The 167901-nt window shown below is 58.0% G+C and carries 176 protein-coding genes, 4 tRNA genes and 1 riboswitch (1 of these 181 only partly in view); of the genes, 96 read left to right on the top strand and 84 right to left on the bottom strand.

Going from position 1 to position 167901, the window contains the following annotated elements; all coding sequences use genetic code 11:
• The 4 genes from AEAC466_RS32160 to AEAC466_RS32145 form a co-directional block, all read right to left on the bottom strand.
• A partial coding sequence (locus AEAC466_RS32160; RefSeq protein ID WP_023457929.1) for a hypothetical protein occupies positions 1 to 617 on the bottom strand: 617 nt, incomplete at its 3' end.
• 85 nt (positions 618 to 702) lie between these two features.
• The gene (locus tag AEAC466_RS32155) at positions 703 to 1395 is read right to left on the bottom strand and encodes a hypothetical protein (RefSeq protein ID WP_023457928.1); all 693 of its coding nucleotides are present in this window, start codon (positions 1393 to 1395) and stop codon (positions 703 to 705) included.
• Between the two features lie 52 nt (positions 1396 to 1447).
• Positions 1448 to 2242: an exodeoxyribonuclease III gene (xth, locus tag AEAC466_RS32150; protein WP_023457927.1), complete on the bottom strand. Its 795-nt coding sequence runs from the start codon at positions 2240 to 2242 to the stop codon at positions 1448 to 1450.
• Positions 2243 to 2299: 57 nt separating this feature from the next.
• A complete protein-coding gene (locus AEAC466_RS32145) occupies positions 2300 to 2629 on the bottom strand; it encodes a HesB/IscA family protein (protein ID WP_023457926.1) in 330 nt (109 codons plus the stop codon).
• A 119-nt stretch (positions 2630 to 2748) separates the two neighbouring features.
• Between AEAC466_RS32145 and AEAC466_RS32140 the strand changes: the two genes are divergently transcribed.
• A complete protein-coding gene (locus AEAC466_RS32140) occupies positions 2749 to 3915 on the top strand; it encodes a deoxyguanosinetriphosphate triphosphohydrolase (protein WP_369794502.1) in 1167 nt (388 codons plus the stop codon).
• A gap of 27 nt (positions 3916 to 3942) precedes the next feature.
• Here the strand turns inward: AEAC466_RS32140 and AEAC466_RS32135 are convergent, their stop codons facing one another.
• Both AEAC466_RS32135 and AEAC466_RS45165 read right to left on the bottom strand, forming a co-directional pair.
• On the bottom strand, positions 3943 to 4338 hold the full coding sequence (locus tag AEAC466_RS32135; protein WP_023457924.1) for a VOC family protein: 396 nt from the start codon (positions 4336 to 4338) through the stop codon (positions 3943 to 3945).
• 15 nt (positions 4339 to 4353) lie between these two features.
• Positions 4354 to 5286, bottom strand: coding sequence for a GGDEF domain-containing protein (locus AEAC466_RS45165; RefSeq protein ID WP_023457923.1), 933 nt, complete (start codon positions 5284 to 5286; stop codon positions 4354 to 4356).
• A 265-nt stretch (positions 5287 to 5551) separates the two neighbouring features.
• On the opposite strand from AEAC466_RS45165, the gene purE reads away from it, so the two are divergent.
• From purE to AEAC466_RS32115, 3 genes are all read left to right on the top strand, one after another.
• Positions 5552 to 6043 carry a 5-(carboxyamino)imidazole ribonucleotide mutase gene (purE, locus tag AEAC466_RS32125; protein ID WP_023457922.1) on the top strand — a complete coding sequence of 164 codons (492 nt, stop codon included), beginning with the start codon at positions 5552 to 5554 and terminating at the stop codon, positions 6041 to 6043.
• Positions 6043 to 7122: a 5-(carboxyamino)imidazole ribonucleotide synthase gene (locus tag AEAC466_RS32120; protein WP_023457921.1), complete on the top strand. Its 1080-nt coding sequence runs from the start codon at positions 6043 to 6045 to the stop codon at positions 7120 to 7122. The genes purE and AEAC466_RS32120 overlap by 1 nt, the downstream gene beginning before the upstream one ends.
• An 83-nt stretch (positions 7123 to 7205) precedes the next feature.
• Positions 7206 to 7508, top strand: a complete 303-nt coding sequence (locus AEAC466_RS32115) for a YciI family protein (protein WP_023457920.1) — start codon at positions 7206 to 7208, stop codon at positions 7506 to 7508.
• A 61-nt stretch (positions 7509 to 7569) separates the two neighbouring features.
• Here the strand turns inward: AEAC466_RS32115 and AEAC466_RS32110 are convergent, their stop codons facing one another.
• The 3 genes from AEAC466_RS32110 to AEAC466_RS32100 are packed head-to-tail and all read right to left on the bottom strand — an operon-like array spanning position 7570 to position 9852.
• On the bottom strand, positions 7570 to 8817 hold the full coding sequence (locus AEAC466_RS32110; protein ID WP_023457919.1) for a hypothetical protein: 1248 nt from the start codon (positions 8815 to 8817) through the stop codon (positions 7570 to 7572).
• A 43-nt stretch (positions 8818 to 8860) separates the two neighbouring features.
• Positions 8861 to 9193: a hypothetical protein gene (locus tag AEAC466_RS32105; RefSeq protein WP_023457918.1), complete on the bottom strand. Its 333-nt coding sequence runs from the start codon at positions 9191 to 9193 to the stop codon at positions 8861 to 8863.
• Positions 9190 to 9852, bottom strand: a complete 663-nt coding sequence (locus tag AEAC466_RS32100; protein WP_023457917.1) for a COQ9 family protein — start codon at positions 9850 to 9852, stop codon at positions 9190 to 9192. The genes AEAC466_RS32105 and AEAC466_RS32100 overlap by 4 nt, the downstream gene beginning before the upstream one ends.
• 293 nt (positions 9853 to 10145) lie before the next feature.
• Between AEAC466_RS32100 and rpsU the strand changes: the two genes are divergently transcribed.
• From rpsU to AEAC466_RS32085, 3 genes are all read left to right on the top strand, one after another.
• Positions 10146 to 10382, top strand: a complete 237-nt coding sequence (rpsU, locus tag AEAC466_RS32095; RefSeq protein WP_023457915.1) for a 30S ribosomal protein S21 — start codon at positions 10146 to 10148, stop codon at positions 10380 to 10382.
• A 100-nt stretch (positions 10383 to 10482) separates the two neighbouring features.
• Positions 10483 to 10884: an acyl-CoA thioesterase gene (locus tag AEAC466_RS32090; protein ID WP_023457914.1), complete on the top strand. Its 402-nt coding sequence runs from the start codon at positions 10483 to 10485 to the stop codon at positions 10882 to 10884.
• Between the two features lie 87 nt (positions 10885 to 10971).
• Positions 10972 to 11484: a hypothetical protein gene (locus AEAC466_RS32085; RefSeq protein ID WP_023457913.1), complete on the top strand. Its 513-nt coding sequence runs from the start codon at positions 10972 to 10974 to the stop codon at positions 11482 to 11484.
• Between the two features lie 9 nt (positions 11485 to 11493).
• Here AEAC466_RS32085 and AEAC466_RS32080 read toward each other — a convergent pair whose 3' ends face one another.
• The 7 genes from AEAC466_RS32080 to AEAC466_RS32050 all read right to left on the bottom strand — a co-directional run bounded on the left by AEAC466_RS32080 (position 11494) and on the right by AEAC466_RS32050 (position 18557).
• Positions 11494 to 12228 (bottom strand): hypothetical protein, encoded by a 735-nt coding sequence (locus AEAC466_RS32080; protein WP_235074239.1) that lies wholly within the window; start codon positions 12226 to 12228, stop codon positions 11494 to 11496.
• A gap of 55 nt (positions 12229 to 12283) precedes the next feature.
• Positions 12284 to 12994 carry a hypothetical protein gene (locus AEAC466_RS32075; RefSeq protein WP_155913567.1) on the bottom strand — a complete coding sequence of 237 codons (711 nt, stop codon included), beginning with the start codon at positions 12992 to 12994 and terminating at the stop codon, positions 12284 to 12286.
• 109 nt (positions 12995 to 13103) lie between these two features.
• On the bottom strand, positions 13104 to 14522 hold the full coding sequence (locus tag AEAC466_RS32070) for an NAD(P)(+) transhydrogenase (Re/Si-specific) subunit beta (RefSeq protein ID WP_023457910.1): 1419 nt from the start codon (positions 14520 to 14522) through the stop codon (positions 13104 to 13106).
• A complete protein-coding gene (locus tag AEAC466_RS32065; protein WP_023457909.1) occupies positions 14523 to 14915 on the bottom strand; it encodes an NAD(P) transhydrogenase subunit alpha in 393 nt (130 codons plus the stop codon).
• Between the two features lie 3 nt (positions 14916 to 14918).
• On the bottom strand, positions 14919 to 16064 hold the full coding sequence (locus AEAC466_RS32060; RefSeq protein ID WP_023457908.1) for a Re/Si-specific NAD(P)(+) transhydrogenase subunit alpha: 1146 nt from the start codon (positions 16062 to 16064) through the stop codon (positions 14919 to 14921).
• A gap of 323 nt (positions 16065 to 16387) precedes the next feature.
• On the bottom strand, positions 16388 to 16630 hold the full coding sequence (locus AEAC466_RS32055; protein WP_023457907.1) for an aa3-type cytochrome c oxidase subunit IV: 243 nt from the start codon (positions 16628 to 16630) through the stop codon (positions 16388 to 16390).
• A gap of 109 nt (positions 16631 to 16739) precedes the next feature.
• The gene (locus tag AEAC466_RS32050) at positions 16740 to 18557 is read right to left on the bottom strand and encodes a M3 family oligoendopeptidase (RefSeq protein ID WP_023457906.1); all 1818 of its coding nucleotides are present in this window, start codon (positions 18555 to 18557) and stop codon (positions 16740 to 16742) included.
• Between the two features lie 234 nt (positions 18558 to 18791).
• Here AEAC466_RS32050 and AEAC466_RS32045 point away from each other — a divergent pair, with 234 nt between their 5' ends.
• Positions 18792 to 20255 (top strand): sigma-54-dependent transcriptional regulator, encoded by a 1464-nt coding sequence (locus AEAC466_RS32045; RefSeq protein WP_023457905.1) that lies wholly within the window; start codon positions 18792 to 18794, stop codon positions 20253 to 20255.
• Here AEAC466_RS32045 and AEAC466_RS32040 read toward each other — a convergent pair.
• Entirely contained in the window at positions 20239 to 21630 is a 1392-nt protein-coding gene (locus AEAC466_RS32040; protein WP_031238585.1) for an MFS transporter, read from the bottom strand. The two genes, AEAC466_RS32045 and AEAC466_RS32040, sit on opposite strands and share 17 nt — an antisense overlap.
• 265 nt (positions 21631 to 21895) lie before the next feature.
• Here AEAC466_RS32040 and AEAC466_RS32035 point away from each other — a divergent pair, with 265 nt between their 5' ends.
• On the top strand, positions 21896 to 23038 hold the full coding sequence (locus tag AEAC466_RS32035) for a lactonase family protein (protein WP_023457903.1): 1143 nt from the start codon (positions 21896 to 21898) through the stop codon (positions 23036 to 23038).
• Here the strand turns inward: AEAC466_RS32035 and AEAC466_RS32030 are convergent.
• The 5 genes from AEAC466_RS32030 to ykgO form a co-directional block, all read right to left on the bottom strand.
• Positions 23035 to 24051 (bottom strand): hypothetical protein, encoded by a 1017-nt coding sequence (locus AEAC466_RS32030; protein ID WP_023457902.1) that lies wholly within the window; start codon positions 24049 to 24051, stop codon positions 23035 to 23037. The genes AEAC466_RS32035 and AEAC466_RS32030 overlap by 4 nt on opposite strands.
• A 26-nt stretch (positions 24052 to 24077) precedes the next feature.
• Positions 24078 to 24503 carry a hypothetical protein gene (locus AEAC466_RS32025; protein WP_023457901.1) on the bottom strand — a complete coding sequence of 142 codons (426 nt, stop codon included), beginning with the start codon at positions 24501 to 24503 and terminating at the stop codon, positions 24078 to 24080.
• Positions 24504 to 24588: 85 nt separating this feature from the next.
• Positions 24589 to 24864, bottom strand: coding sequence for a DUF2312 domain-containing protein (locus AEAC466_RS32020; RefSeq protein WP_023457900.1), 276 nt, complete (start codon positions 24862 to 24864; stop codon positions 24589 to 24591).
• Positions 24865 to 24962: 98 nt separating this feature from the next.
• Positions 24963 to 25565 (bottom strand): HAD family hydrolase, encoded by a 603-nt coding sequence (locus tag AEAC466_RS32015; RefSeq protein WP_023457899.1) that lies wholly within the window; start codon positions 25563 to 25565, stop codon positions 24963 to 24965.
• 96 nt (positions 25566 to 25661) lie between these two features.
• Positions 25662 to 25787: a type B 50S ribosomal protein L36 gene (gene ykgO, locus AEAC466_RS32010; protein WP_006274063.1), complete on the bottom strand. Its 126-nt coding sequence runs from the start codon at positions 25785 to 25787 to the stop codon at positions 25662 to 25664.
• A 258-nt stretch (positions 25788 to 26045) separates the two neighbouring features.
• Here ykgO and AEAC466_RS32005 point away from each other — a divergent pair, with 258 nt between their 5' ends.
• The 8 genes from AEAC466_RS32005 to AEAC466_RS31965 all read left to right on the top strand — a co-directional run bounded on the left by AEAC466_RS32005 (position 26046) and on the right by AEAC466_RS31965 (position 32395).
• Positions 26046 to 27368: a lytic murein transglycosylase gene (locus tag AEAC466_RS32005; protein ID WP_031238580.1), complete on the top strand. Its 1323-nt coding sequence runs from the start codon at positions 26046 to 26048 to the stop codon at positions 27366 to 27368.
• A gap of 114 nt (positions 27369 to 27482) precedes the next feature.
• Entirely contained in the window at positions 27483 to 28355 is an 873-nt protein-coding gene (gene motA, locus AEAC466_RS32000; protein ID WP_023457897.1) for a flagellar motor stator protein MotA, read from the top strand.
• 306 nt (positions 28356 to 28661) lie between these two features.
• On the top strand, positions 28662 to 28895 hold the full coding sequence (locus AEAC466_RS31990) for a hypothetical protein (protein WP_023457895.1): 234 nt from the start codon (positions 28662 to 28664) through the stop codon (positions 28893 to 28895).
• Between the two features lie 93 nt (positions 28896 to 28988).
• Positions 28989 to 29171: a hypothetical protein gene (locus AEAC466_RS31985; protein ID WP_023457894.1), complete on the top strand. Its 183-nt coding sequence runs from the start codon at positions 28989 to 28991 to the stop codon at positions 29169 to 29171.
• Positions 29172 to 29249: 78 nt separating this feature from the next.
• Complete coding sequence (mnmD, locus tag AEAC466_RS31980; protein ID WP_023457893.1) at positions 29250 to 31007, top strand: tRNA (5-methylaminomethyl-2-thiouridine)(34)-methyltransferase MnmD; 1758 nt, start codon at positions 29250 to 29252, stop codon at positions 31005 to 31007.
• A 57-nt stretch (positions 31008 to 31064) separates the two neighbouring features.
• The gene (locus AEAC466_RS31975; protein ID WP_023457892.1) at positions 31065 to 31523 is read left to right on the top strand and encodes a DUF6491 family protein; all 459 of its coding nucleotides are present in this window, start codon (positions 31065 to 31067) and stop codon (positions 31521 to 31523) included.
• Between the two features lie 24 nt (positions 31524 to 31547).
• Positions 31548 to 31982 carry a DUF6491 family protein gene (locus AEAC466_RS31970; RefSeq protein ID WP_023457891.1) on the top strand — a complete coding sequence of 145 codons (435 nt, stop codon included), beginning with the start codon at positions 31548 to 31550 and terminating at the stop codon, positions 31980 to 31982.
• Complete coding sequence (locus tag AEAC466_RS31965; protein ID WP_023457890.1) at positions 31982 to 32395, top strand: DUF6491 family protein; 414 nt, start codon at positions 31982 to 31984, stop codon at positions 32393 to 32395. Before AEAC466_RS31970 ends, AEAC466_RS31965 begins: the two co-directional genes overlap by 1 nt.
• Positions 32396 to 32460: 65 nt before the next feature.
• Here the strand turns inward: AEAC466_RS31965 and lepA are convergent, their stop codons facing one another.
• A complete protein-coding gene (lepA, locus tag AEAC466_RS31960) occupies positions 32461 to 34266 on the bottom strand; it encodes a translation elongation factor 4 (RefSeq protein ID WP_023457889.1) in 1806 nt (601 codons plus the stop codon).
• A 167-nt stretch (positions 34267 to 34433) separates the two neighbouring features.
• Between lepA and AEAC466_RS31955 the strand changes: the two genes are divergently transcribed.
• Positions 34434 to 34877, top strand: coding sequence for a TonB family protein (locus AEAC466_RS31955; protein ID WP_023457888.1), 444 nt, complete (start codon positions 34434 to 34436; stop codon positions 34875 to 34877).
• 18 nt (positions 34878 to 34895) lie between these two features.
• On the opposite strand, the gene AEAC466_RS31950 is transcribed toward AEAC466_RS31955, so the two are convergent.
• Complete coding sequence (locus tag AEAC466_RS31950) at positions 34896 to 36125, bottom strand: SGNH/GDSL hydrolase family protein (RefSeq protein WP_023457887.1); 1230 nt, start codon at positions 36123 to 36125, stop codon at positions 34896 to 34898.
• Positions 36126 to 36301: 176 nt separating this feature from the next.
• Entirely contained in the window at positions 36302 to 36937 is a 636-nt protein-coding gene (locus tag AEAC466_RS31945) for a fasciclin domain-containing protein (protein WP_031238575.1), read from the bottom strand.
• A 202-nt stretch (positions 36938 to 37139) separates the two neighbouring features.
• On the opposite strand from AEAC466_RS31945, the gene AEAC466_RS31940 reads away from it, so the two are divergent.
• Positions 37140 to 38804, top strand: coding sequence for a M28 family metallopeptidase (locus AEAC466_RS31940; RefSeq protein WP_023457885.1), 1665 nt, complete (start codon positions 37140 to 37142; stop codon positions 38802 to 38804).
• Positions 38801 to 39154, top strand: coding sequence for an MmcQ/YjbR family DNA-binding protein (locus AEAC466_RS31935; RefSeq protein ID WP_023457884.1), 354 nt, complete (start codon positions 38801 to 38803; stop codon positions 39152 to 39154). The genes AEAC466_RS31940 and AEAC466_RS31935 overlap by 4 nt, the downstream gene beginning before the upstream one ends.
• Here the strand turns inward: AEAC466_RS31935 and AEAC466_RS31930 are convergent.
• Positions 39141 to 39440 carry a hypothetical protein gene (locus AEAC466_RS31930; protein ID WP_023457883.1) on the bottom strand — a complete coding sequence of 100 codons (300 nt, stop codon included), beginning with the start codon at positions 39438 to 39440 and terminating at the stop codon, positions 39141 to 39143. The two genes, AEAC466_RS31935 and AEAC466_RS31930, sit on opposite strands and share 14 nt — an antisense overlap.
• A 194-nt stretch (positions 39441 to 39634) precedes the next feature.
• On the opposite strand from AEAC466_RS31930, the gene AEAC466_RS31925 reads away from it, so the two are divergent.
• Complete coding sequence (locus AEAC466_RS31925; RefSeq protein WP_023457882.1) at positions 39635 to 40258, top strand: DUF1134 domain-containing protein; 624 nt, start codon at positions 39635 to 39637, stop codon at positions 40256 to 40258.
• Here the strand turns inward: AEAC466_RS31925 and AEAC466_RS31920 are convergent.
• From AEAC466_RS31920 to AEAC466_RS31910, 4 genes are all read right to left on the bottom strand, one after another.
• Entirely contained in the window at positions 40255 to 41286 is a 1032-nt protein-coding gene (locus tag AEAC466_RS31920; protein ID WP_023457881.1) for an oxidoreductase, read from the bottom strand. The genes AEAC466_RS31925 and AEAC466_RS31920 overlap by 4 nt on opposite strands.
• Positions 41279 to 41905 (bottom strand): TIGR02466 family protein, encoded by a 627-nt coding sequence (locus AEAC466_RS31915; RefSeq protein WP_023457880.1) that lies wholly within the window; start codon positions 41903 to 41905, stop codon positions 41279 to 41281. Before AEAC466_RS31915 ends, AEAC466_RS31920 begins: the two co-directional genes overlap by 8 nt.
• A 41-nt stretch (positions 41906 to 41946) precedes the next feature.
• Positions 41947 to 42084, bottom strand: coding sequence for a hypothetical protein (locus tag AEAC466_RS44430; protein WP_023457879.1), 138 nt, complete (start codon positions 42082 to 42084; stop codon positions 41947 to 41949).
• Between the two features lie 121 nt (positions 42085 to 42205).
• Positions 42206 to 42952 carry an SIMPL domain-containing protein gene (locus tag AEAC466_RS31910; protein ID WP_023457878.1) on the bottom strand — a complete coding sequence of 249 codons (747 nt, stop codon included), beginning with the start codon at positions 42950 to 42952 and terminating at the stop codon, positions 42206 to 42208.
• A gap of 188 nt (positions 42953 to 43140) precedes the next feature.
• On the opposite strand from AEAC466_RS31910, the gene AEAC466_RS31905 reads away from it, so the two are divergent.
• A tRNA-Ile gene (locus AEAC466_RS31905) sits at positions 43141 to 43216 on the top strand.
• Positions 43217 to 43270: 54 nt separating this feature from the next.
• Here the strand turns inward: AEAC466_RS31905 and AEAC466_RS31900 are convergent.
• Positions 43271 to 43534, bottom strand: coding sequence for a hypothetical protein (locus AEAC466_RS31900; RefSeq protein ID WP_023457877.1), 264 nt, complete (start codon positions 43532 to 43534; stop codon positions 43271 to 43273).
• 327 nt (positions 43535 to 43861) lie between these two features.
• Here AEAC466_RS31900 and AEAC466_RS31895 point away from each other — a divergent pair, with 327 nt between their 5' ends.
• Positions 43862 to 45061, top strand: a complete 1200-nt coding sequence (locus tag AEAC466_RS31895) for a GAF domain-containing sensor histidine kinase (RefSeq protein WP_031238571.1) — start codon at positions 43862 to 43864, stop codon at positions 45059 to 45061.
• Positions 45062 to 45459: 398 nt separating this feature from the next.
• On the top strand, positions 45460 to 48429 hold the full coding sequence (locus AEAC466_RS31890) for a hypothetical protein (protein WP_023457874.1): 2970 nt from the start codon (positions 45460 to 45462) through the stop codon (positions 48427 to 48429).
• Between the two features lie 18 nt (positions 48430 to 48447).
• Here the strand turns inward: AEAC466_RS31890 and AEAC466_RS31885 are convergent, their stop codons facing one another.
• The gene (locus AEAC466_RS31885; RefSeq protein WP_023457873.1) at positions 48448 to 48705 is read right to left on the bottom strand and encodes a GNAT family N-acetyltransferase; all 258 of its coding nucleotides are present in this window, start codon (positions 48703 to 48705) and stop codon (positions 48448 to 48450) included.
• A gap of 246 nt (positions 48706 to 48951) precedes the next feature.
• Here AEAC466_RS31885 and AEAC466_RS31880 point away from each other — a divergent pair, with 246 nt between their 5' ends.
• The 10 genes from AEAC466_RS31880 (at position 48952) to AEAC466_RS31835 (ending at position 57311) form a co-directional block, all read left to right on the top strand.
• Positions 48952 to 49725, top strand: a complete 774-nt coding sequence (locus AEAC466_RS31880; protein WP_023457872.1) for an SPOR domain-containing protein — start codon at positions 48952 to 48954, stop codon at positions 49723 to 49725.
• On the top strand, positions 49725 to 50828 hold the full coding sequence (nagZ, locus tag AEAC466_RS31875) for a beta-N-acetylhexosaminidase (RefSeq protein WP_023457871.1): 1104 nt from the start codon (positions 49725 to 49727) through the stop codon (positions 50826 to 50828). The genes AEAC466_RS31880 and nagZ overlap by 1 nt, the downstream gene beginning before the upstream one ends.
• Entirely contained in the window at positions 50825 to 51706 is an 882-nt protein-coding gene (locus tag AEAC466_RS31870) for a segregation and condensation protein A (RefSeq protein WP_023457870.1), read from the top strand. The genes nagZ and AEAC466_RS31870 overlap by 4 nt, the downstream gene beginning before the upstream one ends.
• Positions 51696 to 52337: an SMC-Scp complex subunit ScpB gene (gene scpB, locus AEAC466_RS31865; protein WP_023457869.1), complete on the top strand. Its 642-nt coding sequence runs from the start codon at positions 51696 to 51698 to the stop codon at positions 52335 to 52337. Before AEAC466_RS31870 ends, scpB begins: the two co-directional genes overlap by 11 nt.
• Positions 52338 to 52488: 151 nt before the next feature.
• Entirely contained in the window at positions 52489 to 52674 is a 186-nt protein-coding gene (locus AEAC466_RS31860; protein WP_023457868.1) for a twin-arginine translocase TatA/TatE family subunit, read from the top strand.
• A 66-nt stretch (positions 52675 to 52740) separates the two neighbouring features.
• Positions 52741 to 53412 carry a Sec-independent protein translocase protein TatB gene (tatB, locus tag AEAC466_RS44110; protein WP_023457867.1) on the top strand — a complete coding sequence of 224 codons (672 nt, stop codon included), beginning with the start codon at positions 52741 to 52743 and terminating at the stop codon, positions 53410 to 53412.
• A complete protein-coding gene (tatC, locus tag AEAC466_RS31850; RefSeq protein WP_023457866.1) occupies positions 53409 to 54350 on the top strand; it encodes a twin-arginine translocase subunit TatC in 942 nt (313 codons plus the stop codon). The genes tatB and tatC overlap by 4 nt, the downstream gene beginning before the upstream one ends.
• A 160-nt stretch (positions 54351 to 54510) precedes the next feature.
• On the top strand, positions 54511 to 55794 hold the full coding sequence (gene serS, locus AEAC466_RS31845) for a serine--tRNA ligase (RefSeq protein ID WP_023457865.1): 1284 nt from the start codon (positions 54511 to 54513) through the stop codon (positions 55792 to 55794).
• 64 nt (positions 55795 to 55858) lie between these two features.
• Positions 55859 to 56656 (top strand): 5'/3'-nucleotidase SurE, encoded by a 798-nt coding sequence (gene surE, locus AEAC466_RS31840; RefSeq protein WP_031238564.1) that lies wholly within the window; start codon positions 55859 to 55861, stop codon positions 56654 to 56656.
• Positions 56649 to 57311, top strand: coding sequence for a protein-L-isoaspartate(D-aspartate) O-methyltransferase (locus AEAC466_RS31835; RefSeq protein ID WP_023457863.1), 663 nt, complete (start codon positions 56649 to 56651; stop codon positions 57309 to 57311). The genes surE and AEAC466_RS31835 overlap by 8 nt, the downstream gene beginning before the upstream one ends.
• Here AEAC466_RS31835 and AEAC466_RS31830 read toward each other — a convergent pair.
• The 4 genes from AEAC466_RS31830 to AEAC466_RS31815 are packed head-to-tail and all read right to left on the bottom strand — an operon-like array spanning position 57308 to position 58803.
• On the bottom strand, positions 57308 to 57625 hold the full coding sequence (locus tag AEAC466_RS31830) for a hypothetical protein (RefSeq protein ID WP_023457862.1): 318 nt from the start codon (positions 57623 to 57625) through the stop codon (positions 57308 to 57310). The genes AEAC466_RS31835 and AEAC466_RS31830 overlap by 4 nt on opposite strands.
• Positions 57622 to 58155 (bottom strand): RNA polymerase sigma factor, encoded by a 534-nt coding sequence (locus AEAC466_RS31825; RefSeq protein WP_023457861.1) that lies wholly within the window; start codon positions 58153 to 58155, stop codon positions 57622 to 57624. Before AEAC466_RS31825 ends, AEAC466_RS31830 begins: the two co-directional genes overlap by 4 nt.
• Before the next feature lie 8 nt (positions 58156 to 58163).
• Positions 58164 to 58610 (bottom strand): hypothetical protein, encoded by a 447-nt coding sequence (locus AEAC466_RS31820; protein ID WP_023457860.1) that lies wholly within the window; start codon positions 58608 to 58610, stop codon positions 58164 to 58166.
• Between the two features lie 10 nt (positions 58611 to 58620).
• On the bottom strand, positions 58621 to 58803 hold the full coding sequence (locus AEAC466_RS31815) for a hypothetical protein (RefSeq protein WP_023457859.1): 183 nt from the start codon (positions 58801 to 58803) through the stop codon (positions 58621 to 58623).
• A 239-nt stretch (positions 58804 to 59042) separates the two neighbouring features.
• Between AEAC466_RS31815 and AEAC466_RS0122325 the strand changes: the two genes are divergently transcribed.
• The 7 genes from AEAC466_RS0122325 (at position 59043) to AEAC466_RS43715 (ending at position 65437) form a co-directional block, all read left to right on the top strand.
• Complete coding sequence (locus AEAC466_RS0122325) at positions 59043 to 60293, top strand: M23 family metallopeptidase (RefSeq protein WP_023457858.1); 1251 nt, start codon at positions 59043 to 59045, stop codon at positions 60291 to 60293.
• Between the two features lie 153 nt (positions 60294 to 60446).
• Complete coding sequence (gene yajC, locus AEAC466_RS31810) at positions 60447 to 60794, top strand: preprotein translocase subunit YajC (RefSeq protein WP_023457857.1); 348 nt, start codon at positions 60447 to 60449, stop codon at positions 60792 to 60794.
• A 42-nt stretch (positions 60795 to 60836) separates the two neighbouring features.
• Positions 60837 to 62429, top strand: a complete 1593-nt coding sequence (gene secD, locus AEAC466_RS44755; RefSeq protein ID WP_023457856.1) for a protein translocase subunit SecD — start codon at positions 60837 to 60839, stop codon at positions 62427 to 62429.
• An 11-nt stretch (positions 62430 to 62440) separates the two neighbouring features.
• The gene (gene secF / locus AEAC466_RS44750) at positions 62441 to 63415 is read left to right on the top strand and encodes a protein translocase subunit SecF (RefSeq protein WP_023457855.1); all 975 of its coding nucleotides are present in this window, start codon (positions 62441 to 62443) and stop codon (positions 63413 to 63415) included.
• A gap of 51 nt (positions 63416 to 63466) precedes the next feature.
• The gene (locus tag AEAC466_RS43720; RefSeq protein ID WP_023457854.1) at positions 63467 to 64093 is read left to right on the top strand and encodes a DUF998 domain-containing protein; all 627 of its coding nucleotides are present in this window, start codon (positions 63467 to 63469) and stop codon (positions 64091 to 64093) included.
• A 33-nt stretch (positions 64094 to 64126) separates the two neighbouring features.
• Positions 64127 to 64768, top strand: coding sequence for a hypothetical protein (locus tag AEAC466_RS31795; protein ID WP_023457853.1), 642 nt, complete (start codon positions 64127 to 64129; stop codon positions 64766 to 64768).
• Between the two features lie 3 nt (positions 64769 to 64771).
• A complete protein-coding gene (locus AEAC466_RS43715) occupies positions 64772 to 65437 on the top strand; it encodes a squalene/phytoene synthase family protein (RefSeq protein WP_023457852.1) in 666 nt (221 codons plus the stop codon).
• A gap of 23 nt (positions 65438 to 65460) precedes the next feature.
• On the opposite strand, the gene AEAC466_RS31790 is transcribed toward AEAC466_RS43715, so the two are convergent.
• Positions 65461 to 66180 carry a DUF1353 domain-containing protein gene (locus AEAC466_RS31790; RefSeq protein WP_235074247.1) on the bottom strand — a complete coding sequence of 240 codons (720 nt, stop codon included), beginning with the start codon at positions 66178 to 66180 and terminating at the stop codon, positions 65461 to 65463.
• Between the two features lie 47 nt (positions 66181 to 66227).
• Positions 66228 to 67649: a methylenetetrahydrofolate--tRNA-(uracil(54)-C(5))-methyltransferase (FADH(2)-oxidizing) TrmFO gene (trmFO, locus tag AEAC466_RS31785; protein ID WP_023457850.1), complete on the bottom strand. Its 1422-nt coding sequence runs from the start codon at positions 67647 to 67649 to the stop codon at positions 66228 to 66230.
• A gap of 198 nt (positions 67650 to 67847) precedes the next feature.
• On the opposite strand from trmFO, the gene AEAC466_RS31780 reads away from it, so the two are divergent.
• Together AEAC466_RS31780 and AEAC466_RS31775 are read left to right on the top strand one after the other, a co-directional pair.
• A complete protein-coding gene (locus AEAC466_RS31780; RefSeq protein ID WP_023457849.1) occupies positions 67848 to 68651 on the top strand; it encodes a hypothetical protein in 804 nt (267 codons plus the stop codon).
• Between the two features lie 36 nt (positions 68652 to 68687).
• Positions 68688 to 69605 (top strand): hypothetical protein, encoded by a 918-nt coding sequence (locus AEAC466_RS31775; RefSeq protein WP_023457848.1) that lies wholly within the window; start codon positions 68688 to 68690, stop codon positions 69603 to 69605.
• Between the two features lie 90 nt (positions 69606 to 69695).
• Here the strand turns inward: AEAC466_RS31775 and AEAC466_RS31770 are convergent, their stop codons facing one another.
• Both AEAC466_RS31770 and uvrA read right to left on the bottom strand, forming a co-directional pair.
• Complete coding sequence (locus AEAC466_RS31770; RefSeq protein ID WP_235074236.1) at positions 69696 to 70532, bottom strand: carbonic anhydrase; 837 nt, start codon at positions 70530 to 70532, stop codon at positions 69696 to 69698.
• A 61-nt stretch (positions 70533 to 70593) separates the two neighbouring features.
• The gene (gene uvrA, locus AEAC466_RS31765; protein WP_023457845.1) at positions 70594 to 73506 is read right to left on the bottom strand and encodes an excinuclease ABC subunit UvrA; all 2913 of its coding nucleotides are present in this window, start codon (positions 73504 to 73506) and stop codon (positions 70594 to 70596) included.
• 265 nt (positions 73507 to 73771) lie between these two features.
• On the opposite strand from uvrA, the gene AEAC466_RS31760 reads away from it, so the two are divergent.
• A complete protein-coding gene (locus AEAC466_RS31760; protein ID WP_023457843.1) occupies positions 73772 to 74875 on the top strand; it encodes a hypothetical protein in 1104 nt (367 codons plus the stop codon).
• Positions 74876 to 74977: 102 nt separating this feature from the next.
• Here the strand turns inward: AEAC466_RS31760 and AEAC466_RS31755 are convergent, their stop codons facing one another.
• From AEAC466_RS31755 to AEAC466_RS31745, 3 genes are read right to left on the bottom strand one after another with little or no spacing between them, the layout of a single operon-like run.
• Positions 74978 to 75418, bottom strand: coding sequence for a hypothetical protein (locus AEAC466_RS31755; RefSeq protein WP_023457842.1), 441 nt, complete (start codon positions 75416 to 75418; stop codon positions 74978 to 74980).
• Between the two features lies 1 nt (position 75419).
• Complete coding sequence (locus AEAC466_RS31750) at positions 75420 to 75740, bottom strand: rod-binding protein (protein ID WP_023457841.1); 321 nt, start codon at positions 75738 to 75740, stop codon at positions 75420 to 75422.
• Between the two features lie 14 nt (positions 75741 to 75754).
• The gene (locus AEAC466_RS31745) at positions 75755 to 76867 is read right to left on the bottom strand and encodes a flagellar basal body P-ring protein FlgI (protein WP_155913581.1); all 1113 of its coding nucleotides are present in this window, start codon (positions 76865 to 76867) and stop codon (positions 75755 to 75757) included.
• Between the two features lie 303 nt (positions 76868 to 77170).
• Between AEAC466_RS31745 and AEAC466_RS31740 the strand changes: the two genes are divergently transcribed.
• Complete coding sequence (locus tag AEAC466_RS31740) at positions 77171 to 77596, top strand: flagellar assembly protein FliX (RefSeq protein WP_023457839.1); 426 nt, start codon at positions 77171 to 77173, stop codon at positions 77594 to 77596.
• Positions 77597 to 77811: 215 nt separating this feature from the next.
• A complete protein-coding gene (gene dksA, locus AEAC466_RS31735) occupies positions 77812 to 78231 on the top strand; it encodes an RNA polymerase-binding protein DksA (RefSeq protein ID WP_023457838.1) in 420 nt (139 codons plus the stop codon).
• Positions 78232 to 78276: 45 nt separating this feature from the next.
• On the opposite strand, the gene AEAC466_RS31730 is transcribed toward dksA, so the two are convergent.
• Positions 78277 to 80418, bottom strand: a complete 2142-nt coding sequence (locus tag AEAC466_RS31730; RefSeq protein WP_023457837.1) for a putative bifunctional diguanylate cyclase/phosphodiesterase — start codon at positions 80416 to 80418, stop codon at positions 78277 to 78279.
• A gap of 211 nt (positions 80419 to 80629) precedes the next feature.
• On the opposite strand from AEAC466_RS31730, the gene gltX reads away from it, so the two are divergent.
• Positions 80630 to 81967, top strand: coding sequence for a glutamate--tRNA ligase (gene gltX, locus AEAC466_RS31725; protein ID WP_023457836.1), 1338 nt, complete (start codon positions 80630 to 80632; stop codon positions 81965 to 81967).
• A gap of 55 nt (positions 81968 to 82022) precedes the next feature.
• Here gltX and AEAC466_RS31720 read toward each other — a convergent pair whose 3' ends face one another.
• Positions 82023 to 82619, bottom strand: a complete 597-nt coding sequence (locus tag AEAC466_RS31720) for an LOG family protein (protein ID WP_023457835.1) — start codon at positions 82617 to 82619, stop codon at positions 82023 to 82025.
• A gap of 121 nt (positions 82620 to 82740) precedes the next feature.
• Between AEAC466_RS31720 and AEAC466_RS31715 the strand changes: the two genes are divergently transcribed.
• A complete protein-coding gene (locus tag AEAC466_RS31715; protein ID WP_023457834.1) occupies positions 82741 to 83523 on the top strand; it encodes a hypothetical protein in 783 nt (260 codons plus the stop codon).
• Between the two features lie 12 nt (positions 83524 to 83535).
• Here AEAC466_RS31715 and AEAC466_RS31710 read toward each other — a convergent pair whose 3' ends face one another.
• Together AEAC466_RS31710 and AEAC466_RS31705 are read right to left on the bottom strand one after the other, a co-directional pair.
• The gene (locus AEAC466_RS31710; RefSeq protein ID WP_023457833.1) at positions 83536 to 84168 is read right to left on the bottom strand and encodes a 2OG-Fe(II) oxygenase; all 633 of its coding nucleotides are present in this window, start codon (positions 84166 to 84168) and stop codon (positions 83536 to 83538) included.
• Positions 84169 to 84213: 45 nt separating this feature from the next.
• Complete coding sequence (locus AEAC466_RS31705) at positions 84214 to 84954, bottom strand: aspartate/glutamate racemase family protein (RefSeq protein ID WP_023457832.1); 741 nt, start codon at positions 84952 to 84954, stop codon at positions 84214 to 84216.
• 127 nt (positions 84955 to 85081) lie between these two features.
• Between AEAC466_RS31705 and AEAC466_RS31700 the strand changes: the two genes are divergently transcribed.
• The gene (locus AEAC466_RS31700; RefSeq protein ID WP_023457831.1) at positions 85082 to 85546 is read left to right on the top strand and encodes an Lrp/AsnC family transcriptional regulator; all 465 of its coding nucleotides are present in this window, start codon (positions 85082 to 85084) and stop codon (positions 85544 to 85546) included.
• Here AEAC466_RS31700 and AEAC466_RS31695 read toward each other — a convergent pair.
• From AEAC466_RS31695 to AEAC466_RS31685, 3 genes are all read right to left on the bottom strand, one after another.
• A complete protein-coding gene (locus AEAC466_RS31695) occupies positions 85543 to 85749 on the bottom strand; it encodes a hypothetical protein (RefSeq protein ID WP_031238552.1) in 207 nt (68 codons plus the stop codon). The genes AEAC466_RS31700 and AEAC466_RS31695 overlap by 4 nt on opposite strands.
• 2 nt (positions 85750 to 85751) lie before the next feature.
• On the bottom strand, positions 85752 to 85976 hold the full coding sequence (locus AEAC466_RS31690) for a hypothetical protein (RefSeq protein WP_023457829.1): 225 nt from the start codon (positions 85974 to 85976) through the stop codon (positions 85752 to 85754).
• Between the two features lie 157 nt (positions 85977 to 86133).
• Positions 86134 to 87321, bottom strand: a complete 1188-nt coding sequence (locus AEAC466_RS31685) for a DUF5009 domain-containing protein (protein ID WP_031238550.1) — start codon at positions 87319 to 87321, stop codon at positions 86134 to 86136.
• A 401-nt stretch (positions 87322 to 87722) separates the two neighbouring features.
• On the opposite strand from AEAC466_RS31685, the gene AEAC466_RS31680 reads away from it, so the two are divergent.
• On the top strand, positions 87723 to 87992 hold the full coding sequence (locus tag AEAC466_RS31680) for a hypothetical protein (protein ID WP_023457827.1): 270 nt from the start codon (positions 87723 to 87725) through the stop codon (positions 87990 to 87992).
• A gap of 320 nt (positions 87993 to 88312) precedes the next feature.
• Here AEAC466_RS31680 and AEAC466_RS0122310 read toward each other — a convergent pair whose 3' ends face one another.
• The 3 genes from AEAC466_RS0122310 to AEAC466_RS31670 form a co-directional block, all read right to left on the bottom strand.
• Positions 88313 to 89431, bottom strand: coding sequence for a hypothetical protein (locus AEAC466_RS0122310; protein WP_023457826.1), 1119 nt, complete (start codon positions 89429 to 89431; stop codon positions 88313 to 88315).
• A 41-nt stretch (positions 89432 to 89472) separates the two neighbouring features.
• Positions 89473 to 89784 (bottom strand): PadR family transcriptional regulator, encoded by a 312-nt coding sequence (locus tag AEAC466_RS31675; protein ID WP_031238547.1) that lies wholly within the window; start codon positions 89782 to 89784, stop codon positions 89473 to 89475.
• A gap of 87 nt (positions 89785 to 89871) precedes the next feature.
• Complete coding sequence (locus AEAC466_RS31670) at positions 89872 to 90636, bottom strand: DeoR/GlpR family DNA-binding transcription regulator (protein ID WP_023457824.1); 765 nt, start codon at positions 90634 to 90636, stop codon at positions 89872 to 89874.
• Between the two features lie 69 nt (positions 90637 to 90705).
• Between AEAC466_RS31670 and AEAC466_RS31665 the strand changes: the two genes are divergently transcribed.
• The gene (locus tag AEAC466_RS31665) at positions 90706 to 91290 is read left to right on the top strand and encodes an NUDIX domain-containing protein (protein WP_023457823.1); all 585 of its coding nucleotides are present in this window, start codon (positions 90706 to 90708) and stop codon (positions 91288 to 91290) included.
• 212 nt (positions 91291 to 91502) lie between these two features.
• On the opposite strand, the gene AEAC466_RS31660 is transcribed toward AEAC466_RS31665, so the two are convergent.
• A tRNA-Asn gene (locus tag AEAC466_RS31660) sits at positions 91503 to 91578 on the bottom strand.
• 326 nt (positions 91579 to 91904) lie between these two features.
• Here AEAC466_RS31660 and AEAC466_RS31655 point away from each other — a divergent pair.
• The gene (locus AEAC466_RS31655; protein WP_023457822.1) at positions 91905 to 93212 is read left to right on the top strand and encodes a methyl-accepting chemotaxis protein; all 1308 of its coding nucleotides are present in this window, start codon (positions 91905 to 91907) and stop codon (positions 93210 to 93212) included.
• A 137-nt stretch (positions 93213 to 93349) separates the two neighbouring features.
• Here AEAC466_RS31655 and AEAC466_RS31650 read toward each other — a convergent pair.
• Positions 93350 to 93423 (bottom strand) — tRNA-Cys (locus AEAC466_RS31650).
• Between the two features lie 196 nt (positions 93424 to 93619).
• On the opposite strand from AEAC466_RS31650, the gene AEAC466_RS31645 reads away from it, so the two are divergent.
• The 4 genes from AEAC466_RS31645 to AEAC466_RS31630 all read left to right on the top strand — a co-directional run bounded on the left by AEAC466_RS31645 (position 93620) and on the right by AEAC466_RS31630 (position 99502).
• On the top strand, positions 93620 to 94249 hold the full coding sequence (locus AEAC466_RS31645) for a protein-L-isoaspartate O-methyltransferase family protein (RefSeq protein ID WP_023457821.1): 630 nt from the start codon (positions 93620 to 93622) through the stop codon (positions 94247 to 94249).
• A gap of 243 nt (positions 94250 to 94492) precedes the next feature.
• Complete coding sequence (locus tag AEAC466_RS31640) at positions 94493 to 95914, top strand: TolC family outer membrane protein (protein WP_023457820.1); 1422 nt, start codon at positions 94493 to 94495, stop codon at positions 95912 to 95914.
• 190 nt (positions 95915 to 96104) lie between these two features.
• Positions 96105 to 96668 carry a DUF2497 domain-containing protein gene (locus AEAC466_RS31635; protein ID WP_031238545.1) on the top strand — a complete coding sequence of 188 codons (564 nt, stop codon included), beginning with the start codon at positions 96105 to 96107 and terminating at the stop codon, positions 96666 to 96668.
• Between the two features lie 131 nt (positions 96669 to 96799).
• Positions 96800 to 99502, top strand: a complete 2703-nt coding sequence (locus tag AEAC466_RS31630) for a valine--tRNA ligase (protein ID WP_023457818.1) — start codon at positions 96800 to 96802, stop codon at positions 99500 to 99502.
• Positions 99503 to 99558: 56 nt separating this feature from the next.
• Here the strand turns inward: AEAC466_RS31630 and AEAC466_RS31625 are convergent, their stop codons facing one another.
• Positions 99559 to 100782 carry a hypothetical protein gene (locus AEAC466_RS31625; RefSeq protein WP_023457817.1) on the bottom strand — a complete coding sequence of 408 codons (1224 nt, stop codon included), beginning with the start codon at positions 100780 to 100782 and terminating at the stop codon, positions 99559 to 99561.
• A 1-nt stretch (position 100783) separates the two neighbouring features.
• The gene (locus tag AEAC466_RS31620; protein ID WP_023457816.1) at positions 100784 to 102010 is read right to left on the bottom strand and encodes a hypothetical protein; all 1227 of its coding nucleotides are present in this window, start codon (positions 102008 to 102010) and stop codon (positions 100784 to 100786) included.
• A gap of 215 nt (positions 102011 to 102225) precedes the next feature.
• Here AEAC466_RS31620 and AEAC466_RS31615 point away from each other — a divergent pair, with 215 nt between their 5' ends.
• Entirely contained in the window at positions 102226 to 103404 is a 1179-nt protein-coding gene (locus AEAC466_RS31615; protein WP_023457815.1) for a glycosyltransferase, read from the top strand.
• Between the two features lie 77 nt (positions 103405 to 103481).
• On the opposite strand, the gene AEAC466_RS31610 is transcribed toward AEAC466_RS31615, so the two are convergent.
• The 3 genes from AEAC466_RS31610 to AEAC466_RS31600 form a co-directional block, all read right to left on the bottom strand.
• The gene (locus AEAC466_RS31610; protein ID WP_031238543.1) at positions 103482 to 103949 is read right to left on the bottom strand and encodes a glycine zipper 2TM domain-containing protein; all 468 of its coding nucleotides are present in this window, start codon (positions 103947 to 103949) and stop codon (positions 103482 to 103484) included.
• A gap of 174 nt (positions 103950 to 104123) precedes the next feature.
• Positions 104124 to 104576: a glycine zipper domain-containing protein gene (locus AEAC466_RS31605; protein WP_031238541.1), complete on the bottom strand. Its 453-nt coding sequence runs from the start codon at positions 104574 to 104576 to the stop codon at positions 104124 to 104126.
• 220 nt (positions 104577 to 104796) lie between these two features.
• Positions 104797 to 105354 carry a hypothetical protein gene (locus AEAC466_RS31600; protein WP_023457812.1) on the bottom strand — a complete coding sequence of 186 codons (558 nt, stop codon included), beginning with the start codon at positions 105352 to 105354 and terminating at the stop codon, positions 104797 to 104799.
• Between the two features lie 187 nt (positions 105355 to 105541).
• Here AEAC466_RS31600 and AEAC466_RS31595 point away from each other — a divergent pair, with 187 nt between their 5' ends.
• Together AEAC466_RS31595 and AEAC466_RS31590 are read left to right on the top strand one after the other, a co-directional pair.
• Positions 105542 to 106780, top strand: coding sequence for a class I SAM-dependent RNA methyltransferase (locus tag AEAC466_RS31595; RefSeq protein WP_023457811.1), 1239 nt, complete (start codon positions 105542 to 105544; stop codon positions 106778 to 106780).
• An 11-nt stretch (positions 106781 to 106791) separates the two neighbouring features.
• Positions 106792 to 107451 carry a glycosyltransferase gene (locus AEAC466_RS31590; protein ID WP_035429605.1) on the top strand — a complete coding sequence of 220 codons (660 nt, stop codon included), beginning with the start codon at positions 106792 to 106794 and terminating at the stop codon, positions 107449 to 107451.
• Between the two features lie 8 nt (positions 107452 to 107459).
• On the opposite strand, the gene AEAC466_RS31585 is transcribed toward AEAC466_RS31590, so the two are convergent.
• Positions 107460 to 109115, bottom strand: a complete 1656-nt coding sequence (locus AEAC466_RS31585; protein ID WP_235074235.1) for a lytic transglycosylase domain-containing protein — start codon at positions 109113 to 109115, stop codon at positions 107460 to 107462.
• A gap of 103 nt (positions 109116 to 109218) precedes the next feature.
• On the opposite strand from AEAC466_RS31585, the gene AEAC466_RS45010 reads away from it, so the two are divergent.
• Complete coding sequence (locus AEAC466_RS45010) at positions 109219 to 109944, top strand: hypothetical protein (RefSeq protein WP_235074232.1); 726 nt, start codon at positions 109219 to 109221, stop codon at positions 109942 to 109944.
• A 184-nt stretch (positions 109945 to 110128) separates the two neighbouring features.
• Here the strand turns inward: AEAC466_RS45010 and AEAC466_RS31580 are convergent, their stop codons facing one another.
• Positions 110129 to 110956 (bottom strand): uracil-DNA glycosylase, encoded by an 828-nt coding sequence (locus AEAC466_RS31580; RefSeq protein WP_031238540.1) that lies wholly within the window; start codon positions 110954 to 110956, stop codon positions 110129 to 110131.
• Between the two features lie 100 nt (positions 110957 to 111056).
• On the opposite strand from AEAC466_RS31580, the gene AEAC466_RS31575 reads away from it, so the two are divergent.
• From AEAC466_RS31575 to AEAC466_RS31565, 3 genes are all read left to right on the top strand, one after another.
• The gene (locus AEAC466_RS31575) at positions 111057 to 112739 is read left to right on the top strand and encodes an electron transfer flavoprotein-ubiquinone oxidoreductase (RefSeq protein WP_023457807.1); all 1683 of its coding nucleotides are present in this window, start codon (positions 111057 to 111059) and stop codon (positions 112737 to 112739) included.
• 99 nt (positions 112740 to 112838) lie between these two features.
• Positions 112839 to 114665: a tetratricopeptide repeat protein gene (locus tag AEAC466_RS31570; protein ID WP_235074230.1), complete on the top strand. Its 1827-nt coding sequence runs from the start codon at positions 112839 to 112841 to the stop codon at positions 114663 to 114665.
• Positions 114662 to 115558, top strand: coding sequence for a 4-(cytidine 5'-diphospho)-2-C-methyl-D-erythritol kinase (locus AEAC466_RS31565; protein ID WP_023457805.1), 897 nt, complete (start codon positions 114662 to 114664; stop codon positions 115556 to 115558). The genes AEAC466_RS31570 and AEAC466_RS31565 overlap by 4 nt, the downstream gene beginning before the upstream one ends.
• On the opposite strand, the gene AEAC466_RS31560 is transcribed toward AEAC466_RS31565, so the two are convergent.
• The gene (locus AEAC466_RS31560) at positions 115496 to 115963 is read right to left on the bottom strand and encodes a DUF6157 family protein (RefSeq protein ID WP_023457804.1); all 468 of its coding nucleotides are present in this window, start codon (positions 115961 to 115963) and stop codon (positions 115496 to 115498) included. The genes AEAC466_RS31565 and AEAC466_RS31560 overlap by 63 nt on opposite strands.
• Before the next feature lie 72 nt (positions 115964 to 116035).
• Positions 116036 to 117355 (bottom strand): AmpG family muropeptide MFS transporter, encoded by a 1320-nt coding sequence (locus tag AEAC466_RS31555; protein WP_023457803.1) that lies wholly within the window; start codon positions 117353 to 117355, stop codon positions 116036 to 116038.
• A 127-nt stretch (positions 117356 to 117482) separates the two neighbouring features.
• On the opposite strand from AEAC466_RS31555, the gene AEAC466_RS31550 reads away from it, so the two are divergent.
• The 6 genes from AEAC466_RS31550 (at position 117483) to AEAC466_RS43705 (ending at position 125441) form a co-directional block, all read left to right on the top strand.
• A complete protein-coding gene (locus tag AEAC466_RS31550; protein ID WP_031238537.1) occupies positions 117483 to 118367 on the top strand; it encodes a glycine--tRNA ligase subunit alpha in 885 nt (294 codons plus the stop codon).
• Positions 118367 to 120643, top strand: coding sequence for a glycine--tRNA ligase subunit beta (gene glyS / locus AEAC466_RS31545; protein WP_023457801.1), 2277 nt, complete (start codon positions 118367 to 118369; stop codon positions 120641 to 120643). Before AEAC466_RS31550 ends, glyS begins: the two co-directional genes overlap by 1 nt.
• Positions 120644 to 120738: 95 nt before the next feature.
• A complete protein-coding gene (gene ppdK / locus AEAC466_RS31540) occupies positions 120739 to 123405 on the top strand; it encodes a pyruvate, phosphate dikinase (RefSeq protein ID WP_023457800.1) in 2667 nt (888 codons plus the stop codon).
• 149 nt (positions 123406 to 123554) lie between these two features.
• Complete coding sequence (locus AEAC466_RS43710) at positions 123555 to 124463, top strand: OmpA family protein (RefSeq protein ID WP_023457799.1); 909 nt, start codon at positions 123555 to 123557, stop codon at positions 124461 to 124463.
• A 10-nt stretch (positions 124464 to 124473) separates the two neighbouring features.
• On the top strand, positions 124474 to 124605 hold the full coding sequence (locus AEAC466_RS45110; protein WP_255346293.1) for a hypothetical protein: 132 nt from the start codon (positions 124474 to 124476) through the stop codon (positions 124603 to 124605).
• Positions 124606 to 124715: 110 nt separating this feature from the next.
• Positions 124716 to 125441 (top strand): hypothetical protein, encoded by a 726-nt coding sequence (locus AEAC466_RS43705; RefSeq protein WP_155913565.1) that lies wholly within the window; start codon positions 124716 to 124718, stop codon positions 125439 to 125441.
• A 3-nt stretch (positions 125442 to 125444) separates the two neighbouring features.
• Here the strand turns inward: AEAC466_RS43705 and AEAC466_RS31530 are convergent, their stop codons facing one another.
• Both AEAC466_RS31530 and AEAC466_RS31525 read right to left on the bottom strand, forming a co-directional pair.
• Entirely contained in the window at positions 125445 to 126383 is a 939-nt protein-coding gene (locus AEAC466_RS31530; RefSeq protein ID WP_023457796.1) for an NUDIX hydrolase, read from the bottom strand.
• Positions 126380 to 126943, bottom strand: a complete 564-nt coding sequence (locus AEAC466_RS31525; RefSeq protein WP_031238535.1) for an HD family hydrolase — start codon at positions 126941 to 126943, stop codon at positions 126380 to 126382. The genes AEAC466_RS31530 and AEAC466_RS31525 overlap by 4 nt, the downstream gene beginning before the upstream one ends.
• Before the next feature lie 193 nt (positions 126944 to 127136).
• On the opposite strand from AEAC466_RS31525, the gene AEAC466_RS31520 reads away from it, so the two are divergent.
• A complete protein-coding gene (locus tag AEAC466_RS31520; RefSeq protein WP_023457794.1) occupies positions 127137 to 127952 on the top strand; it encodes a universal stress protein in 816 nt (271 codons plus the stop codon).
• Between the two features lie 13 nt (positions 127953 to 127965).
• On the opposite strand, the gene AEAC466_RS31515 is transcribed toward AEAC466_RS31520, so the two are convergent.
• Positions 127966 to 129513 carry a tetratricopeptide repeat protein gene (locus tag AEAC466_RS31515; RefSeq protein WP_023457793.1) on the bottom strand — a complete coding sequence of 516 codons (1548 nt, stop codon included), beginning with the start codon at positions 129511 to 129513 and terminating at the stop codon, positions 127966 to 127968.
• Positions 129503 to 131368 carry a tetratricopeptide repeat protein gene (locus AEAC466_RS31510; RefSeq protein WP_023457792.1) on the bottom strand — a complete coding sequence of 622 codons (1866 nt, stop codon included), beginning with the start codon at positions 131366 to 131368 and terminating at the stop codon, positions 129503 to 129505. The genes AEAC466_RS31515 and AEAC466_RS31510 overlap by 11 nt, the downstream gene beginning before the upstream one ends.
• A gap of 208 nt (positions 131369 to 131576) precedes the next feature.
• Between AEAC466_RS31510 and flbT the strand changes: the two genes are divergently transcribed.
• From flbT to AEAC466_RS31445, 13 genes are all read left to right on the top strand, one after another.
• The gene (gene flbT / locus AEAC466_RS31505) at positions 131577 to 131972 is read left to right on the top strand and encodes a flagellar biosynthesis repressor FlbT (RefSeq protein ID WP_023457791.1); all 396 of its coding nucleotides are present in this window, start codon (positions 131577 to 131579) and stop codon (positions 131970 to 131972) included.
• Positions 131962 to 132357 carry a flagellar biosynthesis regulator FlaF gene (flaF, locus tag AEAC466_RS31500; protein ID WP_023457790.1) on the top strand — a complete coding sequence of 132 codons (396 nt, stop codon included), beginning with the start codon at positions 131962 to 131964 and terminating at the stop codon, positions 132355 to 132357. Before flbT ends, flaF begins: the two co-directional genes overlap by 11 nt.
• 311 nt (positions 132358 to 132668) lie before the next feature.
• Entirely contained in the window at positions 132669 to 133499 is an 831-nt protein-coding gene (locus tag AEAC466_RS31495; RefSeq protein ID WP_023457789.1) for a flagellin, read from the top strand.
• Between the two features lie 299 nt (positions 133500 to 133798).
• Positions 133799 to 134623, top strand: a complete 825-nt coding sequence (locus AEAC466_RS31490) for a flagellin (protein ID WP_023457788.1) — start codon at positions 133799 to 133801, stop codon at positions 134621 to 134623.
• Between the two features lie 94 nt (positions 134624 to 134717).
• Complete coding sequence (locus AEAC466_RS31485; RefSeq protein ID WP_023457787.1) at positions 134718 to 135065, top strand: flagellar protein FlaG; 348 nt, start codon at positions 134718 to 134720, stop codon at positions 135063 to 135065.
• A 143-nt stretch (positions 135066 to 135208) separates the two neighbouring features.
• Entirely contained in the window at positions 135209 to 136039 is an 831-nt protein-coding gene (locus AEAC466_RS31480; RefSeq protein ID WP_031238532.1) for a flagellin, read from the top strand.
• 156 nt (positions 136040 to 136195) lie between these two features.
• Positions 136196 to 139213 carry a transcriptional regulator gene (locus tag AEAC466_RS31475; protein WP_235074229.1) on the top strand — a complete coding sequence of 1006 codons (3018 nt, stop codon included), beginning with the start codon at positions 136196 to 136198 and terminating at the stop codon, positions 139211 to 139213.
• Positions 139214 to 139346: 133 nt separating this feature from the next.
• Positions 139347 to 140021 (top strand): hypothetical protein, encoded by a 675-nt coding sequence (locus AEAC466_RS31470; RefSeq protein WP_023457784.1) that lies wholly within the window; start codon positions 139347 to 139349, stop codon positions 140019 to 140021.
• A 14-nt stretch (positions 140022 to 140035) separates the two neighbouring features.
• The gene (locus AEAC466_RS31465; RefSeq protein ID WP_023457783.1) at positions 140036 to 140491 is read left to right on the top strand and encodes a hypothetical protein; all 456 of its coding nucleotides are present in this window, start codon (positions 140036 to 140038) and stop codon (positions 140489 to 140491) included.
• 174 nt (positions 140492 to 140665) lie between these two features.
• Positions 140666 to 141163: a single-stranded DNA-binding protein gene (gene ssb / locus AEAC466_RS31460; RefSeq protein ID WP_023457782.1), complete on the top strand. Its 498-nt coding sequence runs from the start codon at positions 140666 to 140668 to the stop codon at positions 141161 to 141163.
• 89 nt (positions 141164 to 141252) lie between these two features.
• Positions 141253 to 144057 carry a DNA gyrase subunit A gene (gyrA, locus tag AEAC466_RS31455; RefSeq protein WP_023457781.1) on the top strand — a complete coding sequence of 935 codons (2805 nt, stop codon included), beginning with the start codon at positions 141253 to 141255 and terminating at the stop codon, positions 144055 to 144057.
• Between the two features lie 95 nt (positions 144058 to 144152).
• Positions 144153 to 144635 carry a pantetheine-phosphate adenylyltransferase gene (gene coaD, locus AEAC466_RS31450; RefSeq protein ID WP_023457780.1) on the top strand — a complete coding sequence of 161 codons (483 nt, stop codon included), beginning with the start codon at positions 144153 to 144155 and terminating at the stop codon, positions 144633 to 144635.
• Positions 144636 to 144687: 52 nt separating this feature from the next.
• Positions 144688 to 145584 (top strand): peptidylprolyl isomerase, encoded by an 897-nt coding sequence (locus AEAC466_RS31445; RefSeq protein WP_023457779.1) that lies wholly within the window; start codon positions 144688 to 144690, stop codon positions 145582 to 145584.
• A gap of 75 nt (positions 145585 to 145659) precedes the next feature.
• On the opposite strand, the gene AEAC466_RS31440 is transcribed toward AEAC466_RS31445, so the two are convergent.
• On the bottom strand, positions 145660 to 146850 hold the full coding sequence (locus AEAC466_RS31440; protein ID WP_235074228.1) for a Ppx/GppA phosphatase family protein: 1191 nt from the start codon (positions 146848 to 146850) through the stop codon (positions 145660 to 145662).
• A gap of 279 nt (positions 146851 to 147129) precedes the next feature.
• Between AEAC466_RS31440 and hspQ the strand changes: the two genes are divergently transcribed.
• Positions 147130 to 147462 (top strand): heat shock protein HspQ, encoded by a 333-nt coding sequence (gene hspQ / locus AEAC466_RS31435; protein ID WP_023457777.1) that lies wholly within the window; start codon positions 147130 to 147132, stop codon positions 147460 to 147462.
• Between the two features lie 145 nt (positions 147463 to 147607).
• Here the strand turns inward: hspQ and AEAC466_RS31430 are convergent.
• Positions 147608 to 147684, bottom strand: a tRNA-Lys gene (locus tag AEAC466_RS31430).
• A 385-nt stretch (positions 147685 to 148069) separates the two neighbouring features.
• On the opposite strand from AEAC466_RS31430, the gene AEAC466_RS31425 reads away from it, so the two are divergent.
• Positions 148070 to 148633 carry a hypothetical protein gene (locus AEAC466_RS31425; protein WP_023457776.1) on the top strand — a complete coding sequence of 188 codons (564 nt, stop codon included), beginning with the start codon at positions 148070 to 148072 and terminating at the stop codon, positions 148631 to 148633.
• A 58-nt stretch (positions 148634 to 148691) separates the two neighbouring features.
• Here the strand turns inward: AEAC466_RS31425 and tgt are convergent, their stop codons facing one another.
• The 6 genes from tgt to AEAC466_RS31395 all read right to left on the bottom strand — a co-directional run bounded on the left by tgt (position 148692) and on the right by AEAC466_RS31395 (position 152898).
• A complete protein-coding gene (gene tgt / locus AEAC466_RS31420) occupies positions 148692 to 149822 on the bottom strand; it encodes a tRNA guanosine(34) transglycosylase Tgt (protein WP_031238528.1) in 1131 nt (376 codons plus the stop codon).
• Positions 149819 to 150877, bottom strand: a complete 1059-nt coding sequence (queA, locus tag AEAC466_RS31415; protein WP_023457774.1) for a tRNA preQ1(34) S-adenosylmethionine ribosyltransferase-isomerase QueA — start codon at positions 150875 to 150877, stop codon at positions 149819 to 149821. Before queA ends, tgt begins: the two co-directional genes overlap by 4 nt.
• A gap of 44 nt (positions 150878 to 150921) precedes the next feature.
• Positions 150922 to 151344 carry a hypothetical protein gene (locus AEAC466_RS31410; protein WP_023457773.1) on the bottom strand — a complete coding sequence of 141 codons (423 nt, stop codon included), beginning with the start codon at positions 151342 to 151344 and terminating at the stop codon, positions 150922 to 150924.
• A gap of 111 nt (positions 151345 to 151455) precedes the next feature.
• Positions 151456 to 151881: a hypothetical protein gene (locus tag AEAC466_RS31405; RefSeq protein WP_023457772.1), complete on the bottom strand. Its 426-nt coding sequence runs from the start codon at positions 151879 to 151881 to the stop codon at positions 151456 to 151458.
• 92 nt (positions 151882 to 151973) lie between these two features.
• Positions 151974 to 152438 (bottom strand): peptidylprolyl isomerase, encoded by a 465-nt coding sequence (locus AEAC466_RS31400; protein ID WP_023457771.1) that lies wholly within the window; start codon positions 152436 to 152438, stop codon positions 151974 to 151976.
• Between the two features lie 85 nt (positions 152439 to 152523).
• On the bottom strand, positions 152524 to 152898 hold the full coding sequence (locus tag AEAC466_RS31395; protein ID WP_023457770.1) for a hypothetical protein: 375 nt from the start codon (positions 152896 to 152898) through the stop codon (positions 152524 to 152526).
• A gap of 94 nt (positions 152899 to 152992) precedes the next feature.
• Here AEAC466_RS31395 and AEAC466_RS31390 point away from each other — a divergent pair, with 94 nt between their 5' ends.
• Positions 152993 to 153712, top strand: a complete 720-nt coding sequence (locus AEAC466_RS31390) for an RlmE family RNA methyltransferase (protein ID WP_023457769.1) — start codon at positions 152993 to 152995, stop codon at positions 153710 to 153712.
• A 70-nt stretch (positions 153713 to 153782) separates the two neighbouring features.
• On the top strand, positions 153783 to 154118 hold the full coding sequence (locus tag AEAC466_RS31385) for a DUF1523 family protein (RefSeq protein WP_023457768.1): 336 nt from the start codon (positions 153783 to 153785) through the stop codon (positions 154116 to 154118).
• A 21-nt stretch (positions 154119 to 154139) separates the two neighbouring features.
• On the opposite strand, the gene AEAC466_RS45200 is transcribed toward AEAC466_RS31385, so the two are convergent.
• From AEAC466_RS45200 to AEAC466_RS31370, 4 genes are all read right to left on the bottom strand, one after another.
• Entirely contained in the window at positions 154140 to 154538 is a 399-nt protein-coding gene (locus AEAC466_RS45200; protein ID WP_369794501.1) for a response regulator, read from the bottom strand.
• A gap of 169 nt (positions 154539 to 154707) precedes the next feature.
• Positions 154708 to 155514: a response regulator gene (locus AEAC466_RS43700; RefSeq protein WP_081714592.1), complete on the bottom strand. Its 807-nt coding sequence runs from the start codon at positions 155512 to 155514 to the stop codon at positions 154708 to 154710.
• Entirely contained in the window at positions 155498 to 155896 is a 399-nt protein-coding gene (locus AEAC466_RS31375; RefSeq protein ID WP_023457765.1) for a response regulator, read from the bottom strand. Before AEAC466_RS31375 ends, AEAC466_RS43700 begins: the two co-directional genes overlap by 17 nt.
• Positions 155893 to 157029: a sensor histidine kinase gene (locus AEAC466_RS31370; RefSeq protein ID WP_023457764.1), complete on the bottom strand. Its 1137-nt coding sequence runs from the start codon at positions 157027 to 157029 to the stop codon at positions 155893 to 155895. The genes AEAC466_RS31375 and AEAC466_RS31370 overlap by 4 nt, the downstream gene beginning before the upstream one ends.
• A gap of 232 nt (positions 157030 to 157261) precedes the next feature.
• Positions 157262 to 157322: riboswitch (guanidine-III (ykkC-III) riboswitch) on the top strand.
• 31 nt (positions 157323 to 157353) lie between these two features.
• Here AEAC466_RS31370 and AEAC466_RS31365 point away from each other — a divergent pair.
• The 6 genes from AEAC466_RS31365 to AEAC466_RS31340 all read left to right on the top strand — a co-directional run bounded on the left by AEAC466_RS31365 (position 157354) and on the right by AEAC466_RS31340 (position 162955).
• Positions 157354 to 157698 (top strand): DMT family transporter, encoded by a 345-nt coding sequence (locus tag AEAC466_RS31365; protein WP_023457763.1) that lies wholly within the window; start codon positions 157354 to 157356, stop codon positions 157696 to 157698.
• A 95-nt stretch (positions 157699 to 157793) separates the two neighbouring features.
• Positions 157794 to 159251 (top strand): IMP dehydrogenase, encoded by a 1458-nt coding sequence (gene guaB, locus AEAC466_RS31360; protein ID WP_023457762.1) that lies wholly within the window; start codon positions 157794 to 157796, stop codon positions 159249 to 159251.
• Positions 159252 to 159287: 36 nt separating this feature from the next.
• Complete coding sequence (locus AEAC466_RS31355; RefSeq protein ID WP_023457761.1) at positions 159288 to 159680, top strand: MAPEG family protein; 393 nt, start codon at positions 159288 to 159290, stop codon at positions 159678 to 159680.
• Between the two features lie 9 nt (positions 159681 to 159689).
• Positions 159690 to 161012 carry an RsmB/NOP family class I SAM-dependent RNA methyltransferase gene (locus AEAC466_RS31350; protein WP_023457760.1) on the top strand — a complete coding sequence of 441 codons (1323 nt, stop codon included), beginning with the start codon at positions 159690 to 159692 and terminating at the stop codon, positions 161010 to 161012.
• A gap of 3 nt (positions 161013 to 161015) precedes the next feature.
• Complete coding sequence (gene guaA, locus AEAC466_RS31345) at positions 161016 to 162563, top strand: glutamine-hydrolyzing GMP synthase (protein WP_023457759.1); 1548 nt, start codon at positions 161016 to 161018, stop codon at positions 162561 to 162563.
• Positions 162564 to 162685: 122 nt separating this feature from the next.
• Positions 162686 to 162955 carry a hypothetical protein gene (locus tag AEAC466_RS31340; RefSeq protein WP_023457758.1) on the top strand — a complete coding sequence of 90 codons (270 nt, stop codon included), beginning with the start codon at positions 162686 to 162688 and terminating at the stop codon, positions 162953 to 162955.
• Positions 162956 to 162971: 16 nt separating this feature from the next.
• On the opposite strand, the gene AEAC466_RS31335 is transcribed toward AEAC466_RS31340, so the two are convergent.
• Positions 162972 to 163322 carry a response regulator gene (locus AEAC466_RS31335; protein ID WP_023457757.1) on the bottom strand — a complete coding sequence of 117 codons (351 nt, stop codon included), beginning with the start codon at positions 163320 to 163322 and terminating at the stop codon, positions 162972 to 162974.
• 294 nt (positions 163323 to 163616) lie between these two features.
• On the opposite strand from AEAC466_RS31335, the gene AEAC466_RS31330 reads away from it, so the two are divergent.
• Positions 163617 to 164546, top strand: a complete 930-nt coding sequence (locus AEAC466_RS31330) for an alpha/beta fold hydrolase (RefSeq protein WP_081714591.1) — start codon at positions 163617 to 163619, stop codon at positions 164544 to 164546.
• A 47-nt stretch (positions 164547 to 164593) separates the two neighbouring features.
• Here the strand turns inward: AEAC466_RS31330 and AEAC466_RS31325 are convergent, their stop codons facing one another.
• The gene (locus tag AEAC466_RS31325; RefSeq protein ID WP_031238524.1) at positions 164594 to 165385 is read right to left on the bottom strand and encodes an IclR family transcriptional regulator; all 792 of its coding nucleotides are present in this window, start codon (positions 165383 to 165385) and stop codon (positions 164594 to 164596) included.
• A gap of 170 nt (positions 165386 to 165555) precedes the next feature.
• On the opposite strand from AEAC466_RS31325, the gene AEAC466_RS31320 reads away from it, so the two are divergent.
• Positions 165556 to 166503 carry an alpha/beta hydrolase family esterase gene (locus tag AEAC466_RS31320; RefSeq protein WP_155913563.1) on the top strand — a complete coding sequence of 316 codons (948 nt, stop codon included), beginning with the start codon at positions 165556 to 165558 and terminating at the stop codon, positions 166501 to 166503.
• 44 nt (positions 166504 to 166547) lie between these two features.
• Here the strand turns inward: AEAC466_RS31320 and AEAC466_RS31315 are convergent, their stop codons facing one another.
• Positions 166548 to 166730: a DUF6496 domain-containing protein gene (locus AEAC466_RS31315; RefSeq protein ID WP_023457753.1), complete on the bottom strand. Its 183-nt coding sequence runs from the start codon at positions 166728 to 166730 to the stop codon at positions 166548 to 166550.
• Positions 166731 to 166815: 85 nt separating this feature from the next.
• Here AEAC466_RS31315 and AEAC466_RS31310 point away from each other — a divergent pair, with 85 nt between their 5' ends.
• Entirely contained in the window at positions 166816 to 167166 is a 351-nt protein-coding gene (locus tag AEAC466_RS31310; RefSeq protein ID WP_023457752.1) for an arsenate reductase, read from the top strand.
• Here the strand turns inward: AEAC466_RS31310 and AEAC466_RS31305 are convergent.
• Positions 167163 to 167901, bottom strand: partial view of a siderophore-interacting protein gene (locus AEAC466_RS31305; RefSeq protein WP_023457751.1) — the 3' portion only. The gene runs 65 nt beyond the window's last position; 739 of the gene's 804 nt are visible here — the last part of the coding sequence; the start codon falls outside the window, past its right edge — the gene reads right to left on this strand; it ends in the stop codon at positions 167163 to 167165. The genes AEAC466_RS31310 and AEAC466_RS31305 overlap by 4 nt on opposite strands.

The following is a 167901-nucleotide window of genomic DNA, read 5'->3' as shown; positions in this document are numbered from 1 at the left end:
ACCTGGGGCAGGGGGGCAGGCGCGGGGGGCGGGCCGCTGACCGGCGCGGGTTTGGGCGCCGGCGATGTCGCCGTGCGACGCAGGACGGCCTCCACGTGATAGAACCATTTGCGCGCGTTGTTCATGGCGGCGCGCGGGCCTTCGGCGCGTGCGGTCAGGTTGTCATGTGGGTCCCACATGACCAGTTCAAAATCCGGATCAGCGGGATCGTCGAAGATCAGCCGCATGGTTACACGATTTACCACGGGCGCGATATCGTCGAGCAACTTCGCCGGTCCGCCGCGCACGACCCGGCCGACGACCCGATCATCGACAAAGACCTCGATGCCCAGCAATTCATGCATGGTGTAGGGCTTGTGCGGCACCTTGCCAAAATTGCGTACGATGATCACCCGATTGCCTTCGTACGAACTGGCCGCCGCCGCCTTTCGCACGGGTTCAAGCGCCATGACATCGGCCTTGTAACGGCGGCCATCGGCGTCGGTCAGGCCTTCGCGCAGTTCGTCTTCAAGCTTCTTGGGCTGTTCGACGCGGGAGTCGTAGAGGCGGTACAGTACGACCAGTATGGCCAGTACGGCGGCTGAAAGAATGACGATTGTCGGCAAATATGTCGGCAAAGGCGGGTATCCAGGCTTGGTGTCGGTATTACAAACAACAAGTTAACCACGGATTCAGCCTGGCGTTAAGATATTAACACGTCACCTAATGCTTTTCGTCATTATACGTGTCGTTTTGGTCATCGTAGCCGTCATCGTCTTCCCACGGTGGGGGAACCGATGCTGGTTTGTGCACCGGTTTGGCGGTGCGCGGCGCGGTTTGGGCCACGGCGACGGGCGCGCTCTCTTCTGTCGGATAGGGAGAAGGCGCGGCCGGCAGGCGTTTGATCACCGCATCTATATGCGACAACCATTTACGCCCCAGCCGGACGGCTTCGGCCGCGGTTTGGGCATGAATGGGATTGTGGCTGACCTGACCGAACAGGTTGACCTCGAACTCCGGCGTTTCGACATCATTGAACATGAGGCGCAAGGTGACGCGTGAGGCCTGGGCGTGGGTTTCATTGAGAACGCGGCGGCTTTCGCCTTTCTGGGCGCGGGCAACGACCCGTTCATCGACAATCAGCTCGGCCCCTTCGATCTCGTCAAAGGCAAAGACCAGCCCTTGTGCGCCGGTTTCCCACATGATCGCGAGGTCGCCGGCGGTGAAATCGAGCCCGGCCGCCTTGTGGCCGTCCAGGTCGTAGATCACGGCGTCGGCGGCCTTGCCCAATGCCGAATTGAGCGCACGTGCCAACCGACGCGACGCTTCGAACCACCACATCAGGCCGGACGCGATCAATGTCAGGCCGATGCCGGCGAACAGGAAATATAAAAGGATACGGGCGGCATGGGCCATCGGATAGCGCCCTGATTTATGACTAATGAAACCTTTAATACACGCGAAGCGGTTAAGATTTTGTAGTCAATTCAATGACGACCGGCACATGGTCGGACGGTTTGGCTTCATCGTGGGTCTGGCCGCGTGTATCTTTGTGGATAACCAGGTCGATGAGGCGGTCGGCAGCCTGAGGAGACAGCAAGTGGTGATCGATGCGAATGCCTTCGTTTTTCTGCCATGCGCCCGCCTGATAGTCCCAGAAGGTATAGCGATTGCCTTCCGGCTGTATGGCTTCGAAGGCGTCCGTAAACCCGAGATTTTTCAGCCCCTGGTAGGCGGCGCGGACGGCCGGTTGATAGAGGGCATCATCAAGCCACGGACCTTCTTTCCAAAGATCAGCTTTCGTCGGGATAATATTGAAATCTCCCGTCAAAACGGTCACTTCCTCAAGCGTCAAAAGGTATTGCGCCCGCGCGCGCAACCGCTCCAGCCAGCGCAGCTTATAGGCATATTTGTCCGTTTGAATGGGATTGCCGTTCGGCAGGTAGATACAGCCGAAGCGGATGGGCTCGGGCGCTTCTATCACCGCCTCGATATAGCGGGAATGATCATCGGCTTCGTCGTCCAGCCCGCGTTGCACATCGCTCATCGGATATTTGGACACGATGGCGACGCCGTTATAGCTCTTCTGGCCGTGGACGGCGCAGTTATAGCCAAGCGATTCAAAGGCTTCGACGGGAAACTTTTCGTCTATGCACTTGATTTCCTGCAGGCCGCACACGTCGGGCTGAGCCTCACGAAACCACTCAAGCAGGAGCGGCAGGCGGGCGTTGACGGAGTTCACATTCCAGGTCGCGAGTTTCATAGCCTGATGTGTAGGCCGCCGACCGGATTCGGGCAAGAGGCTTGCCGGACAGTCGCCTTAAAGCGAGAAGCTGGTGCCGCAGCCGCATGACGCGACGGCCAGCGGATTGAGAATCTTGAACTGCGACCCCACCAGCTCTTCGACATAGTCAATCATGGACCCGGCCATCAACGGCGCCGACACCTCATCGACCAGAGCGGTCGCGCCATCGAAACTGATCCGGCTTTCGTCGGCGTTCGGCGTATCGGTGAGGTCAAGGACATATTGAAAGCCCGAGCAGCCGCCACCTTCGACCATCACCCGCAACATGACGGGGTGCCCCGCGTCGGCACTGAGACGGTTCAGGTGTTTCGCCGCAGAGGCGGTAAGGGTGATGTTATGGCTCATAGTCTCTCTCTTGCCTGCCGAATATGGGCGCATTCGGTTATAAAATCAGCCCCCTGGGCAGAAAAATGGGCGATTTTTTAGGGAAATCAGTTTAGCGACGGGGCCAAGACTGGAGATATATCGTGAAACAACTGGCCTCTTTTGCCTGCGACGTCGAAAAAAGCCTGGGGCGCCTGCATGCGGAGGCGGACAGCGCGACACGCACCGCCTATGCCCGTGACCGTGACCGTATCATCCATTCGACGGCTTTCCGCCGGCTGAAGGGCAAGACGCAAGTCTTCGTCGCCAATGAAGGCGACTATTTCCGCACCCGTCTCACCCATTCTCTCGAAGTGGCGCAAATCGCCCGGTCGCTGGCCCATTCACTGGCGCTCAACGAAGACCTGGCTGAGACCATTGCCTTGTCGCACGATCTGGGCCATCCGCCGTTCGGCCATGCCGGTGAAGATCAGCTTCATGCCTGCATGGCGCCGTGGGGTGGTTTCGACCATAATGTTCAGACCTTCCGCGTCATAACGCGGCTTGAGGTGCGCTATCCCGCGTTCGACGGCTTGAACCTCACCTGGGAAACCCTGGAAGGGATCGTCAAGCACAATGGCCCGGTCAGCCATCGCATGACCGAACCGTCGTGGAAATCCATCGTCGATTTTAACGCGCAGTGGGATTTGCGCCTGGATACTTTTGCCTCTCTGGAGGCGCAGTGCGCGGCCATAGCCGACGATATCGCCTACAACAATCATGATGTCGACGACGGCCTGCGCGCCGAACTGTTTACGATCCAGGACCTGCTGGACGTGCCGCTAATCGGTCCGGCCCTGCACTCGGTGCGCAAGGACTGGCCGCTTATCGATACGCGGATGTGGCGGCTGGAAGGCGTACGCCGCATGATCGGCGTCATGATGACGGATGTCCTCGCGGAAACCGCCCGGCGGTTGGCGGCGGACGGTATTGAAACCGCCGAAGATGTGCGCGTGACGAAGCGGCCGATGGTCTCATTTTCCAAGGGCGTTTATGACGACCTGTCGCGCTTGCGCGGCTTTCTGTTCGACCGCATGTATAAGCATTACAAATTGAACCGCACACGGTCGCACGCCAAGCGGACTTTGCAGGAAATGTTCAGCCTGTTCATGAATGAGCCCGACACACTGCCGACCGACTGGTATCAGCGCGTCTGTTCGAAGGACAGCGAGACGGCGCGTGCGCGCGTCATTTGCGACTATATCGCGGGCATGACCGACGCTTTCGCCATCGATGAACAGCGCCGTCTGTTCAGTTTCGGTAATTAGGCGAAATCAGCTTTTAGGCCCCATTGTTTACGCACTGGGGGCCGGTTGCAACAGGTCCCACAGGTTACCGAACCGGTCGCGGAAGACCGCCACGGTGCCGTATGGCTCATGACGGGGCGCTTCGGTAAAGGTCACGCCGGCCTCTGAAAAGCGCTGATGATCGCGCGCGAAGTCATCGGTATGGAGAATGAGGAAGATCCGTCCGCCTGCCTGGTGACCGATTTGTGCCACCTGTTCCGGCTTGGTGGCGCGCGCCAGCAACAGGCGCGTTTGCCCACCCATCGGCGCCACGAGCACCCAACGCTTCCCGCCGCCCATGTCGGTGTCTTCGATCAGTTCAAAACCCAGTCCGTCAACATAGTGAGCGATCGCTTCGTCGTAATCCGGGACGAGCAGGGAGAGGGCAGCGATATGTTGAGGCATTTTAGGGCGGCTGTTCTAGCGGCTGGCCTTCTTGGCCAGGAACATGGCGGCATCGGCCTCGCTAACCCAGGCTTCGGCCGAGGCTTGAGCTGCGTAGGCGCGCACGCCGAACGATCCGCCGGCCTTCAAATACAGGCCCGCATGTTCGAACGTGCCCATCATCAATTCGGCTTCCAGCTTCATCGCCTTGATGCGCGAGGATTTGAGGTCGGCGTGACGCAGGAGTATGGCGAATTCATCGCCGCCCATGCGCCCGACGCTATCGCCTTCGCGCACGCTGTTGTTCAGTGTTTCCGCGACATAGATGAGTGCTGCATCGCCCGCGGCATGGCCGTAGCTGTCATTAATGCTTTTGAAGCCGTCCATATCGAGGAAGATCAGGCACGCCTCTTCGCCATAACGGCGGCAATCGGCCATACAGCGGTGCACTTCGCGCAAAAAGGCGCGGCGGTTGAGGGTCGGCGTGAGGACGTCGTTGTCCGCCTGGCCCTGGGCGGCCTGAAGTTGTAGGGTGAGTTGTTCCACCTGCGCATTGAGGCGCTCCGTCTCCTTCATCAGCGAATCGATAAGTTCGCGCGCCGACGGTGACCAATCGGCCTGGGCGATAAGCGACGACGGCGAATGGGGGGGGGACTCGCTCTGGGGCTGAGGCTGGGGGGGCTGTGCCACAGGTGTCAGCGGCACGAAGGCCGCTTCCGACACATGCAGGGTCTCGATCAGGTCCTCAGACTTGATGGCGCGCGTTTCACTCTGCGGATCGCTGAGGGCGTGTACGGTGTTGGGCTCAAAGTGCCGATTGTCGAAGGCTTGCGACTCGAAATAATGGGCCAGCAGACTCTGCATCGATGCTGTTGTGGCGCGGGCAGGCTTTCCCGCCGCCTCATCAAAGGCTTGCAGGTCATTTTCCGATCCGGAGTCCAGCTTTTGGAGGTGTGAATCCAGTCCCATTCGGTCCGATAGTCTGATTATCTGTGCGGTCTTCATCTAGCCTCTAATCAAAGCACGGAAGTGTGACGGGTGCAATGCACACGAGGGCACAATCCCATGCCATTTCTGTGGGGCATATATCTTTTATGGTGGGGAAATGTGGCGTTTTTCGGGGGTAGATTGTACGGAAAACAGTTAATGACAAAGGGCGGACTCAAGGCTTGCAGTGCGTTCACTTCCGACTATACTCCGCGCCTTTCCAAAACCGCCCTTTCAGGACGACTGAATGACCGACACGCCCCCCATCGCCATCATCATGGGATCGCGCTCCGACTGGGGGGTGATGAAAGCCGCCGCCGCGGCGCTGGATCAACTGGGCGTCGCCTATACGTCCCGTGTCGTCTCGGCCCACCGCACACCGCAGCGTCTCTATGAGTTCGCGACGGGGGCGAAGGCGGCGGGTTACAAGGTCATCATCGCCGGTGCCGGCGGCGCGGCGCATTTGCCGGGCATGACCGCTTCCATGACCACCCTGCCCGTCCTTGGCGTGCCCGTGCCGGTACGCGACGGGCTGAAGGGGATCGATTCCCTTCTGTCCATCGTCCAGATGCCGGGCGGGGTCCCCGTGGGCACCTTGGCGGTCGGCGAGGCGGGCGCCAAGAATGCCGGTCTGCTGGCGGCGCAGATCCTGGCCCTGGCCGATCCTGCACTGGCCGAGCGCATCGAAGCCCTGCGCCAGGCGCAGACCGATAGTGTTCCCGATACGGTAGAAGATTGATGCTGAAGTCTCCTCTGTCGCTGGGCGCGACGATCGGTATACTTGGCGATGGCCAGCTTGGCCGCATGTTGAGCCAGGCTGCGTCGAGGCTCGGCTTCAAGGTTGTCATTTTCGGACCTGACAAGGAAAGTCCGGCGGCGCAAGTGTCGCTGGCCTCCAAGGTGGCGGCCTATACCGACGAAGCCGTCCTGGCCCGTCTGGCCGAAAGCTGCGACGTCATTACCTTTGAATTTGAGAATGTGCCGGCGTCCAGCCTCGATTACCTGACCGGCAAGGGCGCGATTGTTGCCCCGTCGTCCAAGGCATTGCGCATCACCCAGGACCGTGTGCTGGAAAAAAGCTTTGCGCGGGACCATGGGATCGGCACGGTCGATTTTTATCCGGTGGACAGTCTGGACGACCTTTATGCCGCGCTGCGGCAATCCGGTCTGCCCGCTCTTCTGAAGACTCGCCGCGAAGGCTATGACGGCAAGGGGCAGGTATGGATCCGCAGTCTGGACGAGGCGCCCGCCGCCTATGACAACCTGAACGGACGACCGTCCATCCTGGAAGCGAAGGCCAGTTTCACGCGTGAAATTTCCGTCGTCGCGGCGCGCGGCTGGGACGGACAGGTAAAGACCTTTCCGATCGGTGAAAACCATCATGTCGGCGGCATTTTGTCGACCACCCTGGCGCCCGCCAATGTGTCGCCCGCCGTCAGCGCCAAGGCGCACGATATCGCCAAGACGGTTCTGGAAGGCCTTGATTATGTGGGCGTTCTGGCCGTGGAGCTGTTTGTGCTCGACGGCGATGCATTGCTGCTCAATGAGATCGCGCCCCGGGTCCATAATTCCGGCCATTGGACGCAGGATGGCTGCTGGTGCGATCAGTTCGAACAGCATATTCGCGCGGTCGCCGGCTGGCCGCTGGGGGATACCTCCGCCCGCTGCACCATAGAGATGACCAACCTTCTGGGGGCGGACATTCTGGCCTGGCCCGATTTGTCGGCCGAACCGGCCTCACGCCTTTATGTCTACGGCAAGGACGATCCGCGTCCTGGTCGCAAGATGGGCCATATCAATCGCGTCAAATCTGTCTGAAATCAGGGTTAATCTCGCACTTGCGAATTGATTTTGAGGCAAAATAAGCGCAAAGAACAGTCAAGTTCTTAAGGAAAAGCCACATGTTTATCGTAACCCTGACCTATAAGGTCCCTAACGACGAAGTTGATCGCTACCTCGAAGGCCACATGGCGTGGTTGAAGGACGGCTATGCCAAGGGCTTGTTCCTGGCAGCCGGTCGCCGTGTTCCGCGCACGGGCGGGATGATCTTCGCCGATGGTGACCGCAACGAAGTCGAAACCATGCTGCGTGCGGACCCGTTCCATGTGAATGGCGTGTCGGACTACACCATTTCCGAAGTCAATATCACCTCAACTGCCACTGGCCTCGAAGCCCTTAAGGCAAAGGCTGAAGCCGCGGCTTGAAGTTCTTGATGGATCGATAATATCAGCCCCGCCGAAACTTGGGTTTCGGCGGGGCTTTTGTTTACATCCGCATGCCAGACATGCTGCCTGTGGGATTGATCTTGAGTTGCAGGAAGCCGACCGTGCCATTCGGGTGGTCGCCGTAAATGGGCTTCAACGCCTCAGGCACCGTATTGAACTGGCGCGTTACGCCAAGCCCCAGTGTCACGGCCTTATTAATGCGGAAGGTACGGATGGCGCCGATCTCCGTCTTGGCCACCCAGTAGGCGCCGTCAACGAGTTCGGTGTTGTAGACCCGCTCATACCGTCCAAGCGCCATCCATTTGTCATTGAAGCGATAAGTGTTTTCCACCAGCCAGGCGTCGCTGGGCTTTTCCGAGCCGTCTGTGGCCTCCTTGCGGCCCCAGGCGAGGGTCGAAGCCAGATGCGGGCCGGCATAGGCCAGGCTCAAGGATTGGCGATTGATATCCTCCTGCGGATGCAGTTGTTCCGGACTGACCTGATGGGCCCAGGATGCCTGAGCGGACAGACGGTCGTTTAGCGCCCAGATCAGGCGGACAGCGGTCGAATCGAGACGGGGCCGGTCGAGGTTGAACCGGTACTGATCCGGCTCCCGGCCGGTGAATTGCGATACTTCGACCTGCAATGGCCCCCGGGACATGCCGGCGGTGACGACGCCCATGGTGATGTGGCCGGAATCGAACCAGTGGTGGGTGATCGGCGCCAGCGGGAAGTTTTCACCTGACGGCCGATGCATGAAGGCTTGCGGACCGAAGCCCGCATCGCCGGGCCAGCCCACCAGAACGAAGCCTTTGGCATTGTCCGAAAACCGGCGGGTGACCTTGGCGGTCATAGCCATGAATAGGTCGTGCGGATGCTGGGCATCGACAAGGTGATGTACGCCATCCGCCGTTTCGCCGGTTTGGAGCAGCAACGGATAACCGCCCTTGCCCATGAAGGCGTCGGGTGACAGCATCAGGTCGAGATCAAGGTCGGTGCGGTCATTAAGGGCGCGTGACGCCATGATCATGGTCATGCCGGCGACGAACGACTTTGATCCGCCGCGTGGCCCTTCCTGATTATCAGCGACGAAGTTCAGCACGGTGTGGTGCATGACCGTCCATCCTGATTTCGGCGTCATATTCATTGGCGAATGGTCCATTTGGGACATGTCCATCCCTGACATGTCCATTTCAGACGTATCCGGGGCCTGATTTGCATGTGTGTCATGGTTCTGGGCGAACGCTGGAACGCCGGCCAGGGTGAAAAGCGCCGCGGTCAACGCGGTCGCGGTCTTGGCGTGGGACATTGCTGTCTCCTGAAATTGAGTGATGGGAAAAGGGTTCAGACCATCAAACAAATTTCGGCGGGCGCGGCTCCAGGCGAACGGGCAGGCCAATGAGGGGCGCGGCAATGGCCGGCCTCAGACGCAGCGACAGGAGTGTCCGGCGCAATAGTGGCACGGGCGCAGAGGCTGCAGCCAGAACGGGCTGGCTACAGCATGGCATGGCAATGGGGGTGCCCTTGATCGGTGAGGGGGCGGGCATGTCGCGTCCGGTGTCCGCCATATCGTGGCAAGGCATATCGGCGGCGTTGGCGGTGGCCGCTGCCGCAGACGGCACCGCGGTCGCGGTCAGTGACATCAAAGCCCATGCAAAAACCAGCAGGGCGCGCAGAAACGTCATGCCGCCGCATTCCGAAAGCGCAGCCGGCCGAGCGATTTTGCGACGTTCAGAAGAACCTCTTCAGGTTTTACGGGCAGCTTGGCCTTGAATTTTTCATAGGCCATGACCTGTTCGATATTGCGGTCAACCTGCTCCACCTGCGCGTCGCGGCCGCGTGACAGGCGGCTCATCATCGCTGTCGTCAGGATGCCGGAGACGATCACCCGTTTGGAATAGTGATTTTCGTCGAGCGCCTTGTCGCCAGCCAGCCGCCAGATGGTGTCGGCGGTCTGCCACAGCAGGCGATGATAGAGGGCGGCGTGGACGGGAAGGGCAAAGAAGCCCATCAGGCGTGTGGCCAGTTTTTCGTCAGCCGCGCCCGCATCGAGGCGCAGATTGATCAGGTAGCCAATTTTCTCCCGAACCTTCATACCGGAGAGCCGGTCCGCCGTTTCAGCACTGAGCAGAACCGAATCATGTTCGCGCCACAGAATAGCGGCGATGTCAGCGGCGCCATGCGGCGCGATGAGGTCGCGTTCCCCTTCGCTCAGGCCCAAGGCACGCATACCCGCCTCAAGCGACTGCCGGTTCACGCCCAAGGTCGGAATATAGGCCGAAACCGCCTGTGCCAGGCGGGATTCGGCGGCTTTTAGTCCAGATAGGGGATCAGGATGGCTCATGGCGCTTACAATAGGCGTTTGCGCGGACCGCGCCAAGGGGGCAGCAGGCGATTTGTGGCAGATTTGCCGGCAGCAAAATGTCGCAGACGGCATAAAATATCAGCAAAAATCCCTTTTCAGGCTTGGTTTGTCTGGACATGTCCTAAGACCTCATGTATGGGCATGTCCGATCTTCCCGCAGGCTTTCGTTTGCGGGCACAAGTTTCTTTTTTCCGCAATTGGCTGATGGGAAGGCTGCCGGAGTTTCTGGCGACACCTCTTCGGCCCCTGAACCCTGAATGGAGAGATACCTTTTGGTACAGATTTTCGTCCGTGACAACAATGTTGACCAGGCGCTGAAGGCCCTGAAAAAGAAGATGCAGCGTGAAGGCTCCTTCCGCGAAATGAAGCGTCACGTACATTACGAAAAGCCCTCCGAAAAGCGCGCCCGTCAGCAGGCGGAAGCCGTTCGCCGCGCCCGTAAGCTGGCCCGCAAGCGCATACAGCGCGAGGGCGGCATCGTTGCGCCGACCCGCGCCGCCAAGGCGTAAGCCTCCGCGCCGTCAGGTGCGACAGAGTTCAAGGCGCTGAAGGCAATGGCTTTCAGCGCCTTTTCTTTTACGGGACGAAACGACTACGGGACGATAGGACATGGCCAAAAGCCCTCACGATCATTCAGAACTGCCTGATCCCGCCGATCTGGGGATACTGACCACCGCCATGCCCGCCGACACTAACCCATCAGGCGACATTTTCGGCGGCTGGCTGATGTCGCAGATGGACCTTGCCGCCGGCAATATCGCTGCCCGCGTTTCTAAGGGCCGCGTGGCCACCATTGCCGTGGACGGCATGGTCTTCCTTACGCCGGTCCAGGTTGGCGACGAGGTGACCGTATATGCCAAGCTTGTTTCGGTTGGACGCACATCGATGAAGATGAAGGTCGACGCCTATCGCCGCCCGCGCGAGGGTGAGGAAAAGACGCGCGTAACCGAGGGAATCTTTACCTTTGTGGCGATCGACGACATGGGACGGCCCCGTCCCGTGCAGGGCTAGCCAAGACAAGTTACAATGTGTTAACAATGCGACGTTGACCGGATGCCCCGGACGGGACATCAATGTGTCATAAGCAGGGGTGTTGTCATGGCGAAGTCATCATTTGTCGAACGTTTCCAGGAATGGCTGAGCGAATGGGATGACGCCAAAACGCGTCAGGTGCTCGTCGTCACGCTTGTCGTATTGTCGGGGCTTCTGCTTGGCATGTTGGTCTATACCATTGCCAAATACGTGCTTGACCAGTTGTTTCCCTTCCCGCCAGGCCTGTATATGGTCGAGGCGGCAGAGCGCGCTGAACTGATGAAGACGGTTTCTGGTCAGGTCTTCATCATCATCCCCGTGACCTGGGCCGTGGGCGCCCTGGGTGGGGGCTATTTTGCCACTGTCATGGGCAAGATCGGCCAGTTCCCCGCCTGGATTACCGGCATATTGCTGACCGCCTATTTCTGGATCGACCTGCTTCATCTGCCCAGCACCACGACCTTGTTCTTGGTGTGCCCTTTAATTGTCGGGGTGTGCGCCTTTGCCGGCGGCTGGCTCGGCATGTATGTGACGGCGCAGAAGGCCGTAAAAACCCAACGGGCCCAGATCCAAGGGTGATTTAAATTTCTATTTCGGTGGATTGTCGAACATCACCGCGCGGGGCGCGCTGCTCAACTTAATCTTGACCGCGCCGGCCATTTGCGACGGCACGAAATAGGGGGTTCCGGCAGGGTATTCACCGTTGTTACCGGTCCTGGGCAAAGGCTTATTTTGGCCATTGGCGAATTCCGCCACAGCGTCACCGCCGCCGACAAAATGAACACGGTCGAGCCGGGGCAGGGCAATGGCCATGACGCCGGCAATCTTGGTCATGGCAGCATTGCCTTGTTTGATGCCGGTTGCCAGGCCCACCGCGTCATATTCCGATTTCAGTCCCTGGGTCGAAAAGACCTTCACCTTTGGGCCAACCACACATGTGGATGGGCCCGAAATATTGACCGTACCGCTATTCAGTTGTGCTGCCGTGGGCAGAGGCGTCACCCGGCCATCTCCGGCGATGGTGAGCGGCGTAGTCGTTCCGCCGGAGGTCAGGGTCAAATGAACCTGGGACGTATCGCACTTCTTGATGCGCAGCACGTAATAGACATTGACCTGGCTGCGTTCGCCTGATGGCAGGGACAGAAATTTTTGCAAACCCGGAAAGGCGTCAGAGGCGGCGATCTTTTGGGTCGTCGTCTGGGCCATTGCCGCCTGAGGCAGGGCCGTTGCTGTAAGCAAACCTGCGGCCAGCACGAAGGCTGTGGGTTTCGACAAAATATTCAACAGCTTGGACATCATCATCACCGATCTTGTTATGATCACTTATCATAACTTGCCGCACTATAAAAAGTTAAGCCTGAATGGCGGCTGAACGAGCCTAATCCTTGGAGCCGATCAGCAGCCGCGTCGGCACGCCCTTGAAGGTCAGGGTAACGGCGCCGGGCATATCCGCCGGGACAAAGGTCAGGTGGGCCGGATGTCGGCCGCCCTTTTTGTCCGTCGAGGCGGGGGTAAAAGGCAGGGGGCGGGTCGTGCCGTTGGCCAGTTTCACTTCGCCCGAGGTTACACCCAGAATATCGACCCGATCGAGCGTCGGCATGGCCATGGCCAGCACGCCTGCCAGCTTTTTCGACCCGGCACGCGCCTGGCTTACAGCCAGGGCAAGGGACTTGGCATCCATGCTTTGCGAAGGCGAGGGATTTGGCAGCACCTCCATGGATATACCGCACTTGGCCTCAGCCGGCCGGGTCACGCTCAGTTTCGCTTTTGCTTTTAGCTGCGCGTCAGTCGGTAAGGGCGACAGGTAGCCTTGCGCATCGGCAGCTATACGGCTTCTATTTGCGCCGTCTTGCAGGCTGAGGTCGATCTGATCGGGTCGCGCACCCTGCACCCTGAGCGCATAGCCAAGATGAAACTCAGTACGCTCAGCCGCCGGCAGCGCGTAATAGTTCCGCAGAAACGGGAAGAGGTCTTCAGCTGGAATAGTTTTGGTTTCGACAGGCGCGGCGCTGACGCTGATGGCAGCGCAAAGGGCTATGGCGGCGGCCATTACCCCTGCTTGGGCGGCGGTAAATGTTCGATGGTGCATGAGATGTTCCCCGGAATGATAGCGGGGACTATAGACGACGGATTATGCAAAATTTATGGCGCAACGATAATCCGTTGCGCCATAACCCGTTTTTCAGACCTTTAGGCCCTTAAAGTGCCTTGACGATACCTTCGACCATCTTCTTGGCATCGGCAAATAGCATCATGGTGTTATCGCGGAAGAACAGTTCGTTTTCCACGCCGGCATAGCCCGCAGCCATGCCACGCTTGATAAACAGAACGGTACGCGCCTTTTCAACATCCAAAATCGGCATGCCATATATGGGAGAGGTTGTGTCCGTCTTGGCTGCCGGATTGGTGACATCATTGGCGCCGATGACGAAGGCGACGTCGGCCGTGGCGAATTCCGAATTGATATCTTCCAATTCGAAGACCTCATCATAGGGCACATTGGCTTCGGCAAGCAGGACGTTCATGTGACCAGGCATACGTCCGGCGACCGGATGGATGGCGTACTTTACCTCGACACCTTCCTCCTTCAGCTTGTCGGCCATCTCGCGCAGGGCGTGCTGAGCCTGGGCGACAGCCATGCCGTAGCCCGGAACGATAATGACCTTTGACGCGTTTTTCATAATGAAGGCGGCATCGTCAGCCGACCCTTGCTTGACCGGGCGTGTCTCGACGTGGCCACCGGCGGCAGCGGCTGTTTCCCCGCCGAAGCCGCCCATGATGACGCTGAAGAAGTTCCGATTCATGCCCTTGCACATGATGTAGCTCAGGATAGCGCCCGACGAACCGACCAAGGCGCCGGTGATGATCAGGGCGATGTTTTCCAGCGTGAAGCCCAGCGCCGCAGCGGCCCAACCGGAATAGGAGTTGAGCATGGACACGACAACCGGCATGTCGGCACCCCCGATGGGGACGATGAGGGTCACGCCCAGCACCAGAGCGATGGCGAAAATAGCCCAGAACGCCCAGGTCGCCAGACCGTGCGTGACGATAAGTACGACGATCAGTGCGACCAGCGCCACGCCCAGCGCGATGTTGATCAGGTGTCGGGCGGGCAGGATGATCGGCGCGCCCGACATATTGCCGTTGAGCTTGGCGAAGGCGATGACGGAACCGGTGAAGGTAATGGCACCGATAGCGCAGCCGAGCGACAGTTCGATCAGGCTCTGGGTTTTCAATCCGCCGGCACCGTCATCGATCCCGAACGCCTGAGGGGCATACAGGGCGCCCACGGCGACCATGCAGGCCGCCATGCCGACCAGGGAGTGGAAGGCCGCCACAAGTTGCGGCATGGAGGTCATGGAGACCTTGTTGGCGATCGTCATGCCGGCTATGCCGCCGACGGCTATGCCACAAAGGATGATCACGATGGTGACGGGATCGAGCGTACCCTTGAAGAGCAGGGACAGCAGGGTCACGCCGACGGCAATGGCCATGCCGACCATGCCATAGAGATTACCCTTTCGCGAGGTCTCCGGTGAGGAGAGCCCACGCAGGGCCAGGATGAACAGCACGCCCGAAACCAGATAGGCGAAGGCGGAAATATTGGCGAAATCCATTTACTTGCCCCCGTCTTTAGTTTGCCCTACCGCTGCGCTACTTGAGGGCTGTTTGTTTTGCCCTACCGCATCGCTGCCTGAGGGCTTTTTTTCTTTCTTTTTGTACATGGCCAGCATACGTCGCGTGACCATGAAGCCGCCGAAGATGTTGACGGCGGCCAACGCCGACGCAATCCCGCCGGCGCCTTTCGACACCCACGACAGGCCGCCACCGTTGGCGGTCGCCGCGGCGGCGATCAGGGCACCGACGATGATGACGGAAGAGATGGCGTTGGTGACGGCCATGAGGGGTGTATGCAGGGCAGGCGTCACGCTCCAGACGACGTAGTAGCCGACGAAGATGGCCAGAACGAAGATGGCCAGGCGGAAGAGGGTGGGATCTACGGCTTCCATGACTTAGCCTTTCAGATTGGGATGGACGACGGCGCCGCCAGCAGTAACAAGGGCGGCCTTGAGGATTTCATCCTCAGCGCCGGTTTTTGCATCTGGTATCAGATTGCCATCCTTGTCGATCAGCAGGCCGACAAAGGCTTGCAGGTTCTTGGCATAGAGCGCCGAGGCATCAGCGGCGATGCTGGCGGCGATATTGCTGGGTCCGATGATCTTGACGCCATTGATATCGACGGTCTCGCCGCGGACGCAGCCTTCGACATTGCCGCCTTGCGGAGCGGCCAGGTCGACCAGCACCGAACCGGGCTTCATCGAAGCGACCTGTTCGCGCGTGACCAGGATCGGCGCGGCGCGGCCGGGAATCAGGGCCGTGGTAATGACGATGTCCTGTTTGGCGATGTGGGTTGAGGTGAGGGCGGCCTGTTTCGCCTTGTATTCGGCCGACATTTCCTTGGCATAACCGCCGGCGGTCTGAGCGTTCTTGAATTCATCGTCCTCGACGGCCAGGAATTTCGCCCCTAGTGATTCAACCTGCTCCTTAGTGGCGGGCCGGACGTCTGTGGCGGTGACCACGGCGCCCAGGCGGCGGGCCGTGGCGATGGCCTGAAGTCCCGCGACGCCGACGCCCATGATAAAGGCTTTAGCGGGCGCGACCGTTCCCGCCGCCGTCATCATCATCGGGAAGGCCTTGCCATAGGCGTTGGCAGCTTCGATAACGGCGCGGTAACCGGCCAGGTTGGCCTGGGACGATAGCACGTCCATGACTTGCGCGCGGGTAATGCGCGGCACGAATTCCATGGCATAAGCGGATGCCCCGGCCTTGGCCAGGCTGTTCAAGGCGCCCTTTTCGCGATAGGCATCCAGCATGGCGATGACGATTGCGCCGGATTTTAGCGCTGTGATTTCATCGGCCGCCGGTTGCCGGACTTTCAAGACGATATCGGCGTCGCTCAGGGCCTCCTTGAGGGTTGCGACGATGGTCGCGCCCGCATCGCTAAACGCCATATCCGTAATCGAGGCTCCAAGGCCCGAGCCCGTCTGTATTTTTACGATGTGGCCCGCGCCGGTCCATTTTCTGACGGTGTCAGGTGTGGCGGCGACGCGTGTCTCACCCGCGATCTGTTCTTTGGTAATAGCAAGGGTTAAGCCCACGATTCTTCCCTTTTTAACTGAGGCTTACAAGGATACTCGATACACCCGTAACGACTTTGGCGTCGCTTATAATTATTGTGTCTGTTATGGCTAAATGATCGCCAAGTCAAAGATCGAATGGTCGATATCTGGTCCTTGTAATCATTACTTGGGCTAAACTATGCGTGTTTGCCGACGGCGTAAAGAGGCCGCAACGGATCAACCAGTTCTGCTTTTACCTCGGCAAATACTCAGACCTATGGCGCCATTCGTAAATAAAAACGCCCGTGTGCAGGGCACGCGGGCGTCAATAATCAAGTCGCTTAGGTGGCCTAAGCCCGTTATCAGTGCTGATCCGGCTTCTTCTTCAGCATGAACCAGCCGACCGCTGCGACTACAACCGCCGCGATGAGCGAACCAATAAATCCTGTCTTCGTGCATGTCAGCAGGACCAGGAAGGTGAGGACTACGGCCAGGTGCAGACTGAGCCACTTGGTCAGGCTGGTAAACAGCTCGTATGAATGCTGCTGCTGATGCACGTCCATTTCGCCTGGGACATAGTCGGAGTGGTCGTGATGGTCAGCCATGGCGTTCATCCTGAGAAGGGCGGATTTGACTCCGCGCACGAAGATATTATCAACGCTCTTACAAAAGCTCGCCGCGCAGGTCAATTGTCGTTTTGCCGATTAATCGGCGTCAGACGAGCGCTTCGAACGCCTCTATCAGGCCTTCAAGACGCGCGCAGCCCATCTTCCAGAAGGACTTGTCGCGTGGGTTCATGCCGAACGGCGCCAATGCCTCGACATAGGTTCGCGTACCGCCGCCGGCCAGCAGTTCGCGATAGAGTGGCGTAAAGGCAGCCGGATTTTCGCGGCGCTTTTCCATCAGGGCGGAGACCAGCAAGTCGCCGAAGGCGTAGGCATACACGTAAAACGGCGAATGGACGAAGTGGCTGACATAGGCCCAATAGACCTCGTAGCCGTCATTCAGCTTGATCGCGGGACCAAGGCTTTCGCCCATGACATCGAGCCACATCGCATTGATCTGATCCAGAGCCACCTCACCCTCCAGGCGGGCGGCGTGAAACTTTTCCTCGAAACGATGAAAGGCGATCTGGCGGATGACGCTGTTCAGGCCGTCCTCGATCTTGCCGGCCAACAAGGCTTTCTTTTCCTCAAGGGTGGCCGTGGCAACCAGGTGCTCAAACACAAGGCCTTCGGCGAAGATGGAGGCGGTTTCGGCGAGGGTCAACGGGGTGTCGGCCAATATTGACCCCAGCGGCTGGCACAGGGTCTGGTGCACCGCATGACCCAATTCGTGGGCCAGGGTGAGGACTTCGCGCCGGTCGCCGGAGAAATTCAGCATGACGTAGGGATGGCGGTTGGCTGTAACCGGGTGGGCGTAGGCGCCTGACGATTTACCGGGACGCGGGGCGGCGTCGATCCACGGACGGTCGAAGAACCGTTCGGCGCGATCGGCGAATTCCGGTCCCATCTGGGCGAAGCTGTCGAGGACGATTTTTCGGGCCTCTTCCCAGCTGTAATGCTTCTGGATATCCTGGGTGAGGGGGGCGTTGCGGTCCCAATAGTCCAGTTGCTTTCGGCCCATTACCTTGGCCTTCAGCTTGTAGTAGCGGTGGGAGAGGTTGACGTAAGACTCGCTGACTGCCTCGGCCATGGCGTCGACGGCGTCCTTGTCCACCTCATTGGCGAGATGGCGCGCCGCCGCCGGATCGGCATATTTGCGCCAGCGGTCTTCGACCTGCTTTTCGAAGGCAAGGGTATTGAGAGAAAGGGCGAGCACCGGCGCATTGTCGCGAAGCGCCACGCTCAGGCCCTGGGCGGCGGCCTTACGTATCGGGGCCTGCGGTGCAGACAGACGCGTCAGGGCTTCGTTAAGCGTCAACGATTCCTTACCCACCTTGGCGCGCAGGCGCGTCAGGGTTTCGTCGAACAGCCGGGTCCACTGGCTTACGGCCGGCATCCGTTCCAGCATCAGCCGTTCAAGGTCCGGCGTCAGTTCGTGTGGGCGTGAGGCGCGGATGCGACGCAGCCACGGACGCCAGCGTTGCGCCTTCTCGACGGTTTTGAAGGCATTTTCGATTTCCCAGTCTTCCAACTGGTTGAGTTCCAGCGACAGGAACAGACTGTCGGCGGAGATCATCGCGGCCTGCGTGCCGAGGTCGGACTGCATTTTGGCGATGCGCGCGTTTTCACGGTCAATGGTTGACGCCAAGGTGGCATAGGCCAGTGCGCCGCCCATCTCGTCCATCGCCTTTTCGTATAGCGATGCCGCCTGGTCGATAAGCAGGCCCAAGCGTTCCGCATTGCCGCGCGCCGATACGAACTGCCCCTGAAGTTTGGCCAACTCGTTGATGTGGGCTTCCCCCCGCGCGAAATCCTGCGCGATCTTGGGGTCTTCGGGACCGTCGTAGAGATCGGACAGATCCCAGACGGGCAATTGTGTGGCGGGGTCGACGGGTAGTGTGGCCGAAGCGGCAGTATCTGTTTTCATGTTCCGGACATAGCGACAAACTCTGACAAAATCGAGAGGCTGGGCGGAAAATCTTGTCCCGGTCACTGTGCGCCGCGACCGCAGCGGCTAGGTGTCTCGTTTCAGGGCGTACGAAAACGGCACATTAATCATAGTTCTACACCCGATTTTCACCCCGAAGGACTAGTTGTGTTTCAAAATAAGGCGAATTTCGAATGGGTTCGTCAAATGATTCAGAACGATTGATGGTGTGACATGGCAAAAACGATCCTGATCTGTGACGATGATCCGACGCAGCGCCGGCTGATTCAGGCCGTACTGGAACGCGAGGGCTTTTCCGTCCTGCATGCGGAAAACGGTAACGAGGCCTATGATCGACTGTCGCAGAATTCCGGCATCGATGCCGTCATCCTTGACCTGGTCATGCCCGGGCAGTCGGGCATTGACACGCTTAAGGAAATCCGCGCCGCAGGCATCCGTACGCCGGTCGTGGTGCTGACGGCGTCGGGCGGTATCGATACGGTCGTCAAGGCCATGCAGGCCGGCGCGCAGGACTTCTTTATCAAGCCGGCGTCGCCTGAACGCATACTGGTATCGGTTCGCAATGCGCTCCAGATGGGCGACCTGTCCGCCGAAGTGGCGCGGCTGAAAAAGCACACGGCCAATCGCACGTCGTTCGACGACTTGATCGGCACATCGGCCGCCATGCAGATCGTACGCCGCTTGGGCGAACGCGCCGCAAAGTCGTCGATCCCCGTGCTGATCCTTGGCGAAAGCGGCGTCGGCAAGGAACTGATTGCCCGCGCCATTCAAGGATCGTCGGAACGCGCCGGCAAGGCCTTTGTCGCCGTCAACTGCGGCGCCTTGCCGGAAAATCTCGTCGAATCGATCCTCTTCGGCCACGAAAAGGGATCTTTCACCGGTGCATCCGACAAACATCTGGGCAAGTTCCAGGAAGCCAATGGCGGCACCCTGTTCCTTGACGAGGTCGGCGAGCTTCCGCTCGACATGCAGGTCAAGCTGCTGCGCGCCTTGCAGGAAGGTGAAATCGATCCGGTCGGTTCCAAGCGTCCGGTCAAGGTCGATGTTCGCATCATTTCGGCGACCAATCGCAACCTGGCCGACCAGGTCAAGGCTGGGGCCTTCCGCGAGGACCTGTTCTACCGGCTCAATGTCTTTCCGGTCGAAGCGCCGTCCTTGCGTGAGCGCCGCGAGGACATCCCAGCGCTGATCGATCACTTCATTCGCCGCTTCAATATCGAAGAAGGCAAGCGCGTGACCGGTGTGTCCGGCGATGCTTTGTCAATGTTGACGGCCTATGATTGGCCCGGCAATGTGCGTCAATTGGAAAACACCGTCTATCGTGCCATTGTCCTGAGCGACAGCCCCCATCTTCAGGCCTTCGATTTCCCGGCAATCAGCGGCCAGGTGGCGCCGATCATGACGTCGTCGGACGACGCAGCCCCCAGCGTGGTCCGCGTTCTGGAAGAACATCATGAGGCTTTGAGCGCCTTGCATGACGCGCCGGTACGTATTCTGGATGAGGCCGGGCACCTGCGCAAACTCGAAGACATTGAACGCGACCTGATCGAGCATGCCATCGGCGTCTATGCCGGTCATATGTCGGAAGTCGCGCGTCGTCTGGGTATCGGTCGATCGACCCTCTATCGCAAGGTGCGCGATTGTGGTCTGGAGGGATTGGTCAAGGAGGCGGGTTAGGCGGCTTTCCAAGCACGCCGGACAGCCACTGTGCCTGTAGCTTTACCACATGATCGGGTGTCAAATCGTATAGGGCGATGATCCCGGCTGCGCCAAAGCACAGAGCCGCCGGTGCCAGGCCGATCAGGTCGCGAATGTGATCGAGAATCCGTTGCGTCGCGAGCGAGTTGGCAGCGTACCCCGCCAGCACCGCGCCGATGACCGCAGCCGAAGCCGCAGCACCGACTTTCTTGCCAAACATGATCATGGAATAAGTCATGGCCGTCGCTCGATGGCCGGTCTTCCACGCGTTGTAGTCAGCGGTATCGGCGCACATGACGAAGGCGAGGGTGCTGGCCGTTCCAAAGGCGGCACCGATGACGGCTTCGAGCGCGAACATCAGAACCGTCTGGTTTGGAGGGCAGGCGTAAAGCGCCAGGCTGCTCAAGCCCGCCACCGTCATGGCCAGTGTAATCAATCGTTGACGAGATAGCCATCGGGTCAAGACAGCGGCCGCGGCAGAGCCCGCCGCCAGTCCCAGTGTGAACGTCATGACGAAACCGATGATAAGGTCCGGCTTGCCGATACAGACCTTCATAAAATATGGTGTCATGGCGGTATGCAGCATAAACGCGAACTGCATTACTAGGCCCAGGGCAAATAGAATGGTCCAGGGGCGATTGGTAAACAGGTCGCGTATATCCGTTAGCGGATTGTGGTTCGGCTGGGATGACAGCGCAAGGCGTTCGCGCGTCTGGAGGAACAGATTAACCAGTATCCCCGCAACGATTACGCCGAAAACGGTCATGACGAATTGCCAGCCCAAGGCATCATTGCCGCGGCCAGCGAAAGCCACCAGCTTCGGCGTTGCCCAGGTGATCAAGACCGCGCTGAGGAATGCGCCGCCAAAACGGGCGCTGATAATCAGCCCTCGCTGGTCAGAATCGAGGGTGATAACGCCGGACAGGGCATTATAGGCCGTATTGGCCGCCGTATAGATCAGGTTAAGGAGGATCAGGCTGATATAGGTATTCGCCAGACGCCCCTCCGACGCGACGCTTCCGAGGGAAAAGAAGTGGATTCCGGCGGTTGCCAGCGGCAAGGCCAACCACAGAAACCAAGGACGGTAGTGCCCGTAGCGCGTGTGAGTCCGGTCAGCGATTGCGCCGAAAATCGGATCGGCTACGGCGCTGATAAGCCGCATAGTGACAAGCAGACTGGCAATGCTGGCCAGACTCAAGCCGACCACATCGCTAAGATAGACCATCATGAACGCCGATAGAGGGGCCCAATACAGGTTGAAACCCGCATCCCCCAGGCCATAGCTAACGACTTCGCGGGCGTGAATTGGCTCATACGCCTGCAGGACGGATTGGTCGCTCACTGGCTGAGACATTGGTTAAGGCACCCGTTTCAGGCGTGTTGTGGGGATTTTTCGCTATTCTGGCGATTTTAGGTTAATGAACTCGTAAACCGGTCTGACCGCCTCGGTTGCGACGATGGACGCGTTCCCACCCAAGTAGACCGGAAAATAGTTGCTCATTTTCAGTCACTTATGTGGTTATAACTTATGTTTAACGTCATGAGCAAGAAGCACTGGCGCAGCATACGGATTCGTGGCTAAGGTGCGGAATTGGAAATTGTCTGTCCGGAGTCCTCAGATGCCGTCATATCCGTTTGTCGCTCAGCTCACCCAGGCGGAGCCGAATCGCCGTACCGTCCTGATGGGTATGTCGGCCGCCGTCGGCCTGTTGGGGTATGCTACGGCAGCAAGTGGTTTTTCAGGAGATCAGGTGAAATTTTTCGTCGGCACCTATAGTTCGGATACGGCCCGGGGTATTTATCCGCTGACCTATGCCCGCAGCGCGGATAGCTGGACCCTGGGGGCGCCAATGCCCGCTATCGAAAATGTTTCCTATGGGACATATGACGCCCAAACGAAGCGATACTATTTGCTCAACGAAAAGTCTGATGGCCGTGTCGCCGCCTATGGACGTGACTGGAAAACAACTGGAGAGGTTTCAAGCCACGGTCGTGATCCCTGTTATATTTCCACCGACCCGACTGGCGGCTATGTCGCGGTCGCCAACTACTCGTCGGGCAATATTGCTGTGTACAAGACAGGCACTAAAGGCGAACTGATCGAACCGCCCGTCATCCGGCAAAATGCTGGCAAGGGCCCGAAGGCCGACCGTCAGGAAGGGCCGCACGCCCATTGGGTCCAGTTTCACGGCGACTATATCTACAGCGTCGATCTTGGGACCGACCAGGTGCTGGGATACGGGTTCAATGCGGCGACGGGTGCGGTCGGCGACGCTTTTGTGGCCTATCAGGCGCCGGCTGGAAGCGGCCCACGTCACATGGCCTTTCACAAAGACGGAACGCACGCCTTTATCGCGACCGAATTGTCGAGCCAGGTCATCGCATTGCGCAAGACAACGAATGGATGTTTTGAGGCGATACAGACCCTGTCTGCATTGCCCAGCGGGTTTACCGGAGAGAGCTTCTGCGCCCATATCCTGCTTAACCAAGCTGGCGACCGGCTCTATGTTTCCAACCGAGGCGACAATTCCATCGCGGTGTTTACCGTCGCTGCGGGACACCTGGACCTGTTACAGATCGCACCGACCTTGGGCAACTGGCCGCGTTTTTTCTTGCTGCGCGAAGACCTCAAGCGCGTCGTGGTCGCCCATCAGCGCGGCAACGACCTTGTTGTATTTGAGATCAAGCCGGACGGCACATTGCAACCCAAGAATCAGACCGTCTCCGTATCTCAGCCTGTCTTCATCGCGGCCATGGCTTAAGCGCCCCTGAAAAGCGCACTCATCTCACGGCAGGTGTCGAGTTCGCGCGCGCCAAAGGCGGTGGACGGTTCGATCTGGCTGGCTTCATGCCATTCGTTGAAAGAGACGATGAGTATCCAGTCGGGCCCGGCGCCGATAGCGGCCCTCCACAATTGCCGAAACGGAGTGCCGTCGCGGCGTTTGATGACCGGACGTTTTTTCAGCCGATCGGGCAAGAGGCGATCATCGAAGCCGGGCAGGATGGTCGCGGTTGTCACCCTGGCGCCCGACTGGGCGGCGACCCACGCCTTATAGAATTGCGTGCGCCACAGGGCTGGAAGCCAGCGATGTTCGGCGGCTTCGAACTGCATGGAATAGATGTGCAACGCATCGAATAGAGGCTTGCGCGCCGCGATTTCCTCCACTGTGTTGGCAGTACCGATAAAGCGCAACGCGCCGGGCGCCTGTTTTTCGATCCGGGCCCGGGACTGTTTCCAGCCGTCGGCGCCCAGGGTTTGCATCAGGCGGTCGAAGAAAAAAACGACCGGTTTGCCATCCAGGGGAAGCCATGCGGCATGGCGGCCGTAGCGGCGGTGCAGATACAAAACATCACCGGCGACCTTATCTATGGTTTGGGCCTGCTCGACATAGGGGCATACCTTGAGGCCGTAGTGGGCGGCGGCGTCGAGCAAAAGGGGAAACTGGCGGTCGGTGCGGTCGCCTTGTCCCCACCAGGAAGCGATCAGCCCGGTAATGCCGGCATCCTTCATTTGGCGCATCTGGCGATCGATGACCGCAGGGTCGAGGCTGTCGTAAGGCCCGCCCACCGGATAGTTGGGCGCATCGGCGATTTTCTCGGCTCGGGTGTCGGGATTAAGCCAGTGGCTGTTCTCTGCCGATCGCGCTACCGTGCCATACCAGCCATAGTAAAACACCAGCACCTGGCGATCAGGCCGGGCTTGGGCGAACAGTCGCATCGGCCAGGTGGCTGCGGTCGCCAGGGCGAGAATTAAAGCGCGCCGGTCAAACTGCATAGCCACATCCTGTGTTCAGATCGACGTCAGGTGTCTTGTTCATCTGAGCCTCGGGCATTCCCTTTGGTTTTGACCTTCTTACGGATTTCCTTCAGCTTTTGCCCCTGCCGCATGGAGAGCGTGCCGTTCAAGGCCCCCTTGTCCGGGTCCGCGAAGGCCCGGCCATAGGTTTTCACCCGTTCACCGACATCTTCGATAAAGGCATTTTCCCATTCAGACAGATCGACGCCTTGTTCGGCGGCGTCGCGGCGAGCCTTTTCGAGCAGACGAATCGTCGCCGCCTGAAGCGCCTTCTTCTGGGCTTTCATCTGATCGGCGGGCGACATCGCCTTTGCAGCGAAACCTGATCCTGCCTGCATGGGCTTTTTTGCCGTCAGGGGTTTGTTGGATTGCAGGGGTTTGGAGCGCGTCAGTCCCTTATTTTCGCCCTTTGCGGGTATTTTGAAGGCCATGGCCCTGATCCTAACCCGCCGCACATGAAAAAGCCGTCCTCATACCTATAGCATGGGGACGGCGCATCATGATCGTCAATAGGTTTTAGCGATCGCCGATGGCGGTCAGATAAAGGTCGAGGATCGTTTCTTCTTCCTCACGCTTGAGCTTGTCCTTCTTGCGCAGGGAAACCACCTTACGCAAAATCTTTACGTCAAAGCCTTCGCCCTTGGCTTCGTCATAGACTTCCTTGATGTCGCCCATGATGCCGGCCTTGTCTTCTTCAAGGCGTTCTATGCGCTCGATGATGGTGCGCAGGCGGGTTTGGGCGGCGCCAGAAATAACGTCGTCGGAGGAAAAGGAGGGGGCATCGTCGGCCATGGAACGGGTATCCTGTAAAATGCGATAGCCTTAACCATAGCCGTTGCGAATCGGGACCTCAACGTCTGGATTGCGGATAAGTGATTCGCAGCTGTGGATTAAAGCAGGCCAACGGCCGTCAGGGCAGGCCTCAAGGTGGCGGGCGTGTCGAACAGGTGCGTGACAAACCCCAGTGATGCCGCCACGCGGATGTTTTCGGCATTGTCATCGGTGAAGAAAATGTCCGACGCCGGCAGGCCCAGTCGGCGCAGCGTCAGCTCATAGATGGCCGGATCAGGCTTGATCCGCTTTTCGACGCCGGAGACGATGATGTCCTTGAAGTAACCAAAAACCGGACTTTTGGAAAAAACCATGTCCGCCTTTTCGGTCGGCATATTGGTCAGGGCGTATAGAGGGACACCCTTAGCGTGAAGGTCTTCGATCACGGATATGGTTTCGGGGATTAGCCCGCCCAGCATTTCTTCGAACCGCGTGTCATATGCCACGATTTCCGCCTCATATTCGGGAAAGGCGGCCAGGCGCTCAATCCGGTTTTCCGCAAAGGTGACGCCAGCATCGTGGTGATTGTGCCAGTCCATCGGCACGACGGTGTTCAAGAACCAGGCGCGACGGTCGGCGTCGGCAAAAATCTTGCGATACAGGTTTTCCGGATTCCAGGTAATGATGACATTGCCGACATCAAATAGAACTGCCTTGACCATCTGGTCCTCCGGACACACGAAAAAACGCCTAAAGCCATGGGCTTTAAGCGTTGTTCGCTAACAGGTGTCAAGGCTGCTTTCGCAGCCGCAACAAACTTAGCCCTGCTTCGCCTTGAAGCGGGGATCCGTCTTGTTGATGACGTATACAACGCCCTTGCGGCGCACGATCTTGCAATCGCGATGGCGACCCTTGAGCGACTTGAGCGAGCTACGGACTTTCATTGGTTTTCACCTGATCTTTGGAATGGCGGTTAAAGCCGGAAACAGGGCAAGCAACCGCTCGCACGCAGGCACCAACTTCGATAGAGGGCGGGTATCTATGGGAGGGGCGGGGACTTGTCAATGTCCAATTGGGTCCAATTGGCATATTTGCCTGTTTTTGGCGGCGTCACATCATTCTGACAACAAAGTGAGGTCTTTAAGGACTTGGAAAGGCGAACACAATGAGGTTAGCTGTCCCCCATGATCAAGAGGTCCCTGATGCGGTTGCGTTATGTAAGTCTGTTCGCTGTCCTGACGGCCTGTACGACGGTTGCACCGCAAGGACCGGTTCAAACGCCGCCTAAGCCCACAACGACGACGTCGCCGCCCGCCGCCGAATCATCGTCTTCGCCCACGGCGGTGGATGCGCCTTCGGCTTCCGCGCCCCTGCCTGCCAATGCGACTTTCGATGACTGGAAGCAAAGTTTTATCGCCAAAGCCGCTGCCAAGGGATTTGCACCGGAATTTACCGCTCAGGTCCTGTCTGACGTCAAGCCACAGGCCGCCGTTACCTCGTCCGATTCTCAGCAACCGGAATTCTCCAAGCCCGCCAGTTCCTATATGCGGGCGGCGGTGTCGGCGTCGCGCGCCGCTGCGGCGCGTGCACGTCTGGACGCTAACCCGAATGTCGCCGAAATTGTCGCCAATTCCGGCGTGCCGGCGGAACTTCTGGGCGGCATTTGGACAATGGAGAGCGATCTGGGGCGCGTCCAGGGCAATATAGATGTGGTTTCGGCGCTGGCCACGCTTGCCTATAACGGCCGCCGCCGTGACTGGGCCGAAAGTGAGCTTATCGCCTGCCTCAAGATCCTGCGGGATTCGGGTATAGGCCGCGAGACCCTCAAAGGGTCGTGGGCGGGCGCCATGGGGCAGACCCAGTTCCTGCCTGACAACTATCTGACCCTGGGCGTCGACGGCGACCACGACGGCAAGGTCGATATCTGGAATTCGGATTCCGATGCCCTGGCATCGTCGGCCAATCTGCTGGCCAAGGCGGGCTGGAAGCCGGGCCAGGAGTGGGCGGTTGAGGTGATTCTGCCCGTCGGGTTCGATTATTACCTGGCCGAAACGACCAAGAAGACGCCGGCCGAATGGGCCGAACTGGGCGTCAAACGCGCCGATGGTGGATACTGGAAGCCGGCGGAAACCGGTGAGCAGGCGACGATCCTACTGCCGTCGGGGGCAAAAGGGCCTGCCTTCGTAGCCCTTCCCAACCACTATGTTATCCGCAAATATAACAATTCCACGGCCTACGCCCTGGCTGTGGGCCTGATCGCCGACCTGATTGCGGGCCGTTCGCCGCCGGTAACGCCATGGCCGGTGGAGCCGCCGCTCAGCCTCAATCAGCGGATGAAAACTCAGGAGGCGTTGAAGGCCGCCGGTTTCGATCCGGGAGCGATAGATGGCGTGATCGGGATCGGTACACGTCAGGCCATCCGGGACTGGCAACGGGCCAATCATATGACCGCTGATGGTTATCTCAGTTTTGATCTGGCCAATCAGTTTGTCGTCATGCGTGGCGGCGCGGCCGAGGCACGGTAGGTAAATCCAACCGCAACGGTAAAACGGTTTGGATTCGGTGCAGGTTAAACGCAGGATTAATGATTAACGCCGATAGTGAGCGCTCAAACGTGAGTCGCTGGGTGTTTCTCTAATATGTTTCAGATTATCGGCATTGTCTGTCTGTTCGGCATGGTGTTTGGCAGCTACATTATTTCCGGCGGCAATATGGCGCCGATCCTGGAAGCGCTTCCGCATGAAATGATGGCTATTGGCGGCGCTGCTGTCGGAGCCACGTTGATCTCAAACAGCTTGACGACGCTCAAAGGTATGGGCAGCGGCATGGGAAAGGTGTTCGGCGGCCCGAAATGGAAGGCCAGTGACTATCGCGATCTTTTGTCGCTGCTGTTTCTTCTGACCAAAACCATGAAGTCGAAGGGCGTCATTGCCCTGGAAAGCCATATCGAGAAGCCGCACGAATCGTCTATTTTCAATCGCTTCCCGAAAATCGTGAAGGATCACTTCGCCACCGATTTTATCTGCGACACCCTGCGCATGATGACCATGAACCTCGAAGACCCGCATCAGGTCGAGGACGCCATGGAAAAGCAGCTGGAAAAGCATCACCACGAAGCCATGCATCCGCCGCACGCGATGCAGGCCCTGTCCGACGCCTTGCCGGCCCTGGGTATCGTCGCGGCCGTTCTGGGCGTCGTCAAGACCATGGGCTCCATCACCGAGCCGCCTGAAATCCTCGGGGCCATGATCGGCGGCGCTCTGGTCGGTACGTTCCTGGGCATTCTTCTGTCCTATGGCCTGGTAGGCCCCTTTGCCGCCCGCATGGGGGGCGTGATCGAAGAAGATGCGGCATTTTACAAAATTATTCAGGCTGTTCTGATTGCACACCTGCACGGAAATGCGGCCCAGATTTCGGTGGAAATTGGCCGGGGCAACATCCCGACCACCCTGCAACCCAGCTTCCTCGAAATGGAAGAAGCCCTCAATAACATACCGGCGGAAGCCGCCTGACCTTTTTTGGAACCAGCGATTCGCGCCGCCGATATTGCCATCAGAATGCAATATGTGTTTCCTGGAGGCCGCCCGAAGTGGTGTCCGCGATCACAATTTTCATGGCAATTCGCCGTTAAGGATCGTTAAAATTGCCATTTTTCGCAAAAAATACGCCATTTTCGACGAAATTTACCATTTTGAGGGCAATGACGATCACAGTTTTGTGAAAATAGCCCTTGCGGGACTCGGTCAAAATGAGTATGAAAATATTCGGGCCTAGGTATCAGTTCCTGGCGCTCTCACGTTAGACATAGGATCTGATCTATGACCTCCAAGATCGTACGTACCGCCCTGGTCGCCGCCGCTGCTGTGGCTGCCCTGTCGGTCGCCGCCTGCCAAAAGCCGGCCGCCACTGACGAAGCCGCTGGTGAATCCGCCATGGCCCCGGCTGAAGCAACTGTCGACTCGGCTGCTGCTGGCGATTCTGCCGCCGCGACCGACGCCGCTGTCGCTGCCTCTCCGGCTGCTGCCGAAGCTTCGGTTGCCGCCTCTCACTAATTCATGAAATTTGACGAGGGTGCTTAATCACTCTCGGCAATAGGTTCAGGAGCTGGTCCTGGGCCTCAACACTATCAATAAGGGAATTGATCCATGACCTCCAAGATCGTTCGTATCGCTCTGATCGCTGCCGTTGCCGGCGCCGCCCTGTCGGTTGCTGCTTGCACCCCGAAGCCCGCCACTGAAGAAGCTGCTTCGTCGGAAGCCGCCGTTTCGGAAGCCGTCGTTGAATCGGCTGCTGCTTCGGAAGTTGCTTCGGAAGCCGCTTCTTCCTAATCTCTCGCCCATTGGGCATTGATTTAGAAAGAGGGGTGTCGCAAGACAGCCCTCTTTTTTATTTTGTGTGCCGCTCACGTGATAAACGACGCAAACCCGGAACTTTACTTTGCCGAAGACGGCGCACCGAGATCGGGTCGCTTCGGGGACATCTATTATTCGTTGCAAGATGGCTTGAGCGAAACACGCGCGGTTTTTCTGGCGGGGTGCAACATGCCGGAAATGTGGCGGGGCAGGGGGGGCATCTCGCTCCTGGAATTGGGTTTCGGTACTGGACTGAATATCGCCGCCGTGATGCAACTGTGGGCCCGAACGCGTGAACCGGGCGCGCATCTGCATATATTTTCCATCGAAGGCTTTATTATGAGCGCGCAGGAGGCCGGACAGGCCTTGCGCAATTGGCCGGAACTGGCTGAGATGACGGACGCGCTGCTGGCCCAATGGCCCAAAAGCCGGCGTGGCTTTCACTATATGGATTTCCCGCAGTGGGGCGTGAGCCTGACGCTCGGCCTGATGGATGTCCGTGCGGCGCTCACCGCTTGGCAAGGCATGGCCGATGCCGTTTTTCTGGACGGGTTTTCTCCGGCGCTTAACCCCGATATGTGGGCGGACGATGTTTTCGCTCAAATTGCCGCCAAAACCAGGGCGGGTGCGCCGCTTGCCACCTTCACCGTAGCGGGCTTCGTGCGACGCGGGCTCCAGGCGGCCGGATTTTCGGTCGAAAAGAAGCCGGGGTTCGGACGCAAGCGCGAACGCCTGGAGGCCATACGAACCGGCGAGGTTGCGGTTCGCCCCGCCCGCCCACATAAAATCGCCGTCATCGGCGCGGGCATTTCCGGTTGCGCCCTGGTGTATCAGGCCCGCCTGCTTGGGATTGGTGTTGACCTGTTTGAGGCGGGCAATCCCGGCGCGGGGGCGTCCGGGAATGAGGGCGCCCTGGTTACGCCGCGTCTTGATGCCGGCGCCAATGCGATTTCCGACCTGTATGCCGATGCGTTTGCCTATGCGGGGGCGCTGTATCGGCGCCTGTGCCCGGAGGCGATACTGTCCGAGGGCGCCCATCAGTATGAAGCCACAGATCGTGACGCCTCGCGATTTGCCCGGATCGTTACGCAAACGGGCTTTGCCGATGGAGACCTGCGTCTGTTTTCAGCCGGTGAAGCAATTGACGGGCCGACGTCTAGCGGCATCTATATCGCGACCGCTCTATCGGTGCAGCCTCGCACGGTGCTTGACGCTTTATTGGCCGGCCAGCAACCGGTCCAGGTGCGTGTAACAGGTGTAACCCCATCGACCGTTCAGGGCGAAGATGGAGATTTCACCGGATATGATGCGGTCATCCTGGCGTGCGGCGAGGGGATGCTCGATCTCGCGGGCGAGGGGGTACGACTTCAGCCGGTTCGGGGGCAGGTAGAATGCGTCGCCCTTACGGACGGGCCAGGCGGGGCGATCAGTTGGGGCGGCTATGCTTTGCCGCTTGCGGACGGCGTGTTGTTTGGCGCGACCCATGTTCGCGATGATCGTGGATCAGATATCCGCGCCGAGGATCGTGCCTTGAACATCGCCAATCTCGCCAAAGTCATCCCCGCCGGGGCGGCTATGGCGGAGCACCTGCCGTCACGGTCCCGCGCGTCAGTGCGGGTGACGACACCTGATTATCTGCCCGTGGCCGGACAGGCCGAATCGGGCGTGTGGTTATTGACTGGACTTGGGGCGCGCGGCTTCTGTCTGGCGCCCTTGCTGGCCAAGGCAGTGATGACGCAAATTTTGTGCAAAACCTTTGCCCTGCAACGCCAAACGGAACGTCTAATCGATTGCCGCCGGTCGAGCGTATAAAAGCTGTTCATACGCCGTTCAGGTAGGCTGAGTAGACTCTGTGCCAGAGGTGCCATCATGACAAAATCCACCTACATTCTTCCCCTGGCAGCGCTCGGCTTCGGGGTCATTTTTGTGAGCGGCGTCATGGCTGTTTCGGCCGGAGCCATGTCGGCGGGCAGGCCAAATCCGGAAAGCCGAGTCAATCGCGACCCGCGTGCCTGTTTTGATCCGGCGCATGTCCGAAGCTTCAATACAATCAATGATCATAAAATGATCATCGTTTCGGATTGGAACGAGGCGTACGAGCTGGAACTGGGTGGCGCTTGCATGGGAATAGATACCAGTATGCGCATCGGCATTCGATCCCGTGGCCTCGGCATGGCTGACGTTTGTGGGCCCATGGATGCTGAAATCTTCTATAGCGACTTGTCAGGCAATCGCGTGCAGAGCTGCACGGTGACGAGTGTCCACCACCTGACCGGCGATGAAGCCGCTCCCTATGTAATGAAACGCAAGGCCGATCGCGCCAAGTAGCGCATCGCAGGAAGGAACAGAACTATGGCGAAAAAAATGTATCTGGCCGGCTTTATTGCCGGTGGGCTCATGGCCGGGGCCATAGCGGTGACGGCCTTATCTGGTGCGGTGCCTGTGCTGGCCCAGGATCGGGGCGATGCGCGCGCCTCCGCACCCAGACAACCCCCTAAGTGTCTCGATGGTCAAAATACCGGCCGCTTCCACGTCGTTGATGAGAAAACACTGCTGATCTACGACCGGTCGGGCAATGCGTATAAGGTGGGCGTTGGCGGCCCCTGCCGCAGTATGACCGACTTCGATCAGTTCGGCTTCGAATTCCGTGGCAACACACAAATCTGCCGTGCTTACGACGCCACGCTTCTGCGGTCGCAAAATGGCGAACGTCCGCTTAAGTGCATTATCAACAGCGTACAGCCTATCAGCCGCGAAGAAGCGGAACATCTGGACCCGAGCAACTGATGACCCAAGTCAAACTTTTAACGGCCGGTATTTGCGCCTTGCTCGCCGCAGGTATTGCGCTTGCGGCCGGGCAATCCATGGCCGATGACGACAGAGCCGTTGCGGACGCGCGCTCCACAACAAAGCTGGAAAAATGTGTTTCAACCCCTATCGATCAAACCGTCGTTATTGACCGTAAGACCCTGCTTATGACCGATTATCGCGGCAACTCCGTGGTGTTGACCATGGCCGGGGACTGCATGTCGAAGAACGAGGCGATCGGTATCGAATATTACAGCACTGGACGCGTGTGCCGTCCGGTGGACGTCACAATCACCGGCGACGTCACCTCTGCCATTCCCACGCGCTGTATTATCGCCAAGATCGAGCCGATTTCGCGTGAAGACGCCGAGGCGCTGAAGGGCCGCCGATAGATAGATGATGCTTTCCGGCGCCGATGGCGGGGTCGGAAAGCACGGGCTTCTATCCAGAGCCTATGTCAATCATTGTCCATCTTGAGGGCGGCGATGAAGGCTTCCTGCGGGATTTCGACCTTGCCGAACTGCCGCATCTTTTTCTTGCCTTCCTTTTGCTTTTCCAAAAGCTTCTTTTTCCGGGTCGCGTCGCCGCCGTAGCATTTGGCCGTCACGTCCTTGCGAAGGGCGCGCACGGTTTCGCGAGCGACGATCCGGCCGCCAATGGCCGCCTGAATCGGAATGACAAACAGATGTTGCGGGATCAACTCGCGCATCTTCTCGCACATGCCACGGCCGCGTGTTTCGGCCCGGTCGCGGTGAACCAGCATAGACAACGCGTCCACCGGCTCGGAATTGACCAGGATGGACATCTTTACCAGATCGCCTTCGCGATATTCCTCGATCGTATAGTCGAAGGAGGCGTAGCCCTTGGACACCGATTTCAGGCGGTCGTAGAAGTCGAACACCACTTCGTTGAGCGGCAGGTAGTAAACAACCATCGCGCGGGTGCCGACATAGGACAGATCGGCCTGGCTGCCGCGGCGGTCCTGACAAAGTTTGATAATCGCGCCGAGATAATCGTCAGGACAGAAGATCGTCGCCTTGATCCACGGCTCCTCGATATGGTCGATCTTTACCGGATCGGGCATATCGGCCGGGTTGTGCAGGTCGATGACATCGCCGTTGTTCATGTAGATCTTATAGACAACCGACGGCGCGGTCGCGATCAGATCGAGATTGAACTCCCGCGACAACCGCTCCTGGATAATTTCCAGGTGCAGAAGTCCAAGGAAGCCGCAGCGGAAGCCGAAACCCAGAGCTGCGGACGTTTCCATTTCGAACGAGAAGCTGGCGTCATTGAGCCGCAGACGGCCCATGGCGGCGCGCAAATCTTCGAAATCGGCCGCATCGACCGGGAAGATGCCGCAGAAGACGACCGGCTGCACTTCCTTGAATCCCGTCATGGCGGCGGCGGTAGGCTTGCGCTCGTCTGTGATGGTGTCACCGACGGCGGCATCGGACACTTCCTTGATCTGGGCGGTGAAGAAGCCGATTTCGCCAGGCCCCAGGCTTTCCACGTCGGTCGCCTTGGGCTGGAATACACCAAGCTTGTCGATCTTGTACGTCGCGCCGGCGTTCATCAGCTTGACCTGCTGGCCCGGGCGCATACGGCCATTGAAAATGCGGACCAGAACGACAACGCCGAGATAGGGGTCATACCAGGCATCGACCAGCAAGGCCTTTAGCGGTTCGCTTTCTTCGCCCTTGGGGGCGGGCAAGCGCGTGACGATGGCTTCGAGAACGTCCTCGATGCCCAGGCCGGACTTGGCGGAAGCCAGCACGGCGTCGGAGGCGTCTATGCCGATGACATCCTCGATCTGGGCGCGCACGCGTTCTGGTTCCGCAGCCGGTAGGTCGATCTTATTGAGGACCGGGACGATTTCGTGGTTGTTGTCGATGGCTTGGTAGACGTTGGCCAAGGTCTGGGCTTCGACCCCCTGTGACGCATCGACGACCAGGATAGAGCCTTCACAAGCCGCCAGTGAGCGCGAGACTTCGTAGGCAAAGTCGACGTGACCCGGCGTGTCCATAAGATTGAGTACGTAGGTTTCGCCGTCATGGGCCTTGTAATTCAGGCGGACGGTCTGGGCCTTTATGGTGATGCCGCGTTCGCGCTCGATATCCATATTGTCGAGCACCTGCTCCTTCATCTCGCGCGCGGTCAGGCCGCCGGTATATTGGATGAGGCGGTCGGACAGGGTGGATTTGCCGTGGTCGATGTGGGCGACGATGGAGAAATTGCGGATCTTGGAAAGGTCTGTGCTCATGGGGCTGCGGATAGCATGATGCGCCGCAAGAAGAAAGAGGGCAGGGGATGAGGGAATACCCCGTCGCCATTAACCACATCCCAAAATTAGCGATTGCCAGACTCTCCTTATTGCCCCTTTATAGCCATCAGTAGCTTACTGCATGAAAAGCGTAACAAGGTGGGCTTATGAAATCGGCTGTTCTTTCGATATCTCTTCTGTGCGGGCTGGCAGCAACAGGCGCCGGAGCCCAAGATGCTACGGCCTATGGCGGCGGCGTTAAATGTGCGCCGATCGGTGAGCCGCAAATTGGTGATGCACATGTCTTCACCCGCGACGGCAGTGACCTTAGCGACGCCGGCGAATATCCCCGCCCGGCCAAGATTGCTTCCATTGAAGGCCAGGCGGCGGTCGACTGCCAGATCGGTCAGGACGGCTATCTGACGCGCTGCGTCGTGGCTTCAGAAAGCCAGCAAGGATACGGTCTTGGTCAAGGCCTGGCGGTTACGGTCCTGAAATGGGCCCAGACAGATACCGCGCGTCCGGGCCACCAAGCCGGAAACTGGTTGCGCTTCACGACCAACTGGAAACTCCCGCCCAGCCAGGTTGCCACGGCAGAAAACGCCCGGTAAGGCGCTTTACGCGGTGGCTCACTCCGAGAAAAGCTTCACGTCTACTGCGTCAGCCATCGCCTTGTAGCCGGCTTCTGACGGGTGAATATGGTCGCCGCTGTCATAGACGGGCAGCAAATGTTCCGGGTTGGCGGGATCGCGCATCGCTGCATCGAAATCAATGACCGCATCGAAACGGCCCGACACACGAATCCAGTGATTGATCGCCTGGCGATCGGCTTCGCTGACCGGCTCCGGATGATAGAAGGACATGCCCATATAGGGCATGATGGTGCCGCCATATATTTTGAGACCATGACTATGGGCGCGGTCGATCATCTGAACATAGGCCTGTTTGATTTGCTCTACCATCGCCGCGTGCGCTTCCGGCGTGGCTGGGCTTTCCTTCGTCAGCATGCCCAGGTCATTGACGCCTTCCAGCAAGATGATGTGACGCACGCCGGGTTGGCTCAGCACATCGCGATCAAAACGCGCTAGGGCATTGGCACCGTTGCCGTCCAGCAGCAGGCGATTGCCGCCAATGCCTGCGTTCAGCACCGTAAAGGGTTTATCCTTCAGACGCTGCGCCAGATAGTCTGGGAACCGGCGATTGCTGTTCGGTGTAATACCGTAGCCATCGGTGATCGAATCCCCGAACGTGACAATCCCCTTGGTGGCTGCGGGAGCCATGACCTCAATACCGGCGATGTTGTACCAGTGATTGACCGGCGTCGCATCGGCCAGGCCGGCCTCCGCCCCACGGTCGCCCGCCACGACGTAGGATGTCGCTCGTGATCCCGGATGGCCGGTCTGCGTCATCGGTGCCTGAGACAGGTGGAAGCTTATGGCCAGGTCCGCCTGATCGGAGACACTGAGCGTTATAGGGTCGGATAAGACGTCCGCACCGGCCGGAATGACGATGTCGTTGCGGCCATTGAAGGTGACGGCGCGGTCTGTTGAGGCATCTATGTCAGCGGAGGCGGGCGAGAGCGCGTGGGCGAGGTGGACATTGCCGATCGGAAGCGGATCCGTGCCCATGGCGTTCGACAGCCGCAACCGAAAAAGGCTGCCGCCCTTGGTGATATGGACAATCTGGCGCAGGGTGACATTGCTGGACTGCTCTGGCGGCAATACACTATCCGCGCCGGCTTTCATCTGCGCCGAATACCACGTTCCCACCCAGCCGGACGGCGTTTGTGCCCAAACCGGCGTGGCGCACATGAACACAATGGCGGTCATCACCGCCGCGCGACGTGTGAAAGAAATCATGGTGGCGTCCCTGCATTATTTGTTAGCGCTAACAGCGCCGCCGATTTATGCGCCGGATTCTGCGGGGAGGCAAGATGCGAAAACACCAGGCCGTCTTGGATACGCGGTTTCATCCCGACAAAAAGACCCCGGCGCGGGTGAGAGCGCCGGGGTTAAAGTTGGCCGTAAGACTGAAATTAAGCGGCGGGCAGCAGAACCTTGTCCACAACATGGATGACGCCGTTGGATTGCTGGACATCGGCGATGGTGATTTCCCCCTTGGCGCCGGTTTCGTCGGTCAGCCAGATCGTGCCGGCATCGTCCTTAGTGGCCGTCAGAACGCAGCCGCCAAGGGTCGTGATCTTGTAAGCGCCATTATTTTTGTCGATCCATGTCGATAAGTCGCTGGCTGAGACTTTTCCGGCCACGACATGGCAGGTCAGAATCTTGACCAACTGCGCCTTGTTTTCCGGCTTCAGCAGGGTGTCCAGCGTGCCGGCCGGTAAGGCCGCGTGCGCCTCGTTCGTCGGTGCAAAAACGGTGAAGGGGCCGGGACCTGACAAGGTGTCAACCAGACCGGCGGCCTTGATCGCAGCCACCAGGGTTGTATGGTCCTTGGAGTTCATGGCGTTTTGAACGATATTCCGGTTCGGGTACATTTCCGCGCCACCGACCACTGGATTGCCCGACGCGGCCATGGGCGATTTTTGGGAATAATGCATCTGGTGAGCGGGGTTCTGATCCGCCTGGGGCAGGTTCGGATTTTGTGCGCCAGCCGCACTGGCGGTCAGAGAGGCGGCGGCAATCAGGGCGAGAAGTGAAAAAGAGCGCATGTCGGTTCCTTTGTAAGCCACGCCGTATGCGGTGTGGATATCTGCAAAGAGATACGCCTGCGAAAGCGAACCGGATTTCGCCTTTATGACTTCCTTATTCAATTCCTTGTCGTCGCGTCCGGGTCGCTTACTTTCGCTTACAGCTTGACTCCGGTGGGACGGAAACTAGCATCACCGGCAACGATTTTGTGGAGGCAACCAAATGTTCAAGTCTATTCTTCTCGCCACAGCCGCTTTGGTGATCGCTCTCCCGGCGACGGCTAAGACGCCGGCGGCCAACGCCCCGGTCATAAGCGCGGCCCGGATTTCGCAAGACATTAAGGTGATTTCCGCCGACGATTTCGAAGGGCGAGGAATTACTACGCGGGCCGAACAGAAGACGATCGACTATCTGTCCAAAAGCTTTGCCGCGGCGGGTTTTCAACCCGGCGGCGACAATGGAGGCTGGACGCAGGACGTGCATTTGCGCCAGTTCGTGGTCAGCGACCCCAAGCTGGCCTTCAACCTCGCTGATGGTAAGACCATGGACCTGCACCAGGGCGTTGAAATCACCGTCTCGACGCGCGGTGCGACCAGCGATGTGAGCTTCGATAAGGCACCGCTGGTTTTCGTCGGCTATGGTGTCAGCGCGCCGGAGCGCAACTGGAATGATTTCAAAGGCCCGGATGGCAAAGATATAGATGTTCGCGGCAAGATTTTGGTCGAACTGATCAACGATCCGGACTTCGTCGAACCGCAATTGATGACGTTCAACGGCAAGGCCATGACCTATTACGGCCGTTGGACCTACAAGTACGAAGAGGCGGCTCGTCGCGGTGCGGCCGGGGTGTTGATCATCCATGATGCCGACGCCGCCTCTTATGGCTGGGATACGGTGCGCAATTCCAATATCGGGTCGAAGTTCGATATCGTCCGTCCTGATCCGTCTACGGCCAGCCCGAAGCTGGAATCGTGGATCAGCCATGAAACGGCCGACGCCCTGTTCAAGGCCGCTGGGCAGGACCTGGCGGCATTGCGTGTCAAGGCGCGGTCGCGGGACTTCCGTGCTGTGGACCTGAATGTCACGCTGAGCGGCAGCTACAAGGTCGCCGCCACCGAAATCACGACCCACAATATCATCGCCCGCCTGCCGGGCACCGAGCGACCGGACGAAACCATCCTTTATACGGGGCACTGGGATCATCTGGGCATCTGCGCGCCGGACGCCAAGGACAAGATCTGTAACGGGGCTGTGGACAATGGCACGGGCGTCGCTGCCCTGTTAGAAATTGCCCGCGCCTTCGGAAAAGCGCCGAAACCGAAGCGCAGCATCGTCATGATCGCCTTCACCGCCGAAGAAAGCGGACTGTTGGGATCGGAATATTATGCCAACAACCCGGTCTATCCCTTGGCCAAGACCGTCGCAGGCATCAATATGGACGCCCTGAACGTCAATGGCCGAACAAAGGATATCGTGGTCGAAGGTGTGGGGCAGTCGTCGCTCGACGATTTGGTCAAACTGTACGCGACGGAACAGCACCGCACCATAACGCCGGAACCGCGGCCGGAAGCCGGCGGCTTCTTCCGCTCCGACCACTTCCCGCTGGTCAAGCGCGGCGTGCCCATGCTGGTTGCCGGGTCGGGTGACGACATGGTCAAGGGTGGCGTCAAGGCTGGAGAGGCGTTCAGCAAGGACTACACCGATAACCGATACCATCAGCCGGGCGACGAGTGGTCGGCCAAATGGGATTTGTCGGGACTGGTGGAAGATGCCACCCTCTATTACCGCATCGGGTCGGCCCTGGCCAATTCGACGGTTTGGCCCACATGGCGCGATACTTCTGAATTCAAGGGCGCGCGTGACAAGACGGCGGCTGAGCGCAAATGAGCCTGACGCTCCAACGGCTCTGCGAACTGGCGCTGGAATTGCCCGGCACCGAGGCCGCGGAGTCGTGGGGCGCGCCGAACGTCAAGGTCGGTAAGAAGGCGATGTTTTACTGGAACCCCAAACGGGATGCACCGGTCTTTAAGATGGATTTCGAAACCCGCGACTTTTATCTGGAAGCGGATCCAGAGACCTTTTTTACCACCGACCACCATCGCAACTGGCCGTGCATTCTGGCGCACAAGGACCGAATCGATGAGGAGTGGATACGCGGCAATCTGCGTCAGGTCTGGCTGAAACAGGCGCCTAAGTCGCTTTTAAAGGTGCATGAAGCCGATATCAGATCGCGATAAGACAGATGTCCGTGTTCAGTGGGGCCAATTCCTGGGGCAATGTCAGTAAAAGGCTCGCAAGCACAAAGAGCTGCGGCGCCAGCCAGAACGCCTTTCGCCGCCCAGCCAGGGCGGTATAGACAAACAGTCCCCACAGGGTCGCGATAAGTCCCAAACGGATATAGACCGTAGGCAGGTCTCCGCAGGGCTGGGCTATCGGGGCGAATAAAAGTGCGGCCAGGAGCAGATAGCTGGTGACGATTGCCACGGGCACGAAAGGATTAGGGGGAATGGGGCGAGGCGGCATGGCCGCAGTGTATCTCAGTTTGCATCCGTTCATTAAATAATATGGCGGGCTTACGGCAAGTTGAGCCCTATTGAGGACACATGGCCCTGCCATCGTTTACTTTACTGGGGAATTGCCGCGTAAGAGGATGTTAGTAAATCCTTGATTAACCTTCTTGGCTATAGACCCCAATCGCACATTGAGGAGTGAACGCCATGGAACGTCGTCAGTTTCTTTTGGCCGGAGTGGCCGCCACGGCAACGCCGCTGATCGCCGGTTTGGCGCCGCGTATCGCCGCCGCCCAGGACTATCCGACCGAAAAGGGTCGGCCGGCCCAGAATACCGAATATCGCTACTACACCCGCGAGGAAATTCTGTCGGCCGGGTCCGACTTCCTGGGCGTCACCGTCGAAGCCCTGGGCGGAGCTTTGGAAAAGATTTTCGCCGATTACGGCGACCATCCGACGGCCTATATCGCCGGGACAGAAGTTTCGGGCGCCGTCGGCATGGGACTTCGGTATGGCAAGGGCAACCTGTTCATGAAGGACATCGCGGAGCCGACGCACATGTTCTGGGGAGGGCCGTCGATCGGATTCGACACAGGCGCCAATGCCTCGCGCGTCTTTACGCTGGTCTACAATCTGCGTGAGCCCATCTTCATGTATCGGCGTTTCCCCGGCGTGGAAGGGTCCGCCTATTTCATTGGCGGCCTGGGCATCACCTATCAGCGGGCTGAAGGCATCGTCCTGGCGCCGATTCGCGCGGGTGTCGGTTTCCGCCTGGGTGCCAGTGTGGGCTATATGAGCTTCTCGAAGAAGCGTCGCGTGATCCCGCTTTAAGCGGACACCCGGCGGCCTTGCTGCGCGCTAATAAAGCCGAGCTCAAGCAGTTTCATGACTTTCAACGCGTCCTCTCCGGTCACCGGATTGGGCGCGTTATCTTTTAACGCTGCCGCGATGCCCTCGTAATAGGCGAGATAGTTGCCTGGGCAGGGGATAATCGTCTCAGGCGTGCCGGGCAGCTGATCGATTACCGGCGTGAAAATGCCCATGACAGGGTCGTCACCCCATCCCGTGTCGCCCGGCGTACGTCTCGCCTTAAGCATATCTTCCTGAGCGTCCATGCCGAATTTGACGAAAGCGCCTCCAGAGCCTTGCGCTTCTATAGTCGGTCCGGGGATAGTCGTCATCATCGACGCGTGCAGAATGACGCGTAACGGGCCGTAGCCCAGAATGGCGTGAAAATAGTCGGTTGTGGTCGCGCCCGGCCTTTGGTTCGCCAGGTCGGCGCTGATCCATTCCGGCCAGCCGAACAGGGTCAGCGCTTGATCGAGCAGATGGGAGCCGAGATCGTACCAGATGCCGGAGCCGGGACCTGCGCGTTCCCGCCAACGGTCGCGGACCACTGGGCGCAGCCTGTCGTAACGCAGCACGAATTGGTACAGGTCTCCCAAGCGTGGCCGCAGCGCCTGAAAGGTCAGGTGATTGCTGTCCCAGCGGCGGCAGTGGAAGACGGAGACCGTCCGGCCGACACGCGCGGCGTGGGTCAGGACCGATTCCCCTTCTGCGACGCTGAGCGCGAACGGCTTATCGATGACGACGTGTTTTCCGGCATCCAGGGCTTCGTGGGCCTGGGAGGCGTGAATGTCGTTCGGCGTGGCGATGATCACCAACTCAATCGACGGATCGGCGAGAGCGTTACCCAGGTCCGGCGCCACCGTGACGCCGGGCAAATCCGCGCGTACCTCGTCTGGCCGGGAAGAGACGACGATGGCCAGCTCAAGTCCTTTTGCTGCCCGGATCAGCGGCGCGTGGATGGTCTTGCCGGCGTAGCCGTACCCGACCAGAGCGGTTTTGATATCAGCCATAGTTGAAGCTCACCGAAATCCGCACGTCGTCGCTGAGATTGATCGGGACCTCGTGACGCAGCCAGCTTTCCCACAGCAGAACGGTGCCTGCCATAGGCGTGACATTGACGAAGCTCTGATGCTCCGCCTTGCCTGATGCCTTACGCAAAGGCGCGTGCATCATGAATGCCAGGCGCGGGTCTTCCAGGCGCAGGGCGCTGGCCCCTTCCGGAATGGACACATAGAAGGTGCCCGATATGACGCTGTGCGGATGGATGTGGCTGGAATGGTGCCCCATGGGTTCCAGAATGTTTATCCACATCGAATCGAGTTTCAGCTTCTTGCCGTGCAGGTCGAAATCGAGCGCTTCCGCAAAGGCGGCGACATGGCCATCCAAAACGGCCTTCAACTCGGCGAACACGCTGGCGCGCGCCGGCAGGTCGTTCAGCGAGGCATAGGAGGTGTAGCCGACATAGCCCTTTTGCTGGGACCAGGTTTGGCCGGCTTCGTCTTCGTCGGCAATGGCGCGACAGGTGTCGTCGAGATCTTCGAGCAGGGCATCGACTTTGCCCTGGCCCGCCAGATCGGCGCGATACAGATTGGTGACAAAAAGCGGGGTGACCGAGCCGGGAGTTTTCATGCGCCTGTCCTAATCCCGCGAGACGGGCAGGGCAAGATCAATCAGGCGTTCATGCCGAAAAGCATGGCGGCCAGAAAGATGCCGATGTGAATCGGATGAAAGGCGCCAATATAGACTTGCGTCGGTATGGCGACGGCAAGGGTCCGGGCGGCGGCATGAGAGGGGCGTTTTCCAAACATGCACGAAAGTTAACAAGTCGTTAACGCAGTGTCACGCCTGCATATGCTAATAAGTGTGGAAAAAACGAAAAAGCCCGCCACGGGAGAACCGTGACGGGCGAAAGAGGGGGGAGGACCGTGTTTACTTTTCGAGTTCGAAGGTTGCCGACACGTTGACACTCAATTGCAGTTCACCGGCGGAAACGGGTGTCGAGGCGTCTGCCGCCTTCGCGCGGAACATCATTGGTTGCGGCTGGTTGTAGACAGGGCCGCCTTCCTCGATCGAAATGATGCGCTTGACCTTCATGCCTGTCGCCGTGGCGTAGAGATTGGCGCGCTTAAGCAGGGTGGCAACGGCGCTCTGGCGTGCCTGATCCAGCACGGCGTCGTCATTCTTCAGACCGAAATTGATCGAATCGACTTGGTTGATCCCAGCCTTGATGACGGCATCGATGACGGTCCCTGTTTGGTTCAGGTCGTTGATGCGAACCGTGATCTGGTTCTGCGCCTGATAGCCGGTCAGCTTGGGCGCCTGGCCGTCCGCGTAATTGTATTGCGGGTTGAGATTGAGATTCGACGTCTGGATATCCTTCGACGCGATACCGGCGGCTTTCAGAGCGGCCATGACCTCGTTCATCTTGACGCTGTTTGCTTTCATGGCGCCTGATGCGGTGCCCGATTGCGTCACCACGGCGAAGTGAATGGTGGCCATGTCCGGTGTTGCCGCGACTTCGCCGGCGGCGGACAGGGATAATGTGCTGGGTGCAGGCATCATGAGAACAGGTGTAGACGTCGTCTGGGCGGCGGCCATCATTGGCGCAACAGCCAGGCCAGCGGTGAGAACGCCAAGGGCGAAGGACTTCAGCAGGCGGGAGTTGACGGCGGTCATGGATGGATCTTTCTCTTTTTTAAATGTCATAGGCGCCGTATCTCTACGGTAAGGACATAATTGCAGACGTCGCATGAATGTGGGCTGAACACGGCGGACAGATGAAAAATACCCTTTAAATATGTGAAGCCGCATGGTAGGCACGCCGTCCTCCATAGGTTTCTTCGCATTGCTGAGGAAATGTCCGGGGGCCTGTAGCTCAATGGTTAGAGCCGACCGCTCATAACGGTCTGGTTGGGGGTTCGAGTCCCTCCGGGCCTACCAAAATTTACGGCCGATGCGGTAAGCGCATCGGCCGTATTCATGTCAGAATACGATCTAATTGAGCTTGCGTTCGACCTTTTTGCCAGCTTCGTCGAGATTACGTTCAACGTTCTGGGCGGGTGGTTGGTCGTCCAGCTTATTGGCTGCCTTATCGACACCGTGAGGCAGGGCTTCTATGGCGTCCCCGACGCGCTGACCACCGGTGCGGTGATCCTGCATCAGATAGATAGCCGCGACAGCGACAATGGCAATAACGGCGACGGCCAGTATGACGAGCACGCCGTTATTGCCGGAAGACGATTGGGTAGTGATGGCCATGTCGATTCTCCATTGACGGTGGCGCAAACCTATCCGGAAAGCGTGCAAGGGCGCAGTACACGCCTAAGGCGCTGAATGTAAGCGCAGGATCAAGCGGGGGAGTGGCTGTTTTGGCGTGCGCTAGCCATCGTTACACTGGCAACGCTTGTCTGCGTTATGATCCTTGCCCGGGCGGAGCGGTATCGGACGAGATTATTACGACCATAAGGTCGGCGCTCCAGAGCAAATGTGGGGAATAGCGCAATTAGTTGCGGATTTTGGATAGTCTTCCGCTTTCTGCCGGGTGAAGGGTTTGCCTGTTATCGCCTTATGTGACCAAGTAACCCTATGAACGATGCTTTACTTCAAGAGGATCAAGACCTGTCATCGGATGTTAAAGCCGTTGGTCTGATTGCCGCAGTGCCAAAGATATTAGAGATCGTCTGTCGGACTACGGGGATGGGATTTGCCGCCGTTGCCCGTGTTACCTCCGAGCGCTGGGTTGCGTGCGACGTCCGGGACACTATAGGTTTTGGGCTCAAAGCGGGTGGGGAACTGAAGGTTGAAACCACCATCTGCCACGACATCTGCCGCAACCGTCAGGCGGTAGTGTTCGACGATGCGACCAAGGATCCCGTATATGCCGGTCATCACACGCCTTTGATGTATGGGCTGAAAAGCTACATTTCAGTGCCGATCATACTCGAAGACGGCACGGTCTTTGGCACCTTGTGCGCGATTGACCCAAATCCAGCCCGAATAAACCGGCCGGAAATCATCGGCATGTTTCAGCTTTACGCCGAATTGATTGCCCAGCATCTCGATGGGCAGGAACGTCTGCGTCAGTCCGAGAAGCGGCTATTGGAAGCGCAACGCGTTGCCGAATTGCGTGACCAATTCATCGCCGTATTGGGCCATGACCTGCGTAATCCCTTGGGGGCCATTGCGTCCGGCATTACCTTGCTGGAAAAGACGCCTCTCAACGAGCGCGGGGCAACCCTGGTTGCCATGATGCACAAATCGGCCGGTCGGATGATTGAGCTGATTGAAAATGTCCTGGACTTCGCGCGCGGCCGCCTTGGCGGCGGGGTTGCTCTCGATATTCGTTCCGAGGCCAATCTGGAACAGATTCTGACGCAGGTCATAGGCGAACTGCGTCTGCGGTGGCCGGAGCGGGCCATTTTGGTCGATTATGACCTGGCGGCGCCAGTGGATTGCGACCCTAGCCGGATTGCTCAGTTGTTTTCAAATCTGCTAGGCAATGCCCTGATCTATGGCGCCCCGGATCAACCGGTTCAGGTTGCGGCGCTAAGCAGTGAAAGCCGCTTTGAACTTTCGGTCGCCAATGGCGGCGTCCCGATTCCCGCCGCCGCGATGGCCCGTCTGTTTCAGCCATTCGTGCGCGGCAAAGACTCTTCGGCGCAGCAGGGTTTGGGGCTCGGCCTATATATCGCCTCTGAAATCGCCCGGGCGCATGGCGGCGAGTTAACAGCCCAGTCAGATGCGCGGGAAACCCGGTTTCTTCTGCGTATACTCAAACCCCAGTAAGGCCGCGGAGTAGGGCACGCTTTGGGTTAAAAAAAGACTGCAAAAGTAAGGACATAGAACGCCAAGCTGATGGCGTCAGGTCGGGTACTTCAAGCCGTTTGGCGCGATCGCAGCCAGTGGCAGAAGTGATGTGCTCAGGTCATCCTGACCTTTTCCAGCTTTAACATCTAACTCTCACGAAATACATTGTGTCAATTTTGAAATGCATATGGCAATATTGCAACTATTATGCATGTCTTGAAATAATAATAAATATAATGATCATCGATTTATTTACAATAAATAAGTAATGGCTGCTGTAAATTTGCCTGACCGCATATGGGGTATGGCTCATGAACGCTTTCGATTCATCCTTTATATTGTCTTTGTTTGCTTCAAGCAGCAGCTCGTCAAGCGACATGTCGTCGTTGCTCACCAGTTATTACGATGCCAAGGATGGTATAACGCCCTCGGATGGCACGTCGGCAACCGGCACAGCTAACGCTGGTGTGACGGATACTTCAACCAAGACTACCTCGCCCACCGGCTCTGGCGATGCGCCCGTGGCGCCTTGGTCCGGCGCGAGCACCGCACCGCAGGAAAGTGACCTGGTGAGCGCGGTCATGCAGGGGCAGAACTTTATCAATCCGAACCAGATGACGTCGGACGTAGTTGGATCATCGCCCGACTATACCAAGCTCTTTACGCTCTACCAGGGGCTTAACGCGCTTGAAGGCATAGCCACCGCCGCAGCCTCCAAGACTGTCTCACCCAATCAACTGGCGTTGTATCAGAGCCGTTTCACAGCAGGCATGAGCGAGGTTGAGACCTATCTGTCTGGCACGAAATATGACCACGTCAATCTGACAGAAGGCACGCTTACTCAGGATCTTCAAAATAGCGTTGGCGCAGCTCGCACAAACAGCACCTATGTCGCGCAGAATATCCATCAGGGTTCTACCTCGGACGCGGTCAAGGCTTTCGAAGGCAATGTTCAATTTTCGGTCAGCGTAAAGAGAACCGGCACAGCCACGCCGATAGCCGTCAATTTCGACCTGTCCGAAATGGGCACCCAGACGCGCAGTATGTCGAATGTCACGGCTTATCTGAACGGTAAGTTGAAGGCTGCGGGGCTTGATACGCGTTTTGCCATCCATACGACTCCGGCTGTGCCCGAGACTGAAACCGTCGGCGGCAATACGGTGACGATTTCCCCTGGGCAGCCGTCCTACGGCCTGCAAATAAACGGCGCTTCTTTCGAGACCATGACGTTCAGCGCCCAAGACACCGCCGATTCTGTCTATGTCGCCCAATCGACAGGCGACCCGACCAAGACGCCAACAGCGACCAGCACGAGCGCCACAGCCTCAACCACGTCTTCCGCTACGCCAACCGCGACGACAGACGTTACCTCCCAATTGCTGAAATTCCAGACCGATATTTCCAACACGAGTGGAACTCCGGCAGATCCCGTCTCAAAGATCGGCGACACCTATTATGTCGCAGGCGAGTCGGAGCAGACCAATCTACCGAGCAGCGTTGCCAATGTGACGCTCGGCGATACGAAGTCCACCAATGCCATAACCCAGAACGCCCTGGCGACGGCGGCTGGCCCCGATGGTTCGGTCTACGTGCTCGCTAACGTGGACGCCACCACCTCCGGCCAGACTATCAAGGGGACGCAGGATGTGGCCCTGATGAAGTACGATTCCGCAGGCAAGATAGTCTATACCCGGACACTCGGTGCCTCGGACAGCGCTTCGGGCTATGCCTTGAGTGTCTCAGCCGACGGCAAGGTTGCCGTAGCCGGTTCCGTGACCGGGGCGCTCAACATCAACAATCCGACCACCAAGACCAATGCGATAGGCTTGCCAGTGAGCACGGGCGTCGCAGCCAGCACGTCGGCGCTGAGCGGCCAAAGTCCGACAACGACCGACAGCTTCGTGACGGTGTTCGACGCCAACGGTAACGAGCAGTGGACACAGCGGCGCGGGGCAACGGCGGCGGATCAGGCGACGTCAGTCGCCTTTGGCGCCGACGGCTCGGTCTATGTCGGTGGCAAGACCCAGTCGACCATGCCGGGCGCTTCCGGTTCTGATGGTGGCTGGGATGGTTATGTCATGGGGTTCTCAGCCCAGGGCAAGAGTCTGTTCACTCGACAAACGGGCACACCGCAAACCGATCAGACGGCGCAATTGGCTGTCAATGGGACAACCCTCTATGTCGCTAGTATGCAAAACAATGCTGCGGTGCTGTCGTCCTACGACATCTCGTCCGGCAAAGCCGTGCTGACCGATACGCGCAATCTCGGGGGGATAGGCGGCGGCAATATCAGCGGCATTTCGGTCTACGACGGCAAGGTCTACCTGGGGGGCAGCAGCGGATCGCCCGATCTGCTGAAAACAGGTACGGTTACAAGCACCTATTCCGGCGGCTTCGACGCTTTCGCCCTGTCGGTTGACGCCAATCTCACCAATACAGGTCAGGATAAGGTGGCCTTTTATGGCGGAACCGGGACCGAGAAAAATGCGCAGGTTCAGTTCATGGACGGCAAGGCATGGATTTCCGGCCAGACGAACGGGGCCATCGCCGGCACGACAAAGATCGGCAGCGAAGACGCCTACCTGGCGCGGCTGAACGTCGATACAGGCCAGGTGGAATACCAGACACGCTACAGCGGTGCCGACGGCCAGGTTGCACCCAACGCCATCGCCGTTTCGCAAAATTCGTCCAGCGCGCTCGACAAGCTGGGTTTGCCTCTCGGAACTGTGCAGCAGACTGACTCGAATACTATCGTTTCCAATAGCAGTACCCGGGCTGGGGACATGTTCTATATGGTTGACCCGAACAGCGGGGCCAAAAAGACCATCACGATCAGCGCCGACGATACCATGGCGTCTCTGGCGACCAAGATTGAACGCGCTTCGGGCTATCAGTTGACGGTTACGGTGCAGAAGGTTTTGGGCAAACAGCAGGATCAACTCGACATCAAGCCCGCCGATGGCTCCAGCTCTATGGAGTTCGTCAGTGGCCCGGCCGGGAAGGATGCCCTAAAGGGGCTTGGGCTGCCAGCGGGCCTCGTCAGCAATGCGGCCGGCCAGACGATGGACCCCACGTCGTCTAATTACCTGACGTCGCAAAAGGAAATGGGCTTGAGCTTCGACAGCTCGCTCAATCTTAATTCGACGCAGAATATCGCCAATGCGATAAAGTCGCTTCAGGCGACCATGAGCAATGTGCAAAAGGTCTATTCGTACCTGAAATACGGTGATCCGCAGCCGTCAAAAACCACGACATCGGGTAGCGGCGCCGGCGTTGCGCCGGCGTATTTGACCGCACAGATTGCCAACTATCAGGCTGGTCTGCAACGCCTGCTCGGCGGCGGCTAAGACGCCGATGCGGAGGCGTCAGAGCGTGCGGTGCCGGCGCATCCACGCCGCGGCATAGCCACAGATTGGCACGACGGACAGATGACGCTCTGCCGCCGCCTGCATCACCCCCTCCATAAGGCGTCCGGCGGCGCCCGTACCGCGCAGCGCAGGGGGCGCTTCAACATAGTCGATATACAAAGTGTCGCCGGCTATCCGGTAATCGGCATGGGCGATATGGCCGTCGATATTCAATTCGAACTGGCTTTCGGCAGCATTATCCGTGACACTCGTCATAGCATTTTCTCCTTGTGGGCCGCATTGAGACCGATATCTAGATAAGAAGCCTGGAATAAAGGGGCAATAGCCCAAGGCGACGTCTGATGGTGCAGCACGCCACTTGCGGACATTTTTGGCCACAGGGGTGCCAAAATCGTCCTGTACCCTCTATAGTTCGCGTCCGATTCTGCGGGACACCCGCGCCGGAATCAGAATTATGTTTGTTTTTCCGGTGTGAGGACGCCGGGTTTGGGGAAGTTCACCATGTCAGACTTTGACCGGGAAGATCGCGGCACCTATTCGCCACCGACCGAAGACAATCTGAGTTACGAACCGCGCCGGACGCCGTCTTCGCGCGACCAGGCGCCGGTGACCCTTATCGTGAGCGGTATCTGTCTTGTCGTTCTTCTGCTTGTCGTGGTCATTCTGTATAATTCGGGCCTGAATAAACATGGCAAGATCGCACCGGAAGTCGGTGATTCGATTGGAGATATCAAGGAAGGTCAGGTTCAGGACGCTAAGCCGCTGACCGATCAGGATATGAACGACGCAAGTGTTGCCACCTTTACGCCAGGGTCAGAAGTGCCGGGTCAACGTCCGGCGCCGACTGTTGATGTTGCCCCAGCGCCTGTCGCGCCGATCACCGGACCGCTACCGTCACAGGCGAGCGATAGCGCCCTGACGGCGACCAGCGCGGCCCCGGCACCTTCGTCTACCTCTACGTCGTCCGTTTCTTCGGCCGCGCCCGCCGCTGCCGCTACGTCGTCGTCGACTCCTCCGCTCAAGCTGACCAGCGCGGCCGGCGGTGCGTCGGTGCAGATCGGCGCCTTCACCTCGACCGATATCGCCAACAGCGAATATGCTAAGGTGGCTTCATCCTATGGTCTCTTCGTCGGCGGCGCCGGCAAGAAGATCGAAAAAGTTACAACGCCTAACGGCACCTTTTATCGCACGGCATTCACGGGTCTGACATCTGAAAAGGCCAAGTCCTTCTGTTCGGCGCTCAAGGCAGCCGGGCATGACTGCATCGTAAAATAATGGCCAGGGGAATCGGCGCCTGTATTTTCGGTTTGGGCGGTACGAAGTTGACGGCGGAAGAGGCGCGGTTTTTCGCCGATGCTCAGCCCCTCGGCTTCATACTGTTTCGCCGTAATATCGAGACGCCGGATCAGGTCAAGGCGCTTGTGGCGTCACTGAAAGCCCTGGTGGGGCATGACGCGCTTGTTCTGATCGACCAGGAAGGTGGCCGCGTGCGCCGTTTGCGGCCGCCGCATTGGCCGGACTATCCGCCAGCGTCACGGTTCGGCGAAGTCAGTAACGATTCATTGGAGCAGCGGGAGATAATCCGCCTCGGCGCACGCCTTATGGCGCATGACCTGCGCGCATTGGGGATCAATGTTGACTGCGCGCCCGTACTCGATGTTCCGCAAGCCGGCGCGCACGATGTTGTCGGTGACCGCGCCTACGCGCCCACGGCTCAGGATGTTGCCGTCATGGGCCGGGCCTGCGCCGAAGGTCTGCTGGCGGGCGGGGTTCTGCCGGTCATCAAGCATATTCCTGGGCATGGACGGGCAGGGGCCGATTCGCACAACGACCTGCCGCGTGTCGATAGCTCTCTTGACGATCTTATGGCTGTCGATTTCTACCCGTTCCAGGTCAATGCCGATATGCCGATCGCTATGACTGCCCATGTCCTATACACGGCGATAGACCGGCGTAACCCGGGAACAACGTCACGGAAATGCCTTAAGCTGGTGCGCGACGTCATCGGTTTCGACGGCCTTTTAGTTACCGACGATCTGTCGATGAACGCCCTGTCCGGTGCGTTGAACAAGCGGGCAAAGGCATCCTTGCGGGCGGGTTGTGACGTGCTGCTGCATTGTAACGGCCAAATGGACCAGATGAGGCAGGTCCTGAATGAAACGCCGAAGCTGAAAGGTGAAGCCCTTCGCCGGGCAAAGGCCGCATTGACCCGTATATTGAAGACGCCCGAACCGTTGGATGTCGTCGAGGCACGGGCGCGCTTCGATGGCGTTTTGGCGCGTGGTAACATTGCAGAGTTGCACCGTGATCCCACCGAAGGTCAGGCTATGGAACGTCAGGCGACGGCTGAGCCGGTGACGGCGCAGGGGTCGAGATGAGCACGCGGGACACCGCCCCCAAAGGGTTCGAAAACGATGTGCTGCAAAGGCGTCTCGATTTCGACGGTCCCGGTCCCGAGGTCGCCGAGGAGATTGCCAGCGATGAGGCGCTGATCCTTGATCTTGATGGCTATGAAGGGCCGCTGCATGTGCTTCTGGCCCTGGCGCGCCAGCAAAAAGTTGACCTTCTGAAGATTTCAATTACGCGCCTGGCGGAACAATATCTGACCTTTATACAGGAAGCGCGCCGCCTGCGCTTTGCCCTGGCTGCCGACTATCTGGTGATGGCGTCTTGGCTCGCCTATCTCAAATCGCGCCTGCTGTTACCGAAAACTGAACGCAAGGCGACCAACGAACCGGCGCCGGAAGAGTTGGCCCTGTCTCTGGCCTACCGCCTGAAAAAGCTGGAGGCCATGCGCAAGGCGGTGGAGGCGCTGACGTCGCGCCCGCAACTGCGTCGCGATGTGTTTGCGCGGGGCGACCCGGAAGCCCGCCTGATTATCCCATCTTCGCGCATCGAGGCCAATGTGTTCGACCTGATGAGTGCCTATGTGACGCAGCGTCGCCGCGAACTGGAACGTCATTACGATCCGACGCGCCGGATCGAAGCCTATTCGCTGGAAGACGCGCGCGACAATTTGCGGGCACAGTTGCCGAAGCTCAATAATTGGACGGCTCTGGACGAGGTAGCGCCGCAGCCGCGCAGCGCCGGTGGGCCGCGTCGCGTGTCCTATGTCGCCTCGACCCTTTCGGCTTCGCTAGAATTGGCCAAGGAAGGGCATCTGCAACTTCAACAACTGGCCACGTTCGAAACCCTCTACATGCGCAAACGTCAGGCCCTGATCAACAAGAGCGACGGAGCGTCCAATGACGCCTGAAACCCTGGAACGGGCCATCGAAGCCCTGCTGTTCGCCGCCGACGGTCCGTTGTCGGCGTCGGAAATCGCTTACCGTCTGCCCGAAGGCGCCGAGGTGGGCAAGGCGCTGGCTGCCTTGCGGGCCCGCTATTCCGGGCGAGGCGTGTCGCTGGAGATCATCAATGATCGTTGGCAGTTTCGGACCGCGCCGGACCTGGCCTATCTGATGGTCGAGGAACGTGAGGAGCCGCGCCGGCTGTCCAAGGCCGCGCTGGAGACCCTGGCCATTATCGCCTACCATCAGCCGGTGACGCGCGCGGAAATCGAATCCGTGCGCGGGGTGGGGCTGTCGCGCGGCACGCTTGATGTGTTGCATGAAATGAATCTCATCAAGTTGCGGGGGCGTCGCCGGACACCGGGGCGGCCGGTGACATATGGCACTACGGACTATTTTCTTGAGCAGTTTTCGCTACCCTCCCTGGCCGACCTGCCGGGTGCAGCGGAGATGCGCGCCGCTGGTCTGCTGGATATAAATGTGCCTGCCGATTTCATGGTGCCCGATCCGTCCAATGGGCAGACGACGGAGGACCCGCTGCTACTGGAAGAAATGGAAGAGACCGAGTTCGCGCAGGATTTTTTTGAGAAAGACTGAATGACCAGGATGTGTCGGGATGTCGTGGAAAAAAGACTTTCGCGATGGGACGCTCTGCGACTATAAGGACGTAAATCTGTCCGTATGGACTGACATTTGGGACCTGCGCCACCATCTTTAAGGCGGGGGCAGCAGGTTTAAGGAGATTAAAATGGGTAGCTTAAGTATATGGCACTGGTTGATTGTCGGGGTCTTGGTCCTGGTTTTGTTCGGCGGCGGTAAGCTGTCCGGGCTTATGGGCGACGCGGCCAAAGGCATCAAGGCGTTCAAGAACGGCCTGAAGGACGACGAAGACGAGGTGAAGACCAAAAAGGCCGAAGACGAGCCCAAGGCTTGAGTTTCCTCACGGCTTAGGGCATCACGCGTGATGCAGGCCTCAGAATTCTAAGAGAAAGTCTTTCACATGGTGCCCGGTATCGGGGGCGGTGAGCTCATCCTTATTGCTGTCGTGGCGTTGGTCGTGGTGGGTCCGAAAGACCTGCCCAAGCTTCTGCGCCAGCTTGGCCGGTTTGTCGGCAAGATGCGCCGGATGGCCGACGATTTCCGGACGTCCTTCGACGACATGGCGCGACAGAGCGAACTTGATGACCTGCGCAAGGAAGTCGATGCGCTTAGGTCCGGACGAATATCCGGTCTGGATGATATGACGCATCAAATGAAGGCCATCGAAAGCGATATCAATAACAGCATCAATCCGGGCACCCATTATTACTCTGGCCAGACCGATATTGCTTCGCCCGATGCAGCCGATTTGGGGACGCACGCCGAAGTGTCGGACCCGCAGATGGCGGGGCTTCCGCCGCAAGGTAAGCCGGCCGATGAGGCGACAACGAAGCCGAAGCGCGTTCGTAAGCCCAAGGCGATAGCCGAAGTCGCTGCGGGAGTGCAGACTGCCCCGGAAGCGGCGCCCAAGCCCAAGCCTGCCCGTAAGGCGAAAGCCGCCATCGCTGCCGACTCGACACCGGATACGCCCCAGAGTACGCCCCAGAATACGTCCCTGGAAAAAAAGACCGCATCGCGCAGCGCCGCTAAGGCGGGCGCCAAAGCAAGCGGCAGCAAGAGAAGCGGTACATGACCGACGAAATCAAATTGCCGGTCCCCAAGGCGGCCGAGACCTCCATTATAGAGGACAAGGCGAAGCGCGGCTACGTGACCGCCGATCCGGACGAACTGGATATTGAGGCCTCGCGTGCGCCTTTGATGGACCATTTGATTGAGTTGCGGTCGCGCATCATCATCATGGTTGTGGCGTTTCTCGCCTGTGTTATCGGCTGTTACTGCTTCCACAATCATATTCTGTCCGCTCTGACGCGTCCGCTGGCCGTTGCGTCCTCGCTCTACACAGAACAGCAGGCGCATGGCCACGCGGGCCCGTTCGATTTGATCGGTGTCCTGTTGGGGTTGAAGACGATTGCCAACGTCAAGGATATTCCGCTGATCGCCACGGCGCCGCTTGAGGTGTTCTTTACCAACCTCCGGCTGGCCATGTTCGGCGGTGTGATTGTCAGCTTTCCGGTACTTGCCTTCCAGGTTTATCGGTTTGTGGCGCCAGGCCTGTATAGGCGCGAGCGCATGGCATTCCTGCCGTTTCTTTTGGCCGCGCCGATTCTTTTCCTTCTCGGGATGGCGATGGTCTATTTCCTCATGCTGCCGATGGTGTTGTGGTTCTCGTTGAATCAGCAGGTGGTTGCGTCCGGCGGCGTGGTCGTTCAGTTCATGCCCAAGGTGTCGGAATATCTGGAACTGATTGAAACCCTGATGATCGCCTTCGGTCTGTGTTTTCAGTTGCCGGTCGTCCTGACCCTGCTCGGGTTGACGGGACTTGTGACGTCTAAGATGCTGGGATCGTTCCGTCGTTACGCCATCCTGGCTATTGTCGTGGTCGCCGCGATCGTGACTCCGCCGGACCCGATTTCGCAGTGCATGTTGGCCATCCCCATCGTCCTTCTTTACGAAATTTCGATCCTGTGCGTGAAGGTTATCGAATTCAATCGTAAGGGCAAGGCGGCATAAGGCGTTTGCCATAAGGCAAGGCGAGGGCTTTGACGGTAGTATCTGGACCGTCGCGGTGCCAAGGCCCCTTGACCCTCCCTGCCACAATAGCTTATCCCCATCGGCGATATGTCGCCCGGCAGTGGGCGATGTGAACGGTATATAAATCGAGGCTAAGACCATGCACGATATCAAGGCTCTACGCGAAAACCCTCAGAACTTCGTTCAGGGCTGGTCGCGCCGTGGCCGCGAAACGGCGCAGTCGGACGTCGATGGGCTGCTGGCTTTGGATGCGGACCTGCGTGCCGCGCAGACGGCGTTTCAGGCCGCGCAAAGCCGCCGCAACGAGGTCTCTAAGCAGATCGGTCAGGCTAAGGCCCAGAAGGACGAGGTCAAGGCCCAGGGCCTGATGGCTGAAGTCGAGAGCCTGAAGACCACGATCGAATCTGAGGAAACCAAGCAGCGTGAGTTTGGCGAAGCTTTGAAAAGCAAACTGGCCGAACTGCCCAATGTGCCGCTCGATGAGGTGCCGGACGGCGCTGACGAGGCGGGCAATGTTGAGGTGCGCAAACATGGCGCGCCCAATATCCTCGCCTTTACCGCCAAGGATCACGCTGATCTCGGTGAAGCGCTCGGCCTGATGGATTTTGAAGCCGCCGCCAAGATGTCCGGCGCGCGCTTTGTGGTGCTGAAAGGTCAGTTGGCCCGTCTGGAGCGCGCCATCGGCCAGTTCATGCTGGATATTCAGACGCTTGAGCACGATTACACCGAGGTCAATCCGCCGGTTCTGGTCCGCGCGGAAACCTTGTTTGGGACCGGCCAGTTGCCGAAGTTCGAGGAAGATCTGTTCAAGACGACGGACGACCGTTACCTGATCCCGACCGCCGAAGTGACTCTGACCAATCTGGTTCGTGAGGCGATCACAGCTGAGGAAGAGTTGCCGTTGCGGCTCACCGCCCTGACCAACTGTTTCCGCGCCGAAGCCGGGTCTGCTGGTCGTGACACCAAGGGAATGATCCGCCAACATCAGTTCCAAAAGGTCGAACTCGTTTCGATCACCACACCGGAGCAATCGGGTGAAGAGCACGACCGCATGACGGCGTGCGCTGAGGCTGTCCTGAAAAAGCTCGATCTGTCTTTCCGCACCATGTTGCTGTGTACTGGCGATATGGGCTTCGGGGCGCGCAAGACCTACGATCTCGAAGTGTGGCTGCCGTCGCAGAACACCTATCGCGAAATCTCTTCCTGCTCTAACTGCGGTGACTTCCAGGCGCGCCGCATGGATGCCCGCACGCGCAAGGCCGGCGACAAAGGCACGCGCTTCGTTCATACGCTCAATGGTTCGGGCCTCGCTGTTGGACGGACTCTTGTGGCGATCATGGAAAATTACCAGGATGAGGCCGGTCGCATCGCCATCCCGTCAGCGCTCCAACCCTATATGGGCGGGCTTACCCATATTGGCTAAAGTCGTCTAAAAAGGGGGCTCTGCCCCCTTGCTCACCGGCTTCAAATCGCCGTACAAACGGCGCATGCGTATCCTGCTGACCAACGACGACGGCATCGAGGCCTTTGGCCTGAAGGTGCTTTACGATATCGCCACCGCCCTGAGCGATGATGTCTGGGTGTGTGCGCCTACCTACGAACAGTCGGGCAAGGGCAGGGGCGTCACGCTGCATGATCCGCTGCGCGCCAAACGCTTGGGAGACAAGCGGTTCTGCGTCACCGGCACGCCGACCGACTGCGTGCAGATTGCGGTAAATGACCTGATGGATGCACCGCCAGATCTGGTGCTGTCCGGTGTCAATCGGGGGTTCAACCTGGCGCAGGACGTTACCCTGTCAGGCACGGTGGCGGGCGCCTTGCAAGGTATGTCCCTCGGTATTCCCTCCATTTCCCTTTCGCAATGTCTCGACTTCGATGTCGATATCGAAGCCCAGTGGTCAGCGGCGCAGACATATGGCGCCCCGGTCATCAGCAACCTGATCCAGCAGGGCTGGCCGTCGGATTGCATCATCAATATCAATTTTCCCAATTGCGGCGCTGACGACGTGGCGGGTGTCGAGGTCACAAAACAGGGTATTCGCGATCTGCATGAGATGCACGCCGTCAAGCGTGTCGATCCGCGCGGCCGCGACTACTATTGGATCGATTTTCATAACTACGAACAGAAGCTGGCCGACGGCAGCGATTTGAAGGCTGTTGCCGAAAATCGCATCTCGGTGACGCCGCTGCACCTCGACCTTACGCACTACGAGACCCTGTACCGGCTGAAGAAAACGCTCGGCGGGGTGGCGCCGAAAAAAGTGGAGACCGCCGCCGATGTCTGAGAAAGTCAACGACGGTCCGGAGCGGACCCGGCTGCAACGCCTGCTCGACACGCTGAAGGCACAGGACATTACAGATAAAAAGCTGTTGCACGCGCTGGAATATACGCCGCGTGACCTATTTGTGCCTGAGCTTTTCCTCGACCGGTCCTGGGAAGACTCCGCTATTCCCATCAATTGCGGTCAGACCATTTCCCAACCCTATATCGTCGCCTTGATGACCCAGGCGCTAAAGATAGAAGGGCGGCACCGTGTACTCGAAATCGGAACCGGCAGCGGTTATCAGACCGCGGTCCTGAGCCGGCTGGCGCGCTATGTCTATACCATCGAACGATATCGCTCGTTGATGGTCGAGGCGGAAATCCGCCATAAGCGTCTTATGCTGGAAAACATAATCTACCGGTTCGGCGATGGCTGGGAAGGCTGGCCGGAACAGGCGCCGTTCGACCGTATCCTGGTCACGGCCGCCTTGCCGGAAGTGCCAACCCCTTTGCTGGCACAGCTAAAGCCCAAGGGCATCATGGTTGGCCCCCTGGGGAAAGGCTCGACACAGCGGCTCATGCGCTATGTCAAATTGCAGGGTGATGATTTTCTCAAGGAAGACCTGGGCGAGGTAAGATTCGTACCGCTTATCGCCGGTGTCGCCAGGGAAAACTAGAGCCGGATACCGAATTCCCGTAAAGCCGGGCGTATTTGATACAAGCCAAAAGCCGCCATGGCGAGGCAGGCCAGCATAATGACGGCTGGCGTCGCCGCCTGCCCCAAGGTGATAAGTCCGGGCGTAACGTGAGGCATGACGATGTAGAGCAAGACGGCCAGGGCCGCGCAAGCACCTGTGCACAGAGCGATGTTTTCAATCAGGCGGCGGCGTTCGACCTTCTGCATAACTTCAATGGTAAAGCTCAGGTCGCGCGCCAACGGGGTTGCCGGTTCGTCGGCCATCAACAGGGCTTTCAGGGCGTCTTCACTCATGACGAAACTCCAAGCAGGGCGTTGAGCTTTTCACGCCCCTTCTGAATATGCGATTTAACTGTGCCCAAAGGAAGGCCCAAAATCTCAGCGGCTTCGCTGTGGCTGTAGTCGCCGGCGACGCAAAGTGATACGGCGGCGCGCTGCTCAATCGGCAATTGTGCCAGCGCAGCCTGAACGGTCAGACGTGAATCAACAGTTGATGTATGGCTTTGCGGGGTCAGGCCCTGCCACTCAGTATCGCGCGCGCCGGAACGGTTAAACCGCCTGCGATCATTGAGCGCCTTACGATAGGCGATGCCACAGACAAAGGTGCGAAACGACACGCCGTCAATCAGCTTGTGCAGGTTGGCCCAGGCGGTCACGAAGGCGTCCTGTGCCAGATCATCAGCATCATCCGGCAATGCGCACAGGCGGCGCACGAAGCCGCGCACCGCCTGTTGATGGTCGTTGACCAGTCGCGAAAATGCCTCATCGGAACCCTGGCGCGCGCGCTGGATCAGGTCTGCCTGGGACGGGAGGTAGCTGGGCATTGCCGGCTTTATTTCTTCAGGTCGTCGTCGATACGATCGTCACCGTAGCGTGGCGCGCTCAGGCTGCGGATAACCGCTAGAACGAACATGCAGGCAGCCGCCACGCCAAAACCGGTAGCCAGGGCAATAAAGGTGGGGCCCCCTTCACCATAATGGCCGAAATAGCCGAAACCGGCGGCGAGCGCACCGAACGTCACAACGGCTCCCCAGGGACTGCGGCGGTAGCGACGGCGATACCGATAATGATCGCGGTCAAAGGCCCGATCCTCGTCCGAGCGCAGTACATCGAGCAGGGCAGCGGGCGGCTCCTTACCCTGATCGGCATACATCTTGATCATCCTGAGCGTTTCCGTCCGCGTAAGATGGCGGCTGATCATGGCGAACACCCCCATTAACATGCCGCCGATCGGAAAGATCAGCCACCAGAAGCTATAAAAGAGTTGCGTGGAAGTCATGACCTTATCCTCAACGATTGATTTCGCGGCGCAGGGCATCGGGAATGTCCTTGCCCTGAGCCAGATAGGATTTCATCAGGTCCAACTTGCGCTGGTCATAGAGGCCCCGCAGCACAAGGCGCACAATTCCAAAGACCATCCACATGATCGGGAAGATCAGCCACCAGAAACAGGTAAAAAGCTCGACAGTCATTTTTTGTCTCCAAAGGATTTGGGGGGCGGGAAGGAGAACCGCTTTCCGCTTTCAAACCTTGATGTCCGCCGACGGCGAGATTGGATGTGCAAAACGCAAAAATTTCGATTTTTTTGTACCTGTCCCCGGTTTTGACCGAATTTCGGGCTCTGCTGCGCGTTTCCGTAAACGAATCGTTATCCATAAGTTCGCATAGAGTATGGCTAGCAAAGCCTTAATTCCCTGAGATGGAGCCTATCATGATCCCGCACGACCACTACCCGGATCGCCGCACACGCCGCCCGGCGGTTCAGTTCGCGATGATGGGCCTTGGCGGTGTGATGGTGTTGGCGTTGCAGGCTTGCACCGCGACGCCGATAAAGCCGAAATATCCCATCTATATGCAGGACCGCCCGGCGCCAGTGGCGGCAGTGCCTGTCCAATCGGCACAGAAACCTATAGATGAAGTGCCCACCATGACGACTCCCTCGCCGTCGGGTAGCGTGCAGGTGGCCGATCTGGATCCGCCACCACCACCACCTCCACCAGCGGAAACGGTGTCGCCGCGTCCCGTCGCGTCCAAGCCCACGGCCACGGCACCCGTTCGCGAAACGCGCGTGTCCTATGTTTATGTCATGCAGGCCAAAGACACCCTTTTCGGCGTATCTCGCCGTTTTGGCGTGCCGATAAAGGAGTTGTATACGCTCAATGACCTGACGGCCGACAGCCCGATCCGCATCGGCCAGAAGGTTCTCCTGCCCGCTAAGGCGGCCGACAAAGGCAGCGAAGAGCATGCCAGTGGACCGGCAATGACAAAAGTGATGACTACGGTCGCAGTGGCCCCGACGCATCACGAAGTCGCCTCAAAGCCTTCGACACCAACGCCTGGGGGGACAAAACCCGCAGTCGCTAAGCCTGGCGTCGAGGCGCCAGCAATAGCTTCCCAGGCGCCCACCCATTCCACAAAGCCCTCCGTGCCGCCGCCCGGTTCGGCATCGGCGACCACCCCGCCTATCCGGACGGTTGAGACGCCGGCCTCTGCGCCTGCCGCCAAGCCGGTTGTCACCAAGCCTACGCCGACCAGCGGCTTCCCGGCCAATGCCCAGATCGCCCAGATGGGAAAAGGCAAGTTTGTATGGCCGGTCAGGGGGCGAATTCTCGTACCGTTCGGTCAACTCGCGCCGAACGTCCGTAATGACGGTATCAACATCGCCTCAAGCGCGGGGACAGAGATCAAGGCAGCCTCCGATGGCGTCGTCGTTTACGAAGGTGATCAGGTCAAGGAACTGGGCAACACCATTTATATCAAGCATGAGGATGGTTGGTATACCGGATATTCCCACCTCCAGGGCATGAAGGTTCGAAACAACGAACGCGTGTCGAAAGGGCAGGTGATCGGCACGGTCGGCCAGACAGGCACGATCGACCAGCCGCAGCTGCATTTCGAAATCCGCTACACACCGTCTACCGATATCGCTAAGCCGATCGACCCGACACTTGTCCTGCCTTGATCTATAAAGGGGAGGGCACCGAAGGCGGCTCAAAAAGGGCGTGGCAAATATGTCATTGACCTTTTTTTTGTTCCGCCTATGTATGGCGAACTCATTTTTACCCGCCACTTGAAAGGGCGTGTGTAAGAAATCAATGACATTCAGGAGACGTTAGTGTTCGCAACACCCGCCTTTGCCCAAGCCGCCGGAGCCGCTCCCGCCGCCGGCGGTGACCTTTTGACCATGCTGCCGATGATGCTGGTCCTTTTCGGCGCCATGTACTTCTTCATGATCCGTCCGCAGAGCCAGCGTGCCAAGCAGCACAAGGCTATGCTGGCTGGCTTGAAGCGCAACGACACGGTCGTACTGTCGTCAGGCCTCATCGGTAAGGTGACCCGCATCGAAGACGCTGAAATCATGGTTGAAGTCGCAACCGGCGTAAATGTTCGCGTGGTCAAGGCCATGATTGCCGAGGTCCGGGTCAAGGGTGAACCGGCGCCAGCCAACGACGCCAAGAGCTAATCACGCCTTCCTTTTGCAGTTTCAAGACCGAGCATTCCGATCATGATCAACTTATCGCGCTGGAAGGTAGGACTGGTAATCGCCGCCGTCCTTCTGGGCACACTTTTTGCCTTGCCCAACTTCCTGCCGGCCTCAGTGCGGGATCAGGTCAAGGGATATATGCCCACCCAGATACTAAATCTCGGTCTTGACCTGCAGGGCGGCTCCTATCTGCTTCTTGAGGTGGATACGGATGCGCTGATCGCGGAAAAGACAAACAATCTGACCGAAGACGCGCGCATGCGCCTCAACGATGCCAAGATCCAATTCTCCGGCCTAGCGTCCAAGGGCACGACGGTTACGGTTCGCATCACGGATCCGACCCGGGTTCAGGACGCTTTCACCCTGCTGAACCGCCTGGGAACCCCGCTGCCGAAAAATCCGAGTATACGCGATATCGATGTTCAGCGTGGCAGCGACCAGACCATCATCCTGACCCTCACCCAGGACGGCATCCGTTCCGTCTCTGCCCTGGCCGTCGATACCTCGATTGAAACCATTCGCCGCCGCGTCGATAATATCGGTACCAAGGAACCCTCAATCGCGCGCCAGGGGGTCAACCGCATCACGGTCGAAGCCCCGGGCGAAAGCGATCCTGAGCAACTGAAGAAGATCATTGGTCAAACGGCCAAGCTGACATTCCAGATGGTTGATGAGACCGTCAGCCCCGCCGACCTGGCCGCCAATCGCATTCCGCCGGGCTCAGAAGCACTTATGGACGAAAGCGTGGGGCGTCCGCTCGTCGTCCGTAAAGCCGTGCTCGTATCGGGTAACAGCCTCACCAAGGCGTCAGTCGGTACCGACCAGTATAACCGCCCTGCCATCGATTTCGCTTTCAATGGTGATGGCGCCGCCAAGTTCGGTAATGCCACCGCGCGCAATATCGGTAAGCGTTTCGCCATTATCCTCGATGGCCGTATCGTTTCTGCCCCAACTATCCAGGGCGCAATCACCGGTGGCCACGGTCAGATCACCGGCAATTTCACGGCGCGTGAAGCCTCGGATCTCGTCGCGGTTCTGAACGGGGGCGCCTTGCCCGCACCGCTCAAGTTCGAAAGCCAGCGTACCGTCGGCGCCGAATTGGGCGCGGATGCCGTGCATAAGGGCATTATCTCCACAATCATCGCTTTCATCACCATCGTTGTCTTCATGCTCTTGGCCTATGGCTTCGTGTTCGGGGGGGTGTCGATTGCGGCCTTGTTGATCAACCTGCTGCTGATCATTGCCTCCATGACTGCTTTCCAGGCAACACTGACATTACCGGGTGTCGCCGGGTTGATCTTGTCCCTCGCGGTCGCCGTTGATGCCAACGTCCTGATCTATGAACGGATACGCGATGAAGAACGCACCGGCCACAAGCCGATCGCCGCACTCGATGTCGGCTTTTCGCGCGCCCTGGTGTCGATCATGGATGCCAACATCACGTCGTTGATCGCCGCGCTGATCATGTTTGTCTTCGGTGCCGGTCCGGTTCGCGGCTTCGCCTGGACACTGATGATCGGTGTTTTTACCTCGGTTTTCTCCGCCATTCTGGTCAGCCAGGTCCTGCTCGGCTGGTGGTATCGCGCCACCAAGCCGAAGAAGCTCCCCATTTAAGGTAATTCGCCATGCAATGGCCTTTGATTAAAAACCTCCCGACCGAATTCCACTTCCGCTTCACGAAGTATGCGCCGATCGCCGCCATCTTTTCCGGCCTGTGCATCATCGGCACTATTGCGGTTTTGTTCCTGCAAGGGTTGAACCTGGGGACCGATTTCGCGGGCGGAAACGTGCTGGAAATCGAAACGCCAGCGGTCGCCGACCTAGGGGTTCTGCGCGCGCGTATGCACAGCTTTGGCGTCGAAGATGCTTCGGTGCAAAACTTTGGCGGCCCGCGTGATGTCATTCTGAAATTCAAGCTCGCTGAGGCCAATCAGTCGGAACTTGGTGTAGAAGCTGTCAAAACCAAGCTGGCCGCGGCATTTCCGGGAGTCGTTTTCAAGCGCACGGAAGTGGTCGGCCCAAAGGTTTCTTCCGAATTGTTGCGGTCCGGCGTTCTGGCCCTTGGGGCGGCGCTATTGTTGATGCTGATCTATATCTGGATACGTTTCCCGTCGGGTCTGCAATTCGGCTCCGGCGCGGTGATCGCCGTTATTCACGACGTCGTTCTGACCATCGGGATCATGGCGGTATTGCAAATCGAATTCACCATGACCTCCATCGCGGCGCTTTTGACTGTTATCGGTTACTCAATGAACGAAAAGGTCATTACTTTTGACCGGTTGCGTGAAAATCTTCGCAAGTTCAAGAAGACCCCGCTGGCGGATATCATCAATCTGTCGGAAAATGAGCGTCTGTCGCGGACCATCATTACCGGCTCAACGGCCGTTCTCGCCCTGGCGGGTATGTTGTTCCTCGGCGGACCTGCCCTGTTTCCGCTGGTCTTCGCCATGGTGTTCGGTATTCTGGTCGGCACCTATTCCTCCATCTATGTCGCCCTCCCGATCATCCTGATATGGGGCGTCAACCGCAACGATCCCGATGCGGAAATCGTCGATCTGGGCGGGTTCAAGGGCGGCAAGAAGCCCCCCCAAATGCCGTGATTTTCAAAATGGCGTGCGGCTTGTCAGGCCGCGTCATTGTAGAGTGTGTTCATGCGTAAGGCGGCGTTCAGTCTGTTGATCATGGGGGAAGGCATCTTTCTCGCCCTGATCTGCGTTGGCGGCGCCTATTATCCCGGCTATGACCAAAGCCGGCAATTCATTAGCGAACTGGGCGCCACTGGTGCTCTGACAGGCCCCGCCGTAAGTTGGTGGGGCTTTTTGCCGAGTGGCCTGCTGATTACGGCCTTTTGCCTTATCGCTGCGTTCGATATGCGCCGACATCTACTGTCCGCTGTCAGTCTGTGCCTGATCGCCTGGTACGCGACCGATCTGATCGCCAGCGCGATCTACCCCTGCAATTTTCGGTGCGTGCCGACGGCCGCCGGGTCTGTTCAACTCATTCACGACCTAATAGGAGGGACGGGCTATATCGCGGGCCTCGTGGGGGCTTTGCTTGCAGGGTACGCTGCCCGCCACAGCCAGGCCGCGTGGCTCTTTCGGTTGGGTGTCGCCTGCGCCCTGGTCGGCGCCGTAGGATTGTCCGGGCTGGCGGCGGGCATTGAATATCGCGGTCTGTCCCAACGCATTCTCGAACTGGTCATCATGATCTTTTTGCTGTCCTATGGATGGGCCTTTGCAAACGGTCGTTTGGTTGGCATTGGTGACGAACTGGCTTAAGGTGGGAGTCGGGCTTAAAGCAGGGGTAAAGCGATGGCTGGTTTTCTGGGCAATTTCCGCAATGTGATGATCGTCAGTTTACTGCTGGCTGTGGTGGTGATTGTCGGTTTCGGCATGCACGCGCCGGGCCGGTTCGACACCATCTTCCTTATGGCGGTGCTGCGCTGGGCGCACGTCCTATGCGGCATTTTATGGGTCGGACTGCTCTACTACTTCAACTTCGTCCAGATCCGCGTCATGCCGGACATTCCTGCCGACCTGAAGCCGGCCGTTAGCAAATATATTGCGCCGGAAGCCTTGTTCTGGTTCCGCTATGCGGCTCTGTTTACCGTTGTGTTTGGCCTGGCTCTGGCCTGGCTGCGCGGATACATCGCCCAGGCCCTGAGCTTCGGCTTTGCAACGCCGTCGGCCAGTGGTTATGTCTTCGGCTATGACAGCGCCAATTCAGGTTTTATCTTCATCGGCGTCGGCATGTGGCTGGGCCTGATCATGTTCTTCAATGTCTGGCACAAGATATGGCCGGCGCAGAAGATCGCTTTGGGCATGCGTGACGGTTTTACCGTCGAACAAAAAGCCGCTGCCGCCAAAAAGGCCATGGTTTTCTCGCGCATCAACACGCTGCTCTCCCTCCCGATGCTGGCTTCCATGGCCATGTACCAGACCATTTTTGGATAAACAGTGACGTCCTCAGAAGTAGTACCCAAGTCCGAGGACGTTCGTCTCGCTTGTGCCTTTATCGCCGATGCGGACAAGCGCGCCGACATACTGGCGCTGTTTGCCTTCCTGGAAACCTTGCGTGACATTCCTGAGCGTGTCTCCGATCCGCTGATGGGCGAAATCCGCCTGCGATGGTGGTATGAGGCGATCGAGGAAATAGAGCAGGGCGGGTCCGTACGCTATCATCCGCTCACCGAGGTGCTCAAACGGTTGGTCGAGACCTATAGGTTGACGCCTAAGGCCTTTTACGACGTGATCGAAGGGCAGATGCCTTTGCTCGATAAAGGGCCATTGACCGTGGCGGACGCCTTGAGCGTGGTTGATAGCGGCGAGGGGGCGGTTTTGCGCCTGGCATGCGAAGTGCTTGGAAAGCCGGCGGATCTTACGGATGTGGCGCGCCTGTATGGCATGGCTCAGATCAAGGCCTCCCGAGGTTTAAGCGACGGTGGGGATATGGAGCTGGCCCACCTACGGCGTGAAGCCATGAAGACGAGCGGACTTTCGGCGGACATTATGCCGCTGGCCTTGCCGGCTGTTCTGGCAGTCGATTACTGGCAGGGGCGTCCCCCGGGGCCGCTGTCGAAGCGCGTGCGCCTATTACGGGCCTTTATCACCGGAAAGATTTAGTACCCCTGCGCCTCGGCCAGCATTCAGGTCTTCTTCTTTTTCTTGAATAGACTGTCGCTGATCCAGTTGCTCGAATCCGGCTTTTCGATAACAGGCGGCGGTACGCTGACGATGGTGGGCTTTTCCGGATAGGCGCGCCAGCCGCTTTGAACCAGCTCGTTGAAACCGACGCATTTGGGCATGACACGCACCGTGCCTGTCCTGGGCTTGGCAAACGGCGCCGGTTGACGCAGGTCCTGGCGCGTCGGGTCGACGAAGGCCCAGTCGCTGGCCAGACCATAGCCATTCTGGCCGCCGGCTCGTACGGCATTGTAGGCAATTCGCGCCTGATATTCCGGTACGCCGTACTTGATCATTGCCCGGTAAAAAATAGCATCGGCTTCTTCGCGCTTGCCCGGTTCACCTATGGTGTAAAGCCAATCGTGAACGATGGCCGCGCGCGCGGTTGGTCCTTGCGGATCGATGAAGCTTTGGCCGTACCATGGCACGCTGGCGAAATCGGTGACATACCATTTGGGCACCACAATCACGCGGCCGGTCCCCGGATCACAGTACGGAAATTCCGCATTGAGCGTGAAGAGCTTACGGCCGTTTTTGAGCTGGTTGAACAGCATGATCGGCTGTGGCGTCAATGAACTGGGCGGCGTCGGTGCGATCACCGGCACGTACACCGTTTCCTTGGTTGGCGCCGTCGCGCAACCCGCGACAATTGCCAACAGGGCTAACGGCAGGAGTTTCAAAATACGCAAACGGGTATCCCCACACACATACACATCCCGGATGGCCGATTTTAGGTTGGAATTTTGGCCATATTTAGCCAAGCCGACAGATCGTTCAGGGCGCGCAGTGACATCAGGCGTTTTTTTGCCCGGCCGCGCTCCTTCAATGGGATCTTCTTGCCCTCTTCATCGACCTTCGGCGCATCCAGCGGCGGTAACAGCCCGTAATTGATATTCATGGGCTGGAAAGCGCCGCCTTCGAGGTGACCGACCGTAATGTGATTGAGCAAGGCGCCCAATGCCGTCGTTTCCGGCGGGGCGTCCAGCACCTGACTCAGGGCCTGCGCCGCGGCGAACCGGCCGGCCAAAAGGCCTATGGCGGCGCTTTCGACATAGCCTTCGACGCCCGTAATCTGACCGGCGAAACGGACGGATTTGTCAGGAGACATCGCCTTCAACTTCAACTGACGGTCGAGGATTTTCGGCGACTGGATGAAGGTGTTGCGGTGCAGACCGCCAAGGCGCGCGAACTGGGCATTTTCCAGCCCCGGGATCATACGGAACACGTCGGCCTGGGCACCATGCTTCAGCTTCGTCTGGAAACCGACCATGTTATAGAGGGTGCCCAGGGCGTTGTCCTGGCGTAACTGTATAATGGCGTGCGCCTTGACGGTCGGATTGTGCGGGTTGGTCAGGCCGACCGGTTTCATCGGGCCGTAACGCAGGGTTTCACGACCACGTTCCGCCATCACTTCGATAGGGAGGCAGCCGTCGAAATAGGGGACATGCTCCCAATCCTTGAACTCGGCCTTTGGTCCGTCGAGCAGAGCATCGATAAAGGCTTCGTATTGGTCCTTGTCCATCGGGCAGTTGATATAGGCCGCCGCGTCGCCGCCGGGGCCTTCCTTGTCGTAGCGCGACTGCTTCCAGGCCTTGCTCATGTCGATGCTTTCGGCATGAATAATCGGCGCAATGGCGTCGAAGAAGGACAATTGCCCTTCGCCGGACACATCGAGCACGAACTGGGACAAGGCTTCGGATGTCAGCGGGCCTGTCGCCACCACGACATTGGGCCAGTTTGTATCGGCCAGGCTCGTCACTTCCTCACGCACGATGGTCACCAGGGGGTGATTGGCCAAGGTATCGGTCACAGCCTGGGAAAAGCCGTCGCGATCAACGGCCAGCGCGCCGCCTGCGGGCACCTGGTGCTTGTCAGCGCAGGCCAGGATCAGCGAGCCTGCGCGGCGCATTTCTTCGTGCAAAAGGCCTACGGCATTGAATTGCCAGTCGTCCGAGCGGAACGAATTGGAACACACCAGTTCGGCCAGCCCGTCGGTCTGGTGCGCGTCGGTTTTGCGCACACCACGCATTTCGTGGAGGATGACCGGAACGCCGGCGCAGACGAGTTGCCACGTGGCTTCGGAGCCGGCGAGGCCGCCGCCGATGACGTGAACGGGAGACGGGGAGGCGGTGAGGGAAGATGAATATGTCATGGCGTGGCTCTATCCCAAGCGGACAGCGATGGGAAGACGCGAATGACGTCATCGAATCTGGAGGCGCAACTGTGACCTGATAGCAAGTTCGTCATGGAAATGTGATAAGGTTAACGAAATATGCTTTTAAAGCGAATGGATTTGTTTCTAAATCACGTTTGGCCTGAAATGCGATCGCGGGCCTTAGGCGGGGGTATAATGAGCGTGAAATCGGCGTTTTCGGTGACGAAGGCCCTAAGGGACTCGGCTGGCTTTCTGCCTCGGGCCTGGAGTGGTGCCTGGTTGGCGCTCGGGCTCCTGTTTGCCGTTGTTGGTGGGGCTTGGCTGACAATGCATCATCTTCCTTCGTCGCCCTTGGCCTGTGTCGCATTGATCGCGGTGATTTTGGTACTCAAATACGTGGCACATGGATCGCTATATCGCATCGCTCTGTTCGGACCGTCGGCGAAAGATGAGGGGCTAGGGTTTGGCGGCGTGCAGATCGGTCGTCCCGAACGCCGCCTTTTCCTGGCGTCTCTGGCTATTGCGGTGTTCTTTGTCATGATCGCAGTGACGGTGTTCATCGTTTTTGCCATCGCGCTTAGCCTGTCCGGCTTGGCGCAGGGGTATGGTAGTTCTTTGGCCGCTGTTCAGGCGATTGTTCACCGCCATGCCGGCGCCGATGTCGTATTTATACTCTACCTGATCGCAGCCAGTCTGTTTCTGATTTTCGTCGCTGTAAAATTCTCGTTGGCATCGGCGGCCAATATCGGTCAGCGCCGTTTGGTGACGCTTAATGCCCTAGGTCTGACAAGCGGGAATGTGGGTAAGCTGACTATTGGCATAGCTATTATCGTTGCGCCATTCGTGTTGGTGACAATGCTTGCGACATTTGGGCCGTTCTATGGTCGCCGCATCGTGCATTTCGTCCTGATTGGGCTCAACGTGTTGGTGCTTTTGCCGCTGATTGTCGGATTTTTCGCGTCGGCCTATAGGCAGATCGTGACTAACAGGTTTAGATAGACGGCCCGTAAACGTGCGGGTGGCCGGAACCCGTGCATGAACCTGACATTCGATTTCGCCTTCGAAGGCTTTCGGCTGATACGCCAGCGGCCCAAGTTGATTGCGTTATGGGGCGCCATAACCCTCTTTGGGCATGGCGTTATATCGCTCATCCTCGTGCAGATGGCCGGTCCGGCCATTACTCGTTTCGGCCAGTTGATGACCGATGCGTCCGCGACCGGTACGTTCGATCCGGTCGCCATCGAAGCGCAGTTGCAGATAATCATGCCGGCCATGATTATGTGCGTGCCGGTATATATATTGATGTCTTCGGTTCTGGCCTGTGCCATTTGTCGCGCCTCTCTGGGGGAAACGGACGATCGGCTGGGTTTCCTGTCCTTCGGACTTCCTGAAATTCGCATGATTGCCCTGCGGTCGGTAATGGCGTTAGGCCTTATCGGTGTTCTGCTGACCGGCGGACTGCTCGGCCAAATCGTGGCGGTGTCGGGTAATGCACAGGTGGCGCAAGGCATGACGACGCTGGGCTTCTTGGTCGCAGGAGGGATAGCCGTCTGGCTAGGGATACGCCTATCGTTGAACGGTCCGCAAACCTTCGATACCGGCCGTTTTAATCTGTTCGGCAGTTTCAACCTGACCCGTGAACGTTTCTGGTCTTTATTTACCGGTTACGCGACGGCTGGCGCGCTCGCGCTTGTCGTGCAGTTTTTGTGCGACAAGGTTATTGAGGCGATCCAGGTGCTGAGCCTGGGCCTGAAGGTGACGGGGGATATTGTGCCACCCGACATGAGCAATATGAGCGCCTTCCTGGTCCCGCACTCGATTATCCTGCTGTTCTTGACCTTCGGAATCGTGACGCCGCTCATGGCAGCCATCACCTTAGGGGCACCGGTCGCCGCCTATAGGGTGCTGCGAGAAAAAGGCGAAACCTTAAAAACAGAGCAAAAGGTCAGCTAGGCACCTTATCTGACTGGATCAGATAATTGTCGTAAGCTTCCGTTTTGTAGAATACAAACTGAATAATGCGCGGCGCTTCCACGCTCATATCTAGCTTCCCGACAGGTGAAGGATATCGCGGTCGTGACGTGGTTGTAGCGGCCTCGCATTCGGCCCAATGATGCGCTGGAAGGCATCGGCCTGTTCCGAACTGACGGTAAGCGGAGAGGAATAGACCATCCATGTCGCGGCCTCGGTGCAGGGCGGCGTCGTCAAAGACCCAGAATAGACATAGAAATCCTCTGTGCCGGGCATATGATCCTGAGCATTCACCAGTAGATCCGGCAGCGGAATAGGCTTGCCGGGATCGGTGGGCAGGTATGTCCATAAGGAGCCCAGTACAGGATCGGCGTTACCGATATCGGACAGAACAGCGATGATCAGGTATTCGCCCTTTGCGTTCTGGTGTACGAAATGTGTTTCCAAAGCCGTAGAGCGTCCATTGATGGCGTGCTCGCTTGGAGAATGAAAGTGAAACTGCTTGAGCGTGTACATCACGCCATCAAGCACTATGCCACCGCCGTCGCTCGGGGTCACCACGATCGTGTGACCATTATTCTGGATCGTGGCCAGCGACGATTTGTACTGCATGACCAGGCGTGATGACAGGTTGCGTGGCGGTCCGGAAATGTCGATTGGGGACTGACGCTGGCCCGTGGCACAAACCGTATTGTCGCCACCCATCTCTGCCCAGTGTTGCGGGCCGGTCTCGCCATCATAGGTCCAATGCTGGACCGCCCCACCTCCGTGCGCCGCAGGCGCGCCGTGGGCGGCTTCCGGCGCATGTTCGTCCGCTTTTTTTGAGCAGGCTGCCAGCGATAGAACCATAAGGCTGGTCGCAGCGGCGCGCCGGGACCATCCGGGAGAGGGGCGAGTCATGAAGGTCATGTCGCCACCTTCGCCGAAAATGGTTAACGGAGATTAAGCGCCTTTCGCCATTCAGGCGAAACTACTCCGCCGGTTCCAGGTGCCGCTTCCGATGCTTGGCCAGCATGTCCTTAAGATACTTGCCTGTCCAGCTTTTGGGATTTTCCGCCACCTGTTCCGGCGTGCCGCTGGCCACGATCTCGCCGCCGCCATCGCCGCCTTCCGGTCCAAAGTCGAGCAACCAGTCGGCCGTCTTGATGACATCAAGATTGTGTTCGATGACAACGGTCGTATTGCCATGATCGGTCAGTTCATGCAGCACTTCCAGCAGCTTGCGCGTATCCTCGAAATGCAGGCCGGTCGTTGGTTCATCCAGTATGTATAGCGTCTTGCCGGTGGCGCGCTTCGACAACTCCTTGGATAGCTTGACGCGCTGGGCCTCACCGCCAGACAAGGTGGTCGCCTGCTGGCCGATCTTGATATAGCCAAGGCCGACGCGCTCAAGGGTTTTCAGCTTGTCGCGAATGGTCGGTACGGCCTTGAACACTTCGGCGCCTTCTTCCACGGTCATGTCGAGTACATCCGCGATGGAATATCCCTTGAAGACGATTTCCAGGGTCTCCCGGTTATAGCGCTTGCCCTTGCACACGTCGCACGTGACGTAGACATCCGGCAGGAAGTGCATTTCGATCTTGATGACACCGTCGCCCTGACAGGCTTCGCAACGCCCGCCCTTGACGTTGAAGGAAAAACGGCCGGGACCGTACCCGCGCGCCTTGGATTCCGGCAGGCTGCAATACCAGTCGCGAATCGGTCCGAACGCGCCGGTATAGGTCGCAGGATTGGAACGCGGCGTGCGACCGATAGGGCTCTGGTCTATCTCGACAATTTTGTCGAAGTGTTCCAGGCCTTCAATCTTGTCATGGGGCGCGGGGTGTGCCGAGGCGTTGTTGAGGCGTCGGGCGGCGGCCTTGTACAGGGTCTCCAACGTAAAAGTGGACTTGCCGCCGCCGGACACGCCGGTGATACAGGTCATGACGCCGACCGGAATTTCGCCGGTGACGTTTTTCAGGTTGTTGCCGCGGGCGCCGATAACCTTCAACATCTTCTTTTTGTTGATGGGACGACGCTCTTCGTCGGTGTCCTTGGAATAGAATAGCGGAATTTCGCGCTTGCCGGTCAGGTACTGGCCGGTCAGCGAGTTGGGATTGGCCTTGATGGCGGCCGGCGGGCCTTGGGCGATGATTTCGCCACCATGAATACCAGCGGCGGGTCCCATATCGATGACGTAGTCGGCCTGAAGAATGGCGTCTTCGTCGTGCTCGACCACCAGAACCGAATTGCCAAGATCGCGCAGGCCTTTCAGCGAGATAAGCAGGCGGTCATTGTCACGCTGGTGCAATCCGATGGACGGTTCATCCAGTACGTACAGGACGCCGGTGAGGCCGGAACCAATCTGGGAGGCTAGCCGGATACGCTGGCTTTCGCCGCCCGACAAGGTGCCAGAGTTACGCGACAGGTTGAGATAGTCCAAACCCACGTCATTAAGAAAACGCAGGCGGTCCTTGATTTCCTTCAGGATTCGCCGTGCGATATCCATCTGCTTTTCGCTCAGCTTATCTTCCAGACCGCCAAACCAGTCGTGTGCCTTGCGGATAGACAGGTTTGAAATTTCGGCAATGTCCTTAGCGTCGATCTTGACGGCCAGGGCTTCGGGCTTGAGGCGTTTACCGTGACACGCTTCGCACGGTGTTTCCGACTGGTAGCGCGCGAGGTCCTCACGCACCCAGGACGAATCGGTTTCGCGCCAGCGGCGATCCATGTTCGGTATGACGCCTTCGAAGACCTTGGTGACGTCGTAGCGGCGTGATCCGTCCTCATAGGTGAACTTGATCTTGTCGCCACCCGACCCATGCAGGATGACGTTTCGGACCTGATCGCTGAGCTTGTTCCAGGCCGTGTCCATCTTGAACCCGTAATGCAGGCCCAGGGCCTGAAGGGTTTGGCTGTAGAGTGGCGACGGCCCTTTCGACCACGGGGCGATGGCGCCATCGGTCAGTGACAGCTTCGGATCGGCGACGACCAGATCCTGATCGAACGAGAGCTTGACCCCGAGACCATCGCAGGTCGGACAGGCGCCGAAGGGGTTGTTGAAGGAAAACAGGCGCGGCTCGATTTCGGTAATCGTGAAGCCCGAGACCGGACAGGCAAATTTCTCGGAAAAAATGATGCGGCGCGGTTCGGTTTCCCCGTCTGCCAGATCGGCATGTTCGGCGATTGCCAGGCCGTCGGCGAGGCGCAGGGCGGTTTCCAGACTGTCGGCGAGGCGCGCCATGATGCCGGGTTTCACCACCACGCGGTCAATGACAACGTCGATGTCATGCTTGAACTTCTTGTCCAGTTTCGGCGCATCTTCAATGGGATAGTATTCGCCGTTTATCTTCAGGCGCTGAAAGCCCTGGCGTTGCAGGTCGGCGATTTCCTTTTTGTACTCGCCCTTGCGGCCACGCACGAAGGGCGCCAGCAGCAGCAGGCGCGTCCCTTCGGGCAAGGCCACGATTTTGTCGACCATCTGAGACACGGTCTGACTTTCGATCGGCAGGCCGGTGGCCGGAGAGTAGGGAACGCCCACCCGCGCCCACAGCAGGCGCATGTAGTCGTGAATTTCGGTGACGGTGCCGACCGTCGAACGCGGATTTTTCGAGGTTGTCTTCTGTTCGATCGAAATGGCTGGCGACAGGCCTTCGATGAGGTCGACATCCGGCTTGGACATCAGTTCCAAAAACTGACGCGCATAGGCCGACAGGGATTCGACATAGCGACGCTGCCCTTCGGCATAGATGGTGTCAAAAGCCAGGGAGGATTTGCCCGACCCGGACAAGCCGGTCAGCACGACCAGTTCGCCCCGCGGAATATCGACATCGACACCTTTGAGGTTATGCTCGCGCGCGCCCCGCACCTTGATGAAATCCTGGTCGATCTGATGCTTCACCATACGCGCATATCCTCATCTTCAAACACGGGGAGTATATAGCCTGTCTTGCTGGATTTGCCAGAGGTCCGCAAGAACAATTTGGCAACATTTGTCAATCGCCACTCCATTTCCTATCAGATTTTGACATAGACGGTCGGGCCGGCAGGAAATGTCAGCACCGTGATTTGATGGTTTTTTGACACCCGCCCACAAAGAGAACAAAGTACCGCCTGAATCTACCGTGATGGTTGAGACCGCAGGGCGACACGAAAGAGGGCAAGGCTGAATGTACGCCAATATAATCCGCTTGCGGGACCGCGTTGGCGGCGGCCTTGAGGGGTTGGCCGCCCGGCTGACCGCCAGGACGACGCGTCGGACGCGGCTTGTCGGAACAACGGCGGTCGTACTTGTCATGCACGGGCTTGTGCTGTGGAGCCTGATCCTTACGCATCCGAAGGCGTGGCAACTGGATCATGATATGGAGGAGCCGCCGCCGGTCCTTGTCGAGTTGTGGCAGGCGCAACCGCCGCCTGAACCCAAGGTCCAGCCGGTCGTCATGCCGCGCGAGGTGGTGCCGCAACCCCGCGACGTTCCACAACCGATGCAACGGGATGCGCCGCGCGACATACCTAAGCAGACCCAGACGCCTCAAACCCAGACACCCCAAACCCAGGCAGCCGAGGCCGCTCCGCCTCAGCCCGTGCCCCAGCCGGTCGCGCCGTCGATCACCCTTAACATTCCTCAGGAAAAGCCTTTGGTTGTCGCGGCACCGGCAGTCGTCCCCGATGTACCGGCCCCCGCTCGCATCCCCGGACGGGTAAAGAAGAAAACGCAGGACGAAGTGAGTGCTAAGCATGAGGACGCCGTGACGCGGATGTCAGACCTAAATCTGCACGACGCCGCAAATGTCAGTCTGCCAGCCTTGCAGGCGGTTAAGCCATCCGGGCTGGTGGCTGCTCCGTCAGCGGGCGGTCGCCTGGGCAGCATGGGGGCGCCAGCCGGGCTGCCCTCAGGAACAGGCGTGCTCAAGGGGGGGCGCGGGCAGGTCAGCCAGGCTTTGCAGAACCACGGGTATTGTGAAGCCACCCGCCAGGCGGGTAAACCTATTCCGGCCGATTGCAATATGACGGATCTTGCGCATCAGCCACCGCTCGGCCCGCGTCCCGACGCCGACCTACAAGCGGCGGTCCGCGAAAAAGATACCCGGCTGCGCTACAAGAGCTCGCCCGGAAATGCGGAATATTGGCAACGCGTCAACCGCGCCCCAACGCCGAACGATCGCCACATGGACGATGAGCCTAAGAAGGGGGCCTATTTCAACGAACACGACCAGAGAATTATGGGAAATGGCGGTGGGACGGCAGACCCCAAAGGTGAAAGCAACAACTAATACAACATGAGTTACTCAAGGGGAATCGACTCGTGTTGTGTGCTCAGAGGCGGTGCATGCTCGCCGCATGGCATAAGCCGCCTTGCCCTTTCGAAAAAAAACTTAGGCCTTTTTGCCGTAGTTCAGCGACTGGGGGCCGCTGTCGACCGCCTTGCCCTTGGCGCCATACGTAGCGTTTTGTGTACGGCGACTGCTCAGGTCCTCGGCAATGGCGCTGATAATGCCTTCGGTGACTGTCTTGGCGGCGGTAACAGCAAGCTCATAGCGTCGCAAACGTGCCTGGAACACTTCGGTGGCTTCGCGCAGCTTCGTTTTTTCAGTCGGGGGCAGGCCTTCCAGCAAGGTCGGGTCGGCCTTGATGCGCATGGTTTCGTGGCGGTAGAGGTTCGACAGGTTGCGGGTTTCCTCTATGCCGTCGTACATGTCCTGCGGACGATGCGCTTCCAGGCATTCGGTTTCATGAACCAAGCGCTCACCGAGGCGAATGGTCAGGGCCAGCATCTGTGCGGCGCGGTCGGAAGCGTTGGCGGCGGATAAGGCCATATCAGGCGACTCCCATTTCCTGCATCTTAATCAATTGCGCCTGCATCATGTGCGAGATGCCGACACCGCCGCGCAGGGCCATTTGCTTGGCCATGGCGCCGACATAAAACGATCTCATAGCTTCTTCGCCCTGACCGCCGCCGAAGGGACCGTCGGTCTTGAGGCCTTCGAACATCGGCCCCAAAAGGTTGGATAGGCACATGGTTTCGAAGTCCAGGCCCAACTTGGCGTTTGATCCTTTGGCGGTCGTCATCTTGGCCTGCTGTTGCGTCTGAACCTGCGACTGTGCGGCCTGAAGGGTGAGAAGGGAAGCGCTATCCATGACATTATCTCCCGTTACATGACTTCAATATCGGCCTGAAGGGCGCCAGCAGCTTTTATGGACTGAAGAATGGCGATCATGTCGCGCGGAGTCACGCCTAGCGCGTTGAGGCCGGCAACCAGATCGGACAGTGTGGAACCGCCACCCAATTGAATCAGCTTTTTGCCCTTTTCTTCGTCGACGTTGACCGTGGACGACGGGACGGCAGCTGTCTGTCCCTGGCTGAACGGAGCGGGCTGGCTGATATCGGGGCGTTCATCGACACGTATCGTCAGATTACCCTGAGCGATGGCGACACGGCTGAGCCGGACATTGTCGCCAATGACAATGACGCCGTTGACTTCATCGATAACCACCTTAGCCGGCGTGTCGACATCTACGCTCATCGGTTCGACAAGGGTGACGAAGTCCATCATGGTCATGCCGGCGGGCGGCTTTATGGCTACGATAGATGGATTTTCGGCAATGGCCGTGCCGGGATATTGCTTGACGATGGCGTCGGCGATGCGGCGCGACGTGGCGAAGTCTGGATTGTGCAGTGTCAGGCGCAGAAACGGCATGGCATTGAAATTGAAATTCGTCTCGCGTTCGATCGTGCCACCGGAGGCGATGCGACCCGCGGTAGGTACGCCTTTGCTGACCGACGATCCCGATGCGCCTCCCGCTGACACTGAACCGGTCTGAACTGAGCCTTGCGCCACTGCGTAGGCTTCGCCATCGGCGCCAAGCAGCGGCGTGACAAGCAGTGTGCCGCCCAGAAGACTTTTGGCGTCACCCATAGCCGAGACGGTGACGTCGAGACGTGAGCCGGCCGCCGAGAAGGCGGGGAGTTCCGCCGTCACCATGACGGCGGCGGCATTTTTGGTGTTGAGCTGGGCGTCGCGGACATTTACGCCCATGCGCTCCATCATGGCCTCAAGGCTCTGCTTTAACATGGGAGAGTTGCGGACCGTATCGCCTGTGCCGGGCAGGCCCACGACGATGCCGTAACCGACTAATTGGTTGCCGCGCACGCCTTCGACATCGACAATGTCCTTGATGCGCGATCCGGCATTGGCATGGCCGCACATCATGACGGCGACAAGCCCGGTTGCGCACAAAGCCGCTTTCAGTCCATTGATCAGCATCGGTTCACCCATTAACCATAACTGACCATCTGTTTGCGAAATATGTGCCACGAATCGCAGCAAATATTTATGATATAAATCAATTGGTTGGTCTTGGTTAATTGGGGTTGGGGTGTCAACGGGAAAATTATGCCGGGACGTTAAGGCTTCGCTTACCCGTGGGCGGCAATAATGACCCTGTCGTTACCGCTGGCAAAAGCCGGTTGTCACCGGGCTGTTGTAAGGTGCCGGCGAACGAGAAGAAACTGAACGACAGCTTCTGTAGAATTCAATAGGGTATGGGGTTTCCCCCAAAGGTCAAGCATGACGTTCAGGATCAATTCGGCGACTGGTGCGCCCATCAGCACCCCGGCCGGAAATGTAAAGAAAAGCATATCGGGATTTTCACTGTCGAGCAGCGAAAGCGCATCGAAGTCGGCGGCGCCCGCACAAGCATCGGCCGCGTTCGGAATGATGGGAATCGACGCTTTGATGGCCCTGCAAGGGGAAGAAGATGTACTGACCGGCCGCCGCCGCCGCCAGGTCAAGCGATCCCAGGACATTCTCGATGCGCTTGACGACCTAAAGGTCAGCGTCCTGTCCGGCGACATCGATGACGAAGCGCTGTTGCGCCTTCAGGCTCGTATCGCGGAGCATCGCGAAGAGATAGAGGACGACCGCCTTCAAGGCGTTCTGAATGAAATCGAAACCCGGGCCTGTGTCGAACTGGCCAAGCGTCGGCTGATGTAGGTTTCATAAGCGCCCTAATTTCGTGCCGCGACCCGTGGAATATCGCTTCACAGGTTAATCATTGCGCACTATAAGCCGCGCAATCGCGTCGTCCTGACGGCGGGCAGGGGCTGTTCGCGACTGGTATCATTTTTGCTGTTGAGTGACTGGACGTCCGGCGCGTACTGCGTTGGGACATCCGGATCTAGCGTCGTCCACGAGGGGTGTAATAACGCATGTCTGAAGTACAAGTGCCGGATCAATATCGTCCCAGCGACGACGAAGAATATATGAACGCGCGCCAGCTAAACTATTTTCGCGGCAAGCTGAACGCCTGGAAGGATGAAATCCTTAAGGGCGCAAAGGAAACCGTCAACATCATGCAGAAAGAGACGGAGAACCATCCGGATCTGGTTGACCGGGCCTCCTCCGAATCCGATCGCGCGCTCGAACTGCGGACCCGCGATCGCCAGCGCAAGCTGATCAGCAAGATCGATGAAGCCCTGCAACGCATAGACGACGGATCATACGGCTATTGCGAAGAAACGGGCGAGCCGATCGGTCTGGGGCGCCTTGAAGCGCGTCCAACGGCGACGCTATCCATAGAGGCTCAGGAACGTCATGAACGGTCCGAACGCGTTCACAGGGACGACTAAAGTCAAAGCGCCGGCGTACCCGGCGCTTTTTTGCTGTCTGTATTCTTAGGTGCCGTAACGCTTTTCCGTCTGGCAATAGGCGGATATATCCGGCGCTGGGCGACCGATCAGGTAGCCTTGCGCTTCTTCGCAATTTAATTGTCTCAAGGCGTCCATTTGTTCCAGGGTTTCGACGCCTTCGGCAGTGATCAACACGCCGAGCGACTGCGCCATCTCGGTAATGGCACGAACGATGGACAAGGCATTCTTGTCATGCGGCAGGTCCCTGACAAAGGATTGGTCAATCTTGATTTTGTCGAAAGGGAAGGTGCGCAGGTAGCTCAGGGATGAGTACCCGGTGCCGAAATCGTCCATTGCGATGCGGACGCCCAAGGCGCGGATGTCGTTAAGAATGCCTAGATTGTGAGTTTCATCTTCCAGAATGACACTTTCTGTAATTTCCAGTTCCAGCCGTGCAGGCGGCAGGCCCGATGTCGCCAGTGCCCGATTGACCAGATTGACCAGCGACTTGTGGCGGAATTGCAGGGGCGAGATGTTGACCGCCACACGCCAATTCTGCGGCCATTGCGCCGCAGTTCGGGTTGCGTCTTCGAGCACCCATTCCCCGATCTGACCTATCAGGCCGCATTCTTCGGCCAGCGGAATGAACTCTGCCGGCGAGACCATGCCCTTTACGGGATGGCGCCAACGGATAAGCGCCTCGAAAGACACAATCTCGTTGTCATTCAAGTTGAGCAGCGGCTGGTAGTATAGCTGGAATTGTCCTTCGCTCAGAGCGCTTTTCAGATCCTGCTCCATTTCGATCCGGCCTTGAAGTTGCGCATCCATTTCCGAGCTATACAGGCGCCAATCGTTGCGGCCCGCCGCCTTGGCGCTGTACATGGCCAGATCAGCGCGCGACAAAAGGTTCTTGGTGTCCATGCCGTCTACCGGCGCCAAGGCGATGCCGATACTGACGCCGATCTCGAGATGGACGCCCTCTATAACCATCGGCTGCTTCATGGCCTCGACGATGCGCTTGGCTAGGCACTGTGTGTCTTCAAGCCCTTCAATGTCCTGGATGATCGCAAATTCGTCCCCGCCCATGCGGGCGATGACGTCGCTCTTGCGCACACAGCCGCGCAACCGCTCGGCCACCTCGATCAGGAGATGGTCGCCCATGACATGGCCATAAGAGTCATTCACGGCCTTGAACCGATCGAGATCCAGGCATAACAAAGCGAGCTTATGACCCAGGCGCTGAACGCGGCTAAGGGAGGCATCCATATCCTTGGCGAACAGGGCGCGGTTGGCCAGGCCGGTCAGCGGATCGAAATGGGCCAGGTGGGCAATACGGGCTTCCGCCTGTTTTTGCTCAGTGAGATCAATCCCCAACGTCAGGATGCTGTCGGCCTCTCCGGACGGTCCGCGCAGTACGGTCTTCTTGAGCTGAATCGTGCGTGAGCGTCCCTGGGAATCCGTGATCTGCTCTTCCTTCAGCATGACCGTACCCTGAGTTTGCAAGGCGACCTGGTCGTAACTGTTGTAAAGGGCGGCGCGTTCGGCCGACATGATCTCGCTGCTCTGGCGCCCAACAACGGCCTCCTGCGTGACACTCAGCATGTCTTCACCGGCTTCGTTGATAAGAATAATCCGTTGATCGGCAGCGTCCTTGACCAGCACCATGGCCGGGATATTCTGTATCACCATGTTCAGGAAGGTCTGGTGACGTTGGCTTTCGCTGCTGAGCCGGATGAGGTCGCTTGTCATCTCTCTTTGGCGGACAAGTGACCGCTGGAGGTCCCCACTGATGGCTTTGAGCACGGACAGCGACGTGCCGACGCCGGCATAGCGGCCGTCGGAGGTCGCGATGAAGCCGCGCATCAGTTCCGACGGACGTTCGCTCAAGGTTTTGTGCGTGAAGTCATGCAAAGGGGTAGCGATATCGACCATAAGGGGTGAACTGTCCATCATGGTGGTAACCGGCTTGTTGCCGTACAGCGCGCGGCCATATTCCGCGGCCATAGTCAGGTTAAATGCGTGGCGTTCTATCAGGCCCAGCACGCCGCCGTCCTGATCGACGATGGCAGCGACCATCAGCTCTGTGTCGTCGCGAAAGGCTTCGTAGAGTGTGGAATTTTGGCAGTCGGGCGGAAACGGATCGATGCGGTCGGTAATATCGGCAATGCACGGAACGGTTTTTTGCATAAACTACGCCTGACTTGTGAGCGGTATACTGAAACGCAATTTTCGCGTTCTACGCAGACACCTAGGTTCAAGACATTAACCAGCGCTTGATGTCATAAAAGATTGACCCAAGCGTCATGGTCCCTAAGTGGCCGTTTACCCTGTCGCAGGCCTTTTCAAATCGGGTGCGGAGGCGTATGGGAGGTCTCCGTTTTACAGATTGAGACCCATTATGACCGTCAAGGTTCGCTTTGCGCCTTCGCCCACCGGCCGCATTCATGCAGGCAATGTCCGTGCTGCACTTATCAATTGGCTGTTCGCGCACAAGAACCAGGGCGTTTTCGTGCTGCGTATCGACGATACGGACCTGGAGCGCTCGACCAAGGAAAACGAAGACCTGATCGAAACGGACCTGAAATGGCTCGGCCTCGAATGGCAGGAACGCTACAATCAGTCGAAGCGGTTCGATATCTATCAGACCGCCGCCGATGCCCTAAAGGCAGCGGGACGCCTCTATGCCTGTTATGAAACCGCCGAAGAACTCGATCGCCGCCGCAAGGTGCAATTGTCGCGTGGTTTGCCGCCGGTATATGACCGGGCAGGCCTGGCCCTGACCGATGCGGAAAAGGCCGCCTTTGAGGCAGAAGGCCGCAAACCGCATTGGCGCTTCAAGCTCGATGGCAAGCGCGTGTCCTGGGAAGACCTGGTGCGGGGCCATTGTGAAGTCGATACGACCTCTATGTCCGACCCGGTCCTGATTCGCGAAGACGGCGCCTTCCTCTACACGCTGCCGTCGGTTGTCGATGACATGGACATGAAGATCACGCACGTTATCCGCGGCGAGGATCACGTCGCCAATACCGGCACGCAGCTCGAAATCTTCGAAGCCTTGCAAGGCCTTTTCCCGGTCGGATTGCCCGTCTTCGCGCACATGCCGTTGCTGGTCGGCGCGGACGGAGAGGGGCTGTCCAAGCGTCTCGGCTCGATGTCGATTTCCCAGATGCGTGAGGATGGTCTTGAGCCGCTGGCGATCACGTCTCACCTCGCCAAGATCGGCACGTCGGATCCGCTGGAAGCCGCGCCGTCGCTCGTCGCACTGGCCGATGGGCAGGATTTTGGCAAGATGGGGCGGGCTCCCGCGCGTTATGATTTCGATGACCTGATGCGGCTGAATGCAGGCGTTCTGCAAGCTATGAGCTACGCCGATGCCAAGCCCAGGTTGGCGAAGATCGATGCCGATCTGGGTGAGCTGTTCTGGGATACGGTCAAGATGAATCTGCACCGCTTCGCCGAGGTCAAGGCGTGGGCGCAGATCATTTCAGGCGACATTACGCCGCGTATCGAAGATCCGGCTTTCGCCGCCAAGGCTTTGGAACTGCTGCCGGACGACTATGGTCGCGATAGCTGGCAAGCCTGGTCGGGGGCCATTAAGGAAGCTACAGGCGCCAAGGGCAAGGCGTTGTTCATGCCGCTGCGCCAGGCATTGACCGGGATGGATCACGGTCCGGATATGGGAGCGTTGAGCTTCCTCATCGGCCGCGAAAAGATCGCTCAGCGTCTTAAAGGGTAGGCACAACGCGCCTTGTTATTGACAGCAAGGCGCGTGTCTGGCCGTCTGTCTGGCGTCAAACGACACTGCGAGTGTCTATTTGAATATCGTTGGCGGCCACGCGGGCGATAGCCGGCAGAACCTCTTCAACCGAATTGACGCTGACATAGGTCTGCATGAAGTTCTCAGGGGTGAACTGCGCCTTCAGCATGTGTCGTATCAACACGAAGAAGGGGTCCCAGAACCCGTTTATGTTCAAGAAGATGATCGGCTTTTTGTGGAGGTCCAGTCGCCGCCACGATAGCAGTTCCACCACTTCCTCCAATGTGCCGACACCGCCCGGCATGACCACGAAGGCATCCGATTCTTCAAACATCATCATCTTGCGTTCATGCATGTTGCTGACCACGCGAGTTTCGACATCGTCGAACAGGATTTCGCGTGACCGCAGGAATTGCGGCATGATCCCGAGGACGCTGCCATTGGCTTCGTGGACCGCGCGGGCGGTTTCGCCCATAAGGCCAACCCCGCCGCCGCCGTAAACCAGACGAATATCTGCACCGGCCAATACCTGGCCTAGGTCGTGAGCCGCCTGTTTGTAGGCTGCATTATCGCCGAAGGACGAGCCGCAGTAGACGCAGACGGAGCGTACTTCGCTTTTGGAATGTGGCATAGACTATCAAACCTCAAAGCCGGATCGCGACGCCCGGCGACTCACGGCATAATACATAAACCTTGTTACCATCTATCTAAGCCTCTATTCGTATTGATGAAAAGCGGATATTGCTTGGGCCGTGAAAAAGATAATCACCCCTTTTTGGCTGAAAACCGTCACGGGTCTGGCGCTCGTCCTCGCGCTGACCGGGTGCCAGGACAAGCCGACCGTTACGGATCCGGACGCCGCCATGCGGGCCGCTGGATATGCCCGCGCACCTGTCATTACCGGGATAGAGCAGGCCGGCTCGGACATGGTTGTGGTGACCGGCGATACGATTCCCAATGCCCGTGTCCGCTTTGCCTACGGCGATCAGCGGGCCATCGGCGTCACCGCGGATTCCAAGGGACGGTTTCGAGCAGAATTGCCGATCGGCACTCAGGGCGGTATCTATGATCTGTCCGCCGGAGACCTCGGTCGCCTGATGCACGCGGATGGCCGATTGTTCATACCGCCGGGTATGCCGCAAAAGGCCATACTGATGCGCCCCGGCGCGCCCAGCTTTCCGGTTGTTCCGCACGCATCACAACTGCTTGTCGCTGACTATGATTCGGCCGGCGCTTTCGCCCTGGCCGGACGCGTGACGCCCAAAACCGCGGTCAACCTGGTCGTTGACGGCGTCCGTGTGCGTCAGATGAGCGACGATACCGGCTATTTCAGCGCCATCATGCAAATCCCCAGTCCGACACAGGGCGCAGTCGTGGCAGACGTCTCGGTTCAGGTTGGCGACACAAGCTGGACGCGGACAATTTCGGTCACAAGCGCCACCGGTGAAGGTGACCGGATTACCGCCATTCCTAAAGGGTGGCGTGTTGACTGGATGTTGCCGGGCGGCGGCATTCAAACCACCCTGGTCTTCTGAGACCCACCAGGCCTACATCATTTCATTTTGCCGGGTCTTCGAGAACAGCTTCTTGAGGAATTCGGTGACCCCGTGCCGCTTGGCCTTGCGGGCGACGGCGTCCTCGCTGACCAGCCAGGCGATCTGCACAACGCGGCGCTCACCTTCGAATGGCGTGTGGCCATGCCAGCTATTGTCCAAACGCGGAAAGGCGATGAAGTGACCATAGCCCGGATTCACCTCCTGAGTGCCAGGGCCGTCCTGATCAGGGCCTTCCAAAAAGCGAAGATTGCCGCCCGAAGTTCCGTCAGAATTGAGGTAGATCAGAGCAGACGCCAGTTTGTCCGCGCCATCCGTATGGGGGCGGCCATCCTTCAGCGCGGACCATTTGCGCACGGTGACCCATGTTGGTTTGCCGAGCAGGTTGATGCCCAGCTTTTCACCAATGGCTTTAGCGAAGGCCTCGCCCCGTACTTCCGCCAGCAAGGCCTTGAAAGCGGGCCCCATCGGAAAATCTTCCGGACGCATGAAACCGGTCTTATCGATCTGCGGGAAGTCCCGGGCGATGGCGGCTTCCTGTTCCGGCGGCAGAATGTCCGCGCCGATCAGGTTACGGAAGGGGTAATCGGAAGCCGGCGTGGCGGCAATGGACTCATAACGCAGCATGGGAAACCTCAATCGTGTGCCCGATTTATAGCACAAGTATTGAGGCTAGATATAGGCGCCATCCGTGACGAAATGAAGCACGGCTGCCTGGTTTGGCGCCGCCAGGGCGAAATCGACCGCGGCGCGGGCATGGATATGGGTCGAGTCGAAACAGGGCAGGGGCAGGCAACTCGCATCGACACTCAGTCCCAGTTCCGTGCACCCAAGGATGACGCAATCCGCACCTTGATCCCGGCCGCGCGCTGTCATGTCGATCAGAGCCTGGCGTGCCGCATCGCTGACGACGCCCTGGCATAGTTCATCGAAAATGGCATTGTGACAGATCATCCGGTCGTCTGCGCCTGGAACGACGACGTCGAGTCCGTAACGCCGCATATGGTCGGCGTAGAAGCCGTTTTCCATGGTGTAGCGGGTGGCAAGCAGGAGCGGACGACGATACCCGCCGCCGTTAATCGTCTTTGCGGTTTCACCGATAATATGGATAAGCGGTACGTCGCAGCTTGCCGCGACCTGATCGGCAACCAGGTGCATGGTATTGGTGCAGATCAATATACAGTCCGCACCGGCGGCTTCCAGCCCTTGAGCAGCGTCACCGAGCAGGCGCGCGGCATCCGCCCAGCGATCAGCTTTTTGCAGGGCGACGACGGTTTGAAAGTCCAGGGAGCGCATGAGAATATCGGCGGACGAGAGCCCGCCAAGCGATTGGCGAATGCCTTCGTTTATAAGCTTGTAGTAGGTTGCGGTGCTTTCCCAGCTCATCCCGCCCAGCAAACCAATCTTGCGCATATCACTCTCCCGACTCGTACGCCATCATACGGCGTGGTGCGGGTAAATGGCGCGCGTATTTCCTATAATTATGGCATTTGTGCGCAAATTAATTGCGTAATAATGCTGAATAGTGCAATCTGGCGCCATGCTGGATGATCGTGACCACAAGATTCTGGATGTGTTACAGCAAGACGCCGAGATCGGTTTGACTGATTTGGCGGATCGCGTCCACCTGTCCGCCTCTGCGTGTTCGCGCCGGATCGCACGGCTGAAAGAAGACGGCTATATCCTGCGCCATGTCGCCGTTCTTGACCGCAATCGCATGAACGTAGGCTCTACTGTTTACGTCATGATCAAGACAGCTCATCATACCGCTGACTGGCTTGACCGGTTTAGAACCAGTGTCATGGACATTCCGGAAATCGTTGAGGTCCATCGCCTTGCCGGCAATCTCGACTATATTATCAAGATGGTGGTTACGGATATCGCGCACTATGACGCCATTTATAAGCGCCTGGTTAGCCGGATAGAGCTGTTCGACGTCTCTGCGTATATTTCGATGGAAACGCTGAAGGATGGACAGGCCATCCCCACCGGCTATGCGCGTTAGGATTTTTCGGGAACCGCGTCTGTCACCGGTCCGTTTTCGTCATCGGGAACATAGACATCAGCCGCTGCGGCCTGCGCGGCATGAACGGCCTGTTCTTGGGAAAATGCCCTTGCGCCGACAAGTGCCATAATTACCAGCGCGAAGAAGGCTGCCAAAATATATGGCGTCGGCACAAACAGTCCTGGGGCGTAACGCGCTGGCATGGTCACATCTCCGCCAGAGAATAGGCCGGTTCTTGCGTGTGACCTACGATCTGCGCGCCGCCAACATGGGTTTCGTGGGTAAAAGACTGGCTGACATAAAGACTGAAGCCGGTGATAATAAGAATGAGCGCCAGCAGCGCCACAATGGTTTCGAAAATGACGTGCTCGCGGCCGCTATGGCGTGGCGCAGACGGCTTGGCAGTGTCAAGAAGTGTGGCGCTTAACATGGGAAAACTCGCTGTGAACAACCTACAGAGCCAGTCTCGTTTTTTGTGGGTAAGGAAAATATAGGTGCCAGAGTCACCGATTGTAAAAACGGGAAATGTAGAATCGCTTACGATGCCCTTACGTCTTGTTAATATCTTGCGGCCCAGCGTGCGGTTATCAAAGCTTCAGTCGAACGCCAATACGCGTTAGGATTGCTGTCAATCCCACGCAGACAAGAGCCACCATCAGGGACTTTAACAGTCCGATGCCGCCGCTCATCAAGGCATCAGGCAGGTGGGGCAGCCCCACAATAGCTGCGGCCAGAATAGCGGGTGTCAGATAGCACAACAGTGTATCCGTACCGGCGGGCTTGATGAAGGCGAACCATTTGGCTTTTCCGGCTCTATCTGTCAGCCAATACAGGGCCGTGAAGGCAATGATGGTAATGGCACTGCACAGGAACAACCAGGCGGGTGTGGCGCGAAGCTTCGAGATTCCCCAGAACTGACGGGTGCAGAGTCCCAAGCCGATAAGGACAGCGGCCAGTATCAGAAAAACGACCGTCATGCGCCGGCTGTTCCGACTGGCTTGATAGGTCTGAAACAATTTGCCGATGATCACGCCGCCCATAGTCAGCGCCGGCATGGTTCCGTCGATAAGGGGCTCTGGCAGGGCGCGCAAAGGCGTGGGCACCAAATTGGATGCCCATGCGAAGCTTATGCCAGCCAAAACGAGCCAGGCCCCTGTCAATACCCACAGCCGGCCATGGGCACTAACGGTCACGAGTGCAGCTATGAGATAAGACCATCCGATCAGACCCAATATGCCCCACCACTGGGGGGAGAACATTGCGCCGTCATCGCCACGATAGACGCCCGCCATTATAATCAGACCGATAATACCAAATCCTTTGAGCAGCCATTGTGTCCAGGCCGACATGGATTTCGGGTAGAGGTTCCAGATAAGAATGGCACATAGTGAGACCAAAAGATTCCATATGGTTTGCGTTATACCGGTGGCAGCCGGATCGATGGTTTCGCCATTGACCAGGAATACGCCCATTACCAGCAAGGCGAACGTGCGCAGCAGAATGTGCCAGATCAGTTTGGCGTCACTATCGCCCCTGGTCCGTCGATTTTCCGTGGCGAAGGGCAGCGACATGCCGACAATGAAAAGGAAGGCCGGGAAGACAATATCAGCCAATCCCATGCCATCGACGTCGCGCTGCGCATGTTCCAGCCACGCTGGAATATCTGTCAGCGATCCCAGGTCATTGACGAAGATCATTAAAACCATGGTCAGCGCCCGTAAGATATCTATGGCACCGACCCGGGTTACTACGTCGCTTGTTGCTGCCTGAGCCATTTACGTTCCCTTGCTGTCGGAAAGGGACGGGTAGACGAAAATGCCCGCCACGTCGAGCGCCCGTGCGCTTTGAGTCGTATCCACTTGTGCCGCGCGGCCTTTCGAAAGGAGGTATGGCTTCCGCGCATATGTGGGCCGCGGCGGTTTGACCCGATGTATATTTAAGGGGGCGCATGGATTCGAGGATGAACTCCGATGGTTAGCAACGGCGCTTTCAGGCTTCGCCCGAAACCCGTCGCCAATATCCAGGCTAAGTGCGCCCGCGAGTTGGGGCGTAGGTAGTTGAAGCTTTGCGGGGCCTAGGTATTCACTGGTATCCTCTGAACGTGTATTTTATCCAACATAAAATCGCCCCATCATGTGTCGATTGATGGGGATGGATATTATCAAGGACGATATTGATGACGCAGGCGGCGAGCCTTTCCGATCAGATTTTGGTTGTTTTCGATAAATTAATTGATGGTTCTTTGTCGCCTAAGGAAGCTTCGGACTGGGCGGCTTTGATTATTCATGAAGATAAGGAGGCGACCCTTCCAGACGGATGTGGTCACGCGCTTGCTACGATTGGACTTGCTGATACCCGGGAACCTGATGGTCAATTTCTGTATGGGATTGCTGATTTTGAAGAGTGGCGAGATGAAATCTCGCGCGAACTGAGTCGTAAAGAATGACGCGCTCTCATCGTCATGAAAGATGATGAGCCTATCGTGTCTGGCTCAGGTGTGATGACTAAGCGGCAGTTTGCCTGCTCAGGATTCGCTTAGATGTCGCTCGCGAGGAAAGCAGACAAAGACGGCACATCGATCGCGCAATGCCCGCCGTATAGGGGATGCCGCTCTACCTGCATACCGTGAGCTGTCGCGGTGCGGGCCAGTCGTTCTGTGCCTTCGAAATTGCCATAGGCATCATATAATCCGTTTGACAGGTAGAGCGCCGGGTAGTCCGGACCGGCCCCTATCAATGAGCTAAAGCGGTGACACAGTCTGCCATTCTATGGCGCGGCACGGACAACTGCGATGCGGCTATCGTTACTGTTGAGATGTCTGTCAGGGGGCGGTGCGTTTTGTAGTTGCCGCTGGGTTTTGGCTTGCGTGCCCGTGTTTCTCGAGGGCGCCTTTGGCAAAAGCCAGAGGCTCAGGACATAGCCAAGGATGGCGCTGCCACCGTAGCCCACAACCGGTGTGGGGTAGTTGCCGAGGACGGACGCTATAAGCGCGGTAAGCCACACGGCTCCGAATGTCAGGTAGATATCACCATTGGCTTTATCGTACCTCCCACCTAAGGCGGCGGGAACAATCAAGAGCGCGAAGCCGCCGAGGACTGCCAAACCGGATAAGGGGTGGAGGTTGAACGCCGCGAAAAGAACCTTCTCTACATAAGGGGTAGCCGGGAGGGTATCTGGCTGGACAAGGGTTGCAATGAAGGCTGCCAGACTCGCGATAAAGGCCAATACGGCATAGCGATCCGCGTGGGTAGCTACACGTACGGCCAGACCTGCGGCGAGGACGCAAGCCATTGCCCGGTCGGGCTGGAGGGCCAGGGCCGTGGCGGCGATCACCACGCCGGCAAGCGACAGGCCGCCGGATGCTCGGGCAAAGCTCACGATGAGCACAGGCAGGAAAATGAAGCTGGGCTGGAGTAGGAGATGGCCAAGGTCGATCCATCGCGCAACGCCGTCCATCCTGTATCCGAACAAGGCAGTCAAGAGAAGGCCGCAACCCATTGCCAGATTGAGCATTCCCTGCCAACGCGGTGTCTTGGATACCGTGACGCCGAAGGCCGCCAGGGCGAGGCCGCCTAACAGAAGGGCGGCCAGATTGCTGATCAGATATCGCATGGGCGCGCCGGAAACGCCCATATACACGATACCAAGCCAGGTCGCCGCCGTGGCGCAGCCGAACCCGACGGCGCGTGGTCGGATCGCCGCGCCGTGTGACGTTGAGGCAAGGAAGGGAGCCATCAGAAAATGAGACAGCACCCAAGGCAGCAGGCCTGCCAGGCTTTCGAGAGCGAAAGCCAATGCCTCGCCATCATCCTCGATCAATCCCGTTTCGGCTTCAATCGCGCCGGCCCAAGGCTTTTGCGCATCTGGAAGCAGGCGTTCCAGCATAAGGCACACCGTACGCGCGATTCGGCGTCTGATCCCAAGTGTCATGCGATTGCACCCCCGCCACTTTTAATGGATACCGCGCCGGTTTCACCCAAGCCGTCGCGGGCAAGTTGCCTGCCTGTGGCAGTGAGGCGATAGGCGTGCCTTGGTGGGCGGCCGGTTTCGGCCGCCTCTTGCCAGACGGCTTCCAGATAGCCCTGGGATTCGAGGCGGATAAGGAGCGGGTACAGTGTGCCGGATTTGATATTGGCCTGTTTGGCCAATTCATAGCCGTGACACCAGTCGTTGCCCGCCGCAAGGAGGGCGGCAAGCACGGCATGGGCTTGGGTCGATAGGGCGCGATTTCGTTTCATGCTCAATAAATCTACCTATATAGATTTAGAGTCAAGCGCATTTCCTGCTTCCTTAACCGGTCGTGAAGGGGAACCTCTTTGCTCTAATTATGCATCACGGGCCAAAATGAGCGATACGCCCGAACGGTTGCAAGAATCTGCAAGGCTTGCTGGTAAGGCTCCATCTACGATGAGCACATCGGCTTCGGCGAGGGGGATTACCAGGAAAGGCGAAACGGCCCCAATTTTCTCGCCCGAAGCCAGAACAATCGTTTCACCGGATTGCCGACTTATTGCACGCTTTACCGCTGCTTCTTCAGCGTCCCCCGTGGTTAAGCCCGCGTCGGTATGAACGCCCGTTACGCCCATAAAGAAAATGTCGGGCCTGACTCTCGTCACGGCCTCGATGGCTGCCGCCCCCACCGATACAACAGAATGTTTGAATAGCCGACCGCCGATAACTTCCACTGAAATGCCGGGGTGGTCGACCAGTTCAACGGCAATGCTCGGACTATGAGTAACCACGGTCGCCGTCAAATCACCGGGTAAATGGCGAGCGACCTGAATCGCGGTCGTCCCTCCGTCCAGAAAAACGACTTGTCCAGCCTGTACAAGCTTGGCCGCGGTTTGGCCGATATGGGATTTAGCCGATGCTGCGAGGTTCTGACGCACGGAAAAGTCGGCTACCGCCGGCGAAGACGGCAATGCGCCTCCATGCACGCGCTGAAGCTGTCCCGTCGCAGCTAATTCCCGGAGATCCCGACGTATCGTGTCCTCGGATAGCCCCAACTCCTGACTGAGCGTCTTGGCTACCAAGCGACCGTCGCGGGCGAGTACGGACATTATGTGGAGTTTGCGCTCCTTGGTTAACATGGCGAGCCTTCACGATAATCATTGACTCTGCATGATATTGCACGTTTATGGAGGGAAAGCGAGGTGTTTATGCATTTATCCGATCGGGTAAAAATTGAGTCTGTCCAGACGCTGTCGGAGGACTGGTATGTTCTGAGGAAGACAACCTTCCTGTTTCAAAGGCGAGACGGCAGTTGGCAGCGGCAGGCGCGGGAAACCTATGATCGCGGAAACGGAGCCGTCATATTGATGTACGACGCTGCGCGACGCACCGTGATTTTAGTCCGGCAATTCCGCTTTCCGGCATTCGTCAATGGCGCAGACGATCTCCTTATTGAGGCCCCGGCCGGATTACTGGATCAAGTCAGCCCCGCTGAACGTATTCGCGCCGAAGCGGAGGAGGAAACCGGCTACAGAATCCATGACGTGGTGCCGATTTTCGAAGCTTACATGAGTCCGGGGTCAGTCACGGAGAAGCTCTACTTCTTTGTGGGCCGATATGCGCCTTCCGATCGTGTGTCCGATGGCGGCGGTAAGGCAGATGAAGGCGAAGATATTGAAGTGCTTGAGCTTGGCATTGATGTGGCCATGTCGATGATCGTCTCTGGGGAAATTCGGGACGGCAAGACGATTATGCTGTTACAGTATGCCGCTCTTCACATTTTTGGCGCTTAAGCCTTACCGAGTTCATCGCCAAGCTTTCCCCAAAGGCGGTCCCATGCGCTACGTGGTGACTTTGTCATGACCACTTTCAAAGCGGCATACTACCTATTACCCACGTGGGATGCGACGCGACATGCAAAATCATGGCGAGATGTCGAGCCACTCAAGAGCCAAATTTTAAGGGATTTTCTTCCACCTCAGTAGAAAGTGGATACTTGCCAAGCTGGCTCCCCGAACAGGGCTCGAACCTGTGACAATTCGATTAACAGTCGAATGCTCTACCAACTGAGCTATCGGGGAACGACAAGCTTGGCAAGGCGGCCCCTATAGCAACGGATGGCGGCGCTTTGCAAGCCTAAAGGCAGAAGTTTTGCACAGCTATCTGTTTTTTTGTGCCAAAGCCCTCAGCACGAACGAAAAAAAGCCCGAAAATCGCTTTCGGGCTTTGGAAGTTTGGTGATGGTGGGTGTCTTTAATAAGCAAAGACAACACTGTTATGTCTGAATTCTGGTTAATGAATGGTAAATACGCCTGATAGGCGAAACGGTTTCCGTATTATTTCTTCATGACAATTTAACCAGAAACATTGGAAGGTCGCGCGGTAATCTATAGATGAGGAATCACCTGTGCGTCTGCCCCCGATCAAGGTCCGTATCCGCGCGCTTTTGGCGCTCTTTTTTGTCGGCCTGGCGACGGCTACACTCTTCGCTCTGCATCACACCGGCGAGGTCGGGGCGCTATTGACGCAAGCACAGGCAGGTGCGGTCAGCGCTGCTCTTACACGGGCTCAGGCGCTGGAAAAGGCGTTCGCCGGCATGATTTGGGTAACGTCTATTGTGGTCGGGTGCGCGGGTGTCGTGGCGGCGGTCTATTTTGACCGTGAAGTTTTTTCTGCGCTTGACCGCCTTAGCCATTATACGGATCGCCTGGCCCGTCGCGACTACAGTATGGCCGCCGAAGGGCAGGGACGATCCGACGAAATTGGCCGATTGGCATCCGCGCTGGAAATACTGCGCGCCAATGGGCAGAAGCTGAGCGGCCTTGAAGAGGACGCCTCGCACCATGCCGAGCAGTTGGCGGCGGAGCGCCGATCAGCGCTGAACGAATTGGGAGCCAAGCTGGAATCGCAGGTCGGAATTTTGCTCGAAAGCCTGACTCAATCGTCAAAGGCCATGATCACGTCTTCAGATCAGATGAGCCAGTCCGCCTTTGCTGCGTCTGAAAGTGCAGGCAAGGTGGCTTCGGTGGCCGTGTCTACGTCGGAGAGCGCGCAGAAAGTGGCCATGACGGTGCAGGAATTGTCGCAGACCGCTAATGAGATCGCGGGCTCGACCCAGTTGTCCACCGAGGTGTCGGCTCGGGCTTCGTCTGAGGCCGAATCGACATCGGCCATGATGGGCCGACTCAGCCGCAGCGCCGACGAGATCAGTGCGGTTGTGGACATGATCACCGGTATCGCCCAGCAAACCAATCTTTTAGCGCTTAACGCCACTATCGAAGCTGCCCGGGCTGGCGAACACGGTGCGGGGTTCGCGGTCGTCGCTTCTGAAGTCAAGACGCTGTCTCAACAGACGGAAAAGGCCACGCGAGACATTACGCTCAAGGTTCAGCAGATCCAATCTGCTGCCGTCGAAGCAACTGACGCCATAGCCGGGATCGTGTCCACCATTACCGAGCTGAGGTCAGGTGCCGATGATATCGCGCGCTCGGTGGCCGCCCAGCAAATGGCAACGAGCCAGATTGCTTCGACAGTCGAATCGCTTGCGGAAGGCTCTGCTGGCGTCGGCATCGATATTGATGCGGTTCGTGACGTGGCCAATGAAACAGGTCAGGTTGCCAGTGTGGTATTTGAGGAGGCCAAGTCGGTGAGCCGGGCGTCAGACCAGCTCAAAATGGAAATTTCCCGCTTTCTGGCGACCATGCGCGCTGCCTAACACCCAGTATTACCGTCGAACCGGCGTCGGCATGTGTCCCATATGCTGGCGCTTTTTATATATATAATCATCCGGTCTTGCGGTGCATTTCGCATCACACAGCGGCGGGATATATGAAAATTACCATTGGAGAAGTGTGGAGGCCTGACCCGGAGTCGAACCGGGCTTCACGGATTTGCAATCCGGTGCGTAACCGCTCCGCCATCAGGCCTCACAGGAGCGTAGCGGTGAGCTATCAGATCGCATCACGGCCCGCAATTCCCTTTAGACGAAATTTCGTAATAAATTTGTATAACTATGGGGTGTTGGCGGCTTTTCGCAATGAAATCGCGATTGAAGCCAACTGACGTTGTGCTTATAAGCGGTGCAACAGTTTGAGTCAGTTTGCCGCCAAAGGGATCGCTATCATGGATTTTCACGCCGCCCGTCAGAATATGGTCGAATCCCAGGTTCGCGTGAATGATGTCACCGATATGGGGCTGCAACTGGCCATGCGGCATGTTCAGCGTGAGCGACTGTGCGCCCCGTCTCAGAGCTTCGGCGCTTATGGCGAGGTCGAACCAGCGATCGCGCCGGGACGTGTCCTAATGAAGCCGCGCGATATCTCCAAGCTGCTGCAGACAGCGGAGCCGAGGTCAGGCGAAACCGTCCTGGCCATTGCCGCGCCATATGCCGCAGCCGTCCTCAAGCACGCGGGCCTTACCGTCACAGCCCAGGAAGCCGATCCGCGCGCCATGGCCGTGATTGAACCCTATCTCAAGGAACTCGGGGTTACGTGCGTAACGGCAGACCTGAAGACACCGGCCGGTTCTGACTATGATATTGTGATCGTTGAAGGGGCGGTGGCCGAAATGCCGGCAAGCTGGCTAAAGGCGCTCAAGGTCGGCGGGCGCCTGGCTGTGGTGCTGAAGGATGGTCCGGTCGGTCGCGCGCGATTGTACCTGCGCCTGGCGCAAGGCTTTTCGGAACGCGATGTGTTTGATTCCTCGCCGTCGACTGTACCAGGCTTTGAGCGTGCGCCTTCTTTCGAATTCTAAAAAGCTTCCGCGACGTTTTCGATAAGGCGATAAAATCTTACCTGCTGACACATGATGGCGGATGTGACGAGAAAATTACAAAGGTGAAAAATCCTTAACTCGCTAATCCTATCAACTTCTGGCAGTAGGAGTGTAGTGTATTATATCGCGAAGTGTCCCGGGCGTCGCACGCGCTGTGGCGCTTGGGTAGATTGCTAGGCAGTCTGTCGCGTTATCGGGCCGTTTTTATTGGGGAAGTCGTCCATGACTATATCTAAGTTCGCCAGGCTTGGCGCTGCCGCAGCTTCAGCTTTGGCGCTCTGCGTTTCACTTGGCCTGGTTCCACTTGGTCTGTCCGCGGGTGCGGTACATGCTGAAAGCCTGAATGATGCCATAGCCATGGCTTACGCGCAAAATCCAACACTGGTGCGTGGACGGGCGGCGCAACGGTCAAACGACGAGACCTATGTTCAGGCGCGTTCGCAGCTTGGCCCAAATCTGAGCGCCAGTCTGTCATCGACCTATAATGACTTGCCGAACCTTGCTGGTTCGCGCTCAACGACGGCGGCGGGGCTCTCGGCCAGCCAGACTATCTTTGCTTCGGGCGGCATATCTTCGCAGATCGATGCCGCCAAATCGGGGGTTTTGTCAGGCCAACAGAGTTTGCGCTCCACCGAGTCTTCGGTATTGCTTGACGTTATCAGCGTATACACCGCCGTGCGTCGTGATCAGCAGGCACTCCAGATTTCGCAGGACAATTACGACATTCTCAAACAGCAGCTGGATCAAACCCAGGCGCAGTTCGATGCCGGGCAGTTGACGCGAACCGACGTGGCGCAATCTCAGGCGCGTTTGTCGGCGTCTGCTGCCGCTCTCGCGACAGCGCAGGCGCAACTGGATACGGATCGCGCCAGCTATGTCGCCATTGTTGGCCAGGCGCCCGTTGCCCTCGACCCCGAAACAGCGCTGCCGGGGCTGCCGTCTGATTTCAATGCCGCCCTCGACGCCGCCCAAAAGAACAACCCGGATTTGCAGGCCGCGCAATATGCTGCCGATGCCGCAAAATCGCGTGTGCGCGCGGAGCGATCGGTGTTTGGACCGACCGTCGCGCTTCAGGCCTCCTCCGGCGGGCAAGAGCAGGGGATCGGGATCGGAAAAATAGCTGATAATGACGCGACGTCGGCAACTGTACGCGTATCGATTCCGTTGTTTACGGCAGGATTGAACAGCTCGCGCGTAAGACAATCCATAGAGGATTACAACGCTCAACTGGCTGTGGTCGAGCAATCTCGCCGCCAGGTGACCTCTTCGGTCGCGCAGGCTTGGTCGCAGATGCTGGCGGCGCGGTCGGCGGTGGTCTCTAACCAGGAGCAGGTTCGGGCGGCACAGGTGGCGGCCGATGGCGTAAAAGTCGAACAGCAGGTTGGATTGCGCACCAATATCGAAGTGCTCAACGCTCAGCAGGAACTTAAGTCGGCGCAATTGCAGCTTATTGAAGCGCAGCGTAACGAATATGTCGCAGGCAGCCAACTTCTGTCCGTCATGGGTGGGCTGACGGCGAAGGCGTTCGTCCCCAATATCGAGGTGTACGATCCTGAAAAGAATTTTGACGCGGTCAAGTCCAAGGGATGGACTCCGTTAGAGCCTGTTGTTCGTGGCCTGGACGGTTTGGTCGCTGGGCATTGATCCGCATTGCCCCCTTATTTTTTATGGGGCGAAGCGGGCATTCGGCGCGCGGCTGCTTAACCACAGAAAATTCGTCGATCCGGCGAAATTCCGAGGACAAAACCGCCTAAAGAGTTGCAAAATGCGGCGTTTCGTTGTCACCTACCAGCGGTTTCAGTTCCCGAACCCGATTCGCAGCAGTTAAAAAAACATGGCAGAACAATCCGCACACGAACCGACTATGGAGGAAATCCTGGCCTCTATCCGCCGTATCATCTCTGAAGATGACGCGCCGGAAGAAGCAAAGGCTCAGCCTGAACCGGAACCTGAAATCGAAGATGAACCCGTAGCCGCGATTCCCGAACCGGAGCCTGAGCCGGAGCCGGAAATCGAAGATGAACCGGAAGACGATGTGCTCGAACTAACCGAAACCTATGAGGCGCCATCGACGGTTTCTATTGGCGATATCGATGCCTATGAACCACCTGTTGCCGCTGCACCGGCTCCGAAGCCGGCCCCAGCCCCCGCACCCGCAGCAGCCAAGTCTGCGGCGGGCGGTCTGGTAAGTGAACGTACGGCGACGGCTGCGGCCTCGGCGTTTGGTGGGCTGACAAGCTCGCTCCTGGTGCCGCACTCCGAGCGGACCCTGGAAGATGTCACCAAGGAATTGCTGCGTCCCTTGCTTCAGGCATGGCTGGATCAAAATCTGCCGGCGATCGTAGAAGAGCAGGTTCGCCTGGAAGTCGAACGCATCGCACGGCAGTCGCGCCGCTAAGACCTGGTGTCCTGCCGGATAAGACCTATCGAGATTGACCGCTAAGACATAGATTTTAAGCGGATCACCTGTTAAGAGGGCGGCATCAGCGGATGATGCCGCTCTTTCTATTTTAGCCCCTTACGAGACCCATGCTGGAAAAAACCTTCGACCCCGCCGCCGTTGAACCCCGTCTGTACGACATGTGGGAAAAATCGGGCGTATTCGCGCCCAACGATGCGGGGGAGACCTTTTCTATTGTCATTCCGCCTCCCAATGTGACGGGCAGCCTCCATATCGGACATGCGCTGAACAATACGCTCCAGGACGTCTTGACACGTTTTGAGCGTATGCGCGGTAAGGCGGCGTTATGGCTGCCGGGCACCGACCACGCCGGCATCGCCACTCAGATGGTGGTGGAACGGCAACTGGCGGCGTCTGGAAGCAATGTCGGCCGCCGTGACATGGGCCGCGACGCGTTCGTTGCCAAGGTGTGGGAATGGAAGGCGGAATCGGGCGGCACTATCGTCAAGCAGCTGCGCCGGCTTGGGGCGTCCTGCGATTGGTCGCGCGAACGGTTTACCCTGGACGACGGTCTGTCGGCTGCGGTTCGCAAGGTGTTCGTCACCCTGCATAAGCAGGGCCTGATGTATCGCGACAAGCGGCTGGTCAACTGGGATCCGCAATTCCAGACCGCTATTTCGGATCTGGAAGTCGAGCAGAAGGAAGTCGATGGTCATTACTGGCATTTCGCCTATCCGTTGGCCGACGGCGCGTCCTATCAACATCCGGTCACCGACGAAGACGGCAATGAAACGGCGGAAACGCGGAGCTACATCGTCGTGGCCACAACGCGGCCCGAAACCATGCTGGGCGATAGCGGCGTGGCCGTTCATCCGGAGGACCCGCGTTACAAGGATCTGATCGGCAAGTTCGTCGTCCTGCCGATTACAGGGCGGCGTATTCCGATTGTGGGCGACGACTATGCCGATCCGACCAAGGGATCAGGCGCGGTCAAGATCACGCCTGCGCATGATTTCAACGACTTCCAGGTCGGCAAGCGTCACAATCTGGAACAGATTAACATCATGGACGAGCAGGCAAACCTGCTGGCCTTCGATCCCGTCCCGCAAGAGTACCGCGGTATGGAGCGGTTTGCCGCGCGCAAGGCCATTATCGCCCGAGCCGAGGCGGAAGGCTGGCTGACGGCGGTCGAAAAGACTAAGCACATGGTGCCGCACGGCGACCGTTCGGGCGTGGTCATCGAGCCGTGGTTGACGGATCAATGGTACGTCAATGCCGGTGAACTGGCCAAAGAAGCCATCAAGGCTGTCGAGGATGGCCGTACCGTGTTCGAGCCGCGCAACTGGGAAAAGACCTATTTCGAGTGGATGCGTAATATCGAACCGTGGTGCGTGTCGCGTCAACTGTGGTGGGGCCACCGCATTCCCGCATGGTATGCCGAAGACGGTATGATCTTTGTCGCCGAAAGCGAAGCAGAAGCTCTGGCTCAGGCCGCGGCCCACTATGGCAAGGCGGTGGCGTTGCGCCAGGATGACGACGTGCTGGACACCTGGTTCTCATCGGCCCTGTGGCCGTTTTCGACCATGGGATGGCCGGAAGATACGGATGATCTGAAGCGCTTCTATCCGACCCACACCCTGATCACCGGCTTCGATATTATCTTCTTCTGGGTGGCCCGGATGATGATGATGGGGCTGCATTTCACCGGTCAGGCGCCGTTCAAACGTGTCTTCATCAATGCTCTCGTTCGCGACGACAAGGGCCAGAAGATGTCGAAGTCCAAGGGCAACGTCATGGACCCGCTTGTGCTCATCGACGAGTTTGGCGCTGACGCCCTGCGCTTTACCCTGACAGCTATGTCGGGCCAAGGGCGCGATATCAAGCTGGCCAAGCCTAGGATCGAAGGCTATCGCAATTTTTCGACCAAGCTATGGAATGCGACACGGTTCACGCAAATGAACGAATGTGCCCGCGCCGAAGGCTTCGATCCGGCCGGCGTCAAGCTGACCCTGTCGCGCTGGATACGCGGCGAGGTGCAGAAAACCTTGTCTGTCGTGACCCAGGCCTTGGAAGGCTGCGCCTTCGACGATGCGGCCAATGCCCTGTATAAATTCATCTGGAACGTGTTCTGCGACTGGTATCTCGAACTCGCCAAACCGATCCTCAACGGTGACGATGAAACGGCGAAGACGGAAATCCGCGCCATGACCGCCTGGGTGCTGGATCAGGCGATGATCCTGCTGCATCCGGTTATGCCGTTTATCACCGAAGAGCTGTGGCAGAAGACGGGGCATAGCGACCTGCTGATTACTCACGCGTGGCCGAAATTCGACGCGACGGCGATCGACGCTGAGGCGGATGAAGAGATCAACTGGCTGATCGACATGATCAATGAAATCCGTTCTATCCGGTCGGAAATGAATGTGCCGGGATCGGCGCGGGCCCCGCTGATCCTCACCGGTGCCTCGGACGTAACGCGGACGCGTTTGAACCGGCACAAGGACTTGATTCTGTTCCTCGGGCGCTTGTCGGGTGTCGAGGTCGCCGACACAGGCGCGGCTGGATCGGTGCCGTTTGTGGCCGGCGAAGCGACGGCGCATCTGGCCATAGCCGAATTCATCGACATCAAGGCCGAAGAGGCGCGACTGCTGAAAGAAATTTCGGTGTTCGACAAGTCGATAGAGGGCACGAAGCGGAAGCTGGACAATCCCGACTTCGTTTCGCGCGCACCGGAAGAGGTCATCGTGGAAAATCGTGAGCGCCTGGCCGAAGCTGAAAATGGCAAAGCCAAGTTGTCGGCTGCCCTTGAGAGGTTAAAAGCGGCTTTATAGTACACGCGCTAAAGGCCTCTCCGACGAGAGGCCTTTTCGTACATATCGACGGTCCGTCACAGTCTTTGGCTGAGAATGTCCTGCCAGACAGGCATGGGGTTTCGGAGTCCCGCGCGAAGGCGTTCACGCTGTCTCCATACGGTTAAACCGGCGATGCCAAGCATGAGGAGGCCGTATACGCAGACGGCGACCGGTGCGCGGTGGATGGCGCGTATTTCGAGGATATTGGAGACGACGCACGCGACCAATGTGCTGGCAAATATCCAGCTGGCCCACCTGAATGTCCTCGCGCCCAAGGGTTTGGCCGTCATTACCAGTATCGCTGCGAACGGGGCGAGGGCGAACATGTCGTAGTCCATCAGTCTTGGATTAAGAAGTTGCGCCGCGCCCAGCGCAAAGACCATCCGCTCTTCGCTTCTCAGGCCGCTCCATTCCGCCAGGATCAACGCCGCGAGTATCATAAGGATGGAAAACAGTGCAAAGGCCGCCAAGGTTACAGGCGAAGCCGTATTCATGCCAAGGGCTGTCGTGGTGGCGAAGAAACCTATGCCGGGTTGCTGCACAATAACGACGGCGTTGAGGGCGTTGTGCCAGTCCGGGCTGAAGGGGCCGGCCGTCACCAAAAGCACCGTGATGGCGGCCATGCCGGCGGTGGCGGCGAGGGCGAAACTGCGTACCCTGGCCAATATCGGCCTATTTTCGAGCAGCAGCACAACCAGATATGTCAGGAAGGTCGGCTTTATGAGCCCGCCCAGGATAACAATGGCAATAAAGGGTAAACGTGACCGCCTGAGCTGAAAGGCGGCCAGTATGGCCAAGGCGTGCATGACCAGACCGATATTGCCGCAGGAGATGACGCTGCCCACCATGGCCGCCAGAGTCATGAGGCGAAGTTGCCAGGGTGCGCCGGCCATGGGTTTCCAGACGGCGTACCAGACCAGAAACATCATGACCGGCAGGTATAGGATCGCGAAGCCCCAGCGTGCGCCCATCAGGCCAAATGCGTGTTCCAGGGGCGCGAAAGCGTGCGCGATCTGGGGCGCATAGACAAAAGTGGTAGGCTGTATGCCAGTGCAGGCCGGCATGAGGCTATAGGGGGAGTGCCCAAGTCGAATCGTATGGGCGGCGCAAATTACCGCGTCGAAATCGACGAGCCACCAGCGCCCCTTCGTCAGCCGGCTGATGACATTGCCTATGACGGGGAAGAGAAAAAAGAGGATAAATAGCCAGCGATTGCGCGGCTTGGCCGTGAACTGCTGGAACCAGCTGAGGGCGTCCATCCTATTCTCCAGGAAGGTTGGCTTTACGCGATGAAGGATGCAGCCACACCGGTGTCAGCCGGCGGAGAAATGGCGCAGCCACATAGCCGCCCGACCAGAGCAGATAGAGGCTGAACCCGAACAAGGCGACGGGCACGCTGTATGCGCCCAGTCCCGTCAAGGCCCCCGCCAGCGCGACGCTACACAAGGCCAGAAGTATGCCGTCCCCATGTCCGTGGACGGGCGTCATCATGTCGCGCATGCGCTGGGCCACCACCCAAAGGCCCGGACCGAGAAGAAAGACATCCTGGCTCATGATACGGGGAATGAGAAGCACAGCCAGACTCAGGCCTAGCCATATGCGCTCCTGGCGGGAAAGCTGCAGGCCCTCAGACAGTGCCAGGCCATTCAGCGCCAGCGTGGCGGCATAAACCATGTAGACTATCTTCGCGCCCGTCCCGTTGGAATCGGCGCCGATCAGCCCGGCCCAACCGAAGAAGCCGTAGCCTGGCGTGACGTCGTAGACAAAATGCGACAGCAGCGCGTACCACTGCCTTGCCAACTCACCGCCAGTGAACATGAAGGTGAGCATAGGTAAAATGCCCAGTCCTACGCCTGCCGCCGTTAGTCGCAGCCGTTGGACGACGGGCAGGTCGATGATAAGGATGACGACCAGGTAGGTCAGGAAGACGGGCTTAACCCACGATGCGACGACGATCGCGGCGACGAAAAGCCAGGGCGTAATCTCCAATGCGAGGGCAGCCACCAAGACCCAGGCGTGCAGGATGACAGCGATATTCCCCCACATGACGGCGCTGCCGCTGAGAAAGGCCGTGAACGGCAGCCGGGACATCCACGCCCCGGGTGTTCGCCTGGCCAGGAAGGGAACGAAAAACAGCGTCGCTATGGCGGCGAGGTAAACAAGCAGGTAGAGGCAGAAGAATCCACGTTCGGTTAGCAGGCTTTCAAAAAATGCTGCGGCGTGGGCGATAGCGGGAATGTAAACGAAACTGGATGGGCGCATGCCTGCGCATTGCAGATCAAGCGTATAAAACGGCGCCTTCTCGATAACTTTTAAACCCGCGCAGGCGACGGCCTGATAATCCCCAAACCAATACTTCGATCGGCAAATCTTGGCAGCTATCCCCAAAATCAGCGGTAGAAGGAAAATAAACGGCAGCCAGTGAAGCGAAGCTGATGACAAGCTCCCACGCGAAGCTGGGAAGACGGGAAGGCTGAGTTTGGCCATTGTATTCTGTATGCTAAACGGATAATGAGCGTGATGAATCCGGCATAACGATCCCGGGGGGCGTTAGTTTGACCCGCATATTTCAGGGTTGATTTACGGCGGCGGGGCGGCCACCTCATTTTTGTCTGCCTTGCAGCCTATTCCTCCGTCATCGGCGCTGGGTAAGGTTTTGCGGCAAGGCGCCGGCCTGGCCGCGTGCGCTCTGGGAGTTTCTTTTGACCTATATCGAGCCCGTCCCCGCCAGTGCTGGCCCCCAGCCCGAACTCAGCCTGATCATCTGCACCCTGAACGAAGGCGCAGCGATTCGGTCCGTCATCGAAGAGGTATCCGATACGCTGAAGCACATCAGCCACGAGATCATCGTTGTCGACGACAACTCGGCAGACAATACCGCAGCTGAAGTGCTCGAACTGGCGAAGACGCGGCCAAACGTGCGTCTGCATGTTCGCGTCAATGAACGCGGCCTGTCTTCGGCCGCCATCAAGGGATGGGACATCGCCTACGGCCGCTTTCTTGGCGTCATGGACGGCGACGGCCAGCATGATCCGGATGCGATCCGGCAATTGGCCGAAATGATTCTCAAAGGCGATAAGGACCTGGTCTGCGCGTCGCGCTATATCGGCCAGACGGAAACGGGCTTAAGCTTCTTCCGCGATCTCGGCTCCAGGGCCGCGACCTGGGCAACCGGCCTGGTGCTGAAGGTGCCTTTGTCCGATCCGATGAGCGGCTGTTTCATGATGACGCGCGACTACTATATGTCGGCCCGTCCCAAGCTGACCGGTATCGGTTTCAAGATATTGCTCGATGTGGCTGCGTCTTCGCCGGTCAAACCGCGCTTTGGGGAAGTCAAGGCAGCTTTGCGCCAACGGCAAGGCGGCCAATCCAAGCTCGATTTGCGGGTTGTGCTCGACCTGGGCGCCCTGCTGATCGAAAAGGCGACTGGCGGCGTTATGAATGCGCGATTCGTGCTGTTTGCTGGCGTTGGCGTGACGGGTGTCTTCGTCTACGCCGCCGTGCTCATCATTTGCCACAAGCTGCTCTACGGCGCGACTCAGCAGCCTATGTACCGCTTCCAGTATCGCTATGACGATATTGTCAGCTACAGCCTAGCCATCTGGCTGTCCATGACATGGAACTTCTTCGTCAATAATCTGATCACCTTCCGCGACAAACGGTTGAAGGGCGTGGCGCTGATTACCGGGCTGATTGGCTTCTATTTCGCCTGCTCGATCGGAGCGGTCATCAGTCTGGCATTGTCGCTTTTCATGAAGGACCACCTGCACATCCATTATTTGGTGGCGGGGATAACGGCCGCTTTGTTGAGCAGCGTGTGGAACTATTGGGCTTCGACGCTGCTGTCGTGGCGCAATAAGAAGCCGGCGCCGGGCGCCTGATTGGCCGCAGATATGGAAAATAAAAAACGCCCGGGCAGGGGGAGGGCCCGGGCGTTTTCTTTATCGTGGTAGCTGGTTTACCAACGATCATCGCGATAGCGGTCGTCACGGCGGTCGTCACGGCGATCATGCCTGTCGTCACGGCGATCGTATCTATCGTCCCGGCGATCATCGCGACGGTCCCAACGATCATCCCGGCGATCCCAACGATTGTCGTAGCGGTTGTCATAACGGTTGTCGTAGCGGTTATCGTAACGATCATTATAGGCGTAGCGCCCGTCGCAGGCCTTGCTATTGTTCTTGGCAATCGAGGAGCCGACCGCAGCGCCGACGACGGCACCTAGGACCGTGCCAGCGCCCTTGTTGCGCGTATTTGCGGCACTGCCGCCAATCAGACCGCCGGCTACTGCGCCCAGTACGGCGCCATCGGTTTTTTTGTCGCCACATTGGCCGGCTGCGGCGATACCGGGTAAGGCCAAGCCGATAAGGGCGGTCGAGACCAGGGCGGAAACAATTATCTTCTTGGTATTGGACATCTGTGTCATGTGCTTTGCCTCCCGCATCGGCGTCATCGCCTCTGCTGATGTCTCCACCATACGTGGCGCAATATGAACAAGACTTGATAACTTTGTTCATCTCCGTTCATCCCGGTAACAAAGTTGAAAAAAAAGAAAAAGCCCCTGGTTTCACCAGGGGCTTTTTCATTTCATATTACCTTATCACCACCGGTCGTGGCGATAATGGTGGTAATTTCGGCGGTCATAATAGCGGTCGCGGTATTCGCGGCGTTCCACGTAGTAATATTCTCTGGGTTCAACGTAGACTTGCGTGCGATACCCGGAATTGTAGTATCTTTGGGGCGGATAGTACCCATCGTCGCGGTAATATCCACTACTGCGGTAATAGTCGTCGCCGCGATAGCGGCTGTCACGGTAACGACCATCATTATAGCAACGGTCGTTATTATTATCTATCGAGGCGCCAACGACGGCCCCCAGTACAGCGCCGGCGGCCGTGCCGCCGCCACGGTTATGGCGTCCAGACGCAGCGTTACCAATAGCTGCGCCGGCGATCGCCCCGACAATCGCCCCATCTGCGTTGCTGTCGCGGTAGCAGCTCGCGGAGGCCGGAACGGCAATTGCCGCAGCTGCCGTCAAGGCGGCGGCTGACATTATAATCTTATGCGAAAGCTTAATCACAATAAATCTCCTTCACTGAGACGGCCAGTTAGAGAGAAGGCGAACTGCACCGTTTGTGACGCCCACAATAGAGGCGGCAAGATGAATGGGATTTGAGTGGTCCGTTCATCTTCGTTCAGGCCAGAAGATTAACCGTTTAAGCTTGCAATTTTGAATGCCTTTTTAGGTCACTAGCGTAAGCGTGGCGTAAACCTCAATACCGCCGATAGCTATAGCTACTCCGCGGATCGTAGGTTCGGTCATACGAATAGCCGCGATTGTAACTGTAGGTGTTCCCGCGATAGATCTGCCGGTATTCATGCTCACCCCATGAATTGTAGACGCGGTAATAAGAGCCGCGCGTGCATCCACAGCCGCGATCATACCAACTGCGCCAGCGATAGCCGCGCGGAGGTGTATGCAGGACACCATCGCGCCAGCCATCCTGTTCACGGGCGCGGCGATCCTGCACCGGTTGACCGTCATAGCGATAATATTCGTTGTCGAGATAGTCATAGCCCAAATCCCTGCCGGCATACGGAACCCCGGCCTCATCTATATAATCCGGACTATTGTAATAGGCGTCATCATCATCGCCATCGACGGGCGGCGTATTGTAACTGTCGTAACTATCAGATGCGTAAGCTGTGTCGTTATAAGCCTGAGCCAGTGCCGCGCAAGGAAGCGCCACCAGTGTGCCTAAGGCTATAATACCGAGGAGGACAGAGAAATGACGATTTTGCTGAACCGGGGCCGGATAGGAACGTGGCATATCTTAACCTCCGAAGACGAGTGTGTTTGTTAACTATATCACCTGTAGCAAAAAATGTCCTGATGCGGATTTTGGCTAGGTTACGCAAAATATCGGTAAAAAAGCGACCGATTTGCGGCCAGCGGGTCTTTCACCTTGCATTTTAGCCGGTGTCGTTTAAGCGGGCGTCTCTTTCAAAAGGTCGGATATGGCGGATTTCGAAGCGCTTATAAACAAGGTCGGCTTCCAGGGCGACGGGCTGACGACCGGCGGGTTGGTTGTGCCGCTTACGCTGGCTGGCGAGCGCGTGACGGTGCGGCAAGGCAAGGAGCGGCTTGAACTGGTGGACGTAATCGAGGCTAGCCCCGATCGCGTTGTTCCGCCCTGTAGCCATTTCAGCGCGTGCGGAGGATGCGCACTGCAACATTGGCGCCTGCCTGCTTACAGCGAATGGAAGCGAGAGGCCGTCGTCGCAACGATGAAACATGCGGGATTCGATGTCGAGGTCGCACCCATCCTCACTACGCCTCCCGCCAGCCGTCGTCGTGTCGGGCTGCATGCCCGCAAGATCGGCAAACAGGTCGAGCTGGGGTTCAAGGCGCGCAAGTCGTGGAATCTGGTCGCGATTCGCGAATGCCCGATTTCCGATCCGGCAATCGTTGCTGCCTTGCCGCAACTGAAAAAACTGGCGGGCTATCTGTTCGAACACCCGAAATCGGCGCCGATCCTCCATGTTACGACGTCGCTAACCGGGCTCGATATCGATATTTCCGGCGTCGAGCGTAGCAAGTCCGGCGGATTGTCAGCCGATGCACGCATGAATATCGCCATGGACGCCGCGGAAGCCGACTTCGCCCGCGTCACCATGGGGGACGACATGCTATATATGGCGCGCACGCCGGTGGTCCGGTTCGGCAAGGCGCGGGTCGGATTGCCGATCGGCCCGTTTTTGCAGGCCAGTCAGTCGTCGGAAACCGACATGGTGCGCCTGGTCATGGAGGGTATCAGCCAGGCGAAGCGCGTCGCGGATCTATTTTGTGGGGCTGGCACCTTCACCTTTCCGTTGGCGGAGCAGGCGGTTGTCTATGCCGCCGATGGTGCCGCGCCCGCCGTCGCCGCGCTGAAAACCGCCATTGGCACGGCACCGGGGCTGAAAACCATTACCGCCGAAGCGCGCGACCTGTTTCGCCGGCCATTGTTGGCGGAAGAAATGAAGGGGCTGGACGCCGTTGTGTTCGATCCGCCGCGCGCCGGCGCCGAAGCACAAAGCATGGAAATTGCCCGCTCGTCTGTGCCGCGTGTCGTGGCCGTAAGCTGTAATCCGGCCACCTTTGTGCGCGACGCCAAAATCCTTACCGCCGCTGGTTTTTCGCTGGACAGGGTGACGCCAATCGATCAGTTCTTGTGGTCAAGCCATGTTGAGTTGATAGGGGTGTTTTCGCGTTGATTTCCGTTGTCATGCCCACCCTCAACGACGAAGACCACCTGGCGCGGACCCTATCCGCCTTGGTGCCCGGTGTGGTGGAGGGTTTGATCAAGGAAGTGGTCATAGTCGACGGCGGATCGGAAGATGCGACCCTGGAGATCGCCGATTCGACGGGCTGTCACATTATCAAAACGGACCACGAACGCGGATTGCAGTTGTGGCAGGGGTGTCGGGCGGCGCGCGGTGATTGGCTGCTCATTTTGCATGCCGATTCACACCTGGGTGATGGCTGGATGGATCAGGTGCAGGCCCATATCAAGAACTATCCGCTCCAGGCGGGATACTTCCACCTGCGTTTCGACGACCCGTCCTGGCTGGTCGGCTTCTGGGCCGAAATGCTGGCAGTGCGGGCACGCTGGCTGGCCATGCCGAGTGGGGACCATGGCTTGCTGTTGTCGCGGGCCTTGTATGACAGTGCCGGCGGATACAAGGATCAGGCCGCCTTTGAGGATGTTGCTCTGTCCATGGCTCTTGGCCGGGCGCGCCTGCGTCCCATGGCGGCGTCCCTCACAACTAGCGCAGACCGGTTTCACGCGCGCGGTTGGTCTTTGAGAGTCATGGGAAAAGCCTTCCGCTTTATCGCCTATCTGTTGGGTGTGCCGCCGAAGCCGCCGACAAAAAAAACGGTGTAACTCGGCCGCTACTTGTCGGCCAGTGCCACTGCCGAAGCGGGTGCCGGGGCGTCCGCCGTGAGATCCACGATGCGCGCATCATTGGCGGCAAGGGCGAGCGTCTTGCTGTCCTTGCCCATGATCTGACGATAGATCCAGTAATTCGCAACGACTTCCTCGACATATTGACGCGTCTGAGCCACGGGAATCGATTCCATCACCAATAGAGAATCGGCCTCATTGCCCAGCGAGTCGATGGCATCCTTCACAGGGCGCGCACCGGCATTGTAGGCCGCAATGGTCCGCAGCAGGTCGCCGTTGATGATTGAAGACCCTTGCAGGCGCATAATGTAATTTTGACCGACGTGCAGGTTAACGGACGGCTTCAAAAGCTGTTTCGGCTTGCTGTTGAAGCTGTTGTCACCTTCGATCAAGGCTGCCGTCGCCGGCATAAGCTGCATAAGACCGTAGGCGCCAGCGTATGAATGGGCCTCGGCATCGAACTTGCTCTCCTTGCGCGCGATGGCGAAGATCAGCGCCTTGTCGACGACGAATCCGCCGCGCGGCGAGATGTCGGGGAGGGGGTAAAGTGTGACGTCGAACAGGCGGTCCGTTGCTTTCAACTGCGTATAGGGTACGTGGGTGCGCGTGCCAAAAGCCAGCCATTGATCGCGTTCCGCGCCGCTCACCGACGATTGGATTGCCGCCTGCAATTCATCCTTGGCATCTTCGGTGCGACCGACCTGGACCAAAGCGTTCAGGCGCTGTGCGCGCGCGTTTGTGCTGGTCCAGGCGAAATCGCTCGTCAGGCTGGCCGTCAGGACGCTGCGCTCGGCGCGGCTAAAGGTGGGCGGCAGCCCTTTTTGAGCCAGTTGCACGGCTGGGGTGACGCCAAGGCGCTGCTCTGCCAGAAGTCCATAGAAGGTAAAGGGGAAACTGGCCGCCAGTTGGAGGAACGTCTGGGTGTCGTCCGTTCGGCCGAGTTTTTGCGCGCATCGAGCCGCCCAGTAGGCGCCGCTTGATTGCGTCCACGCATTGGCGCTCGGATCGGAACTGACGAACTTGAATTCGGCCAGGGCTTCATCGTAGCGTTTCAGACGCCAACTGGCGAGGCCGGCAACCCAGTGGTCGCCAATCTTGCGGCCCAGTTTCACGGCCTGGGCGAGCTGGTTGTTATTATAGGCCGAACGCGCCGATTTCGGCGTGAGCGAATCTTCTTCCGGTGTTAGGGCATCACGGCCGTCTACGCGGCTGCTTGACGAAAAGGTGGTCAGGCTAGCCAGTGGAATGCCGGCGCTCGCTGCAAGTGGGGCGGCGTTCAGGCGCGGAAAGGCTGGATCAGGCGCGCCTTCCGGCTTCTTTCGTTTCGCCAGGTTCCATACCTTCATGGCCTGAGGATGGTCGCCATAAGCCGCCAGCCACGCCATCAGTTCTTCGTAGGTGGAGTTATAGCCGCGGCTGAACAGCTTGTGATACAGGGCGTAGCCCATAAGGCTACGGTCGGTAACCGTGGCCAGTTGTGCATCCGCGCCAGCATAGTCACCCTGGTCAATCAGGTTAAAGGCCGTTTGGTAGATTTGCGCATCATTTGCGGCCAGAACGGCGTTTAAAGGTGTAGGCGGGATCGGTGTGCCTTGGCCGGCCACCAGATGGTAGGGTAGGGGCGCGGCGTTCAATACCGGCATAGGCTCTGGCATCTGGGCCGTATCGGCAGACGGAGCGCTTACTGCGAGGGCAGTCGATTTGAGGACAGGCGCTGTTGGATTGGCTTTGGCGTTGGCAACCTTGATGACAGGCTTTTCGTCAGCTTTTTCAGATGACTTGCCTGCATTTTTCTTTCTGGACGGCGCAGCGTCGGCGACTTCTGTCGATTTACCTTTGGTCTTTTTGCCGGAGCCCGTCGCTAACTCCGTCTTTTTGCCCTTTTTTGTCGGCGGCGCTTCGGTCGCCTCGTCCGAGATTTTCTTTTTCGTCTTTGACGATTTCGCTTCTGCCAGCTCGGCTTTTTTGCCGGTTTTTATCGGTGCATTCTCGCCATCGCCCTTCTTACCCTTGTGGGAGGAGGCGGTGTCGGCTGTATCCGTTTTTTTGCTTTTCCTGCTGCGGCCCGCTTCAGCGGTGTCCTTCGCCTTGGACTTTTTAGCTACCGGTGCATCGTCGTTGTCATCGGCCTTTGCCGTCTCTTTTGACTTGGCGGATTTGCTCGCCTTGGAGGACTTAACGTCGGTCGCTTCGCTCTTTTTACTTTTGGTGGATTTTACCTCGTCGTCCGTATCCGTTGTCTTGCCACTTTTTTTGCCAGCGTGCGTCTCCGCGGCCTTCTTCACCGGAGCCTTATTAGTGGCGGCTTTCTTTTTGGCGCTGGTATGGGCCGATGCCGGTTCCAGGGCCGCATTTGCTGGTGTTGACACCATGAGCGCAAATGCCAGCGCTGTCAGACTAAGCAGGGTACGGGTTGACGTCAAAACGGCTTCCTTGGTTACAAAGACGGACGCGACAAGGCCGGAAGTCTAGGGCGCCTGGGTCGCTTGATTGCCGTCAAGACAGTTAGCGAGACTAATCAAAGATTAATTTTCTGGCAAGGCTTAACCCCTTGCCGCCTTACACCCATACACTGACCGGCGGCCTGAAATATGGCAAGCCCGCGTGCCTTTTTGGGGTATAACAAAGTTTTGATGCGTGAGTTTGGTTCGCGATTTCAAAGTCCGGATTTTACGACCAAGGTCAGTAAATCCTTCCAGAACAATCCCTTGGCATGCGGTTGGCGTAGCAGAAAGTTCGGGGGGTAGCTGGTCATGACCGGTATCTTCGGTGTGTCGCCATGACTGAGAATTTGGCCGCGCAGCTTGGCCAGGCTCTGATCCATGTTGAGGACGCAAGACACGGCGGAGGCCCCCAAAAGCAAAATCGCCTTGGGCGCGGACAGCCGTATCAAGGCCTGAACGAAGGGCGCGTTCAGGCTAACGTCCTCGGCGGTCAGGGGCCTGCCGCCCGCCGGGCGCCAGAATACGCAGCCACTCAAGAGGCTTTTTTCGAACACGCCCGCCGCTTTGAGTGCCTTGTCCATCATGTCACCGGCCTTGCCCGCAAAGGCAGTGCCGGCCGCATCTTCTTCGGCATCGGGGCATTCGCCGATAACCAAAAGCTCCGGTGTCGGGTTTCCGCGAACCTTCACTATGCCCTTACCGCCTTCATGGCGCAGAGGCATGTGTTGAAACGCGTCGAGTTCGGCGTAGAGCTCGTCCAGCGTACGCGCTGCGCCGGCGCGTTGACGCGCTTCTTGCAGCATTGTCCCAAGCTCAATATGGGCAAGGCTTTGCGGTCTGAGCTGGCTGACATTGTGTCCCGCCTGCACAGGTGTAACGGGAATTTGCGCGGGTGCCGCAACGGCACGCTTAAATGCGTGTTTATTTTCCGACAGAGTCCGATTAATAGGCTCTGCTTCATAGGCGTCTTCCAGATCATGATCGATCAGAAAGCCAAGATAGCTTTCGATTTCCAATCTAAGATCATCTGAAGGGATCACGGGCAGGGGCCTGAAACGGAACGGGTCCGTCTCTCATAGAGGGAGCGGGGGCAAAGTTCAAAAACAAAATGGACGTCAAGTTCATGCAAGGAGTGTGTAGATGGCCGATAGCCAGGATGCGGTAATCGAACGTGAAGCCATGGAATACGATGTCGTTATCGTTGGCGGCGGCCCGGCTGGTTTGTCGGCGGCGATCCGGCTGAAGCAGCAAGCACAGGCCGCCGGCCGCGAGGTCAGCGTCGCCCTGCTCGAAAAAGGCTCGGAAATCGGCGCGCATATTCTGTCCGGCGCCGTGATCGATCCATCTGGCCTTGCCGCGCTGTTTCCGGATTGGAAGGCCATGGGGGCGCCGCTGGAAACACCCGTGACGGAAGACAAGTTCATTTATCTCGGGCCACAAGGCGCCATGGATATCTCCGTCCTGCCGAAACCCGGCTATATGAGCAATCACGGCTGCTATATCGCCAGCCTGGGCAATCTGTGCCGCTGGCTGTCCGAGCAGGCCGAGGCGCTGGGCGTCGAAATCTATCCCGGCATGGCGTGTTCAGAAGTGCTGTACGATGACGACAATGCCGTTGTCGGCGTGGTGGCCGGTGTTTTCGGCATTGCGCGCGACGGGCACCACAAGCCCGATTATCAGCCTGGCCTGGAGTTGCGTGCCCGATATACCCTGTTCGCCGAGGGCGCGCGGGGCTCTCTGTCGCAATTGGTCATCCGTAAATATGAACTCGACGCGAAAAGCGACGTTCAGAAATATGGCATAGGCCTGAAGGAATTGTGGAAGATCAAGCCGGAAAAATTCAAGCCAGGCTTTGTTCAGCATACCCTAGGCTGGCCATTGGACGACAAGACGGGCGGCGGGTCTTTCCTGTATCATTTCGGCGATCACTATGTGTCGGTTGGCTTCGTGGTTCACCTGAACTACGAAAATCCCTACCTGTCGCCCTATGACGAGTTCCAGCGCTTCAAGCAGCATCCGCAGGTGCGCGACATGCTGGAAGGCGGCGAGCGCGTGTCCTACGGTGCGCGGGTCATCAACGAGGGCGGATACCAGTCCGTGCCGCGCCTAGTCTTCCCTGGCGGCGCCCTGATCGGCTGTTCGGCGGGATTCGTCAACGTGCCGCGCATCAAGGGCAGCCACAATGCCATGAAGACCGCGGTTCTGGCCGCCGACGCCGTGGTGAAGGCTCTGGGCCAGGCCGATGCGCCGCGCGTGCTGGAGGGTTATCAGTCGGCCTATGAGCATTCTGACGTCGCCAAGGAATTGAAGCTCGTGCGCAACGTCAAGCCGATTCTGACGCGGTTCGGCACCAATCTGGGCACATTGATCAGTGGTGTTGAGATGATGCTGACCAATATGTTGGGGGGCGTGTCCATTTTCGGTACGATGCACCACAAAAAGAGCGATGCGCATTCGCTCAAGCCGGCCGCCCAGTTCAAGCCCATCGCCTATCCCAAGCCCGACGGTGTAATTTCGTTCGATAAGTTGTCTTCGGTGTTCATCTCGTCCACCAATCATGAGGAAGACCAGCCGGTTCACCTTAAGTTGAAAGACCCGCATATTCCCATCGATATCAACCTGCCGAAATACGCCGAACCGGCGCAGCGCTATTGTCCGGCCGGCGTGTACGAGATTGTCGGACAGGACGTGGGCAAACCGCGTTTGCAGATCAATGCTCAGAATTGCGTGCACTGCAAGACGTGCGACATCAAGGACCCGACCAACAACATTGTCTGGGTTACCCCCGAAGGCGGCGGCGGACCGAACTATCCGAACATGTAGGTTTCAACCTGCGGATAGTGACATAAACCTTTATGTTACGCATTTTAGCCCTATATGTTTGTTATAGGGATTAAGATGTTTCTTCGAGCAGGTCGTAACGTGAAAAAGAGTTTGGTGCTGAATTCAGGTCTGAGCCTCCTGGCCTTGACTGTGTCGCTGGCGATGGCTGGGCCGGTGTGGGCCAAGGCAAAAATGGCGCCGGTCGCTGCTCAGCCGCGCGTTATCTATGCCGACGTCACGCAGGAATTGCATCCCTATCCGTCGCCCTATGCTCGATATCTGGTGGGGCGAGTCGCCATGGCCAGCGGCGATTTCCGCACGGCCGCTCAGGCGATGAGCGATGCGACAATGGCGGACCCGACCGATGCCGATTTGCGCGAAAAAGCGTTTTTGATCAGTTTGTTGGGCGGAGAGATTGATCGTTCGGCTGAAATGGCGAAAACGATGAAACCCGCCAGTGACACCAGCGAGATGATGATCGATCTCCTCGGTGTCGTAACGGCGGTGAAGGCTGACAAGAATGCAGATGCCCTGAAGCACGTCGATGCGTTGTTGAAACTCAAGCCCGGCGACCGCAATGGCGTGTTGCTGCGTCCATATATTCTCGCGTTGAATGGCAAATGGAAAGACGCACTTGACGGCTCCAAGGATGCCGCACTGGAAAGCAACGATCGCGACCGTTTGGTGTCTTATCTCGTCAAATCCAATCGGGCGCGACTCAATGAAATCCGGGGCAAGGCTGCGGACGCGGAAGCGCTCTATGTCTCCCTGTATCAGCCTGGCGCCGCCAGCTTTATCTTTGGCCCCGACTATGCCGGCTTTCTGGAACGTCAGGGACGTAAGGACGAGGCAAAGGCGATCTGGCAAAATATTGCCAGCCAGACTAATGACGTGGTGGCGATAAAGGCGTTGAAGCGAATCGATTCGGCCGACTATAAGGCGCCGCCCTTGCCAGGCCTTAAGGAAGGCATTTCCAACGCGCTCTTTGTGTCCGCGACTCTTTCCGCCAGCGAACACGACAACGAATTCGCCCTGGCCAACCTGAACCTGTCACGCTATCTGGACAACGGGTCGGACCGCGAAAGTATCTTCCTGGGCCAACTCCAGCAGGAGCTAAAGGATAACGACGCCGCGGAAGCCGTCTGGGCCAGTGTGCCGGTGACGTCTCCCTTCTATACTGAAGCCACATTGCGCCGTGTGTGGGTCATGCGCGGTGACGACAAGCTGGATCAGGCTCTGGCGCTGGTCGACCAAGCCCTGGCTCTTGATCCGGACAATTTGAGCCTGATCATCGAAAAGACTGGCATTCTGCATAGCCAGGAAAAGGACGCCGATGCCTTGGCCCTGATGGACGCGCGCATACAGCGTGCAGGCGACAAGGATTTTGGCTGGCAGGCCTGGTACATGCAGGCCATTATTTATGACAGTCTCAACCGGTGGACCGACGCGGAGGGCGCCATCAAAAAGGCGCAGGCTATAAATGGCAAACAGCCTGAGGTTCTCAACTTCCTCGGCTATGGCTGGATCAGCCGTGGAATCAATATCCAGGCCGGCATGGACCTGATCCGCGAGGCGATCAAGGTCAACCCGAAATCCGGTGCCGTCATCGATTCGCTGGGCTGGGGATATTACAAGTTGGGCGAATACGAACAGGCACTGAATTTTGTCGAGCAGGCCGTGCAAATGGAGCCAGCCGATCCTGAAATCAATGAACATCTGGGCGATGTGTACAAGGCCCTGGGCCGCAATGCCGAGGCGGGATATGAGTGGCAGCGCGTGCTGACTTTGAAAACCACCGACCGGCAGGCGGCGGCCGTGCGCAAGAAGATCGATGAGAACGTAGCGTCTCAGAAGGTCGCGACAGGCAAACCCACGCCCGTGGCGACCAAAACGGCGCTCAACGACGACCACAAGCCAAAGCCGTGAAACTAGGTACTGCCTCGACCTTTGCGCCTGCCAAGGTCAATCTTTATCTGCATGTCGCGGCTCCGGATGCGCGCGGGTATCACCCATTGCAGAGTTTGGTGGTGTTCGCCGATTTCGGCGACGAAGTTGCGCTTTTGGACGCCGATTCAATGGGTTCTGGTGACCCGTTTAAAGTAGCTCTTAAAATGGACGGTCCGTTCGGCGCAGGCCTCGACGCGGGCGAAGACAATCTGGTCATGAAGGCGGTGCGGCGGTTCGAAGCGGCGCGTGGCGTTGCGGTTGATCGTGCCATACGCCTGACAAAAAACCTGCCCATCGCATCCGGAATTGGTGGCGGCAGCGCGGACGCAGGGGCCGTGCTGCGGCTTTTACGGGACGCCTACGCACCCGACATGAGCGATGTGGACCTGGCGGCCATTGCGGGCGGGATTGGTGCTGATGGCGTCATGTGCCTGTGGAACCGGTCGTCCTTTGCCGAAGGATACGGCGAGTTGCTGACGCCGGTCGATGTGCCCTCGGTGCCGGCTGTGCTGATTAATCCCCTTGTGGAATGTTCGACGGCGCGCGTCTACAGCGGGTATGATGCGCTAGGCGCGTTCGGTGAGATCGATGCCATGCGTGGTTTTGGCAACCTATCAACCATTGATCATCTTGTCACCGCTCTGTCGCGGACGCGCAACGATCTGCAACGCCCCGCGATTCAATTGCAGCCCGTTATTGCCGACGTTTTGACGGTCCTGGAAGCGCAGCCGCAAACCCTGTTCGCCCGCATGTCAGGGTCGGGGGCGACTTGTTTCGCCCTATGTCGAACGGGCGACGATGCGGAGGCTTTAGGCGTGGCTCTGCGGGGCGTGTACCCGGCGGCCTGGGTGCGTCCGTGCCAACTGGGTTGACGCGTCCGGTCGCTTGCTGCGCATGGCCATTTCCACCCTATTTTCCGGATCATTGAGCAGTTTTTGATAGGCTTTTGAATCAACGGGATAAATGGCGATTTTGCCCGAACCGTTATAATGTGCGCCAAAGCCGTGCGTCTTGGTCAATGGTGACGCCCGCATGCAGGGATGCCCCTTTGAGAAAAAGGCGGCCTGATGATGGTCGCGGTCTTGGTCAGGAATGGCGTTGCGGCGACACCATATCTCGAAATTAAAGGCATCGAGGTCGTATTCGTAAGGGTGTTCGCTCAACAGATCATAGTGCATACGGGCCACGCTGGGCTTGCCGTCCTTAACCTTCGGAATCAAGCCCATGACGGCTTGGCTGTCATCGGCAATGCGGACGAAGGTGTTGGTGATTTTCATGGGACACCCCGCAATACTTTGTCTTTATGGACAAGGGTTTAGCCGGTGACCGCATAAAAAGGCTATACGAATTCACCCGGCCGGTGGGGCTGAGAATACGCCCTTTTTGCCGAGAATCCAGCACAGGATAAGACACGGAACCCCGATCGCCGCTGTCGCCAGGAAGAAGGCCGAATAGGCGTTGAAAAGTCCCAGATGCGGTGTCAATGCGTCTACCGCCAGGCCGGTGAACCCTTTCAGGAATTTGCCGGTCAGGGCCGCGACCGAATACATTAGCGCATAGTGGGTCAAGGTATGGTCGCGTCCGGTCATTCGGGTCATAAAAGCGACCAGTGCCGTTTCCGCTATACCGTTGGAAAAATTGTCGGCCAGCAGGGTAAAGGCAAATACCCGCAGATCGCCATGCGCGACCGACATCCATGAAAAACAGAGATTTGAAACCGGGCCGATCAGAGCGCCGAGGATGAATGTGCGTTTCAGCCCGAAAATCAGCAGGCAGCCGCCACCGGCCGCGATACCGATCAGCGACGCCCAAAGCCCTATGCCTGCCCGCATGGCGGCTATCGCGTCGGGGTCCAGGCCTGTATCGACATACATGGTGCCGGCCAGGTTGGTCAGGTAGTCGGGTAGACGATAGAGGGCCAGAATCAGCAAGATCAATCCGGCTGTATTTTTATGCTCTCGAAAAAAACTGACGAACGGATCGACGATCAATTCGCGGAACGACCGGACATCATGGCTTTTCTGTTCCGCCTCGGTGCGTTGGGCCAGTAGAGCCGCGACCAGGCCGATGCCGAGGAGGCAGGCGATCACGGTATAGGACAGAGGCCAGCCGATGCGCTTGGACAGTACCAGGATCAGCGAGTCGGTCACCAATATGCCGGCGCGGAAGCCATAGGCGTACAGGCTGGGGTTCAGCGCCTGCTCAGCGTCGTTTCGTGTCTGTTCGACGCGCCACGCATCCACGGCGATTTCCTGGGAGGCGGCGCTGAAGGCGACAAACACGGCCGCCACCAGAAAGGCGATGAGGTGGTGCGGGCCGATGACCGCCATGGCCACGAGGCCCGTCGCTATGCCTGCCTGGCTAAGCACCATGTAGCTGCGTCGCTGGCCCAGCCAGCCGTACAGGACCGGAATGTGCACCTTGTCCATCCAGGGTGCCCAGGCGAACTTGAAACCGTAGAGCAGGCTGACCCATCCCGTAAAGGTGATCAAAGTTAGGGAGATGTGCTCAGACCTTAACCAGAAACTTAGCGTGCCGCCAACCAACAGAAAGGGCAGGGCGCAGGAAAAACCCAAGGCCAGCAGCAGCCATGACGAAGGCTGTCGCAAGGCCTTCATCAGCGCATTCAGACGCGTTTTCAGCGTCGGTTTGGTATCTGCTGCCATCATTTGCGACAGGAAGTCAGATTCTTCCCCTTTCGGACAGTTTTTCTTTTTAAATCCGGGGTCTTTTGGCTTGCGGCCAACGGGGGGCCACTCTATGTTCGCGCCAAATTTCCGCTATTTGCAGATGGTCATGTCTTCTGAACCGCTGTCCTTCCAGGACCTAATTCTTACTCTTCACAGCTACTGGTCCGAACAGGGCTGCGCGATTCTCCAGCCTTACGATGTCGAAGTCGGCGCCGGTACGCTGCATCCGGCGACTGTTCTGCGCGCGCTTGGCAAGAAACCGTGGAAGGCTGCCTATGTTCAGCCGTCGCGCCGGCCGGTCGACGGGCGCTATGGTGAAAACCCGAACCGTCTCCAGCACTATTATCAGTATCAGGTCATCCTGAAGCCCAACCCGGAAAACCTTCAGGCACTTTATCTTGGCTCGCTGAAAGCGATCGGTCTTGATCCGCAACTTCACGATATCCGCTTCGTCGAAGACGACTGGGAGAATCCGACGGTCGGCGCATGGGGACTGGGCTGGGAAGTGTGGTGCGACGGCATGGAGGTGACGCAGTACACCTACTTCCAGGGGGTTGGCGGCATCGAAGTGGACGTGGTGTCGGGCGAGCTGACCTATGGTCTGGAACGCTTGGCAATGTATGTCCAGAACGTCGATAACGTCTATGACCTGAAATTCAACAAGGCCGGGGTCAAATATGGCGACGTGTTCAAGGAGCAGGAGCGCCAGTTTTCCGCCTTCAATTTCGAAGCGTCGGACGTGGCAACGCTCAAGCGTCAGTTCGAAGACATGGAAATTCAGGTAAAGCGCATTCTGGCGACGCCGAATTCCCTGGGCTATCCACTGGTACTGCCGGCCTATGATCATGTGCTCAAGGCGTCACACCTTTTCAATTTGATGGATGCGCGCGGCGCCATCGCCGTTGCCGAACGTCAATCCTATATCGGCCGTATTCGCGACCTCTGTAAGGCCTGCGCCACCGAGTGGGCGCGCCAGGAGGAGGCACGCTAATGGCTCAACTGTTGATCGAACTATTCTCCGAAGAAATTCCTGCCCGAATGCAATTGGGGGCAGCGCGTGATTTCGAACGCCTGTTCGGCGCGAAATTGACCGCGGCTGGCCTCAGCTTTGATACGATCAAGGCCTATGTCGGTCCGCGTCGTCTGGCGCTTCATGTTGAAGGTTTGCCGACACAAACCGCCGCTGTCACCGACGAGGTCAAGGGGCCTAAGGAAAGCGCACCGCCTCAAGCGATGGAAGGCTTTCTGCGTAAGGTCGGCCTGACGCAGGACAAGCTGACGCTCGAAAACGGCGTGTGGATGGCGCGCATTGAAAAGCCGGGCGTGAAAACGGCCGATGTCCTGGGCGAGATGCTGCGTGATGTTATTCTCGCCTTCCCATGGCCCAAGTCCATGCGGTCCGGCACATCGACCTTCCGCTGGGTGCGTCCCTTGAAGCGTATCCTGTTCCTGTTCGACGGTCAGGTCATTCCGTTCGAGTTGGAAGGCCTTCGCGCCGCCAACCTGACCGAAGGTCATCGCTTCCTCGGTTCCGGACAAGCCCTGCCGGTGACGGATTTCGACAGCTACAAGCAGGCTTTAATCGACAACTCAGTCATTCTCGACCATGCTGACCGTCAGACGATCATTCTGGAGACGGCGCGCGCTGTCTGTGCCGAAGCCGGCTGCGAACTGATCGAGGATCAGGGGCTGCTGGAAGAGGTCGCGGGCCTCAACGAATTCCCCGTGCCGCTGCTCGGCGACATGGACCCGCAGTTTTTGACCCTCCCGCCCGAAGTCATCAAGACGTCGATGCGCACGCACCAGAAATATTTCGCCGTCCGTGATGCGGACGGCAAGATGGCGGCGAAGTTCGTCATCACCGCGAATATGCAGGCCAGCGATGGTGGCGCCGAAATCAAGCGCGGCAACGCCAAGGTGTTGTCGGCGCGCCTGTCGGACGGTGTCTTCTTCTGGAAAGAAGACAATCGCGCTGGCAATTTCGATCAGTGGTTGACGAAGTTGAAGGGCGTGACCTTCCACGCCAAGCTCGGCACCATGGCGCAGCGCGTTGGCCGTATCGAGGCCCTGGCCCGCGATATAGCGCCGTTGGTGGGTGCCAATGCGGATACTGCCGCCGAAGCGGCTCGCCTGGCTAAGGCCGACCTAGCCTCTCATATGGTGGGTGAATTTCCGGAGCTTCAAGGCGTCATGGGCGGGTATTACGCGGATGCCGCGATGCTCGATCCGGCAATCGCCGATGCGATCCGCCAGCATTACAAGCCCCAAGGACCGTCTGACTCCTTGCCGGACGGCGCGGTCAGTGCCGCCGTTGCCTTGGCGGACAAGCTGGACACCCTGATCGGATTTTTCGCCATTGACGAAAAGCCGACGGGATCGAAGGACCCGTTCGCCCTGCGCCGGTCGGCCCTTGGTATCCTGCGTATTCTGCGCCACTACAATGTCCGCGTTAGCCTGTCTGATCTGGCGGCCAACTGGTATCGTACCTTGCTGATCTATGCGGGTGAGGGCCGGTCAGTGTACGTCGATACCGAAAACTGGCGCGGTTCGGCCGGGCCACGCTGGGCCGAAGGTCACACCGAGGTGTATAAGACCTATCTCGAGGAGTTTTCGCAAGGCCTGCTGGAAAGCCCGGTTTGGGTTCGTCCGACCGAGCGCGACTATGATCTCGATCTGATGTACGAACATGTCCCCAATGTGCCGGAAGTGACGGACGCCGTTCTGGCGTTCCGCAGCTTTGCCCAGGTCGGCGCTGAGTTCGAGGACTTCATGGCCGATCGCCTGCGCGTCCAGCTTAAGGACGACGGTGTCCGTTTCGACGTCATCGAAGCCGTTTTCGCCTTGAAAGACGGGGACGTCGTGCGCCTGACCCGGAAGATCGAGGCGTTGGAAACCGTTTTGAAGACGCCGAAGGGCGACGATTTGCTGGCCGCCCATAAGCGTGCGGCGAATATCCTGGCTGCCGAAGCCAAGAAGGGTGCATTGCCAAAGGCTGAACCGCACGTCTTGCCGGGGGCGCCGGATGTCGAAATGGCCCTGATCAAGCAGATCAACTTGACACGCCGTTCGGTTGAAGCTGCCTTGGATCAGGAAAAATATATTGACGCTTTGCAGGAAATTGCTGCAATGCGGCATGGCGTGGATGCGTTTCTTGAAGGCGTTCTGGTCAATGCGGACGATGCGGCTATCCGCAGCAACCGTTTGGCCATACTGAGAGCTGTGTGTGATTTGTCGGGCGAGATTGCTGATCTCAGTAAAATAGCCTGATCGTTTGTTTATTATAATACGGGAAAACAATGAGTTTCCCGAGACATCTCGCGTAAAATTAAAAATAAATGCTTTAAAATGAAAAGGGAAAGTTCATGTCGAAGCACTGGGTATACGCCTTCCAGGCCGGAAAGGCCGATGGCAACGCCTCAATGAAGGCACTTCTGGGCGGCAAGGGGGCCAATCTGGCCGAAATGTCTGCTCTCAATCTACCGGTTCCGGCAGGTTTCACCATCACCACGGAAGCCTGCGTCCACTATTTCAAAAATGACTCCTCCCTGCCGGACGGTCTGGTGGAAGAAGTCGAGCGCGCCCTGGCCGAGTTGGAACAATCGACGGGCAAGGGATTTGGTCTGGTGTCCAATCCGTTGCTGGTGTCTGTCCGCTCTGGCGCCCGCGCGTCGATGCCGGGCATGATGGACACGGTTCTCAACCTTGGTCTCAATGACGAGACGGTCGAAGGCCTGGCGACCCTGACCGGGGATCGCCGTTTTGCCCTCGATTGCTACCGTCGTTTCATCACCATGTATTCGAATGTGGTCTTAGGCGTCAGCCATCATAGCTTCGAAGACATTCTGGACGATCATAAGGATCGCCTGGGCGTCAGTGTCGACACCGATATCGCCGCCAAGGATTGGGAACGGATCATCAAGGACTATAAGGACATGGTCCGCTCCGAACTGGGGCATGATTTCCCGCAAGAGCCGAAGGATCAGCTCTGGGGCGCCGTGAAGGCGGTCTTCGGGTCGTGGATGAACGACCGCGCCAAGTTTTATCGCAAGATGCACGACATCCCCGAAGACTGGGGGACCGCCGTCAATATCCAGTCGATGGTGTTCGGCAATATGGGCGAAACCTCCGCGACGGGCGTTGCCTTTACTCGCAACCCGTCCACAGGCGACGGAGAGCTTTACGGCGAATTCCTGCTGAATGCCCAGGGTGAAGATGTGGTCGCCGGCATTCGCACGCCCCAGGCCCTGACCAAAAAGGCCCGTGAAGATATGGGCGAGCGCGCCTTGTCGATGGAAGAATCCCTTCCGGAAGTCTTCAATCAGTTCAAGACGACGGTCGATACGCTGGAGAACCACTATCGCGATGTTCAGGATGTGGAATTCACGGTCGAGCAGGGTAAGCTGTACATGCTTCAGACCCGCAATGCCAAGCGCACCTCCAAGGCGGCGCTGAAAATCGCCGTCGATATGGCGCGAGAAGGCCTGATCACGCCTCAGGAAGCGCTGATGCGCATCGATGCCTCCGCTCTCGATCAGCTCCTGCACCCCATGCTTGATCCGAAGGCAGAAAAGGTCGTCATTGCGCGCGGCTTGCCGGCATCTCCGGGCGCTGCATCGGGCAAGATCGTCTTCACCGCCGATGACGCCGTGCGCTTTGCGGCGTCCGGTGAAGATGTCATTCTGGTGCGTGACGAGACATCGCCGGAAGACATTCACGGTATGCATGCCGCCAAGGCCATTGTCACGGCGCGCGGCGGCATGACCAGCCACGCGGCCGTCGTGGCCCGCGGCATGGGGCGTCCGTGCGTTTCGGGCGCTGGTGAAATGAGCATCTACACCGAGCGGGGCGAGTTCGTATCGCGCGGCCAGACGTTCCGCCACGGGGAGATCATCACACTTGATGGCTCGACGGGTGAGATCATGAAGGGTGCGATCCGGATGATCGAACCCGATTTCTCGGAAGACTTCCATCAAATCATGCGCTGGGCGGACGAGTTCAAGACACTCGATATCCGCGCCAATGCTGAAACGCCTGCCGACGCTAAAACGGCGGTCGGGTTCGGCGCCCAGGGTATCGGTCTGTGCCGTACGGAGCATATGTTCTTCGACGATGAGCGGATTTCGGCCGTGCGGGAAATGATCCTGGCCGATGACGAAGCCGGCCGCCGCAAGGCGTTGGCTAAGATCCAGCCGATGCAAAAGTCGGATTTCGCCGAGTTATTGCAGATCATGGACGGGCTGCCCGTCACCATTCGGCTGCTTGATCCGCCGCTGCATGAATTCCTGCCCCATACGGCGGAGGACGTCAAAGCGGTGGCCGAGATGTCGGGTGTCGGTGAAGAAAAGCTGTATAAGCGGACCAAGGAACTTAGCGAAACCAACCCCATGCTGGGTTGGCGCGGTTGCCGCCTGGGCGTGACCTTCCCGGAAATCTACGAGAGCCAATTGACCGCCATTTTCGAAGCGGCAGTTGAGGTGGCGGTGGCCGGCGGTAATCCGCAGCCTGAAATCATGCACCCGCTTGTCGCGACGCGTGAAGAAATGGCGTTTCTCGCGGCCATGACGCACAGGATCGCCAAGGAGGTCTTTGCGGCCAAGGGCCGTGAGGTCGCCTACAAGGTTGGCACCATGATCGAACTTCCGCGCGCGGCTCTTCTGGCCGACCGGTTGGCTGAGACGGCGGAGTTCTTCTCTTTCGGCACCAACGACCTGACGCAGACGACCTTTGGTATCAGCCGCGACGATTCAGGACGCTTCCTCAACCCCTATATCGAAAAGGGTATTTTCGATAAGGACCCGTTCGTCAGCTTGGATCAGGATGGCGTTGGCGCCTTGATCAAGATCGCGGTCGAAAAGGGAAGGGCGCAACGTCCGGACATCAAGTTGGGCTTGTGCGGCGAGCACGGCGGGGATCCGGCCTCAATCGCCTTCTGCCATGGCGTTGGTCTGGCCTATGTCTCCTGTTCGCCCTACCGTGTTCCGGTTGCGCGTTTGGCGGCAGCACAAGCGGCGATTGCATCTAGCGAATAATTTCGCTGTTTTTGTCGTTACATTGAAAGCACAGTCGCGAGGGGGCAATTTATTTGTCCCCTCGCAGTTGTTTTGGCTGGTTGTCTATTGTTCGCGCACGCGATAAAAAGGTTAACGCTGTTTGACCGAATTGATGTGTGGGGGTATCGATGTCAGCCAAGGCCGTATGGGTCGCAGGTCTTTCCGGGTTCGCCGCATTGGCTGCGGTCGGCCTGTATCAGGTATTGCCGACAATCGAAAGCGAGCTTCAGGCCAGCGTCGATCGTGCTCTTACGGTGCAGGGATTGAAGGACGTCGATGCGACGGTGTCCGGCCAGACCGTCACCCTGACGGTCGCCAGTGATAGTGTTGAGGCTCAGGCGCAACTGGAAAAAGCCAGGAAAACGCTCGCCAACGCTACGAACCCTGGCGAACCGGTCCTTCCCGGCGGTGCGTTTATTAACAGCCCGATCAGCGATATTCGTGTGATAGCGTCTCCTGCGCCCCAGCCGCAACTGGCGGCCGTCAGCTATTCCGCCTATCCTCAAGTATCTTCCTCCTCCGTAGCGGTGGCGCCGCTGGAAAAGCCGCATTCCCTTGAGGTGATCCATGGTGATCGCGCCACCTCCATCGCTTCGGCGGGCACTATGGCTGAAGATGGTCCACGTGTAGCCGGTGATTCCGCCCTTGAGGCCAGTACTTCGGCCGCCCGGTCCTGCGATCAGGATCTGGTCGAAGCCGTCGGCAACCGTCAGATCATCTACAAACCCGGAACCTATGACCTGACCGCCGAAAGCCAGCGTCTTATCGACGATGTCTACCACGTCGTAGCGACGTGCCCGACCCAGGTGCGGATTACGGTGTCGGGCTATACCGATAATGTCGGCGACGGCATGGTCAACCAGACCATTTCACAAGCCCGGGCGCAATCGGCCGCTGACGCGCTGGTGCAACGGGGGCTGTCGGTGGAACGGGTGAAGGTGCGCGGGTTTGGCGGCGCCTTGCCGGTCGCTGATAATGCCACGCCGGAAGGCCGTGCTAGAAATCGCCGCGTCGTTTTCACTGTGAATGCAGGTTAGGGGAGATCATATGCTGCATCTGATCATCGAATTGCGTTTGTGGCTTGCCGCCGCCGCCGGTCTAGGGTTGGTGACTGGGTTTGTCGCCAAACGCGTGATGAGACCAAAGAAGGTAAGGCGCGTCATGTTCCGATCGATGTGATCAGGGGCTGAGGTTGTTTGTTATTTCGGTGCATGTTTCGCTTTGAAGGATGCACCAAACGCTTGATTAGGCCGAACTTTGTTTCGGAACGGATTGCTTTAGGGGAAGCCATGACGATCCTGATTTTGAAATCCCTGGCGCTTATGTTGGGTGCGTTTCTGGTGTCGGCCTGGGTGGGCTGGACTTTGGCGCGCCGGGCGAAAAGCGACCGTAGCGCCTTCGAACGGCCACGCGCCGTATTCGACGATGCGCCGGTTGCCGCCGCAGCGGCGGTCTCGAAAGTCAGCGACGACACGCCTGCGGAAAAGCCTGTCGCGCAGCCTGTGTCTTATCTGGACGCCGCCGCGGAGGCCTTCACATCGGGTGTTGTCGTGCCGTTCAAGCCAGAACCGAAGCCAGAGACTAAGAGTTTGGAGGCGGGTAAGGCACCTTATGCTCCGCCGCAACCGGCGCCGCGTCTCGATATGGTTGCCGCTTCGGCCACCCCTGGCAATGTGCTCATTCGGCGTGAAGATCTGAGCCTGCAACGACGTGCCTCCAGCCTTGCCACCATGACACCAGACAGCATCGCAGCCGCGGTTCAGCAGGCTGGTACGGGCCTTGAACCCATTCGCCTGGGTGTACCGCAAAGTCCGCCCGATGACCTGACGGTGATATCCGGTATTGATGCCGCCAAGCAGCGTGAACTGAATGGTCTCGGTATCTTTTACTATTGGCAGGTCGCTGGTTGGTCGCCGGAAAATGTCGCCTGGATCTCTACGCGTATCCTGTCGCCGGACCGTGCGGTGCGGGAAAACTGGATGTCGCAGGCGGCTCGTCTTGCCAAGATGCTGTAAGCCTCAGGCGCGCGGCAGGCTGAGTCCCAGCGACGGGGAAAAATGAAACTGGTCGCGATTGTAGCTATACAGTTCCGCCGGACGCCCACCGGTGTCTTCGCGCATTATACCCAAGGGCGTGACAAACCCCGTGCGGTCGAGGGCGCGGCGGAAATTCTGCTTGTGCAGACGCAGGCCCGAAAGGGCTTCCAGGGATTTCTGCAATTCCAGCAGCGTGAATTGTTCCGGCATCAATTCGAAAATCACCGGGCGGTATTTGAGCTTGCCGCGTAAGCGCGACAAACCGGTTGCCAATATGCGGCGGTGATCTGAGGCCATGGGCTCGCCGCTTGACGGCGCCGGCGGTCCGCCGTCCCGCGTGCGCTGGGCTTCGCCGGTCAGGCCTACGCTGTAAAGCAGTTCGTAGCGGTCGAGCACCCGTTCCTCGTTCCAGTTATCGAAGTCGTCGGGGAAGATGGTTTCGACGCGACGCAGACGCAAGGCATGTTCTGTAGCGGAGGCAGCCGTATCGCACCAGTCGCGCAGAGCCGGGCGTAGCACTTCCAGGTCCGGATTGTTGTCGCCGCGCCGCCAGTCTTCCCAGGGAAAGAAACGGTTGAACGGCACCCAGGCGGCATCGAAGCGTGCCTGAACGGCCTGAGGCGTCAGCGCCAGATAGCCAACGGAGACGACGCGATCGCCATCGGGCGCACTGGCGGCTATACCTTGGCGGCCATCATCGCCGAAGCTGTAGAGTTGTTCGACATAACCAATATCAAAGCCCGTCTGTTCGCGCACGAAGGCGCGCAGGGCCAGGTCGAACGTGCGGTGATTTTCCGGAATGAACGGGCCGGACGGCAGAGCAAAGGCGGCTTCGCCCCTGGGCAGGTTCAGGCACAGGACAAGCGCTTCGTTGTCCTTTACCGTGACCACCACTGCCGACAATTCAATGGCAAGGCTCATGGTGTCAGCAGGGCGGTCAGAGCGTTGAAACGCGAAATGAAGGCCTGGCACGCCTCCCGGTCCGACATCGGGGTGAGGATCAGTTCGTAGCCGGCCGGCGGTTCACCAAAATATTGCCGCGCTTCGGCATCTCTGAACCCGACCAACTGCGTCGCTTCGAAGAAGGCGCAGGCATGATCGGCTTGTTTTATCAATGTCTTTATGTAGGGCGGTATTTTTCCGGGCAGGCCGAAGCGGATGAAGATTGCCTGCTCCAACTGATCTTCGAACCGCCGGTAATCGAAACCCAGCGCCGCCTTGAACGGAGAAATCATGTCGCCGATCACATATTCCGGCGCATCATGCAGTAAGGCCATGAGGCGGTGGGTTGGGGTGATGCGCGGTTCGATATGGGCGCAAATCTCTTCGACAATAAGGCAATGCTGCGCGACGCTAAACCCGTAATCCCCCGTCGTCTGGCCATTCCAACGGGCCACGCGTGACAAGCCCAGGGCGATGTCGTCGATTTCGATGTCTACGGCGTGCGGATTCAGCAGATCGAGGCGGCGGCCGGACAGCATGCGTTGCCAGGCGCGGGGGGCGCTGTCGGGGCGGGATTTCGCAGGTTTGACGGCGGGTCTGTAGATGGCGGGCATGGCGTGTTTTAGCGCTTGCCGTGCAATTTGTCACATCGGGTTTTTATGTTGAAGGGTATATATCGGATGGGCGGACGCGATACGCGCACCGTTCAATGAGACAGACAAGGAGGCGATCATGAAATCTGAGGCATGGTCCAGAATCAGTATTCCGGTCAGTGGTACGGTAAGCGAAATCCTTGCCCTGGACCTGGCAGGGCAAATCGCCGCGGCATTTAGCGCGCAACTCAACGTCCTGTTTACACCACCTGACCCCGCGGAACTGGCGCCCTGGCTGGGTGAGGGATTCATGGGGACGGTTCAGATGTCGACCATGGAAAGCCTGAAGCAGGCGGCCGACGAGTCTGAATTGACAGCCCGTTCGCAGTTTGGTGCCGTTCCGTATCCAGAGAAGACATTCACGGCACTGGAATCGCCGGTATGGCAGGACCTCGCCCTGGAGACACGTTTATCCGACCTTATGGTGTTTTCGGATACCAGTGCCAAGGGGCAAGGAATGCTGTCCGAAGCCTTCCAGCAGGTTATGATGGAAGAGCGGGCAGGAGTCTTTATCGCCCGCCGCGCCTTCAATATCGGCGGCACAGCCATTGTGGCATGGGACGGCAAGGAACCTTCGTCTCGCGCTGCGCGGCGCGCGGTGCCGCTGTTAAAAAAGGCCGCGAAGGTAGTCGTGGTCGGGGCGCCGACAGGCGACGCGCCTGCGGACCTAGGCCGCCTGGCCGCCTATTATGCCGGCCACGGGCTTACCGTAGAGGTAGAAACCTTGGCCAAGGGCGATGTCGTGGCCTTGCTGACCGAGGCGACGGAGCGTCACCAGGCCGATTACATGGTGGCGGGGGCTTTCGGGCGATCACGGGTACGCGAATTCGTCTTTGGCGGGACAACGCGGGCCCTGCTGCAAAATACCCAGATCAATCTCTATATGGCGCACTGACCGGCATTTGAGGTCAATTCAACGGTTTTGACGCCTCTTTGCGACCATCAAATTGATCAAGCAGGGCGGTGCGGATGGCCTGGAACGCCGGACGCCAATCTGAAAGCGAGGGCGGCGAAAATATGCGTACGCTCGGATACCAGGGATGGTAGGTCTGGCCCAGTTGCAGCCAGCCGCCATATTGGATCATCCACACGGGCACCCCGCACGCGGCGGCAATATTGCTGGTCGCGTTTGATGGCGCGATGATGAGGTCCATGGCCTGACACAAGGCGGCGAGATCGTCGAGGTCGTCTTTCAGGTCAATACCTGCCGGCGTATGCAGGGTAAGCCCTTCCTCGGCCGCCCGGGCTATTTCTTCCCGGCAATCGCCATATTGCAGGCTGAAGAAATCGAATTGGTCGAGCGACAAAATCTCGCGCCAGTCGTCGAACGGTGAGAAGTAGCGATCTCTTTCAGCGCTGAATTTCAGGCTTTTCCACAAGATGCCGATTTTGGGCTTGGCGCTCAATTTGGACATTTGCCCACGCCAATGCATGACGCGCGCCGGGTCGGGCTTTAGGTAGGCGTTCTGCACAGGAAACTCATCCAACTGGCCGCGATATGTCGCCAGGAAGTCACCCATAAGGGCCCAGCCGTCGGTTTGCGTCATTCCCATATCGGGATAGCTACGTTGCAAAATGCCATCTACCGATTGCGTTCTGTGAGCCACTACGCTGGCCGTAGGAAAGCTACGTTGAAAAAGAGGGACAAGCCGCGGTTCGACGCCTAGGGTCACGCTGCCGTGCGGTCCTATATCTCGAATAACCTCAGGCAGGGCGGAGGCAAAAAGGATTTCATCGCCAAGGCCTTGCTCCCCAGAAATCAATAGATTGCGCCCTGCAAGCGGTTGATCTTCCCTCCAGCGGCGCGACCAGATGTGATAGTGTACCTGCTTTGGCGTACCGTACTGTTCCCGGGCCTCATAGGCTTTCCAGCCGTCCGTGAGATTTCCGATCGATAAGAGGGTTTGGGCGTATGCGATCTGGGCCGAAGCGTGATTTCCGGGGTCATCGAAGGCGTTGGCGCAGGCGGTAAAGTCTTCCAGAGCCGACGATGTGTCGCCCTTGTCCATAAATGCACAGCCTCTATTGAAGCGGGCGTGCAAGTTATCCGGCTCCAGTCGTAACGCTTCATTGAAAAAGGTGAGGGCGTTGTCCGTGTCCTTACGCGCCAACATTACGCTACCCAGCCCCTCCCATAAGGGGGATTGATCTGGCATCTGGTTCAATACGGTCTTGAGCACATCCACGGCTTCGTCGAACTTCGACTGCTCGCGCAGCGAAGCTGCATAACTGGATATGATCAGGGTTTGATGCAGACCGCTGGTGATAAGATGAGCATATAGCTTTTCCGCCATATCCCAAAATTCCAGGCGAAAGGCGAGTGAAGCCAGGCGCAAGGCGATATCCAGGGAATCGGGCGCCAGTTGCAGCGCCTCTTCATAGGCCGCGAGCGCAGCCGGCAGATTCATATTGGCTTCTGCCTCTGCGGCCTTGGCGACCAGTTTATCAGGACTCATGAATAAATGTCTCAATCAGGGCGGCTTTGACGCGGCCCATGACCGGGCTCCAGTCGATAAGGGACTCAGAGAAGAACACCCGGGTTGACGGATACCAGGGCATGTAATCCGTACCCAGGCTGGTCCACGAATTCTCGGGTGTAATCATCCATACCGTGGCACCAGCAGCGCCGGCGATATTGCTCGTGGCATTGGCTGGGCCCAGGAGGCAATCCAGCGCCACGCATAGGGCGGACAATTCGTCGAGATCGTTTTTAAGATCGATGCCTGGTGGGGTCCAGATATTGACGCCATTGGCCGCCGCCCAAACCAACTCTTCCGAGGTGTCGCCATATTGCAGGTTGATGATCTGGACGCCGTCCAGCCGCAGGATATCCTCCCACTGTTGGAACGGCGAATAATATCGGTCCCGGCGGGAATGCCTGATCAGGGATTTCCACAGAATGCCGATTTTAGGCTTGTCGTTCAATTCGGCGAGGACCGACTTCCAGTAGGCGATACGGGCTGGATCGGGTTTGAAGAAGGCATAGGGGGACGGGAAATCAGCGACGGTTTTGCGATAGCGGCTGAGGAAATCACCCATAATGGCCCAGCAATCATAGGCCTCCCAATCGGTAATGTCCGGGAAGAGGCGAACCGGCAGGTTCTGATGCTTCGTCGTGTGGTGGCGGACAATTTTGGCGGTGGGGAAACCTTTTTCAAACAACGGGACGAGGCGGGGTTCAACCCCGATCGTCAGGTGTCCGTCTGGCCCGATTTCGCGCAGAAGATCGTCCATCACATTGGCGAACAGAATTTCATCACCCAGGCCCTGTTCGGCGGAGACGAACACGCGCTTGCCTGCCAAAGGCATGTCGGGCGTCCAGTGGGGCTTAGGTATCAGGTAGTTGATTTTTTCTGAGGTTTCGTCCTTGCCGCGCGACTCATACCATTTCCAGCCTTCCTCAAGCTGCCCCATAACGAGGTAGCAAAAGGCGATGCTCAGGCGACAGGTATGGACGTGCATCGGGTCGAGGAACAGGGGGAGGGCGGTTTTGAGATCCGCCAGCGCCTCTTCGGTACGCCCCAATACCCCTTTTGCATTGCCAAGATTGTAACGGGCATGAACGTGAATCGGGTCGTGGCGAAGAGCCTCTTCATAGAAGATGATCGAATTGGCCATGTCGCCTTGAGCGTTGACCACAGTGCCCAGGGCATTCCACAACTGGGCGTCTGTCGGGTTTTCGCCGATGGCGTTGCGTAACAGGTCTATGGCGTCGTCCAGGCGGTTCAGCTCTCGCAGAGAACTGGCCATGTTGTTAATGGCTTCGACGTGGCCAGGGTTTTTGTCGAGGAAAAACTGGAAGAATTTCTCGGAAAGCTCATAAAGCCCCATCTTATAGGCCAGGCGCCCCAGGTCATTGGCAATGATCGGGTTTTCCGGCTGGATACGCAGCGCGGTTTCATAGCAGGTGATGGCCCCGGCGAAGTCGTTACATTTATCGCGCGACACCGCTAGAATATGCCAGGCTTCCCCGCTTTTTTCGTCGACATGGAGCGCCTTGAGCGCTGTGTCGCCGCCGCCTGCCCAGTCGCCCGATTTGAATTGCTCAAGCGCCTGGCGAAGCAGTTTCAGCGTGTCCGTGCGTTTTATGTGTTCAGTGGCGTCGAGCAGATTTCTTAGCGCTTCGCTGGACCCGGCGTCACCGAGGATTTGAGCCGCCGGATTGTAATTTTGGGCGGGGACAAAGACTGCGGTCTGCGAAGCGGGTGCCTTGATCGCCAGAGCGTGGGGCACGCTATCGGCCGACGTCACCGCGATGGGGCCACGCGGCGTCCCGCCCGGTTTTTTCGGCTGTCTCAGCTTAAGCGACATGTACTAGCTCCAAGGGCACTGACGTGGCATTGTGTAAATAGAGATTCGCTTAAAAACTCCCTAAAGCGCTAAGGGAGTGGCGGGCGGTCCGACGCTTTCGGGAGCGTCAAAACCCCGGTGCCTATACTACAGAAACCTGCTGTTAACTCGAGATGCGCTATAGACCCTTCACGGGTTTGTGCGTTCCTGCAGACCCGAAGGAAGAACAATGCCGTTAAAACTGTCTTTGAAGCCTGGTGAGAAGTTTGTGCTCAATGGCGCTGTCGTTCAAAATGGCGACCGCCGCTGTTCATTGGTTCTGCAAAACAAGGCTTCGGTGCTGCGTGAAAAAGATATCATGCAGGAAGAAGAGGTATCTTCTCCGGCGCGCCATGTCTATTTCCCCGTCATGATGATGTATCTCGACGAAAGCGGCGCCGATAAATACTACGATGAATTCCTGCGTCGGATGTCGGAGTTCATGGGGGTCATTTCTAATCCCGCCATTTTGGCCGAGTGCGTAAGCGTTTCGAAAAGCCTGATGGCGCGCGAATACTACAAGGCGCTGATGAGTTGCCGCAGGCTTATTGAATACGAAGACGAAAGATTGGGAAATGTCGCTTAAGGCGTATCAGACGATTGCTCAGCGTGCCGAAAACCCGCGTCAAACAGAATATCGCCTGTTCGGACAGGTGACGCGGGCACTCATGGAAGCAGAAAAGCTCGAGCGTAGCCAGATTCGTGAACGGATGGATGCCCTCGATTGGAATCGGCGTCTCTGGTCGATGTTGGGGGCCGACTGCGCCTTGTCCACAAATGGATTGCCGGAACAGGTGCGCGCAAATATCATTTCCCTTTCGATCTGGGTAAGTAAGCACTCTTCGTTGGTTATGCGTAATCAGGAAGAGATAGGACCGCTGATAGATGTAAACCGCATAATCATGCAGGGCCTGGTGCCCCAGGGGGATGCCGAAGGGACCGGAGAAGCAGTTCGCCAGTCCTACGGGTGATCGCACGGAGGCTATAAGGTCAAGACCCGGTATCGGAAGATGCCGGGTTTTTTATTGCTCGCGCCATAAACATGGTGAACGGGCGGTTAAAATTGCCGCTCGGCGGGAAGTCGCGGAACCTTTTGCCGGGCGCGCGAAGACTGCGGATCGATTCTTGCTGCGGCAATTGTAAAATGTATAATAAAATCAATTATATATATTATTTCCGGAAGGTCCTTGGCGTGGCATCGGCATTGCTTTGTCACACTCAGCTAAAATAGCTGTGCGGCAAAAGCCGTTTTCTCCCCCGACCAGAATGGAAAGGAAATCCGATGTTGAACGCTTCGGTGAACACCAATGTTGGCGCAATGATTGCGCTGCAGAACCTTAACATGACCAGTTCGAGCTTGCAGGCGACTCAAAACCGGATCAGCACCGGTTTGAAGGTGGCCACGGCAAAAGATGATGGTGCCACTTTCGCGATCGCTCAAAGCCAGCGTTCCACCGTGTCATCATTGAATGCTGTAAAGGACTCTCTCAACAGGGCGACCTCATCGATTGATGTCGCCATGTCGGCGGGGACCAGCATCTCGGATATGCTCACCCAAATGAAGGAGAAAGCGCTCGCGGCTTCGGACACCTCCCTGGACACCACCAGCAGGACCGCGTTGAATACGGACTTCAAAGCCTTGCGTGACCAACTCACCAAGACAATGCAGAATGCCAGCTTCAACGGTATCAACCTGCTGAACGGTTCCATTCCGGGTCTGGAAGCCCTGGCCAATGCCGACGGTACGTCTCGTCTGACCATCTCGTCCCAGAACCTAAGCCTGGGTGGTGGGGTCATTACACTAGGGACAACCTCCGGCTTTGCGACGGCGACTTCGGCCAATGCCCTTTTGACCACGATCGATACGTCCATCAACAACGTATCGGCCGCCTTGGCCAAATTGGGTACGTCGTCGAAGTCTGTTGCGGCCCACTCCGAGTTCATTGGGAAGTTACAGGACTCGATCACGGCAGGTATCGGCAACCTCGTGGATGCTGATCTGGCTAAGGAAAGTGCCAAGCTTCAGGCGTTGCAAACAAAGCAACAACTGGGGATTCAATCGCTGTCCATCGCCAATCAGTCGCCGCAGCAGGTACTCAGCCTGTTCAAGTAACACCTTAGCCGGGATGGATTCGTCGTCCATCCCGGCTCCCCTTCCTTTGTCCCTGGCGGGATATTGGGAGCGAAGGGGCGTGGGTAAAAACTGCCTCTATCGGCAAAAATTGCCGCAACTGGGCAAAAAATACCCGGCAGTAATAGGGTTAATGTAAGTATAATATCAAATTATTCAATTTCTTAGTTGAATTTCTTAGCCTTCGATTTTTTGGCCTTCTTCTTGCAGTCTTCAACTCAGGCAAAATGCCGCCGGTCGACAAAATGTCACCGGAATCCCTAGAATAAAGGATGTCTAAGATGTCAAGCGTCAATACGAACTTCGGGGCCATGATTGCCCTGCAGAACCTGAATGTTACCCAAAACGATCTGCAAACAACGCAGCAACGCATTTCGACCGGCCTTAAGGTCGGCAGTGCCAAGGACGATGGCGCAACTTTCGCTATCGCCCAAAGTCAACGCGCTACTGTCTCTTCGCTGAATGCCGTTAAGGACTCGCTGTCCCGTACGTCTTCAGTCATCGACGTTGCGTCTTCTGCCGGCACGTCCATTTCGGACATGCTGAGCCAGCTGAAGGATAAGGCTCTGGCCGCTTCCGACACCTCGCTGGATACCACGAGCCGCAACGCTCTGAAGAATGACTTCAATTCGATCCGCGACCAAATCACCAAGACTATCGCCAACTCTTCCTTCAACGGTATCAACCTGTTGAACGGTAGCAAGACGGCGATCACGGCCCTGGCTAATGCTGATGGCTCAGGCAAGCTTACTGTTGCTGCGCAAAACCTGTCACTCGGCGGGTCAATTGTTACGCTCGGCACGGCTTCCTCGTTCTCGACAGCCACGTCGGCCAGCACTCTCCTGACCACTATCGACACGTCTATCAACAACGTGTCGGCAGCTCTGGCGAAACTTGGTACGTCTTCGAAGGCTGTGGATAACCATTCCACCTTTGTTGGCAAGTTGCAGGATTCGATCACTGCCGGTATCGGCAACCTGGTCGATGCTGACCTGGCTAAGGAAAGCGCCAAACTGCAAGCGTTGCAAACCAAGCAACAGCTCGGCATTCAGGCTCTGTCCATCGCGAACCAATCGTCCTCGACGGTTCTGAGCTTGTTCCGCTAATCCGGATGGAGGGCGGACTTCGCGTCCGTCCTCCACTCTTTTCTAAATTCCTATTTATCGGAGGGCGTTTCGGTGCTTCGGCGGCGGACGTGACATGGAGATGATAAATAACGTTTTAAGCTTTCCGAATATCAACCCCGACTTATCCCAGATAAAGCCCGTTCCAGATGTGCCAAAGGAAGTCGCGGGGAGCAGTGCGTCAAGTCAGTCCAAAAACGATACCGGGGCGGATCTGACCAAAGGGCAGGGGAATGACCAATCGACCCCGGCCTACCAATTGCGTCTGACGGTCGAAAAGGATCCCAAGACCGGGGAGTGGGTCTACAAAGCTATAGATCGCAATACGGGTGAGGTGGTTCGTGAAATGCCGCGGAATGAGCTTGTGGCCTTGCGAAAGTCGTCGAGCTACACAGCCGGTTCGGTCATTAAAACAGAGGTTTAACCGCAAGGGTTAATGTCTGAATTCGTTATTATCCACCGTGCATTCATGAATGCGCGGTAAAAGTCGTTTGCGTCCATTAACCTTTTGCTTACCATATTTGTTAAGACTTTGCTGAGTCGGCAATTTATAGAAGGTATATGGCCATGACGGTGAGTGTTCATACGAACTCATCCGCGATGATAGCGCTACAGAATTTAAACGCGACCAACAAGGGGTTGGAGGACGCTCAGCAAAAGATAAGTACTGGATTGGCCGTGTCTTCCGCGAAGGACAATGCCTCCGTCTACGCTATTGCACAAGGGCAGCGCGCTGACCTGGGTGGTTTGAAAGCGGTGACCGACAGTCTCAACCGAGCTTCGTCCATTGCCGACGTGTCGCTGGCAGCTGGCGAGTCGGTGTCGGACCTGCTCAATCAGTTGCGTGAAAAAGTCGTTGGCGCCATGGATACGTCCATCGATACGACGTCTCGGATGGCTCTATCCAGCGACTATAAGGCTATTCTCGGCCAGATTTCGCACGTCGTTGAAAATGCGACTTTCAACGGCTCAAACATCATCAACGGTTCACTGCCGAACGCAATTCAATTTATTGCAAACGCAGACGCCAACTCGGTGATCACGCTTAGCGTTCGTACGATTTCGCTCGGCGGCCCTATTATTACTCTGTCCGCTAACTCGACCTTGACGACGGCGACGGGCGCCGGTTTGCTTTTGGCCCAACTTGATAGCTCTATCAATAACCTCAACGCCAATCTGGGGGCGCTTGGGTCACAGGCCAAGCAAATTCAAGGTCATCTGAGCTTTGTTTCGAAACTTCAAGACTCGATTACCGGCGGCATTGGCAATCTGGTCGACGCCGACATGGCAAAGGAAAGCTCACGTCTCCAGGCCTTGCAGGTTCAGCAGCAACTCGGGACGCAAGCCTTGTCTATCGCCAACCAGTCACCGCAGCAGATTTTGTCCCTATTCAAGTAAGGGGCGGAACCTAGTGGGAAGGCGGGCTCCGGCCCGCTTTTTTCGTTTTAGGGTCCTAGGTGTGACGGCATTTGCCAATAAAAGTTTACGCTTCTTAAGGATTGTTGCCGCATAGTAATGGTAATGCGTCTTTTAACCCTTTAACCGAGTGTCGCTGTGACTGTGTCGTTTGATACTTCATTGCTGGTGAACTACTATAATGCGAAGGCGGGAATCCCTGCGCAGACGGATAGTTCTGGTTCGTCGACAGGGACGGGCACGACAGGTTCGACCAAGACCAATTCGCCGACTGGCCAGGCCGATGCGCCGCGCGCGCCCTGGGCCGGATCTTCGGGGATGCTGAGCGAAAGCGATCTGGTCACAAAGGTGCTGGGCGGTCAGCGGTTCATCAACTCCAGTGCGGTTACGTCAAACGTCGTCAATGCCTCCCCGGACTATAACAAGCTGTTCACCCTGTATCAGGGCTTGAGCGCCCTGGAAGGACTGGCCACCAAGGCGCAGGATTCGAAGACCTCTGCTCTTGCGCTTGCTGCAATTCAGCGCCGCTTTACGGCCGGAATGGAAGAGGTACGTGGTTATATTTCCGATACCAGTTATGATCACATGGCGCTCAGCCCAGGCACTCTGACCAATGAGCTGAAGAGCACGGTTGGAACGGCGCGGACCGACACGCTCTATACCGCGCCAGCTATTCATTCAGGATCGGCGACCAGTCCGGTGAAGGCCTTTGAAGGTGACGTCAAGTTTTCGATGTCCGTCAAGAAGGTCGGTACGACCGCCCCGTTTACGGTCAACATAGATTTGTCTGATATGGGCACCCAGACCCGCAGCATGTCGAACGTTGTGTCGTACATCAACGGCAAGCTGAAAGAGCAGGGGCTTCAGACACAGTTTAAAGTTAACCGTACGCCGGCGGTTCCAACGACGACGACCGTGAACGGAAAGACGGTAACATTGTCAGCCGGCCAGGATAGTTTTGGTCTGCAAATCAAAGGTGTAACCACCGAAGCCGTGACGATGAGCGCGCCGGCGACGGCGGATTCGGTTTACGTCGTTCAGACAACCGGCGATCCGACCATTACCACAACGAAAAAAAATGCCGATGGGACCTCAACCAAAACCAATGGCGTTTCCTCCCAACTGATAAAGTTCCAGACGGATCAGTCTTCGACGACCGATCAGCCGGATGACCCGATTTCCAAGGTTGGCGCGAAATACTGGGTAGACGGTGAGGCCGGGCAGACTGCTTTGCCGAACAGTGTCGCCAATATTAACGACAACGGCACCTCTCCCGATACGCTAGCCAACGCCCTACAGACGGCCGCAGGGCCCGACGGCTCGGTCTACGTTCTGGCCAATGTTAACAACACGACGGACGACCAGACGATAAAAGGCCGCCAGGACGTGGCGCTGATCAAGTATGATTCGGCAGGTAAGATCGTTTTCACCCGCACGCTTGGCGCTTCTGATTCCGCATCGGGCCTGGCTTTGGCGGTTTCGGCTGATGGTAAGGTGGCCGTTACGGGCTCCGTGACCGGAGCGCTTGATATAGGCGTGACCAAGACGACGACCTACGGCACCGGTACCAATACGGCGACAAGCACGTCGACGACGACGACCAGCCTGACCGGGGCGAACAACACGACATCTGACAGCTTCGTCACCGTTTATGACGCTTCGGGCGTCGAGCAGTGGACGCAACGCCGCGGCAGCTCCGGCGCGGACGAAGCCACATCGGTGACCTTCGGCGATGATGGCTCGGTTTACGTCGGGGGGCGCACGCAAGGGCTTATGCAAGGGGCGTCCGGTCAGGCGAACGGCGGGTGGGACGGCTATGTGATGGGCTTCACGGCTTCTGGTACGCACAAGTTCACGATCCAGACCGGCACAGCCCAGACCGATACGGTTTCGCAGGTGGCAACGGACGGTAACACGCTCTATGTCGCCGGCGTAGAAGGTGGGCAGGCCACCCTAAAAAGTTACACCATGGGATCGCAGGTCGTAGATAAGACGACGACGAACGCACAGGGTGTTACCACGACGACGCAGGTCACCCAATACTCCGCCAACCAGACCGCAGCGCGCAATCTCGGGGGGATCGGCGGGGGCTCTATAAGCGGTATTTCCGTCTATAATGGTCAGGTTTACCTTGGCGGATCCAGCGGCTCTGCCGATCTGCTTGGGGGCGGGAGCAACGCCGCGACCAGCTATTCCGGCGGATATGATGCGTTTGCGCTTCATGTTGATAAGGATCTGACCGTCACGAGCGGCGACCGCGTGGCGTTTTATGGCGGTGCGGGCACGGAAAAGGACGCCAAGGTTCAATTTTCAGACGGCAAGGCCTGGATTTCCGGCCAGACGACCGGGGATATTGCCGGTACAACCAAGATGAACAGCAAGGACGCTTACCTGGCGCGGCTGAATATCGATAGCGGTCAGGTCGAATATCAGACCCGGTATGCCGGCACCAACGGAACCGTGGCGCCGAACGCCATTGCTATTTCCAAGAACTCGTCAAGCGTGCTGGATCGTCTTGGATTGCCGCTGGGCAAGGTCGAAACGACGGATTCCAAACTGATTATTGCAGGGACCAGCGTCCGGACCGGGGATCAGTTCTATCTTGTTGATTCGAAAACGGGAGTAAAAAAGGCGGTCACCATCGACGCGAACGAGACGATGGCCAGTCTGGCCAAAAAGATCAATCGCGCGTCAGGTTACAAGCTGACGGCGAACGTTACGAAGGTGCTCGGCAAGCAGCTTGACCAGTTGGACATTAAGCCAAGCAACAAAAGCTCCGAAATGCAGATCGTAGCTGGCCCGGCCGGTAAGGATGCTCTGGCCGGCCTGGGGCTTGATCCAGGCCTTGTCAGCAATAAGGCTGGGCAGACGATGGACGCGTCGTCGAGTAACTATCTGACATCGCAAAAGGCCATCGGGCTTGATTTCGATACATCTATCAATCTGAATTCGGCCGCCGGTATCACCAAGGCGCTGGCGGCGCTGAAGACGACGATGAAGAACGTGCAGAAGGCCTATACCTATCTGCGTTATGGCGACCCCCAGGACAGCACCAGCACAAAAGCCGGCAAGACGGGCGGGACGGTGCCGCAGTACATGACTGATCAGATCGCCAATTATCAAGCCGCGCTTAACCGTTTGACGGGCGGCGGCTGACCTCCGGAAAAAGGCGGCATAAAAGTGGGGCGGCGCTTTTGAAGGGTTTGCCTTATTTTGGTGTCACAGCTATGGTTAGTCTTCACAACAGTGCGCCGGAAAACTCCGGCTGCCGAGAGGGGAGCTTGCCACTGTGAAGGATCAAAAGCGCTGGATCGCCATTGGGATTGGCGCCACCGTCGCCATAGTTATCGGCATTATTCTGGCCATGGGAATGTCGCATGGCCACAAGGACGATCCGAAGATGAACGATCAGCCGACCGGCCTGACTTTTAAGGTGGCCGACCCAACGCCGACGCTCGATTCCAAAAAGCCGTTACGCTGCTATGTGAGTGGTGCCTATGTCGGCGACGTGACGTTGGCGGAATGCGCCAAGAAGAACGGCGTCGCTGCGCAGCAACTCGATGTTGGTATCGACGATAACGGCAACCAGGTGGCCGCGCCTACGGCGTCGCTGGTCCCCGTTCCCGGCGCGCCTGCCAGCACGCCGCCCACGGCAGCAGAACCCGATCCGGCCCAGGGGGCGGAGGTGGTTCCAAATACCCAGGCCGCCGCCGGGCCAACCGCCGCCTGCCTGCGTTACAGCAGCAATTCCTGGAACAGGTTGGCTGACAACATCACGATCGGCCAATGCGCTATTCTGCTGTACGATGGTCGATGCGTTTCACCGGGCCAGGCCTCTTACGGCCGATGGGGCGGTAAGACATTGCGCCTCGTTCCGAAGCGCGTCGAGCAATCGGATGATAACGCCACCTTCCGCCCTCTGGTCGATCAAGGCCAGGGCTGTTCCGTTCCCATGGTCAGATAGGCAAAGGATATATTATGTCTTCCAGAACGGTTTTGATCATGATGTTCGCTGGTCTGGCGCTGGCTGGATGCGAGAAGCGCGTCAAGGCGCCCGATGTCCTTGGCGCCTGCTATTTTGTCGGTTATCCGGCGGCCGGCGGCTTGAAATTCAACAAGCTGTCTGACAACGAGCCGGATCTGGAGCATTGCGCCGTTCGGCTGTACAACGCACGAATGGACCTGATGGCTACCCGGACGGCCGGAGAGCAGACGATCGGCGCCTATAATGGCATGTTCCTCTTCGCCAGCGGACGCGAAGTGCGATATTCGCGCAACTACGAGGGGCCGGCTTTCCCACTGCTGGTCAAGGCGCCCGACGGACGTCTGGTGGCGCCAGGGGCGGTCGTGCAACAGGAAGCACCACCCAGTGGGCCTGTGACCGTAGATGTGCCGGACAACCTGCCGAAAATGCCGTCCGACGGCAAAAAGTAACAAACTGTGGAAGAGGCGGGGCCGGGGGCGCAAAAGCATCTCCGGCCCTTCCCTTGTGCGCCGTAAGGTTCTAAAGTTAACCATTCGAGTCGCGCGTAAAAGTGTCGCGAATCGGCATGTATGTGAACAAATGGGCGCGTTTAAGCGCCTAGGGTTTATGATAAGGAAATTACGATGGCAGGCAGTGTCAATAAGGTCATTTTGGTTGGCAATCTGGGCAAGGACCCGGAAATTCGCAATATGCCTTCGGGCGACCGTATCGCCAATCTGACAATCGCGACGTCGGAGCAGTGGCGCGACAAGGCGACAGGTGAGCGCAAGGAAAAGACCGAATGGCACCGGGTGGTCATCTTCAATGACAACCTGGCCAAGATTGCGGAGCAATATCTGCGCAAGGGCTCGTCCGTCTATGTCGAGGGCGCCTTGCAAACCCGTAAATGGACCGACCAGAATGGCGTTGAAAAGTATTCGACCGAAGTCGTGCTGCAACGCTTCAACGGCAACCTGACCCTGCTCGGCGGTCGTGGCGAAGGCGGCGGGGCTGCCTCATCCGGCGGCGGTTACGACCAGTACGAAGATTCCTACGGCGGTCCGCCCGCTTCGGCCGGCGCGCGCGCTCAGCCGTCCGGTGCGCCGCAAGCTTTCGATCTTGACGACGAAATCCCGTTCTAGATTTCGAACACAGATACTTTCAGTAGAGCGTTTCAACAATCGTCGCAGCCCTTAGGTGGCTGTGACGATGTAACCAAGATATTGAATATATGAACGATACCACATCCGGCGAAGGTCAGGGACCAGAAGATCAGGAACCGCGCGACGTGCCCGCCAGCCCGTTGCCGCCCGGCATCAGTCACGTTTCTATCGAAGACGAGCTTAAGCGGTCATATCTTGACTATGCGATGAGCGTGATCGTGTCTCGCGCCTTGCCCGACGCGCGGGATGGTCTGAAACCGGTCCATCGTCGTATCTTGTATTCGATGCATCAGTTGGGCATGCAGCCCAACAAATCCTATTCGAAATGCGCCCGCGTCGTCGGCGACGTGTTGGGCCGGTTCCACCCGCACGGTGACCAGTCCGTGTACATGGCTTTGGTACGGATGGCCCAGCCCTTCTCGATGGGGCTGATGCTGATCGACGGCCAGGGCAATTTTGGCTCCGTCGATGGCGATCAGCCGGCATCGATGCGTTATACCGAATGCCGCATGGCGACCTCGGCCGTCGCCCTGCTTCAGGACATCGAACAGGATACGATCGACCTTCAGCCGAATTACGACGGCAAAGAAGAAGAGCCGACGGTTCTGCCGGCGCGCATTCCGAATCTGCTGGTCAACGGGGCAGGCGGCATCGCCGTCGGCATGGCGACCAACATTCCGCCGCACAATTTGGGCGAACTGATCGACGCCTGTATGGCCATGCTCGATAATCCGCAGGTGACGCTCGAAGAACTGCTCGATATCGTGCCCGGACCGGACTATCCGACCGGCGGTGAAATCCTTGGTCGCGCCGGGGCCCGCCAGGCCCTGATGACGGGCCGCGGGTCGGTCGTGACGCGCGGCAAGGCCAGCGTCGAAACCCTTCGCAAGGATCGCGAAGGCATTGTCGTCACCGAATTGCCCTATCAAGTCAATAAGGCGACGTTGATTGAACATATAGCCGACATGGTGCGCGACAAGCGGATCGAAGGCATTGCCGATATTCGCGACGAGTCCGATCGTCAGGGTATGCGCATGGTCATTGAACTGAAGCGAGATGCCTCGGGCGATGTTATTCTCAATCAGCTTTACCGGTTCACAGCGCTGCAATCGTCGTTTGGTGTCAATATGCTGGCACTCAACCACGGCCGCCCGCAGCAGATGGGCCTGCGCAAGCTGCTCGAAATATTCCTCGAGTTCCGCGAAGAAGTGGTCGTCCGCCGTACCCGGTTTGAACTGAACAAGGCGCGTGACCGGGGGCATGTGCTGGTCGGTTTGACGATAGCCGTCGCAAATATTGACGAAGTCATTCATATTATCCGCTCCTCCGCCGATCCGTCGGAAGCGCGCGAACGCCTGTCCAGTCGCACCTGGCCGTCGGGCGACATGGCGCCTTTGATCGACTTGATCGCAGACCCGCGTTCAATTGTGCTGGAAGATTCGTCTGTCCGTCTGACCGACGAACAGGCGCGCGCTATTCTGGCCCTGACCCTCTCGCGGCTGACCGGTCTTGGCCGCGATGAAATCGGCAACGAAGCCCGCCAGTTGGCCAGTGCTATCGCTGAATACCTCGCCATTCTGGGGTCGCGCGAACGCATTGTTGCGATCATTCGTGATGAACTTCTTGAAGTCCGCGCGAATTTTGCCGTGCCGCGCCGTACGGTTATTTTGGACAGCGAAGGCGATATCGAGGACGAAGACCTTATTCCGCGTGAAGATATGGTCGTTACCGTTACGCACTCTGGATACGTCAAACGCACGGCGTTGGCTGCCTATCGTGAGCAACATCGTGGTGGCAAAGGCCGTTCCGGCATGGCGATGAAGGATGAAGACGCCATCACGGGTGTATATTCCGCAACGACTCACCAGCCGATGCTGTTCTTCTCATCCACTGGCAAGGCTTACAAGCTAAAGGTCTGGCGTTTGCCGCTGGGAAATCCGCAATCTAAGGGCAAGGCCTTCGTCAACCTGTTGCCGCTCGATACCGGCGCGACCATCACCAATATTCTGGCGCTGCCGGAAGATGAAGCGGCCTGGGAACGTCAGGACATTATCTTCGCCACGCGAGCCGGCGATATCCGACGCAACAAGCTGTCGGACTTTGTCAATGTCAACCGGGCCGGCAAGATCGCGATGAAGCTGGAAGACGGAGACGCCATTGTCGGGGTCGCCATCTGCACCGAAGACCAGGACGTTCTGTTGTCCACCTCTGGCGGGCGTTCGATCCGCTTCGCGGTCGATGAAGTTCGTGTCTTCAAGGGACGCGATTCGACAGGCGTGCGGGGCGTTCGCCTCCTGGGTGACGACACGGTTATCTCCATGGCCATCCTGAAACGTGTCGATGCCAGCCCGGCAGAGCGCGCGGCCTATTTGAAATATGCGGCTCAGCAGCGGGCCGCCGCCAATGCTGAGGAGGGCGAGGATACACCCGCGCCAGCCGAGGAAGACGGCGAAGAGGGCAGCGAAGAAGCGAGCCTGACACCGGATCGTATCGCCGAACTGTCGGCCGCCGAAGAATTCATTCTAACGGTTTCTGACAATGGCTTTGGCAAGCGTACGTCGTCTTACGATTATCGCCGTACGGGCCGAGGTGGTCAGGGCATTACGGCCATGGACCTGTCCAAGCGGGGCGGGCGTCTGGTCGCTTCGTTCCCGATTCACCTCAGTGACGGTTTGTTGCTGGTGACATCGGGCGGGCAACTGATCCGTACCAATGTCACGACCGTTCGGGTTGCCAGCCGCAATACTCAGGGCGTTACCATCTTCCGAACCTCCGAAGGTCAGAAGGTTGTTTCGGTCGAACGGATTGTCGATTCGGGCGAGGATGAGGGCGGTTCACCGGACGACGTCATCGCGCCTTCCGACGCAAGCTGATCCTAGGTGCTGCGGCATTCTGGGCACTATTAGATATTGGAGGCTGTCCCCGGCGGTTCTAGTGGGGACAGTTTCTAAGGCGGAAAGGGCGCTGTATGAGAATTGGCCTGTACCCGGGGACATTTGATCCCATCACCAACGGCCATAGCGACATTATCGGCCGCGCGGTAAAGCTGGTCGATAAGCTGGTCATTGGCGTAGCGCGCAACGCCGGCAAGGGGCCGATGTTTACCATCGATGAACGCGTAGATATGGTGCGCGAGCAGGTGGCACATCTGGGTGAAAAGGTTGAGGTGCGGCCATTCGAAAGCCTTTTGATGTACTTCGCGCAAGAGGTTGGCGCCGGTGTTATTATTCGCGGCTTGCGCGCGGTGGCAGATTTCGAGTACGAATTTCAGATGACGGCGATGAACCAGCAGCTTAATCGCGACCTGGAGACGGTGTTTTTGATGGCTGATCCGCGGCATCAGGCGATTGCCTCGCGTTTGGTCAAAGAAATAGCCCAATTGGGCGGCAATATCGCGCCGTTTGTGGCTCCCAGTGTGGCGGAACGCCTCCTGGGGAAGGTCAAAACATAGCTGCCCGCGTCCTGCGGCGTGGCGGGGCACAAGTAGAGAGACGGGAAATTTGATGTCGGGTTTGAAAAAGAAGGCGCTCTGGGCGGGGGCGATAGCGGCTTTGATGGCGGCGACATCAGCTTTTGCCCTCGACCCGGGCTATCGGATGCCCGACCCCAATAATACACTCGTGATCGATACGACCAAGGGCCGCGTCATCGTCGAGCTTTACCCTAATATCGCGCCGCAAAGTGCCGAGCGCCTGGTAACCCTTACGCGCCAGCATTTTTATGACGGTATTATCTTTCACCGCGTCATCGAAGATTTCATGGCGCAGACCGGAGATCCGAAAGGGACCGGCATGGGCGGGTCTACCTTGCCTGACGTGAAGGGTGAATTCACCTTGCGACACGATCCCAGCTGGCCGCTCACGGTCGCGACGCGGCCAAGGGGCTCGTTGATTGGTTTTGTCGGAGCCATGCCGGTGCAAAGTCAGGTTAATGAACTGGCGGCCATTACTGCCGACGGTAAGACGATGGCGTGGGGGCTGTATTGCCAGGGCGTCCTTGGCATGGCGCGCGACAACTCCCCGGATTCGGCCAACAGCCAGTTCTTTCTCATGCGCGGCGCGAATTCCAATCTCGAAAAGCACTATACGCCGGTTGGTGTGGTCATCTACGGTCTGGATGTCGTGCGCAAGCTGAAGATTGGTGAGCCGCCGGTTGACCCGGACAAGATGACGACAGTGCGTCTGTTGTCCGACATGCCTGAGGCCGACCGTCCGCAAGTCGAAATCATGGATACAGCTTCGCCACAATTCCAGACCGTCCTTGACGCTGTTCGCAAGGACAAGGGCGAAAACTTCTCCGCCTGTGATGTGACCGTTCCAACCAAATTGTTGAACCCGCCGCCCGTCGCGGCCGACGCGAAGGCAACACCGGCATCAACTGCGGCACCTACTGGACGTTAAGTTCGAAGAAAAAAGCGCCGGTGCCAATCGGCGCTTTTTGCTTGCGGCTATTGTTCACCTAATACGCCGATGTCGCTACGCGATGGCCTGAGGTGTCCGGGTGTGCGTTCTACGGCGACGGCGGCGTGTTTTTTTCTTCGCCATCGACAGTAGCAAGCCTTCGCGTAAGCCCCTGTCGGCGACCCGCAGTCGCTGGCAAGGCCAAAGGCGCTGGACGGCTTCGAGGATAGCCGCGCCCGCAAGCACCAGGTCAGCCCGATCCTTGCCGATGCAGGGTTCAAGTTCGCGCCCGGAGGGGCCAAGGGCGAGCAACCGCTCTATGACTGTCTGGACGTTGTCATGGCTCATCCACAAGCCATCGACCTTGGAACGATCATATCGATCCAACCGCAGGTGCATGCCGGCCAGCGAAGTAATCGCGCCGGAGGTGCCGACAATGTAGGCTTCACCACAATCGAAATGACCACGTAGGCTCTCTGGGGCATCGAAGTCACGCAGCGACCGGCTAACCTCTTCGACCATGTTTTCAAACCATTGACGCGTATCCCCATTGCTCGGCTCGGGAAAGCGCTCTGCGAGATTCACAACGCCTATGGGGAGGGATATCCAGTAGCGTGGTTTGGGCAGCCGCCGCGCCATGCGCAGCGCATTGTTCTGAACGGAGGTTTGCGCGTCGGTTAAGCTCACTTTTGGCGAGGCGGTCACATCATCCGCCAACTCGACCCAGCTCAGCTCCGTCGATCCCCCTCCAACATCCATCACCAGCGCGGCGCGGGCCTGCGGCGTTACTTCACGCCCGTCCAATAGAGAGGCACAGCCGACGACAGAGAGGTGGGCTTCTTCCTCTGGCGTTATAATGGTAAGTCGCAATCCCGTCTCGTGCTCGACGCGAGCGATAAAATCCTGGCCGTTGAGAGCGATGCGGCAGGCTTGAGTCGCGACGGCGCGAATCCGGGCCGCACCGCGCTTTTCAATTTTTTCGGCGCAGATTTTCAGAGCCTTCAACGCACGTTCCATCGCACGTTCATGCAGTCGGCCAGAATGCGCCAGGCCCTCTCCCAGGCGCACGATGCGGGAAAAGGCTTCGACAATACGGAATTGGGAATTGTGCAATGTGGCGATCATCAGGCGGCAGTTATTGGTCCCGAGATCGAGGGCCGCGTAGAGAGTATGGGAATCGCCACCCCGAACGGCCGCATCGCCTGCCGCTCGGCCCTGGCCGGCAGGCGCCATGCGCCGCCGATCTTTTGAGGGAGCCCGATACATGGCTCATACCCCGCTACTGGATGGACGGCGGTCCAACACCATGTTGAAAGCCATGACTTTTGCCATGGCAGCCATCCTTTGAACTGTACTCTAGGCGGGGGACGTGTTCATGCCAACCGATAATTTGGTCGAATGCCGATAGGCTTACGGTTTTGAATAAACCATAAGCGCGGTTCATGAAAATGTATAAGGCGTGACAACCAAGTGGGGAAGGCCAGTGCGAAATGGCGCGCTTTACGGTCTGATGGGCGCGAGAAGAGCGGAGGTTCGAATCGTTCCATGCCACAACAAAGGTCAGCTAAATTCGGCATCGGTCAGGTGGTTAAGCATAACCTGTTTGACTTCCGCGGCGTTGTTTTCGACGTCGACCCCGAATTTTCCGATACAGACGAATGGTGGCTGGCGATTCCGGAAAGCGTGCGACCGCAGAAGGACCAGCCGTTTTATCACTTGTTGGCCACTAATGGTAAGAATTGCTATGTGGCCTATGCGTCTGAGGGCAACCTGTGTCCAGACGATACAGGCCAGCCGCTTCAACATCCGCAAACCACGCTTCTTTTCGAGCGGTTCGAGAACGGGCGCTACCTTCCGAAGCAGCGTATGGCGAATTGAGCCACAATCGGAAGCATTTCTTTACCAGCAGTCAAGGCCTGTCTGTCGAACGGTTCAGTTTCCATTCATGTGTCGCGACCGATATGTAAGGTAAGGACTTGCAAGTTTATCGTCATGAAATTGTCACGCAAATCTTGGAAAGACTTGGTGAGCCCGCTGGGACTCGAACCCAGGACCCTCTGATTAAAAGTCAGATGCTCTAGCCGGCTGAGCTACGGGCTCATGAAGATAAGTCACGCTTGACCCGCTTTTAAAAAGAGTGGATCAAACATGGGCCCTTCATAGAGGGGAGTTTTTGTTTTCGCAAGCGCGAGGCGTTGAAAAAAGACGCTTTTTTTTGGTATTGTTTTTTTATGTGCGGAATAGGCTATAACGGGGTAAGTCAGTGCCTCCCAAAAGGTGTTGGTGGTCTGAAGTGGTGAGGGGGACTTTGATGAAGCCTGGCGTAACGGTAGACAAATGTCTCCGAAGTTGCGCGGTAATCGCGTTGGCGGCTGGCGCGCTGCTGTCCGGGTGCGCGTCCAAGCCACGTTACAATCCGGCCGGTACTTACCCAGAGACCAGCAGCGCCCCTGATAGTCGTGGCCGTGCCAAGGATCCTCAGGCTGTGAGGTCCAGCACCGACGATCAAAACGAAAGCTGGGGCGATGCTGTTATGGCCCCCCTTGAAGACTTGAATTTGCGCAAGCGCGACATTCCTGAAATTCTGTCACGGGCCGTGGTTAAGCCCTACGACCTGACCGGGCTGGACGGTTGCGACGCCATAGCGGCAGAGGTGATCAAGCTAGACAGCCTGCTTGGTGCCGATTTCGACGAGCCGCCGCCGCCGGCCGACACGCGCACCCTGACCGAAAAAGGCGGGTCTATGGCGGGCGATGCCGCGCGCGGTTCTGTTCGTAATGCGACCCGCAGTATTATTCCGTTCCGTGGGTTGGTCCGGCAAGTCACCGGCGCGCAACGTCACCAAAAGGAAATGGACACAGCTATTCAGGCGGGCAAGGTTCGACGCGCCTATCTTAAAGGCGTGGGCATGAACAAGAATTGCGCTCCACCGGCCGCGCCGTCGTGGTTCGTGCCGCGCGTCTATACCGATACCTATTCGGACGGCAATTTGGGAAAGCCCAAGCCTATTAAGGTGCCGGAAAAGCCGCGCAAGAAATCACGGCGTTAAGTCTATGTCATTGCTCTGGGCGAGATGACATCCAATGGGACGTCGTCTCGCCCAGAACTTATGATTGTACGTCCGTTGGTGCCGTCCATCGGGCGCGAAGATCGGCTCGCAAGGCGTCGAACGAGCCGTCCGTGATGGCGGCTCGCATGCGAATCATAAGAGCCTGGAAGAAAGCGATATTGTGCCAGCTCAGTAGAGTCTGGCCGAGGATTTCCTCCGCCTTGACCAGATGATGCAGATAGGCCTTGGAATAGTCCCGACTGGCAGGGCAATCGCTTGTCGGGTCCAACGGCGCGTCGTCTTCAGCGAATCGGGCGTTTTTCAGGTTGAGCGGACCGTCCCAGGTCCAGACCTGGCCATGGCGGCCTGAGCGGGTCGGCAGCACGCAGTCGAACATGTCCACGCCGCGGGCAACGCCCTCCAGAAGGTCAATTGGCTTGCCGACGCCCATGAGATAGCGCGGACGCTCCCAAGGCAGGATCGGCGCGCAGTAGTCGAGCGTGTCGCACATGGCCTGATGGCCTTCGCCGACTGCCAGTCCACCGATGGCGTAACCGTCAAAGCCGATATTGAGCAGCCGCTCCGTCGATTCGCGGCGCAAGTGCTCAAAGGTCGAGCCCTGCTGGATGCCGAACAGGGCCTGGGTGTCGCGCGTACCAAACGCCGCCTTGGAGCGCAGCCCCCAGCGGGCTGACAACTGTAACGCTTCCCTCGCGCGTTTTTCGTCGGCCGGGTAGGAAACGCATTCGTCCAGTTGCATAACGATATCGGAACCCAGCAGGTCCGCCTGGATTTCGATTGACCGTTCCGGCGACAAAACGTGCTTCGAACCGTCTATGTGCGAGGCAAAGGTGACCGCGTCTTCCTTGACCTTGGATATCTTGGACAGGCTCATGACCTGGAAGCCGCCGCTGTCGGTCAGAATCGGCGCATCCCACCCCATGAATGTGTGCAGGCCGCCAAGCCGCGCGATGCGCTCAGCGGTCGGGCGCAGCATGAGATGATAGGTGTTGCCCAGAATGATCTTGGCGTGCGCCTGCTTCACCATATCGAGCGTCAGAGCCTTAACCGTGGCAGCGGTGCCCACCGGCATAAAAATAGGTGTCGGAATATCGCCACGGGGTGTCTTAAGGACGCCCGTCCTGGCCTGTCCCTGGGAAGCGGTAATTGTAAACGGAAAAGCGGTCATTTGGATATATTGGTTAGCAGCGACGCGTCGCCATAGGAAAAGAAGCGGTAGCCTGTATCGATGGCGTGGCGATAGGCTTTTTTCATGTTTTCGGTGCCGGCAAGGGCGCAGACAAGCATGAAGAGTGTTGATTTGGGCAGGTGAAAATTGGTGATCAGCAGGTCGCAGGATCGCACATTTACGCCGGGCGTTATAAAAATGGCCGTCTCGGCGCTGAATGGGTGAATGGCCCCTTGCGGATCGCAAGCTGATTCCAGGAGCCGCAGTGAGGTCGTGCCAACACAGATAATCCGATTTCCGGCGGCGCGGGCGGCATTGATACGCGCCGCGGCGTCTTCGCTGACCACGCCGAACTCGGCATGCATCACATGGTCACGCGTATCTTCAACCTTGACCGGCAGGAAGGTTCCTGCGCCGACATGCAGGGTGACGCGAACGAAAGACACGCCCCGTTCATCCAGCTTTTTCAGTAGGGCCGGCGTAAAGTGCAAGCCGGCGGTGGGCGCCGCCACCGACCCTTCGTCGGTCGCGAATATGGTCTGATAGTCGCGCTTGTCCTGCTCGTCCTCATGCCGCTTGGAACGGATATAGGGGGGCAGAGGCATGCCGCCTACGACGTGCAGGCGCTCCAGGAGTTCGTGCGGACTATGGTAAAAATCGAGCGTATATAGTCCGTTATCATCTTTTGCCGACACGCGGGCGCGTAACTCCGCCCCATCGCTTTTGAACAGCAAGTTATCGCCCGGTTTGACTTTGCGACCGGGTTTCAGGAAGGCCTGCCATTGCGCCGGTCCCGTCGATTTGACGAGGGTAGCTTCTATGCTGACCGTGCTGTCGTCGCGCAGGCGAACGCCGTCAAGCTGGGTCGGGAGGACGCGGGTGTCATTGACGACAAGAACGTCGCCAGGCAGCAAAAAATCAGCAATGTCCCCGACATGGCTGTCAGTCAGGCGGCTGCCGTCGACGCGAAGCAGTTTTGCTGCCTCGCGGGGTTCGGCGGGGCGTAAGGCTATGCGGTCTTCGGGGAGGTCGAAATCGAAATCTGAAATTAACATGCCGCGTCTCAAACGCGGAAATGGCGGTCAGGTCAATACTTAAACTAAACCGTCAAATCGCTATTGGGCGTGTGTGCGACCTCACCACGGCGGGCGTGAAGCCACGCCAGTCCTTCGTCAAGCGTATTGAAATTCGCCAATGTGCGCGCTGGAAACAAGCCCTGCGTTATGGATAAACGGGCGCGAACCAACGCATCATCACTTATAATAGCGGTAAAGGCGCCAGCATCGCGGCCTTGCGCCAATCCGTTCCACCGCGTGGCCAAGTCCTCAATTTCCGTTGTCATTATGGTGCCGTCGAACCGGCGCATGTCTATTATGCTGTCGTAGGTCCAGGCATCCGGTATGTCGAGGAGTTGCAACATCATGGTGTTGTTTACGTCTTCACCGCCTAATTCGCCGATATAGCGGATCGTCATGATCTTGGTCGTGTTGTCTATGGACAAGGTAACGCGCGAGCGGGCCATTGCAAGTTCCCAGCAGACTGACGCTTTAATAGACGCCTGTACAGTAGAGACCTATCAGAGTCGCCCTTAAGGTTTAGTTGACGTAGCGGTAATAGCGGAGCGGCAATTTTATCAAGCTGATAGACGCAGAGGTAGCGGGGGCGCCTTGAGCCAGTCTAGACCTTCGTCGAATGTATCGAAAAAATCGATACGGCGATGCACGAGCGCATCGACATGCGGGAGCAGTAGAGACCGTAAGGAGAGGTCGGAGCTAACCACGGCCAACTGTCTGCTTAGGGGTGGATATAGGGTTTCAGGACAGTCGAGTTTTCGCCAACGCTCCAGAATGGTCGAGACATCCGACTCATTTATCACGCCAATGAAGCGACGAAAGTCGAAGAGGACGTTATATTTCCAGGGATGAGCTACCAGGCTCAGATGCCCGATTAAATCGGGCTTCTCATCCGTCTCTTCGCGCCATCGATACAGGCGTATGACCAAAACCAAATTGTCGGTATCTACGGTCAGGCGAAGATGGGGTCGGCTACTCTTACTCATGATGTACTCATTTACGCTACAGCGGGCACTACCTCTGATAGTTTTCACCGTAGCGTAAACGAGTTTAACGAAGGCTTTAGAGCCGCGCGGAATTAGGCGTCGGCGGCAACTTTCATCGAAACGATCTTGCCCGGCGTGCGGGGCGGCTCGCCCTTGGGCAGAGCATCGACATTTTCCATGCCTTCGGTGACTTGGCCCCAGACGGTATACTGGTTGTCGAGGAAGCGGGCGTCGTCGAAGCAGATGAAGAATTGGCTGTCGGCCGAATCCGGGTTTTGCGAACGGGCCATCGAACAGACGCCGCGGACGTGCGGTTCGCTGTTAAATTCCGCTTTCAACTTCTTCCCTGAGCCGCCGAAGCCCTGGCCCTGAGGGTCACCGCCCTGAGCCATGAAGCCCGGGATCACGCGGTGAAAGACGATGCCGTCATAAAAGCCTTCACGCGCCAATTCCTTGATACGCGCGACATGGTTCGGCGCCAGGTCCGGGCGCAGGCGGATGGTGACCGGACCGGTGTCCAGCGTCAGGATCAAAGTGTTTTCGGGATCGTCGGACATGGATGTCTCCTTTGGTTTGGATGCGCCTGACATAGGGGTTCGGTTGCGGAATTGCAAAATAAAACTCGTTGGTTTCGTACCGTGTCTAGGCGGTGCATTCGGCAGGCTTCTTTTCGTCGGCGCCGTACATGGCGCAGGACCGGTCGATTTCGCCCTGGATCATTTCGCAACTATTTTGAACGTTACAGGGGGGATGGGTCGCCGGCGAAACCTGGATGCAGCGTTTGACGAGGCGGTCAGCCGCAGCCTTGCCTATGGCGGCCAGACAGGTGCCCTCGCGTGGGGTATCTGGGCGCGACAGGCTGTCGGACGCCATGCTCTGAGAGGAGGCGCTGATCGCAGCGGCTGCCTGCTCAGCCATTTGCGACGCCTCTGCCGGACTAGCTACCTCGGCTGGCTTTTCACGCGGGGAACAGGCGGACAAAAGGGCGAGGGCGGAGATAAGGATGGCTTTGCGCATGAGAGGTCCTTTCGGTTCACTGCCTCATAGCAGTGACGCGCGTAAGAAAAAAATAGTTTCCGCAAATCCGGTAAAACCAAGTATAGAGCCCGTCATGAATGACGATACCCAAGATGAACCCCGCCGCCGCATGGTCAAGCCGCCTGAAGGCGGTAATCTGTCTGGCCGGGCCAAGGGGCACACGGCGGTCAAGACGGCGCGCTTTCGCACCCAGTCTTCGGCGAAGTGGCTGGAGCGGCAACTGAATGATCCATACGTCCAAAAGGCCAAGGCCGAAGGATGGCGGTCGCGCGCCGCCTTCAAGCTGATCGAATTGGACGAGCGATTCCATTTCCTGCGCAAAGGTGTGCGCGTGGTCGATCTGGGCTGCGCGCCAGGCGGTTGGGTACAGGTTGCTATCAAACGCGGCGCCTCCCATGTCGTCGGCGTCGATTTGTTGCCGGTTGACCCGATCGCGGGCGCCGAGATGATCGAGGCGGATTTCACCGACCCCGCCATCGGGTTGCGTCTGATGGAGATGATGGGTGGAAAGCCTGATGTCGTCTTGTCGGATCTGGCTCACAACACAGTGGGACATAAGCAGACTGACCACCTGAAGATTATGGGCCTTCTTGAAATGGCTGGGGATTTCGCGCTCGATAACCTGAAGCCCGGCGGCACGTTTGTCGCCAAGGCGTTTCAGGGCGGCGAAACCGAGCAATTGCTTCTTAAACTAAAGCACACCTTCGATACGGTGAAGCATTTCAAGCCGAAGTCCAGCCGCGCCGGTTCTACGGAAATCTATATTGTCGCCCAAAATTTCAGAGGCTCATAATACCGGGGCTGATAATTTGGTTGTCGCAATGTACCGACAGGATTAGGATTGCAACCAACCTGGAGGGTGCATGAAGAAGCTGCTTGCCGCCGTTATCGTCGTTGTGCTGGTTTTTCTGGCGATCTGGACCGTTCCCTACTGGACGCATGGCTCTAAGGACGTTGTGGTGACTGGCGTCGATCATAAAGTCATGAAGGACCACGGACAGGTGAAAGACGTCTATCTTGTCTTCACTACCGACGAAACCTACAAGAATGTCGACAGCCCGGCCTATCTGAAATTCAATTCTTCCGACATCCAGGGCAAGCTGATCCAGACGGGCCGTTTCCGCATCAGCTATTACGGGTTCCGCATTCCGATGTTTTCTATGTACAAGAACATCACCAAGGCGGAAAAAATTTCGTAGGCTGGAAAGGCCAGATCGCGTTTAGAGCAGCGACTTTGTGGCCACATTCTCCCATTTGACCTGTGACGGTTGTTCGGGGGCGTAGTGCGGGCTTGGGACGAATCGCTCAAGACGCCGCGCAAGCGACAGTTCGGTAATGGGCTTTACGATATAGTCATCAGCGCCAAGTTTGAGGGCCTTCTGGACATCGTCTCTGCCATGACTCGCCGACATTACAATAACGGGCGTTTGGGCAGCTTCTGGAATGCGATTTCGCAGGGACAGGAACTGAAAACCGTCCACATTGGGCATGTTCAGGTCCAGCAGAATGCCATCCGGCTTATATTTGACAATGTACGCAAGGCCGCGAAGGCCGTCATTGGCGATGTTTATAGTGTATCCCAGGCTTCCAAGAACCAGATGAGCGAAATCCGTGACCATACTGTCGTCATCCACGATCAGGATAGATTTACGGCGCGGCTTAATTTGCTGCATCGCCATGTCACCTTCGAAAAGCGTTAATAAGGCAAAATACGCTGCCGAACATAACGGTGTTATATAATAAATCAGACCTTACTATTTCATGAATGGTCTGGGTTTAAGGGTTGGTCTAAGGCTGTGAGACCGCCTTCAGAAATCGGCGCACTTTCTCAGTCGCGTCCGCTACGTCAAACGGTTTGGTTATATAGCCGGCAGCACCGGCATTCATGCCCCGCTCAATATTTTCAGGCGCGTCGCTGGCAGTGATCATGACAATTGGCGTGCCACGAAATTCTCCCGACGTCTGGAGCGTTTCAAGGAATTTCAGGCCGGTTATGGCGCCGGGCATTATATCGTCGAGCAAGACGAGAGAGGGGTTGTGGCGGCGCATCATGACCAGCGCTTCATCGCTGTTAACTGCGGTCAGAACACGCGCCTCATGGCTGAACAGACCTGTGAACAAGTCACGCATGTCGGGGTCATCATCAACAACCAGCATCACCGGCCGGTTGGGGACATCCTGTTGCGGCGTGGTGGCGACCGACGGCGGCCGGCGACCGAAGGACACTCGCTGTGCCGAAACGCCACGAATTTCATCTCGGCCCAGGGCGTTGCGACACGCAACCACCAGCGAATAGATAAGTTCCATCAGCTCGCGGGCCGGCATGTCCGGTCGCTCTTTTAGGCGGACATCGATTTCTCTGGCACTGGCGGAGATGCGCGGAAAACCGTAGGTTTTTCCGGTGCCGGACAACCGATGCGCGACGTTGCCTAACGCCACACGACCGTCCGCGTCCAGGCTGCCGTCCTCGCAATGGCGCAAGGCGGCCTCCACCGTCGTCAGGAGATTTGACATCGTTTCCAGATACCTTTTTCGCAGCGTATGCATGTGCGCATCCAGCTCTGTCGGCATACGGCTCTCAGCTCTTTGCTGCATGGAACGACTCCCAGGCGTTTTGAACGTCCGCCGCCAGCGTCATGGCGTCAAACGGCTTGGCGATGACGGATGTCACCCCTTGTTTAAGGTAGGTCTTGATTTCAGCGGATTGGACGCGCGCTGTCATAAAAATGACAGGGATGCCCTTCAACCTGGAGACCTTGCGCAAGGCCGCGAAGACATCGGGGCCGGTTTGTCCCGGCATCATAACATCCAACATGATCAGGTCTGGCATTGTCGCTTCCGCCTGCGCCACAGCGTCCTGACCGCCTTCGCAGCAGAAGACCTCATATCCGCCAATACGCTCCAGGCACATCTGGGTCACATCGAGAATATCGCGTTCATCGTCAATACAAAGAATGCGCTTCAGTGGCGGACTCATGAGGCGCGCGCTTCGGAAAAGGCGGGGATCGTTTCGACGGGTAATTCGACCCAGAATGTGGTGCCGCCACCAGGCGCGCAATCGTAGCCGATCGTGCCGTTCATATGTTCGAGGATTTGCCTGCAAATATAGAGCCCGAGGCCGGCTCCTTGTTTGGTGCGGGTGAGGGCGTCATCGGCCTGTGAGAACTTGCCGAAAATTCGCCGCCGGAAATCTTCGCGAATGCCCGGACCTTGGTCAGCAACGCTGATGCGTATCGCCCCGGTAGGCATTTCGGCGACAGAGACGGTAACGGTGCTGCCTGCGGGGGAAAATTTCGCTGCATTAGATAACAGGTTCGCCATGACCTGACCCAGGCGCTTTGAGTCGACGTTGACAAACGTGTCGGCGGAGACATCAGACGGCGCCATGACTATGCTGACGCCGTATTTGAGGGCATAGACGGCATTGGCTTCAATGGACTGCTCGACTATAGGCATCAACGCGTCCGGCCGTATATCGAAGTACATATGGGCGGAATCGATTTTGTCGATATCCAGGATGTCGTTGATGAGCCGGATCAATCTTTCGCTGTTACGATTGGCGATGTTTACGAGATGAGTGACCGGCTCGGGTAAGGTATGGGACAAATCGCCGGAGATGAGGCCCAGTGCGGCGTGGATGGCGGTGACGGGCGTACGCAATTCATGGCTGACCAGCGAAATAAACTCGCTTTTCATGTTTTCGATCTGCTTGCGCTGAATGGCGTGGCGCATCGACCGGTTTAAAGCGGAGACGCTGGCGCGGTCCTTAAGCAGATAGTCTTGTGCCCCGTTTTCCATGGCGCTCAACTCTGTTGCCCGGTCGTCGCTGCCAGTCAGAATAACCACGGGCACCTTGGGCGCAAGAGCTTGCAGCGCCTGCAAACCGCTAAAGCCGATTGCGTCCGGCAACCCAAGATCCAGCAGAACGACGTCAAAGTCGCCGGTTTCCAGTGCCTGTTTTGCCGAGGTGATATCGGCTACCCGTTTGATACGATAGGCGGAGGGCGTCGCCTGCAAAAGCGTGCGTTCGATATAGAGTGCTTCAGGCCGGGAGTCTTCGACTAGTAAAATACGCAGTACGTTCGGTCCGAAATGTAAAAGCCTGTCCATTATTCTACCCTGAGGCGACCTTGAGGGCCGTTTACAGCCTCCTCAAACATTGCACAACCATCAATGGAGCGCTTCGATGGTTACTAAATCTATAAGGTAGAGGGCTGGCGGCCCGGTCGCCTCTCTCTCGGCGTCTGACATTTTGGGCCCGTTTTATATGCAGGTGACGGCAGGGCGCCCCATTTTCTAGAGGCTGCTGGAGGCTATTTTTCTTGGCTTTACGATATCGAGCTGTTACCTTCTCCATGCCCGGACGAGACGCGCCGTACCCGGTTAAGACAAGACGACGCTTGTTTGTTTTTGCAACAAAAGAGCGTGATCACAATGTCGTCATTTCTGCCTTTACCATGGGTATGTCTCATCGCCGCCGGACTGTTCGAAGTCTGCTGGGCTATAGGTCTTAAGTACAGCCAGGGCTTTACCAAGCCCGTCGCCTCCATATTCACCCTCGTCACCTTGGCGCTTAGCATGTTTCTACTTGCCAAGGCGGTGGAAACTCTACCGATCGGCACCGCCTATGCCGTCTGGGTCGGTATAGGTGCCCTGGGCGCGGCCATTCTTGGCATATTTGTCTTCCACGAGGCGGTGACGCCGCTACGTATCGTCTTTCTCATCATGCTTTTATGCGCGATTGTTGGCTTGAAAGCGACGTCGGGCGGGCAAGCGTGATCGCGGCATGACCTTTGAAACAAATATTTTCCTTGAAGGCCTTTACGTAGCCATCCGATTCCCATAGGAACAACCCGCAAAATGGAGAGTTCCTTATGGAAATACGCGAAGGCTTAACCTTCGACGACGTTTTGCTGGAGCCCGGTCCTTCGGACGTGGTGCCCACTCAAGTCGATACGAAAACAAAATTCACCCGCGAACTGACGCTCAATATCCCGCTGGTCTCCTCGGCCATGGACACGGTCACCGAGGCGCGCTTAGCCGTCGCTATGGCCCAGGCGGGGGGCATGGGTATTGTTCACCGCAATCTGACGGTCGAAGAACAGGCCGATGAAATTCGCTCGGTCAAGCGGTTCGAGTCGGGCATGGTCATCAACCCGATCGTTATCCATCCGGACACCAAGCTGGCTGAGGTGCGGGAAATCATCGCACGGAAGCATATCTCTGGCTTTCCGGTGGTCGAGCGCGAAACCAACAAGTTGGTCGGCATCCTGACCAACCGCGACATCCGTTTTGAAGGCGATGGTTCCAAGATTGCCGCCGACGTGATGACCACGGAAAACCTGATCACGGTGCGCGAAGGCATCGACCAGGACAAGGCGCGCGGCCTCATGGCCAAGCACCGGATCGAACGGATCATCGTCGTCGATGAAGCCTACCATGCGGTCGGCCTCATTACGGTCAAGGATATGGAAAAGAGCCAGGCCTATCCGCTGGCGGCCAAGGACGGTGCTGGGCGCCTGCTGGTCGGCGGCGCATCGACGGTCGGCGATGCCGGGTTTGAGCGCTCCATGGCGCTGGTTGAGGCCGGTGCCGATGTGGTGGTTATCGACACCGCTCACGGCCACTCGATCCTGGTATCTCAGGCGGTGTCGCGACTGCGCAAGGAAACGAACAAGGTTCAGATCATTGCCGGCAATGTCGCCACCTATGACGCCACGCGCGCCTTGATCGACGCCGGCGCTGATGCCGTTAAGGTCGGCATCGGTCCTGGGTCCATCTGCACCACGCGCATGGTTGCCGGTGTCGGCGTGCCGCAATTGACGGCCATCATCGACAGTACGCGTGCAGCCGCAGGAACAGGCGTGCCGATCATCGCCGATGGCGGCATCAAGCTGTCTGGCGATTTGGCCAAGGCCATCGCAGCCGGCGCCTCGTCCGCCATGCTGGGGTCTATGTTTGCCGGGACTGAAGAAGCGCCGGGCGAAGTCATTCTGTATCAGGGGCGCTCCTATAAGTCTTACCGTGGTATGGGCTCCGTCGGCGCCATGGCGTCGGGATCGGCCGACCGCTATTTCCAGAAGGAAGTGCGTGACACCATGAAGCTGGTGCCCGAAGGCATCGAGGGTCAGGTGCCATTCAAGGGGCCGATTTCGCCGGTCATCCACCAACTGGTGGGCGGTCTGCGGGCATCCATGGGCTATATCGGCGCACACACGATCGAAGAGTTCCAGGCACGTGCCCGTTTCGTCAAGATCACCGGCGCCGGACTGCGCGAAAGCCATGTCCACGATGTTATGATCACGCGGGAAGCACCGAACTACCGCCAATAAGGCCCGCATGGACCGGTAGCTGAAGGGAGACGCAACATGACTCATGAACTTTGGATATTGGTCCTTGCCGCCGTGCTGGGCATAGTTCAGGTCGGGTTGCCTCCCATTGCGGCCATGTCGCGCAAGGGCTACGCCCAATGGAATGCCGGCCCGCGGGATACGCCGTTTGACACCGGACCGATGGCCGGACGCCTGAACAGGGCGTTCAGCAATTTCATGGAAACCTTTGCGTTCTTTGCGGTTATTGTCATTGCCCTGGCATTCGCTGGAAAGTCGTCCGACCTGTCGATGTGGGGGGCACGGCTGTACCTGGCCGGGCGTGTCGCCTATATTCCGCTCTATGCCTTCGCCGTAACCGGTGTGCGATCATTGGCCTGGATCATTTCTCTGATTGGCATTCTCCTGTGCCTGTACACGCTTTTTACCTAAGGACCTGACTTGACCCCTGCTGCCCGTCTGCAAGCCGCTATTGAGATCCTCGATCAGTTGTCGGGAACGCGTGCGACTGCCGAAGCCGTGCTTAAGCAATGGGGGCAGGCTAATCGTTACGCGGGATCAAAAGACCGCCGCGCCATAGCCGACCGCGTCTATCGCTGCCTTCGTGGCAAGCAACGCCTGCTATGGGCCATGCAGGCGGATGAACGCGGGGCGGGACGTGCGCTTGTGCTGGCGTCCCTGTCGCTCGTTGATGGGATGTCCGTCCCTGAGATCGAAGTCTTGTTTAGCGGCGAAGGGTATGGGCCCAAGGCCTTAAGCCCGGCCGAACGCGAACGTTTGGCAGGCGGTGAGGGCGAAGCCCCGGCCTGGGTGACAACCGGCTTGCCGCAATTTGTCGTATCGCGTTTCGAAACCCAGTTTGGTGCCGATTGGCCGGTCGAAGCAACCGCCCTGATGATGCCGCGCGCCCCCATAGACCTGCGCGTTAACGGCAACAAGACGACGCGCGAAGCGATGATCGAAGCTCTGGAAGCCGACGGTTTGTCGCCGGAGCCGACGCCGTTTTCAAAGTGTGGCATTCGTCTGAGCGCCGAACCGCCGCCCAATCTGGTCAAGCTCGACATCTATCAAAGCGGCCAAATCGAAATTCAGGACGAAGGGTCGCAACTGGCGGCCTTCATCGCCGGGGCGGGACTTCTGCCCGGGGCCGCGAAGGTCGTCGACTTTTGTGCCGGCGGCGGCGGCAAGACCCTGGCCCTGGCCCAGATGATGGACGGCAAGGGCGAGATCTATGCCTGTGACGTGGTTGAAAAGCGCCTGAAGGCGATTGAGCCGCGGCTTCTGCGGGCGGGCGCATCGGCGCATTTCATGCACTTCTTCGACCCGGACGATACGGCGCAGCTTGACGTGCTGAAAGGGGCCGATCTGGTTCTGGTCGATGCCCCGTGTTCGGGTTCGGGGACGTGGCGACGTCACCCGGAAGAGGCGCATCGGCTAAGCGAAGATAAGGTCTCTGCCTTGCATACGCTTCAAACACAGATTCTCGACCGTGCGGCGCAATGCGTCAAAATCGGCGGCCGGTTGGTCTATGTCACCTGCTCAGTACTGGACGACGAAAACGCCCGCACCGCCGACGCCTTTGAAGCTGCGCATCCCTTCTTTGACGCCCTGCCGATCCATACCCTGCTCGAACGTGGCGGGCTATACATTGATCACACCGCGCGTCTCACCAAACTGGCCCGAACCGGCCACCGCCTTTCCCTGACACCGCATACCACCCAGACCGACGGCTTCTTTATTGCCGCCTATACACGGACCCAGTAAGACATGGCTTTGCCGCACCACGAAACCCTCCTGATCATTGATTTTGGCTCGCAGGTCACCCAGTTGATCGCCCGCCGCGTCCGCGAATGCGGCGTCTATTGCGAGATTCATCCCTTCACCAAGGCCGCTGACAAGATCGACAGCCTGCGTCCAAAGGCAGTCATTCTGTCTGGATCGCCCCACAGCGTCATTGATGCCGGTCCGCGCATCGACGCCAAACTGTTCACCTTGGGGATACCCGTCTTCGGTATCTGCTACGGCGAGCAACTGATGTGCGAACTGCTGGGCGGCAAGGTCGAAAGCGGGCACGACCGCGAATTCGGCCGGGCCGAAATCGACGTCGTAAAGACCTCTCCGATCTTCAAGGGGCTAGAAGCCAAGGAAACCGTTTGGATGAGCCATGGCGATCGCGTGACCGCCATTCCGCAAGGTTTCGACGTTATTGCCACCTCCGAAGGCGCGCCCTTCGCCGCCATTGCCGATGAAGCCCGCCGTTTTTACGCCGTGCAGTTCCACCCGGAAGTGGTGCACACCCGGCGCGGCACCGACATGATCCGCAACTTCCTGTTCGAAATCGCCGGCTTTACTGGCGACTGGTCGATGGCTGCCTTCCGCGAAGAGATGGTGGCACGCATCAAGGCGCAAGTCGGGACCGGTAAGGTCATTTGCGGTCTGTCCGGCGGCGTCGATTCGTCGGTTGCGGCCGTCTTGATCCACGAAGCCATCGGCGAACAACTGACCTGCGTCTTCGTTGATACCGGTCTGCTGCGCAAGAATGAAGGCGAACAGGTCGTCTCGCTGTTCCGCGACCATTACAATATTCCGCTCGTCCACGTTCAGGCGCAGGATAAGTTCCTGGGCGCCCTGGCGGGCGTTGCCGACCCCGAAGTCAAGCGCAAGACGATCGGCAAGCTGTTCATCGATGTGTTCGACGAAGAAGCCGCCAAGATCGACGGTGCGGAGTTCCTGGCTCAGGGGACGCTTTATCCGGACGTCGTCGAAAGCGTATCACCGCATGGCGGGCCATCCACGGTCATCAAGTCGCACCACAATGTCGGCGGCTTGCCTGACTATATGAAGCTGAAGCTGGTCGAGCCGTTGCGCGAGTTGTTCAAGGACGAGGTGCGCGCTCTTGGTCGCGAACTGGGGCTCAGTGAGCAATTTGTTGGCCGCCATCCCTTCCCAGGGCCGGGCCTGGCCATTCGGATTCCCGGCGAAGTCACGCCGGAAAAGGTGAAGACCTTGCAGGATGCCGACGCCATCTATCTCGATGAAATCCGCAAGGCGGGCCTTTACAATGACATCTGGCAGGCATTTGCGGTCCTCTTGCCGGTCAAGACGGTCGGTGTCATGGGCGATGCGCGCACCTACGAAGATGTGCTGGCCCTGCGCGCGGTGACGTCATCGGACGGCATGACGGCCGATTTCTACGAATTTCCCTGGCCGGTCCTTGGTCGCTGCGCCACCCGGATCGTCAATGAGGTGAGGGGTGTCAACCGTGTCGTCTATGACGTGACCTCCAAGCCGCCCGGCACAATCGAGTGGGAATAGAGGGGACGAGCGGCGGCAAAAGGACGATCAGAATGAGGTCACCTTCGACTGATTCGAAACGCCTGTGGGCGGTTTAAAAGTTTTCTGATAGTGTGACGAAATCTTCAGACTGGAAAACGAACATGGCCCTCAATCCTGAATTCGTGTTTGAGCGAAAGTACATTACCGAGCCTTTGAAGCGCGGACTTGGATTACCGGACGACGTTTGGTCGGTCGTTCTGAATAACGAGCTCGACAGTGCCTACTATCTGACTGCAGACCTGTCGCCTGTAACAATCGCCTTAAAGCCCGGCATTCGTCCGCTTATTGAGCTTGCCGTTCAGCAGAAGCGACAACAGGAACTCTCTCTGCCGACAGCGCTACGACGGGCGTCATTGACAGAACCGGCATAAACTGGACGAGCTTTGATCACGCCGCCGCGCGCAACATCATCAGCATATTGTCCAGACGATCGACGCTCAGGGGCTTGCTTAGGCAAAGATCGAAGCCCGATCGGGCGGTACGGCGCCGACTGTCATCATCACTAAAGCCGGTTTGCGCGATGATTTTCATACGAGAAAGCGTTTTGTCCAAACGCAGGACTTGCGCCACTTCAAACCCGTCCATATCCGGCATCGACAGATCGAGTAATAAAACGTCAGGTAGAAAGGTTCGAGCCGCGTTCAGCGCATCGCGGCCGCTCCAGCAGGATTGAACCACATAGCCAAAATCCTCGATAACGGATTTGATGCTTTCTGCTGCATCCACATTGTCGTCCACGACAAGGACGCGAAAGGGCTTCGCTGCCGGGGAAGATGGTAGTGGTTGCGGGGAGGGGAAGGGCACGGGGACACCTGAAAGCGACTATGTGTCCACTATATCATCGCCATGTGACAAAACGCGGTCGGCAAGGTTAATTCTGCGAAATAGGTTACCTTATCGCTGCGTAAATCCCCGGCGGCATTTGCCCCTGGTCGCAGTCGGCCCAAAGTGAAATGCAACACATGTGCCGCAGGTTCATGCTATGACGGCTTAGCGCAAATTCGCGGGTTGTGGCGGGCCTCTATTTTGCCGATGGATCAATGGCTGATTTTAGCACCTGCCTTGTCCGATATGCCGCTTGCTTCGTTATTTCGACGAACAGGAAAATCCAGTCCCGGTCTATTGGCCGCAGGACGCATCATAAGGGTCGCGTCTATGCTTCATGGCCACGCAACGGGCAATCCCCAAGCACCCGCTATTGTCTTCCTCCATGCAATGGCAACTAGCAGCTGGATGTGGAAAGATCAGGTGACCCGGCTGCCAGACTTCTACAGCCTTTGTATCGATTTGCCAGGGCACGGCCTGAGCAGTGCCGTTCCTTGGCGGTCCTTCGACGATGCTGCTGACAAGGTAGCCGAAATTATTCGCGCGCAATTACCGGGGCGGCGTGTCCATGTTGTCGGATTGTCACTCGGAGCCTATGTCGGCCTCACGCTCATGTCTCGTCATGCCGCCTGCGTTGACCATAGCATACTTAGTGGTATCAACGTGCTGCCCTTGCCAAACCTGTGGTTCATGGACCTGCTAAGTTACCTAATGGCGCCGTTACTCAAGACCGGCTTCGGCGCCAAGATGAATACCAAAGCGCTGAATATCCCGACGGATCAGCTCGAAGGGTACAGCCAATCGCTCCGGCAAGTTTCGCGACAAGCTTTTATTTCGGCCGGTCGCGACGCAAGCCGGTTTTCGACACCGGCCAATATTGCCGACATCGCAACGCCGACACTTCTTTTGGCCGGAGAGCGCGAACACATCCTCGTCCACAATTCAACGGCATTGCTGGCCAACATGCTTCCCAACGCCATAGCGCGCTGGGCGCCGAATGCGGGGCATGGCTGGCCTGCGGAACTGCCGGGCCTTTTCGCCGCAACGGTGAGGCAGTGGTGCAGCGATCGCGCGCTGCCGGCAGAATTACTGGCCTCGCACCCTTTACGTCAAGCTTGGAAAGCAATGCGCGCTTAGTAGTTAATGGAAGTTGACCTCAGTGGCCCTGGCAAGCTTAAGCGGATTTATCGTGCGCCGCTGAGCTCGTCGGATAGTCGCAAGGCGATCTCCTGAAGGCAGATACGTGCTTCTTTGCTGTCGACCGTCTGCGTGCCGTCGACAAGCTGCAGGAAGGGAATGGTGAGGGCGGCCAACGCGTGGCCCTGACCGTCGAAAATGGGATAACTTAAATCCGTTACGCCAAGTGTTCGGGTGCTTTTCATCATCTCAAAGCCACGCGCCCGAACGCGTTGCAGTGTCGCGCTCAAAGGACCGTTTTGCGCGGCGACAGCCAGATCTGGGTCTAGGTCAATGGCATTAAAAGCCAGGAGGACGTGGCCGGAACAACTGCCTTCGAGTGTGATTTCCGTACCGACGCGAACGGCGAAAACGGTGGGGCCTGGTGTTTGTTGTCGAAAAACGACCAGACCCCGATCACCATTACCAATGACGAGATGGCAAGACTGTTCAACCCGCTGGACGAGTTCGCGCATGAGAGGCGCAGCGGCTTGAATCAATTCTTCGGCCGGCGTGGCCTTGAAGGCCAGATTTAGGACCTTCGTGGCGACTCTCAGACGATCCCCGGCCTTTCGCTTCAGCCAGCCCCGCCGCTCCATAACCATGATGACGCGGAAAATCTCGCTCATGGAAAGCCCGAGCCCGGTGGCTATTTCTGAAATCGTCAGCCCCTGAGGATGTTCCGCGAGGAGCTCAATAACGTTGAAGCCCTTTTCAAGCGCAGGCGCAGAGTAGGTATGGGCTTTGACTGAAGTTTCCTGGGGGGATCCGTCCGTCGCGTCTTTTGTCTTTTTTATCATGATAATGCCATACATTTAAAAGGACAGGCTATCAACTTCCACCTATGCTGAATGGGCGAAGCCTCCCCGCCTGGGGACTGTCAGGTGCGATGAGATGGCCGCTTTAATTTGGCTGTTTGTTTTTGTACGGTTTATATAATCATATCCATTAATCAATGAGCCCGGACATCATGACTGACAGTCGCCTGTTTTACCGCTTAGGACTATGGAGCGCTTCTTCGATACTGCTTTTGGGCCTGATATTGCTTCTGGGATGGAGCTCCGCTGTTCAGGCGGCCAGTTGCGGCATAGCCGCGCCGGGGACGACCGGCCGGATTGCGGTCGGACAGACGGGGCGGACCATGCTGGTGCACCTGCCTAGCGGGTTCAATCCGACGGCGCCGACGCCGGTCATATTTGTGTTTCATGGCAGCGGTGGCGACGGTGCACGAATTCTCAAACTCTCTCATCTGACGGAAGCCGCTGACCGCTACGGCTTTATCGTGGCGGCGCCGGACGGTGGCATTCCTGTGGATAAGGGATTTGTGTGGAACATTCCCGGTGTACCGACCGTGACCGGCGTCGTTCCGGGGCCGAAAGATGCGGACGATGTCGCCTTTATCAAGGCGTCGATAGATTGGCTGGCCGACGAAGGTTGCGTTGATCGTGAGCAGGTCTATGCGTCGGGCTTATCCGGTGGCGGACGTATGACGTCGTGGCTGGGCTGTGTTGCCGCAGATCGCTTCGCCGCCATAGCGCCGGTCGTCGGTCTGCGGGCCGGAAATCCGTTAAAATCGGATCCCAAACGGCCCGACCCGGCGACTTGCCGGCCGTCTAAGCCCGTTCCGCTCATCGCATTTGCCGGCGATGCCGATACGACCAATCCAATCCAGGGTGGCGGCTCGGGCTATTGGCAATACACCATGCACGCCGCTGAGCAACGCTGGGCGGCATTGAATGGCTGTAAGGCGGCGCCAGTGACGACATGGATTTCGCCGATGGTGTATGAAGAGCGCTATTCCGGGTGCCGAGGCGATGCCGATGTCGTAGGCCGTATCACGGTTGGCGGCGAACATACATGGGTGGTGGACAATGATGCGATGTGGGCCTTCCTGTCGAAGTACCGCCGCGTCAAATAAGAGGCAAAGAAAAAGGCGCCACCGGGGGCGCCTTATCTCAATGCTTAGTCTTGGTGGCGTTTTTTCTTATCGTTCTCTTTCGGGATGTCTGCTTCATGCATGGCGATCGCTATGGCTTGCTTACGTGACTTCACCCTATCGCCGCTGCCGCTTGTCAAGTCGCCTGACTTGTAGTCGTGCATGACATTTTCGACCGTTTTCTTCTGGGCGGGTGTTTCCTTTTGCATGTCTATGCTCCTTGAAGTTTAGCCCCGCAGCGATTAGACATCCGCTCCCATAAAAATGCCATTCGCCTGAATTGAAGACTTAGTCATGACCCTGACCCTCTACGGTATTCCCAATTGTGACACGGTGAAGAAGGCGCGCGACTGGCTGGCAAGCAACGGTGTTGCCTATAGATTTCACAACTACAAAACGGATGGTGTGGATGCCGACACACTCAAGCGCTGGTCGGGCGAAATCGGTTGGGAAAAGGTGCTGAACCGGGCCAGTGCCACCTTCAAGGCCTTGCCCGATAGCGATAAACAGGACCTGACCGAAGATAAGGCCATAAGCCTGATGATCCGCCAGCCTTCGATGATCAAACGGCCGATTTTCGAACGCGGCGATACGATTGTTGCGGGCTTCAAGCCGGATGCGGCTCTGCTTGATCGCCTCCGCTAAGCGTCTATGCGGTCGTGCGTAGCCGCGTCGCCGCGGCGCCAGTAACCCGAAGCTTTTATAGCACGGGCCTGCACACCGTGATCTTCGATCAGTTGCTGGCGTATTAGTTTCGCCTGCGCACTTTCGCAAGCGACCCAGACATGGACGTCGCCTTGGCGCAGATGCAAGCCCTTCAGGGCGTCATTCAAGCAGTTTGGATAGGCCGCCTGACGGTAGACCCAGTGAATTGTCGCGTCTGCCTGGGTCTCGAAGCTCAGGCGATCATCCTGGCTGTCCACTTCCGCCAGTACGCACACCTTTTTATCGGCGGGCAGCTCGGCCAGGCGACGCCCGATGGCGGGCAGCGCGGTGTCGTCGCCTATCAGCACATAGTTGTCGTATAAGGGCGATATCAGGTTTGAGCCCCGCGGCCCGCCTATATGCAGTGTATCCCCAATGTCCGCATTTATCGCCCAATGTGTTGCTGGTCCGGCTTCGTGGACGGCAAACTCGATATCCAGGCTTTGGCCGTCGAAGCAGCGCGGCGTGTAATCGCGGGCCACCGGCTTCGGGCCGGCCTGCGAAGGCGCCCCTATCACCGGCAAGGTCAATATGCCGGTCACGGGATCCGGGAAGAACAATTTGACGTGGTCATCGAAACTCAGGCTTTGAAACCCTTCGAAATCGCCGCTGAGGGTGACGCGGATGAGGTGAGGGGTGACGGACTGTATCGCCGTCACCGTCAACTCACGCAAT

It is taken from the genome of Asticcacaulis sp. AC466 (assembly GCF_000495815.1).
GTDB lineage: Bacteria > Pseudomonadota > Alphaproteobacteria > Caulobacterales > Caulobacteraceae > Asticcacaulis.
The sequence above is the reverse complement of the archived record's forward strand: the minus strand, read 5'-3'. Positions and strand labels throughout refer to the sequence as shown.

Coding starts and splice junctions, on each gene's coding strand:
- AEAC466_RS32155 (WP_023457928.1), bottom strand. CDS start 1,395: ATGGCCCATGCCGCCCGTATCCTTTTATATTTCCTGTTCGCCGGCATC.
- xth (WP_023457927.1), bottom strand. CDS start 2,242: ATGAAACTCGCGACCTGGAATGTGAACTCCGTCAACGCCCGCCTGCCG.
- AEAC466_RS32145 (WP_023457926.1), bottom strand. CDS start 2,629: ATGAGCCATAACATCACCCTTACCGCCTCTGCGGCGAAACACCTGAAC.
- AEAC466_RS32135 (WP_023457924.1), bottom strand. CDS start 4,338: ATGCCTCAACATATCGCTGCCCTCTCCCTGCTCGTCCCGGATTACGAC.
- AEAC466_RS45165 (WP_023457923.1), bottom strand. CDS start 5,286: ATGGGACTGGATTCACACCTCCAAAAGCTGGACTCCGGATCGGAAAAT.
- purE (WP_023457922.1), top strand. CDS start 5,552: ATGACCGACACGCCCCCCATCGCCATCATCATGGGATCGCGCTCCGAC.
- AEAC466_RS32120 (WP_023457921.1), top strand. CDS start 6,043: ATGCTGAAGTCTCCTCTGTCGCTGGGCGCGACGATCGGTATACTTGGC.
- AEAC466_RS32115 (WP_023457920.1), top strand. CDS start 7,206: ATGTTTATCGTAACCCTGACCTATAAGGTCCCTAACGACGAAGTTGAT.
- AEAC466_RS32110 (WP_023457919.1), bottom strand. CDS start 8,817: ATGTCCCACGCCAAGACCGCGACCGCGTTGACCGCGGCGCTTTTCACC.
- AEAC466_RS32105 (WP_023457918.1), bottom strand. CDS start 9,193: ATGACGTTTCTGCGCGCCCTGCTGGTTTTTGCATGGGCTTTGATGTCA.
- AEAC466_RS32100 (WP_023457917.1), bottom strand. CDS start 9,852: ATGAGCCATCCTGATCCCCTATCTGGACTAAAAGCCGCCGAATCCCGC.
- AEAC466_RS32090 (WP_023457914.1), top strand. CDS start 10,483: ATGGCCAAAAGCCCTCACGATCATTCAGAACTGCCTGATCCCGCCGAT.
- AEAC466_RS32085 (WP_023457913.1), top strand. CDS start 10,972: ATGGCGAAGTCATCATTTGTCGAACGTTTCCAGGAATGGCTGAGCGAA.
- AEAC466_RS32075 (WP_155913567.1), bottom strand. CDS start 12,994: ATGCACCATCGAACATTTACCGCCGCCCAAGCAGGGGTAATGGCCGCC.
- AEAC466_RS32070 (WP_023457910.1), bottom strand. CDS start 14,522: ATGGATTTCGCCAATATTTCCGCCTTCGCCTATCTGGTTTCGGGCGTG.
- AEAC466_RS32065 (WP_023457909.1), bottom strand. CDS start 14,915: ATGGAAGCCGTAGATCCCACCCTCTTCCGCCTGGCCATCTTCGTTCTG.
- AEAC466_RS32055 (WP_023457907.1), bottom strand. CDS start 16,630: ATGGCTGACCATCACGACCACTCCGACTATGTCCCAGGCGAAATGGAC.
- AEAC466_RS32050 (WP_023457906.1), bottom strand. CDS start 18,557: ATGAAAACAGATACTGCCGCTTCGGCCACACTACCCGTCGACCCCGCC.
- AEAC466_RS32045 (WP_023457905.1), top strand. CDS start 18,792: ATGGCAAAAACGATCCTGATCTGTGACGATGATCCGACGCAGCGCCGG.
- AEAC466_RS32040 (WP_031238585.1), bottom strand. CDS start 21,630: ATGTCTCAGCCAGTGAGCGACCAATCCGTCCTGCAGGCGTATGAGCCA.
- AEAC466_RS32035 (WP_023457903.1), top strand. CDS start 21,896: ATGCCGTCATATCCGTTTGTCGCTCAGCTCACCCAGGCGGAGCCGAAT.
- AEAC466_RS32030 (WP_023457902.1), bottom strand. CDS start 24,051: ATGCAGTTTGACCGGCGCGCTTTAATTCTCGCCCTGGCGACCGCAGCC.
- AEAC466_RS32025 (WP_023457901.1), bottom strand. CDS start 24,503: ATGGCCTTCAAAATACCCGCAAAGGGCGAAAATAAGGGACTGACGCGC.
- AEAC466_RS32020 (WP_023457900.1), bottom strand. CDS start 24,864: ATGGCCGACGATGCCCCCTCCTTTTCCTCCGACGACGTTATTTCTGGC.
- AEAC466_RS32015 (WP_023457899.1), bottom strand. CDS start 25,565: ATGGTCAAGGCAGTTCTATTTGATGTCGGCAATGTCATCATTACCTGG.
- ykgO (WP_006274063.1), bottom strand. CDS start 25,787: ATGAAAGTCCGTAGCTCGCTCAAGTCGCTCAAGGGTCGCCATCGCGAT.
- AEAC466_RS32005 (WP_031238580.1), top strand. CDS start 26,046: ATGCGGTTGCGTTATGTAAGTCTGTTCGCTGTCCTGACGGCCTGTACG.
- motA (WP_023457897.1), top strand. CDS start 27,483: ATGTTTCAGATTATCGGCATTGTCTGTCTGTTCGGCATGGTGTTTGGC.
- AEAC466_RS31990 (WP_023457895.1), top strand. CDS start 28,662: ATGACCTCCAAGATCGTACGTACCGCCCTGGTCGCCGCCGCTGCTGTG.
- AEAC466_RS31985 (WP_023457894.1), top strand. CDS start 28,989: ATGACCTCCAAGATCGTTCGTATCGCTCTGATCGCTGCCGTTGCCGGC.
- AEAC466_RS31975 (WP_023457892.1), top strand. CDS start 31,065: ATGACAAAATCCACCTACATTCTTCCCCTGGCAGCGCTCGGCTTCGGG.
- AEAC466_RS31970 (WP_023457891.1), top strand. CDS start 31,548: ATGGCGAAAAAAATGTATCTGGCCGGCTTTATTGCCGGTGGGCTCATG.
- AEAC466_RS31965 (WP_023457890.1), top strand. CDS start 31,982: ATGACCCAAGTCAAACTTTTAACGGCCGGTATTTGCGCCTTGCTCGCC.
- lepA (WP_023457889.1), bottom strand. CDS start 34,266: ATGAGCACAGACCTTTCCAAGATCCGCAATTTCTCCATCGTCGCCCAC.
- AEAC466_RS31955 (WP_023457888.1), top strand. CDS start 34,434: ATGAAATCGGCTGTTCTTTCGATATCTCTTCTGTGCGGGCTGGCAGCA.
- AEAC466_RS31950 (WP_023457887.1), bottom strand. CDS start 36,125: ATGATTTCTTTCACACGTCGCGCGGCGGTGATGACCGCCATTGTGTTC.
- AEAC466_RS31945 (WP_031238575.1), bottom strand. CDS start 36,937: ATGCGCTCTTTTTCACTTCTCGCCCTGATTGCCGCCGCCTCTCTGACC.
- AEAC466_RS31940 (WP_023457885.1), top strand. CDS start 37,140: ATGTTCAAGTCTATTCTTCTCGCCACAGCCGCTTTGGTGATCGCTCTC.
- AEAC466_RS31935 (WP_023457884.1), top strand. CDS start 38,801: ATGAGCCTGACGCTCCAACGGCTCTGCGAACTGGCGCTGGAATTGCCC.
- AEAC466_RS31930 (WP_023457883.1), bottom strand. CDS start 39,440: ATGCCGCCTCGCCCCATTCCCCCTAATCCTTTCGTGCCCGTGGCAATC.
- AEAC466_RS31925 (WP_023457882.1), top strand. CDS start 39,635: ATGGAACGTCGTCAGTTTCTTTTGGCCGGAGTGGCCGCCACGGCAACG.
- AEAC466_RS31920 (WP_023457881.1), bottom strand. CDS start 41,286: ATGGCTGATATCAAAACCGCTCTGGTCGGGTACGGCTACGCCGGCAAG.
- AEAC466_RS31915 (WP_023457880.1), bottom strand. CDS start 41,905: ATGAAAACTCCCGGCTCGGTCACCCCGCTTTTTGTCACCAATCTGTAT.
- AEAC466_RS44430 (WP_023457879.1), bottom strand. CDS start 42,084: ATGTTTGGAAAACGCCCCTCTCATGCCGCCGCCCGGACCCTTGCCGTC.
- AEAC466_RS31910 (WP_023457878.1), bottom strand. CDS start 42,952: ATGACCGCCGTCAACTCCCGCCTGCTGAAGTCCTTCGCCCTTGGCGTT.
- AEAC466_RS31900 (WP_023457877.1), bottom strand. CDS start 43,534: ATGGCCATCACTACCCAATCGTCTTCCGGCAATAACGGCGTGCTCGTC.
- AEAC466_RS31895 (WP_031238571.1), top strand. CDS start 43,862: ATGAACGATGCTTTACTTCAAGAGGATCAAGACCTGTCATCGGATGTT.
- AEAC466_RS31890 (WP_023457874.1), top strand. CDS start 45,460: ATGTCGTCGTTGCTCACCAGTTATTACGATGCCAAGGATGGTATAACG.
- AEAC466_RS31885 (WP_023457873.1), bottom strand. CDS start 48,705: ATGACGAGTGTCACGGATAATGCTGCCGAAAGCCAGTTCGAATTGAAT.
- AEAC466_RS31880 (WP_023457872.1), top strand. CDS start 48,952: ATGTCAGACTTTGACCGGGAAGATCGCGGCACCTATTCGCCACCGACC.
- nagZ (WP_023457871.1), top strand. CDS start 49,725: ATGGCCAGGGGAATCGGCGCCTGTATTTTCGGTTTGGGCGGTACGAAG.
- AEAC466_RS31870 (WP_023457870.1), top strand. CDS start 50,825: ATGAGCACGCGGGACACCGCCCCCAAAGGGTTCGAAAACGATGTGCTG.
- scpB (WP_023457869.1), top strand. CDS start 51,696: ATGACGCCTGAAACCCTGGAACGGGCCATCGAAGCCCTGCTGTTCGCC.
- AEAC466_RS31860 (WP_023457868.1), top strand. CDS start 52,489: ATGGGTAGCTTAAGTATATGGCACTGGTTGATTGTCGGGGTCTTGGTC.
- tatB (WP_023457867.1), top strand. CDS start 52,741: ATGGTGCCCGGTATCGGGGGCGGTGAGCTCATCCTTATTGCTGTCGTG.
- tatC (WP_023457866.1), top strand. CDS start 53,409: ATGACCGACGAAATCAAATTGCCGGTCCCCAAGGCGGCCGAGACCTCC.
- serS (WP_023457865.1), top strand. CDS start 54,511: ATGCACGATATCAAGGCTCTACGCGAAAACCCTCAGAACTTCGTTCAG.
- surE (WP_031238564.1), top strand. CDS start 55,859: ATGCGTATCCTGCTGACCAACGACGACGGCATCGAGGCCTTTGGCCTG.
- AEAC466_RS31835 (WP_023457863.1), top strand. CDS start 56,649: ATGTCTGAGAAAGTCAACGACGGTCCGGAGCGGACCCGGCTGCAACGC.
- AEAC466_RS31830 (WP_023457862.1), bottom strand. CDS start 57,625: ATGAGTGAAGACGCCCTGAAAGCCCTGTTGATGGCCGACGAACCGGCA.
- AEAC466_RS31825 (WP_023457861.1), bottom strand. CDS start 58,155: ATGCCCAGCTACCTCCCGTCCCAGGCAGACCTGATCCAGCGCGCGCGC.
- AEAC466_RS31820 (WP_023457860.1), bottom strand. CDS start 58,610: ATGACTTCCACGCAACTCTTTTATAGCTTCTGGTGGCTGATCTTTCCG.
- AEAC466_RS31815 (WP_023457859.1), bottom strand. CDS start 58,803: ATGACTGTCGAGCTTTTTACCTGTTTCTGGTGGCTGATCTTCCCGATC.
- AEAC466_RS0122325 (WP_023457858.1), top strand. CDS start 59,043: ATGATCCCGCACGACCACTACCCGGATCGCCGCACACGCCGCCCGGCG.
- secD (WP_023457856.1), top strand. CDS start 60,837: ATGATCAACTTATCGCGCTGGAAGGTAGGACTGGTAATCGCCGCCGTC.
- secF (WP_023457855.1), top strand. CDS start 62,441: ATGCAATGGCCTTTGATTAAAAACCTCCCGACCGAATTCCACTTCCGC.
- AEAC466_RS43720 (WP_023457854.1), top strand. CDS start 63,467: ATGCGTAAGGCGGCGTTCAGTCTGTTGATCATGGGGGAAGGCATCTTT.
- AEAC466_RS31795 (WP_023457853.1), top strand. CDS start 64,127: ATGGCTGGTTTTCTGGGCAATTTCCGCAATGTGATGATCGTCAGTTTA.
- trmFO (WP_023457850.1), bottom strand. CDS start 67,649: ATGACATATTCATCTTCCCTCACCGCCTCCCCGTCTCCCGTTCACGTC.
- AEAC466_RS31780 (WP_023457849.1), top strand. CDS start 67,848: ATGAGCGTGAAATCGGCGTTTTCGGTGACGAAGGCCCTAAGGGACTCG.
- AEAC466_RS31775 (WP_023457848.1), top strand. CDS start 68,688: ATGAACCTGACATTCGATTTCGCCTTCGAAGGCTTTCGGCTGATACGC.
- AEAC466_RS31770 (WP_235074236.1), bottom strand. CDS start 70,532: ATGACCTTCATGACTCGCCCCTCTCCCGGATGGTCCCGGCGCGCCGCT.
- uvrA (WP_023457845.1), bottom strand. CDS start 73,506: ATGGTGAAGCATCAGATCGACCAGGATTTCATCAAGGTGCGGGGCGCG.
- AEAC466_RS31760 (WP_023457843.1), top strand. CDS start 73,772: ATGTACGCCAATATAATCCGCTTGCGGGACCGCGTTGGCGGCGGCCTT.
- AEAC466_RS31755 (WP_023457842.1), bottom strand. CDS start 75,418: ATGGCCTTATCCGCCGCCAACGCTTCCGACCGCGCCGCACAGATGCTG.
- AEAC466_RS31750 (WP_023457841.1), bottom strand. CDS start 75,740: ATGGATAGCGCTTCCCTTCTCACCCTTCAGGCCGCACAGTCGCAGGTT.
- AEAC466_RS31745 (WP_155913581.1), bottom strand. CDS start 76,867: ATGCTGATCAATGGACTGAAAGCGGCTTTGTGCGCAACCGGGCTTGTC.
- AEAC466_RS31740 (WP_023457839.1), top strand. CDS start 77,171: ATGACGTTCAGGATCAATTCGGCGACTGGTGCGCCCATCAGCACCCCG.
- dksA (WP_023457838.1), top strand. CDS start 77,812: ATGTCTGAAGTACAAGTGCCGGATCAATATCGTCCCAGCGACGACGAA.
- AEAC466_RS31730 (WP_023457837.1), bottom strand. CDS start 80,418: ATGCAAAAAACCGTTCCGTGCATTGCCGATATTACCGACCGCATCGAT.
- gltX (WP_023457836.1), top strand. CDS start 80,630: ATGACCGTCAAGGTTCGCTTTGCGCCTTCGCCCACCGGCCGCATTCAT.
- AEAC466_RS31720 (WP_023457835.1), bottom strand. CDS start 82,619: ATGCCACATTCCAAAAGCGAAGTACGCTCCGTCTGCGTCTACTGCGGC.
- AEAC466_RS31710 (WP_023457833.1), bottom strand. CDS start 84,168: ATGCTGCGTTATGAGTCCATTGCCGCCACGCCGGCTTCCGATTACCCC.
- AEAC466_RS31705 (WP_023457832.1), bottom strand. CDS start 84,954: ATGCGCAAGATTGGTTTGCTGGGCGGGATGAGCTGGGAAAGCACCGCA.
- AEAC466_RS31700 (WP_023457831.1), top strand. CDS start 85,082: ATGCTGGATGATCGTGACCACAAGATTCTGGATGTGTTACAGCAAGAC.
- AEAC466_RS31695 (WP_031238552.1), bottom strand. CDS start 85,749: ATGCCAGCGCGTTACGCCCCAGGACTGTTTGTGCCGACGCCATATATT.
- AEAC466_RS31690 (WP_023457829.1), bottom strand. CDS start 85,976: ATGTTAAGCGCCACACTTCTTGACACTGCCAAGCCGTCTGCGCCACGC.
- AEAC466_RS31685 (WP_031238550.1), bottom strand. CDS start 87,321: ATGGCTCAGGCAGCAACAAGCGACGTAGTAACCCGGGTCGGTGCCATA.
- AEAC466_RS31680 (WP_023457827.1), top strand. CDS start 87,723: ATGACGCAGGCGGCGAGCCTTTCCGATCAGATTTTGGTTGTTTTCGAT.
- AEAC466_RS0122310 (WP_023457826.1), bottom strand. CDS start 89,431: ATGCTGGAACGCCTGCTTCCAGATGCGCAAAAGCCTTGGGCCGGCGCG.
- AEAC466_RS31675 (WP_031238547.1), bottom strand. CDS start 89,784: ATGAAACGAAATCGCGCCCTATCGACCCAAGCCCATGCCGTGCTTGCC.
- AEAC466_RS31670 (WP_023457824.1), bottom strand. CDS start 90,636: ATGTTAACCAAGGAGCGCAAACTCCACATAATGTCCGTACTCGCCCGC.
- AEAC466_RS31665 (WP_023457823.1), top strand. CDS start 90,706: ATGCATTTATCCGATCGGGTAAAAATTGAGTCTGTCCAGACGCTGTCG.
- AEAC466_RS31645 (WP_023457821.1), top strand. CDS start 93,620: ATGGATTTTCACGCCGCCCGTCAGAATATGGTCGAATCCCAGGTTCGC.
- AEAC466_RS31640 (WP_023457820.1), top strand. CDS start 94,493: ATGACTATATCTAAGTTCGCCAGGCTTGGCGCTGCCGCAGCTTCAGCT.
- AEAC466_RS31635 (WP_031238545.1), top strand. CDS start 96,105: ATGGCAGAACAATCCGCACACGAACCGACTATGGAGGAAATCCTGGCC.
- AEAC466_RS31630 (WP_023457818.1), top strand. CDS start 96,800: ATGCTGGAAAAAACCTTCGACCCCGCCGCCGTTGAACCCCGTCTGTAC.
- AEAC466_RS31625 (WP_023457817.1), bottom strand. CDS start 100,782: ATGGACGCCCTCAGCTGGTTCCAGCAGTTCACGGCCAAGCCGCGCAAT.
- AEAC466_RS31620 (WP_023457816.1), bottom strand. CDS start 102,010: ATGGCCAAACTCAGCCTTCCCGTCTTCCCAGCTTCGCGTGGGAGCTTG.
- AEAC466_RS31610 (WP_031238543.1), bottom strand. CDS start 103,949: ATGACACAGATGTCCAATACCAAGAAGATAATTGTTTCCGCCCTGGTC.
- AEAC466_RS31605 (WP_031238541.1), bottom strand. CDS start 104,576: ATGTCAGCCGCCGCCTTGACGGCAGCTGCGGCAATTGCCGTTCCGGCC.
- AEAC466_RS31600 (WP_023457812.1), bottom strand. CDS start 105,354: ATGCCACGTTCCTATCCGGCCCCGGTTCAGCAAAATCGTCATTTCTCT.
- AEAC466_RS31595 (WP_023457811.1), top strand. CDS start 105,542: ATGGCGGATTTCGAAGCGCTTATAAACAAGGTCGGCTTCCAGGGCGAC.
- AEAC466_RS31590 (WP_035429605.1), top strand. CDS start 106,792: ATGCCCACCCTCAACGACGAAGACCACCTGGCGCGGACCCTATCCGCC.
- AEAC466_RS31585 (WP_235074235.1), bottom strand. CDS start 109,115: ATGCCGGTATTGAACGCCGCGCCCCTACCCTACCATCTGGTGGCCGGC.
- AEAC466_RS45010 (WP_235074232.1), top strand. CDS start 109,219: ATGACAGGCTTTTCGTCAGCTTTTTCAGATGACTTGCCTGCATTTTTC.
- AEAC466_RS31575 (WP_023457807.1), top strand. CDS start 111,057: ATGGCCGATAGCCAGGATGCGGTAATCGAACGTGAAGCCATGGAATAC.
- AEAC466_RS31560 (WP_023457804.1), bottom strand. CDS start 115,963: ATGAAAATCACCAACACCTTCGTCCGCATTGCCGATGACAGCCAAGCC.
- AEAC466_RS31555 (WP_023457803.1), bottom strand. CDS start 117,355: ATGATGGCAGCAGATACCAAACCGACGCTGAAAACGCGTCTGAATGCG.
- AEAC466_RS31550 (WP_031238537.1), top strand. CDS start 117,483: ATGTCTTCTGAACCGCTGTCCTTCCAGGACCTAATTCTTACTCTTCAC.
- glyS (WP_023457801.1), top strand. CDS start 118,367: ATGGCTCAACTGTTGATCGAACTATTCTCCGAAGAAATTCCTGCCCGA.
- ppdK (WP_023457800.1), top strand. CDS start 120,739: ATGTCGAAGCACTGGGTATACGCCTTCCAGGCCGGAAAGGCCGATGGC.
- AEAC466_RS43710 (WP_023457799.1), top strand. CDS start 123,555: ATGTCAGCCAAGGCCGTATGGGTCGCAGGTCTTTCCGGGTTCGCCGCA.
- AEAC466_RS45110 (WP_255346293.1), top strand. CDS start 124,474: ATGCTGCATCTGATCATCGAATTGCGTTTGTGGCTTGCCGCCGCCGCC.
- AEAC466_RS43705 (WP_155913565.1), top strand. CDS start 124,716: ATGACGATCCTGATTTTGAAATCCCTGGCGCTTATGTTGGGTGCGTTT.
- AEAC466_RS31530 (WP_023457796.1), bottom strand. CDS start 126,383: ATGAGCCTTGCCATTGAATTGTCGGCAGTGGTGGTCACGGTAAAGGAC.
- AEAC466_RS31525 (WP_031238535.1), bottom strand. CDS start 126,943: ATGCTGTCCGGCCGCCGCCTCGATCTGCTGAATCCGCACGCCGTAGAC.
- AEAC466_RS31520 (WP_023457794.1), top strand. CDS start 127,137: ATGAAATCTGAGGCATGGTCCAGAATCAGTATTCCGGTCAGTGGTACG.
- AEAC466_RS31515 (WP_023457793.1), bottom strand. CDS start 129,513: ATGAGTCCTGATAAACTGGTCGCCAAGGCCGCAGAGGCAGAAGCCAAT.
- AEAC466_RS31510 (WP_023457792.1), bottom strand. CDS start 131,368: ATGTCGCTTAAGCTGAGACAGCCGAAAAAACCGGGCGGGACGCCGCGT.
- flbT (WP_023457791.1), top strand. CDS start 131,577: ATGCCGTTAAAACTGTCTTTGAAGCCTGGTGAGAAGTTTGTGCTCAAT.
- flaF (WP_023457790.1), top strand. CDS start 131,962: ATGTCGCTTAAGGCGTATCAGACGATTGCTCAGCGTGCCGAAAACCCG.
- AEAC466_RS31495 (WP_023457789.1), top strand. CDS start 132,669: ATGTTGAACGCTTCGGTGAACACCAATGTTGGCGCAATGATTGCGCTG.
- AEAC466_RS31490 (WP_023457788.1), top strand. CDS start 133,799: ATGTCAAGCGTCAATACGAACTTCGGGGCCATGATTGCCCTGCAGAAC.
- AEAC466_RS31485 (WP_023457787.1), top strand. CDS start 134,718: ATGGAGATGATAAATAACGTTTTAAGCTTTCCGAATATCAACCCCGAC.
- AEAC466_RS31480 (WP_031238532.1), top strand. CDS start 135,209: ATGACGGTGAGTGTTCATACGAACTCATCCGCGATGATAGCGCTACAG.
- AEAC466_RS31465 (WP_023457783.1), top strand. CDS start 140,036: ATGTCTTCCAGAACGGTTTTGATCATGATGTTCGCTGGTCTGGCGCTG.
- ssb (WP_023457782.1), top strand. CDS start 140,666: ATGGCAGGCAGTGTCAATAAGGTCATTTTGGTTGGCAATCTGGGCAAG.
- gyrA (WP_023457781.1), top strand. CDS start 141,253: ATGAACGATACCACATCCGGCGAAGGTCAGGGACCAGAAGATCAGGAA.
- coaD (WP_023457780.1), top strand. CDS start 144,153: ATGAGAATTGGCCTGTACCCGGGGACATTTGATCCCATCACCAACGGC.
- AEAC466_RS31445 (WP_023457779.1), top strand. CDS start 144,688: ATGTCGGGTTTGAAAAAGAAGGCGCTCTGGGCGGGGGCGATAGCGGCT.
- AEAC466_RS31440 (WP_235074228.1), bottom strand. CDS start 146,850: ATGTATCGGGCTCCCTCAAAAGATCGGCGGCGCATGGCGCCTGCCGGC.
- hspQ (WP_023457777.1), top strand. CDS start 147,130: ATGCCACAACAAAGGTCAGCTAAATTCGGCATCGGTCAGGTGGTTAAG.
- tgt (WP_031238528.1), bottom strand. CDS start 149,822: ATGACCGCTTTTCCGTTTACAATTACCGCTTCCCAGGGACAGGCCAGG.
- queA (WP_023457774.1), bottom strand. CDS start 150,877: ATGTTAATTTCAGATTTCGATTTCGACCTCCCCGAAGACCGCATAGCC.
- AEAC466_RS31410 (WP_023457773.1), bottom strand. CDS start 151,344: ATGGCCCGCTCGCGCGTTACCTTGTCCATAGACAACACGACCAAGATC.
- AEAC466_RS31405 (WP_023457772.1), bottom strand. CDS start 151,881: ATGAGTAAGAGTAGCCGACCCCATCTTCGCCTGACCGTAGATACCGAC.
- AEAC466_RS31400 (WP_023457771.1), bottom strand. CDS start 152,438: ATGTCCGACGATCCCGAAAACACTTTGATCCTGACGCTGGACACCGGT.
- AEAC466_RS31395 (WP_023457770.1), bottom strand. CDS start 152,898: ATGCGCAAAGCCATCCTTATCTCCGCCCTCGCCCTTTTGTCCGCCTGT.
- AEAC466_RS31390 (WP_023457769.1), top strand. CDS start 152,993: ATGAATGACGATACCCAAGATGAACCCCGCCGCCGCATGGTCAAGCCG.
- AEAC466_RS31385 (WP_023457768.1), top strand. CDS start 153,783: ATGAAGAAGCTGCTTGCCGCCGTTATCGTCGTTGTGCTGGTTTTTCTG.
- AEAC466_RS45200 (WP_369794501.1), bottom strand. CDS start 154,538: ATGGTCACGGATTTCGCTCATCTGGTTCTTGGAAGCCTGGGATACACT.
- AEAC466_RS43700 (WP_081714592.1), bottom strand. CDS start 155,514: ATGCAGCAAAGAGCTGAGAGCCGTATGCCGACAGAGCTGGATGCGCAC.
- AEAC466_RS31375 (WP_023457765.1), bottom strand. CDS start 155,896: ATGAGTCCGCCACTGAAGCGCATTCTTTGTATTGACGATGAACGCGAT.
- AEAC466_RS31370 (WP_023457764.1), bottom strand. CDS start 157,029: ATGGACAGGCTTTTACATTTCGGACCGAACGTACTGCGTATTTTACTA.
- AEAC466_RS31365 (WP_023457763.1), top strand. CDS start 157,354: ATGTCGTCATTTCTGCCTTTACCATGGGTATGTCTCATCGCCGCCGGA.
- guaB (WP_023457762.1), top strand. CDS start 157,794: ATGGAAATACGCGAAGGCTTAACCTTCGACGACGTTTTGCTGGAGCCC.
- AEAC466_RS31355 (WP_023457761.1), top strand. CDS start 159,288: ATGACTCATGAACTTTGGATATTGGTCCTTGCCGCCGTGCTGGGCATA.
- guaA (WP_023457759.1), top strand. CDS start 161,016: ATGGCTTTGCCGCACCACGAAACCCTCCTGATCATTGATTTTGGCTCG.
- AEAC466_RS31340 (WP_023457758.1), top strand. CDS start 162,686: ATGGCCCTCAATCCTGAATTCGTGTTTGAGCGAAAGTACATTACCGAG.
- AEAC466_RS31330 (WP_081714591.1), top strand. CDS start 163,617: ATGGATCAATGGCTGATTTTAGCACCTGCCTTGTCCGATATGCCGCTT.
- AEAC466_RS31325 (WP_031238524.1), bottom strand. CDS start 165,385: ATGATAAAAAAGACAAAAGACGCGACGGACGGATCCCCCCAGGAAACT.
- AEAC466_RS31320 (WP_155913563.1), top strand. CDS start 165,556: ATGACTGACAGTCGCCTGTTTTACCGCTTAGGACTATGGAGCGCTTCT.
- AEAC466_RS31315 (WP_023457753.1), bottom strand. CDS start 166,730: ATGCAAAAGGAAACACCCGCCCAGAAGAAAACGGTCGAAAATGTCATG.
- AEAC466_RS31310 (WP_023457752.1), top strand. CDS start 166,816: ATGACCCTGACCCTCTACGGTATTCCCAATTGTGACACGGTGAAGAAG.